The sequence below is a fragment of the Niveispirillum sp. BGYR6 genome, assembly GCF_027568365.1.
Taxonomy (GTDB): Bacteria; Pseudomonadota; Alphaproteobacteria; order Azospirillales; family Azospirillaceae; genus Niveispirillum.
The window spans coordinates 1-230,686 of sequence record NZ_JANLNL010000009.1 but is presented as its reverse complement, the minus strand read 5'-3'; the positions used below and the strand labels follow the sequence as shown (position 1 = coordinate 230,686).

Sequence of the window (230,686 nt, the reverse complement as noted above, 5' to 3'; positions counted from 1 at the left end):
AGGTCCGTTTCGGACCTTTCCATGTCAGAACCATTGCAAAAGCGCGATTCCGGGTGACACGCCCAACCGGGCGCCCATGTCGCAGTCGCCAGGGCGGGGAGCGGCTGCTATACAGGCGCCGCCGATCCCCCTCCGATTGTCCCAAGGGAACCGCCATTTTGATCGCTGAAACCACCCCCTTTTTCGATGCCATCCTGCTGGGTCTGCTGGAAGGGTTGACGGAATTCATCCCCGTCTCCTCCACCGGCCATCTGATCATGCTCAGCGAGGTGCTGGGCTTCAAAGGTCAGGCCGAAGACCTGTTCAAGGTGGTGATCCAGTTGGGCGCCATCCTGGCCATCCTGCTGGTTTATTTCAGCAAGCTGTGGGGCGTGCTGACCGGCCTGTTCCGGGGCGACAAGGCGGCGGTGGGCTTCACCGCCGCCATCCTGCTGGCCTTCCTGCCCGCCGCCGGCATCGGCGTGGTGGCGCATGATTATATCAAGAGTGTGCTGTTCAACCCGACCGTGGTGTCCATCGCCCTGATCGTTGGCGGCATCATCATTCTGGTGGCGGAAAAGCTGGTGAAAAGCCCGCGTTATTTCGCGGTCGAAAATTTCCCGGCCCGGCTGTCGCTGTCCATCGGCTTCATCCAGTGTCTGGCCATGATCCCCGGCGTTTCCCGCTCCGGTGCCACCATCATCGGATCGCTGCTGATGGGGGTGGAGCGCAAGGCGGCAGCCGAGTTCAGCTTCTTCGTCGCCATCCCCACCATGCTGGGCGCGGCCGTCTATGATCTCTACAAGAACCGCGATGTGCTGGCTGTCGACTCGGTCAGCCTGATCGCCGTGGGCTTCGGTGTGGCCTTCCTGTCCGCCCTGGTGGTGGTGCGCTGGCTGGTGGATTTCGTCAGCCGGCACGGCTTCACGCCCTTTGCCTGGTACCGCATCGCCATCGGCACCATCATGCTGTCCTATCTCACCTTCTTCGCCGCCTGATTGCTTTCATGATTGACCAGCCAAAGCCGCGCCCCACCCTGCGCCTGAAACCACCGGCCCCGCCGCCGTCCAAGCCGGCGCGGCGCAAGCCTTTCCGTGTGGCCGGCTGGCCAGCAGTGGCGGCCCTGTTCGCGCGCGATCCGGACCGGGTGGAGCGGCTTTATTTCGATGAGCGGTTCCGTGCCGAGACCGGCCCCTTCTGCGCGCGGCTGGCCGAACAGCGCAGGCCTTACCGGATGGTGCCGGCGGCGGAACTGGAGAAGATTGCCGGGTCGGCCATGCATGGCGGCATCGTGGCCGAAGCGCAGCCGCGCCCCGTGCTGGCCTATGATCCGGCGATGGCCGGCCAGTGGCGGGCGGAAGGCCGCCGTCTGTTGATTCTGGATGGGGTTTCCAACCCGCATAATCTGGGTGCCATCATCCGCACCGCCGCCTTTTTCGGTATCGACCGGGTGCTGATCTCCGACCATAAGGGCCAGGCCCTGCCGTCAGAGGCAGCCTATCGCGTGGCCGAAGGCGGGTTCGAATATGTGGAGCTCTATCAGGCCCACGGCTTTGCGGCGGCCCTGGGGGCCTTGCGCCCGCATTACCGCACCGTGGGCACGGCGCTGGGCGATTTCCCCGGCCTGGATGCCCTGGCCCCCAGCGCCGACGGGCGGCCCACCGCCTTTGTGATGGGGAATGAAGAACATGGAATGCCGCCGGAAAGCCAGGCCGCCTGCGAAGCGCTGGTGACGATTCGGGGCAGTGGCTGGGTGCAGTCGCTGAACGTATCCGCCACCACGGCCATCCTGGCCTTCCTGCTGGCCCGCTAAGCGGCTCCACATACCCCTTCCATTCGCGGAAGGGAGCGCCTATATAGGGCGTGTCGGGTTCGCCCGACTATGGGGATAAACGCGGTGTGGAATAGACGTTGCGGACCCGGGGGCGGTACCCGGCGCCTCCACCATTCCCCCATCGGTCTGGCCGGTATCGCGGCAGCCAATGGGTTCATGGGGGCGAACTAGGATCGACGCGCGTAATAAAGGCATAGTCTTCTCCCGGCATGATACCGCCGTTATCGGGTCAAACCTTATAGATGCCAACGATAACTCGGCGTCTGACCTTCGCATGGCTGCCTAATTCCCCCTAAAGGGCGTTAGTCAGTTAGCTTAGTTCGCAGCCCGGGGGGAGCTGGGCAACAGAATCCCCCCACCTTATTTTCAGACATTGTCGGGTTTTGGCGCGCGACCTTGGGCGACAGGGTGGCGTGTTTTGTCGCTTGTGCTTTATCGGCCAAGGTCAGCTTTGCCGCTTTTGTGCCTCCCCCGCGAAAGCGGGGGTCCAGGGGCCACAAGGACCAGCATTTCGGTTCCATCGGCCCCTGGACCCCCGCTTACGCGGGGGAGGCATGAGAGGTGAAACCGGATACCTTGCAAAAATGTTCAGAGAGAGGGCGACGCCGCGCCCCTTCAGTGATGCCCCACCGTCGGCACGGCGGCGGCGTCGGGGATGCCCCAATGGTGGCAGGCCACGCGGTGGCCCGGCATCTTTTCTTCCAGCACCGGCACTTGCCCGGCGCAAATGTCGCTGGCCTTGGGACAGCGGGTGCGGAAGACACAGCCCGAGGGCGGCTTCATCGGGCTGGGCAGGTCGCCGCCCAGCACAATGCGCTGCTTGTTCTTCTCAATATCCGGGTCCGGCACCGGCACCGCGGAAATCAGCGCCTGGGTATAGGGGTGCAACGGCGCCTCATAGATGGCGTCGCGCTCGGCGATCTCCATCACCTTGCCCAGATACAGCACCATCACCCGATGGCTGACATGGCGCACCACCGACAGATCGTGGCTGATGAACAGCAGCGACAGGCCGAATTCCTTTTGCAGATCCATCAGCAGATTGACGATCTGCGCCTGGATCGACACGTCCAACGCCGATACCGGCTCGTCACAAATCACCAGCTTCGGGTTCAGGATCATGGCGCGGGCAATGCCGATGCGCTGACACTGGCCGCCGGAAAATTCGTGCGGATAGCGGTTAATCATCTGCGGCAGCAGGCCGACCTTGGCCATCAGGGCGCGGACCTTGGCCTTGCGCTCCTCTGCCTTCATCTTGGGGAAGAAGACGGTCAGCGGTTCGCCGATAATGTCGCCCACGGTCATACGCGGGTTCAGGCTGGCCAGCGGGTCCTGGAAGACGATCTGCATGTCGGCGCGCTTCTGGCGGATCACCTCCGCGCCGACGCCGGTCAGTTCCGACCCCATGAACACGACCTTGCCATCGGTCGGCTTGATCAGTTGCAGCACGGCACGGCCCAGCGTGGATTTGCCACAGCCGCTCTCGCCCACGATGCCCAGCGTCTCCCCCTCATTCAGGGTGAAGGAGACGCCATCCACCGCCTTCAGCGGGGTATATTGGCCGATCAGGATGCCCCCGGTGCGGATGGGGAAATGCACCTTCAGCCCTTCGACGCGGAGAAGTTCTTTCGACATATCAGGCGCTCCGGGCTTCAGCGGCAACCTTCAGCGAAGGGGCCTTGGGGTCGCTGACGGGGTTGGCGAGGCTCAGCAGATGGCAGGCCTTGGCATGGCCCGGCGTCACATCGCGCAGCAGCGGCAATTCATCCACGCAGCGTTCATGCACATAGTCACAGCGTTCCTGGAACGGGCAGGCCTTGGGCAGACGTTGCAGGTTGGGCGGCTGGCCGGGAATGGCATAGAGCTTTTCCCGCCGCCCCTCCGTCAGGCGCGGCATGGAGGCCAGCAGGCCCGCCGTGTAAGGATGGGCGGGTTGATAGAAAATTTCCTGCACGCTGCCGGTTTCCATGAACCGGCCGCCATACATCACCTGCACCTTGTCGCACAGGCCGGCCACGGTGCCCAGATCATGGGTGATCAGCACGATGGCGGCCTTGGTGACGCGCTTCAGATCGGCCATCAGGTCCAGAATCTGGGCCTGCACCGTCACGTCAAGCGCCGTTGTCGGCTCATCCGCGATCAGCAGTTCCGGTTCGCACAGCAGCGCCATGGCGATCATGATGCGCTGGCGCATCCCGCCGGACAGTTCATGCGGGTACTGCGCCAGCCGGCGCGCCGCCTCCGGGATGCGGACCAAGTTCAGCATCTCCAGCGCCCGCTTCACGGCGGCCGCCTCGCCCATGCCCTTGTGCTGCACCAACACTTCGGTCATCTGCTTGCCGATGCGCAGATGCGGGGTCAGGCCGGTCATGCTGTCCTGGAAGATCATGGCGATCTTGTCGCCGCGGATCTTGTTGAGATCCTTCACCGGCATCCCGACCAGCTCAGTCCCGCGATATTTGGCGGAACCCAGCGTGCGGCCATTCTTGGCCAGCAGCCCCATGACGGACATGAAAAGCTGGCTTTTGCCCGAGCCGCTTTCACCGACAATGCCGACGCACTCCCCCTCATTCACATCGAAGGAGACGCCATTGACGGCGGAGACCTCGCCATCAGGCGTGGCAAAGCGAACCTTCAGGTCGCGGACTTCCAATACTGCGGTCATATCCGGCGCCCCTTAGCGGTCCTTCGGGTCCAGCGCATCGCGCAGACCGTCACCGATGAAATTGAAGCAGAACAGCGTCACCGCCAGGAAGACGGCCGGGAAGATCAGCATATGCGGGGCATTTTCCATCTGTGCCGCCCCTTCGGAGATCAGCACACCCCAACTGGTCATCGGCTCCTGCACGCCCAGGCCCAGGAAAGACAGGAAGCTTTCCACCAGGATCACCACCGGCACCATCAGGGTGACAAACACGATCACCGGCCCGATGACATTGGGGATGATGTGGCGGCGGATGATATTGGGGGTGGAAACGCCCGATGCCCGTGCCGCCTCGATGAACTCCTTGCGCTTCACCGACATGGTCTGGCCGCGCACGATACGCGCCATGGTCAGCCATTCCACGCAGCCAATGGCAATGAACACCAGCACGATGTGACGCCCGAACACCACCACCAGGATGATGATGAAGAACATCAGCGGCATGGAATAAAGCACGTCGACGATGCGCATCATGACCGTATCGATACGCCCACCGAAATAGCCGGCGATGGAGCCATAGGCCACCCCGATCACCAGCGCCACCATGGTGGTGACGATGCCCACCATCAGGGAGACGCGGGCACCATAGAGCGTGCGGATGAACAGGTCGCGTCCATTGGCATCGGTACCGAACCAATGGCTGTTTTCCAGCATCGGTCCGACCCCGATATAATCCCAATAGACCTCGTCATAGGCGTGCGGGCTCAGCACGTCGGCGAAGATCGCCATCAGCGCGATGATGCCCAGCACGATCATGCTGGCCACCGCCATCTTGTTGGCGAACAGGCGGCGCCTTGCATCCTGCCAAAGCGAGCGGCCCTGCACCTCCTCGGCGGCTTTCTCGATCAGCGCCGCCCGTTTGGTACCGCCGGTGATGTCTTGAACCATCGTCGTCTGCTCTTTCCCTACGCGCTCTATTCCGCGGCCTGGACCTGCGAACGCTGCCAAAGCTGCGTGCAGGGGATTTCCATCAGATCGGACCAATGCAGGTCATACCCATATTCCCCGATCGTCACCTGATCGAACCGCGCCGGGTTTTCCCGGATCGGGGCAAAAATCTCGTACCGGTCGATGATGTCGGCGATATCGACCACCGATATCTGGCCGACATCCCACTCCAGCCGAAGCTTGAAACCCGGCAGGGTGGTAACGGATTTGATCCGTGGTGTACGCATCCCATCACCTCCTTGTCGGGTTCAGGGCCTGGAACATGGCCAGGATAACATCCTGGTTGGTTTTGGCCCACGCTCCTTCTCAAACCCTTACTGCCAGCCGCAGCTCTTGCCTTCGTTCTGCTTGTCCAGCCATTCCTTCAGCGGGGCGAAATAGGCCAGCATGGCGCCGGCATCCATCTGCTCGCTGCCGGTAAAGGCCTTCAGCGCTTCCGGCCAGGGCTTGGAAGCGCCCATTTCCATCATCGCATTGAAGCGCTTGCCCACTTCCGCGTTGCCGGCGATGGAGCAGCGATGCAGCGGCCCCGTATAGCCCGCCTGCTGACAGGCCGCCTGATGGAACTGGAACTGCAGGATGCGGGCCAGGAAATAGCGCACATAGGGCACGCTGGTGGCGACATGGTTCTTGGCGCCGGGGTCGAAATCGGCTTCGGTCCGTTCCACCGGGGCGGCCACACCTTGATACTTGGTGCGCAGATCCCACCAAGCCTTGTTGTAATCCTCCGGCTTGATCTTGCCGTTGAACACATCCCAACGCCATTTGTCGATCAACAGGCCAAAGGGCAGGAAGGCCACCTTGTCGAGTGCCTGTTGCAGCAGCAGGCCGGTATCCCCCTCGGTGGAGGGTTCCTTGTCCAGCAGGCCCAGCTTCACCAGATAGCCCGGCGTCACCGACAGCGCGATGAAATCGCCGATGGCTTCGTGGAAGCCGTCATTGGCGCCATTGCGGAACAGGGTCGACTGGGCCTTGTAGGCGCGCTGATAGATATTGTGGCCCATCTCATGATGGATGGTCTGGAAATCGTCACCATTGACCCGCATGCACATCTTGATGCGGATATCATCCTTGTCGTCGATATCCCAGGCGCTGGCATGGCAGACGACTTCCCGGTCCTTCGGACGCGTCAGCATCGACCGTTCCCAGAAGGTCTGCGGCATCGGCTCAAAGCCCAGGCCAGTGAAGAAGCCCTCGGCGGACTTCGTCATCTTGATCGGGTCGTAATTGGCCTTGGTCAGCAGGGCCGTGACATCGACATTGCGGGCCGTCTGCTTGGGTGCCACCAAATCATAGACATTGCCCCATTCCTGCGCCCACATATTGCCCAGCAGATGGGCCGGAATCGGCTTGTCCTGCGGCACCACGTCGGTGCCGTATTTCTCACCCAGCTTGGTGCGGGTATAGCAGTGCAGGCTGGTATAAAGCGGCTTCACCTGCTCCCACAGCCGGTCGGCCTCCGCCTCAAACTGGTCGGCGGTCATGTCATAGCCGGAACGCCACAGCGTGCCGGCGTCCGCCACTCCCAATTCCTTGGCGCCGATATTGGCGATCTCCGCCTCGCGCTGATAGATCGGGCGCATCGGCTGGGCCACCTTGTGCCAGCCGGTCCAGAGCCGCTTCAGCTCCTTTTCATCGCGCGAGGTGCGGAAGATATCGTCGATCTCGTCCAGCGTCAGGCAGTCGCTGCCATCCTCACGGCAGACCTTGCCGGTGGCGTAAAGCTCACCCAGCTTGGCGTCCAGCTCCGACAATTCCTTGTTCAAGGCCGGGTCGGCAGGGGACGGTAGCGCCGTTTCATTGCGCAGCAGGGCCAGCTTGCGCGCCACATCCGGGGCGAGATCCAACCCGACAAACTGCTTGCTCTCCGCCGTCAGGCGGGCGACCAGCGCGCTATATTCCGCCCCCGTGGCCGATGACAGGGCCAGCGTGTCCGGGGTGATATAGGTGTTCATCACCCAGGACTGGCGGTTCAGCTTCTCCCGCGCCGCACCCAGTTCGGCCTCGGCCCGCTCCACAAACGCTGCCGCATCCGCTGCCGTCGCCTTGGCCGGGGCTGCCGGCGCCTCGGCCTTCTTGTCGCCCGGCTGGCAGGCCGTCAGCAGGAACAGGGTGCCGATGGCAGCACCGGTACGGAGCAGGTGGGAAAGCCGCATGGGGATATCCTTCGGGCGGAACGTACTATTAAGTAAGGATAAAAGCGCCGGATCAGTCGTAGCGGACACGCGGGTCCATCAGGCCATAAACCAGATCAACCAGTAGATTCATCAGCACGATCAGGCTGCCATAGGTAATGACGGTGCCCATCACCAGCGTATAGTCGCGGTTGATCGCCCCCTGCACGAAATAGCGGCCAATGCCGGGCAGGCCAAAAATCTGCTCGATCACCACCGATCCCGTCACCAGACCGGCAATGGCCGGCCCCAGATAGGAGACGACGGGCAGCATGGCCGCGCGCAGCGTGTGGCGGGTGATGATCAGATGTTCGGGCAGCCCCTTGGCATGGGCCGTGCGCACGAAGTTGGAACGCAACACCTCAATCATGCCGCCACGGGTCAGGCGGCTGACAATGGCGATCTGCGGCAGGGCCAGCGCGATCACCGGCAGCACCAGATTGCGGAAGGAGCCATCGCCCAGCCCCGCCACCGGCAGCCAGCCTAGATAGATGCCGAAAATCAGCGTCAGCAGCGGCGCCATGACGAAATTGGGAATGGTGATGCCCACCATGGCAATGCCCATGATGGAATAGTCGGTCTTGGTGTTCTGGCGCATGGCGGCCAGAATACCCAGCGTACAGCCGATCAGCACCGCCAGCGTCACCGCCGACAGGCCCAGCCGGGCCGATACCGGCAGACCGGTCAGGATCAGCTCGGAGACGGTGAAATCCTTATAGGTGAAGGACGGGCCGAAATCGCCCTGCAGCGCCTTGCCCAGATATATGGTGAATTGCTGCCAGACCGGCTTGTCCAGATTATAGGCGGCCTTCAGGTTCGCCTCGATCTCCGGCGGCAGCACACGCTCGCTGTCGAACGGGCCGCCGGGGGCGGAATGCATCAGAAAGAAGGACAGGGCGACGATCACCAGCAATGTGGGGATCGCTTCCAGCAGGCGCCGGACAGCGTAAGACAACATCGATAGAAACCCTCCATCGCGCCTTCGACCAGCATGGTAGCTGCCATGCATCGGATGCATTTCGCGCGGACGGGAGTGACGTTTCTGTGAAAACAGTCCCCCTGTCAACCGCGTCCCGGCAAAAGAGACATAATTTCAAAAAACCCACCCAAAGCACACCACTTCCCCCATGAAATGGGCGCTTTAGGACATTTTCAGAGGAAGACACACGATCGCACGTAAAGGGGCGATAGAATGCGCAGAACAGCCAATTCCAACCAGGGGGCCGCTGGAGTCTTTGCCTGGCCCCCCTGCCCGCCCCGCCCATGTCCGGTAACAGGCCCCGTCAATACCCCTCTCCCGACCCACCTAGTTAAGATCGTTTCGCAACAAGCCCCTACCTTGATCGAATATGAGTGAAAAGGGGGTCTGATCCCCCCTAGAGGGGTTTGCCCCGCACCGCGAAAAGCGCTAAACCACGCTCCGAAAAGCCACCCTGGCAGGCCTTGGCCCCGGACGCTGGAGCCGGGGCAAGAAGTCATGTCGCCTGCCGCTTTCGACCCCGATGGAGGAGTCACCCCCGATGTCCACGATCACCGGCCAGGACAGCCTGAAAGTCCGCCGCACCCTGACTGCCGGCGGCAAGTCTGTTGATTATTTCAGCATTCCCGAAGCCGAGAAGGCCGGCCTGGGCGACGTGTCGCGCCTGCCCTTCTCCATGAAGGTGCTGCTGGAGAACCTGCTGCGCTTCGAAGACGGGCGCACGGTGAGCGTGGACGACGTCAAGGCCGTCGCCCAGTGGCTGGTCGATAAGCGGTCCGACCGCGAGATCGCCTATCGCCCGGCCCGCGTGCTGATGCAGGATTTCACCGGCGTGCCCGCCGTCTGCGATCTGGCCGCGATGCGCGAAGCCATGGTGGCGCTGGGTGGCGACCCGACCAAGATCAACCCGCTGACCCCCGTCGATCTGGTTATCGACCACTCGGTCATGGTTGACGCCTTCGGCACGCCCAAGGCGTTTGATGAGAATGTGGACCTGGAATTCCAGCGCAATGGTGAGCGTTACGAGTTCCTGCGTTGGGGCCAGAAGGCCTTCAATAATTTCCGCGTTGTGCCGCCGGGCACCGGCATCTGCCATCAGGTGAACCTGGAATATCTGGCCCAGACCGTCTGGACCGATACGGACCAGACCGGCGCCACCGTCGCTTACCCCGACACGCTGGTCGGCACCGACAGCCACACCACCATGGTCAACGGCATGGCCGTGCTGGGCTGGGGTGTGGGCGGTATCGAGGCTGAGGCCGCCATGCTGGGCCAGCCCATCTCCATGCTGATCCCGGAAGTTGTTGGCTTCAAGCTGACCGGCAAGCTGCGTGAGGGCGCCACGGCCACCGATCTGGTGCTGACCGTCACCCAGATGCTGCGCAAGAAGAAGGTGGTGGGCAAGTTCGTCGAGTTCTATGGCCCCGGCCTGGACGCGCTGACCCTGGCCGACCGTGCGACGATTGCCAACATGGCCCCGGAATATGGCGCCACCTGCGGCATTTTCCCGATCGACGCCGAGACCATCCGCTTCCTGCACTTCACCGGCCGCGACGCCGACCGCGTGGCGCTGGTCGAGGCCTATGCCAAGGCCCAGGGCATGTGGCGCGATGCCTCCACGCCCGATCCGGTCTTCACCGACACGCTGGAACTGGACCTGGGTTCGGTGGAGCCGTCGCTGGCCGGCCCGAAGCGTCCGCAGGACCGCGTGCTGCTGTCCAACGTGACCAAGGAATTCGGTGACTTCCTGGCCACCGACGTTGCCGGCCGCCCGATCAGCCAGCCGACCGATGTGGCCGGTGCTGATTACAAGCTGGATCATGGCCATGTCGTGATCGCCGCCATCACGTCCTGCACCAACACCTCCAACCCGTCGGTGCTGTTCGCCGCCGGTCTGGTGGCGAAGAAGGCCGTGGAACTGGGCCTGACCGCCAAGCCGTGGGTGAAGACCTCCCTGGCGCCCGGCTCCCAGGTCGTGACCGACTATCTGAACGCCGCTGGCCTGTCCCCGTACCTGGACAAGCTGGGCTTCAATCTGGTCGGCTATGGCTGCACCACCTGCATCGGCAATTCCGGCCCGCTGCCGGACCCGATTGCCGCCGCCGTGGACGCTGGCAAGCTGACCGTTGCGTCGGTGCTGTCCGGCAACCGCAATTTCGAAGGCCGCGTTTCCCCGCAGGTCCGCGCCAACTATCTGGCCTCCCCGCCGCTGGTGGTGGCCTATGCGCTGGCCGGCACGCTGCACCTGGATATCTCCAAGGATCCGATCGGCACCGGCAAGGACGGCCAGCCCGTCTTCCTGAAGGACATCTGGCCGTCGAACAAGGAGATCGAGGACACGATCGCCCAGTTCCTGACGCGCGAAATGTTCGTCAGCCGCTATGCCAACGTGTTCCTGGGGCCGGAGCAGTGGCAGAAGATCAAGACCGTCGAAGGCATGACCTATAAGTGGGACGAGAAGTCGACCTACGCCAAGCGTCCGCCGCTGTTCGACGGCATCACCATGACGCCGGGCTCCGTGTCCGACGTGAAGGGTGCCCGCGCGCTGGCCATCCTGGGTGACAGCATCACCACCGACCATATATCCCCGGCTGGTAACATCAAGAAGACCAGCCCGGCCGGTGAATATCTGCTGGAACACAATGTCACCGTCGCCGACTTCAACAGCTACGGCGCCCGCCGTGGCAACCATGAAGTCATGATGCGTGGCACCTTCGCCAATATCCGCATCAAGAACGAGATGCTGGACGGCGTCGAAGGCGGCCTGACCAAGTATGTGCCGACCGGCGAAGTGATGCCGATCTATAATGCGTCGATGAAGTACCAGGCCGAGGGCACGCCGCTGGTGGTGTTCGCCGGTCAGGAATACGGCACCGGCTCCTCGCGTGACTGGGCCGCCAAGGGCACCCGTCTGCTGGGCGTCTCCGCCGTCATCGCCGAAAGCTTTGAGCGTATCCACCGCTCCAATCTGGTCGGCATGGGTATCCTGCCGCTCCAGTACCCCGCCGGTGTCAGCCGCAAGACGCTGAAGCTGGACGGGTCGGAGACCTTCGACATCGAAGGCGTGGAAGCCGGCTTGAAGCCCCGCATGGACCTGAAGCTGACCATCACCCGCGCCGACGGGTCGAAGGAAGTGGTCAACCTGCTCTGCCGTATCGATACGCTGGACGAGGTGGACTACTTCAAGAATGGCGGCATTCTGCAGTACGTGCTGCGCAACCTGGCCACCCCGGCGGCGGCTGAGTAAGTTTGATCCGATACCACCGGGGCAACCCGGCGGTGTTTGGGATGGAAGAGCCCGGCGGAGCGATCCGCCGGGTTTTTTTGTGTATCACGCCTTGATATTGCGGGTTTGAGTTGAGAGATTTTCTCACAATTTATCTCAATTTATAAGGTGATTATGATCAAGTAAAAGCAATTAATGGGGGTACAACAACCCAAGATGGAGCTTTCAAATGACCAAAAGCGTTTATGATTTAACGATTACGACTGGCTTTGACGGCGCCCCGACCATTCGGGGAACCTTCACCTTGGATGGGAACAGCGCCAGTGGCATCGCGCGTTTGACCCAGGCCGTTAATCCGCCGATCAACACGCCAGCAATGTTCCCTGAGGGCCACGGTGTTTTGGTTGCGAACACGCTGACTTTGTTTCTGAGCGGCGTATCTTTGTCAGCCAGCTTTCCCATTCCATTCGTATCAGCACTGGGAATATTGGCAACAATCGACGGGACGGCCGTTTCCGGCAAGGCAAGCTTTACTTACTACGCCAACGGCGCCAGTCATCGCTTAACTGATGTACCGGTCACCGGTAACGTATTGACCCTCGGCTAAGGCGGCGCTCGCCTAGCCCTTTAAAGCCCGGCGGAGCGATCCGCCGGGCTTTTGGTGCATCAAAATAATCCATTGCAACCGATAAATCCTGCCTGCAAGATGCTTCACCATATGGGGGAAGTAGGGATCATTCATGCGGCTTCTGTTGTTCTTCGGGCTTGGGCTTCTGGCTGCTGCCGGCCTGTCACCCCGCGCCACCGCCACGGAATCGCCGGTGCCCGGCTGCGGGCTGGCCAACAGCTATTTCTGTGGTGTCTGGCGGCCATCTGGAAAAGGTTCGGAAGCCGGAGGGCGCGTGACCATCGAAAATGGTGTCTGGACCTGGGAAAATAAGGACAGGGCAGAATGCCTGCTGCTGGACGAAGGGGAACGCGCCGGCCGGCCCTACGCGGCTTTCCGCTGCAATTACCGCTATGATGGTGACGGCATGGTGGAACAGGAATTCGTCCTGCTTTATCCGCTGCCGGCAAGCCCTGCCGGCTCCGCGATTGCCACCCCGATGACCGGACTGAACATATCAATCGCTGATAAATTAGATTGCCTGTTTTCTGGGTGGGCTGAATTAATCAAGAATAATAGCGTTAGAATTTCAACACAACCAGAATCTAAATTCTGCGGCATTACGACAATGATATACTTCAGATAGGGTATTAAACGTGAAAATATTAATTTCAATCATATTTATCCATCTGATTATTTTTGCCCTCGCAAGCACACCCGCGCCTGCTGAGGCGCCTCCTCCGACGTGCGGGTTGGCCACCAGCTTTTTCTGTGGTGTCTGGGCCCCTGCTGGCAAGCGGGAGGAAGCCGGGGGGCGGGTGACCATCAATGCCTCCGCCTGGACCTGGGAGAATGGGGACAGAGCCGATTGCCAGTTGCTCGACCAGGGTGATCAGGGCGCGCGGCATTATGCGACTTTTCACTGCACCATTCTCTGGGCAGCCGATGGGCAAAAAGAACAGCAGTTCGCCATCCTCTATTCAGAATCCCCCTTCCGACCCGGGGAAATGCCCGCCCGCTACGCGGAACGCGGTGGCATGTATATGTCAGCGACGGAGAAGCTGGACTGCCTCATGAACGGATGGGAGGAGCTTGCTCAAAGCAAGAATTTAGAAGAAATAAAATTCACGCCATCCTCAAGGTGTGGAGAAATTTTTTCTTATTTTTATCTGAGATAACAAAAGTTCACCAATAAAAGATGAAATACGGAGACAACATGAAGACCTTCTCTTTCCTATTATTATATTTTTTAGCACTAACCATCCCGTCAGGCCTCGCCAGTGCCGCCAACCATTCCCCCAAAGACTGCGGACTAGCCGAGCGTTCCTTCTGCGGCGTCTGGCTCCCCGTCGGTAAGTCGGGGGAAGCTGGCGGACGTGTTACCATCAGTGCGACGGGTTGGACCTGGGAGAATGGTGACAAAGCCGATTGCCAATTGCTCGATCAAGGGGACCAAGGGGACCGGCGCTATGCGACTTTCCATTGCACGATCCGTTGGCATCCCCATGGAGAAGAGGAGCAGCAGTTTTTTCAGCTATACTCGGAACGCCTACACAAAAAAGATGCTCTTGGATTTATAAAAACTCATATCGGTCGCATTTACATGTCAAGTACCGAGAAATTAGAATGCCTTCAGGATGGGTGGAATGAATTGATAAAAGACGAAAAAATATTACATTATAGAAAATCCGAAATCAAAATGTGGATATATAGATACAGAGTTCCACGACAGGTGATTTTTGGGAGAATTTTTCCATAAGGGCCATTGATGATAATTTCACAGTGGCCCTTCACTTTATTAAGATTTTGTCTTTTTTTCTTCTTCCAATAATTTTGCCTTTTCGAAATAGGTGCGCACAGCTTTATTGCGTTCGTCGGGAATCGCGTTTCTGTTGCTTTGCTGCGCGGCAGCTCCCCAGTCTCTGATCGCAATTGCCGCAAATAGATTTTTCCATTTTCAGCATTGAACTTGGTAGTACCAATATTATAGATCATATCCATCAATACGATTTTTGCCGGGGTAGGGAAACAGGAGAATCCAGAGAGTTTTTTCCTGAGATCTTTTTCAAATTACTGAACACTATCTTTGAACATTTTCTTATAATCTGCACTCGACAATCCTAATTTGGTAATTTTGCTATATTTTTGCGCAAGATAATTGATCTTGTCCTTACCATTTTTTTCAGCTTCCGCCCATGCGTCATCGATAAATTTTCTTAACTTCTCATACCCATCCGTTACCTCTGTGAGAGTGGCAAAACGCCCATCTTCAGTGTCCATCCGCCATGGCAGGGATTTGAACCGGTCCCATTGATTAACGTTCGCGCCAACGCCCACAGTGATAAACCCGAGAGAGTCTCCATATGGAAAGCTGGTTGTCTTTTCATGTCGCACCAACATTTCCACCGCCTCATCCAGCCATGGCTCCTGGAAACAATGCGGCTCACCGTCCTTGGCGGTTTTCCCGACGGCACCCACAGCCGCCACCCCATCCCGTGATGTCACCGCATCCACCAACTCCGCCCAGCAGCGGCAATGTTCCTCCTCCCCCGGTTCGGGCCAGGCTTTCCAGCGGAACAGCTTGCCTTCCCGCGCCGCGTGGCTGGGGCGGACGCGGTCATCCCGTACCGTCCGCCAGATATAGCGATCATTGCCGGATGTCCGGGCCAGATATTCCTGCAGGGTCTGGACCGTCTCATCATCGGGTTTGACCTGCCCGGTCGGGGTCAGCCCGGTCAGGCGCTGGAACGCCTCAATTGCCTCAAACAGGCGGGTTTCGGCAAAGCGGGTCATGCCGATCAGATCGTCGGGCAGATAATGGCCCAGACGGTTCAGCACCCGCTTCAGGTTCAGAATATCATTGGGATCGGCATCAGCATTGCGGGCGACGGCCCGCTTCAGCTCCAGTTCCATCGGCTTTCTCCAGAAACAAAAAAACCCGCCCCACAGATGTGGGGCGGGCAGCTTCAAAGGAAAACTATCCTATGGCCGGAAAATGGTCAAGCCTAGCCGTTTACAGCCCCAGCACATCATCCATGCTGTAAAGCCCCGCCGGCTTGCCTGCCACCCAGAGGGCGGCGCGCACGGCCCCACGGGCGAAGATGGCGCGGCTGCCGGCCTTGTGGGACAGTTCCAGCCGTTCGGCCTCTGTGGCGAACATCACCGTATGGTCGCCCACCACATCGCCGCCGCGCAGGGTGGCAAAACCGATATCGCCCGGCTTGCGGGCCCCGGTATGGCCGTCGCGTACGGCATCCTTCACGGTGGCCAGATCAACGCCGCGCCCATCCGCCGCTGCCCGGCCCAGGGCCAGGGCGGTACCGCTGGGGGCATCCACCTTGTGCTTGTGGTGCATCTCCACAATCTCGATATCCCAATCCGGCCCCAGTGTGGCCGCCACCTTGCGCACCAATCCCGCCAGCAGGGTAACGCCTAAGCTGAAATTGGCCGAGACCACCAGAGGGGTCTTGGTCGCGGCCTGTGCTAGCCTGGCATGGTCATCGGCGGAAAGGCCGGTGGTGCCGACAATCAGCGCCGTGCTATGGGCCACCGCCAGATCGGCATGGGCCAGCGTGGCGGCGGGGGCAGTGAAATCAATCACCGCATCGGCGGCGGCGAACAGGGCGGCGGCATCATCGGTCAGCACCACGCCCGCCGGCTCCAGCCCCACCAGCGTGCCCAGATCGCGGCCCAGCGCCGGATTGCCCGGCCGTTCCGTGGCACCGGCCAGGATGGCGCCTTTGCTGCCCAGCACCTCGCGGATCAGCATCTGGCCCATGCGGCCCGCGCCGCCAACGATCCCGATACGCATCTGCCCATTCCCATATCTGATGGCAAAACCGCATCAGGGCATAGCACAGGGGGCGGGCCGGATCAGCCCCCGGAAAGGCAATCCACCAGTGCCTTGGCGTTGAAGCGCATCAAGGTCGGGTACAGGCCCGCCCCTTCGGGGATATTCGCCCCTTCCGGGTCCAGCGTGCCGGTGCGCACGGCGGAGCCTTCCACCAGCACCTTCACCAGTGCCGGTTCAAACTGCGGTTCGGCGAAGACGCAGACGGCCTTGGCATCGGCAATGGCATGGCGCAGCTGCGACAGGCGGGCGGCCCCCGGCCGCTGATCCGGTGTCACCGTGATGGCCCCGGCGGCGGCCAGGGCGTAGCGATCTTCCAGATAATGATAGGCATCGTGGAAAACGATGAAGGGCCGGTCCTTCACCGGGGCCAGCTGGGCCGCCAACTCGCGGTCCAGTGCTTCGATGGCAGCCACCTGCTTTTGCGCATTGGCGCGGTATGTCGTTGCCCGCTCCGGGTCCAGCTTCGCCAGATTGTCGGCCACCGCCTGGGTGATGGCGATCGCGTTGCGTGGGTCCAGCCAGATATGGCCATCGGTGCCGCTGGCACCATGATCATGGTCGTGATCATGGTGATCATCATGCGCGTGGGAATGATCATGCGCCTCCCACACCCCGCCGGCCCGGCTGGGCAGCACGCGCACACCATCTGCCGATGCCAGCGACAGTTTCACCGCGCCACCGCCCAAGGCCGCCAGCGGCTTTTCCAGGAAGGTTTCCAGCGCCGGCCCGACCCAGACCACCAGTTCCGCCCCGTTCAGCGCCTTGGCGTCAGAGGGGCGCAGGGTGAAATCATGCGGGCTGGCCGCCCCGCGCACCAGCAGGTAAGGATTCCCTACCCCCTCCATCACCCCGGCCACCAGCGCGTGCAGCGGCTTCACACTGACCACCACATCCGGCGGCGGGGCCGCCAGGGCAGGCATGGCCCAGAACAGGGCAGCAACGGGCAGCAGGCGAAGAAAGCGGCGGGTGAGCATGGGAATAACCGGACATCAACAAGGAGAGCACATAAGTTGTTATATTATAACATTTGTCAAGCCATGGGGATTGGCGTAAACCCTGCGTCCGGTGCAAGGCGGCCACCCGCCTGCCCCCTTTCCCCTGCGGCACGCGTCGGCCCATCTGGTCGGTTCCTGCCGCCTGTTCAACCGGAGTAGCGCCCTTGTCTCCCCCGCCCATCCTGCTGCAATGCGATGCGCTGACCGTGCGCCGGGGGGAACGCGCCGTGCTGGACAATGTGTCCCTGACGGTGCGGGCGGGCGAGATCGTCACCCTGATCGGCCCCAACGGGGCCGGCAAGACCACGCTGGTGAAAACCGCGCTGGGGCTGGTGAAGCCCGACCAGGGGACAGTGCGCCAAAGCCCCAATCTGCGCATCGGCTATATGCCGCAACGGCTGGCGGTGGACCCGACCCTGCCCTTGACGGTGCGGCGGTTTCTGGCGCTCTGGTCCAAGGCGGATGCCGACACCATGCGCGCCACCTTGGCAGAGGTCGGGGCCACCCACACGTTCGACCGCGCCATCCAGACCCTGTCCGGCGGGGAGGCACAGCGCGTGCTGCTGGCCCGCGCCCTGCTGCGCCAACCCGACTTGTTGGTGCTGGATGAACCGGTGCAGGCGGTGGATGTGCATGGCCAGATTGAACTGTTTGAGCTGATCGGCGCAATCCGCAACCGGCGCGGCTGTGGCGTGCTGCTGGTCAGCCATGATCTGCATCTGGTGATGGCGCGCACCGATACGGTGATTTGCCTGAACCGGCATGTCTGCTGCCATGGCAAGCCGGAGGATGTGTCGCGCCATCCCGAATATGTCGCCCTGTTCGGCCGCCATGCCGAGGCGCTGGCCGTCTATCAGCACAGCCACGATCATGCCCATGCCGATGATGGCTGTGTGGTGCCGGCGGGGCTGGAACATACGGCCCATGCCGACCATGCCGCATCCTGCGATCATGACCATGGGCATGACCACCATCACCAGGGGGACCACCGGCATGGATGATTTCCTGATCCGCGCCGGGGCCGCCGGTGTCGGGCTGGCGCTGCTGGCCGGCCCTCTGGGCTGTCTGGTGGTCTGGCGCCGCATGGCCTATTTCGGCGATACGCTGGCCCATTCCGCCCTGCTGGGCGTGGCGCTGGGCTTTCTGGCCGGAATCGATCTCAATATCGGCGTCGTTGCTGTCTGCCTTTGCATTGCCGTGGCGCTGACCTTGTTGCAGGAACAAAGGCGGCTGGCGTCCGACACGCTGCTGGGCATCGTCTCCCATTCCACCTTGTCGCTGGGGCTGATCGCGCTGGCGGCGATGCAGACGGTGCGGGTGGATCTGCTGGCCTATCTGTTCGGCGATATATTGGCCGTGACGCCCACCGACCTGATCGCCATCTGGGCCGGCGGGGCCGTGGTGCTGGGCGTGCTGGCGCTGATCTGGCGTCGCCTGCTGGCCCTGACGGTGGATGAGGATCTGGCAAGGGTGGAAGGGGTGCCGGTGCGCTGGATCAGGCTGGCCTTCACCTTGTTGATTGCAACCACCATCGCGCTGGCGATGAAGATTGTCGGCATCCTGCTGGTGACCTCGCTGCTGATCATCCCCGCCGCCACGGCGAGGCGCTTCGCCCGCTCCCCAGAAATGATGGCCGTGCTGGCGGCCCTGGCCGGGGCGGCATCGGTGCTGGGCGGGCTGGCCGCCTCGCTTTATGCCGATCTGCCCAGCGGCCCCGCCATCGTCGTCACCGCCGCCGGCCTGTTCCTGGTGGGGCATCTGCTGCCCGGCGCGCGGCGGGGCTGACCTCCCCCACCTATACCTGCACCTGCCAGACCTCCCGGGCCAGCAGGCGCACACCGGGGGCGATCAGCCGCAGACGTTGCGGCGGAGTACCATCCAGTAATTTGAAATAATGCAAGGTGATGAACAGGCCGGCCGTCCCATCCGCACCCTGGAAGGGCAAAGAAAGCCGCTCCACCCGCACCGTTCCGGCGGATTGTGCCGGCAGGGCAAATTGATCATGCACCAGCACCGGCCCGCGCGCCCTTGCCGGCAGGGTGAAAAAGCCGGTGACCATGGACATCTGGTCCAGCGGATAAAATTCATCCATATAGCGGCCGCCCTGGGTGGCTCCGCTGAACAGGGCCGCCATATTCCCGATGAAATCCAGCTGCAACCGGTCCAACCCGGGCCGGCCGCGCACCAGGCTGAGATGCGGCAGCGCATCCCCCGGCCAATCCAGCAAATCCACCAGCCCCGCATCGGGCATATCCCGTCCCGCCGGGCGCAGGGAAAGCCAGTGACGCAGTGCCAGCCTTTGCGTGGGCACAGCCAGATGGGCAGGGGCAAGCCATTGCGGATCAGCGGGCAAGGGGAAAACATTCCTTGGCAACGGGGCCTTGCTGTTACAACGTCACGGCAGCAGGATGCCGGCCATCGAACAGCCACAGATATCGTCTAAATTATCTTAAATTTGCCCCAACCCCCGCAAGGGAAGTCACCATAGGAACGGAAAAAATGCTGCGACGTCTTTTCATCGCCACCTGTTTGTCTTTTGCTGCCCTGCCCGCCCTGGCCCAGGGCGGCGCGCTGGATCTCTCCATGAAGGACCCGATCACGCTGGATGTCGCCAGCATCGAGGTGGAAAGCGAGTATGTCGCACCGATGAAGGAACCCAATGTTGATCATTTGATCACCATCACGCCATCCGATGCGGTGCGCCTCTGGGCCTCGCAGCGGCTGAAGGCGGGCGGCAGCCAGGGCCGCGCCCGGGTGGTGATCCGCGACGCCTCTGTCCGGGAAAAGGAACTGCCCCGCACCACCGGCATCAAGGGCTGGTTCACCAAGGACCAGTCGGAGGAATATGACGGCCGGCTTCAGGTTGACATCATCGTGGAAGGCTCGGCCCGCGGCTTCTCCGGCAGTGTTTCCGCCACCGTCACCCGCTCCACCAGCGTGCGCGAGGATGTCAGCCTGGCGGAGCGTGACAAGACCATGCTGGCCATGGTGAAGGAAATGGCGGCCGACCTGGACCGCCAGATGGAACCGGCGATCAAGAGCAACCTGTTCCCCGTCGTGATCATCCAATAAGGGAAGAGCGGTTACAGAAAAGGCGGCCCGGTCACCCGGCGCCGCCTTTTAATTTATATGGAGAAAGCTGCCACCCTCACCCTTCCATGGAAGAGCTGGGATTGCCGATCATGGCCAGGAACTCCCGCCGGGTCTTCTCATCCTCGCGGAAGGCGCCCAGCATCCGGCTGGTCACCATGGTCACACCCGGCTTGTGAATGCCCCGGGTCGTCATGCACTGGTGGGTGGCTTCAATCACCACGGCCACGCCCAGCGGTTCCAGTACCTCCTCAATCGTATTGGCGATCTGGGAGGTCATTTTTTCCTGGATCTGCAGGCGCTTAGCATAGACCTCTGCCACGCGGGCCAGCTTGGAGATGCCGACGACGCGGTTGCGCGGCAGATAGGCGATATGGGCCTTGCCGATGATCGGCACCATATGATGTTCGCAATAGCTTTCGATGCGGATGCCCTTCAGCACCACCATCTCATCATAGCCGTCCGTCTCCTCAAAGGTGCGGGCCAACAGGTCGACCGGGTCCACCTGATAGCCGGCAAAGAACTCATCATAGGAGCGGACCACGCGGTCGGGCGTGCCCAGCAGCCCCTCCCGCTCCGGATCGTCACCGGCCCAGCGGATCAGGGTGCGCACCGCCTCTTCCGCCTCGGCCCGCGTCGGCTTGGGCAGGTTGCTGCCGGCACGGCGGCCATGCAGGGGACCGGGAACGACATTGCCGGCGGTTTTGTTCTTCGGTACGGCCACGGGACAGCGCTCCCTTTCAGGTTTTTGACGATCGGCAGGGGGGGGTAAGCCTGCCAGGCTGATATCCAATTGGATGGAAACCGCGGGGTTTCAAGCGGCCAATTGCACGGAACCGTGGAATTGCCACCCACCGCGATAAATTAGTTCAAGCGCCGCTCCTGATGCGTGCTGTCCAGGGAGAAGGCGGGAACCGTCACATCGAACAATTCGCCTGCCGCCGTCTCCATCTGGTAAAAGCCGCGCATGATGCCCGACGGTGTGGGCAGCGGCGTGCCGGAGGAATAGCGGAAACGCCCACCCGGCGGCAGGTGGGGAAATTCCCCCACCACACCCGGCCCCCGTACCTCCTGCGTGCGGCCCAGCGCGTCGGTGATGATCCAATGACGGGTACGCAGCTGCACCGTCTCCGGCCCGGTATTCTCGATCTGGATATGATAGGCCCAGACATAGCGGCCGGCCGCTGGCTGCGACTGGTCGGCCAGGAATTCCGGCTCCACCGTCACGCGGATATGGCGCGTTGTTTCAACGTACAAATCACTCTCCCAACCCAGCGGCGGGGGCTTCCCGCGGGCCGGAACCGGAACGGAACACCGGCCAGCCCTTGAATTTTATCATGGCTTGGCCGGGCCCAGCCCGACCGATGCCGGCCATTTCCGCCAACTATAGGACGGTGCGGCGGCCGAACCAAGCCCGCAGGTCATGGCCCCCATCACACCCTGCCCCTTTTGGTCATGAAATAGCCACTTGCGTGCCGGCGGCAATGGCCTCATATAGCGACCAGTATGCAACTGCTGAAGAGCTGCGCAATGTTGCGCCCCATCACCCTGCGACGACGAAAGAACACGTGCCAGCCTCACGGCCGGCCGGTCTTCCTGCACGGGACCTGATGGCGCTTTTCGCGTCAGGGGGGTCCCGGCCCGATGCTTCATTGTATCGCCCCCTTTATTGCTTATGCCGGGACACCCCAATCGCATGAATATTACGCTTGAGCTGCCGTCCCACGCCGGCGCCATCGAACAGCTTCTCGACAGCAGCTTCGGCCCGAAGCGGCACACCAAGACAGTTTACCGGTTGCGCAAGGGCGTGGCCCCAGTGCCCGATCTCTGCTTCGTCGCCACCGACACGGACAGCGACGGCAACGAAAAACTGATCGGCACGATCCGCTATTGGCCGATCATGCTGGGCGGCAACACGCCGGCCCTGCTGCTGGGTCCCATCGCCATCGATGAAGCCCATCGCAGCGAGGGGCTGGGCGGCAAGATGATCCGGCACAGCCTGGCCAAGGCGGCCGAACAGGGGCACAAGATCGTCATCCTGGTGGGCGATGCGCCCTATTACGTGCGGTTCGGTTTTGCGCGTGATGGCGTGCTGGGCCTGTCCCTGCCCGGCCCGGTTGATCCGGCCCGGTTCCTGGGCCTGGAACTGGTGGAAGGCGCGCTGTCCGGGGTGACCGGAACGGTTGGCCGTGCGGTGCCGGCCAAGGCCCGCTCGGCCAAGCCCGCCCGTCAGGCCGCGGCCGTCACCATGCTGCTGCCGGCTGCCCCGGCAATGGCCGGCGACAGCGATGTTGCTGCCACCAGCATGGTGTCCCGACGTCGCACGCGGCGCGCGGCGCGCTGAAAAAACATCGGGCGGCGATAGCGATTAGGGCCTTGATTATGCATTTGGAAGCCCCTATAAGGGGGCTCCCGGCGCGGGTGTAGCTCAATGGTAGAGCAGAAGCTTCCCAAGCTTACGACGAGGGTTCGATTCCCTTCACCCGCTCCAACGATTTTCAACAAGGCCCGCCCTCTGGCGGGCTTTGTCGTTTTCAGGCTTTGCCCACTCATACTCAGTTGCCTTGATCAGAACCTATAGGTTCTGATCAAGGCCCTCAATCGCCGGCGCCAACATGCCAACGGCTTGGCTTCACGCGGCACGTGCCGCGCGGCGGCGGTCGCCGCCGTACCAAGTTGCGATGCGTTCTGCTCATCGCAACTTGGTATCAGACGCGCAAAGGCCGGGCATAAAAAAAGCCGCCCGGATTGGGGCGGCATTTTTTTAAATGCGACGTGCCTCAGCCTTCCAGCATACGGCGCAGCAGTTCCACATCCTCCGCAAAGGCGGGGTCGGTGCCGCAAAGCTCATCCACCTTGCGCACGGCGTGCATCACGGTGGTGTGGTCGCGGTCGCCGAACTTGCGGCCGATTTCCGGCAGGGAGCGCTGGGTCAGTTGCTTGGCCAGATACATGGCCACCTGACGCGGGCGGGCCACGGCGCGCGCACGGCGCGCGCTGCTCATATCAGCGAGGCGGATGTTGAAATGTTCCGCCACCTTCTTCTGAATCTCTTCGATCGTCACCCGGCGATTGCTGGCGCGCAGCAGATCGTGCAGCACATCCTGCGCCGATTCCAGGGTGATCGCGCGGCCCACCAGTTCGGCATGGGCGACGATGCGGTTCAGGCTGCCTTCCAGCTCGCGCACATTGCTGGTGATCTTGTGGGCGAGGAATTCCAGCACCTTGATCGGGATCTTCGCACCGATCCGATCAGCCTTCTGCTGCAGAATGCCCAGGCGCAGTTCATAGGTGGTGGGGTGGATATCGGCCACCAGCCCCCAGCCCAGGCGGGAACGCAGACGCTCTTCCATCCCCTCCAGGTCCGACGGGCTCTTGTCGGCGCTGATGATGACCTGGCGGTTCTGGTCCACCAGGGCATTGAATGTATGGAAAAACTCTTCCTGCGTACTGTCCTTGCCGCTGATGAACTGCACATCGTCGATCATCAGCACATCCACGGAGCGGAACTGCTCCTTGAATGCCATCGTATCCTTGAAGCGCAGGGCGCGGATGAACTGGTACATGAATTTTTCGGCCGAGAGATAGATCACGCGGCGCGACGGGTCTTTTTTACGAATCGCCCAGGCAATGGCGTGCATCAGGTGGGTCTTACCCAGACCGACGCCGCCATAGAGGAACAGCGGATTGAAGGGCACCGCGTTCGATTCGGCCACCCGGCGGGCGGCAGCGAAGGCCAGCTCGTTCGGCTTGCCAACGACGAAATTCTCGAACGTGAAGCGGGGGTCCAGCGGGGCCGACATCTCGTCGGCCCGTTCATCACCACCGGCCACACTGGCCGGCACCGGTTCAATCACCAGTTCGGCCACCGGCTCCTCGGCGCTGTCGGCCAGCGGGGCGGCGGCGGCAGCGTCATTGACAGCCGGCTCTATCCGGGTCGGGGCCGCGACGACGATTTCAACCGATTGCACACCGGGATTCTCACCCGACCAGAGGGCGCGGATGCGGTCGGCATAATGGGTGCGGATCCAGTCGCGCATGAAGCGCGTCGGGACCAGAATACGGATCTGGCCGCCATCAAGGGTTCCCACCGTCAGCGGCTTCAGCCAGCTGCGATAGGCGGTCTCACCGACCTCATCCTTCAGGCGGCCCCGCACCCGTGCCCACTGTTGATCCAGCGAACTCTGCACCGACATCCGACCAATGCTCCCACCCAAGCCCATATGCCCATGCGGCACCGCCCCATCAGGCCCGATACCGTCATGTCCCCCAACGCGATCCCAACCATTGCCCCGGCCGGAACCGGGCCGCCATTCCCCTGAGCGCCGCCTTCCCTTCACCCTGCACCCGATATGAAGCGGGAGCAACGTGACAAAAGCAGTCTCTCGCACCAAGGGAACACAGCCCCAATGCGCAAAAGAATAGCGACAACGTGCCAGAAGGTGATTGACGTCGGCGGGAAGTTTCAGACCAACAGTCTGAAGATATTCCGCGCCAATGTTCAATGCCGCCCTGGCATAAAAACACGACCTTCCAACCAAGGAACCCATCAGGGTTACCTCTTTCGGACAGGTGGCATGTCAAGTATTTGGCAATGGTCCGGTTAGCCGGACTCTGAACGAATAGGTATCGTTCATTATCGCGTTGCCCCCGACATTTTGCGGCCGGAAGTTCTCCACCCCCATCCGCACCGCATCCATTGTCGCGTTGATTAACGCGTTCACGATGCTAGAGGTGCGGCGGACAAGCCGCAACGGGACTGAAAAGAGAACGGGCAAAAAAGCAAAATTCGTGCGCGAAAGCCCAAGGCGATCAACCACGAATTCAGCTAAAGCCAAGCGCAACCCTGTCCGATAACGCGATATGCAGACAGCACAAGCCGCGCGGTGAAACCACCGCGCGGGTTACGCTACGGCAACAGCCGATCAGCCCAGCGCCTTGATGCGGCTGGACAGACGGGACAGCTTCCGGGAAACGGTGTTCTTGTGCAGAACGCCCTTCGTCGCGCCGCGCATCAGCTCCGGCTGAGCGGACTTGAAAGCCTCAGCGGCGGCGGACTTGTCGCCGGTCGCGATAGCGGTCTCAACCTTCTTCAGGAAGGTACGGATGCGGCTGACGCGGGCGCGGTTGATTTCAGTCCGGCGGGCGGTCTGACGGATGCGCTTCTCAGCGGACTTATGATTGGCCATGGAAAACCTTCACGCGGAACTTGGATGTGCCGTAGGAAGCGGCGCTTATACAGGGGGTCAGGCAACCCGTCAAGCGGGTGAAGACAGGCCGCCCATGCCAAACTTGCTTGACTGGCGGTTGCCGTTACCGAATCCCCGGTAATGTTCGGGAGGCACCCTACTGCAACCGGCAAAGCAGATGCAAGTCATGCCTGTGCATAAGACAGATGTTGTGTCGCGCATGATTGAACGCCGCTGAGTCCCGGTGAAGCGACGATTCAATCATGATTCCAGCCCCCTGCCCGTCCTATCGCTGGCAGCGGGGGCAGAAGAAGGTGGAACGGCCGGATTGCACGATGCGGCGGATGCGGCCTTCCGGCGCGCCATCCTGGCCGCAGGTCACGCACGCCTCATCCTCCCGGCCATAGACACGGAAATTATGCTGGAAATAGCCCAGCTCCCCATCAGACTGCACGAAATCGCGCAAGGTGGAGCCGCCGGCGGCAATCGCCTCCCCCAGCACATCGCGGATGATCGGCACCAGCCGTTCGGAATCGGCCCCGGCCACGCTGTCGGCCAGCCGGGTGGGGGCGATGCCGGCGCGGAACAGGGCCTCGCAGACATAGATATTGCCCAGGCCCGCCACCACGCTCTGATCCAGCAGGGCCGCCTTGATCGGCGTGCGGCGGCCGGCCAGTCGTTCCGACAGGGCGGCCCCATGGAAGCCATTGCCCAGCGGTTCCGGCCCCAGTGCGGCCAGCATCGGGTGGCTGTCCAGCCCGGATTCGTCGAACAGGTCCATGAAGCCGAATCGGCGCACGTCATTATAGGTGACGACCCAGCCATCATCGGTATGGAACACCAGATGGTCATGCGCGGCGGGGGCCCCGGCGGGGCCGGGCTTCACCACCATGCTGCCGGACATGCCCAGATGGATCATCCAGACCAGCCCGCCATCCACGCGGATCAGGATATATTTTGCCCGCCGGTCCAGTGACAGCACCCGCCGCCCCGTCAGCCGGGCGGCGAAATCCGCCGGCAGGGGGAAGCGCAGGTCGGGCCGGTGCTGGTCCACCCGCACCAGCACCCTGCCCTCCAGCTTCAGCGCCAGGCCCCGGCGGACGGTTTCAACCTCGGGTAATTCAGGCATTGCGGTCCACCAACGTCACCCCCAGCGACGCCAGGGCACGCCAATAGCCCGGATAGGTCTTGCCGACGCAGGCCGGGTCCAGAATGGTGATGCCATGCAGCTTCAGCCCGGCCAGCGCAAAGCACATGGCAATGCGATGGTCGGCATAGGTGTGGATTTCCGTGGCCAGCGTCTGGCCGGCCAGGGACGGGTCGGCGGCGACGATCAGGTCATCCCCCTCCTCCCAGGCCAGACCCGGACGGATTCGCGTCAGCTCAGTGGATAGTGCGCGCACCCGGTCGCATTCCTTGACGCGCAGATTGGCGATGCCGACGAACCGCACGGGATTGTTGTTGAAGGCGGCCAGCACGGCCAGCGTCGGGATGGCATCCTGCATCTGCGAGCCATCGATGACAGACGGCATATCGGGGAACTGGGCGATGATCGCCTGGGCCTTGGCATCGGGCTGGGTGAAGGCATCGGCCGGCACACCGAGATCGATTCGCCCGCCGGTCAGCGCTTCCGCCGCCCAGAGATATGTTGCCGCCGAGGCATCGGGCTCGATCACATAATCGGCGGCGCGATATCCGGTGGGCTGTACCCGCCAGGTGGCGGCATCGGGCTGTTCCACGCTGGCGCCAAAGGCCCGCATGGCCGCCACCGTCAGGTCGATATAGCCGCGCGCGCCGATCTCGCTGCCCTTCAGCACAATCTCCACCGGGCCGCTGCTGCAGGCGGCCGCCATCAGGATGGCGCTGACATATTGGCTGGACAGGCCGGCATCAATCTCCACCCGGCCCGGCGGCAAAGCGCCCTTGCCGCGCACGGTGACGGGCGGGCAGCCGCTGGGCGCCTCCAGATCAACCGACAGGGCCCGCAGCGCCGTGACCAGCGGGCCGATGGGGCGCTTGCGCATATGCTCATCCCCATCCACCACCACGGTGCCATCCACACTGGCGACAGCGGCGGTCAGGAAGCGGGTGGCCGTGCCGGCATTACCCAGAAACAGCGGCCCCTGCGGGGCCGTCAGATGGCCGGGGCTGGTGACGATGAAGGTCGTCTCGTCCGGTTCTTCCACCCCGATACCCATCTGGCGCAGGGCATTGGCCATATGCTTGGTGTCGTCGCTTTTCAGCGCGCCGGTCAGGCGGCTGGTGCCACGGGCCAAGGCCGCCAGCAGCAAGGCCCGGTTGGTGATGGATTTCGACCCCGGCGGCGCCACACGCCCCACCAGCGGCCCATTGGGCGGCACAATCGTTACTGCGGCCGTCTCTATATCCTTCGCCATCACCCAAACCCGTTCCTTGAAGCGGCAAAACAGGCCGCGACCCTATCGCGCGAATCGAGACGGGAAAAGGGCTTTGGCCAAAGGGGCGAAATGTGCGGCAAGCAGGGCAGGAAGAGGTCACACATAGATCAGGTGGTGATCGGCAGGCACCGATCCCAGCAGGGTGACCACCCCCGCTGTTTCCACCGACAGGTCTGGGCGGATGGTGACATCCCTTAGGCCCAGTGCCCGCCAACCCATCTCACAGGCCAGGAAACGCACGCCCAGTTCGGCGCAGGCGGTGAGCAACTCCTCTATCGTGGCCACGCCGCGATGGGCCAGCGTGGCGTCGCGTGCCTCCGGGCTGGTGCCATCGTCGGAGAAATCCAGTCGCCGCCAGCCCTTCCCATCCAACAGCGCCGGCAAGGCACGGCCGGTGAAGAACAGCGTCACTGGTCGCCCGGTGGCCGCCGCCGCACTGGCCAGCACCAGGGCATAATGCACACGGTCATAACCGCCGGCCTGAACGATCAGCGCCAGACCTTGCGAACCTTGGGGCATGGGGAAAGCCTCATTTCGGGGAGGGATGGTGCGAAAGATCGCAATAGACCGGATGGTCACCACAGGTGGGGCATTCCGGGTCGCGCCGCACCTTGATGGTACGGAAACTGGTTTCCAGCGCTGAATAAAGCAAGAGCCGACCGGACAGGCTGTCGCCGATACCCAGCAATTCCTTCAGCACCTCCACCGCCTGCAGGCTGCCCAGGCTGCCGGCCAGCGCCCCCAGCACGCCACCTTCTGAGCAGGTGGGCACCGTGCCCGGCGGCGGCGGATCGCGGAAAATGCAGCGATAGCAGGGATGGGCATGGCCCTGGTGGGACTTGAAGGTCGAGAGCTGCCCTTCGAATCGCAGCATGGCAGCACTGACCAGCGTGCGCCCGGCCAGATGGCAGGCATCGTTCAGCAGGAACCGGGTGGCGAAATTATCCGTCCCATCGGCCACCAGATCATAGCGCCCGATCAAATCCAGCACATTGCCAGCATTCAGCCGCAGCCGGTGCGGTTCCACCACCACATCGGGGTTGATGGCGCGGATGCGGGCGGCAGCACTCTCCACCTTTGGCACACCTATGCCGGCCGTATCGTGGATCACCTGCCGCTGCAGGTTGGAGAGATCGACCGCATCATCATCAACAATGCCGATTCGCCCGACCCCGGCGGCCGCCAGATAGAGCAGCAAGGGCGCGCCTAAGCCCCCCGCCCCCACCACCAGCACGGAGGAGGAGAGCAGGCGGGCCTGCCCCACCCCGCCCACCTGGGGCAGCATGATGTGGCGGGCATAGCGTTCGATCTGGCTGTCGGTCAAATCCAGCATGGGGCCTCACGAATTATACCAGCGGTAAAACCGGGTCAGAACAACTGCCGCAACCAAGCATGAAGCGGGTGGTCCGGGTTGGCCACCAGCCGCACCGTCATGCCCAGGCAGACGATGACCAGCAGGGGCCGCACCAGCCGGGCGCCGAATCGCAGGGCGGCGTGGGAGCCCAGGAAAGCCCCCGCCGCCTGCCCCACCGCCATGGACAACCCGACCAGCCAGAGTATCTGGCCCCCCAGCGCGAAGACGGCAAGGCTGACGATATTGCTGGTGAAGTTCAGCAATTTGGTATTGGCCGTGGCCCGGCGCATATTCATGCCCAGCAGGGCGACACAGCCCAGGGCGAAGAAGCTGCCGGTGCCCGGCCCGAAGAAACCATCATAGAAACCAACCGCCAGCCCCACGGTCAGGCTGAAAGCCCGCAGGCTGATGCGGGCTTGCGCCTCCATATCCCCCACACGCGGGCTGAGCAGGAAATAGAGCGCGATAGCCACCAGCAGCAGCGGGATCAGCGCCATCAGGAAGCCGCCGCCGACATGCTGCACCAGCCCGGTGCCCGCCGCCGCCCCCACCAGCACACAGGCCACCGGGAAAGCCATGGCCTTCAGCTCGATCTGGCCGGCCCGCCAGAAGGTAAAGGTGGCCATGGCCGTGCCGAAACTGCCCTGTAACTTATTGGTAGCGAGCGCTGCCGCCGGGGAGATGCCGGCCGACAGCAAGGCGGGGATGGTGATCAACCCGCCGCCGCCGGCAATGGCATCAATGAATCCGGCGGTAAAGGCGGCTGCGACCAGGAAGGCCAGAATGTCGAGGGTGATGAAATCAGGCACGGGACAAGCCATCCGGTCGGGGGAGGTGTATTTTCTATACCGGAGACAAGCATTTTTACGCCAACGATTGTGGGAGCCTTCCCTGCCCTGGCCGCATCGCCCCGGGGCGGCCAGGTTTCCAATTACGCTCGCCCCGGGGCGGCGGCTTTGATAAGAATATCATTCCATTGTACGGGGCGAACGCAACGATGGCGCATCAGCCGGTATGGCGATTGGATGATCGGGGCCGGGACAGCTTATTGTCTCAGGCATCCTTTATACCCATCTATCGCTGACCATGATCCAGATTCACGCAAGCTGTGTAGCGATCGACGGTGCCGGTCTGCTGCTGCGCGGACCGTCGGGCTGCGGCAAATCCGATCTGGCCCTGCGGCTGCTGGATGCCGGTGCGGTGCTGGTGGCCGATGACCGCGTTGATCTGACGCATGGGGCGGATGCGGCCTTGCTGGCCGCCGCCCCGCCAGCACTGGCGGGCCTGCTGGAGGTGCGGGGGCTGGGGGTTCTGGCCGTGCCGCATATGTCCCTTGCACCAATAAGGTTGCTGGTTGATCTGGTCCCGGCGGATCAGGTTCAGCGGCTGCCGCTGCCCCGCCATGCCATGCTGCATGGCGTCCGCCTGCCCTGCCTGTCGCTGGCCCCCTTCCATGCCTCTGCCCCCGCCGCCCTGCGGCTGGCCATGCGCACGCTGGCGGCCGCTGGCCCGCTGGTGCCGGGGGAACCGGCCTGGGCCATGGCCTGCCATGCCACGGGGGTGCGACAATGACGGAGCAGGCGCAAGGGCACAGCTTCAACGCCGATGCCCCGCTGCCGGTGGTGGTGGCCACCGGCATGTCGGGCAGCGGCCTGTCCACCGCCATGAAATGCCTGGAGGATCTGGGATATGAGGCGGTGGATAATCTCCGCCTCTCCCTGCTGGAACCGCTGGTGAGCCAGAGCCATGACCGCCCGCTGGTCATCGGCATTGACAGCCGCACCCGTGATTTCAACGCCCATACCCTGTTGGACCAGATCGCCGCCCTGCGTCAGCGGCCAGACCTGCGGGTGCGGCTGCTGTTCATGGATGCCCATGCCGATGCGCTGCAGCGCCGCTATACGGAGACGCGGCGCCCGCACCCGATGGCACTGGATCGGCCGGTGCTGGATGGCATCGCCCATGAACGGGTGGTGATGCAGCCTTTGCGCGACGCGGCGGATGAGGTGGTGGATACCACCTATTTCTCCATCCACGACACGCGCCGTCATCTGGCTGGCCTGTTCCATCTGGATGAGGGGCCGGCGCTGAAGATTTTCGTCACCAGCTTCTCCTATCGCCAGGGCGTGCCACGCGAATCGGATCTGGTCTTCGATGTGCGCTTTCTGGACAATCCGCATTGGGACCCGCGCCTGCGCCCGCTTTCCGGGCTGGACAGGCCAGTAGCCGATTATGTGGCGCATGATCCGGATTATGTGGATTTCTTCCAGAACCTGACCCGGCTGCTGGAACCGCTGTTGCCGCGCTATGTGCGCGAAGGCAAACATTACCTGACCATTGCCATCGGCTGTACCGGTGGCAAGCACCGGTCGGTCTTCATTGCCCATACGCTCGCCGAATGGCTGAAAGAGCGGGGCTACAAGGTTGGCGAGGCGCACCGCGATCTCGTCCGCAAGGAGGCGGCGCCAGCCGCCCCCCTCACCCAGACGGCGGCCACCGATATCGGTCTGGCTGCCGGCGAATCCCCAAGGGAAAGCAGATGATCGGCTTGGTCCTTGTCACCCACGGCCGTCTGGCCGAGGAATTTATCGCCGCCCTGGAACATGTCGTGGGGCAGCAGGCGCAGGTACGCGCCGTCTGCATTGGCCCGGAAGATGATATGGAACAGCGGCGCAACGACATCCTGGCCAGCGTCGCCGCCTGTGACACCGGTGACGGGGTGGTGGTGCTGACCGACATGTTCGGCGGCACCCCGTCGAACCTGGCCATCTCCATCATGGACCGCGCCAAGGTGGAAGTAATCGCCGGCATGAACCTGCCCATGCTGATCAAGCTGGCGTCGGTCCGCAAAGCCGGTGCAGACTTGAACAAGGCGGTCGCCGATGCCCAGGCAGCCGGCCGCAAATATATCAATGTGGCTTCGGCATTGCTGACCGAAAGCTGAGATGGGAAGAAAAGCTTGAGCCTGCTGCCCCCCGATGCGCTGAAACAGACCGTCACCATCCGCAATCGCCGTGGCCTGCACGCCCGGGCCGCCGCCAAATTCGTACGGCTGGCCGGAGAGTATGACGCACAGGTGGAGGTGGTGCGCGGCGATACGGAGGTCTCCGGCGTCTCCATCATGGGGCTGATGATGCTGGCCGCCAGTATCGACACCCAGATTGAGATTCTGGCCGCCGGGCGGCAGGCGCAGGAAGTGATGGATGCCCTGGTCCAGCTGGTGGCGGACAAGTTCGGCGAGGATTAAGCCGGCCGGCACCGCGCCAGCAGAATCAGGCCCCCAACCCGGTCGCAGAACCGGGAAATATCCCCCAAAACGGAAGGTTATGGTCCGCCGCCTGGGCGTAAGGCCGGCGTTGGACTATAAGCGGGCGATAGGCCCGCAGGAAACAGCCCATGACCCCGCGCAACGACCCTTCCCGCACCGGCGGGACGGCGACCGACATTTCATCCGGACTTCCCGGCCGCCAGCGCATCCTGCGCGGGCTGGGCGTGTCACCCGGCATCGCCATCGGCCCCGCCCATGTGGTGGAAGCCGGCACCCCCCAGGTGCCGGAATATGAGATCGCCGCCGAGGCCGTGCCGGACGAGCTGAAGCGCTTCCACCAGGCGGTGGAAAAGGCCCGGCGCCAGTTGGCCAAGCTGAAGCTGAAGGCCCGCACCCTGCCGGAGGAGGCGGCGGCCGACGTCGCCACCCTGCTGGAAGCGCATCAGGCCATGCTGTCCGGTTCCCGCCTGATCCGTGGGGTGGAACGGCGCATCCGCGACGATCTGGCCAATGCCGAATCGGCCGTGCAGCAGGAGATTGCGGCCCTGGCGCAGAGCTTCGCCGCCATGGATGATGCCTATCTGGCCGCCCGCGTGGATGATATCCGGGAGGCGGGCCGGCGGCTGATCCGCAACCTGCAGGACACGCCCTATCTCGCCTTTTCCCGCCTGCCCAACGATTCGGTGATTCTGGCAGAGGAACTGACGCCCGCCGATACGGCCCTGCTGGACCCGGCACGCATCGCCGGTTTTGCCACCGTGCTGGGCGGGGCGGAGGGGCACACCGCCATCATGGCCAGGTCGCTGGGCCTGCCGGCCGTGCTGGGCGCAGCGGGGCTGCTGCAGGGTGTGCAGCCGGGCGACATGGTGATCCTGGACGGGCAGCAGGGCCGGGTGCTGCTGAACCCCTCCCCGGAAATGCTGGCCGAATATCGCCAGCGTCAGGCCGCCTGGCGGGCGGAGCGGGAGCAGTTGCGCGGCCTGGGTGGCCTGCCCGCCATCACCCTGGATGGCACCACCATCGGCCTGCAGGCCAATCTGGAACTGCCGCGTGAGCAGGACAATGCCCGCGATGCCGGTGCCGCCGGCATCGGCCTGCTGCGCACCGAGTTCCTGTACATGAACCGCGACGATCTGCCGGGAGAGGAGGAGCAGTACGAGGTGCTGCGCACCCTGGTGGAGAAGATGGAAGGGCGCCCGGTCACCGCCCGCACCCTCGATGTGGGGGGCGAAAAGCTGGCCGGGCCATTGCGCCAACATTTCGCCAGCCCGGCCAACCCCGCCCTGGGCCTGCGCGCCATCCGGCTGGGGCTGAAGGAACCCAAACTGCTGGAAACCCAGCTGGCCGCCATGTTGCGCGCCGCCGCCCATGGGCCGTTGCGCGTGCTGGTGCCGATGATCTGTTCCCCCGGCGAGGTGCGGCATGTGCGCGACATGATGAATATCGTCGCCCGCCGCCTGCAACGGCGCGGCGTGCCGATCCCGGCGGAAATGCCCAAGCTGGGCGCCATGATCGAGATACCGGCGGCGGCCCTGGCGGCCGACGCCCTGGCCAATGTCTGCGATTTCTTCGCCATCGGCACCAATGACCTGATCCAGTATACGCTTGCCATCGACCGGGGTGATGAGCAGGTGGCCCATCTTTACGACCCGCTGCACCCGGCGGTGCTGCGGCTGGTGCAATTCACCGTGCAGGCGGCCAACCATGCCCGCATCCCGGTTTCCATCTGCGGGGAAATGGCCGGCGATCCGCGCTTCACCGCCCTGCTGCTGGGGCTGGGTGTGCGCGAACTCTCCATGGCGCCGGCCAACCTGCCCCTGGTGAAGCGCCGGGTGCGCGCGCTGGACCTGAACCGCGCCACCGCCTTGGCGGAACAGGTGATGGTCAAGCTAGACAGTGGCCAGATCGCCAAGCTGCTGGACGGGTTCAACGAGACGTTGGCGTAATGGCCCCACCCGGAAAACGCAGCATGATCCGGGTGCCGCCACCCTGCGTATCGACCGACAGGTCACCCCCATGGCGGCGGACCAGCAGGGCCGCCAGATAGAGCCCCAACCCCAGGCCGCCGACCCCCGCCGTCATCGGGTCGCCGGCCCGCAGAAACGGCTTGCCGATGGCGTCGCGCAGGGCATCCGGCATTCCCGGCCCGTCATCGGCAATCACCAGCCGCACCCCGCCATCGACCAGCAGTTCAGCCGCGATCTGTACCCGTGTCTGCGGTGGGGTATGGGCGATGGCATTATCCAGCAGGGCGAACAGGATTTGCTGCAGGGCGATGGCGTCGGCCCGGATCAACAGATCATCGGGCACCACCACCGCCACATCGGTGCGGCATTGCTGCGCCCGCACCCGCGCATTGCCGGCGGCCCGCAGCACCTCCGCCCGCAGGTCCAGCCGTTCCAGCCGCAGGGGGCGGCCCACCTCGGCCTCGGCACAGGCGACGATGGCTTCCACCAGTTCCAGCAGATTATGGCCAGCGCTGGCAATCTCCCCGGCATAGTCGCGCACGCGCTCCACCGAGCGGGCGATATCCGGCTGGCCCAGCATCTCCGAAAAGCCGATGACGGCGTTCAAGGGCGTGCGCAGCTCATGGCTGACGCTGGACAGGAACTGAGTCTTGGCCCGTTCCAGCGCCTGGGTTTCCATCTGCGCCTGCCGCAATGCCTCCGCCCCCGCCTCCCGCGCAGCCAGGGCCGCGCGGGTGCGTTCGGCAAAGGCAGTCATAAGACCCCGCACCACCAGATAGAGAATGATGGTGATGCTGCCGACATAGAGCAGCCCCTTGGCCGTCTGGAACAGGGACAGTGCATCGGCATCGCTGAACAAAGCCTCCGCCACCCGGTCGGAAAAGACGATCCAGGCGATGGAAGGCAGCAGGAACACCAGCGCCACCCGCCGGGCCGTGCGCGCCGGTGCCGCATCCAACCATTTTTCCCGATCCACCGACGCCCCCGGTCTTTTGTGGATGATCATGGGTTTCCCACAACCAAGGGTGACAATAACCCGAACCGGTGGCAAGCGTCACCCGTTGCGTGCGGGGGCTCCACCCCGCTACTCTGCCGCCATCATGCCGACAGATATCCAGACCATCGACCGCCCCACCGACCCCAATGTGCTGCAGCGCCGGGCGTCTGACCCGGAAAGCTCCGTCTGGGTGGGGGCCTCCGCGGGCACGGGCAAGACCAAGGTGCTGACCGACCGGGTGCTGCGGCTGATGCTGGCCGGCACGGAACCGTCGCGCATCCTCTGCCTGACCTTCACCAAGGCGGCGGCGGCGGAAATGGCCAACCGCATCGCCGACCGCCTGTCAGTCTGGGCGGTGGCAGAGGATGCCAAACTCCAGGACTATCTGACGGCCCTGACCGGTCATGCGCCTTCGCGGGCAGAGGTGACGGCTGCCCGCCGCCTGTTCGCCCGCGTTCTGGATGCACCGGGCGGCATGAAAATCCAGACCATTCACGCCTTCTGCCAATCGCTGCTGCGCCGCTTCCCCCTGGAAGCGGGCTTGGCCCCGAATTTTGAGGTGATGGACGACCGCACGGCGGATGAGCTGCTGGAGGAGGCCAAGCAATCCGTGCTGCTGGCCGGACGGTATGACCCCGACAGCCCCCTGTCCCAGGCCGTGGCCCTGCTGGCCGGCACCGTGTCGGAGGATGATTTCAACCAGTTGCTGGCCGACCTGACGGCCGAGCGCGGGCGGCTGCGGCGCATTCTGGATGCAAATGGCGGGCTGGAAGGTGCTATCACCGCCCTGCGTCAGCATCTGCGGCTGGCCGAAGGCGACAGCGAAGCGGCCTTGCTGGCACGGGCCTGCGCGGATGGCGGCTTTGACATGATCGGCCTGCGCCGCTGCTGCACCCATCTGGCCGGCGGCACAAAGACGGATGTCGAGCGTGGCATCGGTTTGCAGATGTGGCTGGACAGCGACGCCGCCAGCCGCCTGCGCAACTGGCGCGGCTACCTTCCCCTGCTGCTGACGGCGGATGGGGAGGTGCGCAAGACGCTGATGACCAAGAAACTGGTCGACAGCGACCCGATGGCGCTGGACATATTGCAGCGGGAAGCCGCCCGCCTGATCGCCGTGCTGGAGGAACAAAAACGCCTGCTGGTGGGCACCTATACCGCAGCCCTGCTGCGGCTGGGCGAGGCGATGCTGGGCACCTATCAGCGGCTGAAGGATGCCCGTGCCCTGCTGGATTTCGACGATCTGATCCTGGCCGCCTCCAACCTTTTGACCGGCCAGGGGGTGCTGGCCGGGCGGCCGGATGCCTGCGCCTGGGTGCTGTACAAGCTGGATGGCGGGCTGGACCATGTGCTGATCGATGAGGCGCAGGACACCAACCCCGAACAATGGGCCGTGGTGAAAAGCATCGCCGAGGAGTTTTTCAGCGGGCTGAACGCAGCGGACGGCAAAATCCGCACCCTGTTCGTGGTGGGTGACGACAAGCAATCCATCTTCAGCTTCCAGCGCGCCGACCCGGCGGAATTCGCCCGTATGCGGCAGCATTTCGGGCAAAAGGTGGCTGCGGCATCCCAAAACTGGCAGGTGGTGGACCTGCAAACCTCCTTCCGCTCCGTCGCGGCCGTGCTGCGCGCGGTGGATCAGGTCTTTGCCGCCGGGCTGGCCCGTGACGGGGTGGCCAGCGATGGGGTGGATGTGCGCCACATCCCCTTCCGGCGCGGCATGGCCGGCAAGGTGGAAATCTGGCCGCTGGTGCGCCCGGCAGACGCCGCCGAACCCACGCCCTGGGCCCCGCCGACATCCACCGAACAGGCCGACAAGCCGGTGGCCCGGCTGGCCGCCGTGATGGCCGACCAGATATCCGTCTGGCTGCGCCAGGGGGAGATGCTGGAACCCAAGGGCCGCCCGGTGCGGCCCGGCGATATCATGGTGCTGGTCCGCCGCCGCAACCAGTTTGTGCAGCATCTGGTCCGCGCCCTGAAGGATCGCGACGTGCCGGTGGCCGGCATTGACCGGATGGTGCTGACCGAACAGCTTTCGGTGATGGACCTGCTGGCCCTGGGCCGGTTCCTGATTCTGCCGGAAGATGATCTGACGCTGGCCACCCTGCTGAAATCCCCCCTGATCGGGCTTTCGGAGGATCAGCTTTTCCAGGTGGCCTATGGTCGCCCCGGCAGCCTGTGGATGGCGCTGACCACCAAGGCCAAGAGTGATGCGGCCCTGGCGCCCGCCCATGATTATCTGCGCGCCTTGCTGGCCGATACCGATTATCGCGCACCCTATGAGCTGTTTGCCGGCCTGCTGACACGGCCCTGCCCCGCCGACCCCAAACCCGGCGAAGGGTCCGGCCGCCGCGCCATATTGGCCCGGCTGGGGTCGGAGGCGATGGACCCGCTGGACGAGTTTCTGACTGCCTGCCTGACCTTTGAGCGCGATCACGTCGCCTCCCTGCAAGGCTTCATCCATTGGTTGGAGGCGTCACAGGCGGAGGTGAAGCGCGAGCTGGATACCGGCGGGGGTGAGGGCGAAGGGCTGGTGCGGATCATGACCGTGCATGGCTCCAAGGGCTTGCAGGCCCCCATCGTCTTCCTGCCCGACACGATGGGCGAACCGGATATGAGCCCGCGCATCCTGTGGCCGGAGCCGGAGGCGAAAGGGCCAGATGTACCGCTTTACGCCCCGCGCCGGGGCATGGAACATGATGGGGCCAAAGAGGTGCGCGCCGCCGCCGACCGAAGGCGCGACCAGGAATATCGCCGCCTGCTTTATGTGGCGCTGACGCGGGCGGAAGACCGGCTGATCGTCTGCGGCTGGGAACAGGCGGCCAAATCCGGCGGGCCCGGAAGCTGGTACCGGCTGGTGGAACAGGCGCTGGGCGGCATGGCCAAGGGCGTGCCGTTTGACTTCACCGCCATTTCACCGGCCGGCTGGGCCGGTGAAGGGCTGGCTTTGCATGATGTGCAGACCGAACCGGTGAAGGCCCCGCCCCCGCTGGCCCCCAGCACTGGACCCGCAAACAGTTTGCCCCTCTGGGCCCGCGTGCCGGCCCCGAAAGACCCCACCCCATCCAAACCGCTGATGCCCTCCCAACCGGAAGGGCCGGAACCGGCCGTGCGCTCCCCCTTGGGGGCTGACGATGGCAAGCGCTACAAGCGCGGTACACTGATGCATAAGCTGTTGCAGGTGCTGCCCGATACCGACCCCGCCCATTGGCGGGACAGTGCGGCATCCTGGCTGGCGCGGCCGGCGCATGAATTGACGGCGGCAGAGCAGCGGGAAATCGCCGACGAAGCCATTGCCGTGCTGACCGATCCCCGCTTCGCCCCGCTGTTCGGGCCGGACAGCCGGGGCGAGGTGCCGGTGGTGGGGCTGGTCGGTGACTGGGCCATCTCCGGCCAGATTGACCGGCTGCTGGTCACGGATGCGGAGGTCTGGATCGTCGATTACAAGACCAACCGGCCCCCACCCAAACAGGCCGAGGATGTGCCGGTGGTCTATCTGCAGCAGATGTCGGCCTATCGGGATGCCATGCGCCAGCTTTACCCCGGCCGCAGGGTGCGTTCCCTGCTGCTCTGGACCGATGGGCCCTACACGATGGAACTACCGGACGGGTTGCTGGATACGCACCGGCCGGGGTGACGCTACGGTTCATGTGCCAAGACACTTGGGATCAAGCTGGCCCAGCACCCAGCCCAGCCGGTCAGCCGGGGCCCTAACCGTTTCCGGCAGCAGCACCAAGCGTTCCGGCGCCACATAGCGCCGGCACAGACCTTCCAGAATCGTCTGAAAATGCAGCTGCATCCAGGGGTTGGTGCTGCGGATACCGTCATCGGCCAGTGGCAGTGCTCCCCAGGGCAACAGAATCACCCGCTCATAATCCGCCATGGCGCAGATGGCGCGGGCCAGCAACGCCTCTGTCGCGGCCGGGGCTTCCACACCGTAACCATTGGCCAGCCAGAAGGCGGCCATATCCAGGGGTGTGCGGTCAGTCAGCAGCGGGCCATTCGGGTTGGCCAGCCGCCGCGCCAGGCTGGTCGCATCCTCCAGCAGCAAGGCCCGGTGCCCCTCTCGCGTCAATTGATGCAGATCGAAGCCGGCCATCAGCCGGGCCCGCATCGCCTCTGCCACCAGTTCCCGGTCCAGCCGTGCCGCCAGCCCTTTGCCCAGCGTCGTCTTGCCGGTGCCGGCACTGCCGGTGAGGCCGATATGTCCACGTCCCATCGCCACCCCCATGACGCCATGCCGTCGCCTTGCGCGGTTGCAGCCGGCCCGGCCCCCACCCTATAAGCATGGCGGGGCGGTTTAACGCGCCTGCGATGCCGGGAAAGGGTTATTGATCGTGCGACCGCCGCCAACAGCCGGGGCGAAGCCTGAACCGGGGCGGGGCCACCACCCCTTTTTTGCCGGTCTCTTTGTCCTGTTTATGGCGATTCTCGTACCATTCATGGCAAAAGCGGACGCGGTGCCCCATCGCATCGTCTCGCTTAACCTCTGCACCGATCAGCTGTTGCTGACGCTGGCCCCGCGGGAGCGGATTGCCGGCCTGTCCTTTCTGGCCACCGACCCCGACCTTTCCGCCCTGGCGGCAGAGGCGGCGGGTCTGCCGCTGCTGCGGGGCCAGGCGGAAGAGGTGTTGCCGCTGCGGCCCGATCTGGTGCTGGCGGGGCAATATACCGCCCGTCCCACCGTAGCGCTGTTGCGCGCGCATGGCATCACGGTGGTGGAGGTGGGGCTGACGGCAGATTTCGCCGCCATCCGCCAGCAGATACGCAGCGTCGCCGCCGCCCTGGGCACGGTGGAACGGGGGGAAGCGGTGATCGCCGCCATGGATCAGGCGCTGGATCAGGCGCGGCCTTCCCCCGGACGGATACGGCCGCGCGTGCTGGCCCTGGCGCCGGGGGCCTTCACGGCCGGCAGCGGTACCCTGTCCGATGCGGCGATGCAGGCGGCGGGGATGCAGAATTACGCCGCCACCAAGGGGCTGGTCGGTTATGGCTATCTGGCCCTGGAAAGCATCGCCGCCGACCCGCCGGACCTGTTGCTGATGGATGGGGACGAAGGGCAAGCCCCTTCGTTGAATGGTCAGCTGCTGAACCATCCCGCCTTGACCCATGCCGTACCCGCCACACGTCGCCCCGCCGTTCCCGCCCGGCTCTGGGCCTGCGGCGGCCCCTTCACGGCGGAGGCCGTGCGCCGATTGGCGGCGGCACGCGATCTTCTGGCAACGGAGGCTCGGCCATGATGCGGCGCTGGCTGACCCCTGCCCTGCTGCTGTTGGTGGTGGTGCTGTTCATCCTGTCCCTCTCGGTGGGGCCCAGCGCCATCTCTCTGCCGCTGGCCATGGCTGACTGGTGGCGCGGCGGGGACAGCACCGCCGCCATTATCTTTGCCGATATCCGCCTGCCACGTGCCCTGCTGGCTTTGATGATCGGCGCGGTACTGGGCCTTTCCGGTGCTGCGCTGCAGGGGCTGCTGCGCAATCCGCTGGCCGAACCGGGCTTGATCGGCGTCTCCGCCAGTGCCGGGCTGGGCGCCGTCATCGCCTTTTACAGCGGGGCCAGCCTGCTGTTTCCGCTGGCGCTGCCGGCGGGGGGGATTGCCGGTGCCCTGATCGCGGTGACGCTGCTTTATCTGCTGGCGGGCAAACAGGCCGGGATGCTGACGCTGATTCTGGCCGGGGTGGCCATCAGCTCCCTGGCCGGCGCCCTGACCTCCCTGGCGCTGTCGCTGTCGCCCAACCCGTTTGCCCTGTCAGAGATCGTGTTCTGGATGCTGGGCTCTCTGGCCGATCGATCGATGACACATATATATGTGTCGGCCCCGTTCATGCTGGCCGGATCGCTGGCCCTGCTCTCCGTCGGGCGCGGGCTGGATGCCTTGTCATTGGGGGAAGATACCGCCCGCTCCCTGGGCTTTTCCACCGCGCGGCTGGCCCTGTTCACCATTGGCGGCACCGCGTTGGCGGTGGGGGCAGCCGTCGCCGTGGCCGGCGCCATTGGCTTTATCGGCCTGATCGTGCCACATCTGCTGCGCCCGCTGGCGGGCTATCAGCCCTCCCGCCTGTTGCCTTTGTCGGCCCTGGGCGGGGCGGCCCTGCTGCTGGCGGCCGACATTGCCGTGCGGCTGGGCGGGCCAGGGCCGGAACTGAAGCTGGGCGTCGTCACCGCCCTGCTGGGTGCCCCCTTCTTCCTGGCCCTGGTGCTGCGCCACCGGCGCAATCTGGCGTGATGTTATCTGTCACAAAACGAACATGCCAAAGCCCCCTGGGCAGCAGGGGGGCGGCTTGGCTATGGTGGGGGCAACCATCCTCAGCCGGGAAGCCCATCCATGCGCCAAGTGACCGTCGCCGCCACCCAGTTCGCCTGCAGCTGGGACCGTGCGGCCAATATCGCCAAGGCCGAGGCGATGATCCGCGCCGCCCATGCTCAGGGCGCGCAGATCATCCTGATCCAGGAACTGTTCGAAACTCCCTATTTCTGCCAGGACCAGAAGCCGGAATATTTTGAGCTGGCCGCCCCGGCAGAGGGCAACCCGTTGCTGGCCCGCATGTGCGATCTGGCCCGCGAACTCTCGGTGGTGTTGCCGCTCAGCTTTTTTGAAAAGGCGAACAACGCCCATTATAACTCCCTGGCCACCATTGATGCCGATGGCAGCATCCTGGGCATCTATCGCAAGAGCCATATCCCTGACGGGCCGGGCTATCAGGAGAAATTCTATTTCACGCCGGGCGACAGCGGCTTCCAGGTCTACCAGACCCGTTATGCCCGCATCGGCACCGGCATCTGCTGGGACCAATGGTTCCCCGAGGCCGCCCGCGTGATGGCTTTGCAGGGGGCGGAAATCCTGTTCTACCCCACCGCCATCGGCTCTGAACCGCAGGATGCCAGCCTGGACAGCCGCGACCATTGGCAACGCGTCATGCAGGGCCATGCCGGTGCCAATCTGGTGCCGCTGGTGGCCAGCAACCGGATCGGTACCGAAACGTTTGAGACGGGCAGCATCACCTTCTATGGCTCCAGCTTCATTGCGGGACCGAAAGGAGAGAAGATTGCCGAGGCGGAGCGCACGGGCGAAGCCCTGCTGACCGCCACCTTCGATCTGGATGCGGTGGCCCGCACCCGCAATGGCTGGGGTGTCTTCCGCGACCGGCGGCCGGCGCTCTATGCCCCCATCATGGGCTCTGACGGTCGCACCCCACGCGGGTGAAGCGGCATTGCTGCATGGCGGCAAGCGATGAATTGTGTATGATGAGCCATATACTATTCATCGCCTGTATTTTGCCGTGGGCCTGCCGCTGAAAATACTGATCACCATTCTCACTCTCGCGTTTTGCGCGCTGATTGGCAGCTCCGCAGGGGGGGCAGAGGCACCCAGCGCGGTGGAGCTGCTGTTCAGCCGCCGGGCCGGGCAGGATTTGCGGCTTTATGGCCGCGATCTGTTCCGGCAGGGGGCGGATTCGCCCACCCTGCCCCCCATGGGTGCCATCGCCGATGATTACCGGCTGGGACCGGGCGATGAACTGGTTCTGCATCTGCGCGGACAGGTCAGCCGCAGCAGCCGTCATGTGATCGGCCAGGATGGGCTGCTGACGGTGGAGGATCTCCGCCCCCTGCAGGCCGCTGGCCGCAGCCTGGGTGAACTGCGGCGGGAGGTGGAAGAGGCAGTTTCCGCCGCGCATCTGCAAACCCAGGCCTATCTTTCCATCGGCCGTACCCGCCAGATCGGCGTGCTGGTGCTGGGGGAGGTGGCGCGGCCGGGGCGCCAGCAGTTGAACGGTTTCGCTACCCCGCTGGATGCGCTGCTGGCGGCGGGCGGTATCGGCCCCCAGGGCAGCCTGCGCGCCATCCGGCTGTTGCGACCGGGGGAAGCCCCCTTGGTGCTGGACCTGTACACCCTCCTGGAACAGGGGGATGGACCAGCAACCCAGGTGCTGGGCGATGGGGCGCGGCTGGTGGTGCCGCCGCTGGGGCCCACCATCGCCGTGGCCGGGGCGGTGAAACGGCCCGGCATCTATGAACTGCCCGCCGATGGCCCCCTGGATGGGGAAATGGCCCTGGCCTTGGCCGGCGGCCCGGTAAGACCGGGCGGGGACCGGACCGTGCTGCTGCGCTATGGCCGGGATGGGGTGGAGGAGGCACAGCCCCTGCCCGCCCCCGACATGGCGGCGATGCAGGATGGCGATCTGCTGCTGCACACGCCCGATGGCGGCACACGGGCGGGCAGCCTGTCCCTTTCCGGCCATGTGGAAACGCCGGGGGCCCGGCCCTTTGCCGCCCGTCTGGTTGATCTGATCGACCGGCATGACCTGCCGCCCGATCTCTATCAACCGCTGGCCGTGCTGCTGCGGCGCAACCGGGCCGGCGGTGCGGCAGAGATGCGGGCGGTCGATCTGGGGGAAATGCTAGCCGGGCGCAGCGACATTCCCAGCCAGGATGGGGATGAGCTGGTGCTGCTGGGGGCGGCCGATATCGCCTTTTTACGCTCCCGCGCGGTGCTGTCGCAATTCACCGCGGGTGCCGCAGCGCAGGGGGATGATTGCCCAGGCCTGCGCAGCCTCTCTGCTGCACTGACCGCCGACCCGGCAGGCACGCTGGCCGCCGGCCCCCTGGCGCTGGCCGCGCGGGAGATGGCGGGGCCTGATCTGCCCTGCCCGCCCCTGTTCCAGGATCAGCCGGACCTGTTGCCCTTTCTGTTGAGCCAATCGGCCTTTCTGCGCCAGGGCGCCCTGCGTCCCGGCCCCTATCCGATCCTGCCTGGCACAAAACTGAACCTGATTGCCCCCCTTGCCGGCGCCGCCATGGCGGATGATCTCCGCCTGCAGCCGGGGGAGGTGGTGGATATCGGGGGCGATGGGGTGTCGCTCTCCGGGGCCGTACGCCAGCCGGGGTTGCGCCCCCTGGCCAATGCCGCCACGCTGGCCAGCCTGTTGGGCGATGGCGCGCCATTGCGCGGGGATGCCTATGGGCTGGTGGCGATATTGGATCGTTTCGATAGCGTGACTATCGCCCGACAAATTCAGCTTTTCGCCCCGGCGGACGTGGTGGCGGGGCGGTTCGACCTGCGGCTGCGCGATGGCGACCGCATCACCATCCTGGCCCGCGATCAGGTGCGGCTGGCCTTCCCCACCCCAGAGCTTGAGACTGTTCCGGCTACGGAACAAAAACCCGTGCCGCCAAAGGGAACACCGGCAGTCGCCCCCCTGCCCACCGATATCCGCAGCCTGCTTGCCGAGCGGATCATTGGCGTCCGCGGCGGCGTGGTGATGCCGGGTGACTATCCGGTGGCCGGTCCTGTCCCGCTGGCCAGCCTGCTGCGTGCGGCCGGGGGCCTGCGCAACGAAGCGGACCCGCACCGGGTGGAACTGGTGCCAATGCCGGGGTCAGAGGCGCCGACCTCCCTGCTGACCGGAGGTGTCAGCGCTGACCGGCCCATCCGCCCCGGCGAAGCGGTGCGGGTTGCCCTGCAACGCCGCCCGGCGGAGACCCGGGCGGTGATGGTGGCAGGCGAAGTGATGGAACCGGGCGGCTTTGATCTGGCACCGGGTGAGAAACTGTCCAGCCTGCTGGCGCGGGCCGGTGGCCTGACGCCCCATGCCTATCCGGCCGGCGCCATCTTCACCCGCGAAAGCGCGAGGCTGGCAGAAGAGGAAGGGTTGCGCCGGGCGGCGCGGGAAATGGACCGGGAACTGGCGCAGATGCTGGGTGGCAAGAACCCGCCCGATCCGCAGCGCGTGGCGCTGGCCCGCCAGTTGGCAGATGAATTGCGCAGCACCAATGGCCTGGGCCGCATCACCGTGCAGCTGGATCCGGAAATCCTGGCCAGCCGGCCGGAACTGGATATCACCTTGCAGGCGGGCGACCGCATCTACATCCCCAAACGCCCGGCCACCGTGACCGTCGCCGGGGAGGTGCTGGCCCCGGCCAGCCTGCTGTTCGACCCCCAAAAACAGGCGGAGGATTACCTGCGGGAAGCGGGCGGCCTGACCCGCTTTGCCGATGATGACCGGATTTTCCTGATCCATCCCGATGGCAGCGCGGAACCGCTGAGCCAGCCGCGCGGCCGGCATGGCCGGGTGGCCGTGACGCCGGGGGCCATGCTGGTGGTGCCGCGCGACGCCGAACCGCTGGAGATCCTGCCCCTGGCGCAGAGCATCACCACCATCCTGAGCCAGATTGCCTTCAGTGCGGCCGCCATCGCCAATATCAGCGATTGAGATGGGTACCCCCGCGCTCAGCATCATCACCGTGGTGCGCCAGGATCGCGCCGGGCTGGCGGCCACACGCGCCAGCCTGGGGACCATGCCCACCGGGGTGGAATGGCTGGTGGCCGATGGTGGCTCCACCGACGACACGCTGGCCGCCCTGAACGGCCCTGGCCCCCAACCTGACTGGCTGGACAGCCGGGCCGATGGCGGGCCGTTTGGCGGCATGGATCGCGCGCTGGCACAGGCCAGGGGTGAGTTCGTTCTGTTCCTCAATGCCGGTGACCGGCTGGCCGATCCGACCATGCTGTCAACCCTGCTGGCACTGACCCAGGCCAGGGATGCGGCGGACCTGATCTATGGCGATGCGGCGGAGGATCCGGGCGATGGCCTCATCCGGCGTAAACCGGCCCGTCACTGGCGCTGGGCCTTCTACGGAATGCCAGCGCACCATTGCGCCATCCTCTATCGTCGGCAGCTGTTGGCCGGTTTGCGTTTCCATTGTGGCTATCGCATCGCGGGGGATTATGCGGTGACCGTGCAGGCCCTTGCCCGCACCACGGCCATCTGCCGGATTCCCCTGCTGATTGCCTGCTTCGCCCCTGGCGGCCTGTCACGCCGGCAGGCTGCCAGGGGAAGAGATGAACAGCATCATATCAGAATGTACTATTTAAAGCTGTCGCCCAGCCTCTCCCTTGCCCTCAAACTGCTACAAAGTGTCGCAGCCATCCTGCGAAAATACATACCAAAGACATACGCCTTGATGCGATTTCGTCGCCATTGATTCGATACATCTCCTCCGCCAAAAGACCGTTAATCCGCCATTTACATGGACTTAGGAGGTATCCGCATAGGAAAATTCCCTTGAAAGTAAACAATTTTAGTCAAACTTGTGCACACTAATCTAGATGCACTATGCAACCTGTCGTATTTGACGCTGGCGCGCACTTCTATATACCTAAGGATAGGTTTTTGAATGGAGTGCGTGATGCTTGAGAAAAAGCTGGCGACCAGGAACGGGCTGGCTCAGCCCTACTCTCTCTCCAAGCGTGGGGAGGGGCCGAACCCGATTGATATCCATGTGGGTCAGCGTTTGCGCCTTCGCCGCACCCTCCTTGGTCTCAGCCAGGAAACTCTTGGCGAATCTGTCGGCATTACTTTCCAGCAGCTGCAGAAATATGAGCGTGGCGCCAACCGCATCAGCGCCAGCCGCCTGTTCAATCTCAGCCAGGTGCTGGGCGTGCCGGTGACCTTCTTCTTCGACGATCTGCCGGTGCATGATGTCGAAACCACGGTTGAAGAACCCAGCGAGACGCAGGAATTCGAATCCATGGCCCGGCGCGAAACGCTGGAACTGGTGCGTGCCTATTATCGCATTCCGGAAGAGATGGTGCGCCGCCGCACCTTCGAACTGGTCAAGGCACTGGCCGGCGACACCAACGAATCCAGCAAGGACGCCTGAGCCATCGGCAGGCGCGCGGGTGGCGGCGCTGTGCGCCGCGCCCGCAGCCAATCCCGCTTCAGGCTGATTGACCAGTAGTAAAAGGCCCGGGCCGCTGCATGGTGCAGGCCCGGCGCCCCATCCAGAAATCCCAGATACAGCACGTAAGAGTGCAGGAACGCCCAGAGCGGGCGGCCCGGCAACCGGGCGACCAGCCATTTGGCCAGACGGCGCCAGCCCTTCTCGCCGGCCAGCCGGCAGTTCTGGCCCGCCCCCGCCACTTCCAATGCCGCTTCCCAGTCGGAATAGCGGTTGTGACGGTCGAACCAGGCAAAGGGCGGCTTTTCATCGGCATGGATCATCGCCGTCGCCAACTGGCCCACCGGCCCCTGCAATTCGGGCTGATAATGCCCCTCCACCTCCCACATTGCGGCGATCTGCAAATCATCACAGACCGGAAAGCGGGCACGGTGGCGATGCAGCAAGGCCATTTTGCGGTAAGGGCTGCCATGGCGCAGCACCTGACCCAGCCAGACCGGCCGGCTGTCGATAAAAAACGCGGCCTCCTGGCGGGGTTGCGCCATCAGGGCGGCAATTTCCGCCACCAGCGCTTGGGGCAACCGCTCATCGGCGTCAACAAACAGCACCCAATCATAGGCCAGCCCCGGCCATTCCAGCGACCATTGCTTTTTCTTCGGATAGCGGCCGTTCCAGCGGAAGGGCACAATGTCTGCCCCCATTTCCACCGCGATGCTGGCAGTATCGTCACTGCTGTGGCTGTCGACCACCAGCAATTGGGCAAAATCCCCCAGACAGCGCAGGCACTCGGCGATATTCGCCGCTTCATTGCGGGTCATCACCACCACGGAAACCGGGATCGGGTATAAGGACATCCCCCTACCCCCGCCGCCAGCCATGATAGGCACCAATGCCGAACAGGGCGAGGAACAGCCCGCCCACCGCCCCGGCCGGAACCAGCAGAATGGGGTTGGGCCAGTCGGCGAGGCTGAGGGAGGATGGCGCCTCCAGCGCATCGGCCGCGTAGGGCAGCCCGACATCCAGCATCAGCAGCAGCCGTTCCTGTTCCCCCAGCAGGGCGGACAGCGCCCGATAATTCTCCATATTGGAGAGGCCCTCCAGGCGGCGGCCGACATGGCCCATTTCCGCCTTCACCCGGCGCACCGCCTCTTCCCGCAGATGCGCCTCTGTCGCCGTATGCAGCCGGGTCAGCAGCAGCATGGCGAAATCCCGCTTTTCATGGCGGTAGACCAGCCGGCGCAGCGGCCCACCTGAAACGGATTCAATGGCAAGCTGGCGTTTAAGATGGCGGGCAAGATCGGCTGCATCCGGCGGCGCCCATGTCTGATGGCCGGCCAGCCAGCGCAAACCCCGCCCAAACCGGGCGATCAGCCCGGTCGGCGGGCGCCACTGCCCCGCCTCCTCATCCCAGGCGGTGCGGAAAATCTCCCGCATGATCGCCGGATCGCCCACCAGCTTCTCCGCCACCGGCACCGACGTCAGCAAGGCCAGATAGCGGGCGAAATCCGACACCAGCTCATCCGCCGTGCCCTGCTCCGCAATGTTCCGGCCGGCGGCCGGGGTGAGCGCGGGGGTGCGGGGGCCCATGGCGGCCGGTCCGCTGCGCCCAGTGGGCCCCACCACCATGGTGGCGGTGAATTGCGGCGGCACGACATGCAGCGCCAGGGACATCAGCGCGGCACCGGAAAGGGTGGCCAACAGCAGCCAGTGCCACGCCCGCCCCAACGCCAGCAGCAATGGCGCCAGCCCAGGGGCTGAAACGGAAAAGTCGATTGGGGCGGCGATACTGTCCGGCACGGCGACTGACTACTCTTTTCATCACCTATATCAAGAGAGTGTATTCCATTTTCTCCCTTGTAAAGGGTGATTCTGGCATAGACACGACCAGAGAGAGGATGAGGCTGAAGCAGATATATTTAAAACTTGTATGCAGAAAACAGCCGATCAGCAAAGAGGGGGCCGCCGCCAGGAACAGCATGGGCAGCACGATCGCCTGCCGCGCCACCTGTCCCGCAAGAGTGCCAACGTAAAGCGCCATCCCCACCAGCCCCAGCAGCCCAACCTTCAACAGGAAATAGCTGAGCGCGCTATGGGTGTAGGAGACACGCCAATAACCGACGGCGGGGTTGGCCACCAGTGCCCCCCAGCCATCACCGATCAGAAAGGCCAGCGGATCGCGCCCCACCTGATCCAGTACCGCCAGCACCTCCCCAACCCGGTTGTTGAGGCCAACCGATTCGGTCTTGGCCGCCACCAGCCCGGCCACACCGGCCAGCGGCACCCCGGCCGCGACCACCAGCACCACCAGCCCGCCGCCCAGCAACAGGGCAAACAGCGGGCGGCGGGCCAGCACCCGCCACAGGCCCAGCAGGATGGCCAGCAGCGACAGGCCCAGTGCGGCACGGTGAATGGTGGCCGCCAGCGCCAGCAGACAGGCCAGCCCGCCCAGCCCATAAAGCAGCGGCAGGCTCAGCCGCCAAAGCCGCGCCGCGTCACCGCCCGGCCGTGACACGGCCCGCAGGCACAGCCAGACACCGGCGAAGGGGACCAGGGCGCTGTTCAGCAGATACTCCTTACCCTCCCCTAACGACGTGCTGCCCAGCGCCGACAGCGCCATCCCCGCCCCCACCCACCAGCGCAGGGCCAGGGCGCAGCCGGCCCAGCCAGCGCAATCCACCATCCGGGTGAACTGCGCCGGAGAGAGGCGGGACAGGCCCGGCGCCAGCAGCACAGGCAGCGACAAAAACAGGAAGGGGAGGACATCCCGCACCATGTCGGTGATGCCCCAGCCATTCCACAGGCCCCGAATCATCCCCAGCCAGAGCAGGGCCATCAGCACCAGCGAGGCCATGCGAAAGGCCAGTCCAGGGCCGGTTCGGCGGCTGAACAGGGAGAGGCCGCTGGCCAGCAGCAGCGGCCCGCGCCAGCCGATGAACAGGATCAGCCCGGCAAAGATCAGCATTTCCTGCAGGCGCAGACCGGGCGGGGCCGGGGCGCTGGCCGCGCCATAGAGCAGGATGGCCGCCGCCAGCGCCCCCGCCCGCCATCCGCCCATCGCCTTCAAGCCGATATCCATATCTGACATGCAACCACACCAGACCATGCCATGAAGCGGCCGGGCTGCAAAGGTGAATGGACAATCGGCCGGGCTTGAGGCCAAATCCGGGGCCATGACACACGCCATCGACACCATCACCCTGCCGCATGGTCGCCCCGGCACCAGCCGCACGGTCCGCATCCACCGTTTCGGCCAACCGGGCGCGCGGCCCAAGGCCTATATCCAGGCGGGGCTCCATGCCGGCGAACTGCCAGGGATGCTGGTGGCGCAGCTGCTGGTGCAGCAGCTGGGTGAACTGGATGCCGTCGGCGCTGTAACGGGGGAAATTGTGCTGGTGCCCATGGCCAACCCGATCGGGCTGGACCAGATGCTGCTGGGCACGCATCTGGGCCGATTCGATCTGGCCGCCGGGGTGAATTTCAACCGCAGCTTCGCCGATCTGTGGGAACCGGTGGCCCAGGCCCTGCGCGATGGCCGCATCGGCCAGCTGGGGCCGGATGCTGAAAGCAACCGCCGGCTGATCCAGCAGGCATTGGCCGATGCCGCCCGGGCCCTGACCCCACGAACGGAGGCCGACGCCCTGCGCCGCCTGCTGCTGCTGAACGCGGTCGATGCCGATCTGATGCTGGATCTGCATTGCGACAGCGAAGCGGCCATGCATCTCTACACCACCCCGGCCTGCTGGCCCGATTTTGCCGATCTGGCCGCCCGCCTGGGCTGTCTGGCCGCCCTGCTGGCGGAAAGTTCGGGGGGGGAGCCGTTTGATGAGGCCTGTTCCACCCCCTGGGACCGGTTGCGCACCCTGTTCGACACGCCGGAAACCCCCATTTCCGTCGGCTGCCACGCCACCACGGTGGAATTGCGCGGTGAAAGCGATGTGGATGATGGGCTGGCCGCACATGATTCCGTCGCCATCATGGGCCATCTGGCCTGGCGCGGGGTGCTGAACCTGCCCGCGTCTGCAATGGAACCGGACCTTGCCCTTGCCACCCCGCTGGCCGCCGTGGACCGGGTGCGCGCACCGGTGGGCGGCGTGGCGCTTTATCATGTGGCGCTGGGGGATCAGGTGACGACCGGCCAGCATGTGGCCACGGTGATGGACCCGGCCACAGGCGAACGCCATCTCTGCCACGCCGGCACCGATGGCCCCGTTTGGTCCCGCCGGCAATGCCGCTATGTCGGGCCGGGCGACATATTGCTGTCCATTGCCGGACGGGAAGTGCTGGTCACCACCGGCAATCTGCTGACGGCATGAAAAAAGGCGGTCCATCGGGCCGCCCTTTTTTTCGTTGTCCGGAACCAACCAGATTTACACAAATATCCCTTGATCGAGACCGATCCAGGACGATTCTGCGTTCCCTCAGGCCCGGCCGGCGGGTGCCGGGGTTCTTTTCGGGGCTTGACTCCCGTTATCATTTCGATGATCGTTGAAATATGGAAATCAAAGCTGCCACCGAGGCGTTCGCCGCCCTGTCCCAGGAAACCCGCCTGGGCATTTTCCGCCTGCTGGTGCAGGTGGGGCCGGATGGGTTGACGGCGGGGGAGGTGGCGCAGCGCCTGGGCGTTGCACCCTCCACCCTGTCGCATCATTTGGCCATGCTGGAACGGGCGGGCTTGCTACGTTCCTGGCGGGTACAGCGCCATATCCATTACGCGCCGGATTTTGACGGCACGCGTCGCCTGCTGGCCTTCCTGGTGCAGGATTGCTGTGGCGGCCGGCCGGAACTGTGCGGGGAAGGGCTGCTGGCGGCGGTTGGCGTCTGCACACCCGCTTGCAGCCCGGACGCCCCCCACCCCATCCCTGTCGGAGCGTGAGATGAGTGATCAGCCCTACAATGTCCTCTTCCTCTGTACCCATAACTCCGCCCGCAGCATGATGGCGGAGTGCATTCTGAACCGGCTTGGCAAGGGCCGCTTTCGGGCATTCAGTGCCGGCAGCCAGCCATCGGGCCGCATCAACCCCTTCGTGCATGATCTGCTGGCCCATCTGGGGCACGATGTCTCGGCATTGCGGTCGAAAAGCTGGGACGTGTTTGCCGGCGCCGATGCGCCGCAGATGGATTTCATCTTCACCGTCTGCGACAGCGCCGCCGGGGAAGTCTGCCCCATTTGGCCCGGTCATCCGATGACCGCCCATTGGGGCTTCACCGATCCGTCGTCGGCCGGCGGCAGCGATGCGGAAAAGGCGGCCTTCACGGCCGAGATTTACCGCCAGATCGAACGGCGCCTGCAGCTTTTCGTCAACCTGCCGCTCGCCTCGCTCGACCGGCTGGCAGTGAAACGGCGTTTGGTGGAAATGGCACAGCAGGAAGCCCTGTCATGACCGACATCACCATCTATCACAACCCCGCCTGCGGCACCTCGCGCAACACGCTGGCCATGATCCGCAACAGCGGCGTGGAACCGGTGGTGATTGAATATTTGAAGACCCCGCCCAGCCGGGCGGTGCTGGCCGACCTGATCGCCCGCATGGGCGTGCCGGTGCGGGCGGTGCTGCGGGAAAAGGGCACCCCCTATGCTGAACTGGGGCTGGATGATCCCAGCCTGTCGGATGATGCCTTGCTGGATGCCATGCAGGCCCATCCGATCCTGATCAACCGGCCCATCGTGGTGACGCCGCTGGGGATGCGCCTCTGCCGCCCGTCGGAACTGGTGCTGGATATCCTGCCCGCAGCACAGAAGGCCGCCTTCACCAAGGAGGATGGGGAGGCCGTGGTGGATGCGGCCGGTCACCGTCTGCGCTGATCCGCTTTCCCCCGTTTCTCATCGAAGGCTGCCCCGATCATGGCTATGCCCACCCGCCGCCTGTCCTTTCTGGACCGTTTTCTGACCGTGTGGATTTTTGCCGCCATGGCCCTAGGGCTGGTGCTGGGCAGCCTGTTCGACGGGGTGCCGGCCGCACTCGACCGGCTGTCGGTGGGCACCACCAACATCCCCATCGCCATCGGGCTGGTGCTGATGATGTATCCGCCGCTGGCCAAGGTGCGGTACGAGGAATTGCCCCAGGTCTTCGCCGACAAGCGTATCCTGGCCCTGTCCTTGATCCAGAACTGGATCATCGGCCCCTGCCTGATGTTCGCGCTGGCGGTGATTTTCCTGCATGACCGGCCGGATTACATGACGGGCCTGATCCTGATCGGTCTGGCCCGCTGTATCGCCATGGTGCTGGTCTGGAACCAGTTGGCCTGTGGCTCCAACCAGTATGTGGCGGGGCTGGTGGCCTTCAATTCCATCTTCCAGATCCTGTTTTTCAGCGCCTATGCCTGGTTCTTCCTGGGCTTCCTGCCGCCCTTGCTGGGGCTGGAGGGCAGCGTCATCGACGTGTCGTTCCAGACCATTGCAGAAGCAGTGCTGATCTATCTGGGCATTCCCTTCCTGGCCGGCTTCCTGACCCGGCGGGTGCTGGTCCGCACCAAGGGGGAAGATTGGTATGAAAACCGCTTCCTGCCCCGCATCTCCCCGCTGACGCTGGCGGCCCTGCTGTTCACCATTGTCGCCATGTTCAGCCTGAAGGGGGCCGATATCGTGCGGCTGCCGCTGGACGCGCTGGCCATTGCCGTGCCGCTGACGCTCTATTTCTTCATCATGTTCCTGGTCAGCTTCTTCACCGGCAAGCTGATCGAGGCGGATTACCCGCGCGCCACCGCCGTGGCCTTCACGGCGGCGGGCAATAATTTTGAACTGGCCATCGCCGTGGCCATTGCCGCCTTCGGTCTGGCTTCGCCTGTGGCCTTCGCCGCCGTCATCGGCCCGCTGGTGGAGGTGCCGGTGTTGATCTTGATGGTGCAACTGGCCCTGTGGCTAGGCCGCCGCTGGTTTCCCCTCTCAGCCCCGGTTAAGGAGCAGGCTTAATGTCCCGTCTGCGTCAATTGAGCAATCCTGATCACCTGCCGGCCCTTGATCCCGCCTATGCCCATCGTCTGCCGGGCCTGGGGTTGGGGCTGCTGGACCCGAAGCCGCGCATCCTGTTGCTGTACGGTTCCTTACGCGACCGCTCCTTCTCCCGTCTGGCGGTGGAGGAGGCGGCGCGGCTGCTGGAATATTTCGGGGCGGAGACGCGCATTTTCGATCCGTCCGATCTGCCCTTGCCTGATCAGGTGAAGGGCGATGACCATCCGGCCGTGCATGAGCTACGCGACCATGCCATCTGGTCGGACGGGCAGGTCTGGTGCAGCCCCGAACGCCATGGCCAGATTACCGGCATCATGAAGGCGCAGATCGACCATCTGCCGCTTGCCATGGGTTCCATCCGGCCGACGCAGGGCCGCACCCTGGCGGTGATGCAGGTTTCCGGCGGCTCGCAGAGCTTCAACGCGGTGAACAGCCTGCGCCTTCTGGGCCGCTGGATGCGGATGTTCACCATCCCCAACCAATCCAGCGTCGCCAAGGCATTCCAGGAATTCGATGCCGATGGCCGGATGAAGCCATCCGCCTATTACGACCGCATCGTCGATGTGATGGAAGAGCTGGTGCGCTTCACCGTGTTGCTGCGCCCCCATGCGGCCACGCTGGTGGATCGCTATTCTGAACGCCGGGAAGCTGATCAGCCCGTCAGTGCGGCGGGCGAACTGGCGAACCAGGCGCTGGGGCGGGTGCTGTGATGCCGGGTGCGGGCGGTACTGCGCCCGCACCCGATGATCAGAACCCTGCCGCCGATGCCGGGGCCGGATCGAAGGCGGCCACCGCCTTGCCCCGCCGTGCCACCGGCACCCCGCCTTTCCAGATGCCCAGATGCCGGGCCGGGTTGGCGGCCGCATTGATATCCGCCACCGGGTCGCCCGGCACCAGCAGCAGGTCGGCCACCGCCCCGCTGATCAGGCGGCCATGGTCGGGCAGGTTCAGCAGGTCGGCGGCGTTGCTGGTACCGGCCACCAGGGCCGCCAGCGGGTCCATGCCCAGGGCCACCATATGGGCCAGTTCCTGCGCATTTTCCCCATGCTGGTTGCCGGGGGTGCCGGCATCTGTCCCCAGCGCCACCTTGCCGCCGGCCGCCACAAAGCGCTTGAAGCTGGCGAAATGCATCCCGCTGAACCGTTCCGCCTTGTCCCGCGCAAAGGCGGGCAGCCGGTCCTTCAACGCCAGCAGGGCCTGCATGGCCGCCAGGGTGGGCACCAGATAGGTGCCGTTTTCCAGCATGGTGGCGATGATGGCATCGGTCAGTTCAAACCCATGTTCGATACTGTCCACCCCGGCTTCCAGCGCGCGGGCAATGCCGCGGGCACCCTGGGCATGGGCCGTCACCTTCAGGCCGAAATCATGGGCGGTGCGGGTGGCGGCGGCCAGTTCTTCGGTGCTGGGATGCGGCGCCAGCGGGTCCACCCCGCCGGTCAGCACCCCGCCCGTGGCCATCAGCTTGATGCAGTCGGCCCCGTGCTTCACATTCAGCCGCACGCCGCGCACATAATCGGTCGGCCCGTCGCATTCCAGCCCGATCCAGGAACCATGGCCGCCGGTAATGGTCAGCACCTTGCCAGCGCAGCGGATGGTTGGCCCCTGGTGGCGACCCTGGCGGATGGCATCGCGTACCGACACTTCCAGCCATTCCACCCCGCCCAGATCGCGGATGGCGGTGATGCCGCCGGCCAGCGTGTCCTGGGCATTTTCCAGCAGGCGCAGGGCCATGTCACCGACGCTGCGCTGGCGCAGGGTGGTGACGACATCGCCCGTCGCCTCCAGCCCCAGATGCACATGGGCATCCACCAGCCCCGGCATCAGGGTGGCACCCGTGGTATCCACCCGTGGGCCGGCAAAGCCGCCAAATTCCGCCAGCGGGGCGATGGCGGCGATGCGCCCATCGCCCACCAGCACGCCCAGCCCGGGCCGTGGCGGGGCCAGCCCGTCAAAGACCAGCCCGCCGGCAAACAGCATCGGTTCCACGGCCATCGCCTCAGCCCTTTTTCACCGGGGCGGCATATTTGGCCAGCCAGTCGGCGATGGATTGCGGCGTCATGGAGCGGGCGCTGGACAGTTCGGCACTGTTGGTGGCGTTCAGCACCTTGTCATCGGCGGTGATGATCATCACCGTGGGCACGCCGCGCAGCTTTTCCACCCCGTACTTCGCCGGGATCTGCAGGTTCTTGTTCATGCGGCCCACATCCACCTTCACCAGCTCATAATGGGCGGAAAGGAAGCTCTTCACCTCCGGCAACTCCATGATGCCGGCCAGCACGCGGCAATCCGGGCACCAGTCGCCGCCGAAATTCAGCATCACCCGCTTGCCATTGGCCTTGGCGCGGGCAAAGGCGGCGGCCACCTCCGCATCAGCATTGGCTTCCTCGTCATAGGGGAGCGGCAGCGGCTGCGGCAGGTCTTTGGTATCGGTGACGGAAACCGTGGGTGCCGCCACCTGGGCGGCGGCCATGCCGGCCCCCAGCAGGGGCAGGGCCAGCAGGCCGGCCAGGGCGAAGGCGTGAAGGGCGGGTTTGCGCATGGATCGGTCCTTGGAAATGGAATTGGAACGGGCTTCCGGCCGGTGGCCAGTGTAGCTTGCCCGCGCCCGCCGTGAAGGGGGCAAACCGGCTTTGATGTTGGAAATCTTGGTTGATCCTGCCCTGATCGGCCTGTTCGGCCTCTGCTTTACCGCCGCCACCCTGCTGCCCGGCGGGTCAGAGGCGGCCTTGGTCGCCCTGGCAGTGCAGGGGGCACACCCGCCCTGGCTGCTGCTGGCGGTGGCGACGCTGGGCAATGTGCTGGGCTCGGTGGTGAATTTCTGGCTGGGCCGGGGGATGCGCCATCTGGTCGGCCGGCGCTGGTTCCCCGTCACGGCCGCCCAGCTGGCGCGGGGGGAAGCGCTGTTCCAACACTATGGTGCCTGGACGTTGCTGTTTTCCTGGGCACCCATCATCGGCGATCCGCTGACGGTCGCCGCCGGCAGCCTGGGCGTGCGGTTTTCCCTGTTCGTGATGCTGGTCACTTTGGGGAAACTGGCGCGTTATAGTGTGGTGATGGCGCTGACGCTGGGTGTGCTGGGGGCGGTTTAGGGATGTATGGCCAGCCACTCCTTTTACCGTCCCCCCGGTGAAAGGCCCCTTTCTTCCAGCTTGGTGATGGAATCGCGCAAGGGGGCATAGGGCATGATGGGCGGCCTGCGGGCAGAAACGATGGGCGCGTAACATCGGTGCCGGCGGTGGCAAAGTTAAGGGGCGGTACAGCGGCCCCCTTCCGGCCCTGGAACAAAAGCCACCTATCCTGCCGGTTCTGTAACCGGTCGGATAGGTCGTTGGATATAGCGCTGATGGGGCGTTCAACTACTTTGACGAAAGAAATTGGGGGCAAGTCATAGCCTCGGGAGCGGGGACCATTCATGCGCGACAACGGGCCAGTTACCAATCGTGAAGTCGAGGTCGTTGATGGTGATCTGATCGTGTCGCGGACCGACGCGGCGGGGCGCATCACCTTTGTCAATAACGCCTTCATGGCCATCAGCGGCTTTACGGAATCTGAACTGATCGGACAGCCGCATAATATTATTCGCCATCCCGACATGCCCAAACAGGCCTTTGCCGACCTGTGGGCCACGGTGAAGAGCGGTCATCCCTGGGAAGGGATGGTGAAGAACCGCTGCAAGAATGGCGACCATTACTGGGTGCGCGCCAATGTCACCCCCTTTGTCGAAAAAGGGGAGGTGGTTGGCTATATCTCCATCCGCTCCAAAGTATCGCGCGCGGAAATCGCAGAGGCGGAAGCACTCTATGCCACGCTGCGCCAAGCAGATGCCGGTGCAAACCTGAAGGAAGGACGGGTGGAGGGAACCGGGGTTGTGGCAACGGCCCGCCGCTGGTTCGATTCCATTGCCGGGCGCTTGCTGCTGGTCTTTGGCATCATGCTGATGCTGCAATTGGCGATCGGTGTGATTGGTGATCGTGCATCGGACGATGCACATGATCGGCTGGTGGAACTGAATACCGAAGCGGTGGAGCATCTGCGGCGCTTGAAGATCGTCTCCGACGCATACGCCGTGTTCATCGTTGATGCCTCGCACAAGGTGCGCAACGGTAATTTCACCTGGGATCAGGGGATCCAGTCCATCACCAAGGCACGGGCGGATATCGAGAGAGAGTGGAGCGCTTTCTCATCCGCCGCCTTTGACGATGACGAAAAGGAAAACGTCGCCAAGGTCACGCAACTGGTTGGCCCGGCCAACCAGACGGTGGACGGTCTGCTGGCGGCCATGAAGGCCCAGGACCGAGCCAAGCTTGATGATCTGGTGAAGAACCACCTCTATCAGACCATCGATCCCGTGACGGATGTGATCAGCATCCTGACTGATATTCAGATGGCCCATGGTCCGACCTTCATTGCAGAAAGCGAAGCGGAAAATCGGGCGTTGCTGTGGGTGGAGGTCGTTGTCGGGCTGCTGGTCCTGGCGATCACCCTGCTGTCCGGCTGGTGGCTGGCACGGACGCTGAACAGCCCGCTGAGCGCGATGCGCAAGGCATTCGAGGCGATCGCCGGGCAGCAATTCGATACCCGCATCGAGATGACGCGGATACGGGAATTCCAGGGACTGTTCAGCCAGTTGCGGGCAACCAGTGCCAAATTGGCGTTCAGCGGTGAAGAACGGCTGGTCAATGATGCCAAGGCCAAGGCGGAGACCCGCTATCGCCTGCTGGAAACGATCCAGACGGTGGAGGCGGACCTGCTGGCAACCTGGCAGGGCGTTGAACAAAGCTCTCAGCGCGTGGTTGCCGGTATTGGTCGTCTCGGTTCCGCCATGGTGGCAGTGCGCGGCAATGCCACCACCTTGAGCGCCATTGCGGAACAAAGCTCCGCCAATGCCCAGAATGTGGCGGCAGCGACGGAGCAATTGGGGGCATCGGGGGATGAAATCACCCGGCAGGCGGCCTTGTCCAGTCAGGTGGTGGTGCGCGCCGTCAGCTCTGCCCGCGATGCAGAGCAGGCCGTTGAGCGCATGGCCGAGGCGGCGACGGAAATTCAACAGGTGGTCGGCCTGATCGCGGAGATCGCGGCGCAAACCAACCTGCTGGCCCTGAATGCCACGATTGAGGCCGCGCGTGCCGGCGATGCCGGCAAGGGATTTGCCGTGGTGGCAGGCGAGGTGAAAAGCCTTTCCACCCAGACCCGCAACGCCACCGACGATATCGCCAGGCGCATTGCCGCCGTTCATCAGGCCGTTGATGGCAGTGTCGAAGGCATCCGGGCTGTTATCCGTGTCGTGGAGGAAATCAACGCGGCGGCGGCGGCGACGGCAGACGCGGTGACGCAGCAATCGGCGGCCAGCGCGGAAATCGGGCGTAACGCGGAGCAATCCGCGGCCGGCTCCGCGCAGGTGTCCAGCAGCGTGATCCAGATCAGCCGAGAGATCGACGATGCCAGCACTGTGGCGCAGGAAGTTGAGATGGGCGTCAAGGACAGTCATCAGGCTTTTGGCTCCCTGCGCAACCGCTTGTTGACGACCCTGCGGCAGTCTGTTGCGGGTGACCGCCGTTCCCTGGATCGCATACCCACCGATATGCCGGTGCGGGTGATGGCGGGTGGGCACACCCATTCCATGCGGTTGCAGGACCTGTCGGAGGAAGGCGGCCTGCTTGCCCCCCTGCCGGATGTGGACTTCGCTGCGGCCATGCTGATGCAGGTGGATATCCCTGAGGTCGGGGCCGTCGGCGCACGGGTCGTCGGGGCAACCAACATGGGGATCCATTTGAATTTCGAAACCACCCCTGCCATGTCGGCGAAGCTGCGAAACCATGTGCAGAAGCTGATTGATCAGGAAGGCCGGTTCGTGAAGGCGGCGCAGGAAGGTGGGGAGCGGATTGGCCAATTACTGGCCGACGCCGTGGCGAGCGGCCAGATCAGTGAAGAAGCCCTGTTTTCCACGGATCTGAAACTGGTGCAGGGCACGGAGCCCCAGCAATATGAGGCTGCCTTTACCGGGTTGACCGACGCGCTGTTCCCGCAGGTGCAGGAAGCCCTGCTGTCGATGGACCCGAATGTCCAGTTCTGCGCGGCGGTGAATGCGGCCGGCTATCTGCCGACGCACAACAAGAAATATTCCCAGCCCTATCGCAAGGGGGACAGGGATTGGAACCTGCAGCACAGCCGGCACCGCCGACTGTTTGACGATAATGCCGGCGTCGCCGCCGCACGCAACAGCCGGCCCTTCCTGATCCAAACCTATATGCGGGAGATGGGCGGCGGTCAGACCGTTCGCCTGATGGAGGTTGATGCCCCCATCACCGTGAATGGCCGGCGCTGGGGTAATCTGCGTCTGGCCTATCGGAAGTAATACCAACCCGCCGCACATGCGGCGCAAGCCAAGGGTGCGGATGCACCCGCCCGGCGCATGAGGGAACGCAAAACCTCCCTTGATCGGTTGCGATCAAGATGGCTGATGGGGACCGGTTTGCCGGTCCCCGCTTTCAGCCCAATGCGCGGGCGCGCAGGAAATGATCGGCCAGCACAATGGCCATCATGGCCTCGCCCACCGGCACACCCCGGATGCCGACGCAGGGATCATGCCGGCCTTTGGTCAGAATCTCCGTCTCATTCCCATGGATATCCACGGTCAGACGCGGGGTGAGGATGGAACTGGTGGGCTTCACGGCGAAGCGCACGACAATATCCTGCCCGGTGGAAATGCCGCCCAGAATGCCGCCGGCATGGTTGGACAGGAAAACCGGCTTGCCATCCGGCCCCATGCGCATTTCATCGGCATTGGTTTCGCCGGTCAGGGCGGCGGCGTCGAAGCCGTCACCGATTTCAACACCCTTTACAGCGTTGATGGTCATCATGGCGCAGGCCAGATCGCTGTCCAGCTTGTCATAGATCGGTTCGCCCCAGCCGGCGGGCACGCCAGAGGCCACCACCTCAATCACCGCACCGGTGGATGATCCGGCCTTACGCACGCCTTCCAGATATTCCGCCCATTGGGCGGCCGCCACCGGATCGGGGCAGAAGAAGGGGTTCTGGTCCACCTGGGCCCAGTCCCAACGACTACGGTCGATCTTGTGTGGGCCCATCTGCACCATGGCGGCGCGGATACTGATGGGGCCGGCCTGTTCCAGCACGCGGCGGGCCACCGCACCGGCGGCCACGCGGCTGGCGGTTTCCCGCGCGCTGGACCGGCCACCGCCCCGGTAATCGCGGATGCCGTACTTCGCCATATAGGTAAAGTCGGCATGGCCGGGGCGGTACTTGTCCTTGATGTCACCGTAATCCCTGGACCGCTGGTCCTCGTTCTCGATGAACAGCATGATCGGCGTGCCGGTGGTGACACCTTCAAACACGCCGGACTTGATCTGCACCCGGTCCGGCTCCTGCCGCTGGGTGACGTACTTGTTCTGGCCGGGCTTGCGCTTGTCCAGGAAGGACTGGATGAACGCTTCATCCAGCGCCAGGCGCGACGGCACCCCATCCACGATGCAGCCGATGGCGGGGCCATGGCTTTCGCCGAAAGTGGTGAACCGGAACAAGGTGCCGAAGCTGTTGCCCGCCATGATGTGATCAGCCCTCGCCCATGCCGGCCAGCAGCTTGCCGGTTTCCACGGCAGCATCCACCTGCACCATGCCAACGGTGTGATAGCCGGCATCGACATGCAGGTTTTCACCCGTCACGCCGGCGCCCAGGTCGGACAGCAGGTACAGGCCGCTATTGCCGACCTCGTTGATGGTCACGTTGCGGCGCAGCGGGGCGTTCAGCTCGTTCCATTTCAGGATATAGCGGAAATCGCCGATGCCGCTGGCGGCCAGCGTCTTGATCGGGCCGGCGGAGATGGCATTGACCCGGATGCCCTTCGGACCCAGATCATTGGCCAGATACATCACGCTGGCTTCCAAGGCGGCCTTGGCCACGCCCATCACATTATAGTGCGGCATCACCTTTTCCGCCCCATAGTAGGAGAGCGTCAGCAGGCTGCCGCCTTCCTTCATCAGGGGCACGGCGCGCTGGGCGACGGCGGTGAAGGAATAGCAGCTGATGTCCATGGTGCGCAGGAAATTGGCCCGGCTGGTGTTCAGATACAGCCCGTCCAGCTCGCTCTTGTCGGAAAAGGCGATGGCGTGAACGACGAAATCAATCTCGCCCCACTTCGCCTCGATCTCCTTGAAGGTGGCGTCGATGCTGGCCTCGTCCGTCACGTCGCAGGGCAGCAGGATGTCCGATCCCACTTGGTCGGCCAGCGGCTTTACCCGCTTCAGCAGGGCCTCGCCCTGATAGGTGAAGGCCAATTGCGCGCCCTGGGCGGCCACGGCCTGGGCGATGCCCCAGGCGATGGAACGGTCGTTGGCGACCCCCATGATCAGGCCGCGCTTGCCCTGCATCAGGGTGCCGACGGCCGGGGTCGTGACGGTTGCTGTATTGCTCATTCTCTTGCTCTCCAGCATGGCCTTTGCCGTGTCTGCGGGGGAGGCACGGCGTGGCCATAATTGGCGCGCATCCTACACGAACGTTCATAAGGGTCAAACGGATGCGGCTGGAAGCCGGGTGGCGGAAATGGGGGCACTGATGCGGGGCATCATGGCACGGTTGGCAGGAAAGCAGGATGGGCGACCCTGGCGGTTGCTGACCGATGCCGGGGCGATCATTGCCCATACGGTACGCCGGTTCAGCCGCGATGGCGGTTTCATCATGTCGGGTTCGCTGACTTATACGACGCTGCTGGCCCTGGTGCCGCTGCTGACCGTCACCTTCGCCATCTTCACGGCGTTTCCTGCTTATCGCCGGATGCGGCAACAGGCGGAAAGCCTGCTGTTCCAGACGCTGGTGCCGCAGGTGGGCGATCAGGTGCACACCTATGCATCGACATTCATGGCCAATGCCGGGGCCTTGACCGGATTCGGCGCCATCGGCCTTTTCGTCACCTCGATTCTGCTGTTTTTCTCCATTGAGACAGCGTTCAACCGCATCTGGCGCCAGGTGGAGCCGCGCCCCTTCGTGACACGGCTGCTCTCTTTTTGGGCAGTGCTGACGATGACACCCCTGTTGATGGGGGCCAGCCTGTCGGTGGGCGCCGGCATCGTGGCACAGGCCCAGGCGGCTGGCGCGCCGGGCCTGACCCTGCTCTGGACGCTTGCCACCTTCGCGGCAGAAGTGCTGGCCTATAGCGTGATGTATCTGGCCATTCCCAACCGGGACGTGCTGGTGCGGGATGCGCTGGCCGGCGGGACTGTGGCAGCTTTACTGACAGAAATATCCAAGGCCGGCTTTGTCTTCTACGTCACTTTGTTCCCCACCTACGCCTCCATCTATGGCGCCTTGTCGGTGGTGCCGATCTTCCTGTTCTGGCTTTACACCGTCTGGTCGGTGGTTCTGTTCGGGGCAGAACTAACAGCAACACTGCCGGAATGGCGGGCCGGGCGGATGACAGAGGGCGGGGCCGACGGGCTGCTGTCCGGGCACCGGCTGGTGGTGGCTCTGGCCGTGTTGGCCGAACTGCACCGCGCCGCCAGACTGGGGGTGGGGGTGCGGCGGGAAACCCTGGCGGCGCGCATTCCCGTGGGCAGCATCATCATTTCCGACATGCTGGAAACCCTGCGCGCCGCCCATTGGGTGGACCGCACCAGCCGCAATGCCTGGGTTGCTAGCCGCGACCTTCACCAGGCCACGCTGGATGATCTGCGCCGCTCCCTCAACCTGACGATTCGTGGGGATTTGCTGTCCGTGGGGCGCCTCAGCACACAGTGGCAACCCGAAGTGGCGCGCCTGCTGGCCGATGCCGATGCACGCGACCGGCAGGCGCTATCTGTTTCATTGGCAACGATTTTTGCAGTGCAAGAGAAGGATTTTTGACAGGCCGGGGGTGCATGTTGCTGGTTTGTAACGGCGTGGTTACGGCCACTGCTGTCAATTTGCGCTCTCTGCGCAAATTTTGTTCAAAAACATGCGTCCCTCGGTTCGAGGAGTGCAAAACTGCAACGGTCTTGAGCAATGTTGAGTCACCGATGTGAAACACCTATTGCAAGCGCGAGCGATTAGATTGTTATTTGCGGGCAGCAGCCATGCGGCCCGCCTTTCCCATCATAAGGGCGGGGCCCGTTGGTCTATCCGGACGCAACCGGGGTGGATCGCGGGATTAAGGGCAACCCAATGCGGCGTTCGACAAGGGCGTCTGAACAAGGGAAAGAGATAGATGAAGCAGTCCGTATATCCGTCGCGGTCCGTGCGCAGCCTTTTGCTGGCCGGCGCCGCCGTTGGCATGATGACCCTGCCGGCGCTGCCCGCCATGGCGCAGGATCAGGTAGACGAAATCGTTGTCACGGGTTCGCGTATCGCCTCCCCCAACCTGGTTTCCACCAGCCCGATCACCACGGTCGGCCAGGAAGAAATCAAGCTGAGCGGCACCACCCGCGTTGAAGACCTGATCAATCAGCTGCCGCAGTCTTTCGCCACCCAGACCGGCGGTGTCTCGAACGGCGCGACCGGTACCGCGACGGTCAACCTGCGCAATCTCGGCGACGTGCGTACGCTGGTTCTGGTTGATGGCCGCCGCCTGCCGGCCGGCTCCCCGGGCACTGGCGCTGTGGCACCCGATATCAATCAGATTCCGTCCGCCCTGGTCGAACGTGTTGAAGTGGCGACCGGCGGTGGCTCCGCCGTTTACGGCTCCGACGCTATCTCCGGCGTTGTGAACTTCATCATGAAGCAGGATTTCGAAGGCGTTGCTTTCGACTATCAATTCTCCTTCTATCAGCACAATAACGACAGCAAGATCGGCGATGTCGTCCGCGGCCGTAATTTTGCGATGCCCGATGACAGCGTGACCGATGGCTTCACCCGTGATGCCACGGTGGTGATGGGTGCTTCCACGGAAGATGGCCGTGGCAACGTCACCCTGTATGCCGGTTATCGCAAGATCGACCCGATCACCCAGGCCAAGCGTGATTATTCCGCCTGTACGCTGGGTGCCAATGCCGCAGGCTTCACCTGCGCCGGTTCCGGTACCACCGCCCCGACGCATATTTTTGTTGATACCGACGCCTTTCCGTCGGCTGCAGGCCTGACGGCCAACGCCATTGTCAACAATTCCACCGGTGCTTTCCGCAGCTACACCGCTGCTGATGCGTTCAACTATGGCCCGCTGAATTACTTCCAGCGTCCGGATGAGCGTTATACGCTGGGTGGCTTCGGCAAGTACGAAATCAACGAGAATGTCACTGCCTATACGCAGCTGATGTTCATGAACGACCAGACGGTCGCCCAGATCGCGCCGTCGGGCATTTTCGGCGAAGTGGCGACCATCAGCTGCGCCAACCCGATGCTGACCGCCGCTCAGCGCACCCAGCTTTGCGGCAGCAGCCCCACGGCTGGCCAGAGCGTCGATATGACGATCCTGCGCCGCAATGTGGAAGGCGGTAATCGTCAGGACGATCTGGAACACACCTCCTACCGCATGGTTGGCGGTTTCCGGGGTGATTTCGCCGGCTGGTCCTATGATGTTTATGGCCAGTATGCCCGCGTGAATTTTGCCGAGACCTATTATAACGACTTCTCGGTCTCCCGTACGCTTCAGGCGCTGGATGCGGTCCGCGACAGCAGCGGCAACATCGTCTGCCGCAATGCCGCTAATGGCTGCGTCCCCTACAATATCTTCACGCCCGGCGGCGTCACCAAGGAAGCGCTGGCCTTCGTCCAGACCCCCGGCTTCCAGCGTGGCTATACTGAACAGAAGATCGCCAGCGCCAACGTGTCCAAGGATCTGGGTGACTATGGTCTGACCCTGCCGACGGCCACCACCGGTATCGCCATCGCGCTGGGTGCTGAATATCGTGAAGAATATCTGAAGCGCACCGTCGATACGATGTTCGCATCCGGCGATCTGGCTGGCCAGGGTGGCCCGACCCGGGGCGTCGATGGTGGCTTCGATGTGACGGAAGTCTACGGCGAATTGCGTGTTCCGCTGGTGGAAGATGCGCCGTTCGTGAAGCAGTTGACCCTTGATCTGGGCTATCGCTACTCCGATTACTCCAACTTCGGCGGTACCGACACGTACAAGATCGGCGGTGACTGGGCCCCGGTGGAAGATCTGCGTTTCCGTGGCGGTTACAACCGCGCCGTTCGTGCGCCGAACGTGCAGGAGCTGTATTCGGTGCGCGGTATCGGCCTCTTCTCGATGGATGAAGATCCCTGCGCCGGCGCCAACCCCACCTACACGCTGGCCCAGTGCGCCCGCACCGGTGTGAAGGCGTCGCAGTATGGTCGCATCATCGATAACAGCGCGGCTCAGTACAACGCGTTGAACAGCGGTACGCCGACCCTGGATCCGGAAACCTCCGATACCTATTCGGTCGGCTTTGTCGCCACGCCGGCGGTTCTGGAAGGCTTCTCGCTGTCGGTTGACTATTTCAAGATCAAGATCAAGGACGTGATCGACCGTATCCCGTCCGGCATCGCGGTCAATACCTGCGCCACCACCGGCAACCAGCGTTACTGCTCCCTGATCCACCGCGACCCGACCTCGGGCAGCCTGTGGCTGGGTGACAACGCCTATGTCGATGCCTTCTATGACAATCTCGGTTCGCTGGAATCGTCCGGTATCGACCTGGAAGCCAGCTATCGCCTTGATCTGGAAGATGTTGGCGTAAACAACATGGGCTCGCTGGGCTTCAATCTGGCGGGTACCTGGGTTGACACCTTCGTCAAGGAACCGGTTGCTGGTGACGGTAAGTATAACTGCGCCGGCCTGCATGGTTCGAACTGCGAAATCCCGACGCCGAAATGGCGCCACAAGCTTCGCACCACCTGGGCCACACCGCTGGACCTGAACGTCTCCCTCACCTGGCGCTATATCGGTTCGGTGAAGAACGAAGCTACTTCGTCCGACACCTTGCTGAAGGGCACCGTGCTGCCGATCAACCGCAAGTTCGATGCCTATAACTACTTCGACCTGGCTGTCAGCTACAATGCGTCGGAGAACCTGACCCTCAACGCCGGTGTCAACAACCTGTTCGACAAGGATCCGCCGGTGTCGTCGACGATTGCCGGCACCTATGGCAATGGCAATACCTATCCGGGTACCTACGACGCCATGGGCCGTTACATTTTCATGGGCGCCCAGATCAAGTTCTGATCTTAGAGCCAAGTACAGTGTTAAGTGGGATGGCGGGGCTTCGGCCCCGCCATTTCTTTTTGGGGCTATGGCTCAAGGACCGAAGATAATGCCGCGACGGCCGCCGCGCGGCCCATGCCGTTTGCATAATACCAATCCGCCGAGGGTTTGACCCTTGGCGGATTGGAGGCTGGCGACCGCCAGCCCGCGCCACGTGGCGCGCAAGCCAAGCCCGCGGATGCGGGCGCCCGGCGCATGAGGGAACGCAAAATCCCCCTGGATCGGTCACGATCAAGGGGGATTGGTATAAGCCCAAAGAACCAAAAGAAAAGGGGCGCGACCCTTGGCAGGTCGCGCCCCCGTTCAGATGTTCATCACACCGTCAGATCAGCGGGTTGGCTGGTCTTACGGGAAGATGATGACAGCGCGGCGGTTGGACGGCTCACGCACGCCATCGGCGGTCGGCACCAGCAGGTCGGTTTCACCCTTGGCTTCAACGCTGATCTGGGCGGAACCCATGCCCTGGCTCAGCAGATATTCGCGGACCGCTTCGGCGCGGCGCTGCGAGAGCTGCTGATTGTACTGGGCCGAGCCGGCAGTGTCGGCATGGCCGCTGACGGTGATGTTGACGATCTTGCCGGCCTTGGCATCGCGCGCCACGTTCTGCAGCACGCCCTGGGCATCAGCCGACAGGGTGGCCTTGTCAAAGTCGAAGAAGACCGTGAAGTTGCGGGTGATCGCCGGGGCGGCTACCGGCGGCGGGGGCGGCGGCGGGGGGGGCGGCGGCGGCGGCGGGGGCGGCGGTGCGACCTGGGTGGGGGCCGGCGCCTGTTCCGGCGCACCAAAGACATAGCGCACGCCGATCAGGGCAGAGTGGCTGCGGTAATCGGCCTTGGCACGCTGGGTACCAGCCTTGAAGGTGCCCTTGTCGGTATCCAGGTAACGATAGCCGACGGTCAGATCCATATTGTCGGCCACGGCATAGGAGAAGCCGGCACCCACCTGCCAGGCGAAGGTGCTGTCCCAATCATCATACAGCACGCCGGGGGCCGACAGGGACCCAACGCGGTCCATATGCAGGCGGGCCAGACCGACACCGGCATTCACATAGGGGCGCAGGGCCGTGCCGGTATGGAAGTCATAATTCACCACGCCCATGATGGTGATGGCGCTCATATTGCCGCCGCTGCCGTAACGGCCAACCGGGCCGCCCGTGATCTTGTCGACCACATCGGTGGAATAGCCAACCTCCAGGGCCGGACGCAGGCCGTTATCGAAGCGATAGCCGCCTTCCAGAATGCCCGTATAGCCTTCGCTGAAATCCATGCTGTTGAGGGCAGTACCAGCATTTACATTGGTGTCGCGGGTCCAGTTGTAACCGGCCGACAGGCCCAGATACGGACCGGAAGCGGTCTTGATCTCGCCATCCTGTGCCATTGCCAGCGAAGGCAACGCCACCATCAAGGCGGCGGCCGACACCATCGGCGCGAACAAGTTATGCCACTTCTTCATTCTCATATTCCTCCTGAATAAGGACCGGCAAATGTGCCGGGGTAACTCCCGTTTCGGATCAAACAACGCCGCCTCTGACGGACGGTTCCTTCGGAAATAGAGGTTGATTTGTTTGCATCGGCGGGTGTGGCTAAATTGCAACGAAGATGTCTTGCTTCGATACATTAATCCGCTTGAATACCCAGGGGCCGAATGCGAACTCAACTTTCAACAAACGTTGTCTGACGTCGCTTTTTCTGCTGCCTGATTAAGGCAAAACTGTGAAGCGGGCTTGTCATTCTCAGGATTGTCCCTCTGATAACTTATCTATGTCTTACGGCATATGAGTGGGTACCGAATGTACAGTGGCGCTTGCGCCGACACCGCTGCCGCTCTAGCCTCTGGCCCAATCCATACCGCCCAGAACGGGAGCCCAACCCTTGTCCGCCTCCATCTCCACGGCCGCCTATGGCGGTGATGAAAATCTCGCCCGTTTGCTGCAGGAATCCGGGGTGGCGCACAGCGTCGCCGACATCCGCGACCTGATTGCCGGTGTCAATGCCGCCCCGGATGGGGAACTGCCGGATGCCTGGCTGGATCTGGTATCGCTGAAACGGTCGGATGGGTTGAGCGAACAGCTGCTGGCGCTGCGGGCCGGCATCGCCCGCCCCGCCGATCCGGCCCATGGCGATCATGGGGCCCGGCTGGCGGCGCTGCGGGCGGAATTGCAGCGCCGGGGCCTGGATGGGTTCGTGGTGCCGCGCGCCGATGAATATCAGGGTGAATATGTGCCGTTGCGCGGCAGCCGGCTGGCCTGGATCAGCGGTTTCACCGCCTCTGCCGGGGCGGTGGTGGTGTTGCGGGACAAGGCGGCCGTCTTCGCCGATGGCCGTTACACCATCCAGGTCCGCCAGGAAGTCTCGCCCGCCCATTTCAGCTATCACCACCTGATGGAGGAGTTCCACGGCGACTGGGCGGCGGCCAACCTGCCGGCCGGGGCCAAGTTGGGTTTCGATCCCTGGATGCATACGGCCGGCTGGGCCGACAAGATGCGGGCATCCCTCTCCCCCGCCGGAATTGAGCTGGTGGCGACCGAGGGCAACCCCATCGATGCCGTCTGGACCGATCAGCCGCCGGCCCCGCTGGGCATTGTCAATATCCAGCCGCTGTCCGCGACCGGCCGCGATTCCGCCGATAAGCGCGCGGATATTGCCGCCTCGCTGGAACGGTTGCGGCTGGATGCCGCCGTGCTGACCCAGCCGGACAGCATCGCCTGGCTGCTGAATGTGCGTGGCTCCGACGTGCCCTGCACACCGCTGCCGCTGTCCTTTGCCATCATCCACCGGGATGGGCAGGTCGACTGGTTCGTGGATGCACGCAAGCTGGCGCCGGGCTTGGAGCAACATCTGGGCAATGGTGTCGCCATCCGCGCACCGGGTGAATTGCCGGCGGCGCTGGATGCGCTGGGGGGCAAGGAGGCGCGGGTGCGGCTGGATGGCGCCACCGCCGCGCTTTGGGTGATCGACCGGCTGGAAAAGGCGGGTGCCGCCGTCGATCAGGGCGGCGACCCCTGCGTGCTGCCCAAGGCGGCCAAGAATGCGGTGGAAATCGAAGGTTCCAAGGCGGCCCATCGCCGCGATGGTGCCGCCCTGGTCCGCTTCCTGCGCTGGTTTGACGAGGTGGCGCCGAAGGGGGGGCTGGACGAGCTGACCGTGGTGGATACGCTGCTGGCCTATCGTCGTGGTGCGGCCGATTTCCGCGGCCCCAGCTTCGATACGATCAGCGGCGCCGGCCCCAATGGCGCCATCGTGCATTACCGCGCCAATGAGAAGACCAACCGTCCGGTGGAGAATAACAGCGTCTTCCTGCTGGATAGCGGCGGTCAATATCTGGACGGCACCACCGATATCACCCGCACCCTGGCCGTGGGCGATCCGGGTGCGCAGGCACGGCGCCATTTCACCCTGGTGCTGAAGGGCCATATCGCGCTGAACCGCGTCCGCTTCCCCATGGGCACGGCCGGCATCCAGTTGGACGTGCTGGCCCGCCAGTTCCTCTGGCAGGCGGGGCTGGATTATGATCATGGCACCGGTCACGGTGTCGGCTCCTTCCTGTCGGTGCATGAAGGACCGCAGCGCATCGGCAAGACGGTGAACGGCGTCGTGCTGCTGCCGGGCATGATCCTGTCCAACGAGCCGGGTTATTATCTGGCCGGTTCCTACGGTATCCGGGTGGAGAATCTGGAACTGGTGGTGCCGGTGGAAATCGCCGGGGCCGAACGGCCGATGCTGGGCTTTGAGACGCTGACCCTGTGCCCCATCGACCTGCGGATGGTGGACGCCTCGCTGTTGACGGCAGAAGAGCGGGACTGGCTGAACGCCTATCACGCCCGCGTTCTGCGTGAACTGTCCCCGCTGGTGGAAGGCGCTGACCGCGCCTGGCTGGAACAGGCGACGCGGGCGATCTGACCCGCTTGGTTCCAAGGCCCGCCCTGCGTCACACAGGGTGGGCCATCTTGCGTGCAGGCACACCAGCAGGGAGCGCAGATAGGATCAAATTGCCAAACTTATGCAAGTTGCATAGGATGCATGGGCTATGGAGGGCATGTGCCATGGATATGCTGAAAGTGTCGGCGGCAGAATTCCAGCGTAATATCGGGCGCTATCAGGATATGGCCCTGCGGCAGCCGGTGGCTGTGACGCGAAATGGCCGGGAAAGCACCGTGCTGCTGTCTTCTGAAGAATATATGCGCCTCAAGCGCAGGGATCGTCAGGTGATGGTGCCGGCCGATTTCACTGACGCTGATCTGGCCGCACTGGAAGCGTCACGGCCCGCGCCGGAGTCGGACGCGTTCAACGCCGAAATGCCGCTTTAGGCCGTGCCGTTTCCCACACCTGTTCAAGGGCTTGTCATCCGCTACAGCTATCTGTGGCGGCGTGAATATCTCCGTGGACAGGAGGAAGGCAGCAAGGATCGCCCCTGTGCGGTTATCCTCGTTACCACAGCAGAGGATGGCGAACAGGTTGTTACCGTTCTGCCCATTACCCACAGGCCACCAACCGATGCGCGGCTGGCCGTCGAAATACCCACCATGACCAAACAGCGCCTTGGTCTGGACGGGGAGCGCTCCTGGGTGGTGCTCACAGAGGCAAACCGCTTCTTCTGGCCCGGCCCTGATCTTCGCCCGTTACGGGCGGGGGACGGGGGAAGCGTCGCCTATGGCCTGCTTCCCCAGGCGCTGATGGCTGATATTCGACAGCGGTTCATTGCGCTGATCAAAGCACAGAAGGCGGGAGCAGTGCCGCGTACTGAATAGATATAACTCCCTGTGCAGGTAATCACCTTTTCACGCCGCTTCCCCCGCCATCAGGCAGGCATAGCATTCATCCCGTTCGGTGCGGTAACCGCCGGGGGTGGTGCCGACATGGCGGCGGAACATGCCGGTGAAATGGCCCTGGCTGGAAAAGCCGGTGGCCACGGCGATTTCCGCCAGCGGCGTCTCGCTTTCCAGCAGCATTTTCTTGGCGGCATTGATCCTCCGCGCCAGCACATAGCCATGCGGGGCCATGCCGGTGGAGGCCTTGAAGCGCCTTGCGAAATGGCTGGGGCTGAGGCCGGTCTGGGCGGCCAGCAGCGGCAGGGCCAGCGGCCCGTCCAGATTATCCTCAATGAACAGCACCACCCGGCGCAACTGCGCGACCGTCAGGGCCGGGCAGGTCGAATCGCCCATGGGCGGGCGGGCCAGGATGCTATCGACGCTGGTGGTTTCTTCGGCAAGGCAAGCCGCGATGATGGGGGTCGGTGCAAGCATCGGCTGTCCCTTCGGATCGGGGCCGCCGCCGTAAGGGTAAGGGCGGAAGGCCGGGCATGGAGGATGATGCGATGGTCCGCCCCGGTGAAAGCCGGATTTGGACCCGCATCTATCTGGTGGAGATGGCGCCCGCGTAAAGGGGCACACACCCCATCAATGCCACACCCGCTGACCGGGGGCTGTGCGCCCGGTCACGCTGTTTAGTTTACTCCGCCGCCAGCACGCGCGGCAGCTTGAAGACGACGTTTTCCGTCGCCGTCACCACCTCTTCCACCGTCACGGTGAAACGCTCCCGCAGGGCCGTCAGCACCTCATCCACCAGCACTTCCGGGGCAGAGGCACCGGCGGTGATGCCCAGGGTACGAATCTTCTCCAGCCGGGGCCAGTCGATCTGGGCGGCCCGCTGCACCAGCATGGCGCGGGTACAGCCATGGCCGCGCGCCACCTCCACCAGCCGGACGGAGTTGGAGGAATTGGGGGCCCCCAGCACCAGCAACGCATCAGCCTTGGGTGCGATCTGCTTCACCGCCGCCTGCCGGTTGGTGGTGGCATAGCAGATATCTTCCCGCTTCGGCCCGGCAATGTTGGGGAAGCGGTCGCGCAGCGCATCGACAATGGCCCCCGTATCATCCACCGACAGGGTGGTCTGGGTGGCAAAGGCCAGGTTCTCCGGGTCGGCCACATTCAGGGTCGCCACATCTTCCACCGTTTCCACCAGATGCACGGCCCCATCCGGCAACTGGCCGATGGTGCCCACCACTTCGGGATGCCCGGCATGGCCGATCAGCACGATGGTGCGACCGCTTTCATGATGGCGCTCCGCCTCCCGATGCACCTTGGAGACCAGGGGGCAGGTGGCATCGACATAGATCATGTTGCGGCGCTGCGCCTCAGCGGGAATCGCCTTGGGCACGCCATGGGCGGAAAAGACGACGGGCCGGTCATCCGGCACCTCGTCCAGCTCCTTCACGAAGACGGCCCCTTTTGCTTCCAGGCTTTCCACCACAAAGCGGTTATGCACAATTTCGTGGCGCACATAGACGGGCGCGCCGAATTTCTGCAGCGCCACCTCCACGATCTGGATGGCCCGGTCCACCCCGGCGCAGAAACCGCGCGGGGCCGCCAGCAGCACATGCAGCGGCGGCAGAGAGGGCGGGGCGGCGGCGGTTTCTGGCGCGGTGATCTCGGTCATGATGCTGGGAAATTCCTGACGCTGCGTGTAAGGCGGAATGGTGATCGTCGGTGATGCCATGAAATGGCCCTTCTTGGCGGGCTTGTGCCGTTGAAGGGGCCTCTATATTGTCGCGGTGCCGCGCCGCGGCGGGCTGTCGAAGGCTCGTATCCGGGATGCGCGGCATTTGTCCCGGATGGTGGAAGTGAACGGACGCTTGATGACCAGCCCCTGCACGATGACGACCCAGCCCGACCATAATATAGGTTCGCCGGCCAGGAAAGCCGCCCGCCCCTGGCGCATGGCCGCGTGTGCGGGACTGGCGATGCTGGCCTTGTCCGGCTGTGCCGAAAATGAAGGCTTCAAAGCCGGCTGCCCCAATGTGGGCATCCTGCGCGATGCCGGCACGCTGCGCACCGACCAGGGTGTCGCGGTGCTGTCCGGCATTTTCGCCAACTGCGCCTATGACGATACCCACGTCAAGATCGCGGCGAACCTGGATATTTCCGGCCGGGTGAATGAGGGCGGCAGCGCCACGTCGCTGCCCGTCACCTATTTCGTGGCGGTGGTGGACCCCAACCGCAACATCATCACCAAGAAGGATTTCAGCACCAGTATCCCGCTGAATGGCGGCACCGGCATGGTGCAGGAGACGCTGGAACAGTCGATTGCCGTGCCCAAGACGGTGGATGCCCGCTGGTACGAGGTGCTGGTCGGCTTCCAGATCACCCCCGATCAGGCCGACGCCAACCGCGCCGCCAACGAAGGCCGGTAATTACCGCATTGGGCCTCTTCCCACGCCGCCATTGACAGGCGGCGTGGGTTGTTTAGTTTGTGTGTTGCAAAGCTGATTACCCTTTGCGGGAGAGACTGTTGCCCTTGACCGGGCGGCAGCGCCGAAGGAGCAACCGCCCCCGGAAACTCTCAGGCAAAAGGACCGCAAGGGGTAGGCGCATCTGGAAAGCAGGCGGGCCGGGATTCCATCCCAGCCGACAGCCCACCGACGGAGTAAGCTGACAGCCACAAGGTTGCGGCGAATCTCTCAGGGGCCAGGACAGAGGGGGGCAACCGCCACGGGGACGATCCCCGCGACGGCCGTAACCTGTCCTGAAGGGAGTGTCCCACCTTGGGTGACACCAGCCTGTTGCGCACGCCGCTTTACGATCTCCATGTCGAACTGGGCGCCAAGATGGTGCCGTTCGCCGGCTATGACATGCCGGTGCAGTACCCGCTGGGCGTGCTGAAGGAACATCTGCATACCCGCGAGAAGGCGGGCCTGTTTGATGTGTCCCATATGGGCCAGGTACGCCTGCGCGGGGCTGATATTGATTCGGTGATCAAGGCGCTGGAAGCGCTGGTGCCGGGCGATATCGCAGCCCTGGCACCGGGCCGCATCCGCTACACCATGTTCACCAATGATCAGGCCGGCATCCTGGACGATCTGATGGTGACGCGGTTCGAGGATCATCTCTATGTCGTCATCAATGCCGGCTGCAAGGCCGAGGATCTGGCGCATCTGAAGGCCGGCCTGCCGGCGGGTATTGAGATCGAGTATCTGGGCGATGATGCCGGCCTGCTGGCGCTGCAGGGCCCGGCGGCGGCCACGGTGATGGCCCGCCTGCTGCCCGAAGCCGCCACCATGGGCTTCATGAGCGCGCGGACGGCCACCATCCAGGGTATCCCGGTACAGATCAGCCGGTCCGGCTATACCGGTGAAGATGGCTATGAGATCAGCGTCGGTGCCGCCGATGCCGAAAAGCTGGCCCGCCTGCTGCTGGCCGAACCTGAAGTGGAAGCCATCGGGTTGGGCGCGCGCGACTCGCTGCGCCTGGAAGCCGGGCTGTGCCTGTACGGCCATGATATCGACACCGGCACCAACCCCGTGGAAGCGGCCCTGACCTGGACCATCTCCAAGCGCCGCCGCACGGAAGGCGGCTTCCCCGGTGCTGCCATCGTGCAGGCCCAGTTGGCGGAAGGCCCGGCCCGCAAGCGTGTGGGCATTCAGCCGGAAGGCAAGGCCCCGGCCCGCGAACATACCGAAATCCAGGATATGGACGGCAACCGCATCGGGGAGATCACCAGCGGCGGCTTCGGCCCCACCGCCGGCGGCCCCGTCGCCATGGGCTATGTCACGGCTGCTTCCGCTGCCGTGGGCACGCGCGTGCAGTTGATCGTGCGCGGCAAGGCCATGCCCGCCACCGTCGCCGCCATGCCGTTTGCACCGCATCGTTATTTCAAGGGGTGAGACGGGCAGCACCTCGCCCTACCGTCACCCCGGCGAAGGCCGGGGTCCAGGGGCCAGAGGCGCCTTTCTCTACGAAACTGGACCCCGGCCTTCGCCGGGGTGACGGTTGAGAGAGCAAAGCCGACAATCCCTTTTCACCAACGACACGTCATTTCCCCCCCAAGACCCGGAAGACCCGACCATGACCATCCGTTTCACCAACGACCATGAGTGGATCAAGCTTGACGGCGATATCGCCACCGTCGGCATTACCGATTATGCCCAGCAGGCTTTGGGCGATGTGGTGTTCGTCGAGGTGCCGGAAGCCGGCCGCGACCTGACCAAGGGCAAGGATGCCGCCGTGGTCGAATCGGTAAAGGCCGCCTCTGAGGTCTATGCCCCGGTCGATGGCACCGTGGTGGAAGGCAATGCCGCCGTGACCGACGAGCCGTCGCTGGTGAACACCGATCCGGAAGGCGCCGGCTGGTTCTTCAAGATGAAGATCAAGGACATGGCCCAGTTTGAGGCCCTGCTGGACGAAGAAGCCTACAAGTCCTTCATCGCGGGGCTGTGATGCGTTACCTGCCGCTGACCGAAACCGACCGCAGCGCCATGCTGGCCACCATCGGGGTGGACAGCGTGGATGCCCTGTTCCGCGACGTGCCCGAACAGGCCCGTCTGAAGGGCCCCATTGCCGGCCTGTCCAACCATATGGGCGAGTTGGCGGTGGAACGCCATTTGTCCCGGCTGGCCGCCAAGAACGTCACGGCGTCTGCCGTGCCGTTCTTCATCGGCGGCGGTGCCTATAAGCATCATGTCCCGGCCTCGGTTGACCAGACGCTGCTGCGCGGGGAATTCCTGACCAGCTATACGCCGTACCAGCCGGAAGTCACCCAGGGCACGTTGCAGTACCTGTTTGAATTCCAGACCCAGGTGGCGTTGCTGACCGGCATGGATGTGGCCAACGCCTCCATGTATGACGGGGCGACCGGTACGGCGGAAGCCGTGCTGATGGCCGCCCGCATCAACAAGCGCAACAAGGTCATCCTGTCCGGCGGGCTGCACCCGCATTACCGCGAAGTGGTGGAAACCACCTGCGGCGTCATGGGCATGGATATCCGCGCCCAGGCCCCGGACTGGAAGAATGCCGAGGATCTGACGGCCCTGATCGATGGCGAGACCGCCTGCATCGTGGTACAGACCCCCTCGCTGTTCGGCCATCTGCGCGACTTCACCGCCTTGTGCGATGCCGCCCACGCCAAGGGCACCTTGGTCATCGTGGTGGTGACGGAGGTGGTGTCGCTGGGTCTGCTGACCCCGCCCGGTGAGATGGGTGCCGATATCGTCGTCTGCGAAGGGCAAAGCATCGGCAATGGGCTGAATTTCGGCGGCCCCTATGTCGGCCTGTTCGCCACCCGCGACAAATATGTGCGCCAGATGCCGGGCCGCCTCTGCGGCCAGACGGTGGATGCCGATGGCAAGCGCGGCTTCGTGCTGACGCTGTCCACCCGCGAGCAGCATATCCGCCGCGAGAAGGCCACGTCGAACATCTGCACCAATTCCGGTCTGTGCGCGCTGGCCTTCACCATCCACCTGTCGCTGCTGGGCGAACAGGGGCTGACCACGCTGGCCCGGGTCAACCACGCCAATGCCGTGACCCTGGCCGACAAGCTGGAAGCGGTGAAGGGCGTGAAGATCGTCAATGACGGGTTCTTCAACGAATTCACCGTGAAGCTGCCCAAGAAGGCGGCCAAGGTGGTGTCCAAGTTGGCCGAACGCGGCATCCTGGCCGGCGTGCCGGTCAGCCGCTTCTACCCGGAGATGGACGGTCTGGAAGACCTGCTGCTGGTCGCCAGCACCGAGGTCAACAGCCTGGAAGACATGGACGCGCTGGTGCGCGGCCTGGAGGAGGTTCTCTGATGGCCATGAATAATCAGGGTCGCGACAGCACCCCCCATGCCGTGACGGTCGCCGGTGAGTTCACCACCTTCACCGGCAACAAGGCGTTGCAGCAGGAAGAAGCGCTGATTTTTGAGCTGGATAATCCAGGTGCTGTCGGCGTGGATCTGGAGGCACCGGTCACCACCAAGACCCGCCTGGGTGGGGTGAAGACCCGCGCCAGCGTCGGCCTGCCCTCCCTGGCTGAGCCGGACGTGGTGCGTCATTACACGCGCCTGTCCCAGAAGAACTTTGCCATCGACACGACCATGTATCCGCTGGGTTCGTGCACGATGAAGCATAACCCGCGCCTGAATGAAAAGATGGCGCGGCTGCCGGGCTTCAGCGACATTCACCCGCTCCAGCCGGTGGAAACCGTGCAGGGGGCGCTGGAACTGATCGACCAGTTGGCCCATTGGCTGAAGACGCTGACGGGGATGCCCGCCATCGCCATGTCGCCGGGTGCCGGCGCCCATGGCGAACTGTGCGGCCTGATGTCGATTCATGCGGCCCTGGATGCGCGGGGCGAAAGCCATCGCCGCCGCGTGCTGGTGCCGGAATCGGCCCATGGCACCAACCCGGCCACGGCAGCTTTCTGCGGTTTCACCGTGGATACGATCCCGGCGGAAGAAAATGGCCGCGTCAGTGTGGAGGCCGTGAAGGCCAAGCTGGGCGATGATGTCGCCTGCATCATGCTGACCAATCCCAATACCTGCGGCCTGTTCGAACCGCAGATCAAGGAAATCGCCGATGCCGTTCACGCGGCGGGCGGCTATTTCTATTGCGACGGCGCCAATTACAACGCCATCGTCGGCCGGGTCCGCCCCGCCGATCTGGGCGTGGACGCCATGCATATCAACCTGCACAAGACCTTCTCCACCCCGCATGGCGGCGGCGGTCCGGGTTCCGGCCCGGTGGTCCTGTCCGACGCCCTGGCGCCTTATGCCCCGCTGCCCTTCGTGGTGCATGGCAAGAACGGCTTCGATCTGGTGGAACAGGCGGCCGATGCCAAGGGCGCCAAGCCCTTCGGCCGGCTGAAGGGCTTCCATGGCCAGATGGGCATGTTCGTACGCGCGCTGGCCTATATCCTGTCCCACGGGGCGGATGGGCTGCGGCAGGTGGCATCCGATGCGGTGCTGAATGCCAATTACGTGCTGGCCAGCCTGAAGGATGTCATGTCGGCATCGTTCGATGGCCCCTGTATGCATGAGGCCCTGTTCGATGATCGCTTCCTGAAGGGCACCGGCGTGACGCCGCTGGACTTCGCCAAGGCGATGATCGATGAGGGCTATCACCCCATGACCATGTATTTCCCGCTGGTCGTGCATGGGGCTTTGCTGATCGAGCCGACGGAAACGGAAAGCAAGCAGACGCTGGACCGTTTCATCGCCACCATGCGCCATCTGGCGGAAAAGGCGAAGGCGGGCGATCTGGCCCATTTCCAGGCCAGCCCGCGACTGACCCCACGCAAGCGCCTGGACGAAACCCAGGCCGCCCGCAAGCCGGTGCTGCGCTGGGTGAAGCCGGCCGCCCCCGCTTCCGTCCCGGCGGGCGTGGCGCAGGCGGCAGAGTAAGGCTGATCCCGCCTGGTGCGGGGCGCTGAGGCAGGGGGGGCGGTGTCCAGACCGGATACCGCCCCCCTTCTTTTTACGGCCATGCCAATTCGATAAAATTTCCATAAAATTCAATAATTAATTTATTCTTACAGTTCGCTGCCGCGCTTTCTCCCCTGCCCAAAAAGGCCTATTGCAGCGCCACAATCTTCTTTTTGGAACTGGTGGCGGGGGCGGCGAATGCACCTATCGCGGCTTGGCACTTTTGCTTTTGCCGGCAGCCGGGTTTCCTTTGGGATCGGCGCGCGGCTTGGTCTGGCCTTTGCGGCTATTCTGCTGGCGGTACTGGCCATCATTGCCCAGACCTGGCTGGCCTATGGCCGGGTGGAGGTGACCTTGAGCGGGGTGGTGGAGGAAACACTCCCCCGCTTCAAGGCGCTCGACCGGCTGTCGCACGCGGCCGACGGGCTGGCGGCGGCGGCGATGCAGGCGGCGGTGGCCGGTAACCCGACCGAGGCACAATCGGCGCGCCAACGCCTGACCGAGGCGGAAACGGGCCTGAGCGGGGCGCTGCGCGCCGCGCCGGGTGACCTGGGCGATCTGCCGCAGCTGGATGATCTGCGCACCATTGCCGGCCGCTTCTCCTCCCAGCTGCAAATCCTCAACGGCACGGTGGATGGGCGCTGGCAGTTGCGGGAAAAGGCGGATCAGGTTCTGTCCACCCTGGGTGAGAGGCTGGCGGCCTATGAGACCGGGCCAGCCCTGTCCAGCCTGCGCGCGGCGGTGGACGCCGCCACCGGGGCCCGTACCGCGGAAATCCTCACACTGCTGAGCAATCGCGCGGCGGATGCACTGGCGCAGCTGCCGGCCGATCAGGCCGGGGCGCTGCGCCCACTGCTGCTGGGCCGGGATGGGTTGTTCGGGCTCCATGGTCGCCTGCTGGCGGCCGATGAACAGTTGCGCCGCTCCGTGCGGCTGGCCGGGGAAAATGCCGCCAATGTGCGTTCCATCGTGGCCGATATTGCTGGCGGGGTACAGACGCAGGTGCGCGCCCAGGCCGACGATCTGGCCGGACAGATTGGCTTTGCCCGGCAATTGCTGATCGGCTTCGGCCTGCTGGCGCTGGTGATCGCCGTGGCGGCGGGTGTCTATTATGCCGGATTCCGGGTGGCCGGGCGCATCGCCCGGCTGTCGCGCCGGATGCTGGATCTGGCCGGCGGCAATCTGGATGTCGTCATCGATGCTTCCGGCCGGGATGAGATTGCGGAAATGGCCCGCGCCATGGGCACCTTCCGCGCCAATGCCCTGAAGGTGCGCGAACATGACGCCGCGCTGGAGGCGGAACGGCAGGCGACGGCAGAGGCGCGGCAAGCCGAAATCGAACGGCTGGCCGCCCGCTTCGAACAATCGGTGGGGGCCATTGTCTCCCGCTTCGCGGCGGCGGCGGGCGACATGAATGACCTGTCGCTGGGCATGGGACAGGCGGCCGATGCCACGGCACAGCAGGCCGACGCGGTGGCCCGTTCCTCCGAAGCGGCGACCAGCAATGCCCAGACGGTGGCGGCCGCCACCGAACAGCTCTCCCTCTCCATCCAGGAGATCAGCAGCCAGCTGCAGCGCGCCATCGGCATTTCCCGACAGGCCAATGGCGAGGCAGTGGGTGCCGCCACCATTGTGGAGCGGCTGACCAGTGCGGCGGAAAAGATTGGCGACGTGGTTCGCTTCATCGATGATATCGCCGCCCAAACCAGCCTGCTGGCCCTGAATGCCACCATCGAGGCGGCGCGGGCTGGCGATGCCGGCAAGGGCTTTGCCGTGGTGGCGGGCGAGGTGAAAAGCCTGGCCGGCCAGACGGCGCGGGCGACCGGCGATATAGCGGCGGAAATCGGCGCCATCCGCACGGTGGTGGCCGATGTGGCCGGCGCCATCCGGCAGGTCGGTGGCACGATTGAGGAACTGGCCGTCGTTTCCGGCTCCGTCGCTGCCGCCGTGGAACAGCAGAATGCCGCGACGGCGGAAATCAGCCGCTCCATCGGGGAAGCGGCGGTTGGTGTGGGTCAGGTCACCTCCACCATCGGGGAGGTGCGCAGCGCTGCCGTCAGCACCGGCCAGTCGGCCGGACGGGTGCGCCATGCCGCCGACCAGCTTTCCGGCATGGTGGGGGCCCTGGATCAGGCCGTGGCGGATTTCCTGATGCATGTTCGCGCCAGCCAGCAGGTGGCGTGATGGGATATCCGACAATGCGAAAAGGTACCGGGATCATGCGGCGTTGGACGCTGGGACTGCTGACAGCCCTGGTGTTGGCCGGACCGGCAGCGGCGGCCCCCTTTCAGCCCTGCGTCGTCTATACCGAGGCGGGGAAGTTCGATAAAAGCTTCAATGAAATGGCCTATGCTGGCGTCACCGCCTTTCAGGCTGGCGGCGGGGCGACGGTGAAGGAATTCGAACCGTCCAGCCCCGCCGATTATGTGCCGCGCATGGAAGCGGCGGTGCAGGCGGGCTGCAGCGATATTGTGGTGATCGGCTTCCGCTTTGCCGAGGATCTCGCCACCGTGGCCCCGCGGCACCCGTCAGTGCATTTCTCCATTATCGACGGGGTGGTGGAGGGCACCAATGTCGCCTCCATCCTGTTTGCCGAGAATGAAGGGGCCTATCTGGCCGGGGTGGCAGCGGCACTGGCCAGCAAGACCGCCCATGTCGGTTTCATCGGCGGGATGCCGGTGCCGGTGATCCGCCGCTTTCAGGCCGGATTCACCCAAGGCGTGCGGGACACGCGGCCCGATGCGCAGGTCAGCGTGGCCATGCTGTCCGACAGCCCCAAGGGCTTTGCCGATCCCTTTGCCGGCAGCGAGGCGGCGCGCGACCTGCTGGCCAGCGGGGTGGATGTGGTGTTTCCGGCGGCCGGTGCCTCCGGCCTGGGTGCGCTGGACGCGATGAGTGCGGCCGGAAGGCTGGGCATCGGCGTGGACAGCAACCAGGATTATCTCTATCCCGGCCATGTCCTGACCTCCATGGTCAAGCGGCTGGACCGGGCGGTGAAGACCATTTTTGAGACGGGATCGGCCGGCGGCTTCCGCCCCGGCCTGACCCGGCTGGGGCTGCGCGAAGGCGGGGTTGATGTCACCATCACCCCCTATAACCGCACGCTCTGGACGGCGGATGTCGAGGCGGCGGTGAAGAAGGCGCGGGAGGATATTCTGGCCGGGCGGATCAAGGTGGGGGACGAGGCGGCCAGTCCGTCCTGAGCCGGCCACCGGATGGCTTTGACCCTGGGCCATACTTGGGCATATGCTCAGCCGCTTCAGGATCAAAGCCCGGACGGTATTCCCGCCTTGATGATACGCCTTCCCTTGCGCATCCACCTGTTCGCGCTGGTTGGGTTGCTGACGGGCCTGTCCCTGGGCCCGGCGCGCGTGGCAGCGCAGGATATGGCGCCTGCCGATGCCGCGCGTCCGATCATCATCGCGTCCGATCCCTGGTGCCCCTATGCCTGCGACCCGGCCACGGATGGGCGCGAAGGTTATATGGTGGAACTGGCGCGGGAGATTTTTCAGGCGGCCGGCTATCGCGTGGAATATCGCGTGGTGAATTTCGCCATGCTGAAGCGGATGCTGCATGATGGCAGCGCCACGGCGGTGCCGGGGGCGGCCACGGATATGGGGGGTGCCCTGCTGCTGCCTGCCCTGGCACAGGGCAATTCCGCCAATGCCGTGGCCTTGCAGCGGGAAAAGGATTTCACCTACAGCAAGCCGGATGATTTCAGCCCATACCGCGTTGGCATCATCAAGGATTATGCCTATGGCGGCGATGTGCAGCGCTATATCGATCAGCATCAGGCCAATCCGGACAGGGTGTGGGTGCTCAGCGGTTTTGGCTATTCGCAGCTGGTGCAGGGGTTGCGGCAAATCCAGGGCGGCGGGCTGGATTTGCTGTTGGATGATTATAATGTGCTGCGCTGGCAGCTCCGCCGCCTTGCCCTGGATGATCAAATGCGGGTCGTTTCGCTGAAAGATGATGCCGATCTTTTTGTCGGCCTGTCCCGCAGCGATGCCCGCGCCCCGCTGCTTGCCCGTTTGCTGGAGGATGGAACACGCCGCCTGCGGGCGGAGGGGCGGTTTCTTGCCATCCTTGCCCGCTATGGGTTGCATGAACAACCGATGCCTGAACGGTGATTATTGAATGAATGCTGTAAAGACGATGTTGCATGTGGGATGTGGACCGAAGATCGGCGCACTCTCTTCCATTTTCCGTTCCCTTGGCGGCGATTGGCGGGAAGTCCGACTTGATATTGATCCAGCGGTACAGCCCGATATCATCGGCTCCATCACCGATATGGGAATGGTGGCGGGGGGGACCATGGATGCGGTCTATTCCTCCCATAATCTTGAACATCTTTACCCGCATGAGGTGCCGCTGGCGCTGGCGGAGTTCTTCCGGGTGCTGAAGCCCGGTGGATTTGTGAATATCGCCACCCCGGACCTGGAACAGGTGGCGCTGCAGCTGTTGAATGGCGGGTTGGAAAGCCCGGCCTATGTTTCGCCAACCGGACCGATTGCGCCACTGGATATGCTGTATGGCCTGCGTTCCTCTGTGGCTGCCGGAAATCACTATATGGCGCATCGTACCGGCTTTACCCCCGACAGCCTGCATCAGGCACTGATCAAGGCTGGCTTTGCCACGGTCACGGTGGTCAAGGATCAATGTTTCGCGCTTCATGCCACGGCATGGAAGACGGGAAACCAGGGCGGGTAAGGGATAGGGCGGGCATGAAAAGCGGCAATGCGGTGCTGTCGGGCTATGGCACCACGATTTTTGAGGTGATGTCGCGGCTGGCCGACCAGCACAAGGCGGTGAATCTGGGCCAGGGCTTCCCCGATGGCAATGGCCCAGCCGATCTGGTGTCCGCCGCTGCGACATATCTGGCGGAAGGCTGGAACCAATATCCGCCCATGCCGGGCTTGGCCGTGCTGCGCCAGGCGGTGGCGGCGCATAATCAGCGTTTCTATGGGCTGGATGTGGATTGGGCCCGCCAGACCCTGGTGACCAGCGGGGCGACGGAGGCTCTGGCCGCCTGTCTGTTCGGCCTGCTGGAGCCGGGGGATGAGGTGGTGCTGTTCCAGCCGCTTTATGACAGCTATGTCCCCATCATCCGCCGGGCCGGGGCCGTGCCGCGCTTTGTCAGCCTGCGCGCCCCCGGCTGGGATGTCGATCCGGCGGAACTGCGCGCCGCCTTCGGGCCGCGTACCAAGCTGGTGCTGCTGAACAATCCACAAAACCCCATCGGCAAGGTCTGGCAGGCGGAAGAACTGGCCCTGCTGGCCGACCTGGTGCAGGCGCATGATGCCATCGCGCTGTGTGATGAGGTTTATGAACATCTGGTGTTTGATGGTGCCCGGCATCTGCCGCTGATGGCGCTGCCCGGCATGGCCGACCGCACCCTGCGCATCGGCTCTGCCGGGAAAAGCTTTTCGCTGACCGGCTGGAAGGTGGGCTATGTCACCGGGCCGGCCGATTTGCTGCCGCCGGTGGTGAAGGCGCACCAGTTCCTGACCTTCACCACCCCGCCCAACCTGCAGCACGCGGTGGCACTGGGCTTAAGTAAGGATGATGCCTATTTCCAAGGGCTGGCCAGCGGGATGCAGGCGGGGCGCGACCGGCTGGCGGCGGGCCTGCGGGAGGCGGGGTTTACCGTGCTGCCGGCCGCTGGCACCTATTTCCTCACCGTCGATCTGCGGGCCAGCGGCTTTAAGGCGCTGGATACGGAATTCTGCCAGCGGCTGACCGTGGAAGCCGGTGTCGCCGCCATCCCGATCAGTGCCTTTTATGAGGTCGACGCCCCCCGCCACCTGATTCGCTTCTGCTTCTGCAAGAAGCCGGCAACGCTGGATGAGGCGGTGCGGCGACTGACGGCATGGCGTAATCTTGGCGAATAACGATTTAAATCAACTTCTTATCGAAGATTTTTCATTCACCCTTACCTGACCGTTGCCCCTCCCGCCAAGCCACGACCGCCATGATCACCACCAGGGTGGCCAGCCAGATCATCCGGCTTTGATAGCGGTCATGCGGGTTGGACAGCGCACCATTGATGAAGGCATTGCCCAGCAGGGACAGGGCGACGAACAGGGCCAGGGCTGCCAGATCATGCCGCCCCTGCCGCAGGCCCCATCCCACCACCAGCAGCAAGCCGATCATCGACAGATAGCCGGCCGGCACATGGACCCGGTTCAGGGCGGTGAACAGGGTCGGGCTGATCTCCTCCCGCTGCTGGCGGGCAGCATTGAATTCCAGATCCTGCTGGGTGGGCAACATGCGGTCGAACACCCGCCGCGTCATATAATGCCATTCCGTCAGCCCATCACCGCTGCCGATGGTCAGCAATTGCTCGCCCGTGGCCTCCAGGGCGGTGGTCAGAAAAGTGCCGGGATAGGCCAGGATGGTGGCCTTGACCAGGGCCGCCAGCTCCGGCTCCGCCCCCTTCCAGCCGCCAATATCGTTCAACGGGCTGTCCTCGTGCCAGAGGAAGGCATTGGCATCCGTGGGCATCCGGCTTTGCAGGGCGCAGAGCTTATAGGGGGCGGGCGTGCCATCCGTGGGGCAATGGTCGGCCAGATAGCGCTGGGCCAGCCCATCCTGCACCAGCCGGCCATAAAGAAAGAAGGCGCCGCCCGGCGTATAGCCGGCATGGCCCACCAGGGCCAGATGCACCAGCGGCATCATGATCAGGCTGGCGGCAACGATGGCAAAGGGTGGCAACACACGCGGCTGGATCTTCCAGCCCAGCCGGGGCGCCAGCAGCCGGGCGGCACCGGTGGCCGTCACCAGCCCGATGGCCAGCGCCATCCCGCTCATGTGCGACAGCAGGGAGAACAGGGCGATCAGCGCCACGCCGGCCCGTTCGCGCATCGACAGTGTGTAGCCCTTGAAGCCCAGCAGCCAGAGGCAGAGCACCAGCAGCGGCATCCAGATATCTGGCATCAACTGGCTGCTGTACCAGGCGATCCCGGTCAGGGCTGACAGCAGCAGCGCCATGGCCCCGGCCCGTGCCTGCGGCGGCCAGCCGGCGGGGCCGATGGCATGGGCCCGCAGGCAGAGATGGATCAGCCATAAGGTGGCGGCGCATTGCACCAGCACCGGTCCCCAGAAACTGAGCCAGCCGGCGGAGCTGGCATAAAGGAAAAGCCCGTAAAAGACCGATCGCCCCGCCTCCAGACTGCCATCCAGCACGCGGCGGATATAGCCGCCGGTATCAAAGAAGACGATGGCGAAACCATTCCACACTGCCGGCCCCGCCAGCGCGATGAGGCCCAGCCAGAGCGTCAGGCGTGGCCAGTCAATACCAACCCGTCGCACCGGGCGGCTGTCATCATCATCATCCAGCGTGGAAGCGGGGGGCGGTGTCATGGTCATCCGATATTTTTGGTTAATTATGGCCCATGCGGGTGATTAGGAACGTCAAAGGCGGCAAGTTCAAGGCCGCATCGCAACGGTGTTGTTGCAAAGCGATGGAAAACAGCGTCCTGTTGGCCCCGGCCGTGCCATATTGCGGGCCTATGTGTTGCAACCCATCTGATTGCCTTCCCATTTCCACCCGCCGCCATAACAGCCCCCGCCCGATGATGCCGCGACTTCCCGCCGCCCTGCTGCTTGTCTCTGGTCTGGCCCTGGCCACCGCCGTCTCCGCACAGGAGGCGCGCCCCCCGGCGGATGCACCGCCGCCGCCGGCCGCCCCCCCGCCCAAACCGTCGGCCGTGCCAGCGGCGGAACGCCCGTTTGAGCTGTCGGGCGTGGATGTGGCCTCTGAACGGGACAAGCCGCAGGTTTGTTTCAACTTCACCCGCTCCCTGCCCCGGCCGCGCAAGGGGCTGGATCTGGCGCGCTTCGTCACCGTGGCCCCGGCCGACCCGGTGACGGTGACGGCGCGCGACCGTGATCTCTGCCTGGAAGGGCTGAACCATGGCCAGCGCTATACCATCACCATCAAGGCCGACCTGCCCAGCGCCAATGGCAAGGAAAAGCTGGCCGGGGCGATCACGCGCGAAGTGCAGGTGGCCGACCGCAAGGCGGTGCTGGCCTTCCGGGGCCAGGGCTATCTGCTGCCCCGCGTGGGGGCGGAGGGGCTGCCGCTGCGCGGGGTGAATATCGACCGCGCGCGGGTGTCCGTGCTGCGCGTCAATGACCGCGCCCTGGTGGAACAGATTTATTACGGCCGCATCAACCAGACCATGACCGATTTTGAGGTCGGCGACATTCTGGACCAGAAGGGTCAGGTGGTGTGGAAGGGCGAAATGGCCATGGGCGGCCAGCGCAACCGCGCCGTCCAGACGCCGTTCCCCATTGATGCCGTGCTGGGCAAGCTGGCGCCGGGCGTCTATGTGGCGGTGGCCGAAAATGCTGCCCTGCCCATGGTGGCCTGGGACCAGCGGGCCACCCAATGGTTCGTCGTCTCCGATGTCGGGCTGACCAGTTTCAAGGCAGCCAACGGGCTGTATGTCTTCGCCCGCTCCCTGGCCGGTGCCAAGCCGCTGGCGGGGGTGGAGTTGCGGCTGGTGGCCCGCAACAAACAGGAACTGGGGCGCGTCACCACCGGCCCCGACGGGCTGGCCCAGTTCAGCCCGCAACAGGTGGGCGGCAAGGATGACGCGGCCCCGCAGGCCCTGTTCGCCGCCAGCCCGGATGGCGGCTTCTCCCTGCTGGATTTCGGGACACCCGCCGTGGAACTGGCCGGGCGCGGTGATGGTGGCCGGCTCAATCCCGGTGCCCTGGATGCCTATCTGGTCAGCGACCGGGGCGCCTATCGCCCTGGCGACGCGCTCTATCTGATTGGGCTGGTGCGCGACGCCGATGGCCGCGCTGCGGCCGGGCAGAAGCTGACCGTGAAGCTGTTCCGCCCCGATGGGCTGGAGGTGGAGCGCCGGGTTGCCGATGATCAAGGCGCCGGCGGGCATCTGCTGCGAATCGAACTGCCGGCCAATGCCCCGGCGGGCCGCTGGACCGCCACCGCCCATGCGGACGCCAATGGCCCCGCCATCGGCCGCATCCAGTTCAATGTCGGGGAGGTGGCGCCGGTCCGGCTGGAATTCGATCTGGCGGCTGACCGGCCCCGCATCGGTGCCGATGGCAAGCTGACCCTGTCGGTGGATGGCCGTTATCTGGCGGGTGGCCCCGCTGCCCGCCTGCAGGGCGAACTGACGGTGCTGCTGCGCCCGGCCGACCGGCCTTATCCCGGGCTGGAGGGGTATCGGTTCGGCCTGGCACAGAAGCCGCTGGCCCCGGAAAAGCGGACCCTGCCGGGCTTCACCACCGGTCCGGACGGGCAGGCCCGCGTGGCGGTGGATCTGGGCAAGCTGCCGGAGACCACCCGCCCGCTGGAAGCCGTGCTGCGCGCCACGTTGCATGATGTCGGCGGCCGCCCGGTCGACCGCGACATGGTGCTGCCGGTTGATCATCAGGCCTTCGCCCTGGGGCTGAAGCCCAATTTCAGCGGCGATGCCGTGCCGGAGGGGGCGACGGTCGCCGTCAATGTCGTCGCCATCGCCCCGGACGGGCAGGCACAGACCCGCAAGGGTCTGTCCTGGGAACTGTTCGAGGAAGAGTATGATTATGACTGGTACGCTGCCGATGGGCGCTGGGAATATCGCACCACGGTGCGCGACAAGCGCCTGACCGGCGGCAATGTCGATGTCGCCAGCGACAAGCCCGGCCTGATTGAAGAACAGGTGCGCGCCGGCCGCTACCGGCTGGAAGTGTTCGATCCGGCCACCGGCATTGCCAGCTCCCTGCGCTTCTCCGCCGGCTGGTGGGTCAGCGCCAAGGTGGGTGAGACGCCGGACGCGGTGGAGGTGGCGGTGATGCAGCCACTGCACAAGCCGGGGGAGACGGCGCGCGTCTTCGTGAAGCCGCCCTATGCCGGCACCGTCACCGTGGCCCTGGCGGATCGCGCCGTGCGGCAGGTGATGGTGAAGGAAATCGGCACCGAGGGGGCCTTCCTGGATATTCCGCTGCCGGCCGATGTGACGGCGGGGGCCTATGTGCTGGCCACCGCCTTCGCCCCCGCCGACCCGGCCAGCCGCACCCCGCCGCGCCGGGCGCTGGGCATGGGCTGGGTGGCGGCCGATCCGGCCGACCGCACGCTGAAGGTGGAGATGGCGCCGCCCGCCGGTGTGCATCCGCGCGGGCCTGTCACCATTCCCGTCACCATCACCGGGGCGGAACCCGGCGCCACGGTACGGCTGGCGGTGACAGCGGTGGATGAGGGGATTGCCCGGCTGGGCGACCGGCCGGCGCTGGACCCGGTGGGCTGGTTCTTTGGCAAGCGCCGCCTGTCAGTGGAACTGCGCGATGTTTATGGCCGGCTGGTCGGCCCGGCGGAAACACCGGTAACAGCCGCACCGCCGGCGGCCCCAGTGGCCCAGGCCGATGCCGGCCGGACTCCCGCCCGCCCGCCGGCAGCGCCCCCGGTGCCGCGCAACGGTCCGGTGACGGCGCTGCATTCCGGCATCGTACAGGTGGGGGCCGACGGTAAGGCCAATGTCACCCTGACCCTGCCCGACACGCAGACGCGGCTGGCCCTGACGGCGCTGGCCTGGAGCGATGGCAAGGTCGGCACCGGCCATGCCGCGATGGATGTGCGCGACCCGGTGGTGGCCGATGCCGTGCTGCCGGCCTTTGTCGCACCGGGTGACAAGGCACAGGTCACCTTCAGCCTGGATAATCTCGCCGGCCCCAACGGCACCTACACGCTGACGCTGGGCACGGAAGGGCCGGTGAAGCTGGAAGGCAAGACCGAACAGGTCTTCAAGGGGCTGCGCAAGGGGGCCAAGGTGACGGCGACCCGCACCCTGCTGGCCGGCGATCCCGGCTATGGCGTGCTGGTGCTGACGGTGAAGGGGCCGGACGGCTATAGCCTGACCCGCCGCCTGCCGGTGAATATCCGCCCCGCCCATCCGCTGACGGTGGTGGAGGCGCGGGGCCGCATCGCCCCCGGTGCCCAGGTGGCGCTGACCGCGCCCAAGACCGATGGCGCGGTGGCCGGCAATGCCACCCGTGTGGCGATGCTGGGCAGCCGGCCGCTGCTGGATGCGGCAGCCAGCCTGCTGGCGCTGGACAGCCAGCCCTTTGGCTCGGCCGACCAGTTGGCGGCCCGGCTGCTGCCCCTGGCCGGTTCCAATGAATGGGCCAAGGCCGCCGGCCTGCCGGCGGATGACAAGCTGAAGGCCAAGGCCGACGATCTGGTGGAACGGCTGGTCAGCCACCAGCGGGCCGATGGTGCCTTCTCGCTCTGGTCGCATGACGGGGTGGGCGATGTCTGGCTGACCGCCTTTGCCCTGGATGTGCTGACCCGCTCGCGTGAAGCCGGCTATGCCGTGCCCGACGATGCCTATCGTCGGGGTATGGATTATCTGGTCCGCTCCATCGGCAATAGCTGGATCGAGGATGCGGAACTGCCGGCACGGGCCTATGCGCTCTATACGGCGGCGCGGGCCAAGGCGATCGATGCCAAGCCGCTGCGCTTCTTCCAGGAAACCTTCTATGCCCGCACGCCCACCCGGCTGGCACGGGCCCAGGTGGCCGCCGCCTATGCCGCCCTGGGGGATGGGGAGCGCGCGGCCGGCATTTTCGCCCGGCTGGATGAACCGTTGCCGGTGGCTGTCGGCATCCATGATTTCGGCAGCACCCTGCGCGACCGCGCCGCCGTGCTGTCCCTGTTGATCGGCGCCAATGCCGATGGCGGGTTGATTGATGCCGAACTGGCGGCCCTGGAACCGCTGCTGCGCGATGCCGCCCATACCTCCACCCAGGAACATGCCTGGCTGCTGCTGGCGGCCGAGGCGGTGGCCGGGCGCGGCGGGCCACTGAACCTGGTGATCAACGGGCAGGCGGTGACGGGTGACCGGCCGGTGATCCGCCCGCTGGCTGGCGGGGAAACCAAGCTGACCGTGCGCAATAATGGTGACCGCCCGGTCAACAGCCTGACCGCCACCGCCGCCATCCTGGCCAAGGCCGACAAGGAAGTGGCCGAGGGTCTGTCGCTGACCCGGCAGATCATGGATACCAAGGGCAAGCCGGCCAATCTCTCCCGCATCCGCAATGGCGATCTGCTGGTGGTGGTGCTGGAAGGCAAGGCCGACCGGCCCATCACCACGCCACTGCTGCTGACCGACCCGCTGCCCGGCGGGCTGGTGGTGGAGAATGTGCGGCTGGCCGGCAGCGCGCAGTTGGGCGACCTGTCCTGGCTGGGTGAACTGTCGGATGCGGCGCGGGTGGAGTTCCGCGATGACCGTTTCATCGCCGCCCTGGACGGGATGCCGGAAAGCGGTAGCTTCCGGCTGGTCTATCTGGCGCGCGCCTTGACGCCCGGCAGCTTCACACTGCCGGCGGCCCGCCTGGATGATCTGGTGGATGGCAGCCGCTTCGCCCGTACCGCGTCGGGCAGTCTGACGGTGCTGGCCAAGTGACGATACCCGCCCCGATCTGATGTGATCGGGGCGGACCCGTCTATGCCCTGGGCAGCCGGTGGGAAGACACGATTGTGAAAAAGGTCTTGATTGTCGGATGTCCCGGCGCCGGCAAATCCACGCTGGCCAAAGAGTTGGCGCAAATCACCGGGTTACCCCTTATCCATCTTGATCAACATTACTGGCTGCCGGGCTGGCAGCGGCCCGATGACGCTGCGTGGCGGGGAACGGTCGAAGCCTTGCTCTCACAGCCCCGATGGATCATCGATGGCAACTATGGTGGCACTCTTCCACAAAGGCTGGCGCTGGCGGACACACTGATTCATCTCGATTATCCGACATGGCTTTGCCTGTGGCGCGTGATCTGCCGAACGCTTGGCGGTTTTGGTAAGAACCGCCACGGCGAGTTGGCGCCCGGATGCCTGGAACGCGTGGATTGGTCGTTCCTGTCGTTCGTTCTCACGTACCGGCGAAAACAGCGGCAGCGCGATTTGGCCCGGATGCAAGGTTTCGCTGGTCGCCTCTACCTTTTCACCACGCCGACAGAAACAACGGCCTTCATCGCCAAATTGAGGCAAGGGTCTGACGAAAGCAGACCTTGATCGTACAGCCCCCAGGTTTGCATCACGCCATCAGCAGATTGCCGCCCGGCCCCAAAGTCGCCATGCCCAACATGGAGCCAACGCGATCAGGGATAATATACCCAAGTGCCGAATAAATTCGGCAAAGTGCTCAAACGCCGCACGGGGGCTTAGGTATACCCAGTTCCGGGATTCTCCCGTCACTTGGGTATACCAAGAGCCATGGATAATGACTCTTGGTATTATACGACCGCCCGGCGCCCGAGGGAAAAGCAACAATCAACCGGCCAGCGCGTCCTCGGCATCCAGCACGGAGGCAACGGCGTGGATGACGGAGGCAATGCGCACCACATCCTGCACGTTTTCCTTGGAAGCGCCCTTCTGGATCACTTCATGTTCGTGGGCGTCGATGCACATGCCGCAGCCATTGACGGCGCTGGCGGCCAGCGACCACAGCTCAAAATCCACCTTGGGCGCGCCGGGATTGGCGATGATGTTCATGCGCAGGCGGGCGGGCATCTTGGAATATTCCTTGTTGGCCGCCAGATGCACGAATCGATAGTAGATATTGTTCATGCCCATGATGGCGCCGGCGGCCTTGGCGGCGGTCAGCGTGGCATCATCCAGGTGCTGCTTGGCATCGGCAACGATGGCCTTGGTCACTTCCGCGTTGCGGCTGGCAAAGGCGGCGGCCACGGCCGTGCCCCAGGCCTGCGAGGGCGACAGGGAAGAGGTGTTCAGCACCGAACCCAGGTTCAGCTTCAGATCCTTGGCGTATTCGGGCAGGCGCGACTTCAGCGCATCGATGGACATGATTGTCATCTCCTTGGGAAATGGTCACAACAATCCTGGTGCGGGCGCAATCGGGCGGCCGGGACACGGGGATCAGGCGATGTGATGATAACCGATAACAGGGGTGCCGCCACCAGACCCGGAAGGAAATCGACAGGTCGGGGCACAACAGGATACCGGTCAAAGGGGGTGGATGGGCGCCATGGGCATGAGGGATGCCGGCGCCCATCCGTCGTCAGAAAATGGCCCTTAAATGGGGGATCAGGCCACCTTCAGAACGTCCTCGCCCTTCTGCCAGTTGCAGGGGCACAGTTCGTCGGTCTGCAGGGCGTCCAGGGTGCGCAGCACTTCCTGAACATTGCGGCCGACGGACAGGTCATGCACGGAGGCGAAGCGGATGATGCCTTCCGGATCGACGATGAAGGTGGCGCGCAGGGCAACGCCTTCGTTCTTGTCCAGCACGCCCAGGTTGGCAGACAGCTCGCGCTTCACGTCGGCCAGCATCGGGAACGGCAGATCCTTCAGATCGGCATGGTTCTGGCGCCAGGCCAGGTGCACGAACTCAGTGTCGATGGAAGCGCCCAGCACCTGGGCGTCGCGGTCAGCGAACTCACCGTTCAGCTTGCCGAAAGCGGCGATTTCGGTCGGGCACACGAAGGTGAAGTCCTTCGGCCAGAAGAACACGACCAGCCACTTGCCCTTGTAGGTGTCGTTGTTGATGGTGGTGAAGGCGGACTTGATGTCGGTGGAAACAGTGGCCTTCAGGTCGAAAGCGGGAAACTTATCGCCAACGGTCAACATAATGAACAACTCCACTTTTGTGATTGAGCGGCCGGTGCGCCTGGGCGTCACCGGCAGCCCTTATATGGCCATCGGTGACGGAACGTATATGGGGGCAGCGCAGCAAAAAAAGCTAATCGCAAGTTCCGACTGCGGCCATAGGATGGGCCAATGAACCCGGTGAACATTACCCTGCGCCAATTGCGCTATCTGGTGGCCCTGGCCGACACGCTGCATTTTGGCCGTGCCGCCACCGCCTGCCATATCAGCCAGCCCTCGCTCTCCGCCCAGATTCAGCAGCTGGAGGATATGCTGGGCACGCCCCTGGTGGAACGCACCAAGCACCGCGTGCTGCTGACCCCGGCGGGGGAAGATGCGGTGGAACGGGCGCGGGTGATTCTGGGGCAGGTGGATGATCTGTCGCAGGCCATGCGCGCATCGGGCCGGCCACTGTCGGGCGCGCTGCGGCTGGGGGTCATCCCCACCAGCGGGCCCTATCTGCTGCCGCGCGTGCTGCCGCCGCTGCGCGAGGCCTATCCCGACCTGAAGCTGTATCTGCGCGAAGACCTGACGGAACGGCTGCTGGACCGGCTGCGCGCCGGCGAACTGGACATGGCCCTGCTGGCCCTGCCGGTGCTGGAACCGGGGGTGGAGGTGCTGCCGCTCTATGAGGAACCGTTCCTGGTGGCCCTGCCCCGTGGCCATCGGCTGGACAATGCCGATGCGGTGACGGAAGGCGAATTGCAGGATGAAAGCCTGCTGCTGCTGGAAGACGGCCATTGTTTCCGCGATCAGGCGCTGGATGTCTGCGCCCTGTCCGGCGCCCAGGCGGGGGCCGGGTTCGCCGCCACCTCCCTGCCCACCCTGGTGGAAATGGTGGCGGGCGGGCTGGGCCTGACCCTGCTGCCGGCCCTGGCCGCCCCACTGCTGGCCGGCAATGGCCAAGTGTCCCTGCGCCCCTTCGCCAGCCCGGCCCCGCATCGCACCATGGCCCTGGTCTGGCGCAAGGGCAGCCCGCGCGCCACCGATATCCGCCGCCTGGCCGATGTCATCGCCCGCCACCTGCCGGAAGGGGCGGAGGCATTGCGATAATCACGCTTGGGGACGGGTCCGGCGCTTTGTTTCCACACCGAATATTATACCAACGGTCAAGAATTCTTGGCCGTTGGTACGGCGGCGACTGCCGCCGCGCCGCTTGGTAGCGGCGTAGCCAAGCCAGCGGATGCTGGCGCCGGCGATTGAGGGGCATGAAATCTTGACCATCGGTCAGGATTTCATGCCACTGGTATTATTGAAAATCTGGCAAGTAGCAGCGATCCACCCCTGCATCGCTGCCGAAATGGAAACAAGCACGCGACCTTTTCCTACACGCTTCCACACTGGATTTATCCCGACCTTGCTGCGTATAGTTGCCTCGCATTACAATAAAATTGAATCATTTCTCGCTGACAGCACGGGGTGGGGGAATGGCAACGGTAACAGGCACGGCCAGTGCCGACACGTTGACGGGTACCGATGGCTATGACGATATCAGGGGCGGTGATGGTGATGACATCATCAACCTGACCACCGGCAATGATAACATTGACGGTGGCAACGGGTACGATATCTACCGCACCAATATCAGCAGCAGCGCTGTTCAGGAAAATTACCGCAATCTGGCGGAAGGAACCATTCTGGGCTTCCTGTTGTCCTGGCTGGAAAATGGCAACCTCAACAGCTCCAATATTCAAAGCATCATCAATGTTGAGCGTATAGATTTCACCGACCAGTCTTTATTATTTACCACCGGCACGGCTGGCAACGATCGGCTGATCGGCAATAATGACACCTTGAACGCGATCAATGCGGGCGCTGGGGCCGATACGGTCACCGGCGGGCGGTTCCGGGATTTCATCGGCGGCGGGGCCGGAGCCGACAGCCTGTCGGGCGGGGACGGCGACGATGTGTTCTTCCCCGGCCGGATGGAAGGCGACACGGTTGATGGCGGGGCCGGTACCGACCGGGTGGCGCTGGCCTATTACCTGAATTCCGATCTGCGGTTCAGCGTGACCGACGGTGTCTGGTCCGACTGGATGGGCGGATCGCTGACCCTGATCAATGTCGAACAGTTTGAACTGACCAGCGGCGATGGCAATGACACCATCACCGGCGGCGTCCTTGCCGAACGGTTTTCCGGCGGGGCCGGCAATGACAGCCTGACCGGCAATGGCGGCAATGACACGCTGATCGGCGGTACCGGGCGCGACACGCTGGCGGGCGGCGATGGTGACGATCAGCTTTATGTCTCTCTCCCCAGCAACAGCAGTGCGGCGGTCATTCTCGGCACCCTGATGCAGGGTGGCGCCGGCAATGACAGCCTAACCAGCGGCACCGGGCGTGACACGCTGCTGGGCGGGGATGGCAATGACCTGCTCTCCCTGCGCTCGGCCACCCTGCCCGCTGATCTGCCGCTGGCCGGCAATCTGCTGGATGGCGGGGATGGCGATGACAGCCTGATCGGGGATATCGGGTCCGGCGATACGCTGCTGGGCGGGGCCGGGAATGACACGATCTCAGTCTCCGCCCCCAACGGCTTGACGGGCGGCCTGCTGGATGGCGGCGAGGGCAATGACCTGATCAGCAGCGCCGGCGGCACCGGCACCCTGAAGGGGGGTGCCGGTAATGACACGCTGTACAGCAGCCTGCCGCGCGACGGGGTGGCGATCGGTGGCAATCTGCTGGATGGCGGTGCCGGCAATGACAGCCTGCGCGGTGGCGGCGGGCAGGACACGCTGCAAGGCGGCGAGGGGGACGATGATCTGGATATCATCACCTTCCCCAGCAGCGGTACGCGCGGCAGCCGCAGCCTGCTGATGGAAGGCGGGGCCGGTAATGACAAGATCTGGGGCGGGCTGGGCACGGACACGCTGAATGGCGGCGATGGAAATGACCAGCTGGGCATCTCCCGCATCAGCGGCCTCAGTGATATCGCCACCAAGGGCCTGCGGCTGGATGGCGGGGCCGGCAATGACACGCTGACCGGCGGGCGCGGCAATGACACGCTGATCGGCGGTGAAGGCCAGGATCAGGCCGTCTATGCACTGGCCAAATCCGCCGTCACCATCACCCGGAACGAGGAAGATGGCAGCTTCACCCTGGTCAGCAGTGCCGGCGGTACGGACAGGCTGTCCGGCGTGGAAACGCTGGTCTTCAATGATGGCCGCGTCGACCTGACCAATTGGGGCCGGTTCCGCGACGCCTATTGGATCGACGCCTTCCGCAACCCCACGGATGCCAGCTGGGCGACGGCCACCCAGGCGCCCGTCAGCGTCAGCTATGCCTTCTACAGCGCCTTGCCGACGGGCTACACCGCCGCGAACTATCCTGATTTCAGCCCCCTGACAGAGGCGGAGAAGACCCAGGCCCGCACGGCCCTGGCCAATTATGCCAGCGTCACCGGCCTCAGCTTTGTTGAGGTGAATGATCCGGCGGCGGCCAATATCCGCTTCGGCACCATCTCCATGACCACGGCCTATGGTTTTGCCAACTATCCGGCCGGTGGCCAGGCCGATGTCTGGCTGGCCAACAATGTTTATACGACGCGGGCGGGGCTGGCCGACAATTGGTACATTTTCCACCACGAGCTGCTGCACGCGCTGGGGCTGAAACACGCCACCACGCTCTATGGCAACGAACCGCCGCAGCTTTCCCCGACGGAGGTGGGGGCGGGCAGCCTGTTCTCCCTCTGGAACAGCTCAACGGAGCGGTTGCGGGATTTCGATGTCGCGGCGCTGCAATATTACTATGGCCCCGATCCCGCCGTGCGCAGCGGCGATGATGTCTACAGCATCACCGGGGCCAGCACGGCCACGCATTTCTTCTGGGATGGCGGCGGCAGCGACCGGATGGACCTGTCCGGCGCCAGTGCTGGCGTCCAGGTCAGCCTGGTGCCCGGCAGCCTGAACTGGATCGGGACGGCCGCCACATCGGTGGTGGCCGCCAATGCCTTCACCATCAATCATGGCAGCTGGATCGAACGGCTGACCGGCAGCGCCTTTGCCGACCAGCTGGAAGGGAACTATCTGGCCAACCAGATCGATGGCGGGGCCGGAAATGATACGATCCTGGCCACCGACGGGGATGACACCATCATTGGCGGCACGGGGGAGGATGTGCTGGTCTTCAACAGTGCCGCCAGCACCTATGCCATCACCACGCGCAGCAGCGATCAGGCAATGATCCTGACCGGGGCCGGGCGCACCATCACCAGTTTCGGGGTGGAGAGCTTCCGCTTCACCGATGCGGAGATCGATACAACCGGCCGCATGATCGACAAACAGATGCTGTTGAACGGCAAGCTGGTGTCGCCCACCCGTGCCGCTACCGCGTTCGGCCAGGAATGGGCCCTGGCCGGCACCAGCAGCGGCGATATCGTCATTGGCACGAACAAGGGCGATCTGATCAACGCGCTGGAAGGCGATGATGCCGTCAACAGCGGTGCTGGCGATGACATCATTGATGGTGGCCTCGGCTCCAACTTCCTTACCGGCAGTGCGGGCAGCGACCGTTTCTTCATCGATGGCCGCAATGCCAGCGGGGCCGCCAACCGCACAAGCTGGAGCACGGTGACGGATTTCCAGCGGGATGCGAAGGAGACCATCACCATCTGGGGCTGGGATCCAACCCGCAGCAAGATTGTGCTGGACGAACGGTCGGGTGGCGCAGACGGCTATAAGGGCGCCACCTGGCATCTGGACATGGATGGCGACGGCAAGATCGATGTCAGCCTGACGCTTACCGGCCTGGGGCTGGATGCGGTGACCCGCTCCACCGGGGTGGTTGACAATGTCGGATATCTGCTGCTGGGCTGACTCTGTCCGCACCACCACCCCGCATACGCGCAGTATGCGTGGGGCGTGTTTTGCTTTCCTGCAACAGATGAGCAGCATGACCGACCCACAGCCCCGGCCCATCCCGCCCAGCGATCCCACCCTCCCCGTCGCCCGCCAGCTGGACGCCTATAACGCCAAGGATATTGAGCGGTTCATGGAGCCCTGGGCGGCGGATTGCCTGTACTACGCCTTTCCCGACACGCTGCTGGCCCGCGGTGCGGCGGAAATCCGCGCCCGGCATGTGGAACGGTTCAAGGAACCAGACCTGTTCGGCCGGCTGATCAGCCGCACTGTGGTCGGCAATCTGGTGGCCGACCATGAAACCGTCACCCGCAACTTCCCCGAAGGCAAGGGGGAGGTCGATGTGCTGTGCCTTTACGAGGTGGCAGACGGCAAGATCGTGAAAGCCTGGTTCAAGATGGGGGAAAAACGGCTGACCTCAGCCTGATCCCCCCCGAAAACGAAAAAGCGGAAAGCCAGTGAACCAGCTTTCCGCTTTGGGGGGCAGAGACGGCCGCCATGATGCCCCATGGCGGCCGGTTAAGGGTTACTCTGCCGCGATCGCCTTCTCGTCCTTGCGGGTACGATAGAGCGAGTAGAGCACGCCGCCGCTCAACAGCACCAGGGTGACCGAGAGCGAGATGGCCGGGTCCAGCTTGCCATAGATCTGGTTCCAGAAAATCTTGCCACCGATGAACACCAGCACCAGGGCCAGCGCATATTTCAGGTAATGGAAGCGATGGACCATGGCGGCCAGGGCGAAATACAGCGCGCGCAGGCCCAGGATGGCGAAGATGTTGCTGGTATAGACGATGAACGGGTCGGTGGTGATGGCGAAGATGGCGGGCACGCTATCCACCGCAAACACCACGTCGGCAAATTCCACCGTGATCAGCGCCAGGAACAAGGGCGTGGCCCAGCGCACCAGCTTGCCAGTCTGCGGGTCCGGCTTCTTCACGAAGAAGGAATGGCCGTGCAGCTCATCCGTCACCCGCATGTGACGACGCAGGAAAGCAATCATGCGATTGCCCTCCATCGACTGTTCCTCATCCTTCGCCAGCAGCATCTTCACGCCGGTAAACAGCAGGAAGGCACCGAAGATATAGAGCATCCACGACCATTCATTCACAATGGCCGCGCCCAGCGCGATCATGATGCCGCGCAGAATGATGACGCCCAGGATACCCCAGAACAGCACCCGGTGCTGATAGAGGCGCGGGATGGCGAAATAGCTGAAAATCAGCGAGATAACGAAGACGTTATCCAGCGCCAGCGCCTTTTCCAGGGCAAAGCCGGTGAAATACTGGATGCCGGGTGTCGCCCCCAGATACCACCAGACCCAACCGCCATAGAGCACGGCGATACCGATATAGAAGGCGGAAAGCACCAGGCTTTCCTTCACGCCGATCTCGTGATCCTTCTTGTTCAAAACGCCCAGGTCAAAGACCAGCAGGGCGACGACGATGCCGATGAAGAGCAACCAGATCCACAGCGGTTTGCCCAGGAAGGGATCTGACACGAGAGAGAGCAGGAACTCCATAGGAGCGCTTCCGTCCAACGATGCTTGCGTTAAGCGGGAGGAATGTGCGTTCCGACATCGCAGCCGACGCCTCGGCTGCCAGAGGGGCCCGGATCAGATCACGATTTAGGGTGCGGCATTGGCCGTTCAAGGGGGAATAAGCAAAAAGTTTTGCGTCCTATCCTTTGCGCAATTGCTCCCGGACCTTGGCGATGCGGGCAAAGCGGAAAAAGGCGATGATGGCGGCGATTTCCAGACCCTGCAGCCCGAACACCCAATAGCCCTTCAGGAAAAAATAACGGAACAGGTTGAGCGGAAATTCCGCCATCAGCCGCAGGGCGGAAAAGCGCTTGCTCCTCCCCTTGGCCATGATCTCCGCCGCCTGGGCGCTGCTGTAACGGTTCAGCTTGGCGATCAGATCGGCATGGGAGCGAATCGAACGGTGGATGATGATCGAGCGGAGCTGCCCCACCGCACCGCTTTGCATGATGACGGCATCATGGGTTTCGCTGTCGGCAAAGCGGCCGTGGCGGCGGTCATAAAGCCGGATGTAGTTATGCCGGGGGGCGAAGCGGTGCGGCCGGGGCTGGCCGTCCAGCGTCATCACCGTCTGGATGCGATAGCCCTGCAGCGGCGGCGTGCCGGCGGCGAACAGGGCGCGCACCTCCGCTTCCAGCTCCGGCACCGCCTCTTCATCGGCATCAATGTTCAGCAGCCAGTCATGCCGGCATTCCATCTCACCAAAGCGCTTCTGCGGGCCGTAACCGGGCCAGTCATGATGGATGACGCGGGCGCCCAGCGACGCTGCCAGCGCCTGGGTACCGTCGGTGCTGCCGCTGTCGATCACCAGCACCTCCTCCACCCAATCCCGCACGGCCCGGATCACCGGGCCGATGCGGTCAGCCTCGTTCAGCGCGATGATGAAGGCGGAAAGGGGCAGCTTGTCGGCCATGATCTGTCCTTGGCGGCAAAGGCAGGGGGGCGGGCAGAGCAATAGAGCGGATCGCCAAAAGGTGAAATCAGCTTTTGGTGTGAATCCACTCGCAGGTAGCTCTAGCATGGGCGCAGTAAAAAGGGGGAGGCCCATCGCCTCCCCCCCCAAAAGCCCCTCCCCCATCACCGCGATTTCAGGCCGCCCGCAGCCGGGCCAGGAAATCATCAATGGCCTGACGCAGCGTTTTGGCATCGCTGTCCAGGGCGCCGGCGGTGGCTTCCACCTGGGTGGCGGCCCCACCCGCCTCCCCGGCGGCCTGGGTCACCTCCAGGATGGTGTCTGCCACTTCCTGCGTGCCCTGGGCGGCCTCGGCAGCGCTGCGGGCAATCTCATGCGTTGCCTGGCTCTGCTGGGAGACGGCACCCCGGATCATTTCCGACACATCGCCGATTTCCCGGATGGTGGTGCCGATCCGGGTCATGGCCTGCACGCCCTTCTCTGTCCGGGTCTGGATGGCGCTGATCTGTTCGCGGATATCGTCGGTGGCGCGGGCCGTCTGGGTGGCGAGCGTTTTCACCTCTGACGCCACCACGGCAAAGCCCTTGCCGGCCTCCCCGGCGCGCGCCGCCTCAATGGTGGCGTTCAAGGCCAGCAGGTTGGTCTGGGCGGCGATGGCATTGATCAGTTCCACCACCTGGCCGATGCGGCTGGCCGCCTCTGCCAGTTCCGCCATGGAGCGGCCGGTTTCATCCGCCTCCGCCCGGGCGCGGCCCGCCACCGCGGCCGACTGACCCACCTGGCGATCCACTTCGGCAACGCTGGCCGCCAGCTCTTCCGCAGCGGCCGCCACGGTCTGCACATTACCGGTCGCCCGCTCGGCCGCCTTGGCGACATGCTGGGATTTCTCCCCCGTGCCTTCGGCGCTGCGGCGCAGGGAATCGGCCGCCCCCAGCATTTCATGCGAGGCCTGGGCCACGCGGCCGGCCATGGCGCGAACATTGGCTTCGAAATTATCGGCCAGCCGCACCTGCGCCGTCACCAGCATCCAGGTCAGCATCGGGCCAAGATAGCGGCCATGGCTGTCACGCAAAGCGGCGATCCGCACCTCCACCCGTTCATCGCCCATCTGCACCTGTCCGCGCCAGGGCAGGTTTTCCGGCTGGGTGATGATGCGGCCGATCTCCCCCCGCTCTGCCTGGAAAATGTTGAGATGGCGGCCCAGCGGGTCCGTCACCCCGCCCGGAATGGCATGGGACAGCGCCGGCAAGGCAGCCAGCGTGGCGCGATTGGCATAGATGACGGCGAAGTCCTGGGAAGCATCGGCCAGCAGCACGTTCAGCGGCATATCCTCCACAATCTGCTTCAGGCGGAAAGCCTCCACCACCGCTTCGCGCAGGGCGGATGCGGCGCGCTGCATCCGGCCAATCTCATCCTGGCGGTTGCTGCTGTCGGCAGGGGCGGCATCGGTATCCCCCTGGGCCAGCCGTTCCAGCAGGTCGGACATAGCCAGCAAGGGGCGGGCCGCCCAGCGGCGCATCAGCCACCAGCACAGCCCGCCCAGAACCAGCGTGACCCCGACTGAAATCAGCAGCAGGCTGGTCTGCAGCGCCCGCACCGGCGCCATGAACCGGTCTTTCTGCACGCCGGTATACAGCACGCCCACCACGGTCCCCTGGGCATCTTTGATCGGATCATAGGCGGTCAGATAGGCAACACCCAGAATGTCGGCTTCCCCGCGATAGGGTTTTCCCTGGCCGACCACGGCCTCGAAGGCGGCATTGCGGGCCAGATTGGTGCCGACGGCGCGGGTCCCGTCGGGCTTCTTGACATTGGTGGTGATGCGGGTTGCTTCGCCCTTGTCCACCACGAAGATGGTGGCCGTGCTGCCGGCGATCCGGCTGATCAGGTCCACCGGCTCAAAGAAATTGTTCAGCGGCTTGTCGCCGGCATAAAGCGTCGCCCCGTCGCGGCGAAAGCTGCTGCCGACACTGTTCAACACCTGCCAGGCCACCCGCATAGCCTGATCCTGCTGCTCTGCACCGGCAGATTGCGCATAGGCATCAACCAGCCGGTTGCTGCTGATGGCCAGGGATGCCGCCAGAAATGCCATGGACAGGATCGTGACCGCAACGATCCTGCCAGACAAACCAAGACGAAACCGATTGGATACGAAAATATCCATGAGGAAACCCCCACCCACGTGCGCCGACCGACCAGATTCAGTCGATATAATGATTGATAGATGTCAATTATCGTCAATGATTAACTAACAAACTCTTTATCTCCACAGACCAATCAAACACCAATTTGCATACCAACCCAACCAATCCATCGGGGCTGGTCGCGTTTTACCGGCCATGTGATGAAATGATGGGCAGGTGCCCTTCCCGACGGGTCGAACGGCCACCCCGTCTTGGCACAGACACCGCCCGAAGGGAGAGGGGGGCGCCGCTGCTGCCCGGCGGAGCGCGTGGCGCAAAAACGACGAATTACGCCTTTGCCGTACAGTCATACGCGTGCAATGCTTGATTATCGGCTGATAATAGGCTTGTCTTGCAGGATGTAGGTGCCGGGTCTTTGCGCCCGCTTCGTTCTTGCCAGGGGTTTGCCGTACCGATGTCTGAGGATTTGCTCCGCTATGACCGCATGGTCGAGGCCGCCAAGCGCAGCGTGGTGCGACAGGCCCTGCGTGAGGTGCTGGGCCTGGGTGGCCAGTTGCCGGGCGAACATCATTTCTATGTCACCTTCCGCACTGACGCGCCTGATGTGGATATCCCGGATTATCTGCGGGCCAAATACCCGTCGGAAATGACCATTGTTCTGCAGTACCAGTTCTATGATCTGACGGTGGATGCCGATACGTTCGGCGTGACGTTGAGCTTTGGCGGCGTGCTGCGCCGTCTGGTCGTCCCCTATGTCGCCATCATCACCTTCGCCGACCCCTCGGTGAATTTCGTTTTGCAGTTCCAGCCCGACGATATGGCCACCATGCTGCCCGATGAGGATGAGGAAGGCGGCCTTGACATCATGGTGGTGGAAGAGGAAGAGGCCGAACCCGCCAAGGCCGATGATGATACGCCCCGCCCCACCGGCACCGTGGTGGCGCTGGACGCTTTCCGGAAAAAGTAACCATGGCAGGCGGCCGGAAAGCCCCGCCGCCCAGGGCCCTGCCGCCCTTTGTCAGCCATGTGCTTGATCTGCTCGCCCCGCTGGGGCCGGTGGTGGCGCGGGCCATGTTCGGCGGCTGGGGCCTGTCGCTGGATGGCAAAACCTTCGCCCTGATCGCCGGGGATGAGCTTTATTTCAAGGTGGATGACGGCAACCGCCCCGCCTATCTGGCGCGGGGCCGGTTGCCCTTTGCCCCCTATCCCGATCAGCCCCATCGCACCATGGGATATTATCCCCCACCGCCCGAGGCACTGGAGGAGACGGACAGCCTGCTGCCCTGGGCCCGCGATGCTTTGGCCGTGGCCGGGCGGGCTGCCCTGGCCAAAATCAAACCACGGCGTGGATAAGCCGCAAATTTCCGCACGACCGTGCGCATTTACCTTGACGCCCCGCCCGGCTTGCGGCGTCCTTGGCGGCAATCAAACCTGAACAGGGGGAATTGTCCGATGAGCGATCATATTCTGCTGCGCGACGAAGAGGGCGTGCGTCACATCACCCTGAACCGGCCGGACAAACGCAATGCGCTGACCGCCGCCATGTATGCCACCATGGCCGATGCCCTGACTGAGGCCGCGAATGGCGGACAGGTGCGGGCGGTGCTGTTCAGCGGGGCCGGTGGCTTTTTCACCGGTGGCAATGATATTGGCGATTTCCTGGCCAACCCGCCGCAGGGCCCGGATGCCCCCGTCTTCCGCTTTCTGATGGCGCTGGCCACCAGCCCGCTGGCCCTGGTGGCCGCCGTGGAAGGCCAGGCAGTGGGCATCGGCACCACCATGCTGTTCCATTGCGACCTGACCTATGCCGCCCCCAATGCCCGGCTGCATGTGCCCTTCGTCGATCTGGGCCTGGTGCCGGAGGCAGCCAGCAGCCTGCTGATGCCGCGGACCATGGGCCATGCCACCGCCGCCCGCATGTTGATGCTGGGCGAGCCGCTGGAGGCGGAAGAGGCGAAGCAGGCCGGCATCCTGTCCGGCATCGTTCCGGTGGAAGCACTGGCGGCCACCGCCACCGCCAAGGCCCGCGCCCTGGCCGCCAAGCCGGCGGAAGCGCTGCGCCAGACCAAGGCGCTGATGAAGCCCAACCCGCAGGAGGTGCTGGCCGTGATGGCCAAGGAGGCGGAGATTTTCAGCCGCAGCCTGCGCTCCCCCGAAGCCATTGCCGCCTTCCAGGCTTTCATGGGCCGGTCCAAGAAGTAAGGAATGCCGAAAGGGGGGCGCGGACCTGCCCCCCTTTCGCACCGCTGGCGGCAAGGCGCTGTTTCGGTTAGGACTAGCCGCGACCGCGATGCCGCCACGAGGCCCCGTCCATTATGCGCCTTTCCTTTGTCAGCGCCCTTTCTGCCGCCGCCCTGCTGCTGGGGGCGTCCGCCGCCTTTGCCCAACCGGCCCTGATCGGCACGGAAACCACCGAAGGCACTGCCCCCCTCTGGGAGGCCGGCGTGTTCGCCGCCGGTGGCTATGTCAGCCACTACCCGGCGGCGTCGGAAGGGCAGTTCCGCGCCCTGCCCCTGCCCTATATCATCTATCGTGGTGATACGCTGCGCATCGGCGATGATGGCTTTGTGCGGGCCCGTAAGGAATTGGCCGACCAGCGGCTGGAGATTGATATCGGGCTGGGCGGCGCCTTTGATGTGGACAGCAAGGATAACAAGGCCCGCGCCGGGATGCCGGACCTGGATCTGCTGGTGGAAGCCGGCCCGAAGGCGACCTGGCATTTCAATCCCAAGAAAGACCCGCTGCAGGTTGACCTGTCCCTGGAAGTCCGTGCCGTCATCGCCACCCGTTTCGTCGCCTTCGATTATGAAGGTTTCACGGTCAATCCGCAGCTCAGCGTGTTTGACCGTGAATTCATGGGCACGCATCTGCGCGCCTACGGCTCGGTGGGGCCGATCTTCGGCTATGACGGGGTGAATGAATATTTCTATCAGGTGGACCGGGCCTATGCCACGCCCGACCGCCCGGCCTATCGCGCCAAGAACGGCTATATCGGCACCAAGTCGACGCTGGGTTTGGCCTATCCGGTCACCGAAAACCTGTTGCTCTTCACCGCCACGCAGGTGGGCTATTATGGCGGGGCCGCCAACGCGGACAGCCCGCTGCACCGGGACAATCTGAACGTCAATGTCGGTGCCGGTATCCGCTGGTCCTTCTGGCATTCCGACGCGCGGGTGCCGATCGTCCGTTAAGAACAGGAATATCTCCAGGGGCGGGCACTGCGCCCGTCCCCGGCTGTGCGTATGCCGCCTCAAGCCGGCACGGCCAGATGGCCAAATTCCTGCACAACTGCGTCATAGATCGCCCGCTTGAACGGTACGATCAGGTTGGGCAAATCCACCACCGACACCCATTGCCAGGCATCGAATTCCGGGTGATCCGTGTCCAGATTGATATCGGCATCCGTGCCGGTGAACCGGCAGGCCACCCATTTCTGCGTCTGGCCGCGATATTTGCCGCCCCAGACCTTGCCCAGCAGGTTGGGCGGCAGATCATAGCTGAGCCATTGGCCGCTTTCCGCCAGAACGGTGGCCTTGCCCGTGCCGATCTCTTCTTCCAATTCCCGCAAGGCGGCAACCCGGGGGCTCTCCCCCGCATCAATGCCGCCCTGCGGCATCTGCCAGGCGTCGGGCGTATCCACCCGGCGGGCGACAAAAATGTGCCCATCCTTGTTGATGAGCATAATACCCACGCATGGTCGATAGGGCAGCGTGGAAGGGTCGGTTTTAGCCATGATCGCCGTGTCCATTCTGGAAATTTAAAAAATATTAACGGAATGGGCAGCCGCCGTCACCTACCCTTGACAAATTCCTGAGACAACAAAGCATAGAGTTTTGAATCATCACATGTTTCGCTAAACCACCTTACGTACAAACGTCTTCACCCTATGGTTCATTAACAAGAACGATTTTATCATATAATACGGTTAAGTTGACCATCTCTTCATCACGCGCGCTTTATTTTGACGAAAAACCCGGCAGGTCACCCGCTTCATCCAAAAGCTACGGCATCACGGCCCTGCAGGGTGGGAAAACCCTACGGCGACTCGGAGATGCCCTGCTTCCCCCTGCTGCGCCGCACTGCCGCAACGCAGCAGTAACGAACGATCCCGGCCCACCCCTTTCCTGCACGATCCCACGCTGAACAGCCCCCAGTTTGGACCGAAAATAAGTCAGTAGAATTGACCTATTTTTTAGCGTTACGGTTGGAACGAACAGGTTCAGGCTATCGATGCGTCATAGGGCATCGATACAATAAGGGGACGCTTCATGAGCAACGCCGCCCGTAAACTCGCCACCGTTTCGCTGGATGACAAATATGCCCTGGAACAGGGCACAGCCTTCATGAATGGCACCCAGGCGCTGGTGCGGCTGCCGATGTTGCAGCGGCAGCGCGATCTGGCAGCGGGGTTGAATACGGGCGGCTTCATCTCCGGTTATCGCGGCTCGCCGCTGGGGGCCTATGATCAGGCGCTGTGGCAGGCCCGCAAGTTTCTGGCCAAGGGCAATATCCATTTCCAGCCCGGCGTGAATGAAGAGCTGGGCGCCACCGCCGTGTGGGGCAGCCAGCAAGTCAATCTGTGGAAAGGCTCCACCGTCGATGGTGTCTTTGGCATCTGGTACGGCAAGGGGCCGGGCGTCGATCGTTCCATCGATGCCATCAAGCACGCCAATTTTGCCGGCACCAGCCGTTATGGCGGCGTGCTGGCCTTTGCCGGCGATGATCATAGCTGCAAATCCTCCACCCTGCCGCACCAGTCCGACCAAGCCTTCATCCATGCCTTCATGCCGGTGATCAACCCGGCGGGCGTGCAGGAATTCCTGGATATGGGGCTGGTCGGCTTCGCCATGTCCCGCTATGCCGGCACCTGGGTCGGCTTCACCACCATTGCCGACACCATCGACACCACCGCCATTGTCAGCCTGGACCCGCAGCGGGTGAACATTGTGGAGCCGACGGATTTCGCTCTGCCGCCCGGCGGGCTGAATATCCGGCTGCACGACACCCCGCTGATCCAGGAAGCGCGGATGATCGACTGGAAGCTGAATGCCGCCAAGGCCTTCGCCCGCGCCAACAATCTCGACAAGGTCGTGTTCGGCCACCCGTCGCCCCGGCTGGGGCTGGTCACCATCGGCAAATCCTATCTGGATGTGCGCCAAGCCCTGGATGAGCTGGAGATCGGGGAGGAACTGGCGCGCGAACTGGGCCTGGGCATCTATAAAGTCGCCATGGCTTGGCCGCTGGAGCCGGAGGGGATGCGCGCCTTCGCCCAGACCACCGAGGAATTGCTGGTGGTGGAGGAAAAGCGGTCCCTGCTGGAAAGCCAGATCAAGGAACAGCTTTTCCACTGGGACCGTCGCCCCCGCGTGCTGGGCAAGACCGACCATGAGGGCAAGCCGCTTTTCACCGAAAAGGCCGAACTGAACCCGATTGATATTGCCCGCGTGCTGGGGGCCCGGCTGCTGTCCTTCGGCCCCCATGATTATGTCAGCGAGCGGCTGGCAAGAATTGAGGCGCGGATGGCGCGTGCGGCATCCTCTTCCACCGTGGTGCGCACGCCGTTCTTCTGCTCCGGCTGCCCGCACAATACCTCCACCAAGCTGCCCGAGGGCAGCCGGGGATTGGCCGGCATCGGCTGCCATTACATGGTCACCTGGATGGGCCGGAACACTGATGTGTTCAGCCAGATGGGCGGCGAGGGCGTGCACTGGATCGGCCAGAACCATTTCACTGAGGAGAACCATGTCTTCGCCAATCTGGGCGACGGCACCTATTTCCATTCCGGTATCCTGGCCGTGCGCGCCGCCGTCTCGGCCAAGGTGAACATCACCTATAAGATCCTCTATAATGACGCCGTGGCCATGACCGGCGGGCAGCCGGTGGATGGCAACCTCTCCGTCTTCGACATCGCCCAGCAGCTGGATGCGGAGGGGGTGCAGCGCATCGTCGTCGTCTCCGATGATCCGGAGAAATATGGTTTGGGGCGTGGCCTGCCGCACGGCACCAAAATCTTCCACCGCGACGAGTTGGATGGGGTGCAACGCGACCTGCGGCAGGAAAAGGGCGTCACCATCCTGATCTATGAACAGACCTGCGCCGCCGAAAAGCGCCGCCGCCGCAAGCGCGGCAAGTTCCCCGATCCGGCCAAGCGGGTGGTGGTGAATGAACTGGTCTGTGAAGGCTGCGGCGATTGTTCGACCAAATCCTCCTGCCTCTCCGTGGTGCCGGTGGAAACCGAATTTGGCCGCAAGCGCCAGATCGACCAATCGAGCTGCAACAAGGATTTCTCCTGTCTGAAGGGTTTCTGCCCCAGCTTTGTGACGGTGGAAGGCGGGTCGTTGAAGAAGCCCAAGCCGGCGGCCAAGAAGGAAGGCGATGATTGGGGTCCCCTCCCCCAGCCGGAAATCCCCACCCTGGACCGGCCCTGGAACATCCTGGTCACCGGCATTGGCGGTACCGGCGTTGTCACCATCGGGGCCATCCTGGGCATGGCCACGCATCTGGAAGGGCGCGGCTTCACCGCCATGGATATGGCCGGGCTGGCGCAGAAGGGCGGTTCCGTCACCTCCCATCTGCGCATTGCCGAACGGCCGGACCTGATCCATGCCAACCGCATCGTTGCCAGCGGCGCCGATCTGGTGCTGGCCTGCGATATCGTGGTGGCGGCCAATGCCGATGCCATCTCCAAAATGGCGCCGGGCCGCACCAAGGCGGTGGTGAATACGGCGGAAAATGTCACCGCCGCCTTCATCACCAACCCCGATGCCACCGTGCCATCTGGCAGCCTGACCCGCACCATCGCCAATGCCGTGGGCGGGGCGGATGCGGTTCACGCCCTGGATGCCGCCAAGATCGCCACCGCCCTGTGCGGTGACAGCATCGCCACCAATCTTTTCATGCTGGGTTACGCCTGGCAGAAGGGCCTGATCCCCACCAGCGCCGAGGCCATTGAGAAGGCCATTGAGATGAATGGCGCGGCGGTGAAGATGAATATGGAGGCCTTCCGCTGGGGCCGCCGCGCGGCGGTGGACCCCGCCCGCGTCATCGATGCCGCCACGCCCAAGGCCGATACGACGGGGGCCTTTGCCCATCGCAAGCTGTCGGAAACGCTGGAAGAGATGGTGGAACGCCGCGTCACCTTCCTGACCGACTATCAAGATGCGGCCTATGCCGGGCGTTATAAGGCGCTGGTGGACCGGGTGCGGTCGGTGGAGGCCCAGCGCACCCCTGGCCGTGACCAGCTTTCCCGCAGCGTGGCCCGCTATCTGTTCAAGCTGATGGCCTATAAGGACGAATATGAGGTGGCGCGGCTTTACACCGATGGGCGCTTCCTGGCGCAGGTGAAAAGCCAGTTTGAAGGCGATTATAAGCTGAAATTCCATCTGGCCCCGCCGGCCACCGCCCCGGTGGACCCGACGACGGGCCAGTTGAAAAAACAGGAATTCGGCCCCGCCATGCTGTTGGGCTTCCGCCTGCTGGCCAAGCTGAAGGGGCTGCGCGGCACCCGCTGGGACATTTTCGGCCGCCACCCGGAACGCAAGCTGGAACGCCAGTTGATCAGCGATTACATCGCGGTGGTGGAAGAATTGCTGGCCGGCCTGTCACCGGCCAACCACGGGCTGGCGGTGGAGATCGCCGCCGTGCCGGAACACATCCGCGGCTATGGCCATGTGAAGATGGACCATCTGAAAAAGGCCAAGGAAAGCGAGGCTGAGCTGCTCTCCCGCTGGCGTCACCCGCCGCCGACCATCAGTGCGGCGGCGGAATGAACCCTCTACCCCGGTCACCGGCTTTATCAACAGCCGGTGACCGGGGCCGACACTCTCAAACCGGCTTCTTGTTCCAGAAATCCCGCCGTTTCCAGGCGTCGAACGGATAGGCCAGCTGTCCCAGGAAGCTGGCCGGCACGGGGTCTTTGCAGCCGACATTGCTGGGCGGCTTGCGGTCGGCCGGCAACAGCCTTGTACCGAACACAATGTCCCAAATGATCAGATTTTCCCCGTAATTGCAGTTCCCCTCGATCGGGTCGCGGTTATGGTGCCAGCGATGCAGTTCGGGCGTGGAGAAAATCCAGTTCAGCGGGCCGCACACCATCTGCACATTGCAATGGGTCAGAAAGCCGATATAGGCGGTGATCGCCAGCACCCAGAGCATGACATCACGCGGCGCCCCCGCCAGATAGGCCACCACCAGGGCAAAGCCGGTCTTCCACAGCGAATCCAGAAAATGGAAACGCCCGGTATTGACGATCCAGAGCTTGGTGACGCTGTGATGGATGGCGTGCCAATGCCAGATGGCGCGGAATTCATGCGCCGTGCGGTGCGCCCAATAAAGACCGAATTCACCCGCCACCAGGGCCAAAGCCACCTGTGCCGCCAGCGGCCAGCTTTCAGGCCACCAGCTACCCACCGTGGGCGGGGCATGGGCAACGCCGGCCATGGCCAAGCTGGCGGCAATCACCTGCCCCAGCCCCTTGTTCAGCACCGTATGGGCAATATCGTTGAGCAGCTGCCCATCATTGGGCACCCAGGCCGGTTCGTAGGGCATCAGCCGTTCCAGCAACAGCAGTGCCGCCGCCAGTCCGAAATATGTCAGATTAAAGGCAAGTACCGCCTGCCCAGACTGCCATCCCCACCAGTAACCGGCAATGCATAGTGCCAGCAACCCAGGCCAGAGCAAACGGGAAAGCAACGCACGCATTGATCATCCTTCAATCTGAACACCGTAACTCCCTACTAAAAACACATTTTCACACATTTTTTACAACCATGTTTAACGTGCTATTATAGCATGATGATTTCGCACCAGGGTGTGCGTGGTTTCACAGGGGATGCCATGAAGATCGGGCTGGCGTTGGGCAGCGGGGCGGCGCGCGGTTGGGCCCATGTGGGCGTACTGCGCGCCTTGGACGAGATCGGCATCAAGCCCGCCATGATCTGCGGTACCTCCGTTGGGGCGCTGGTCGGGGCCGCCCATCTGACCAACCAGCTGGACGCGTTGCAGCGCTATGCCCAGGGATTCGGGATGCTGGGCGTGTTCAAACTGCTGGATATCACCCTGTCTCGCGGCGGGCTGGTCAGTGTGGAAAAGGCCTATGAGGCATTCCGCAACCCCCATACCGACATCCCCATCGAACAATTGCCCATCCCCTTTGCCGCCGTCGCCACCGATCTGGCGACGGGCAAGGAAGTCTGGTTGCGGGAAGGCCATCTGCTGGATGTGGTGCGGGCATCGGCCGCCATTCCAGGCTTGTTCCCGGCCGTGCCCTTCCAGGGCATGTGGCTGGCCGACGGGGCGCTGGTGAACCCGGTGCCGGTGTCCCTGACCCGGGCGCTGGGGGCGGAGATTGTCATCGCCGTCAACCTGAATGGCGACCTGTCGCAATTGCCCCGCCTGTCCAAGGCGCAGCTGGGGCCGGTCAATGTCTCCCTGCCCGACCACCTGCTGCAAAGCGAGGAGGGGCCAGCCGAACACCCCCCGGCACCGCGCGGCAGCGGCGGAGCATCGGGCGGCAGCGGCGCGCCGAAACCGCTGGCGCAGCTGGCGGCCAAGCTGAACGCCATGGGCGAACGGACCCGCAGCATGGCCGCCCAGTTTATGGCCCCCAAACAGCCCACCCCCAATGTGCTGGAGGTAATGGCCAGTTCCATCGACATCATGCAGGACCGCATCACCCGGTCCCGCCTGGCCGGCGAACCACCCGACGTGCTGCTGACCCCGCGCATCGGCCATATCGGCATTCTGGAGTTTGAGAAGGCCGATGAGCTGATCGAGCTGGGGTACACGGCCACCATGGCCATGCGCCCGGCCATCGAACTGGCGCTGGAGCGGTAAAGCGCCTTTACCCGCCCCGCTCAGGGTCCAGCCTGATCCAGGTCAGCTCGTGCTTGTTCTGGCACAGATGCACCAGCTGGCTGCCCGGGATGGCGGCGAAGGCACGGGCGGTTTCGTGGTCTGTCTCTCCCTGGAACTTCAGGGTACAGATGAAATTCTTCACCAGCCCGGACTCCAGCCAGCCCTGCACCATGCGCAGCAGCTTGGACGGATAGCAGATCACGTCACAGCACAGCCAATCCACCGGCCCGATATCGCTGGGCTTCAGGCCGAAGGCGCTTTCCCGCCGTTCGGTCACGCCGGGCAGGCGGGCAATGCGTGGGTCCAGCGGCGCCTTGTCGATGGCGATCACGCTGGCCCCGCAGGTCTGCATTACCCAGGTCCAGCCGCCGGGGCAGGCGCCCAGATCCAGGCAGATTTCCCCCGGCTTGGGCGTATGGCCGATGCGGGTGAAGGCCTCCCACAGTTTCAGATAGGCGCGGTTGGGCGGTGTCGCCTTATCCTCAATGAACTCAATCTCGCCATTGCGGAAGGGGCTGGAACAATGGGCGGCGGCCAGGATCGTGTTCTCGTTCAGCAGCGTCCAGGACCCCAGCGGGGCCGTGGGCGGGGCCGTGAAGAAATTCAGCGGCTTGGCCGAGACATGGGGGAGATTGTCCTGGATCAGCTGGGCCCGGCGGTGATGCTGAAAACCATAGAGCGCCCAGTTGCGCTGGATGGCGCGCAGAGCCTTGGCCCCCTGCTTGATGGAGCTGATGGGGATCAGCACCGGATCGTACCAGATATTCTGCGCCCAGGCGGCGGGGCGGGGCGGCCCATCGGCCAGCACCAGCCGCCCATGCACCGACTGTACCTCCCCCAGTTCCGCCAGCAGCGGTTCCAGGAATTCTTCGACCGCCAGATAGGCGGTGGCCCCGAGCGGCGTTGCCGTCGGGGCCGTCACATCATCAATGCTCATAATCAAGATATCGCGCGGAAAGGCGCCCTTATGCCTCAGGGCAGGATATCGGCAGAGGCGATCACCGCCTGGGTGCGGTTACGCACCCCCAGCGACCGCATCACCGCCGTGACATGGATCTTCACCGTGCCTTCGGACAGGCCCAGCTCATAAGCGATCTGCTTGTTGGACTTGCCTTCGCGCAGGCAGCGCAACACATCGCGCTGACGCTGGGTAAGCGCCGGCGACCCGGACGCGTTGCCGACAGCACCACCACCGGACGCGGAAGCCACCTGAACCGAGCCCCCCACCCCGGCCCCATCGCCCAGCAGGGCCGCCGGCGGCACATAGATGCCCCCGGAGAAGACGAGGTTCAGCGCACTCAGCATGATTTTCACACTGGAGCTTTTGGGGATATAGCCGGAAGCACCGGCATCCAGCGCCGCGCGCACATCGGCTTGCGATTCGGAGGCAGAGACAATCACCACCGGCGTGCCGGCTTGATTCTCGCACACTTCCTGTACGCCGGAAAAACCGGGAAAACCCGGCATCTGCAGATCCATCAGGATCAGGTCGAATTCCTGATCGCCCTTCGCCAGTTCCAGCACAGCGTCAAAGGTGCCGGCCTCCACGAAGGTGGCCTTCTCATCCAGCTGCTGCAGCAGGCGGCAGAGGCCTTCACGAAACAGAAGATGATCGTCGCCAATCAGGATATTCATCGTCAATCCCAATACCGGGGTCATGGGCTTTCTCCTGTTGTCACCCGATGGTACCGCCACGGTATGCAGAGCCGGCGGCACGCCAAATCAACAGGATCATTCCCTTAATAAATCAAAATACCACGGCTGTCTGTCACAACTGTGGGCGTTTGACACGAAGTCAGCAGAAATCCCATTCATTTCATGATTAGCATGTTCAACCCCGATGGCAAATGGCCTTGGCCGCCCCATCCGTCCAGCTGCAACCAAATTCCACACCGATCTGACAAAGATCAATGGGCGGAACAGACGGACGGCTGTAACGTTGAACAAGGCGGCCGGTTCCGTCCCCCCTGTTTCGACACGCCACTTCTGCGGGCATGTTGCGGGCGTCGGCGGCGCGTGGCACAACAGGGCGAGGCGGATTGATCCGCCCGCCCGTAATCTTCATTGGCTTTTTCAGCAGGGACCGAGATGCCCCAAAAAGTGCGCAAGGCTGTATTTCCTGTTGCGGGTCTGGGTACCCGCTTCCTTCCGGCCACCAAGGCCATCCCGAAGGAAATGCTGCCACTCGCCGACCGCCCGCTGATCCAGCACGCGGTTGATGAGGCGAAGGCTGCGGGAATTGAACAGTTCTGCTTCGTCACCAGCCGGGGGAAAAGCCCGCTGGAAGATCATTTCGACCTGAATTACGAACTGAACGAAACCCTGCGCCGCCGGGGCAAGGATGATCTGCTGAAGATCGTGGAAGCCATCCAGATCCAGTCCGGCTTCCTCTCCTATGTCCGTCAGGCCGAACCGCTGGGCCTGGGCCATGCCGTCTGGTGTGCGCGTGAATTTGTCGGCAATGAGCCGTTCGCCGTGCTGCTGCCCGACGAGCAGGTGCTGGGCGACCGCCCCTGTCTGGCTCAGATGATGGATGCCTATGATAAGGTGGGCGGCAACATGCTGTCCGTCTTCGAGGTGCCGCGGGAGCAGACCAACAAATACGGCATCCTGGATATCGCCGGGGAAGATGGCCAGCTGGTCGCCGTCAAGGGGCTGGTGGAAAAGCCGGAACCGGCCGCAGCCCCGTCCAACCTGTCCATCCAGGGCCGCTATATTCTGCAGCCGGAGGTGTTCCAGCATCTCTCCGTGTTCGAAAAAGGGGCCGGCGGCGAAATCCAGTTGACCGACGCCATGGCCAAGCTGATCGGCAAGCAGCCTTTCCATGGCTTCAAGTTCGAAGGCCGTCGCTTCGATTGCGGTGACAAGCTGGGCTTCGTGCTGGCCAATGTGGCCTATGCGCTGGAACGGCCGGACATGTCCGCCAAGGTGCGCGCGGCATTGAAGGACATGCTCTGATCGGCATGAAGGGCGGCTGGTCCGGCAGGGGATGCCGGCCGCCGCCTCTGCTTTTCAGTGCATGGTATGGATTTAGCCCGGCTGGACGGGGGATTGAATGCGCATTGCGGTGATTGGGACCGGCTATGTCGGGCTGGTTTCGGGGGCTTGCTTCTCTGAATTCGGCGTGGAGACCATCTGCGTCGACAAGGATGAGGGCAAGATCGAGCGGCTGCGCCGGGGGGAAATCCCCATCTACGAACCGGGGCTGGAAGCCCTGGTGGAGAAGAATGCCAAGGCGGGCCGGCTTTCCTTCACCACCGATCTGCCCAGTGCCGTGGCCGGGGCCGACGCCGTGTTCATTGCCGTCGGCACCCCGTCACGCCGCGGCGATGGCCATGCCGATCTCTCCTATGTCTATGCGGCGGCGGCGGAAATCGCCCAGTCGCTGGACCCTGACGATTATACGGTGATCGTCACCAAGAGCACGGTGCCCGTCGGCACCGGCCGGGAAGTGGCGCGCATCATCCGCAAGACCCGGCCGGAAGCCGATTTCGATGTGGCATCGAACCCGGAATTCCTGCGCGAAGGCTCGGCGATTGAGGATTTCATGCGGCCCGACCGCGTGGTCATCGGCACCGACAGCGACCGGGCCCGGCAGGTGATGCGGGCGCTGTACCGCCCGCTGTTCCTGATCGAAACCCCGATGGTCTTCACCAGTCTGGAGACATCGGAACTGATCAAATACGCCGCCAACACCTTCCTGGCCGCCAAGATCACCTTCATCAATGAAATCGCCGACCTGTGCGAGAAGGTGGGGGCGGACGTGCATGATGTGGCCAAGGGCATCGGCCTGGATAACCGCATCGGCAAGAAGTTCCTGCATCCCGGCCCCGGCTATGGCGGGTCGTGCTTCCCCAAGGACACGCTGGCGCTGGTGACCACCGCGCAGGATTATGGCAGCCCGCTGCGCATCATCGAAACCGTGGTGGATATCAACGATAAGCGCAAGAAGGCGATGGCAGAGCGCATCATCACCGCCTGCGGCGGGTCGGTTGAGGGCAAGCGCGTCGGTATCCTGGGCGTGACCTTCAAGCCCAACACGGACGATATGCGCGATGCCCCGGCGCTGGATATCATCCCCGCCCTGCAGGCGGCCGGTGCCACGGTATCCGCCTTTGATCCCGCCGGCCGGCACGAGGCGGAAAAGCTGCTGCCCGGCGTGATCTGGGCAGATGATGCCTATGGCGCGCTGGAACAGGCGGATTGCGCCGTTGTTCTGACAGAGTGGAATGAATTCCGCATGATCAATCTGGGCCGGGTCGCCAAGCAGATGGCCCAGCCTGTGCTGGTGGACCTGCGCAACATCTTCAACCCGGAAGATGCGGAAATGCTCGGTTTCGCTTATTCTTGCGTTGGGCGTCCGGGGCGGCTGAAACGGCCGAACCGCGACCATTGACATCAAGGCTCCGGTTAAACCTGCCATAAAGCAGTCAACCTGTGCCTCTATAAATATCAACCGAACAACCACCAGATCCTAGGTGACGTAACCATGACCCTGGCGCATCAGTTCCACCCCACGGTGCTGCGCGAATATGATATCCGCGGCATCATCGGCAAGACGGTGAATGCCGACGACGCCCGCGCCATCGGGCGCGGGTTCGGCACCCAGGTTGTCCGCCAGGGCGGCACCAAGGTGGCCATCGGTTATGATGGCCGCCATTCCTCCCCGGAACTGGAACAGGCTGTGGTGGAAGGGCTGAAATCCACCGGCCTGCATGTCGTGCGCATCGGCCTGGGCCCGACGCCCATGCTGTATTTCACCGTGCGCCATCTGAAGCTGGATGCCGGGCTGATGATCACCGGCTCGCATAATCCGCCGGATTATAACGGCTTCAAGATGATGATGGGCAAGGCCCCCGTCTATGGCGCCCAGATCCAGGAGATCGGCACCATCGCGGCGGCCGGTGACTTCGCCACCGGCGAGGGCTCGGAGGAGACCATCGACATCCAGGACGCCTATGTTGAGCGTCTGCTGCAGGATTATGATGGTGTGCGTGACCTGAACGTCGTCTGGGACAATGGCAATGGCGCGGCGGGCGAGATTCTGCGCCGTCTGGTCGCCAAGCTGCCGGGCAAGCACACGCTGCTGTTCGATGATATCGATGGTGATTTCCCCAACCACCACCCGGACCCGACCATCCCGGAAAACCTTGAGGATATTATCCACAAGGTGAAGGAGCTGGGTGCTGATCTGGGCATTGCCTTTGACGGTGACGCTGACCGTATCGGGGCGGTGGATGAAAAGGGCCGTATCGTCTGGGGCGACCAGCTGGTCGCCATCTATGCCAAGGATGTGCTGCGCAGCCATCCCGGTGCCACCATCATCGCTGATGTGAAGGCCAGCCAGACCCTGTTCGACCAGATCGCCAAGTGCGGCGGCACGCCGCTGATGTGGAAGACGGGTCATTCGCTGCTGAAGGCCAAGATGGCCGAAACCAACAGCCCGCTGGCCGGCGAAATGTCGGGCCACATCTTCTTTGCCGATAAATATTACGGCTATGATGATGCGCCCTACTGCGGCGTGCGCCTGATCGGCCAGGTCAGCCGGGAGGGCACCCTGTCCGCCCTGCGCGACGAGCTGCCGGAAGTGCTGAATACCCCGGAAGTCCGCTTCCAGGTGTCGGAAGAGCGCAAGTTCGCCTCCGTCGAAGAGATCAAGAACCGCGTCAAGGCGGCCGCTGCCGCCAGCGGCGACGAGGTCAATGATATCGACGGCGTGCGCGTGAAGACCAAGGATGGCTGGTGGCTGCTGCGCGCCTCCAACACCCAGGACGTGCTGGTTGCCCGTGCCGAGGCCTTCAGCGCTGAAGGGCTGGAGCGGTTGAAGAACTTCATCAAGGCCGAGTTGGCCGCCAGCGGCATCGCCGCCCCGGCCGGGTTCTGATGATGTGCTTCCCCGCACGGCTGCCTTGGCAGTCGTGCGGGGATCATTTTTAAGGACGATCAGGCCCCGCCTTCCAACCGGCGGCGCCATGCCTGCAAGGCCTGCACCTGCCGGCGTGCCCGGATCAGCAGCAGTACGCCCCCGGCGAGCATCACCACCCCAAGCCCGGCCGCCGGCCCCGCCCCCGGCATATCGGCCCCCAGCCAGAGGGTGACGGCACCAGCGGTATAAAGTCCGGCAAAGCCGCTTCCCATGGCACTGGCCACCACCCGGTGCCGGCCGAAAAGCGGACGGCGCTGCGCCAGCACCCACACGGCATAGGCAACCCAGGCCAGCGCCATGGCCAGCATCACCGAAAGGGCGGTGATGGTACGCGGGGGCAGGCCCGATTCCGTGGCCAGCAGGCTGCCCAGTGTGGCCGCCATGGCCAATGCTGCGGCCAACAGGGCCACATGCCCCCAGCGCCCCGGCCCGCTGAGCATGGCACGGCCCTGGGAAATCAGGCGGTCTTCAATCGTTGCGCTGTCTGCCCTTGTCATGCTTCCGGCTCCTTCATGATGGCGCGCAATTGCGCGCGGCCCCGCGACAGGCGTGACTTCACCGTGCCGGCAGGCACGCCGGTGATGCGGGCAACCTCGTTAAGGGGAATATCTTCCAGATAGAAAAGCGTCAGCGTCTGGCGTTCCACCGGCCCCAGCCGGTTCAGCGCGCGATCCAGTGCCGCCAACAACAGTTCGCGGTCGGCGGTATCCGCCCCCGTATCATCGCCGGCGATCTGATCCGCTGCCTCTTCCGGTATCGATACCGGTTCACGATAGAGCAGCCGGAACCGGTCCATCGCCGTGCGGTGGGCGATGCCGAACAGCCAGGACCGGAACCTGTCCGGCTGCCGCAGACCGGGCAGACCGCGCAAGACCCGCAGCCAGACATCCTGGGCCAGATCCCCCAGCGCATCGCCATCACTTGTCCAGCTTGTCAGATAGCGTTGGAGTGGCTGGGCCCAGCGGCGGGCCAGCCCGTCAAAGGCCGCCGCCTCCCCCAACTGGCACCGCAGCACCAGCAACAGATCGGCCCTGTCATCCTGTTCATCCTGTGCCATCACCCCTCCCCTTCTCTGACTTGGTAGTCGCGGCGCTGGGCAAAAGGTTCACGGGGTGCGGATCAGGGTGCGGATAGGCCCCGCAGCCGGGTGGGTGCCGGGTCCAGCCGCATCAGCCGCTCGGGTTCCGACGCGAACCAGACCTGACTGCCCCAGCCCAGCGATGGCAGCGCCTTCTTCACCTCGGCGCGGGAGCGGTCGAGAAAGGCGGTGACGCAGGCGACATGGGCGGGCCCGAACCCGCCCTCACGCGCGATCTCCAGAAAGGCCTGGGCGCGCTGTTCCGTCACCGGCCCATCGGTGGCCACCACCTCGACAAAGACCAGCATCAGATCATCGGCGCTGTGGCCGCGATCCAGCAGGATGATGTCGGGCAAGGTGCGGTCAGGTGTGATGTGCAGGCCCAGCCGCTTGATCCAGCCCTCATCCCGCGCGGCCACCTTGGCGGCACTCTCGCTCAACCACAGCACCACCGGGTCAGCCAGGAAGCGGGGGGCGAATTCCTCCACCACCGCCTTGGCGATCAGCGAACTGGGGCCGGGGGCCAGCAACCGCGTCTCCCGGTTGGGAAAGCGCACCAGCACATCCTCGGCATCGCTTTCGGTGCTGACGCGCAGGGAATTGATGCGGGCCCGCGCGGCGGCGTTCAGCGTGGCCGTGGCCCAGGCCGCCGCCGCCGCCTCCAGCGACTCCCCCGTCAGGCCGGGATTGAACAAGGCGGCAAAGCGCGCCGCCAGGGCATAGCGCGGCTTGGAAGAGGTGGTGGGGACACCGGGCCGTTCAATGATGGCGCCATTGGGGATCAAGCCCTGGCGTATCACCTCGTCCCGCACCTGTTCGCGGCTGTTATCCTGATACCAGCGATTGCCCATGGCGGTGGCCGCCTTGGCATAGGCGGCGCGGGCCTCCTCATCGGCGGCGAACAGCAGCCTTGTTTCGCCCATGCGCACCACATGCACCGGGTTGCCCCAGATATCCGCCCCCTCCACCGCACCAATATACAGGAAGGCCCCCACCGTGGCGGCGGCGGCGTCGCGCACGCATTTATCGCGCTCCGGCGTGCCTTCCGGAAAGATCCGTTTCAGGCGGCGGGCGATTTCCGCCCGGTCCAGCAGCGGCGGCAGACCCATGGTCACAGGCCATACAGCGCATCACAGGCGGCATCCAATGCGTCCCGCGTCGCCCCCTGCGCCACCAGCCGGGCCAGCGGGGCCAGGGCCTTGGGATCGGGCAGCGGCATGGCCTGCAACTCAAACGCCGACACCGCGACAGAGCCGGACAGGCAGCGGAAGGCCCGATCAGCCGCCCTGCTGTTCAGAAAGGCCGCCAGCACGGCGGGCGATACGGGCGGGCGGGCCACGCGCGGCACCAGCATATTGACGTGGTTTTCCACCGTCACCCCGCCATGCGGGGTGATGAAGCTGGCCGGCATTTCGGCGGCGATCAGCCGGCGGGCCTGTTCCTTGGCCGTGGTCCGCTGTAACAGCACGCAAGGGCGGCGGATCACCAACCAATCATCACCGGCACCTGGGATGAACCAGGGCTTGTGATTGGCCTTCTGGCAGCGATAGGCAAAGCGCCCATCGGGCGTGATGCTTTCCGCCCAGACCAGGGGAATGGCACCCTTGGCCTTGGCGTCGCCAATCTGCGGCTTGTGCCGGTTCCAGACCAGTGGGCCGGTGGAAACGCCATAGCCCCAATCGGCCAGCCGGTGCGACAGGGCGCGCAGGCTGGCCGCCAAGTCCGCCTCCCCCGCGTGCCGGGGTAAAATCCAGGGGGCCGTCACATCCGCCGGCAGGGTAAAATGGCCGGCGGGGCAGAGGCCGATGCCGCCGCCCTGGGCGATCTGGATCATCCGCACCTCCGCACGGCGCGGTCGCCGCACACCGCCACCGGCCCGGCGATAGGTTGCCAGCACGGTTTCCTGCAGCACATTGTCGAACACGCCCTTGCGCTGTTCGACGAAATCCAACCGCAGGGGGGGCGCTTCCTCGGCCAGGGTGCGGCGCAGATGCTTGAAATAATCACCGCCCAAAAACGAACTGGGGGTCAGGAAACAGACCAGCCCGCCGGGCCGGGCCAGCCGTACCGCCAGATCCATGAACACGCCATAAAGATTGGCATGGCCGAACAGGCTGCGGGCGAATCGGGCGCGCACCGGCTTGGGCAGCACCTGCCGGCCATAGGGCGGGTTGCCGATCACCAGATCGAAGCAGGGCTCCTCCCCCCGCTCCAGGCTGTCGCCGGCCTGCACGCAATCGCCCAGTCGCTGGCCGGTGCCCTGCAGCAGCGGCAGCAAGGCCGCCTCCAGCATCACCACGGAAATCCAGGCTGCCACCGGGTCCAGTTCCCAGCCGCGCAGCCGGGTGGCAATCGCGCGGGCGGCCAGAGCCGGTTCGACATTGCGCAAGGCACCCGCCATGCGCAGGCCACAGGCCACCAGAAAGGCACCGCAGCCCGATGCCGGGTCCAGCACCCGCGCCGACACCCAATCCAGCCCCGCCCCTTCCGCCTGATCGGCCAGACAGGAGGCGAGCGAGGCGGGGGTGTAGAACACGCCATGGCGGGCGCGATGTTCCGCCGACAGCAGACCGGCATAAAGATTGCCCAGCTTCTCACAGACCAGCGGCACCGGCAGCGGTGCCAGATCGGCCCCCCAGCGGGTTGCCTGTTCCCGCATCGCCTCGTCTAACCCAACCGGCAGCCGGGCCGGCAGTTCCGGCGGCGGCGATGCAATGGGCAGGCCGGTTTCCAGGGCGGCCCAATAGGATTGCACCACCAGCCCGGCAATGGCCGCCACATGCCGGCGCTGCTGTGCGGCCAGGGCAGCGGCGGCGGCCAGCAGCAGCGCCGACCCGTCAGCCGGCAGCGCCCCCGCGCGCTTGCGCGGGGCCTTGGCAGGGCTGGGAACGGGGCGGGTGCGGCGAACCAAAGGGCAACCTGACTAGGGTGATATCGGCGCTCACCATCGTTCAGCGCCGGGGGACTGGCAAGGGGGGATTATTTGGGGGGGCGAGGGACTCGGTTTGTTGAGCCGTAACCGATTCAGGCGCAAAGCTACTCAACCGCCCATTACCGTCACCCCGGCGAAGGCCGGGGTCCAGTTTCGTAGAGCGAAGCGCCTGTGACCCCTGGACCCCGGCCTACGCCGGGGTGACGGGAGAGAGTGACGAGTAACGGGTGAACACAGGGGAACCACATGGAAAAATCCCCCCCTCATTCCCCCGGCAGATCATAGGTGAAGTCGTAATAATGGTTTCCGTCGGCCACCTTAATGGCCATCTCCCCGGAAATGCCAGCCAGCCCGCCGGAACCGCTGTCCGGCACGACGGAGATGGACAGATGCGGGTGGCCGCGATCCATGGTGCCCAGATGACGCAGCACAAAGCTGCCGGTACGCCCGTTCAGCGTGCCACTCACCCGTTCCAGTGCCACATAGACCGCCGATCCTTCCACCCCCGTATGCGCGGTCAGCATCCGGCCCTGGCCGGTGGCATCCAGGGGGCCATGAAAGCGCTTGTTCAGCAGCATCTGGCCCAGGCTGGTGCCGTCGGCCGCATCGGGTTCGCTCTCGGGCGTCATCTTGACGTCGAAAGTACCGGTGGCATGGAGGCTCATGGCGGCGTCGATCCCATGGTTGGTGACGCCGCCATTCTATCAGAACATTACACGAACAGGAAAGCCCGTTCAGCCCGCCCGCACCAGATCGGCCGCCGGGCGGAACAGCAGGTCGCGCGGGGATGTCCGGGCGATGAAAGCGGCGAAATCACACGCCTCCCCATGCACCAGCTCGTGATAGGCGTCGAACAGATCTTCATAAAGATGCAGTTCCTTCAGCAGGGCCGTCTTCTGCTGCAGGCTGGCCTGGGCAACCAGATCGGTATGCAGCAGGGCCAGCCCGGCCAGCCGCCAGTCGGCCCCAGTGAAGAAGGGCACCAGCAACAGATTCTCCGCCTCCCCCGTGCCGGCGGAAAACACGGTGCGGCCCAGGCGCAGGGCCTTGCGCTTGCTGCCTGCCGCCACCCGGCCGCCATCATAGCCGGATGTCTGCCCGGCCGAACGGCCGACGCGGGTATCGGCCAGCAGCTTCGGCCCCTCCTTACCATCCCCCGCCAAGCGGTAAAGCAGCCCGCCCGTCACCCCCGTCAGCACGGCGGAATAGGCGGTCAGGGTCTGGCGGTCGGCCTCGGCCAGCGATTCCGGCGCCACACCCAGCTCCGCCAGCGTGGCCAGGATGGCGGGTGACACTTCCCGTGTCGGGCGGGAAATGCCCACGGTCACGGTCTTGGCCTGATGGCGGATGGTGTCGATGGGGCGGCTGGTTTCCTCAAACAAGGTCCGCAGCACCGCTTCGCCGGCCGTCAGCACGGCGGCGCGGCGGGCGGGGTCCGTACCGATGCCGGCCAGATCGGCCCCAAAGGCCGCCAGTTGCGCCACGGCGCGCGGCGGCAAGGCGGCATCCTGTTCGCCATCGGCAATGCGGCGCATTTCCAGCGCCACCGCATCCAGCAGCGGGCCGATGGGCCTGTCCTTTTCCACCAAAGCCTGCTCCAGCGCCGCACCCAGCTCCCGGAAGCCCTGGGACCGGCGGTCAATGGCGCGGGCGGCATGGAAACCCCAGAGATGCCCGGCCACTGTGGCCAGCACGAAATCCAGCCCGGCCCCGGCGGACGGCACGCGGATCACCGCCTCCGCGTAAGGATCGAAACAGGTTTCGCCCTTGGCGGCCACCACCAGGGGCTTGCCGGCATGGGCCTTGAAAATCGCCACTTCCTTGGCCGTGTCCTGCGCCAGCAGCGGCGGCAGGTCATTGGCGATCACCAGGGTCAGCGGCTCGGTCGACAGATCGATATGTTTCTTGTCCTCGGTATAATCGACCGGGATGGATTTGTAGCAAAGCTCCGACAGCTTGATGCGGATTTCCTCCGCCGCCACCTTGTTGGCGCCATTGCCCACCACCGCCCAATAGCGATTATAGGGGGCGTATTGTTCCGCCACGGCGGCAATCGCCGCCTCCTCATCCAGCACTTCCTGGATGCGGGCGGGCAGCCCTTCCAGCGCCACCAGCTCATCATGGATCTGCACCGGGCCCAGGGTGCCCAGCGCATCGGCGATGCAGAGTGCCGTCAGCTTGCCCGCCGTCACCTGCGAATAGAAGGCCTTGGTGCTGGCCACGGCCATTTCAATGTCGCGCCCGTCGCTGGTGAACAGGTGGCTGTCGGCCTTGCGTACCAGGGTGCTGTTGCGGCGGTTGACGATGGCGTGAATCCACGCCCCCGCCGCGCGCGCCAGATCGACCGTGCGGTTGGTGTCGGTGGTGGTGCCCGACTGGCTGATGGCGATCACCAGCGTATCATCCAGCACCACCCCATCCAGATCGGATGACAGTTCCGACGCCTTGGCCGCCTCCACATGGATGGCGCTGCCGACCAGCGCCTGGCGCAGCAGATGCGCCACGCCCATGCCGGCAATGGCCGCCGTGCCCTGGCCGGTGACGAAGATGCGGCGGATGGCGGGCTTGGCCGGATCGGTCAGGCGGCGGCGCAGGCTGGCCCAGATGCCATCTTCCCCCAGATCGAAGCTGGCCTGCCGCCCGGCACGGCTGTAACGCCCCACCAGGGTCTTGCGCACGCTGCCGGCGGCTTCGTGGACCTCTTTTTCAAAGAAATGGTCGAAATCGCCGCGGAAAATATCGCGGCTGAAAATCTCGATCGGGTCGGCTTTCAGGGCGGTGGGCTGGCCATCATCGATGGTGCGGGCGGCCAGCGCCGGTTCCCCCGCCGCGGTGGACAGCGTGACGGCCAGCCCGCCCTTTTCCACCTTGGCCAGCGCGATGGAGGCGCGGGCGCGCGGAGCCAGCCCATAATTTTCCGACGACAGGATCAGGCCATCCGCCACCTCTGCTACGAACAGGGCCTGTCCGCTGCCCTTCTGGCCCAGATAGAGCCGGTCCGGGTCCGTCGGGTGCAGCAGGCCGATGGCAACGGACCCTTCAAAGCGGCGCAGGGCCGCCAGGAAACGGTCGCCATTGCCATTGCCCGCCGTCAGCCGGAAGGTGACGGGGATGATCTTGGCATCGGTGGTGACGGCGGGCGGAATGGCCAGACCGGCGGCGTGTACCAACCCTTCACGCAGACCCTGGTAATTGTCGATATCGCCGTTCAGCACGGAAACGACATCCGCATCCACCGGCAATACCGGCCCTTCATCCCCCGCCAGGGCACCGCCCTGTGGGTGGCAATTGGGCAGGTTGATCGCCCCGTGGGAGGCCCAGCGCGTATGGGCGATGATGCCCACCTGTTCCGCCCTGGCCGCCATCTGCCAGAACAGCGCATCGGCGCGCAGCTTGGCCCGCAGCGTGGCGCCATTATCGCCCAGCTTGCCGATCAGCTGCGCCACCTTATAGGAGAAGCGCACCGTCGCCCCGCCATCGGCGAGCGCGTGGGTGACGAAGGCCCCATCGGTATCATAGCCGTCCCGCCCCAATGCTGCGGCCTGTCGGCGCCATGCGGCCAGTTCGGCATCAGCCAGGGGGCCAGGAATGGAAAGCTGCACGGAAATGCCGGCACTGTCGCGGCCCCGCACCTCCAGCCGGTCCAGATTCTCGATCACCTGTTCCACGGTCCAGGCGGTGAAATGCTGGGCGCGCAGCGGCTGGGCCACGCCGGCCAGCAGCGACAGGGTGCGGTCGATATTGGCCAGCACCTCATGCGTCAGCTGCCAGCCATAATCGCGCAAGCGTTCGGCCGTGCGCTCCACCCGCGGGTCACGCGCGTTGGCCCCCGTCTTCAAGGTCGCTTCCAGGGAAGCGACATAGGCGGCCGCCCGTTCCACATGGGCGCGCAATGCTGGCTGTTCCACCAGGGCCATATGGGTGGCGAAGGCCATCAGGTCGTTGAAACGGTCATGCAGCGCATCCAGCGCTGCATCAATGGCGTCCAGGTCCGTTGCCCTGGCTGCCAGCAGGTTGGCCGCGATGCCATCCACCCAGGAGGCATCTCCTGCCTGATGCCAGGAACGACCGGAGAGAAGGCCAGCGATGCCGCACATGGTGATCACCCGAAAGCTGAAGAACAGTACCCTAAATACGCTACCCCGGCGCCAGGGTGCAAATGGCTTGGCGGCATGGCCCGATCAAGGTGGCGCGGGTTCCGGTATCAAACCGGTCGCATCAATCCGCAATGCCACCTTATTGGCGATGAACAACCCGGCCACCCCATCCACCATGCCGTAATCCCGCCGGTCCAGAGCCCCCTTGGCGGTGATGAACAGCCGGCCGGGCGCACCATCCTGATCTGGAGTGATGGCCACATCCAGCACCAGCGGCCGCGTCACCCCGCGCAGGGTCAGTTCCCCCCGGATGATGCCGCTGACGGGGCCGGTGCGCTCCACACTCAAGCCCTTGAAATGCATGGTCGGGTAGCGTTCGGTCCAGAAGAACCCTTCCCCGCGCAGCCTTGCGTCACGCGCCGGCTGGCCGGTATCCACGCTGTCGGTGCCGATGGTGACATCGATATCGGCCACCTGCCCGCTGTCAGGATCAAAGGTCACATCGCCCTGTACGGCCGGAAAGCGCCCTTCTGCCTTGGCCACCGCCAGATAGCGCACGCTGAAGCCGACGCGCGTATTCTCCGCCCCCAGCCGATAGGCACGCAGGGCCGCCGGTGCCGTTTGCCAGGGCAACAGCGACAGCAGGGCCAACCCCAAGGCAGCGCCGGGATGGCGGACGGTGGAACGGGCGATCAGCCCCATGGCGGCATCCTGGTGGAAGGGCGGTCCATTTTACAGCCTCTGACCAAATCATGTTCCCAGTAAAAAGACCATTATGGCGCTGTCACGGCAAAGACACTTGGCCCGGCCCCGGCAACCATGACAGGCTGCTCATCCAGCCCATGAAGACGCCAAGGGGATGCCATTTGGAACAGACGCTGAAGGGACGCAAGGCGGCGGTGGCCGGCTGGTGCCTTTATGACTGGGCCATGTCGGCCTTTAACACGGTGATCGGCACCTTTGTCTTCAGCGTCTATTTCACCAAGGGTGTGGCGGCCGACCCCGATTCGGCTTCGGCCGACTGGGCCTTCATGCTGGGCCTCTCCGGGCTGGCCATTGCCGTGCTGTCGCCACTGCTGGGCGCCATCGCCGACAAGGGTGGGCGGATCAAGCCCTGGCTGGGCGGCTTCACCGCCATTGCGGTGGCGGGGGCCGCGCTGCTGTGGTTCGTGCGGCCCGACCCATCTTATGTGCTGCTGGCCCTGGTGATTGTCGGTGTCGCCAGCACGGCATTCGAGCTGGCCAATGTCTTTTATAATGCGCTGCTGCCCGGCATCGCGCCGCCCAGCCATCTGGGCCGGGTTTCCGGCTGGGGCTGGGGAACCGGCTATATTGGCGGGCTTTTATCGCTGATGGGCTGTCTGCTGCTGCTGTTGCAGACGGATACGCCCCTGTTCGGCCTGCTGGACAAGGCGGATGCCGCCCCGGTGCGCGCCACCTCCGTGCTGGTCGCCCTCTGGTATGGGCTGTTTGCCCTGCCCCTGTTCCTGCTGGTGCCGGACCGGCCGGGCAATGCCGCCCCGCTGGGGCAGATCGTGCGCGACGGGCTGGCCACGCTGGGCCGCACCCTGCGCGCCCTGCCCGGCCACGGCAATCTGCTGCGTTTTCTGGTGGCATCGGCCCTGTGGCGCGACGGGATCAACACCATCACCGCTTTCGGCGGCATCTATGCCGGGATCATTTTCGGCATGACGGAAGCGCAGCTGATTCTGTTCGCCATCCTGCTGAATGTCTCCGCCGGGCTGGGCGCCATCGGATTCGCCTGGCTGGATGACCGGATCGGCGCCAAGCCGACGCTGATCATTTCCATCATCGGGCTGATTCTCTCTGGTGCCGGGCTGATCGCCATCGGCACGCCGGCCTGGGGCTGGGCGCCGGCGCTGAACCTGCCGCTGGATTTCACGCCTGATCAGCAATGGCTGCTGCTCCTGGGGCTGGTGCTGGGCTGTTTCTTCGGCCCCGCCCAGGCCGCCGCCCGATCCATGATGGCGCGGCTGGCCCCTGCCGGGCTGGAGACGGAGTTTTTCGGCCTTTACGCCCTGACCGGGCGGGCCGTGGGCGTGCTGGGGCCGCTTTTCTATGGGCTCGCCGTCAGCCTGTTCGCCACCCGGCGGGCCGGCATGGGCACGGTGGTGGTGCTGTTCTTACTGGGGCTGGGCCTGCTGCTGCTGGTGCGGGAGCCGGGCCGCCAGGGCTGAAAGCGGCTATGCAGCAATGAAGGCGGCCCGCAGGCTTGACTCAGGGGCGGGTGTCGTCTATCAACGCGGCTTCATCGGCCAGGGGAAGCCCTGGCTGGATTGGTTTTATCGTGTCCGGTGCGCCCGGTAGTTCTCTCTCGCGGGCCGCCAGCAGCTTAAAGATAGGTGTTTCGATGTCCCGCAAGTGCGCCGTGACCGGCAAGGGTGTGCAGACCGGTAACAACGTCTCCCACGCCAACAACAAGTCCCGTCGGCGCTTCCTGCCGAACCTGCAGGAAACCTCCCTGCTGTCCGACGCGCTGGGCCGCATGGTCCGTCTGCGTCTGTCCACCAACGGCATCCGCACGATCGAGCACAAGGGTGGCCTGGACGCCGCCCTGCTGGATATCGCTGACGCCAAGCTGGACGTTGATGCCCGCAAGGTGAAGAAGCAGATCCAGAAGGCGCTGGCCGCCAAGACCGCCGCCTGATTCGGCGTCTGACGGTACCAGTTCGCTGCTGACGGTATTGTCGGCCCCGCGAAACCCCATCCGGGCGTTTCGCGGGGCCGCTGCCGTTTGGGGTATTGGTATTTACCTGCCCCCTCAAGCGCCGGGCGCTGCCTCCGGCAGCTTGGCTTACGCCGCACGAGCGGCGGGCCGGCGGTCGCCGGCCACAAGGGTCATGTCCCATGCCCCTTGGTATCAGTCACCCTTGCCGGTTCGCCTGCCATGTCGCTCTCGCCCACCGATCTCATCGCTTTCCTTAATCAGGTGCCACCGGAAGCACTGCTGCTGTTTCAGGCGCTGTTCTGTTTCGGTGCCATCCTGCTGATGGCGCGGCTGTTCGGGGCGGCGGGGCTCTATCTCTACATCGCCGTTGCCGTGATCGGCGCCAATGTAGAGGTGCTGAAGGCCGTGCAGTTCGGCTTCTATGACCATCCCGTGGCCATGGGCACGGTGCTGTTCGGCTCCACCTATCTGGCAACCGATATCCTGACCGAACATTTCGGCCGCGCTGCTGCGCGCCGCGCCGTTTTCCTGTCCTTTGCCGCCTATCTGCTGTTCACCCTGCTGATGATGCTGACGCTGGGCTTCCGACCCATGACGCCAGAACAGGCCGGTACGGATATGGCCTGGGCTTTGGGGATGCAGGACCATATCGCCGCCCTGTTCACACCGGCCCCGGCCCTGTTCGCCGCCGGCATGACCGCCTATCTCACCAGCCAGCTGTTCGATGTCTGGGTCTATCAGCGCATCCGGGGGGCCACCGGCGACCGGCACCTGTGGTTGCGCAATAATGGCAGCACCATGCTGTCATCGCTGGTGGATAATGTAATGTTCAGCGTGCTGGCCTGGGTCGTGTTCGCGCCAGAGCCGGTGGGCTGGGAGGCGCTTTTCTTCACCTATATCCTGGGCACCTATGGTTTACGTGTCGCCTTGTCTTTACTGGACACGCCGTTTATGTATTTGTCGCGCTGGGCACTGGGAAAACATCTGCCCTCCCAGTGAGATTGCCTTGGGCTTCCCTTTTCATGTCGCTGCGCAACAAATGGGGGGCCGACCAGCATTCCGAGCAATAGTATAGTTCGATTACATAAATTTAATTGCTCTAGATAGCGCTACCTTACAGTGGCGTCGAAATGGGGCAAGAAATTGATGCAAAAAGATAAAATGCTACGGATCGGGGTGGCGGTCGCGGGTTTGGCCATCGCCCTTCTGGTGGGCGGGGGCAGCCTGACCAGCGGTCTCTTCTGGCTGGGTCTCTTCATCGGGTTGGCAGCCATTCTGGCGGGGCTCTGGATCAGCCCTGCAACCCAGACCAGCGCTGTGATCACCGATGATGAAGCGCTGATGGAGACTTTCCGGCGCATTGCCTTTGACAAGTCACCGGACCCGATGCTGGTAGCCAACACCACCAGCTTCGTCGTTTCCAACGACGCCGCGCTGAAATTCATCAAGGCCAAGGATGCCAAACAGTTGCGCGGCGTGCTGCCCGGCGCCTTGTCCCCGGAACGGCAGCCCGATGGGCGGGTCTCCGCCGAGGTGGCGGGCGCCTACCTGCATGAGGCGATCCGCGATGGATTCCGTCGATTCGAATGGATGCACCGGGCGCTGGATGGCAGCCCGCTGCCGGTGGAAGTGACCCTGATCCCCTTCCCGTTCAAGGGGGAAACCCATGTCCTGGTATACTGGAAAGACATTGCCGACCTCTGGCAATCGCGTGAACGCAGCGGCAAGCTGGCAGATGAGGTGAACATTGTGGTGGATGGCTTCGCCACCGCCTCGGCCGCCCTGCAGGATGCCGCCACCCAGAATGCCGATCTGGCTGAACAGAGCAAAGCCCAGATGGGCGCGGCCAATGCTGCCGCCCGGCGCGTCTCCGCCGACACCCAGGAAGTGGCCGCCGCCGCCGGCCAATTGTCCGCTTCCATTGATGAGATCAACCGCCGCGTGGCAGAGGCAACCGGCATCTCCCGCACGGCGGAGGGGGAATCGCATCACGCCAATGAACTGATCCAAGGTTTGGCCGACATGGCCGGGCAGATCGGCACCGTGGTCAACCTGATCAATGAGATTGCCAGCCAGACCAACCTGTTGGCCCTGAATGCCACCATCGAAGCCGCCCGCGCCGGGGAGGCCGGCAAGGGCTTCGCCGTGGTGGCCGGTGAGGTGAAGAGCCTGGCAACCCAGACCGCCCGGGCCACCGGGGAAATTGCCGAGCAGATTGCCGCCATCCAGAACCAGTCGCAGATGAGTGTGGACGCCATCCGGACCGTCACCAAGGTGCTGGGCCAGATGAACGAAATCTCCAGTGCGATTGCCGCCAGCACCGAAGAACAGGGTGCCACCACGCGCGACATTGCCAGCCGCGCCGACAGCGTGGCCGCCGGTGTCAGCCAGTTGGCCAAAAATGTGGAACAGCTAGGCGAGATGGCGCAGCAGAGCGGGGCGGGCTCTGAAACCATGCTGATGGCGACCGCCGATCTGGACCGCAATTTTCGTCAGTTGCGGGAAAAAGTGTCGGCCTTCGTCGCCGGCCGCCGGTAACCTTATTCCAACCCGCCTGAAGCTTGACCTTCAGGCGGGTTGGAATAACGGGAAAATCAGCGCTGCAACTGGCCTTGCTGCGGGATCAGCGCCAGGCAGTTTTCCACAATGCGATAGCATTGACCCAGCCGGGCGCTCGGCCCCTGGCTGGCGCCGCCATAGACGATGCGCTGCACCACACCATCCTTCACCGTGAAGGTGGCCTGACAGTCGCGCGTCTCCGTCTCCGGATAATCGAACGGGCCCGGCCCCCAGCCATAGCCATACCAGGGCGACCAGGGCCGGTAATAGCCATAGGCAGCGGAGAAGCGCGGGCTGCCCGGAATGGTCACCAGCCGCTCGCTGGTATAGGTGTAATATTCCACATTATCGACCGTGGCTGTCCGCGTCGGCACCCCGGCGCAGGACAGCAGGGTCTGTTTGGGCATACCGACGAAGGCCTGCTGGGCGTAAAGCGCCTGATCGGCCTGCGGGTTGGCGCAGGCGGCAAGGCCCAGCAGCGCGGCCGCGCCCGCGGCCAAACGCACGCCCGTCTTCAGACGAGAAACCATGGTGCATACTCCTCAACATGCGTCCCGGGCCCGATCAGCGGGCCCTGCTTCTGCCGCCCCGTCCGGTCGGCGGACCGGAAAGGGTTGATCCCTCTCCTGATACGCTGACCGACCTGTTTTCCTGTCATGGCAAAATGGCATCGCCAAGGCGGCGTTGCAATGTGACGAAAAGGAATTGTCGTCAGCTCTCCACCATTTCCGCCGCGCGGGCCAGATCGACCGATACCAGTTTGGAAACGCCCCGCTCCATCATGGTCACGCCAAACAGCCGGTCCATGCGGGCCATGGTCAGCCGGTGATGGGTGACGATCAGGAAGCGCGTGGCGCCGCTGCGGGCCATTTCTTCCACCATGTCGCAGAACCGGCCGACATTGGCCTCGTCCAAGGGGGCGTCCACCTCATCCAGCACGCAGATGGGGGCGGGGTTGCACAGGAACACGGCGAACAGCAGGGCCAGGGCCGTCAGCGCCTGTTCCCCGCCCGACAGCAGCGACAGCACCTGCAATTTCTTGCCCGGCGGGCTGGCATAGATTTCCAGCCCCGCATCCAGCGGGTCTTCAGCTTCCGTCAGTTTCAGATGTGCCGAGCCGCCGCCGAACAGGCGGGTGAACAGATCCTGGAAATGCGCATCCACCTTGGAAAAGCTGGCCAGCAGCCGTTCCCGCGCCTCCCGGTTCAGGCCATTGATGCCCTGGCGCAGGCGGGCGATGGCGGCGGTCAGGTCTTCCTTTTCCGCTGTCATGGTGCCGATCTGCGCTTCCATCTCCTCCACCTCCTGCTCGGCGCGCAGGTTGACGGGGCCGATGCGCTCCCGCTCCTCCAGCAATTTCGACAGGCGTTGTTCCAGGGCCGCCGGGTCAGGCCGCTCGTCATCAGCGTCGAAATCAATGCCGGTGGCAGCGGCGATCCGATGCGGCTCGCAATCCAGCTTTTCCGCAATGCGTTCGGCCAGGGCTTGCATATGCTGCAGGGCCTGTGAAACGGCGGCTTCGGCATGGGCGCGGGCTTCACGCGCGTCGGCCAGGGCGGTTTCCGCCTTGGTGCGGGCCTGTTCAGCCTCGGCCAGCTCCGCCTCAGCCGCCTGCAAGGCGGCCAGTGCCTCGGCCCGATGGCGCTCGGCGGTCTGGATTTGTGCGGCCAGCAAGCGGCGCTCCTCCTGGATCGCCAGGGGGCGCTCGGCCAGGGTTTCCAGTTCCTCCCGCCCTTCGGCGGCGCGTTGTTCCAACTCAGCCAACCGGCTGGCCGCCCCCTCCACGCGGGCGGCCCAGCCCTGTTCTTCCTGTTGCAGCAGCGACAGGCGGCGGCGGCGCTGTTCGGCCTCCCGCAGCAACTGGTCAGCGCGGGTCTGCCGGTTGGCCAGGGCGGCGCGCAGTTCCGCTTGGCGGGCGCGGGATTGGGCGATGGCATTGCGGGCAATGGCGGCATCGGGCAGCGCATCCAGCGCCGCCTGCGCTTCCGCCTCCGCCGTTGCGGCCTCCGCCCGGTCGGTTTGCAGCGCCGTCAGGCTGCCCAGCAGGGCGTCCAGCTTGGCAGCGGCGGCATCGGCATCGGCCTTGCGGCGGGCCAGCCCGTCGCGTGCCTGTTCCACGGCACGGAAGCCACCGCGCACGGCCTCGCGCGCCTGCCGGTCACGTTGGGCGGCCTGATCCTGGGCTTGCCGTGCCTCCCCTTCCCGGCGGGCGGCCTGTTCGCGGGCACTGGCATGGGCCTCGCGCGCCGTGGCTAGCACCTCTTCCGCCGCATCCAGCTCCATTTCCAATTCGGCCAAGCGGTTACGCTGGGTCAGGCGGATGGCGGCGGCGGTGGGGGCACCGGGCTTGCGGGTCAACCCGTCCCAGCGCCAGGCCCCACCATCGCGGGTGACGATCATCTGGCCGGGCAGCAGCCGGGTCGACAAGCCGGCAGCCTGGGCGGCATCCTTCGCCACCCCGATCTGCGGCAGGCAGCGGCCCAGCGCCGCCGGGGCCTTCACATAGGCGGTCAGCGCGGTCAGCCCGTCCGGCAGGGCCGTGCCTTCCGGCAAGGGCGGCAGATCGCGCCAATAGATATTGGCGGCGGCATCCAGCGGGGCCGTCAGATCATCGCCCAGTGCTGCCGCCAGCGCCTGTTCATAACCAGCGGTCACTGTCACCGCATCGATCAGCGGCGGGAACAGGTCAGCCTCGTCCAGCCCCAGCAGGGCGCGCAGACCGTCGCATTCGGCCTTGATGCGGGTGAAGCGGGATTCCGCCTGGGTCAGCGCGTCGCGGCTGCGCGCCTGGGCACCGGCAGCCTCGGCCCGTGCGCGTTCCAGGGCGCGGTCGGCCTCCCCCTTGGCGGCTTCGGCATTTTCCGCCTCTTCCCGCGCCAGTTCCAGCCGTTCCTCGGCCAGGGCCAGCGCCTCCTCGGCGGCGGCCAGTTCCAGCCCGCCATCCAGCCCCTGGCGCAAAAGGTCGGCCTGGGCCTGCTGTTCGGCCAGCCGGCGGTCCAGCGTGGCCAGCCGTGCCTGCTGGTCCCGCAGGCGGCTCAACTGGGTATTGCGCGCCGTTTCTTCGGCACCGGCCTGTTCCAGCAAGGCGGCCAGGGCCAGATCGGCCTGTTCCACCGCATCGCGGGCGGTCAACAGGGCCTCCTGCGCCTCCTCCTGGTCCAGCGCCTCCTCGGCCTGGGCATCCAGCAATTGCTGGCGTTCTTCGCGCAGGCGCAGCAGGGCATTGTCGGCATCGGTGGCGAGTGCGCGTTCGCGCGACAGGTCGGACGCGATCTGGGCCAGCCGGCGCTGGGTGGCAGATTGGGCCTCCGCAACGCGCGCTTCCTCTGCCGCCAGTTGTTCGCGCGCCAGCACCAGCCGTTGCAGGGCTGACGCGGCGTCGGCCTCCGCCTGGCGTTTGGGCGGCAGGGTGGCAGCGATGGCGGCCCGGCTTTCAGCCAGGGTCGTGCCGGCCAGCATGGCCTGTCGCACCGCCTCATCCGCGCGGGCATGGCCGGAACGGGCGCGGGTCAGCGCCCCTTCGGCATCCTGCCAGCGGATATGCAGCAGGCGCGCCTCCGTCTGGCGGATATTTTCCTGCACATTGCGATAACGGGCGGCCTGTTTGGCCTGTTTGCGCAGGGTTTGCAGTTGGGCATCCAGCGTGCCCAGCACATCATCCAGCCGGGTCAGGTTGGTTTCCGCGGCGCGCAGGCGCAATTCCGCCTCGTGCCGCCTTGCGTGCAGGCCGCTGATGCCAGCCGCCTCTTCCAGCAATTGCCGGCGGTCCGCCGGCTTGGCATTGATCAGCGCCCCCACCCGGCCCTGGCTGACCAGCGCCGGGCTGTTGGCGCCTGAGGCATTGTCGGCAAACAGGATCTGCACATCGCGGGCGCGCACCAGCTTGCCATTGATGCGGTAATCCGACCCCGACCCGCGTTCCAGCCGGCGGGTGATTTCCAGCTCGTCAAACTCGTTGAAGGGCGGTGGCGCGGTGCGGCCATCATTGCCCAGCACCATGGTCACTTCGGCGATATTGCGCGCCGGCCGCGTGGTCGTGCCGCCGAAAATGACGTCATCCATATCCTCCCCGCGCATCCGCTTGGCCGAGGTCTCCCCCATGGCCCAGCGCAGGGCTTCCAGCAGGTTGGATTTGCCGCAGCCATTGGGGCCGACCACGCCGGTCATGCCCGGCTCGATCAGCAGTTCGGTCTGGTCAACGAAGGATTTGAAGCCGGAAAGGCGAAGCTTGGTGAACTGCACGGGCTGTCGGATTCACAAAAACGGGAAGGGATGGAACGCAAACGGGGGTGGTGCCAGCGGGCACCACCCCCGTCAATCTATCTCATACCAAGAGCCATGAATCATGGCTCTTGGTATTTGCCAATTCCCTCAAGTGCCGGGCGGAGGAATTGTTAAGAAGCCTTGCGCTTGGCCCCGGCCTTCTGCACCGCTTCCGTCAGCTCATCCAGCTTGGCGCCCATGACGACATAATTGTCATCGACGATGAAGGTGGGGGTGGAGTTGATCTGCTTTTCCTGGCTGGCCGTGTACTGGCTCTTGATCAGGAAATCTTCCAGCTGCTTGTTGCTGGTGCAGGCATCGAACTGTTCCTGGCTCATCCCCGACAGCCGGGCGATCTGGGACAGGTGCTTCAGATAATCCTGGTTCAGCCAGCTATGCTGCGACTTCATGATCGCCGTCTTCAGCGCCAGCCCCTTGGCCCCGCCGGCGCAGCGCATCAGCATATGGGCGCGCAGGCCCGGCGCATTCATCGGGAAGTCCCGGAAGATCAGCTTCACCTCACCGGGATCGATGAATTCCTTCTTGAAGGTGGGCAGCATGTTGATTTCAAAATCGGCGCAGTGGGAACAGGCCAGCGAGGCATATTCCACCACCGTCACCTTGGCCTTGGGGTCGCCATAGACGATTTCCGAGGTGGCCGCCTTGATATCAAGGGCGGGGGCGGCAGGTGCCGTCTGCGCCCAGGCCGGCAGGGCCGACAGCACGGCGGCACCGGCACCAAGGCCCAGCATGGAACGGCGGGAGAGCGGGGAAAGGTCAAGGCCGCGCACGTCGGGGTGTCTCCTGATCCAAAAAGTCGGCACGACTATAGAACCAGCTTTGCGGCGGCGGCAAGGCGATGTGTGCCGCAACCACTCCCCGGAATCGTGGCTGCGGCGAAACGGATCAGCGCAGTTGCCGCAGATATTCGATCATCATTTCCTTGGTATCCGCATCGCTCTGCGCAGCAACCGCCGCAACCAGGGCCTTGCGTTTGGCCTTTCCGACATCGCTGCTATAAAAATCCTCCAAAGCCTTCAGCGACGGTTCCGGGAGCCGGAGCAGCACGATCATCAACATTTCCTGGGCGACACCCCGCAGGAGATCATCACGGAAGGGGGAATAGGCTCTGTCCCCCTCCGCCCTTGTCCGTTGCACGAATTTCGTCGCGTCGTTTTCCAGGCCCTGATCATCCAATCGCTGCCAAGCGGCGGGTTCTTCAACGTGGCGGAAAGCGGCAGCTTCCTGCAGCCGCCGCCCCAGCAGCGCACCTTCGACCTGAATGTCGGTAATGGCCATGTTTCGGGCCAGATTCTCGATCCGGTTCTTATCCGCCCGCTGCGCATAGGCTTCGGCGGCCGCTTGCCGCACCTTGTCGGGGGATGTCTTGTTTTCCGCCTCTATGGCAGCTTGGGCCTGCATGAAGGCATCGGTGGCAAGCAGGAAAGCGGACAGGTCGGCATTGCCTATCTCCACCGCCTTCAGATCCTGACGCGCCCGTGCCAGCATAGGCTCGACCTTGAAAGCCGCCTCCATCACCGGGCGCAGCAAGGCCAGGTCAGCATCGACACCGGCCCCGAAATCCTTGCGGGCCACCCCGCCGGCCGCATCCAGTATCTGCGGGATGGAGCGGTAAAACGGCTCCACATGCTCCATCCGCAGCATGGCTTCATCGGCCTTGCCGGCCTCCCCCGACCGGGAGCAGCCGGTCAACAGCAGGGCCGTCAGCACCAGCAGCAGGCCGGACCATTTCAATAGTGACAGCTCCTGCCCCCGCATATTCATACCCGTGCCGCATCAAGTTGCAGCGGACGCGACGCCTCCGCCAGCCGGTTGAGCGTCGTTTCCGCCCGCAGCAGCACCGGCATCGGGCCGTTCTGCCCGCCCTGCCAGCTATTGGCGGAGAAGAATTTCTCATTGAAGATGCGGCCGTTCAGCTCATCAATCTTGGACTGCACCACATCGCCCGGCCGGGCAACCCGGATCATCTGCTGCGCATGGACACCCCCCAGGAAGCTGCGGGTGGGGGCTCCGCGCGGATAATCCGGGGCGGAAGGCAATTGCTGGATCGGTCGTTCGCGGGTCCCCAGGGCAGCGGCAATGCCCCCACCCAGGCTGGCTTCCCGCATCGGGATATCAACCAGAAAATCGGAATCCAGCATGGCCGACATATGCAGCGACAGTTCGATATGGTCGGTCAGCCGTTCCCGTTTGATCTCGTTCACCGGCGGCTTGAACAAGGGCGCCTTCTTCAGGCTGCCCACCAGGATGGCGCGATCCGCTTCCGACAGGGATTTGTCGTCGCGGATGGCAAAGGCCACCTCCATGGCATAGAGCTGGTTGCTCTCCACATAATTGATCAGGTCATTCTGCAGGACGGCCGGATTGGTGACCGCAGGCGTGGGGGCTGAACGGGTCAGCGTGCCGGCCTTTTCCTCGATATATTTCTTCGCCCTGGCATCGGCCGCATCCATCACGGCCCCCAGGGCGAACATTGCCGCCTTGTTGTTGCTGACCAGATGCAGCGCGTTGAAGGTGCGGTTCAGGTTATTGTTGCAAATGACATTCAGGGCGGCGCGGCTGGCCAGCACGCGCAGGGAGTTGGTGGCAAAGGCCGCCATCAGCACCGTGCTGGACGCGACCGACAAGGCGAGCACGATCATCTCCGCCTTTTCCTTGTCGCTCTTCTCCTGCGCTGCCCAGGTTGCCTTATACTGGTCATGGGCCAGATGATAGGCGCTGGCATAATCGCGGCAGAAAATCCGCCAGCGTATGGCCTTGGACTCCAGCTCATCCAGATAATTGCGGATAATGTCGCTCATGGCGGTTCCCCGTCCTGAGAAAGCGCCGGGCAGGCGCAAGTGAAGGGCTCGCCCTTTATTCCTGCAGGTGCGACGGGGGAGCAAGAAAGCGGGGGCGGTACAGCCGTTTGGGGCGCTCCTACCCCTTCCGGCTCAGCACCGGTTCAGTAATCCCATTCAAACTGCACGCCCACCTTGCTTTCGGTGCCCAGTTCGCCACGCGCCTTGATATGCTGGGTGATGCCATATTCAACCGTGGCCTTGCTTTCGCCCGTGCCCAACTGCTGCTCCACCCCGACATAGAGATTCTCGCCGATATAGCGGCCGGCAGCGACGGTGCCGGCCCCGGTGCCATTCTCGGACCCCCGGAATTCCAGCCGGTCGACGCCGAGCGAGCGTTTGACATTATCCACCAGCCCCGGCCCGCCGCCGAACAGGCCGGTCAGTTGCGCGGCACTCTGGGCCAGTTGCAGCGCCTCCAGGGCCGACAACTGACCGGCACCCCGGTTGAACAGCAGCCGGGCCAGCACCTCATCCTCCGGATAGGGCGGCTGGGAGCTGAGCTTGACGCTGGGCTTGGACGGGCGGCCGCCGATGGCGACAATGGCCGTCAACTCACCGCGCTGGGTGCGGGCTTCCACATCCAGGGTCGGGTCCAGGCTGCCATCAAAGGTGATGTTGGACCGGGCAATGGTGAAGGTCTGGCCCAGCAAGGCCAGATCGCCCTTCACCAGGGAGATGGGGCCGGAAACGCTGGGATCATCCAGCGTGCCCCGCACCTTCAGGGAGGCTTTCAGTTCCGCATCCAGCCCCCGGCCGGTGACATAAAGGCGGTTGGGCGCCTCCACATCCACTTCCAGCCGCACCACCAACGCCTTGGGCGGGGCGCCCACCGGCTGTGCCACCGCAGAACTGGCGCCCGCTGGCGGGGCAATGCGGCGGGGATGGTTGATCTCCACCACCGGCAGATCGGCCACAGAGGTCGGCAGCTTGTCGGGGATGCGGACATGCGCCTCCTCCACATCCACCCGTCCGGCCACCAATATGTCGGTCAGCGTGCCGGTGACGGCGATGGCCGCCCCGGCCGTCGCCTCCACCATGTCGATCTGGGCCAGCCTGGCCTTGCGCGCCGTCAGTTTCAGGTCGATCTGCCGGTCACCCCGCTCCGGCCGGAAGCCGATGGAGCCGGCCAGGCTGACCTGCCCGCCGCCGGGCGTCTTGCCATCAAAGCTGCGGATCACCAGCCCTTCCGGATCGCCCTGCATCAGCGCAGTGATATCGGTGATCCGCGTGCCCCATTCCTGGTTCTCATAAGAGGCCCCCTGCAGCTCCACCGTGCCGGAAAGCTGGCGGTGGGCCAGCGTGCCGGCCAGCGAGAGATCCACCTTCATCTGGCCGCCCAGCCGGTCCCCGCTGCCGGCCAGGAAATCGTTGAAACGGTTCAACGCCATATCCCCTTCCAGCCGGCCGCTGATCGGCTGATCATCGGGCAGGGAAATGGCTGTGGCATTGCCATCCATCACCAGGGGCAGTTCCCCGCGCGCCGTCAGCCCCACACCACCGCCCTGGCTATCCAGCTTGGCGGTCAGGGCCACGCGGCCATGCCGCCAGGTGGCGGCCAGTTCGGCCCCCAGCGGCGCCGGCCCCTTTTCCACCGGCGGGGTGATGGAGAAGCGGTCCAGCTTCAGTGACAAAGTACCTTCCGGGGCCGCCACCGTGCCGCCGATGCTGGCCGTGCCGTTCAGCTCCCCATAGAGTGTCAGGGTGGGATCGATGATGCGGGCCCAGGTCAGCGGCACCTTTACCATCTCCGCCCGCGCCGAGAGGGCTCGGCGGTTCAGGTCGGCATTCATCACCACCCGGCTGTCACCGGAGATGAGGGCCAGATCCTTCACAAGCACCACACCCGTGCCATAGGCCAGTTCCGCCGGCTGCGCCGTCTGGAACCCGGTATCCCCATAAGAACCGGTGAAGCGTGACAGCAGCAGGCGCAGCATCACCCCGCCGCCTTCCTTGTTCTCCGGCGTGGAGAAGGTACCGGCCAGGGAGACCTTCACCGGCGCGGACGCCTTGCCGGACAGGTCCAGGGTCACCGCCGTGCCGGTCAGCGGCCCCTTGGCGGTGGCGGTCAGCGTATCGACATGGGCGTTGCCGGGATCAATGCCCTTGGCCTGCAGGCTGACATCCAGCACCGGCTTGGCCAGCGCATCCTCCACCTTGCTGTCCACCGCCACGGCGGCAATGCGCTGGCCATGCCAGCGGCGCCAGATTTCCTTGAAATCAGCGGTGAACGAAACCTGCTGCTGCCCGCGCACCACCGCCAGATCCAGGCTGAACCGGCCATTGCCCCAGACCTCATCCCCGGCAATGAAGCCGATGATACCCAGGTCCGGCACCGTCCCCGTCAGCTTGCCTTCCGCCGTGCCGGTGGACAGGTTGGTGCGGATGCCGCCATCGATGCGGTTGATACCGATCACCGCGGACAGATTGTCCAGCGCCAGCCGGTCACCCTCCAGCGCGATATCGCCATTGGCGGCAACGCGCTGGCCGATGACGCTGGTTTCCGCCGACAGTTTGCCGCGTGCTGATTTCGGCCCGCCCTGGCCGGTGAAGGTGACCTGCGCCGCCCCCACCTGCAACCCGTCCAGCACCAGATTGCTGCCATCCAGCCGCAGGGCCAGCCGGGTCGCCCCCTCCGGTCCTTCCGCCTTGATGCTGGCGGTCACACCGCCCGCCATGGCCATGCCCAGGGCAGGCCCCAGCGGCGAGAGATCATCAATCTTCGCCGTCAGATCGCTGGTCAGGCGCTGGCCCGCCAGCGCCACCGCGCCGCGCAGGTCCAGGTGCGGGCTGGTCAGCACCAGATCGCGCAACTGGATTTCCTTGCCGGCAGACAGGGTGACCGACAGATCGGTGGTCGCCCCCAGCAGCGCGTCGGCCGCCGGTGTGGCGGTTTTCAGGTCGCGGCCACGCGCCTTGATGCTGGCCGTCAACTCCCCGCCTGCCCGTTTCAGGGTGACATCCGCCGCCAGTGCCCCCGACAGGTCACGCCCGGCCAAGGGCGACAGGGTGGCAAGATTGGGGCTTTCCAACACCAGATCGGCCTGGCCCGCCGCCCCCCATTGGGTGAAGGCACCCTTGCCGCTGGCCTTCAGCAGCGGGCCATCCAGGGACAGGCTGGTAATATTGATACTTTGCTGCGGTACCCGGATATCGCCCGTCAGGGCCAGCGTGCCACGCTGATTGGTGATGCCGCCGCCGCGCATCCCTTCCAGCGCACTGGTCAGATCCAGCACGATACGGTCGAGCGAGCCTTCGGCCGCCGCCGTGCCTTTCAAGGTCACGCTGTCGGCGCCGAATTCAGCAAAACGCGGGGCCATCACGGTAAAATCCGTCACCAGCTTGGGCACCTGCGGCGTGCCAGTCATGGTGACGGTGCCCCGCGCCGTCTCGAAATAGCGGGTCTCGCCCAGGAAGGCGTGCAGGGCCGATTCCGCCGGCACCTGGATCAAGGTGCCCAGATTGACCGCCTTGGTCGTCAGATTGTAAGCGCCGCCGCCGGCCAGCGTACCGGCGGCAATCTGGATGGAGACACCATCCAGCACAATCTCCTTGCCGGGATGGATCAGCCCGCCAGCCCCCAGCTTCAGTTCCGGCCCGACCAGGGCGCGCCAGTTGGCCGGCAACAGGGCCTGGATATTGCCATCCGCCTCCAGCCCGAAGGTCAGCTTGTCGGCTGCCGGGCGGATGCGGGCCTGGGCCCGGCCATTCACCACATCGCCCGCCTTGGCGGACAGGTTGCCCGTCCAGTCGGTCAGCGGGCCATCGCCCTCCAGCGTCACGGTGAAGGCGGGGCGGCCGGGAATATCCAGCAATTCCGCCACCAGACCATTTTCCGGTTCCGCCGCTACGGCGGCCAGCTTCAGCCGGCTTCCCGGTTGGTAGAAGGCATCCAGCGTCAAGGTGCCCGGCCGGTCATCGATCCGGGCCACGTCCAGATGCACATTCCCACCCGGTGCCCCCGCCGGGATATCGGCGCGGCCAGCCAGCTTCAGCAAAGCCGCCGTTCCGCCCAGCAGATCGGGGCCCAATTCCGCCCTCCCCACGGCCAACTGCCGCAGATCGATCGCCACCGGCAGGCGGAAGGGGGCGGCGTTGGGGTCCGCGGGTTCTTCCGGTCCGGGCAAGGGCTGGCGGGCCACCGCCACCCTGTCGGCCGTCAGCGCCTCCACCGACACAAGGCGGGACAGCAGTGCCCAGGGCGACCAGGACAGCCGCGCACCTTCCACCGTCAGCCAGACACCCTGGGCATCGGCCATGGTCAGCCGGGTCAGGCGCAGGTCAAACAGGTTGCCACTGGCCCCTTCCAGCCCCAGCCCGGGCACGGACTGGCGGGCCTGCGCCAGCACGAAATCCCGGCCCGATCCGGTGCCCAGCCAGATGATGGCAACGGTGAAAATCAGCACGGCCAGCCCGATCAGGCTGGCGAAACCGGCGGCGATCCAGGCCAGCGGTGAGCGCATGTTCATTCCCTCCCCGCCTTTGCTTAAAATGCCTGACCGATGCTGACATAAAGCTGGAAGGCATTATCACCCTTCCGGCGGTTCAGCGGCACGGCGGCATCCACCCGGATCGGGCCGATGGGGGTGTAATAGCGCCCGCCAATGCCGGCGGCATAGCGCAGCCCCTCCCCGAAATCGGGATATTCGGTGGTGTAGACATTGCCGGCCTCGACAAAGGGCACGATGCCGATATTTTCCGTCACCTTGACGCGCATCTCCGCCCCCAGTTCCAGCAGCGAGACGCCGCCGGTGGGATTACGCTCCGCGTCCAGCGGGCCGACCTTCTGATAACCATAGCCGCGGATGGACCCGCCACCGCCGGCATAAAAACGCTTGTCGGCGGGCACATCCAGCAGCCCGCCGCCCAGCACCGCGCCATAGACGCCGCGCAGCGCGCCGACATAGCGGCCATTGCCGGAAAAATCATGATAGGCGGACCCGTTCAACCGCCCGATGACAAAGCTGTTGCTGTCCCCCAGTGCTGCCCAATAGGGGGTGACCGTACCGGACAAGCGGAAGCCTGCTGTCGGGTCCAGCAGGTTGTTGCTGCGATCCCAGGTCAGCACCAGGGGAAAACCGATCAGGGTATTGGTGGTGGTCTGCACATTCTCTTTGATCTTGGATTGCTCGGCGGTGACACCCAGGCTGCCGGTCAATTGCTTGGAAAAGCGCCGATTGACGGCGGCGGTGAAGACCAGCGCGTCGCGGCGATAGGCATCGGGCCGTTCCGACACCGCCTCTGCCGTCAGGTTGAGTGACTGGCGGCGGGAGAGGAAATCCGGCTCTTTGTAGGTGGTGATCAGGCGGTAATCCAATTCCTTGACGTCGGTGGTGGTGCCGCGCCGGCCGACGCCGGCGATCTCCGCCCCCACCCGGAACTGTTCCGCCCCGCCCAGCAAATTACGATGGCCCCAATAGGCATTGGCGCCAAAACCATCCTCGGTGGAATAGGCTGAGCCGAAGCCGACATAGCGCATTTCCCGTTCCTGCACATCCACCAGCACGGGGGCCTGGTTCTGCGCATCGGGCTGATCCTCCAGCCGCATCCGGACGGAGGAGAAGACGCCCAGTTCCGCCAGGGCCTGGCGCCCCTCCTCCATGGTGGCGGGGTTGTACTGATCCCCCTGGCGCCAGGGCAGACGGCGCATCACGGCGCGGTTTTCCACATCCTGCAACCCGGTGATGCTGACCGGGCCGAAGGCGACGCGGGGGCCGGGATCGACCTTGAAATTCACCGCCATCGTCTGGCTGGCATGGTCGACCACCAGCTTGCGATCCAGGGTGCGGGCATAGGCATAGCCCTTTTCGGCGAAACGGGGGACGATACGGCCCTCCGCCTCCAGGATTTGCGGCCCGTCCGCCGGGGCGCCCTCGGCCAGCCCCAGTTCTGCCGCCGTCACCGTCTGTTCCGGCAGCGGCACATCGCTGGGACCGGACAGGGTGACCTGGGCGATCTTGTAGCGCTCCCCCCGTTCCACGTGGATCACCACCTCGGCGGGACTGTTCTCCACATCAATTTCCAGATCCAGGGTGGCATCGTAATAGCCGGTGGAGCGCAGGGCGGCCACCATGCGGTCCAGATCGGCATCGGCCCGGCGGCGCAGCCCGATGGGCGATGGCGGCGGCTGATCCTTCAGGGAGACCAGGCGGGAGACGTCGTTCAGCAGGTCGCGCAGCGCCGGACGGTCATCAACCCCCTTGATCTCCACCTCATAGGGCGTCTGCTGGGCCATAACAGGCGCGACCGCCAACAGCGATACACCGGCCAGGGCCGACAGCAGGAACCGTTTACGCATCTTCCACATTTCCCAGTTACATCGGGCTCGGGCCCATGGTGGCAGGTGATAGCCGCCGGCACCAGACGGAACCCATAACGCCTTGGGGCTACATCTTGTTGCATAAGAGATTGGCGGGATGCGACTTAAGGTTAGTTTTGGGCGGCACGCGCCGCGGGCTGGCCCCGGGACGCAGGACGGTGCCCCACCGCCCCTGCCAAAGTGCTGCGTAAAAATGTCAAAAAGTTATCAGCACCCTTGCGCAAGAGCTGACGCTGGCTTCCCGCACCTCAACCAAGTTCCAATATCCTCGATTCTTCTGCACCCGATGACGCCCCGTGCTTGCTTGGGACAGTTGGTTTGCAGTACGATCAATAAAATTATCCGGGATTGTGTGAAGCGATGCTGACGGTCGAAGCCTTTCTTTCTGCCGCCAACGGCGAGGGACCGCCTGTTGAACTGGAGACAAGCGGATTCAAGCTCTCCTATGGGCTGAACCGCCGGGCCGGGCGGCCGGAACTGACCTTGATATCCACGGTCGGGGCGGGACATCGGGCCATCCATAGCAACTATATTGAGCTGGATGATGATGGCTCTGTGATCGATCATCCCTTGATCGGCCCGGACGTCGCCGCCTTCATTTACCGAAATTTCGACCGCCGTGGTCACACGGAATCCTTTACCATTCCGGCCCGCGCCCTGGCCCATGGGGAAGCAGAGGCGGCGCTGGTCGCGCCAAAGCCGGAAGATGTGCGCCATCAACTGGGCACAACCGAAAAAAGCTTCACCGCCACTGGGGCCAAACTTGCCGCCCACTGGCCGATATTCCACAAGCTGCGCGATACCGGCTTTTCTTCCATCATCCGCGCCACCATGACCAACAGTCAGGTCTGCGCGTCGCGCTGCCATTTCTGTTCCACGATCGCCCGGAACAAGAAAGACAGCATCACGCTGGAAGAAGCCAAGCGTTTCGTCACCACGCTTTATGATGAGCAAGCCGCCTTCAACCGGGAACAATTTCCCGAGTATAATGAGGAATATCGCCGCCTTCACGGCTGCGATATCCGGTTGCGCGGCCTGATTCTCTCCGGCGGCGGTCAGCCTAATCTCTGGCCGCATTTCGTTGAATTCGTGCGCTGGCTCTCGGAACGGGATATTGATCTCGGGTTGATCACCAACGGTTTTCCCCAGTCAATCCCGGAAGATATCTATACCCATTTCAAATGGGTGCGCATTTCCGTGACCCCGCCGGAGGCATCGGCCTTCTATCCGGGCGGGATGTTTGAAAAGCAATATATCCCCGCCACCCTGAAACATAACCCGGCCGTCACTGTCGGCCTGTCCTATGTCGATGGCCCCTGGTCGGATGACGCGATTCTGCTGCGGCTGGATCGGGCTGCCGTTGAAAACGGCTTTGAATATGTCCGTGTGCTGACCGATTGCAATCTCGGCCGTTCAGCGCAGTTGCTGGCCCATCATCATCTGGCAGAGAAGCTGTTCCGCACCGGTCTGGTCGATGCCAAGGGGCAGGCCATTTCCCGCACCTTCCAGCAGTTGAAATACCATGGGACCGAAGGTGAAGCCCTGGACCTGTGGAGCGAAGGGCAATGCTATCTTCAATCCTATAACGTGTTCTGGGATACGACTGGCCATGATGATAATGGCCATTCCTACTGCTATCCCTGCGATTCCGTAACGGTTCTGACCGAGGAAGGGCCAGCGAACGAAGCCAGCAATTCAGAACGCCGCTTCAATGCCTCGAAATGGGGGACCGTTCGCAACGATCAGGTTGAAAAACTCTACCGCGAACCTCTGCGCGCCTATTTCGATCCGCGTGAAATCTGTCACGCTTGCCTTTTCATGCGCAATAATGCAACAGTGAAGTCATTGGCGAATGCTGAGGATTATTCATCCATCTCAGTTCCCAAGGATCTTCAGCATCAAAATTTCCCTTAAAGACGGAAAAACAAATGTCCAACGCTGACACCATTAAGCACGATAATCTCATAGAAGCCTATGACGAGGATTATTACGAACGAGGTGTCATTGTTGGAAAATCCGGCTATATGAATTATCGCTGGATGCCGGAAATGACGCTGCGTATGGCGCATTTCATGATCCAGAATCTTGGCCTTAAGCAAGGACAGCGGGTACTTGATTTTGGCTGCGCCAAAGGCTTTCTGGTCAAAGCTTTCCGCATTCTCGATATTGATGCCGAAGGGATTGACGTATCGGAATATGCCATCCGCATGGTGGATACAGAGCTGCGCGATCATTGCCGCCTGATCACGGGTGTTGAGGACGAGAATTGTTTTGTTGGCAACTATGACATCCTGATCGCAAAGGATGTCTTTGAACATTTGACCGAGGAACAAGTTCGTACCCTGCTGGTGCGGGCCAAGAATTCCTGCAAGCGTGTGTTTGCAGCCATTCCCTTGGCTGCAGACGATGATATCGGCAGTTTTATTGTACCAGAATACAATAAAGATATTACCCATATAACGGCAAAATCCTTCAATTGGTGGCAGAATCTATTTATAGATTGCGGCTGGAAGATTGAAGATGCATCATTTAACTGTATTGGAATTAAGGAAAACTGGACACGGTATTGGCCGGAAGGCAATGGATTCTACACACTAATATCAGATTGATATTAGATATCGCTAAGTAGATAATTTCTATAGACAACCATTTTTCTAAATTTCTCAAACGAGGGAATGATCATGGAAAAGGCGAGAGGTCAGTTCCTTGATGATGGTGCACGGTTTCTCGCCGAAGCAATCAGCCAGTTCGTACCAACTTGCGCAAGTGTTGTGGACATTGGCGGTAACGCCGCTGCGGTGGCAGACCATGTACGCACGTCTGACAATGGTCCGCGTCTTGCCCTGGCCTTGGGCGTTGCGGAGTTTATTGCGGCGGAGCAGGCGGATGCCTTGATTGATGATCTCTGCAATCGCGCTGACAATATCATCTTTGCTGCGACAGCCCCCGGTCAGGCGGGCGAAGGGCTGTTGAACTGCCAATGGCCCTCTTTCTGGGTGAAAGCCTTCGCCGCACGTGGCTTTTCCGCAACGGATAATTTACGTCGCCTCATCTGGGATGATGAACGTTTTCCGATCTGGTGCCGTCAGAACCTGTTGCTCTTCACAAGAGGGGCGGTGCAGGAAGAGATTTCCCCATCTCAATTCGATATCGTTCATCCACATACGTTGCGTCAGGCCGAAACCCGGTCAGAGGTTTTGACACGGGATAATGAACGGCTTCTGGCCATGTGGACCAACCGTTATGAGAACGGCTTTTCACCCCAGGAGGTACATTGGTGCCGCATCGTCATGAACGAAGAAACCAAGCGTCTGATGAAGACGCTGGATTATTCGAATATGAGTTGTTTGGAAATTTCTGGTTGTGCGTGGCAGGGCTTTGGTTTCAAGGATTACACGGTCGCTGTCTTTCCGCAGTTTGACATCACGAAGCACGTAGCACGACGCGCGGACGGTCAAGGCTTTGACGTCATCATCGCGGAGCAGGTGTTGGAACATGTTCCTGTCCCCTGGGTTGGGGTCAGCACCATGTATCAGGGCTTGGCCCCTGGCGGCCATTTATTGGTGACAACGCCGTTTTTCATCCGAATTCATGCTCACCCGCATGATTACACGCGCTGGACGGAGGCAGGCTTACGGAATCTGTTTGAATATGCCGGCTTCGCGCCGGACAAGATCATCACTGGTTCCTGGGGTAATCGCGCATGCGTCAATGCCAACTTTGTTGGCTCGGTCTATCGCGCTGAAGCCTATGACCAAGCTGTACATTCGTTGGAAAACGAACCGGATGTTCCGATCATGGTGTGGGCGTTTGCGCAAAAATAACGTCGCGCTCACACTTTACTACCCGTCACCCCGGCAGTTACGCAAACATGCTGGTGGATTCGGTTTTCTGCCCGGGGTAACGCCATGACCAGTTTCGACCTTTTTTACATCAATCTGGACAGCGCAACAGATCGGCGTGCCGCCGTTGAGGCAAGCCACGCCAAAGCTGGCTTTTCCAGCAACTGGACCTTCAACCGCTTTCCAGCCTATGGCAAAACCAGCATCGAGGTCTTGTCGACCCCGGGACAGCAAACCCCCGCCTATAAAGGAAATTTTCTGAGTCACATCAACTGCATTGAGCGGATGGGAAATCCGGACTCCCATTTGATGATCTGCGAGGACGATTGTGACTTCGCACCCGGCTGCGGCGATTACATTGAAAAACTTGTTGCGCAGCTCCCCGACGATAAGTGGGATGTCCTTTTTACCGAAATCTCCTTCATGAGTTGGTACCAGCTTCCAATCATGATGAAGTTGAAGCAAAAACTTTCTGGCGAAGCATTAAAGTTGATCCCCTTGGAGGGATTTAAATTTCCATTCACTGGATCATCAAGCTATGTGGTCAATAAAAAATCCAGAGGAAAAATCCTGGAATTGCTTAGTAACTTACGCAGCTCAATTGATCACCCTTACGATGTATGTCTCAGGGCATGTATTGATAAAGGAAATCTTCAAGGTTTTCTTATATTCCCCTTCATTGTCGCCCCGTCCATTCACGCCAATGAAACCCAGGCCCCCTGTTTCGAATTAGATGGAATCCAAGCTTTCGCCCAGAAGCTGCAAATGGAAACCCTTAACAGTGCCCGCCGAATGCTCGCCATCCATTACAACGGAACCGTTCCATTAAGCCCCGTCTATCAAAATTTTTTCAACACCTATGAATATAATCAAGAAGAAAAAAACATGCGGGACATCATGTACTGGGGGCAAGCAGTTCAGGCACTTGCAGATTATAATGAACTTTCAGGCATAAAGGTGCTTTCAGTCGATCTTCCCTTGAAACCCGTCTCTTAAAGACGCAAGACCCGCTTCCCGTCCTTTGTTCATTGAAGGGGGCGGGGAGCAAGGAGACGGGATATCGGCACCGTCACAGAAAATTCACCCACGCGGCGCGCAAGGCAGCCCGGCAGGATGCGCCCTATGCGGCGGCCGGGCGCTTGATTATATTGCGCCGCGACAGACACGCCCGACCCCTGACCTGTGGCCTTTGATGCCGCCGGCCCGGTGGCGGGCATTTTTCATGCGCGAACCTCTTTCCGGCGGATCAGGAATGGGCGGCGCGCTCAGGACAGATTCAGGGCCCCACATGGAATTGCGCAATATCGCCATCATCGCCCACGTTGACCATGGCAAGACCACCCTGGTGGACATGCTGTTGAAGCAGTCGGGCACGTTCCGCGAAAACCAGCAGGTCGCCGAACGCGCCATGGACAGCAACGATCTGGAGCGTGAGCGCGGCATCACCATCCTGGCCAAGTGCACCTCAGTCGTCTGGAACGACGTGCGCATCAACATCGTCGACACCCCCGGCCACGCAGATTTCGGCGGCGAGGTGGAGCGTATCCTGAACATGGTGGACGGCGTCTGCCTGCTGGTGGACAGCGCCGAAGGCCCGCTGCCGCAGACCAAGTTCGTGCTGGGCAAGGCCCTGAAGCTCGGGATGCGCCCGATGGTGATCGTCAACAAGATCGACCGTCAGGACGCCCGCCCCGACGAAGTGCATAATGAGATTTTCGACCTGTTCGCTTCGCTGGACGCCACCGACGAACAGCTCGACTTCCCCACCTTGTTCGCCTCGGGCCGCAATGGCTGGGCCGTGAACAATCTGGATGATGAGCGCAAGGATCTGACCCCGCTGTTCGAGCTGGTGGTTAACCATGTGCCGGCCCCGAAGGTGGACAGCGCTGACGCCCCGTTCAAGATGCTGGCGACCACCCTGGAAGCCAACCCCTATCTGGGTCGCATCCTGACCGGCCGTATCCAGTCCGGCCGCATCAAGACCAACATGGCCATCAAGGCACTGAGCCGTGACGGCAAGCTGATCGAGCAGGGCCGTGCGTCGAAGGTGCTGGCCTTCCGCGGTCTGGAACGCGTGCCGGTGGATGAGGCGCAGGCGGGTGACATTGTCGCCATCGCCGGTCTGACCAAGACCACCGTGGCCGACAGCATCGTGGAAATGAGCGTCGATGAGCCCTTGTCGGCTCAGCCGATCGATCCGCCGACGCTGGCCATGACCTTCTCGGTCAATGACAGCCCGCTGGCCGGCCGCGAAGGCGACAAGGTCACCAGCCGCATGATCCGCGACCGCCTGATGCGCGAAGCGGAAGGCAATGTGGCCCTGCAGATCCGCGAAACCGCCAATGCCGACGCTTACGAAGTGGCCGGCCGTGGCGAATTGCAGCTGGGCATCCTGATCGAAACCATGCGCCGCGAAGGTTTCGAGCTGTCGATCAGCCGTCCGCGCGTGGTGATGCAGACCGACGAAAACGGCCAGAAGCTGGAGCCGATTGAGGAAGTCGTCGTTGACGTGGACGAGGAATTCTCCGGCGTCGTCGTTCAGAAGCTGAACGAGCGCAAGGGCGAAATGCTGGAAATGAAGCCCTCGGGCGCCGGCAAGCTGCGTCTGGTGTTCCATGTGCCGTCGCGTGGCCTGATCGGCTATCAGGGTGAATTCCTGACCGACACCCGTGGCACCGGCGTCATCAACCGCCTGTTCGCCGATTACATGCCCTATAAGGGCGCCATCCCGGGCCGCCGCAACGGCGTGCTGATCTCCAATTCCGATGGCGAGGCCGTGGCCTATGCTCTGTGGAACCTGGAAGATCGCGGCCCGATGATGATCGAACCCGGCTGGAAGGTTTACGAAGGCATGATCGTGGGTGAACATACCCGCGAGAATGACCTGGAAGTGAACGTCCTGAAGGGCAAGAAGCTGACCAACATCCGCACCACCAGCAAGGATGAAGCCGTCGTTCTGACGCCGCCCATCCGCATGTCGCTGGAAAAGGCCCTGTCCTACATCCAGGATGACGAACTGGTGGAAGTGACGCCGAAGTCCATCCGTCTGCGCAAGAAGATGCTGAACCCGAACGACCGCAAGCGCGCCGAGCGTGCGGCCGAAGCCGAGTAAGGCTTACCGGTTCTGCTGAAATGACAAAGCCCCCGCCGGAGCAATTCGGCGGGGGCTTTTTCTTTGGCGTAAAAGGAAATGACTGGGGTGCTCACGCCTCCAGCAGCAATTCCCCATGGTCGCGCACGCGCTTCATCATGCTGGCTTTCAGCTTGTTGAGCGCGCGGGTTTCCAACTGGCGCACGCGTTCCTTGCTCACACCCAGCACGCGGCCCAGTTCCTCCAGCGTCGCACCTTCGTCGCGCAGACGGCGTTCAGCGATGATCTGGCGTTCGCGCGGGCTGAGTTCGCCCAGCGCTTCGGCCAACCAGTGGGAGCGCATCCGGCCGTCGCGCATCCCGATCACCACATCTTCCGGGGAGGGGCGCTGATCGGCCAGCAGATCCTGCCACTCCCCCTCACCGGCCTCGCTCAGCGGATTGTTCAGCGACTGGTCAGCGGCGGCCAGCCGCTGTTCCATCGTCTCCACCTCGCGGGCATCGACATTCAGGGTCTGGGCGATCTGGGCCCGGTCCTCATCGCTCAACCCCGCCGCAGAGGGGTTGCCAGCAATGCGGGCGCGCAGGCGGCGCAGGTTGAAGAACAGGGATTTCTGCGCCGCCGTGGTGCCGGTGCGCACGATGGACCAGTTGCGCAGCACATAATCCTGAATGGCGGAGCGAATCCACCAGGCGGCATAGGTGGAGAAACGCACATCGCGTTCCGGTTCAAACCGGCTGGCCGCCTGCATCAGCCCGACATTGCCTTCCTGCACCAGATCGCCCATCGGCAGCCCGTAATTGCGGAAGCGCGTAGCGGTGGCGATCACCAGACGGGTATAGGAGCGCACCAGCTCATGCAGGGCCCGCTGGTCCCCCTTTTCCCGCCAGCGCCGGGCCAGATCCAGCTCATGATCGCGTTCCAGCAGCGGTTGTTTCATCGCCTGGCGGATGAAGGCGACATTGGCACGCTGGGTTTCGGGATCGTCGATATGGGCCACAGGGAACCTCCGCTCGTATCCGTGTCGCGGCGGGTTGGCCGCCGTCAGATGCGATTGATACGGGGGGAGATTCCGGCTGGATCACCAGGATGACAGAAAAATTTACTCCGGGTCCGGTGCCTTGGTGCGCATGGTGACGAATTCCTCCGCCGCCGTCGGGTGCAGGCCGATGGTGCGGTCGAAATCCTGCTTGGTGGCGCCCATATTCATTGCCACGGCGATGGCCTGGATCATCTCCGGCGTGTCCGATCCCACCATGTGGCAGCCGATCACCTTCTGCGTGGCCCGGTCCACCACCAGCTTCATCAAGGTGCGCTGGTCGCGGCCGGAAAGCTGGTGGCGCATCGGCTTGAAGGTGCTGCGGTAAATATCCACCTCCCGCCCCAGCCGGGCGCGGGCCTGTTCTTCCGTCACGCCGATGGTGGCCACGGGCGGGATGGAGAAAACGGCGGTGGGGATATTGTCGTAATTCACATCACGCGGGCGATTGCCATAGAGCCGGTCGGCCAGCACATGGCCTTCGGCCAGGGCCACCGGCGTCAGATTGATGCGGTTGGTGACATCCCCCAGGGCATAGATGCTGGGCACGCTGGTCTGGTACTGGTCATTCACCTTGATGGCGCCACTGCCATCCAACTCTACCCCAACATTTTCCAAGCCCAGCTTGGCCGTCATCGGCTTGCGCCCGATGGCATAGATCACCGCGTCGCAGGGCAGCGGGGTGCCATCGGTCAGGGTGGCGACCAGACATTCGTCCGTCTTCTCGATCCGCTCCACCACCGTGTTCAGGCGCAGGTCGATGCCGGTCTTCACCAACTCATCCGTCACGAAGGTACGCACATCGCCATCAAAGCCGCGCAGAATCTGGTGCCCGCGGTAGAGCAGCGTCACTTCTGCCCCCAGCCCCTTGAACAGGCTGGCAAATTCCAGGGCGATATAGCCGCCGCCGGCCACCACCACCCGGCGGGGGAAGCGGGGCAGGTGGAACACCTCGTTCGACGTGATGCCATATTCCCTGGCCCCCGGCTGGTCCGGCAGTTCCGGCCAGCCGCCAGTGGCGATCAGGATACGTTCGGCGGTGATATGCTGACCATTCACCGCCACCGTATGCTCATCCACAATGGTGGCGCGCCCGTCGAACAGGGTGACGCCGGCCCCTTCCAGCAGGCGGCGATAGATGCCGTTCAGCCGGCCGATCTCCTTATCCTTGGCGGCGATCAGGGCCGGCCAGTCATGCACCGGCTTTTCCACCGTCCAGCCGAAACCTGCGGCATCTTCGAACGCATGGGCATATTCGGCGGCATAGACCAGCAGCTTCTTCGGCACGCAGCCGACATTCACGCAGGTGCCGCCATAATAGCGCTCCTCCGCCACCGCCACGCGGGCGCCATGCTGGGCGGCGATACGCGCAGCGCGCACCCCGCCGGAACCGGCACCGATGGTGAAAAGGTCGAAATCATACGTGGCCATGGCGGGGCGCTCATCGTTGGTCGCGGCAGGAGGCTTGGTTCCTCAATGCGCACAATTGGGTGAGCGGGCAAGCGCTTTCCAGCCCCGCCGGGGCGAAGCGCAGCCATGCAGGCGACCAACCATGATGGATAAATTGTCAGCGACGGGTAAAAAGGTGCGGTGGTAGCCACCGCACCGACGCCTTACCACTTGCGTTCGGTTTTCAGCCCGCCGGAATTCAACGCATCCAGAAAGGCGTTGCCCGTGCTTTTCGGGGCGTTACGCACCATGCGCGGGTTGGGCCGGCGCTGGGCCTGTTCCATCACCTTCACCGCCGTGGCGGTGGCATCATTTTCCACCCGGCGGCGTACATCGCCATCCAGCGATTCGAAAGCCTGACGGGCGAACAGCAGGGCGTTTTCTGAGCGGCTTTCCACCACCTGGCGCAGCGCATTGGCCGCCATCAGGCATTCCAGCCGGTCAGGGCCTGTCACATCATCCAGCACGCCAGCCAGAATCCCAATCGCCTCCAGGGTTTTGGGATCGTTCAACTCCACAGACATCGCTTCATCACAATGGTTGGGCCCAAGGGCACAGCATATAGTCCCATTCTGTGGCGAAATACGCAACGGACTCTGTGCCGCGCAGCAGGGGCATGGCAGGTGTGGCGTAAATCCCTGCTTTACAGGAGAGGGGCTTCGCGGCATCGTCCCGCCCCATGATCACCAAGCGCCCCACCACCACTACCACCAAAACCACCACCCTTCGGGGCGGTGCTGTTGGTGTGCGCGTGGCTGGATAAGGCCAGTGACATAACGCCAAACGGTCCCGCCGGGTAAGGTCGGGGCCGCTTTCCAGGCGAAACGGAACCCCGACCAGACGGCGCCCCTAGCCACACTGAAGGGTTCCTGATCATGAATATTCCCGCCCATTCCGCCCGCCCCCTGAATGTCGCCGTTGTCGGTGCTACCGGTGCCGTGGGCGTTGAAATCCGCCAGTGCCTGGAAGAAAGCGGCCTGAACCTGGGCGAAGTCCGCCTGTTGGCCTCCCCCCGTTCTGCCGGGCAGAAGGTGCCGTTCGCCGGTGGGGAACTGGTGGTGCAGGCGCTGGATGAAAACAGCTTCCACGGCATTGATTATGCCCTGTTCTCCGCCGGCAGCGGCATTTCCAAGCAATATGCGCCGGCAGCCGTGGCAGCGGGTGCGGTGGTGATCGACAATTCATCCGCGTTTCGTATGGAAGAGGCCATCCCCCTGGTGGTGCCGGAGGTGAACCCGCAGGCCATCCCGGCCAAGCCCGGCGTCATCGCCAACCCCAATTGCGTGGCCATCATCGCCACTGTGCCGCTGGCGGCCCTGGAACGCCGCCATCGCATCCGCCGGCTGAACATCGCCACCTATCAGGCCTCCAGCGGGGCCGGGGCGGCGGCGATGGAGGAATTGCGCGCCGCCACCGCAGCCTATCTGGCCGGGGAAGCCTATCCGCCGCGGGTGATGAAGCACCCCTATGCCTTCAACCTGTTCAGCCATGATGCCGGCATCAACCCTGATACCGGCTATAATGGCGAAGAGGAAAAGGTGGTGGAGGAGACGCGTAAGATCCTGGCCCGCCCCGATCTGGCGATTTCCATCACCTGTATGCGCGTGCCGGTGCTGCGCGCCCACACCATGGCCATCAGCGTGGAGTTTGAAGAGGTGGTGTCGCCGGAGGCGGTGAAGGCCCTGCTGGCCGATGCTCCCGGCGTGCGGCTGGTGGATGACTGGGCCGCCAACCATTTCCCCATGCCCAACGAGGCATCGGGCCAGGGCGATGTGCTGGTGGGCCGCATCCGCCGCGACATTGGCGACCCGTCCGGCCGTTCCGTGGCGTTGCTGCTGGCCGGCGACCAGTTGCTGAAGGGGGCCGCACTGAATGCGGTGCAGATCCTGCAGCGGCTGGTGGGCTGATCCGCCCGATCCGTAGGGGTGGCAAGGGGGCGGCCTGGCACCGCCCCCTTGTGGGAATTATGATGAAAACTACTTATTGGTGTAAATTGGTTGCACTTAAAAGTTTTACAGGCTACGCTCTCCGCATAATAAAACATTCCAGGAGAGAGGTTCCTCATGTCTATCTCTCGTCTCAAGCTGGGCAGCGTGCTGCTGCCGGTAATGATGGCGTTTGCCTTGCCGGTCGGTGCCGCCGATACCCCGTTTGGGGTTACGCTGCCCAACCCGAATATTCCCGGCTATAATTTCCCGGAGCCGGAGCCGGTGATTCTGGGCTGGGTGAACAACCAGCCCGCGAAATCGTCGAATATCTATCTGCATGGCTGGGGGCTGTGGACATCGCTGAACATGCCCAGCGGCCAATCCGCCTTCGGCCTGAAAAACGCCCCGGTCTATCTGACCTGGAAGTCCAAGCAGGAGTTGGAGGCCTTGACCGTGGAGTCGGTGGCGGCCAATGGTGAAAAGGCGGCCAAGCAGAAGCCCGCCCCCCGGCAATTGTCGCTGGGGCCGGTGTCCCAGCACCTGAAGTTCGGCATCAGGACCACGCTGGACAAGGCCGTCAAGGCAGCGACATCCACCGCAGCCGAGGCGGCGCCCGTCCCCGCCCCGGCCAACGGGACGACGCCCACCACGCCGGATGCCAAGGTGTTTGAAACCGTCTCCTACAGCCCAGATGCCTCTCAGTGGATTCTGCAAGGCGGGCTGTTCAAGCTGTCGACCTTCAAGGCGCTGTACGCCCAGAACCAGAAGGAAATCCCGGTTTTTCCCAACACCGCGGTTTCCCTGAAGCCGGTCTACAAGGTGATCTCCAAAAATGGCGGGCACCTGATCAATGGGCGTTACTACGCCATGCCGGCCTGGCCCGGCACGCCGGAAGTGACGCAAACTATCATTGACGACGGCTTCCCCGAGGAGAGTTGGAATGCCGGTTGTGTCTATGTCGATATTCAGAACAAAGGCCCGTCGGCCGCCAAGGGCACCGATGCCAGCTGTAAGGTGCCAACCCCGGACAGCACCTATGGGCTGGGTGATTTCGTCAATATTCCCGTCACCGCCGACAATCTGCCCCAGTTGAAGGTGGACGGGCTGGATGTGGCGGTCGGCGACACGCTGATCCTGGTGGCCATGCATGTCACCTCCCGCGAGATCGCGGAATGGACCTGGCAGACCTTCTTCTGGACGCCCGATCCGGCCAATCCGCCCACCCCCAGCGACAAGGCCGTCGCGGCCGCCCGTCCGCTGGGTCAGCTGAAGGGTGCGCCGGCCCATTATGCGGCCAGCTTCGCCTATCAGATGATCGCCCCCAACCAGCCGGTGGATGGCGGCAATAATGTCGGCAAGCCGGTGATCGGCTATAATCCTTACCTGGAGTCGGGCTTTAATGGGGCCGTGTTCGGGGTGAAGGTGCCGGTGATCGACCCCACCACCAAGGTGGCCTGGGTCGGGCAGGTGGGTGTGCAAACCAACTGCATGACCTGCCATGCTATGGCAACCGTGGCCATGGCGCCGGGCGCACAGAATTACTACACCACCAACTTCTGGATCGGCCGTAACGACCCGCTCTATAACGGCACGGTGCAGGCTGACTTCCTCTGGTCCATCGCCGATGTGGTGGGCTCACAGCAGGCGAAGCAGAATAATTAAGGATAAGAGACGGGCGGCAGGTTACCCTGCCGCCCGTTCTTGCCCCCAACGTCAGTGATGATCGTCGGGCACCGGTCGGTCGGACAGATAGACCTGCCCGCCCTTCTCCTTGAACGCCACCGACATTTCCGCCATGCCGGCTTCGGCCTCTTGCGCCGCTGCATAATCACGCACTTCCTGCGTGATCTTCATGGAGCAGAATTTCGGCCCGCACATGGAACAGAAATGCGCCAGCTTGGCCCCTTCTGCTGGCAGGGTCTGGTCGTGGTACTTCTCCGCCGTTTCCGGGTCCAGCGACAGGTTGAACTGGTCGCGCCAGCGGAATTCAAACCGGGCGCGTGACAGGGCGTCGTCACGTTCCTGTGCACCCGGATGGCCCTTGGCCAGATCAGCGGCATGGGCGGCCAGCTTATAGGTGATCACGCCCACCTTCACATCATCGCGGTCGGGCAGACCCAGATGTTCCTTGGGCGTGACATAGCAAAGCATGGCCGTGCCGAACCAGCCGATCATCGCCGCGCCGATGCCGCTGGTGATATGATCGTAACCCGGCGCGATATCCGTGGTCAGCGGCCCCAGCGTGTAGAAGGGGGCCTCACCGCAATGGGCCAATTGCTTGTCCATATTGGCCTTGATCTTGTGCATGGGCACATGGCCCGGCCCCTCGATCATCACCTGCACATCATGCTTCCAGGCGATCTGGGTCAGCTCGCCCAGCGTTTCCAGCTCCGCGAACTGGGCGCGGTCATTGGCATCGGCGATGGAGCCGGGGCGCAAGCCGTCACCCAGGGAGAAGGCGATATCATACGCCTTCATGATCTCGCAGATTTCCTCAAAATGCGTGTAGAGGAAGTTTTCCTTGTGATGGGCCAGGCACCATTTCGCCATGATGGAGCCGCCCCGGCTGACAATGCCGGTCACGCGCTTGGCCGTCAGCGGGATATAGGGCAGGCGCACCCCGGCATGGATGGTGAAATAATCCACGCCCTGTTCGGCCTGCTCGATCAGCGTGTCGCGGAAGATTTCCCAGGTCAGGTCTTCGGCCTTGCCATTGACCTTTTCCAGCGCCTGATAGATCGGCACGGTGCCGATGGGCACGGGGGAATTACGGATGATCCATTCGCGGATCGTGTGGATATTGCGGCCGGTGGACAGGTCCATCACCGTATCGGCCCCCCAGCGGGTGGCCCAGACCAGCTTATCCACCTCGTCCGCGACGGAGGAGGTGACGGCGGAATTGCCGATATTGGCGTTGATCTTCACCAGGAAATTCCGCCCGATGATCATCGGTTCGGTTTCCGGGTGGTTGATATTGTTGGGGATGATGGCGCGGCCACGGGCGATCTCATCGCGCACAAATTCCGGCGTCACATAATCGGGGATCGACGCGCCGAAATCCTCCCCATCGCGGGCGGCCTGCTGGGCCAGCTTGGCGCGGCCCAGATTTTCCCGGATGGCGACATATTCCATTTCGGGCGTGATGATGCCGGCCTTGGCATAATGCATCTGGCTGACATTGCGGCCCGGCTTGGCACGCAGCGGCTGGCGGCTGGCACGGTCGAACAGGGGCACGGGGCTTTCCTGGCCCACGCGAAGACCATTATCCTCCGGCTTCACCTCCCGTCCCGCATAGGCCTCCACATCGCCGCGGCCTTCGATCCAGGCGCGGCGCAGTTCGGCCAAACCCTTGCGGATATCGGTCTTCACGGCCGGATCGGTATAGGGGCCGGACGGATCATAGACGCGCACCGGCGCCTCGTTGGCGCTGGGCGACAGGTCGATTTCCCGCATGGCAACGCGAATATCGGGAAACAGCGTGCCCGGCACATGCACCTTGCGGCTGGCCGGCAAGGGCCCGGTGGTGACGCTGAAATCCTGGGGAATGGAAAGACTATCTGGCATCTGGACCTCCCTCGAATGATGGAGATCCGGGCAGCGCGCGTGGCGGCTCTCATAGGCGGGGCAGATATAAGGCCCCTATATGAATCCCATCCCTACGCCGGTACGACCCGGATCAGGTTCTAAGGGTTCCCGCGCCAATGCCGGTTGAACGGCACCATAGCGGTATCTCAGCCCCTTGCCGGGGCTCCCCTTGGACGGTTCGGAAAGTGAAGAATTGCCTGGGCCCTGTCAAGCAGATGGGTGGGGCCGGTCAGGGGCCGGATGGCACAAACTGATGGGCGCGGGCCGCCACTTCCGTCACCATGCCTTCCATGGGGCGGTGACGGGCCAGCAGGTCGGCATAGAACGGGCTGGCCAACAGGGCTGTATAGGCCGCCTCGAACGCCGTGCGGACCGGGGTGGAGGCAAAGGCGATGCCATAGCCCATATAGGAACGCTGCTCTGAAAGCGTGGGGCCATAGGGCTCAAAACGCAGGGAGGGACGGGACTGCTGAAACCGCGCCACAGCGCGCGCATGGGCAACCACCCCGTCCAGCCGGCCATTTGTCAGCAGGTTAAAGGCGATATCGACATTGCGCACCGGTTCCACCTGCGCCCCGGTGAGGCTGGACAAGCCATCCAGCACCGCCCACCCCAAGGGAACGCCGATTCTGCCGGACGGTGGGGGGGCTCCCCCATCTGCCCTTTGCAGCCGGAACAGGCTGATCTGGTCGACATAGAAATAATCGCTGGAAAACACCATCCAGCGTGCGCGATCCGGCGTGAAATAGGGGCCGATCAGAATATCGGCCTGCCCGGTTTCAATTTCCTTTTGCGCGCGGGGCCAGGGGAATTGTTCGAATTGGCAGGAAAGGCCGGCATCCTGGCAGGCGCGGCGGGCCAGCTCCGCGCCGATGCCGCTGTCACACCGCTCCCCATCGGACACATAGGGCAGCGGACCGCAGACCAGCCGGACGGTATTCCCCAGCCCGCCCCCCTGGGGCGGGGTGGACGAGGCCATGGAAGGGCGACCGTGCGGGCCAAGCAGCACGGCCGCACAGATCAGCACCACCGCCATGCAAACCCGGCCCCGCCGGACAGGAAGGCGCATCTTCCCCCCGTCATCCAAACGCCCACCCCCCGATACGCGCCTTAAAGTTGCAGCGTAAGCATGTGTAAGTAGCTGGTCAATAAGGGTGACCGGAATTTAGCCCCGGCGCGGGCCTGCTCCCCCCGCCGCCGTTCCGTCACTGCAAACCCGTCCTTCCGTGGCGGCGCTTGAGCCGGCGATCCATCCGCCCTAAACATCGCCAGCCCGCCCACCCAAGGATGCAAGCGCCGCCATGACCGATCAGCCCCAGCGTATCACCCTGCGCCGCCCCGATGACTGGCACCTGCATCTGCGCACCGGGGCCATGCTGAAGGCGGTGCTGCCGCACAGTGCCGCCCAATTGGGCCGCGCCATCGTGATGCCGAACCTGGCCCCGCCGGTGGTGGATACGGCACGCGCAGAGATTTACCGGGATGAAATCCTGGCAGCGCTGCCCGCCGGCAGCCATTTCCGCCCGCTGATGACGGCTTACCTGACCGATGGCACCGATGCGGATGATATCGAAGCCGGCCATGCCAAGGGCGTGTTCACGGCAGTGAAGCTCTACCCCGCCCACGCCACCACCAATTCCGCCCATGGCGTCACCGATTTCGACAAGGTGGCCCCGGTGCTGGACCGGATGGCCAAGATCGGTATGCCGCTGCTGGTGCATGGCGAGGTGACGGACCAGAGCGTCGATATTTTCGACCGCGAGGCGGTGTTCATCGACACGGTGCTGCCCAAGCTGATGGGCCGGCACCCGGACCTGAAAATCGTGCTGGAACATATCACCACGGAAGAGGGCGTGGCCGTGGTGCGCCAACATGGGCCGGGCGGCAAGCTGGCCGCCACCATCACCGCACATCATCTGATGATCAACCGGTCCAGCATTTTTGTCGGCGGCATCCGCCCGCATCTCTATTGCCTGCCCATCGCCAAGCGGGAAAAGCATCGCCTCGCCCTGCGCGCCGCCGCCACGTCGGGGGAACCCTGGTTCTTCTTCGGCACCGACAGCGCGCCGCACCCGATCGGGGCCAAGGAAAGTGCCTGTGGCTGTGCCGGCATCTATACCGCTGCCACGGCGGTGGAACTGTACGCCCAGGTGTTTGACGAGGAAGGGGCGCTGGACAAGCTGGAAGCCTTTGCCAGCCTGAACGGCCCCGCCTTCTACGGCCTGCCGGTGAATGAGAGCTTCATCACCCTGGAAAAATCCGGCCTGATCGTGCCGGATGTGCTGGATGTCGGCGGCAATATCGCGGTGCTGCCCTTCCGGTCGGGGGAGCGGCTGGATTGGCGGCTGGTGTAAAACCGCCGCCACAGCACCCCCGCTTTTCTGCTATTTTCACCCCCAACCCGCCCATCCTTGGAGCCATTTGACATGATCGACGCGCAGACCGCCGCCACCCAGGCGGCCCGTATCCTGATTGAGACCAAGTCGGTCCTGTTCAATGCCGAAAAGCCCTTCATCTTCACCTCCGGCCGCGCCAGCCCGGTCTATATCGATTGCCGCCGCCTGATCAGCTTCCCGCGCGCCCGCCGCTTCCTGATGCAGGCGGCCAAGGATCAGCTCTGCCGCGAGGCGGGGTTTGAGGCGTTTGACGTGGTGGCCGGCGGGGAGACGGCGGGCATTCCCTATGCCGCCTTTGTTTCCGACGTGCTGGACCTGCCCATGGTCTATGTGCGCAAGAAGCCCAAGGGTTTCGGCCGTAACGCCCAGATTGAAGGCAACCTGCCGGAAGGCCAGCGCGTGCTGCTGGTGGAGGATCTGGCCAGCGAAGGCACCTCCAAGGTCAATTTCGTCAATGCGCTGCGCCAGGCCGGCAGCATTGTCGAACATATCTGGGTGGTCTTCCATTACGGCATCTTCCCGCAATCGGAAGCGACCATGGCCGATATGGGCGTGAAGCTGCATTCGCTGGCCAATTGGTGGGACGTGCTGCGCGTGGCCCGCGAAGGGAACTATTTCGACAACTTCACCCTGAATGAGGTGGAGAAGTTCCTGCACAATCCCGAATCCTGGGTGGCCCCCAAGGTTTAAGGGTCATCGGGGCCGGTGCGAAAAGCCGGCCCCCGCATTCTGGAATTAGACCGCCATGCTGGTGATCGACCATATCGATCATTTCGTGCTGACCGTGCGCGATATCGACCGCACCTGCGATTTCTACAGCCGGGTGCTGGGAATGCAGGTTGTCACCTTTGGCCAGGGGCGCAAGGCGCTATCCTTTGGCCGGCAGAAGATCAACCTGCATCAGGCAGGGCGGGAGTTTGAGCCTAAGGCCAAGGCCCCTACCCCCGGTTCAGCCGATTTCTGCCTGATCACCGAACAGAGCCTGGACAGCGTGCGGGCGCATCTTGATGCCTGTGGCGTGGCGATTGAGGAAGGCCCGGTGCCGCGCACCGGCGCCACCGGCCCCATCACATCCTTCTATCTGCGCGACCCAGACGATAATCTGGTGGAAATCGCGGTTTATTGAGCCGCCGCCTCCCGCTTCTCCGCCTCTGTCGCCTTGGGCAGATAGCGATGGGCCAGCGCGTGATAGACGGCGGGCGCCCCCGTCATCCGCGAAACGGAAAAGCCGATCAGGCTGGCCATCATCACCGGGGCCGCCATGGCATGATTGCCCGTCATTTCCAGCACAATGACAAAGGCGGTGATCGGCGCCTGCACCACCCCGGCGAAATAGCCCGCCATACCCAGCAAGGCAGCCGCGCCCAGGGCGTGGCTGTCCAGCAGGCCGGCAATGCTGGTGCCCATGCCGGCCCCGATGGCCAGCGAGGGGCTGAAGAATCCCCCCGGCACCCCGGTGATGCAGGACAGCAGCGTGGCCCCGAACTTGGTCAGCATGAAAAGCGGGGAGACATCGCCCCGCCCATCCAGCATCGCCTTGGCCTGTTCATAGCCGGTGCCATAGCTGGCCCCACCCGACGCCAGCCCCAGCAGCGCCACCAACAGCCCGCAACCGGCGGCGAACAGCACCGGATAGCGCTTGAACCAGCGCCCCACCTGCCCCGGCAGCCCATAGGCAAAGGCCACCACCAGCCGGCTGAACAGCCCGCCCAGCACCCCGCCCAGCAGCCCGCAGGCCAGCACCAGCGACCAATCCTGCCAGCCATGCAGCACGTCCCGCGTGGTGCCGAAATAGGTGTAATCGCCCTGCATGGCCAGGGAGGCGATACCGGCCAGCAGCACGGCAGACAGGATCAGATGGGCGGAGCGGACCTGGAAGGCGCGGCCCATCTCCTCAATGGCGAAGACCAGCCCGGCCAGCGGCGTGTTGAAGGCGGCGGCCACACCGGCCGCCGCCCCCGCCACCAGCAGGCCGGGCATCCGGTCGCCCAGGCGGCGGCCGATGCTGTTCATGATGGCAGCCCCCACCTGCACCGTCGGCCCTTCCCGCCCGATGGAGGCACCGACGCCCAGCGCCAGCAGCGTCAGACCCATCTTGCCGGCGGCAATGGGCAGCGCCACCAGCCGGTCACGCAGTTCCTGCACCTTGGTGGCGCGGGCGGCCACCGCCTGGGGAATGCCGCTGCCACCGGCCATGGGGAAGAAACGGCTGGTCAGCCAGGCCGACAAAGCCAGCCCGGCGGGGGTGAGCAGCAGCGGGGCCAGCGGCCAGCGCTGTACAATCTGCTGAAACAGGTGGGAGGCCGCATCCGCCCCCCAGGCGAACAGCACTGCCACCACACCGATGCACAGCCCCCCGCCCCAGAAGACCAGCCGGCGCCGCCAGATATGCGGCGCCACCCATAATTGCCGTCCCCGGCGTGCCACGGCATTCGGCATCGCCCCGATCCTTACATTGTGCGAACCATTCCCCAGGCTTAACGCCGTGGGCAGGCGGCGGGCATCGTTGATCGGGCATGGCAAGCCTGTGCCGGGCGGGAAGCGGCGGATTGGCGCAGCCGCAGCCCCCCTTTCCCAATGGGCCTATTCTGTATATGTTCTCCCTACCATGAGCGATCTCTTCTCCCCTCCCCCGCCGCCGCCCACCCCGGCCCCGCAGCGCCGCCCCTATCTGGACGGGTTGAACCCCGTGCAGCGGGAAGCGGTGGAGGCGCTGGACGGCCCGGTGCTGGTGCTGGCCGGTGCCGGCACGGGCAAAACCCGCGTGCTGACGACGCGGCTGGCGCATCTCTTGCTGTCGCGCCGCGTCAGCCCGTGGAATGTGCTGACGGTGACCTTCACCAACAAGGCCGCGCGGGAGATGCGGGAGCGGGTGGACAATCTGCTGGGCAGCCAGTCGGAAGGCTGGTGGATGGGCACCTTCCATTCGCTGGCCGCCCGCATCCTGCGCCGCCATGCCGAACTGATCGGCCTGAAGCCCAGCTTCACCATTCTGGACACTGACGACCAGATCCGCCTGCTGAAACAGTTGATGGAGGCGGAAAATGTCGATGCCAAGAAATGGCCGGCGCGGATGCTGCTGTCGATCATCGAGCGCTGGAAGGACCGGGCACTGACGCCCGACAAGCTGAAACCGGAGGAGGCGGGCGATGCCGCCAATGGCCGCATCCTGACGCTCTACCGGCAATATCAGGACCGGCTGAAGGCGCTGAACGCCTGCGATTTCGGCGACCTGCTGCTGCACAATATCACGCTGTTCCAGCAGCATAATGATGTATTGATTGAATATCAAAATCGATTCCGCTATATTCTCGTAGATGAATATCAAGATACGAATGTCGCTCAGTACCTTTGGCTAAGACTTCTCGCCCAGTCTCACAGAAATATCTGCTGTGTTGGCGATGACGACCAGTCGATATACGGTTGGCGTGGCGCTGAAGTTGGAAATATACTTAGATTTGAGCATGATTTCCCCGGCGCCACCATCATCCGTCTGGAGCAGAACTACCGTTCCACTGCCCATATCTTGGGTGCTGCCCACGGCATCATTGCCCATAACCAGGGCCGCCTGGGCAAGCAGCTCTGGACCGAGACGGATGGCGGCGAAAAGGTGAAGGTCCGCGGCCTGTGGGACGCGGAGGAGGAAGCCCGCTGGGTGGGCGAAGAGGTGGAGGCCTTGCAGCGCAAGGGCGCCAGCCTGGGCCAGATGGCCGTGCTGGTGCGCGCCGGCTTCCAGACCCGCGAGTTCGAGGAGCGCTTCATCACGCTGGGCCTGCCCTATCGCGTGGTCGGCGGCCCGCGCTTCTATGAACGCCAGGAAATCCGCGATGCGCTGGCCTATCTGCGCGTGCTGGTCAGCCCGGAGGATGATCTGGCGTTCGAGCGCATCGTTAATGTGCCAAAGCGCGGCGTTGGGGCCGCCACCATCCAGCAGCTTTATGTGGCAGCCCGCACCTTGAATGTGCCGGTGACGGAGGCCGCCTGGAAACTGTCGCAGACGGATGAGCTGAAGCCCAAGATGCGCAGCACCCTGTCCGGGCTGATGCAGGATTTCTTCCGCTGGCGCGGGTTGATCGACCGGATTCCCCATACCGAACTGGCCCAGATGGTGCTGGACGAATCGGGCTATACCCGCATGTGGCAGGAGGATAAGACGCCCGAAGCACCGGGCCGGCTGGAAAACCTGAAGGAACTCATCAACGCGATGGGGGAATTTGAGAATCTGACCGGCTTCCTGGAACATGTCTCCCTGGTGATGGAAAATGCCGCCGGGGCCGATGTGGAACAGATTTCCCTGATGACCCTGCATGGGGCCAAGGGGCTGGAATTCGATGTCGTCTTCCTGCCCGGCTGGGAGGAAGGCGTCTTCCCCAGCCAGCGCACCCTGGATGAAAACGGCATTGCCGGGCTGGAGGAGGAGCGGCGGCTGGCCTATGTCGGCATCACCCGTGGCCGCCAGCGCGTCTATATCAGCCACGCCGCCAACCGCCGCATCCATGGCACCTGGGCCACCGCGATCCCCTCGCGCTTTGTCGAGGAACTGCCGGAAGAGCATATCGAGACGGAGAATAACCCCGGCATTGGCGGGGCCGGCTTCGGTGGTGGGCGTGGCGAAGGCGGCTATGGCGGCGGATTCGGCGGTGGCTGGGGCGGGGGTGGCGGCGGCTTTGGTGACCGCTTCAACCGCATGGGCCAGAAGGCGGCCCAGGCCCCGGCGCGCGGGGGCCGGCTGATCGAGGGCACGGCCCTGGATGTCACGCCGCGATCACGGCCCAACCGGGCCTATAATCCGGGCGACCGGGTTTTCCACAGCAAGTTCGGCTATGGCACCGTGAAGATGGTGGAGAATGACAAGCTGGAGATCAGCTTCGACGTCGCCGGCATCAAGAAGGTGATGGACAGCTTCGTCGTACCCGCCGACAAGGCGGGCTGACCGCAAGCGGACAAAAGAAAACCCCGCGCCAAGGGGGGTGCGGGGTTTTCCATTCTGCCGGGCCGATGCTCCTGAAAGCACCGGCCCGGTATCAGCAGCAGATCAGGCAGCGGCCTTGATCTTGGACAGCTTTTCCACCGTGGCGTTCACGCGGGCGGTGATCGGCTCGGCCGCCTGATTGGCGACCTTCAGGCTGGCCTCCGACACCTTGGTGGCTTCGGCCAGGGCGGCGTCAAAGCTGGACTTGGCGAATTCGGTCTGCAGATCGACCAGTTCCTTCACCGACTTCACGGCCAGCAGGGCCTTGGCGGTGCTGACCGACTGTTCATACTGGCCCTGGGTGAAGGCCAGCAGCTCCTTGGACAGGGCCTCAAAGCCCTTGGCCAGGATGGTGGAGGAAGCCACGAAGGCATCCACATTTTCCTTGTGGAAGCCGGCGACGTCGTCGAATGCGGTGAAGACTTGCTTGCTCATTTTTTCCACCTGCTCCTTGGTATAGGCAACAGCCTGTTCAACAGATTTGGGTTCGAAAGCAGCGGCCAGAGGCTTGGCCGCCTTGGTGATGGCGGGTGCGGACACGGCCTCAACCGCGGCCTGCTTCGTCTCTTCCACAGCGTCGGCGACGATCTCGGCCGTGGCTTCCACCACGGGCGCGGAGTCGGTCACGGGTGCTGCTTCAGCAGACGTGATTTCGGGTACCGGATCGGCCGGCGGGGCAACGGCGACCGCCGTCTCCTCAACCACCTTCTGTTCCGGCGTCTTGGACGCGGGGGCTGCCGGTGTCCGGCTGGTCCGTCCCGCTGCACCTCTGGGCGTGCGCGTCACCATCATCTTCTCCTTATGCGCGCTGGTGGAGCCGGCCCGCATCAAGCAGCCCCGGCCCCGGTAGCCGCCATTGATCCAGGTCGCACCAGCGGGAAACCTTCCCGCAGACGGCATGGGTCTGCTGCACCGCAGCATTAGCAATGTATATCGGAGCGATTGTTGGTGCGTCAAGCCCCTTTTGTGCAGTGCAACAAGATTATCACGTGTGTCAGCGCCCCAACTCATACAAGTTCAGGAGGTAGCCGCCTTGAAGCGGTCGCACTTTGACCGGCGCGAAAGATCATGACAGGATGCGCCGCCCAGAAGCAAAAAATGGAACGGTAGCGGCTTCATCATGACTTATTGTCTCGGCATCAAGATCAAGGAAGGGCTGATCGCCCTGTCCGACGGACGCATCACCGCCGGCACCCAGGTGACGGCGGCGCGCAAGGTCACGTTGTTGCCCAATGGCAGCGACAGGTTCTTCGTCATGACCTCGGGCCTGCGCAGCGTGCGCGACAAGACGCTGGCCTATCTGCGCCGCGACATGCAGGCGGCCGGACCGAAGCCATTCGACAGCATGTTGGAAGCGGTGAACAGCTTCACCCGCTGCCTGCGCGTGGTGGCCAAGGAAGATAAGGAAGCGCTGGAGGCCTCCAAGCTGACCTTCAACCTGCACGCCATCATTGGCGGCCAGTTGGGCAGCGACCGGGAACCGACCATGTATCTGGTCTATCCGGAGGGCAACTGGATTGAGGTGGATGAGCGCACGCCCTACCTCTCCATCGGTGCCACCGCCTATGGCAAACCGATCCTGGACCGGGCGCTGAAATTCGACACCAGTATGCCGGCCGCCCTGAAGCTGGCCTATCTGTCGTTTGACAGCAGCCGTTACAGCTCCGCCGATGTTGGCTATCCCATTGATCTGGTGACCTACCATCAGGCCGACCGGCAATGGCGGGAAGACCAGTTCGATTATGATGATCTGGTGGAACAGCGCCATTGGTGGAACCGGCACATCACCGGCTTGGCCGCCCAGCTGCCCGACGGGCCCTGGGTGGAGACGCTGCTGCCGAAGTGACCAGCACGCCGTTCAGCGCTGGCGGTGCAATAGTGCCGCCAGCCCGAACGGCCGGCCCAGCAGCCGCGCCCAGATGCTCCACCCCGTCAGCACGGTGCCCAGCACCAGCAGCAGCGACAGTCCCGCCACCTCTTCTGCCTTATGCGCACTGGCCGCGGCGGCCAGCGCGAAGGCCACGGCCAGAATGCCAGACAGTTTGGACGTGAAATAAAGGGCGCTGGGCCAAGGCATCCGCGTCAGCAGGACCGGCTGTTTGGCCGCCTTCAGCAACAGGGGCAGCGGCAGCAATTTCAGGGCGGCGAAAAGCAGCGTCAGCCCGGTAAGCAAATCCGTCAGATCCATCGGGCCTTGCCCTCCCCTGCGAACAGCCGGACCGACGCGGCAGCCCACCGCCGGCCCGGCTTGCCTCACCTCAGCCCAGCGGGCCGATGAAATCGCGCTTGCCGATCGCCAAGCCCTGCTGACGCAGCAGATCATAGGCGGTGGTGAGGTGGAAATAGAAATTGGGCAGGGCGAAACCCAGCAGATAGGACTGGGCCGTAAAGGTGATGTCGCCCCGGGCCAGCTTCACCACAATGGTCCGCCCGGCATCATCGGAAATATCCGCCGGCTTCACCGTATCCAGAAAGGCGATGGTGCGGGCGATGCGCTGGCGCAGTTCGCCCAGGCTCTGTTCCTCATCGGCCATGGCGGGGGCGTCAATGCCGGCCAGCCGGGCCGCCGCCCCCTTGGCATTGTCGCTGACCATCTGCACCTGCCGGGTGAGCGGGTGCATATCGGGCGCGATGCGGGCATTCAGCAGGGTGGCCGGGTCGATGCCGGTTTCGGCCACATGCGCTTCCGCCTTGGCCAGCAGATTATCCAGCACCGCCAAGCCCCGGCGCAGGGCAGGTACAGAGGCATCGTAGAAGGACAGGCTCATTGGGGACGTTTCCTCAACAGGATGAAGATATGAAGCCCGGATGATGCCCATTGCCGGTGGGTTGTAAAGTGGCCGCCATCACTCCCCCGACGGTGGCGCGGAGACAATGCCCCGCCTGGCCAGTTCGTCCATCAGCCGCAGATAATCGCGGACGCGATCATCGCGCTGACGCCACAGATCATCGCGGGGCATGGCGCGCAGAAACTGACAGGCCAGGATCGCGGCCTCCCGATCATCCTGGCCCGGCAAGGGGCGTAAATGAGCGGCGGCTGCATCCCGAAACGCATCGACGACCGAGGCTGGTGCGGGCGGGCCATTGCGCAGCCAATGTTCCGCCATCTGAAAGCGATCCAGCAGCATCAAGGCGATCATGTAATCCGAGGCTGATTGCAGACAGGGCTCACCCGTTTTGTAAATGCCGATCATCGGCATGAAAGGGGCCAGCCCCGGCAGCGCATGGTTGGCGTAAATTTTCATCTGCCAGTAATTGTCCGCCGTGCGAATGAAATGGTCGATGTCGCGGATCGCCACCAACCCGGATTGGGCCATCGGCAATATCTCAACCTTCGGCTTGGTCGGGGTCACGGTGTCGTTGGAGACGTCGACATAGAGATCGCCGAACTGCATGGCGTTCTGGAAATAAGACTCGCGCAGCACCCCCCAGATGCTGCGCACCTTGCCCCCCGCCGCCACAAAGGCGCGGATGGCGGCGAGACCGGCATGGGTCGGGTTATGGATTCGCTTGTTCAGCTCCCCCACCACCCTATTGCTGATTTCCAGGCAGCAGCCCAGCGGATAGGGCTTGCCGAAACGCGTGGGAAAGCGTTGGGACAAAACCGGATCAAGCTCTGCCCGCAGCCCCAGCAGATAGTCATAGATTACATCCTGCGCCGGCAGCAGATGCTGCCGTGTCAGGGCCACCTGCTCCGGAGAGGCCGAAATCGGCTGCTGCGGCAATATGATCTTGTCACGATCCATCATCACCCACCCTGTCCCGCCATTTTTATTCAACGGTGACGCCAGGGAGTTCCCATGTTTCAGCGCAACAGGCAAGGCGGGATCAGGGGAAAGGCCCATCACTCCCCCGGCAGGCGCACGCGGATGGCGGCACTGGCCCGCTGCCCGGTGGCATCCATCACGGTCAGGCGGGAGAAGCCGGCGCCGGTCGGCTGCCAGAACCGGGTGTCATCGGGCAGCGGCACATTATCCGCCACCCAACGGTAAGGCGGGCGGCCACCGGATACCGACAGCGACACCCCTTCCGCCAGTGCCTCCACCTCCGCGCCATCGGGCGGGAACAGGATGCGCAGCGGTTCGGTACGGGTCGCCGCCGCCATCCCGCCGCTATCCAGCCGGGTCAGGGCTGGCGGTGGCGGGTTGCGGAACAGGGCGTGATCCGGGTTGGGCAGCGGCTTGCCCGGCCCATCCGGGGGCAGCAGGTCGAAGACGCGGAACATGATGGGGGCGGCGGCCTGCCGCCCCGCCGCACCGGGCCGGGGTGCGCCATCGGCCCGGCCCACCCAGACGGCCACCGTGTAATCATTGGACACACCCACCGTCCAGGCATCACGGAAGCCAAAGGACGTGCCGGTCTTGAACGCCACCCGCCGCCGAGCGATGCCGGCACCGCCGGCCAGCCCATCGGGCATCGGGCTGTCGCGCAGCACCGCCAGCACCGCACGCGCCGCATCCGCCCCCACCAGCCGGCCCACAGGTGCGGGGGCCGGTTGATCGGCGCGCAGGCGCAACGGCCGGGCCAAGCCATCATCGGCCAAGGCGGCATAGAGCATGGCCAGATCGCCCAGCCTGATCCCCACCCCGCCCAGCGCCAGCGGCAGGCCGGGTTCAGCGGCGGGCGGCAGGGCCAGATCGGCCCCGGACAGGCGCAGCAGCGCCGCCAGTCGCCCCGGCCCCACCCGTTCCAGCACCCGCACGGCGGGGATGTTCAGCGACCGTTGCAACGCCTCCCGCGCCGTCACCACGCCATGGAAGCCATCATCGAAATTATGTGGCAGCCAGTCACCAAACCGCTGCGGCGTATCATCGATCAAGGTGCCGGGATGCAGCGACAGATCATCAAAGGCAACGGCATAGATAAACGGTTTCAGCGCCGATCCGGGGGAGCGCACGGCGCGTGACAGGTCCAACTGGCGCTGTTTCCAGTCGCCACTGCCCATCTGGGCCAGCACGCTGGCATCCTTGTTATCCAACACCAGCACGGCCATATCGCCGCCGGCTTCCAGCCGCGCCAGTTCCGCCCGCCCCACCCCTTCCAGGGCGCGCTGCAGGTCGCTGTGCAGGGTGCTGCGGATGCGCGCACCGCCCGGCTGATCCGCCGCCAGCTTTTCCGCCAGATGCGGGGCCAGCATGGGCAAAGGCAGCATGGTGGTGGGCAGCGGTTCGGCCTTGGCGGCGGTGGCCACATCGGCGGCGATCAGGCCGGCAGCCACAGCGCGGTCCAGCACCTTAGCCCGCGCCGCCTTGGCCGCCGCCGGAAACCGGTCGGGCCGCAGCCGTTCGGGCGATTGCGGCAAGGCCACCAGCAGGGCCGCCTGGGCCGGGGTCAATTGCCCCGGCTCCCGCCCGAACCAGGCAAGGCTGGCCGCCCGCACCCCTTCCAGCGGCCCACCAAAGGGGGCGAGCGTCAAATAGATCGACAGCACGCCATCGGCACCCAGCCGCCGGCGCAACTGTAACGCCCGCCCCGCTTCCGCCAGCTTGGCACCGATGGTGCGCGGGCTGGGGGACAGCAGGCGGGCGGCCTGCATGGACAGGGTGGACGCACCGGAGATCACCCGCCCATGCCGTACCCCCTGCGCCCCCGCCCGCAGAATGGCCAGCGGGTCGATACCGGGATGCCAGCCATAGCGGCGATCCTCCACCGCCACCAGCATGGCGCGGTAAAGCGGGTCCACCTGATCGGGATTGGTGGTCAGCCGCCACGCCCCCTCCGCCGTGGGGAAGGGGCGCAGCAAGCGGCCTTCATGATCCAGTATCTCCACCGACCGACCGTCCCAGCGGGACAGGTCGGGCGGCAAGGCCAGATCGGTGGCGAGCAGCCCCAGCGCGAGCACACCCGCTGACGCTATCGCCACCCGCCTTTTCTTCACTCCGCAATCTCCAGCCGGCCCATCGCCGTGCGGGCCTTGATCTTGGGCAGGTACATATGTTCGGCCACTACTGCCGGCATGGCGAAGGAACCGGGCGTCACCGCCCGCACCGCATAGGCAATGCGGAAGCCCCATTTGCCGTTCAGGCGGGCACCGTTGGGGCCGAATGCCAACTCGGTATCCTCATAGGTGGGCAGGGACAGAGCAGCGACGAAACGGTCATCGCGACCTTCGGCGATGTTGGTGGAAGAAATCCGGCCCAGCCAGCCATAGCCGGCCTGTTCCGGCCGGATCACGCCTTCCACCTCCAGCCCGGCGGGCAACAGATCCAGCAGGGCATAATCGCCGCTGGCCTGCGCCTCTTCGGCACTGCCTTCCAGCACCACGATGATGCGGTCATTCTGCTTCACCTGGGACAGGTCCAGCTTTTCGCCCGTCATGCTGAAGAAGGATTTGGTGATGCTGATGCCCGATGCCTGTGCCGGTACCGGCTCCACCGGCACGCCTTCCACCGACAGGGTACGGTAAAGCCCCGTTTCCCCCTGATTGGCAACCACCAGCCCGGTGCGCAGCCGTTCCAGCGACACCGGCAGGGAAACCGGGTCGCCGGCCCCTGCCGGCTTGCCATCCACCGTCACCGCCAGCTTGGCATTCTTGCCGGCCAGGGCGGATGCGGCGCGCAGCATCCAGGCCTTTTCCTGGGTGTTGGTCTCCTCCGCCCGCGTGTCAAACAACCGGGCCGTGTCCAGCAGGGCCGGCACGGCCGCCCCCCGCCCATCCAGCGCCAGCAGGGAGGCAATGGCATAGGTGTCACGCAGCCGGCTGCCATAGGCATCGGTGCGGGCCGGCAGGTTGGCTTTCTTGCCGGTACGGCGGGCCTGTTCCAGCGCCTGCTGGTCGGCCTCCGCCTTTGCCGCCCATTGCGCCAACTGCTTGCGGGCGGTGTCAAACGCCTGCCCGGCGCGTGCCCGTTCGCCCACGGCATCCAGGGCGGCAGCCAGATGGGCCGAGGCCAGGGCCTGATCCGGCATCCGGCTGTCATGGAAATAACGCAGGTCGCCGGCATTGGCCTGCCCCTTGCGGGCCAGTACCCAGGCGGCATAGGCCTGCACTTCCGCCGGATAGGAGCGGGTGGTGGCCCCGGTCAGCCATTGCCGGCCCAGCGCCAAGGCATCCCCCGGCACCACATAGCCCTGATCAGCGGCCAGGTTCAGGAAATCGAGCGCAAAAACCGACAGCCACGGATTGGCCGCATCGCCATACTGGCCCCACATGCGGAAACCGCCTTCAGGGTCTTGCATGGTCAGCACACGGTCGATGGCATCCTGAATACGGTCGCCAATGGCCTTGTCCTGCTTCGCCTCCGTCAGCAGGGCCAGATCGTTGAACCAGAGCAACGGCATGGCGCGGCTGACCGTCTGTTCCAGGCAGCCGAACGGGTACCGGTCCAGCCAGCGCAACATGCCGGGCACATCCATGCCCTGCCAGCGGGAGATGGAGAGCGCCACCTTTTCCGTTCCGGGTATCAACCCTTCCAACAGGTCGGGCGGCAGGTTGGAAACCTCCCCCGGTGCCAGGGTGGCCACCATTTCGCGCGTCACCGGCAATTGCGGCGGGCGCACCTGGATCGGCCAGCTCCGCTGTACCTGGAAGCCGCCCGGCCCGCTGACAGCCAGCGTCACCGTGCCGATGCCGGCTGTGGTCCCCGTCAGCGGCACGGTGAAGACCTGCCGCTGACCGGCGGCCAGAGTGATCTCCCGCGTTTGCTCGCCGCCGGAAACGGCATCCTTGGCGGTGATGGTCAGGCGATAGGGGCCCGGCTGGCCTTCCACATTATGCAGCAGCACCGTCGCCCGCCCCTGGTCGGCCGGCGACAGGAAGCGCGGCAGGATCAGTTCCGCCACCACCGGGTCACGCACGGTCAGGCGTTTTTCGGCCGAGCCCAGCTTGGTCGCATCCCAGGCCACGGCCATCAGGCGCAATTCACCCTGGAAATCCGGGATATCCAGCGAAATGGTCGCCTTGCCATCACCATCCAGCTCAACAATGCCGGAGAACAGGGCCACGGTGCGGGTGGGCACCACATCCAGCCCCTTGCCGCCGAACCCGTCACCACCCTGGTCATCGCCCTGGCCCTGGGCGCGGATCAGGCGGCCATAATCATCGCGCATGGCAACGCCCAGCTCGCGCTTGGCCAGATAATAATCCTGCGGCTTGGGCGTGGGGAAGCGGGTCAGTTGCAAAATGCCCTGATCCACCGCCGCCAGGGTGAGATAGGCCGACTTGCCGGCCCCCTTCACCGTGACCGGCACCTTGATGGACTGGCGCGGCAGGATCTTGTCCGGCGTGCCGATGGCCACATCCAGGGTGCGGCGGGCCGGGTCCAACCCCAGCCAGGCCACCCCCACGGCGCGCACCGGGGCATGGCCCAGATCGGCCGTCAGCGGACGGTAGAGCGTGACCAGGGCATAGGCGCCCGGCCCCCAATCGGCCCCGATGGGGATATCCACATCCGCCCCACCCGCCGGGACGCTGACGCTGCGGGTTTCATGCACGGTTTCATTGGCGATGACGATCAGCGCCTCACCCGCCGCTTCGCTGTCAATGCGCAGGCGAGCCGTGTCGCCGGGCTTATACCCGGCGCGGTCGGCGGCCAGCTTCAGCCGGTCGGGCCGGTCCGGCCCGCTTTCACCATACCAGCCGCTGTAAAAGTCGAGAGAGGTGGCCGCACCACTGGCGGCATCGGTGACGATCAGGCGGTAGCTGCCCCAACTGACATTCTGGGCCAGACTGGCCGGCTTGTCGGTGCCGATATCCAGCGCCCCGCTGGCAATCACCTTTTCCCGTGGCACGCGCTGATATTTCCAGGTGCCGCCGCTGCGGAACCATTGCCAGGTCGACGTATCCTTGACCAGCCGCCAGGACAGGCCCTTGGCGGCCACCGCTGTGCCCGCCTCATCCACCGCGATCACATCGAAACCGGCCTCCGCCCCTTCCGGCACCGCATCCTGAAAGCGGGGGCGGATGCCGATGCTGACCGGGGTGACCGGCACCGGCACATAAACCTGTTCCGATGTGGCGCGGCCCCCCGGCTCCCGGATGGCGACGGAAATCGCCGCGCGCAGCGGCTGGGTGCCCAGCGGGCCGGCGGGCAGCGACCCCGTGACCACAGTATCGCCCTTGGCGTCGGTATTATCGACCGACAGGTCCACCGGCTCCACATCAAACCGGTCGGCTTGGATGCCCCAGGTGAAGCCCTTATGGGCCGGGAAGGGGGCCGGGTCCGGCTCCAGCGTCAGGCGCGCTTCACCGGCCAGATCGGCACCGGGCGCGCCATAAAGGAAGCGGGCATTGACATTCAGGCTCAGCTCCCCGCCCAGGGCCAGCCGTTCCGGCTTGTTATTGATGGCCAGCGCCAGCCGCTGCGGCACGAAATCCTGCACCTGGAAGCGCACGGAACCCACCGCCGGCCCTTCCGGATCGGCATGGGCGGTGGCTTCCCACTGGCCCCGGCTGGCACTGACCGGCAGCACCACGGACAGGCTGCCCGCCGCCCCGCCCTTGTCGGCCAGATCGAAGCGCTGATGTTCCTTGCCGTCGGGGCGGCGGATGCGGATGGTCAGGTGCCGGCCCGGCAAGGCCGTCGCCTCCCGATCACGCAGCAATGCTGTCAGTTGCACCGTCTCGCCCGGGCGATAGATGCCGCGTTCGGTATAAAGGAAGGCATCGACAGCGGCAGAGGGGCGGCGGCCCTCTACGCCGCGATCGGACAGGTCGAAGCCGGGCCGACGCAAATCCAGAAAATTGAAATCGCCATCATTCTGATAGGCCATGACCATGACGGGGGCCATGCCGCCGTCGCCGCGCAGCAGCCCGGCATCAAAGCGCACCAGCCCCTTGGCGTCCGTGCGCGCCTCCCCCAGCACCTCATTATTGCGGGCGATCAGGGACAGGCGCACGCCGGCCAGCGGCTTGGCGCTGCCCAGCGACCGGACGGAGAGCGTCAACCCATCATCACCGCGAAAGCTGGTCAGCCCCAGATCGGACTGCACCACCCATTGCCCCGCCTGCGGGCGATAGCTGTCGGAGTAATAATATTCATCCTCCCCGTCATTGCGGGGCGCATCGGGGTTGCGCGCGGTCAGCAGATAGGCGCCGGGTTCGCGTTTGCCGATGGCATCGGCCAGCGGGAACAAGGTGGTGACGGCGGTATTGCGCGGCCCCTTCACCGCCACTTCGCCCTGCCAGATCAGCTTGCCCGTATCCTCCCCCACCTCCCGCGCGGCATAGGGATAGAAGGTGCGTTCATCGACGAAATCCTGCCGCATCCGGGCCAGCATCCGGTCGCCGACGCGGTAGAGCTTCACCTCCAGCCGGTCGACATTGACGGTGGTGATGGGCAGGCCATCGCCCATTTCGCGCGGCAGGATGAAGCCCTGGCCCAGCGCCACCGCCGGTGCGCGGTCGGACAGGCTGACGGTGACATTCTGATCATCGGCCAGCTTGGCCCCATCAGCCGCCGGCAGGCCGGCGCGCAAGGTCACCTCATGCTCCGCCCCAAAGGCCAGACCGGACAGGCAGAGCTTCGGCCCATCGACCCGGAAACCGGTCGTCACCCCCTGGGGCAGTTGCACATAATCGGCATAATTGACGGCACGGGTGCTGTTCAGGGGGCGGTTGAACACCAGGCAGGCCTCCGCCACCGCATTGGCGGATTCGGTGGACAGGCGGGCAAAACGGAAGGCGGGGGAATCGGGCACCCGCTGGCTGCTGACGGTCAGCGGCCGCGAATCGGGCGCTGTCGTTCTGGCCGGTTCAGCGGGCGATGCGGCAGGGGGTGCGCTGGTCCCGGTGGCCACCACGCCCCCCCGTTCCCCTGCCGATCCCAGCCAATGGGCAACGCCCCAACCGGCAACACCCAACAGAATGACGGTGACGGCCGCCAGGGCCATCTGCATCAAGGACCGCATGTTTTCCCATCCCCCGGATAAGCGTGGCCACAGAGTGCCAAGCCCATTATGGCGACACAACGGTCAGTGGTGCAAACGAAGGAGGTACTTCTTCAGATAGAGGTATGCCCAAGTGACGGGAGAAACCCGGAACTGGGTATACCTAAGCCCGTGCGGCGTTTGAGCATTTTGCCGAATTTATTCGGTACTTGGGTATATAAGGCGGAGCACACTGAAGGTGCGGACGCTCACCCAGGCATCGTTTGTTGTTCCGCCAATTTCTTCACCCCGGCCAGCATACGGCGCCGAATAAAGCCGCTGGCGGGGCGGATGGCGATCCAGTAAGGCCGCAGACGCCGCCGGGTCGCATCATCGGGACAAAAAATCTGCGTGCGGGTGACCAGCCGTGTGGCCCCACCGGGCAGCGGCTGCGCATCAAAACTCATCACCAGTTTGGCGACACCCGGCTGGGCGAAAGCCTGGAAGGCCGGACCATCGGCAATGGCTTCCAGGCCGAAATCCAGGCGCCAGAAGCGCCCGACAAGACCATAAGCCAATTGCCGTTCCGTGCGTTCCAGCCGGGTGAAATCCTTCAATCCGAAAGCGGCGGCCGGCTTGGCCGTCTGTGCAAACAGCCGGTCGGGCAATTGACGCAGCCAGATCAGGCCACGGGTGAAGATATCGTCACCCGTTTCCATCCGTTCAACAGCGTCCAGAATGGTGGCGGGTGCGCTGTTGATCAGAATGTCGTGACATTCCGTGAACTGATAGGCGGTCAGGTATTTCGCCGCTAATGCCATGTCTGATCCCCCCAACCGTTCAATGGCTGAAGGCACCGCGCAGATGGCGCATGAAGCGGGCCGGCGAGGGCAGATGCACCAGCAGGTCGCCGGCCTTGCCGCTGCTGCCCTTCACCTTGGCGATGCCCTGGCCCACCCGCATCACATCGGCAATGCGGCGGTCCAGGAAGGCCCAGCTGTCGGCATGGCCTTCCGAGGCATCATCCAGCCAGTAAAGTGCCGTGGAGCTGACCACGCCGGAGAGCAGTAGCCGCTTGGTGTAGAAATTGAAATCGTTGGACTGGTCGCCCACCGCCTTCCACACCGCATCCACCGTGGCATAGAGCAGGCGCGGGGCCAGGGGCAGGCCATGGGGCATGGCCAGCAGGGCGGCCGCCCGGCGCAGCGCCTCCTTATGGGGTGTCAGAATCTCCAGCCGGGTGCGCACGGCCAGCGCCACACGCTGGCGCACCTTCAGGGCCGACAGGTCGGTGGTGGCCAGCTTTGCCGCCATCTGCCGGTTGGCCCAGTCAGCCAGATGGGCCACCACCTGCAAGGGGCCTTCGGGGAAGGCGGCTTCGGCCTCCCGCGGGTCGAACCCGGCCTGTTCAGCCCCCCGGCGCATGGCGGCCGGTGTCCAGCCGTCAAAGGTCACATCGGGCAGCATGGCCAGCAGGATGGCATCCCGGCGGGCCTGCAATTCGGCCGTAACACCCGCCAGCGGCGATTCCCCGGCCGTCGTCTCAGTATTGGTCATGGCATTCGGCTCCAGCGCGGGATTCAGCCCTTCAAGGCATCTGCCGTGAAATGGACCATTTCCTCGGTAAAGGTCAACTTGCCCAGATCGGGCATCCGATCGAGATAGAGCACACCATCCAGATGATCCAGCTCATGCTGGATGACGCGGGCATGGGTGCCCGTCGCTTCCCGCTCCACCAGATCGCCATCCAGATCGTACCCACGATAACGGATACGGACATGGCGTGGCACAATGCCGCGCAGGCCGGGGATGGAGAGACACCCCTCCCACCCCAGCTTTTTTTCATCTGTCAGGGCGACAAATTCCGGGTTGATCAGCACCTGATTGCCCAGCGCCGTGTCACCCTCGGCCCCGCTGGCCCGTTCCGCCGGAACGCGGAAAACGATGATGCGCTGGCTGACATCCACCTGCGGGGCGGCCAGCCCGATGCCGGGGGCCGCCAGCATCGTTTCAATCATATCGCCTGCAAGCCGTTGGATTTCTTCCGGGAAAGGCAAACCGGGCCGCACCGGCAGCGCCGTGGCAACGGTGCGCAAGGTGGGATGGCCCATGCGGATGATCGGCAGGATGGCCAAGATGCAGGCTCCAGCACTAAGGGGATGGGGGCAGAAATAGTGCCCCGCCACCGCCCGCCGCGCAAGCCACCGCAGGGCCTGGAAACGCCCCGCCCAAATGACAATCACATTAAAGAATGTTTAGGCAAAGGTCACCGAAAGGAAACATTGCGGTCCTACATGAAGCCCTGTTCCCCCTTGTTTCATCCTGGAGAATTTCCATGGGCATCATGTCGCGTTTCCTGGCGGCGCCGGTCCTGGCGGCGCTGGTCGGGTTCGGCATTGCCGGGGTTGCCCCCGCCGCCGATATCAGCGGTGCGGGCGCCACCTTCCCCTATCCCGTCTATGCCAAATGGGCCGACAGCTACAAGAAGGAGACGGGGACCGGTCTCAATTACCAGTCCATCGGTTCCGGTGGCGGGATCAAGCAGATCAAGGCGAAGACCGTGACCTTCGGCGCCTCCGACGCCCCCCTGAAGGAGGAGGAGCTGAAACAGGATGCGCTGGTGCAATGGCCGATGATCATGGGCGGTGCCGTGCCGGCCATCAATGTGCCGGGGCTGAACCCCGGTGAACTGACCCTGGATGGCCCGACGCTGGCCCGCATCTATCTGGGGGAAATCACCAAATGGAATGATCCGGCCATCGCCGCCCTGAACAAGGGCGTGAAGCTGCCCAGCACCGCCATCGCCGTGGTTTACCGTTCCGATGGGTCGGGCACCAATTTCCTGTTCACCAACTACCTGTCCAAGGTGAGCAAGGATTTTGACGGCAAGGTCGGGGCTGCCGCCTCCGTGCAATGGCCGACCGGTATCGGTGCCAAGGGCAATGAAGGCGTTGCCAACATGGTCAAGCAGACCGCCGGTGCCATTGGTTATGTGGAATATGCCTATGTGAAACAGAACCACATGAACTATGCCGGGCTGATCAATGCCGCCGGCAAGAAGGTGCAGCCGGAGGCCAAGAGCTTCCAGGCCGCCGCCGCCAATGCCGACTGGGCCCATACGCCGGGCTATGCCGTCATCCTGACCAACCAGCCCGGTGCCGAAAGCTGGCCGATCACCGGTGCCAGCTTCATCCTGATGCGTGAGAAGGTGGAAGACCCGGCCGCCGCTGCCGAGGCGCTGAAATTCTTCGACTGGGCCTACAAGAAGGGCGGCAAGGAGGCTGAGGCGCTGGATTATGTGCCGATGCCCGCCAGCGTCGCCGACATGGTGCGCAAGACCTGGGCCGAGCATATCAAGGATGCCAATGGCAAGCCGGTCCATGCCGGCTGAACCGCTGTTGCGGACATCTTGATTGCAAAGGGTTTTCGGGGGTGGGCCGCTGCCACGGCTCACCCCCGGCCTTGTACCCACCCCATTGGCAGCGGGGAGCGGCAGCCATGGCCGATCTGATCATTGCCGCGCCGGCGGCGACCCTGTCCCGTGCAGGACGCTATCAGCGCCAGGACCGGTATTTCCAATGGCTGACGGGCGGTTTCGCCCTGTTTGTGCTGTTGCTGCTGGGCGGCATCGTGCTGTCCATTCTGGATGGGGCCTGGCCGGCCCTGCGCCAGTTCGGTTTCGGCTTTCTGGTCACCGAGACCTGGAACCCGGTGACCGAAAAATTCGGCGCGCTGGCGCCGATCTTCGGCACCCTGGTCACCTCCATCATCGCCATGCTGGTGGGGGTGCCGCTAGGGTTCGGCATTGCCGTGTTTCTCACCGAACGCTGCCCGCCGGTGCTGAAACGCCCGCTGGGCATTGCGGTGGAACTGCTGGCCGGCATCCCCTCCATCATCTATGGCATCTGGGGCCTGTTCGTGCTGGCGCCCTTCCTGCAGCACCATGTGCAGCCCTTCCTGATCGACACGCTGGGGGAATTGCCCTGGATCGGTGCCCTGTTCCAGGGGCCGCCCTATGGCATCGGCGTGCTGACGGCGGGGCTGATCCTGGGCATCATGGTGCTGCCCTTCATCACCGCCATCACCCGTGACGTGTTCGACACGGTGCCGCCCCTGCTGCGCGAAAGCGCCTATGGGCTGGGCTGCACCACCTGGGAAGTGGTGTGGAACGTGGTGCTGCCCTATACGCGGGCCGGCGTGGTCGGCGGCATCATGCTGGGGCTGGGCCGGGCGCTGGGGGAGACGATGGCCGTCACCTTCGTCATCGGCAATGCCCACCGGATTTCCGGGTCGTTGCTGGCCCCCGGCACCACCATTTCCGCCGCCATTGCCAATGAATTTACCGAGGCGACAGGGGATCTCTACACCTCTTCCCTGATCGCGCTGGGCTTGCTGCTGTTCGTCATCACCTTTGGCGTGCTGACGGCGGCCCGGCTGATGCTGCGGCATCTGGAACGCCGGCGGGGGGCCTGAGCCATGCAACATAATTCGCTCTATCTGCGTCGCCGCATCATCAATGCCATCATGATGGGACTGGCCATAACGGCCACCCTGATCGGGCTGGTCTGGCTGCTGCTGATCCTGGGGATGCTGGTGGTCAAGGGGGCCGGCGCCCTCAACCTGGCCCTGTTCACCCAGATGACACCGCCGCCGGGATCGGCCGACGGTGGCCTGCTGAATGCCATTTTCGGCAGCCTGGCCATGAGCCTGATGGCCATGCTGATCGGCCTGCCGGTGGGGCTGCTGGCCGGCACCTGGCTGGCCGAATATGGCCGGAAGCAACCCCTGGCGGAACTGGTCCGCTTCGTCAATGACGTGCTGCTGAGCGCGCCCAGCATCATCATCGGCCTGTTCATCTATGAAGTGCTGGTGCTGCGCATGGGCCATTTCTCCGCCTGGGCCGGTGCCTGCGCCCTGGCGGTGATCGTGGTGCCGGTAGTGGTGCGTACCACGGAGGATATGCTGCGGCTGGTGCCCGACACGATCCGGGAGGCCGCCGCCGCCCTGGGCGCGCCGCGCTGGAAGGTGATCACCCTGATCTCCTATCGCGCAGCGCGGTCGGGGCTGGTGACGGGCGGGCTGCTGGCCTTTGCCCGCATCAGCGGGGAAACCGCCCCGCTGCTGTTCACCGCGCTGAACAACCAGTTCTGGTCCACCGACCTGAACGCCCCCCTGGCCAACCTGCCCGTCACCATCTTCCAGTTCGCGCTCAGCCCCTATGAGGGGTGGCAGCAACTGGCCTGGGCCGGATCGCTGCTGATCACCATCGTCATACTGGCCCTGAACATCCTCGCCCGCGCGCTGTCCGCCGGCGGAAAGGGAAAATGATGCAACAGACAAGCCTGCAGATGGCGGCCCCCGCCCTGGCCACCGGTGCCCCCAACGCCAAGGTCAGCATCCGCCGCCTGAACTTCCATTACGGTAGCTTTCATGCGCTGCGGGACATTAATCTGGACCTGCGGGAACGGGAGGTGACGGCCTTCATCGGCGCCTCCGGTTCCGGCAAATCCACCCTGCTGCGGGTGCTGAACCGCATCCATGATCTTTATCCCGGCCAGCGGGCGGAAGGGGAGGTGCTGCTGGATGGGCAGAATATCCTGTCCCCCCGGCAAGATCCCAACCTGCTGCGCGCGCGGGTGGGCATGGTGTTCCAGAAGCCCACGCCCTTCCCCATGAGCATCCATGACAATATCGCCTTTGGCATCAAGCTTTATGAACGGCTGGGCCGGACGGAGCTGGAGGCGCGGGTGGAACAGGCGCTGCGCGATGCCGCCCTGTGGGACGAGGTGAAGGATAAGCTGCAGCAATCCGGCCTGTCCCTTTCCGGCGGGCAGCAGCAGCGGCTGTGCATTGCGCGGGCCATCGCCACCCGCCCCGCCGTGCTGCTGCTGGATGAACCGACCAGCGCCCTGGACCCGATCTCCACCGCCAAATGCGAGGAGTTGATCGACCAGTTGAAGGACCGCTATACTATCGCCATCGTCACCCATAACATGCAGCAGGCCACGCGAATCAGCGACTGGACCGCCTTCATGCATCTGGGTGAATTGGTGGAATTCGGCGATACGGAGCAGGTTTTCACCCGCCCCCGCGAGCGCCGGACAGAGGATTACGTCACCGGCCGCTTCGGCTGAACCGCAGAAAACCGGCTTTCACCCCCCGCATGTCGGCCATTCCGCATGAATCTGACGGGGAACCGCCGCAAGCCCTTCACAAGCGCGGCGGGCATGTGTATAACCCCGCCGACTGGATCGGGCGATGGCACGACCTGAAAGGGTTCCCATTGCCGTTTCTTTCTATGATCAACCCTATCGCGTGACGCCGGCTTGCCGGATGAGCGCATCCATTGGAGTGGAAAGTCCCGTGCAAGTTCTGGTTCGTGATAACAACGTCGATCAGGCCCTGCGCGCGCTGAAGAAGAAGATGCAGCGTGAGGGCATCTTCCGCGAAATGAAGCTGCGCCGCAATTACGAGAAGCCGTCAGAGAAGCGCGCCCGCGAGAAGGCTGAAGCCATCCGCCGTTCGCGCAAGCTGCTGCGCAAGCGTCTGGAGCGCGAGGGCTACTAATAGCCCTTGCGGGTTCCGCCCGCTTGAATTCGTAGCGAAGTTATTCGCATACGGGATTGATCGCCGCCCAGGAATTTTCCGGGGCGGCTTTTGGTCTTTCTGGGGTGGGTGTATCGATTGGGGCGGAAGAGCGGTTGGCTGATCCTCATCCCCCCACCGTCACCCATGACGCGGCCGCCCATAGGGGCGCTAAGTTAATCTCTTGCACCGACCTGCTTTCCCCGCGAAAGCGGGGATCCAGGGGCCGCAAGAACCACGTTTCAGTGCCCTTGGCCCCTGGACCCCCGCTTTCGCGGGGGAGGCAAGGAAGGTACTAACCGCTAACTTAGCGCCTATGGGCCGCAGTATGGGTGACGGTTGAAGAGATCGGGGCGGCAACGTCACCGTCACCGCCCCCTCCCCTTTAGAACTTCACCGCGAAACTCACCCCCCATTCGCGGGGGCGGCCGTAACTGACCTCTGCCAGGCCGAACGCGGCACTGGCATTGCCGGAGACGAAATAGCGCCGGTCGGTCAGGTTGGTGACAAAGGCCGCCGCCGTCCAGCCATCATCGGCCGAGGTGTAGGTCAGCCGGGCATTGGCGATGCCATAGCCGTCCTGGGCGATCAGGGCGGTATTGGCGACGTCGTTATAGAATTTGCTGTAGGCGGACAGGTCACCACGCAGGGCCAGTGAACTGTCATCGGGCAGGATATAGGTATATTGCACCCCGGTGGAGACGGTCCATTTTGGCGTCTTCACGAATTTGGCCGCCTTGGTGATGGGCAGAATCTGTGTCGGCCCCAGGCCGGACCCCACCTCATCATAAGAGGCATCGGTGTAACCGACGGCCAGATCGAAATCCAAACCCTTGGCCGGGCGCGCCCGAACCTCCAGCTCCCCGCCCTTGATGGTGCCCTTGGCGGCATTGGCCACGAAGTTGCGCGGGGTCTGGTTCACCGTCAGCTGGATATTGTCATATTTCGACAGATAGGCAGCGGCGTTCAGGATCAGCCGGTTATCGAACCAGCCGGTCTTGGCCCCCGCCTCATAGGTCCAGATGGTTTCCGGCTCATACTGCGTCACTTCCGAGGCATCGACCAGCGGCCGGGCATTGAACCCGCCGCTCTTGAAGCCCTTGCCGGCGGAGGCATAGAGCAGCACATCGCGGGTCGCCTTATATTCCAGCCCGGCCTTGGGCGTGAAGGCGTTCCACTTACTGGAACGCTGCACGTCGGTGAAGATCACATTGTCGCGCTGACGCTGGTTGAAGACGGAAATCCACTTCTTGTCCTGGTTCCAGCGGGCACCCAGCGTGACGCTCAGCTCATCGGTCAGCTTCACATTGCCCTGGCCAAAGGCGGCATAAGAGCTGTTGTCGATATCATTGCGAATCCGGGTGGCCGGCGACAAGGGCGGCCCCAGCGGCGGCCAGAGGCCCATGGCCAGATCGGCCCGCGCCTTGTCGCTGCCTTCCTCCTTGAAGTAATAGAGCCCGCCCACCCAGGTGACGCGGCCATCGAAACTGTCACCGCTGACCTGCAGTTCCTGGCTGAACTGCCATTGATCATCATCATTGTAGGTTTCGCGGTACACAAAGGGCGTGTTGTCGCCATCACGGCCAAACACGGCCGCCAGCTTGCGATAGGCGGTGATGCTCTTGATCTCCGCCCCGCCGACATCCCAGCTCAACGTGCCAGCCACGCCCCACAGGTCCAGATCATTGACATTGGGGCCGGTGCCCCAGCTGGTGAAGGGGCTGTCGGTGACAAAGGAACTGTTCAGCGTGCGCTGGCCATTGGGCGCCACCACCCCGCGCGACGGGGCCACCAGCTGGTTATAATTGGTCAGGAACGGCACACCGGTCAGGCCCGGTGCGGGGGCCACGGCCAGCAGCTTGTTTGGCGCGGAATGTTCGCGCGCGCGAGTCACATCGCCAACGATATGAAAGGTAACATTTTCCGCCAGTTCGGCCTGCATCTGCAGCCGGGCGCTGTCGGCATTGCGATTGCCCATATCCTGCCCATCGGACAGCCGCTTGGCATAGCCGTCGCGGTTGAGGGAGGAGGCGGAAATCCGGGTCAGCAGCTTGCCATCGGCCAGCGGCACATTCAGCGTGCCCTTGGCATCGAACCGGTTGAAGCGGCCGCCTGTCAGTTCCACCCGGCCGCTGAAATCTTCCGTCGGGCGCTGGGTAGTGATCAGCACGGCACCGCCGATGGTGTTCTTGCCGAACAGCGTGCCCTGCGGCCCGCGCAGCACCTCCACGCTTTGCAGATCGACCGCATCCATGATGCCGCCGATGGATCGGGCATAATAAACCCCGTCCACATAGAAGCCGACGCCCGGATCGCTGAAAATGGCAAAGTCATTCTGGCCGATACCGCGAATGAAGACGGTGGCATTGTAATTACCACCGGACAAGGCGGCCGCCCCATCGAAGCGGATATTGGGGGTGAATTTGGCAATGTTATCCAGCGTATCGACATTGCGCGTTTCCAGCGCTTCCGCCGTGAAGGCAGTCACGGCCACCGGGGTGGCCTGAATCGATTCCGACCGGCGGCGCGCGGTGACGACAATTTCCTCCAGCGCGCCCTGGTCGGCCTGCTGCGCGCCCACCGGGGCAGCACTGGCCAGGGCCAGACCCAGAATAATCGCCTTGCGGGACGCCGTGGCAGACGTACGCGCACCACCCCCCACCGGCGGGCGCCGATGTTGCCAACTGAGCATGATGATCCTCCCTGGACCCTGTTTCTTAATTCAGGCCTCGGCGAGCCAACCCCTACGACTGGCCCGTTATTTTTGCATAACCATCATGCTTCATTACTATTTTGCCTGCAATGGGGTTTGTCGCGACCCGATAGATCGCTCCCATAAGTGTGGCTTATTTGTCCCGGTAGCGCTTGCCGGCCTTCACATGATCCTTGGCGCGGAAGGTGATGGCGGTGAATTCCGGCGGCTTGCGCGCCACCCAGCGGATGAAGTCGGCAATGTCGGGATGGGCCCGCAGGGCATCCAGCGTGTTATATTGCCGCGCCAGTTCCTTTTCCGACAGTTCGGCGTGGATCTTACGATGGCAGACCCGGTGCAGCATCACCGTGTCGCGCCCGCCCTGGCTGCGTGGCAGCAGGTGATGGGCATCCACGCTGGGGCCATCCAGCATGGGCCGCCCGCACAGGCCACAAGGCCCAAGCTCTCGTGCCGCCGGGGCGGCACGGGGGCGGGGCAGCAGATCGGGCGGCGGCAGGGGCTTCAGGCGGTCCATAGGGCTGATACTGGATCGCCCGGACCGCCCGTCAAGGGGAAGCTTATATATGCTTGCAATGATCGGACCCTCTGGTTTCGATCATTGCCCTCAAACGCCGGCGCCAACTGCGCTGTGATGAGAACCCGTCTGAAAGGTTTTCATTTATTATCAACACATTGATAGATTCTCACCGTCACCCCGGCGAAGGCCGGGGTCCAGGATCACAAGCAATGTGCTCTACGAAACTGGACCCCGGCCGCAGCATGGGTGACGGTGATATTGAAAATCAAAGCATGTAATGCACTGAAATCAAAAAACTTTCTGACGGACACTGAGTGGAACTCATCACAGCGCAGTATTATTTCCCCGCCACTTGCTTCAGGAACGTATCCACCCGCAGCTTCACATTGGCGCGGATATCGGCATAGAACAGGCCGTAATCATGATAATGCATGGACCCGCCGGGCAAAGGCTGCAGGTCCAGCGCCGCCGCCGGCTCCACAATCAATTCCCCCCGGTCACACCGCGCGGCCACGGATTTGACCTTCAAGGGCTGCAAGCCCCCCTCCCCCGGTGCGCCGGGCACGGCACCCAGCGCCTTGTCGGCCGTTGCGGCGGGCTGGTCGGCATCGAAGGTGATGGGATTGATGCAGAGAAGCTGCTTGCCGGCATCATCACCATGGCGCTGCACATAGCGGCGTTCGGCCATGGGCAGGATTACGTCCAGATTGGCGGTCGGCAACAGCGCGTTCCAGGCCACCACGCAATGGGTCTGTGCCGGCTTGGCGCAGATTTGCAGGTTCTTGTAAGTCTTGGGGAAATCACCCACCGACAGGTTCACGCCGATAATATAGGCGGCCACCATGCGGCCCTTCAGCGGCGTGCCATCAATCCGGCTTTCCAGCAGCCGCATCAGGTGAAAGCTGCCCTGGCTGTGGCTGGCCAGGATGAAGGGGCGGCCATTATTATAATGGGTCAGGTAATAATCGAAGGCGCGTTCGACATCGCTGGTGGCCAGATCGAACGCCTTGCCACCATCGCCATCCATGCTGGTGAAGGACAGGGTGGAACCCTGGCGGTAACGCGGGGCGAAAATCCGGCAGCAGCCATTGAACACACCGGCCTGCCGGGCAATTACGCTGGCATCGGTCCAGTCATTGGCCGCCTTGTCGGCAATATCCTGGTTCCAGCGATCCTTGGAGCGATAGGTGGTGGGGTGGACATAGAACACATCCACCACCGCATCCTTGGCCAGGGGCGTGGCCCCCGCCGGCAGGGCCGCCGCAGCGCCCAACCCATTGGGACCGGCGGCCCAGGATTCCGCCTTGGCATAATCCGGCACCGGCGGCGGGGTCTGCTGGGCAAAGGGGGGCACCCCATCCGCCGCCTGAACAACATGGGTGGCAACAGTGGCGGCAAACAGGCTGATCCCGGCGGCCAGCAGGCGGGCGAAGGCTTGGTTCATGACAATCCCCGGCATGATATTGCCCAGCCTTAACACGGGCGCGGCGCGGGTGCGCTTGTGCGGTGGGGCGGGCGACCATCAGGCGGTTGCCCCCGCCCCGACAAAAGTTGACACAAAATACACAATTCGACACATATCAATAAAAACTGATAATATTTACCCATCCACCAAATGGACAAGAAATATATCAAGCCTTCATTTCCAATGAAATTGGGATGAACCTTCTGGTCAATAAAGAAACAATCCCGGATCAGAGGCTGACATCATGTTCACAAGACGCGGATTCTTTGCCGCCACGGCAGCGCTTTCCCTGGCGCCCCGGGTCGCCTTTGCGGAGGAACAGGCCGATATCATCATCATCGGCGCCGGCCTTTCCGGCCTGAATGCCGCGCTGATTCTGCGCGAACAGGGCCTGCGCCCCATCGTGCTGGAAGCGGGCGCCCAGGTGGGCGGCCGGGTGCGCACCCACCAGACGGCCGATGGACCCATCGATGTCGGGGCCAGCCAGATCGGCCGTTCCTACGCCCGTGTGCTGGACGCCTGCTGGCGCTACAAGCTGAAACTGATCCCGGAAGACCGCGACCTGCTGACCTTCGGCACGCATTACAAGGGCAGCTGGATCGATGCGGCGAGCTGGGAGAGCAACCCGCTGAACCAATGCATCGGCGAGGAACGCAAGATCGCGCCCATGATGATGGGCTCCCGTCTGGTGGGGAAATATAACCCGCTGAAAGAGCTGGATGATTGGCTGAACCCCGCCTTCGCCGATCAGGATATCAGCCTGCGCACCCTGTTGCAGCGCCATGGTCACAGCGCGCAGGCCATTGAACTGGCCGCCCTGTCGGCCCCCGGCATCAGCATCGACGATACCTCCGTGCTGCGCATGTGGCAGGAGGAAACGCGCGGCGCGCTGGACCGGAAGTTCGGCGGCCCGGCCAGCGGGCAGGAAGCCACCAAGCTGCACCCGTTTGGCGAACAGCATCGCCGCGATCTGGTCAATGGCCTGACCTCCACCTCCAATATCGACGGCGGCTGTCACCTGCTGCCGGCCGCCATGGCCGCCGATCTGGGCGATGCGGTGCGGCTGAACAAGCAGGTGACCGCCATTGAGCTGACGGACACATCCGGCAGCGTGCGCTGTGCCGATGGCAGCCGCTACAAGGCCCGCTTCATCATCTCCGCCGTCCCCTTCACCCTGCTGCGCAACGTGGCCATTTCCGGTGCCCCCGGCGGGGCGGCGGCCAAGGCCATTGCCCAGATGCCCTATGCCAATACGGCCCGGCTTTATATGCAGGTGGAGCCGTTCTGGCTGGAGGATGGGTTGCCCCCCTCCTTCAACAGTGACGGGCCGCTGGGCATGTTCTGGGCCATCGATAACCACAAGGGCACCGGCACCCACCGCGCCATGATCGTGATGGTGGGCCAGCGCGCCGCCGCGATCAGCCAGCGCGACCCCGATCAGGTGGTGCCCTTCCTGGTGGAAGAGCTGGCCCGCCTGCGCCCGGCCTCGGCCGGCAAGGTGAAGGTGGCGACCTATAAGGACTGGGCCCGCGACCCGCTGCAACGGGGCTGCGGCTTCAGCCTCGCCCCCGGCCAGATCAACAGTTTCGCGCGCGAGATGAACCAGCCCTGGCAGGTGATGCATTTCGCCGGCGAACACACGCGCCGCAGCGATTTCGGCATGGAATCAGCCATGGAAAGCGGCGAACGCGCCGCCCTGGAAGTGCTGACCCGCGCCGGGTGAGGGGGCGGCGAACAGGAACAGGCACCGGTGCCAAGGGGACGGGTAACCCCGGCAGCGGTCCTTTGAAAACAAAACCAAGCATCAATCAGGAACAGGTAGGGGATAACATGGGACACGCAAAGAAACTCGCCATCGGCACCGCCGCCATGATGCTGTGCGGCAGCCCGGCTTTGGCCCAGCAGGGCCAGGGGGACGATCTGCTGCTGGAAGAGATCGTGGTGACGGCCCGGCTGCGCAGCGAAACGCTGCAAGCCGTACCGCTCTCCATCTCTGCCGTGACGGCAAAGGAGATTGAGCGGGCCGGCATCACCGATATGAGCAGCCTGGCCGGCGCCACCGCCGGCCTGCAAATCGACACCACCGGCGGCAAGACCACCACCACCCCGGTGGTGCGCGGCCTGTCCCAGGTCTCCCGCTCCGATGACGAAAACAACACCCCCGTCTTCATCGATGGCGTTTATGTCTCCGGCCGCGACGGCATCGATGGCAGCCTGCTGGATGTCGAGCGGATCGAGGTGGTGAAGGGCCCGCAAAGCGCGCTCTATGGCCGTAACTCCTATGCCGGCTCCATCAATTACATCACCAAGAAGCCGACCGACACGCCATCCGGCAGTGCCGCTGTCACGGTGGGCGATGAAGGCCGTTTCACCGCCAAGGGTTCCGTTTCCGGCCCGCTGGTGGCGGAAAAGCTGTTTGCCCGGCTGGCCGCCGCCTATGACCAATGGGATGGTTCCTATGGCGACAGCGACCTGAAGATCGGCGGCTATAAATCGCGCTTTGCCTCCGGCGGGCTGCGGCTGGTGCTGGACAGCGGGTTTGAGGCCAATGCCAATATCTATTACTCCAATGATGATATCGGCCCCGCCCCGCAGATCATTTTCGCTGGCAATTGCCAGCGCATTGCCGGGGCGCTGGGGGCCTGGTGCGGTGCCTATCCCGGCGTGAAAGACCCCGATCTCAGCGGTTATGACCGCCGCGCCAAGGGGACGGAGCGGGAAACCATGCGCTCCAGCCTGACCCTGACCCAGGATCTGGACGCCGTGCGCCTTTCCTCCATCACCGGTTACAACCGGCTGGACACGCGCAGCTATACCGACCTCGACCGGCAATATAAGGGCGTGCCTTTCAGCTATACGCTGGCAGGCCAGACCGGCACGGTGAACCTGACGGCGCTGCAGGGCTCCGGCGGCAACAGCTATGATGTCTCCCAGGAATTCCGGGTGGAATCCAGCGATGACGGGCCGTTCCAGTGGATCGTCGGTGGCTCCTATTACGGTTACCGGTTCAACACCGATTCCCCCTATGCCATTGATACCACACCGGTGCCGGCCGGCGCGCGGCTGACCTCTACCGGGGCCATCGCCCTGGCGGCAGGCTTGAAGAACATTCCTGATGCCAGCCTGCAGGACAGTTTCTTCAGCGCCTATTTCAGCCGTAACCGCAAGGAAACGGCGGCCTATGCCGCCTTTGGTGCTGTGCAGTACACCTTTGCCGAGGCGCTGACGGCCCGCGCCGAGCTGCGTCATACGGATGAAACCAAGACGCTGTTCCAATATGGGGCGACCACCACCAAGGTGGACAAGACCTTCAAATATCTGACCCCGCGCTTCACGCTGGATTACAAGGCGGATGACAATCTGCTGTTCTATGCCTCGGCGGCGCGCGGGGCCAAGGCCGGCGGCTTCAACGCCACCGCCCCCACGGCCGACGAACTGCCGTTCGATCCGGAATTCAACTGGACCTATGAGGTGGGGGTGAAAAGCGACCTGCTGGACCGCAAGCTGCGCCTGAACCTCTCCGTCTTTGATGTGGAGATGGAGGGCATCCAGATCACCAACCCGTCCGCCACCTCCCCCACCATTTTCCTGACCAAGAATGCCGGCACCGGCCGCAGCCGGGGCTTTGAGCTGGAAGTAACGGCCAAACCGGTGGAGGGGCTGACGCTGCAGGGCTCCTACGCCTATGCCGACTCTTACTTCGTCAATGCCAAGGATGGCTCGCTGCGCTCCTACCCCAGCTTTGTCAGCAATTACGATGTCTCCGGCAACCCGCTGCCGCGTCAGGCCAAGCATCTGGCCAATGCCAGCATCCAGTATGAAACGGCGCTGACAGCAGCGCTGGATGGCTATATCCGCACCGATATCCAGTATAATTCAAAGAAGAACGGCTTCACCACGCCCGACCTGGGCTATGTCAAGGGCCGCACGCTGGTGAATGCCAAGGTGGGCCTGATCTATGATCAGGTGGAGGCATCCTTCTGGGTGCGCAACCTGTTCAACAATGACACGCCGGTGCTGGCGCAATCCGCCCTGATCCTGAACACACTGGGCCGCCAGCCGGTGGCCCTGCTGCCCGAGCTGCGCAGCTTTGGGGCGACGGTCAGTTACAAGTTCTGATGATCGGGCGGGCGGCTGTCCCTATGGGCAGCCGCCCGCCGCTTCATATTAAATCAACTCACCCCGGCGGATGGCGGCATAGCGGTCATTCACCGCCTGCCAGTTTACCACATTCCACCAGGCCGCCAGGTAATCCGCCCGACGGTTCTGGTATTTCAGGTAATAGGCGTGTTCCCACACGTCATTGCCCATCAGCACCGCCTTGCCGTCCATCAAGGGCGTATCCTGGTTGGGGCGGGCGACGATCTCCAGCTTGCCGGCTTTGTCGGCGGTGACGAACACCCAGCCGGAGCCGAACTGCTTGGTACCGGCCGCATTGAACGTCTTCTTGAAATCCTCAAACCCGCCCAGATCGCGGGTGATGGCCTCGGCCACCGCCCCGCTGGGCGCGCCGCCGGCCTTGGGCCCCATGATGGACCAGAACATGGCATGGTTGGCATGACCGCCGCCATTATTGCGGATGGCGCTGCGCACCCCTTCGGGTACCTCCGGCAGGCGGCGCAGCAGTTCCGGCAAGGTCAGCGATGCCAGTTGGCTATGCTCCGACAGGGCCTTGTTCAGGTTGGTGACATAGGCCTGATGGTGCTTGTCATGGTGCAGCGACATGGTTTGCGCATCAATATGCGGCTCCAGCGCTTCCGGCGCATAGGGCAAGGGCGGCAGGGAGACGGGGCCGCCCGCAGCCTGGGCAAAGGCCACATGCGGCATCGCCCCGCCAGCGGCGGCCAGCGCCAAACCGGCAGCACCAGCCAGCAACATTTCCCGGCGGCCCGGCTCCAAGCCCATCCGCTTCACATCGGCATTCATCATCAACCTCTTCGTCCGGTGAACAAGATTAAGGTGGCGTCGGGGGCCGCCAGCTCCCACTATCACACGCGCCGGGGTTTTCCCCGGCAACTTTGTGGCTATTCGGGAAACTGGCAGATGGGACGCGTTGTCCTGCTCAACAAGCCCTATGATGTGATGTGCCAGTTCACCGATGAGGGAACCGGGCACAAGACGCTGGCAGAATTCATCAAGGAGCCCGGCATCTATCCCGCCGGGCGGCTGGACCGCGACAGCGAAGGGCTGGTGGCGCTGACCGATGATGGGGCGCTGATCGCCCGCGTCAGCCAGCCGCGCCATAAATGGCCGAAAACCTATCTGGTGCAGGTGGATGGCGCGGTGACGGAAGAGGCTTTGGCGCAATTGCGCGACGGGCTGGACCTGAAGGACGGCCCCACCCTGCCGGCCGAGGCCCGCGCTGTGCCGGAGCCCGACTGGCTGTGGCCGCGCGACCCGCCGGTGCGGTTCCGCAAATCCATCCCCACCAGTTGGGTTGAAATCGTGCTGCGCGAGGGGCGCAACCGGCAGGTCCGCCGCATGACCGCCGCCGTGGGCTTCCCCACCCTGCGCCTGATCCGCATCGGTATCGGCGACTGGCGGCTGGACGGGCTGGCACCGGGGGAATGGCGGGTTGCACCGCCACAATCCCGATAAAAATCAGCCGAAGATGGCCTTGTGGAATTGCGGCAGCAGCGGCCCGATATTTTCGGGCCGCCCCCGTTCCAGCAGATCGATTTTCCTCCAGACATCCCAGACTGCCGGGAATAGCCTCAGAAACTGGGCGCTCCCAGACATGGCTAGATTTCGAAAATTCGTCAACAATGATGATTTTTAATTTTGTGATGAAATATGTTTTTGTTTGATAAATTCTCAACTCATACAACATAAACTTGATTTAATAGAGTCAGCATACGTATATATCCCTTGCAAGGCACCCATGCGGCCGAACACTTAAGTTGAAAAGTGACTTATGTTTGGCTTACGCCGAGCAGTTCTTGCCTTACATCGCGCATTATCCAATAAAGGTGCGCGAATGAGCCTTACGGGAAAACAGAAAAAACCTGTTAAGACCCGCAGCCAAATAAAATGCAAGAACTATAAAACCATGACGTTCACCAACCCAATAAATGGAGACGAGAACTATGGCAAACACCTATCATGCAATTATTATATTGCCCGGAACCACCGGAACAAGCCTTGTCATCAACCAAAGCGATGAAGCATCCACCTCCCCCCTGTGGACAACCCAGGCTCTGAAAGAGGCTGCGCTTCCCGCCTCGGCCGCAATTGTTGCCGGAGAGATGAGCGAAAGCCTCTATGCCGGGATGCCCGCTGGGTTTGATACGACGAATTCCGGCTACGGTGCCCTGATCAACTCGATTGTGACGGCCGCCAATGCCAGCAACCCCAATTCTTATAGTTTTCAATATGCATATTGGCCGACGAACACACCCCCAAATATGCCCGAGAATGCGCTGCCCTGGCTAAACTCTGATCTGACGGGTAACACGGTGATCGGATGGGGTTATGACTGGCGGCAGGACAATCTTCTAGTATCTGCCCAGATGCTGCAAAATTTCCTGAACTATCTTGTGAACAGTCAAAATGTTGGCAAGATCACCCTGATCGGCCATAGCATGGGCGGCCTTGTTGCGCGCTCTTATCTGGAAAGTGTCGGGAAATCCGACAACACAATCATCGGCATGATTGATCAATTGATCACTCTGGGGACCCCTCATCTTGGGGCACCGATGGCTCTTGCCCCCATCTCCAACACGATGTCGACATCGGTTGCTGGAGATGACAGCTTGAATCCATTCATTCAAATTTTCGATGACTGGCTGGCCGGTCTGGAACAAATCGCGGCGGACAATGTGCTGGCCATGTTCCACGCTTTTGTTAACGGTTCAATGGGCGTCAGCACCTATCAGTTGCTCCCACCCAACTTGTCATCCGATACCCTTTCTAATTTCATCACATATTCCGGACCGAAGGTTACAACGGAAAGCTATCCAATCTATCCATTTGCAAATCTGCCTACCCCAGTTCAGAAACGCCTGAACAACACAAATTTCAATAGTACGAATTTAGCGGCGGCAGAAAAATTGTTCAGCAACCTCAATTATACATCTGCTCCCCCCGTTCCCTATCACTGTATTTATGGTGTAGTCAGCACAACCGAACCCAGTGCGACAACCGCCGCAACGGGGACTATAACCGGATTCACCGCTGCACCGGGGGAGCTGTTTGATACGGTGCTCACGCCCGTTTGGACCGATGGCGGCGGCGACACTATTGTTCCGATTTACAGCGCGATGTTCAGCACCAATTCCAATGTGACGACATACGGCGTGAACGGGGCTGATCACATCCATATGCCCAGCAATGCCGGAGTACAGTCACAGGTCAACGCGCTGCTGGGCTTCAGCGCCAGCTAAGTTCCTGGCGTTCCAATCAACCAGCCGCATGTCATACAAATGGCCGGCAGAGTTGTTTGGCTGACAAAGAGAAACTAAAAATTATACCGGTGGCATGAAATCTTGACCGTTGGTCAATCTTTCTTGCCCCTCAGTCGCCAGCGCCAGCATCCGCTGGCTTGGCTACACCGCACGAGCGGCGCGGCGGCAGTCGCAGCATTACCAACGGTCATGAATGATGACCCTTGGTAATGCCTTGCATAAAGGGCCGGCTTTTTCAGCCGGCCCTTCCTTCATACCTCGATCAGTGCCCGCCGCCTGACAGCGCCTTGACGATTTCTTCCGTCATCTTCTTGGCGTCGCCCAGCAGCATCATGGTGTTGGGGCGGAAGAACAGCTCGTTCTCCACACCGGCATAACCGGCACCCATCGACCGCTTGATGAACAACACCGTCTTGGCCTTTTCCACATCCAGGATGGGCATCCCATAGATGGGGCTGGACGTGTCGGTCTTTGCCGCCGGGTTGGTCACGTCATTGGCGCCAATGACATAGGCCACGTCCGCCTGACCGAAATCACGGTTGATCTCGTCCAGTTCGAACACCTCGTCATAGGGCACATTGGCTTCGGCCAGCAGCACATTCATATGGCCGGGCATACGGCCGGCCACGGGATGGATGGCGTATTTCACCTCCACCCCTTCCTTCTTCAGCAGGTCGGCCATTTCGCGCAGCGCGTGCTGGGCCTGGGCCACCGCCATGCCATAACCCGGCACGATGATGACCTTGGCAGCGTTCTTCATGATGAAGGCCGCATCATCGGCCGAACCGGCCTTGAAGGAACGATCCACCGCCGCACCGCCCGCCGGGCCGGCCGCAGCAGCATCGCCGCCAAAGCCACCCAGGATGACGTTGAAGATGGACCGGTTCATGCCCTTGCACATGATGTAGGACAGGATGGCGCCCGAGGCACCGACCAGCGAACCGGTGATGATCAGCAGCGGGTTTTGCAGTGTGAAGCCGATACCCGCCGCCGCCCAGCCGGAATAGCTGTTCAGCATGGAAACGACCACCGGCATGTCAGCGCCGCCGATCGGCAGGATCAGCAGCAGGCCCAGCGCCAGCGCCACGGCCACGATCAGCCAGAAGATCACCGGGCTCTGCGTGATGCAGAGCAGCACGATCAGCAGCAGGGTGGCAATGCCAAGCCCGGCATTCAGCATATGCTGACCGCTGAACTGCAACGGCTTGCCGGAAACCAGACCCTGCAGCTTGGCGAACGCCACCAGGGAGCCGGTGAAGGTGATGGCACCGATGGCCACCCCCAGGCTCATTTCAATCAGGGAGCCGACATGAATATCCCCCGGCTGCCCGATATTGAAGCTCTCCGGCGAGAAGAAGGCGGCGGCGGCCACGAACACGGCGGCCAGACCGACCAGGGAGTGGAAGGCCGCCACAAGCTGCGGCAGCTCTGTCATCTGGATGCGCTTGGCGATGACATAGCCAATGCCGCCGCCGATGGCCAGACCGGCCACGATCAACAGCCAGGCCAGCCCACCAATATCGGGGGTGACCACCAGGGTGGTGACGATGGCCACGGCCATGCCGACCATGCCGAACCGGTTGCCGGATTGCGCCGTTGCCGGGCTGGACAGCCCGCGCAGCGCCATGATGAAACAGACCGCCGCCGCCAGATAGGCGAGCGAAGCAACGATAACCATGAATCGCCCCCCTTACTTGGCGTTGCCGCCGGCAGCCGGCGTCTTTTTCTTGTACATGGCCAGCATCCGCTGGGTGACCATGAAGCCGCCGAAGATGTTCACGGCGGCCAGGATGGTGGCCAGGAACCCGAAGAGCATCGACCAGCCGGAAATCGCAGACCCGGTGGCGATGAGCGCGCCGACAATGATGACGGAGGAAACAGCGTTGGTAACGGCCATCAGCGGCGAATGCAGGGCCGGCGTCACCCGCCACACCACGTAATAGCCCACAAAACAGGCCAGCACGAAGATGGTGAGCCCGGTGACGATGAAGGGCGGACCGGCGGCCATGGCGGCATGGGTAGCCACGGAGGCGGCCTGATTGGCAATATCGGCGGCATTGTCGGCCAGGGCCTTGGCCTGGTTGGCCAGTTCCGCCGCGTCCTGGGCGTGCTTTTGCGGATCCATATTATCCCTCCCGATCAGGCGGCGGCCGGCTTGAAGGCGGAATGGACGATGGTGCCGTCACGGGTCAGGCCCGTGCCCTTCACCACCTCATCCTCCCAGTTCAGCTTCAGGGTCTTCGTCTCCTTGTCGACGAAGGGGGTGATGAAATTCAGCAGGTTCTTGGCGTAAAGCGCCGAGGCATCGACAGCGATGCGGCTGGGCATATTGATGCGGCCGACAATCTTCACGCCATATTTCTCCACCACCTCACCGGCGACGGAGCCTTCGACATTGCCACCCTGCTCGCAGGCCAGATCCACCAGGATCGCCCCCTGCTTCATGGTCTTCAGCATCTCGTCGGTCACCAGCACCGGGGCCTTGCGGCCGGGGATCAGTGCGGTGGTGATGACGATATCCTGCTTCTTGATCGTCTCCGCGATCAGGGCCGCCTGCTTGGCCTTGTATTCCGGGGACATTTCCTTGGCATAGCCGCCGGCGGTCTGGGCCTGCTGGAATTCCTCATCCATCACGGCGACGAAGGTGCCGCCCAGGCTTTCCACCTGTTCCTTGGTGGCCGGGCGCACGTCGGTGGCCGAGACCACGGCCCCCAGACGCTTGGCCGTGGCGATGGCCTGCAAGCCGGCCACGCCGGCCCCCATCACCAGGGCGCGGGCCGGCGGCACGGTGCCGGCGGCCGTCATCATCATCGGGAAAGCGCGGCCAAATTCGTTGGCCGCCTCAATCACCGCGCGGTAACCGGCCAGATTGGACTGCGACGACAGGATATCCATGCTCTGCGCACGGGTGATGCGCGGCATGAATTCCATGGCGAAGGCATCAACCTTGGCATTGGCATAGGCGGTCACCGATTCCGGCGCGCCATAGGGGGACAGGCCGGCGATCAGGATGGCGCCGGGCTTCAGCAGCGCCAGTTCATCCACATCACCCTCGCCGGCGGTCAGCGGACGCTGCACCTTCAGCACGATATCGGCACCGGTCAGGGTGGTGGCGACATCCGGGGTGATCTTGGCGCCAGCCAGGGCAAAGGCATCATCAGTGATGGCGGAGCCAAGGCCGGCGCCGGTTTCCACCACCACCTCAAACCCCAGCCCGATATATTTGCGCACCGTTTCCGGCGTGGCCGCAACGCGCAATTCATGCGCACGGCGTTCCTTCGGTATGGCGATCTTCATTGCGATCCGATTCCCCCTCTGGCTTCAGTGACGCCCGGCTTGGCCGGAACCCCGGAGACGGTTGGCCCGCCTGCGACATGATCGGTCCCGGCCGGATTTGTTTTGCATCGGCACGATGCCTGATCCGGTAATCTTTGTGAAGCTTCGCGGGACGTCCGCGCAGTTTCACATCGGCAGAATGGCGGGGCAAAAATACCCATGTCCGGCGTGCGAACACCAGCCGGCCAAGTGTCGCGGTGGACAGGCGGGCGGATCAGAAAGCAAGGATTTACGCCAAATTTCATTGTTCCACCGGTGTCATCGGTAATTTTGCTGCCGAAAATGGGCATCGGCGACGGCCGCCCGCTATGCGCCCATGTGGAACCGGCCCCGCGTCCTGCTGGTTGCTGCAACGGCGAAGACTGGACCAGAGGGGGCGTTCCGGCGCAGATTGGGCCGCAGGAACCGACAAAGGTGATCAGAGCATGAGTGACGCGACCAACACGGAAAAGCACCCGGTGGCCGAAGCCGCCCGCAGCCTGTTCAAGGAACTGACCGACGCCGGCAAACCCGTTGTCGGCACTGGCATGGGCGAAGGCCGCATCTATCTGCGCGTGGCCGGCCCCGACCATGGCGCACCGGCGGAATATCGCGGTTACCCGGTGGTGGTACTGACGGATGAAGGCATCAAGCGCTGAAAACAACCTTCCCTTGACGGGTCGATATATCCGCCGCACCCTCAAACATGCGTTTAAAAATAAGCATGGAGAGGAAACGGATGCGCGCGCTGTTGTGCAAGGAATATGGGCCGCCGTCGCGGCTGGCCATTGAACCGGTTGCCCCGCTGCCCCTGGGGCCGGGGCAGGTGCGGATCGCGGTTCATGCGGCGGCGATGAATTTCGCCGACACGCTGATGATTGAGGGGAAGTACCAGGAAAAGCCGCCCTTCCCCTTCACCCCCGGCCTGGAATGCGCCGGTGAGGTGGTGGAGGTGGCGGCCGATGTGACCCATCTGCTGCCCGGCCAGCGGGTCATGGCACTGGCCGCCCATGGCGCCTTTCGCAGCGACACGGTGGCCGATGCCAGCCTGACCCTGCCCTTGCCCGATGGCATGGATTTCCCCAGTGCTGCCGCCTTCCCCGTCGCCTATGGCACCTCCCATCTGGCGCTGACGGTGCGGGCGGGGCTGAAGCCGGGGGAAACCCTGCTGGTGCTGGGGGCTGCCGGCGGCGTGGGGCTGACGGCGGTGGAGATCGGCAAGGCACTGGGCGCACGGGTGATCGCCGCTGCTTCCTCAGAAGAAAAACTGGCCCTGGCCAAGGCGCATGGCGCCGATGAGCTGGTGAATTACGCCAGCGATGACCTGCGCACGCGGATCAAGGAACTGGCGCCCAAGGGCGTGGATGTCGTTTATGACCCGGTGGGCGGCGATCTGTTCGATGCTGCCCTGCGCTGCCTGGGCTGGGGCGGGCGCATTGTCACCATCGGCTTTGCGTCCGGCCGTATCCCGCAAGTGCCCGCGAATATCCTGCTGGTGAAAAACTGCGCCGTGCTGGGCCTGTTCTGGGGCGCCTATCGCCAGTATGACCGCACCACCCTGACCGACAGCCTGCGCGACCTGCTGGCAATGTGGGCGGCAGGCAAGCTGCGCCCGCATGTCAGCCACCTGCTGCCGCTGGAACAGTATGAGGCTGCCTTTGCCCTGCTGTCGGGCCGGCAATCTACCGGCAAAGTAGTGATGACAGTCGGCTAAAAATAGAACCGCCGCACCGGTTGCCCGGTGCGGCGGTCAAATCAAACCCCGAAGAGGGATCGTTATTTACTGAATGGATTCGCCATGCAGGGCGATGTCCAGACCGTCACGCTCGGCATCTTCGTCCACCCGCAGACCGATGGTGAACTTGATGGCGTAGAGGATGATGGCGGAGACGACACCAGACCAGACCAGGGTGATCAGCACGCTGTAAATCTGGGTCCAGACCTGACCGATATTGCCTTCCAGGGCACCGGCGGCAGCGGCACCACCGATGGCGGACTTGGCGAACACGCCGGTCAGCACGGCCCCGACGATACCACCCACGCCATGCACACCCCAGACATCCAGGCTGTCATCATATTTCAGCGCGTGCTTGATGGTGGTGGAAGCAAAGTAGCAGATCACGCCCGAGGCCAGACCGATGGCCAGGGCCCCATCCACACCGACGAAGCCAGCGGCGGGCGTGATGGCGACCAGACCAGCCACGGCACCGGAAATGATACCCAGGATGGAGGGCTTGCCCTTCACACCCCATTCCACAAACAGCCAGGCCAGCGCGGCGGTGGCGGCGGCAACCTGGGTCACCAGCATGGCCATGCCCGCACGGCCATCAGCGGCCACGGCGGAACCAGCATTGAAGCCGAACCAGCCAACCCACAGCATGGAAGCACCGATCAGCGACAGCACCAGATTGTGCGGCTTCATGTCAGCGGTGCCATAGCCCTTGCGCTTGCCCAGAATGATACAGGCAACCAGACCAGCAACACCGGCATTGATATGCACCACGGTGCCGCCGGCATAATCCAGCACGCCATCACCGAACAGGAAGCCATTGGCCTGCCACACCCAGTGGCAAACCGGGCTGTAGACCAGCAGCGACCACAGCACCGCAAACACCAGCAGGGCCGAGAACTTCATCCGGTCAGCAAAGGCGCCGGTGAACAGGGCCGGGGTGATGATGGCAAAGGTCATCTGGAAGGTGATGAACACCGATTCCGGGATGGTGCCATTCAGGCTGCCCACTTCCAGGCCAGCCAGGAAGGCGCGGCTGAGATCGCCGATATACGGGCCGCCGGCACCAAAGGCCAGGCTGAAGCCAACCACAACCCACAGCACAGAAATCACGCAGCAGATGGCGAACGACTGCATCATCATCGTCAGCACATTGGGCTTGCGCACCATGCCGCCATAGAACAGCGCCAGACCCGGAATGGTCATGAACAGCACCAGGGCCGTGGAAACCAGCAGCCAGGCCGTATTGCCGCTGTCCAGGGTCGGGGTCGGTGCCGGTGCCGCGTCCTGAGCGAGGGCCACGCCTGGCATCATCGCCACGCACGCCGCGAAAAGAAGTTTGTTCAAACGATTCATGTGGCTCCCCATTCTTGTGGGCACGGGGCCGACCGGCCGCCGCACACGCCGTGCTCCCTCTATTCAAAGTCCGTGCCGTCCGTGGAAGCGGCGGAATCCCTTGCGTGCTACCCCCGATGAATCGGCGTCAGCACAGCAGAGAACCGCCCGAAAAGCTCCCATTTGCACAAAAAATAGGCCGTTTTTCTTGTCACAAAAAACGCGGAAACCCCTTGTTTTCCGCGAATAGCTTCCCAAGCGACCAGGGACGAGGCGAATGATTCACCCTCCGCAATTGTCACTGATTATAATTTAGGCAAAAAATCGGGTGATTTGGATCATTGCCAGCCATGCCCGCTGGGGATGACATATTGCCGGAGCCATGCAACCGACCATGGAAGGCGGAACCGATCTGTGCCAGCATCCGTTCCGGTTCGTGTTCCCATCTCATCCAAGCCCACCAACGGGCAGATGCGGCGGGCCGGAACCATGCGCTTGTAACGAGAGGCGTGAAGCAGGGGGGAAGATTAAGAATGATCGATAATCAGACAGAACAGCGCCTCGACCAGGAACTGCGTCAGGCCCCGCGCAATGCGCTGGCCCTGGTGCTGGCCGGCGGCCGTGGCAGCCGATTGAAGCAACTGACCGACCGCCGGGCCAAGCCGGCGGTGCATTTCGGCGGCAAGTTCCGCATCATCGATTTCGCACTGTCCAATTGCATCAATTCCGGTTTCCGCCGCATTTCGGTGCTGACGCAGTACAAGTCCCATTCGCTGCTGCGGCATCTGCAGCGCGGCTGGAACTTCCTGCGCGGGGAAATCGGCGAATTCATCGATCTGCTGCCGGCACAGCAGCGCATCGATGAAACAAGCTGGTATCAGGGCACGGCCGACGCCGTGTATCAGAATCTGGACATCCTGCGCAGCCATGAGGCCGAATGGGTGCTGATCCTGGCCGGCGACCATATCTATAAAATGGATTACGCCAACATGCTGGCCCATCACATCCGCACCGGTGCGGATGTGACCGTGGGCTGCATTGAGGTGCCGCGCGCCCAGGCCAGCGGGTTCGGCGTGATGGCGATTGATGAGAGCAACCGCATCACCAGTTTCCTGGAGAAGCCGGCCGACCCGCCGCCCATGCCCGGCAAGCCCGATATCTCGCTGGCCAGCATGGGTATCTATATTTTCAATGCCGAGTTCCTTTATGAACATCTGGAACGCGACGCGGGTGAGCAGACTTCGTCGCGCGATTTCGGCAAGGACATCATCCCCTACCTGATCGACAAGGCCAAGGTGATGGCCCACCATTTCAGCGAAAGCTGTGTGCGCAACCGCGCCCAGCCGGGGGAGGCCTATTGGCGCGATGTCGGCACGGTGGACGCCTATTGGGAGGCCAATCTGGACCTCTGCCACGTCTCCCCGTCGCTGGATATCTATGATCCAAGCTGGCCGATCTTCACCTATCAGGAACAATTGCCGCCGGCCAAATTCGTCTTTGATGATGATGACCGGCGCGGCATGGCGGTGGACAGCATGGTGTCCGCCGGCTGCATCCTGTCCGGTTCCGTCGTCCGCCGCTCCCTGCTGTTCAACAAGGTGCGCATCCATTCTTATTGCGAGCTGAACGACGCGGTGATCCTGCCGGAGGTGGAGATCAACCGGAATGTGCGGCTGACCAGGGTGGTGGTGGATCGTGGCTGCGTCATCCCCGCCGGTCTGGTGGTGGGGGAGAATGCGGAAGAAGATGCACGCCGCTTCTATCGCAGCGAACAGGGTGTGGTATTGATTACCCAAGCCATGCTGAAAAAGCTGGAAAGCTGATCAGGATGGGCGGCGACGGCCCGGGCCTTCGCCGCCCCCTGGCGTGGGAGGGGCGTGATGAAGACCTATCCGGGTGATTTCGTGCTGGACCCGATGGGTCGGCGGGTTCCCCTGCATGGGGAAGAGGGCTTTGCCGCCATGCGCGCGGCGGGCCGGGTTGCCGCCGCCTGCCTGGACCATCTCACCCCCTATGTGCAGCCGGGCATCAGCACCGGGGCGCTGGACCGTATCGCTGATGCCTTCATGCGCGACCATGGGGCCACTCCCGCCACGCTGGGCTATCACGGCTATCCTAAATCCTGCTGCATCTCCCCCAACCATGTCGTCAACCATGGCGTGCCGGATGATCAGGTGCTGTTGAAGGAGGGCGATATCGTCAATATCGACGTCACCGCCATTCTGGACGGCTGGTATGGCGATACCAGCCGCATGTATCTGGTGGGGACGGTGAACCCGCGCGCCGCCCATCTGGTGCGCACCACCTATGATGCCACCATGGCCGGCATCAATGAGGTGGCGCCGGGCAAACATCTGGGCGATGTCGGCCATGTCATCGACCGCATGGCCCGTGCCGTCGGCTATTCCAGCGTGCGCGACTATGTGGGCCATGGCATCGGCCGGGTGTTCCATGATGCGCCGGATGTGATGCATTGGGGCAAGCCGGGACGCGGCATGAAGCTGGTGCCCGGCATGATCTTCACCGTGGAACCGATGCTGAACCAGGGCGGTCCCGGCCTGCGCCAGTTGGACGATGGCTGGACCAACATCACCCGCGACCTGTCGCTTTCCGCCCAGTTCGAACATACGGTGGGGGTGACGGCGGACGGGGTGGAGATTTTCACCCTGTCGCCGGCCGGGCTGGATTGCCCGGTGGGGGCGATCAAGCCGTTATCCCGATAACGCAACCCGTTTCACAGGCTCTCGGAATCATCATGCGCGTTCTTTTCGTCACGTCGGAATGTCTGCCCTATGTGAAGACCGGGGGGCTGGGGGATGTGGCCGGGGCCCTGCCCGCCGCCCTGCGGGCCGAAGGGGCAGATGTGCGGCTGCTGTTGCCGGGATATCCCGGCGTGCTGGAAAAGCTGGAAAATCTGAAGCCGCTGCGCGACCTGCGCGGGATGCCGGGCTTGACCTCCCAGGCGCCGGCCCGGCTGTTGTCGGGGCGCGGGGTGGATGGCAGCACGGTTTATGCGCTGGATGTGCCTTCCTTCTTCGGACGCAAGGGCAACCCCTATCTGGGGCCGGACGGCAAGGATTGGAGCGATAATCACCTGCGCTTCGCCGCCTTGGGCCGCACGGCGGCCCTGATCGGGCTGGATGGCGATGGCGGGCGGGGCCGGGCCGGGTGGAAGCCGGAGGTGGTGCATGGGCATGACTGGCAGGCGGGTTTGGCCGCCGCCTATCTGCGCCATCCGCTCTGGCCCTTTGGTGATGCCAAGCGCCCCGGCAGCGTCTTCACCATTCACAACATGGCCTTCCAGGGCCTGTACCCGCCCGACCTGCTGCCCACCCTAGGCATCCCCTGGGACAGCTACACGCCCAATGGCTTGGAATTCCATTCCCAGCTCAGTTTCCTGAAGGCAGGGTTGGTCTATTCCGACCGGCTCACCACCGTCAGCCCAACCTATGCTACCGAAATCCAGGGGGAAACCATGGGGTTCGGGCTGGACGGGCTGTTGCGCGCCCGCGCCGCCGCCCTGGAAGGCATTCTGAACGGCATCGATACCGATGCCTGGGACAGCCGGCATGACCCGCTGCTGGTCAGCCCCTATGATGCCGACCAGTTGGGGGCGAAAATCCCCAACAAGGCGGAATTGCAGCGGATTTTCGGCCTGGCGCCCGATCTGCACGCCCCCCTGTTCGGCATTGTCAGCCGCCTGACCGACCAGAAGGGCATCGATCTGGTGGTCGAGGCCCTGCCCTATCTGGTGGAAAGGGGCGCACAACTGGTGGTGCTGGGCACCGGCAGTGCGGCGCTGGAACAGGCGCTGGCCGGGGCCGCCCGCCGCTTCCCCGGCCGGGTGGGGCTGGTGCTGGGCTATGACGAGGCGCTGTCGCACCGGCTGCAGGCCGGCGTGGATGTGCTGATGGTGCCGTCACGGTTTGAGCCCTGCGGCCTGACCCAGATGTATGCACTGCGCTATGGCAGCCTGCCGCTGGTAGCCCATGTCGGCGGGCTGGCCGATACGGTGACGGATGTGACGGAGGACAGCCTGGCCGCCGGCACCGCCACCGGCTTCACCTTCGCCCCCGTCACCGTGGCGGCCATGCTGCCGGCCATCGACCGGGCGCTGACCCTGTACCACCGCAGCGACCTGTGGCGGCAGGTGCAGCGCAACGCCATGGGGCGCGACGTCTCCTGGCAGGCCTCGGCCCGCAATTATGTCGCGACATATAAGGCCGCAATGGAAGCGGCGGGGCAGTAGCCCGGATAACAAAACGCCCCGCCGAAAATATCGGCGGGGCGTCACAGCGCGCGTCATCAACACCCTGACGGGTGCCCATAACGCCTGTCGTTCAGCCTTGCGGCCGTTGTCCGTCGAGGATTACTCCTCGTCACCTTCCTCGGCGTCGGCTTCGATCTGGTCGGCCAGATCGCGCAGCATGTCGGCCACATCTTCGTGGCTGGTCTCTTCAACGGCCTGGTTCACCGCTGCTTCGATCATGGCAATCGCCACATAGCCGGAAAGTGCGCCACCTTCCTTCATGGCCGCTTCAAGATGCTTCTCGGCCAGGTCGAGCGCCTTGTCGAAAAGCTGCTCGGCGGCGCTGGTGTTGGTCGGTTCGGACATGGATGGACCCCTTCCGGGATTAGAGATTACCGGTAAGCCCCCTTCTAACATCCTTTGCCGCGTCCTGCTTGCCGAAATGTGGGTCACCACCTATGCCCAGGCGGGGCACGCCCCCCGACGTAAGCGGGCTTGACCCGGACGGTGGCTGCCTCTATGCGCGGTGGGATGACGACGACCGATCTGAACCTGTTGCGCGACCCGGCCCGCTTTCGGCACTGGGTACAGGACCATGTGCGCTTTGGCGACCTGGACCCGCTGGGCCATGCCAACAATAATGCCATCAATATCATCATGGAAAATGGCCGGGTGGCGCTGTTGGACCGGATGGAAATCCGCCCGCTGGTGCCGGGCGGCCTGATGGTGATCAAAACCACCCGGACCGAATTCAATGCGGAGGTGCATCGCCCCGCCCGGCTGGATATCGGTGTCGGCATCGGAACGGTCGGCACCAGCTCCTACAGCATCCTGGCCAGTCTTTTCGTAAACGGAACAAATGCGGCCACGCATGAGGCGTGGATGGTGCTGATCGACCGGCAGAGCCGCCGCCCCATGCCGTTGCCACCAGAAGCCCGCGCCATTCTGGCCGACAACATCATTCTATAATTTCGACCCCGAAACGAAAGTCACCCCCATGGCCGCCCCCCGCCGGCACAGCAGCAAGCCCCGCCCCAGCCACCGCCCGCCCGCCAAGGTGCGGCAGGAACCGCCCACCCATGGCCCGGTGGAGGTGACCATCACCCGTGTCGGCGGGCGGGGTGACGGCCTGGCGGAATGGCAGGGCCACCGGCTTTATGTGCCGCAGACGCTGGCGGGCGACCGGCTGATGGTGAAGTTCGGGGAGGCGCGGGCCGATGGCTGGGAGGGCGTGCCGGTCAGCCTGCTGGAAGAGGCACCGGGCCGCACCGACCCCGCCTGTCAACATTTCGGCAGCTGCGGCGGCTGTGCCGCCCAGCATATGGATGAGGCCACCTATACCGCCTGGAAGCTGGAGATGCTGACCAGCATCCTGGGCCGGGCCGGCCTGCTGGGCGAGGGGGTGACCCTGCACCCGATGGCGCGCACAGGCCCCGGCGGGCGGCGGCGGGCCAGCCTGGTGGCGGCCCAGCGCGGCCGGCGCACCTGGCTGGGCTTCAACGAGGCGCATTCGCACAAGCTGGTCGATCTGGCCGAATGCGCCGTGCTGGCCCCGCCGCTGGTGGCCCTGCTGAACCCGCTGCGCGCGGTGCTGAGCCAGATTCTGGCCGATGGGCAGCAGATCGATGTCTCCCTGACCCTGCTGGATGACGGGGTGGATATGGTGCTGGAGGGGCTGCCGGAACCCGATCTGCGGGTGCTGGAAACCCTGGCGGCCTTTGCCGAATCCGCCGATCTGGCCCGGCTGTGCTGGCGGGCGAAGGAAGGGCGGCCGGCGGAACCGATTGCCATGCGCCGCCGGGGCAGCATCACCTTCGGCCCCGTCTCCCAATCCCCCGCCCCCGGCAGCTTTCTGCAGGCCAGCCCCGCCGGGGAGGCAGCCATCGTCGCCGCCGCCCTGACCGGGATCGGGGAGGCGAAAGAGGTGGCCGACCTGTTCGCCGGCAGCGGCACGCTGACCTTTCCGCTGTCGCAACAAGCCCGTGTTCATGCGGTGGAAGGCGATGGCGATGCCGTGGCATCGCTGCAGGCCGGTGCCCGCATCCGCCCGCCGGGGCAGGTGACGGTCGAACGGCGCGACCTGTTCCGCGACCCGCTGCCGCCCTATGACCTCAATCGTTTCGAAGCCGTATTGTTTGACCCGCCGCGGGCCGGGGCCCAGGCCCAGGCGGCGGAACTGGCCAAATCAACGGTGCCGATGCTGGTCGCCGTCTCCTGCAACCCCGCCACCTTCACCCGCGACGCCGCCCTGTTGGTGGAGGGTGGCTATCGGTTGACGGATGTCTGGCCAGTGGACCAGTTCCTCTGGTCCTCGCATCTGGAACTGGTGGGGCGGTTTGTGCGGTAAGGGGGGCTGACGCCCCCTACCCCGCCAGCAGCGGCAGGGTGATTCGCATGGAAAGCCCGCCGCCGGCGCGGTTCATGGCTTCCACCTTGCCGCCCACGGCTTCCACATTGCGGCGCACGATCCACAGGCCGATGCCATAATGCGGCATCGGGTCGGCAGCGCCGGATTCGGCGGGGCGCTGGGAGAAATAGCGTTCAAAAATCCGGTCCAGGCTGGATGATTCCACGCCCGGCCCTTCATCCTCCACACAGAATTCCGCCTGTTTGGCGCGGCGGCGCAGGGTGACGCGCAGCACCCCGCCGCTGGGGGAGAAGGACAGCGCATTGTCGATGATATTCTCGATCACCGTTTCCAGCAGGTCTTCCCCGGCCCGCACGGCAATATCCGGGTCCACACGGGTCAGCAGCTCAACCCCGCGTTCCTCCACCAGCCCGCGATAGCCCTTCAGCACCCGTTCCAGCAGGGCGGACAGGTCCACCCGCTGGCGCGGGGGTTCCAGCAGGTCGGCTGCGGTTTCATCCATGCGCCGGGCGAAGGAGACAAGCCCGTCCAGCTTTTCCACCGAGCCTTCGATCATGTCCAGCGCCCGGCGGCCGCGCGGTTCCGTCGCCGGAACCAACTTTTTCAGCGGTTCCAGTGACTGGCGGATGACGGCAATGGGGGTCTTGAAGGCATGGGCATTATCCTCCGCCGCGCGGCGCAGGTTGCTGGCGCTGCTGTGCAGGGTGGCGACCAGCCGGTCGAAATCCTCCGCCACCGGGGCCAGCTCGGGCACAGTGTTCTGGTCGGCAAAGCTGCCGGCGGGGCCGCTTTTCTGCACGATGTCGCGGGCCAGATCGCCGAACCGGCGCAGGTTGCGCCAGACCTCCACCAGCAGCAGCATCACCAGCGCTGCCATGGCGAGGTAGATCAGGGCCGCCACCTGCACTTCCGGGTTCTGCCAATAGGGCCGGCCGGCCCCGGCCCCCAGATAGGCCTCCGCCCGGTGGGAGGTGATGACGGCCCAGCAGCCCATCGGCGTGCGCACCGGCGTGATGGAGGTCAGCAGTTCCGAACCCCCGCCGCCCTGTGACACCGGAATGGCCAGCGGATAATTCCCGGCACAACTGCCGGCCAGCTTGTCCAGCACCCCTTGTTCAATCAGCCGGTCCCGTTCCAGGTCCAGCAGGTCGGTGGGGATGGCAGGCGCAGCGGCAACATAGAAGAACCCTTCTGCCCCCGCCGGCGGCAGCGGTGCTGCGGTACCCGCCGAGGCCACCGCCGGCCCCATGGAAGGGCTGAGCAGCAGGCGGACGGAGGTGTTGCTGTCGGCATAAGGTGCCAACCGCTCCCCCAACCCGGTCAGGCCGCGCTTGTCCAGCCCGGCCAGCAGCGGTTCCAGCGCACGGGCGACCAGCTGGCCCTGCTGCTGGGCACTGCGCAGCAACAGGGACTGTTTTTCGGCATCGGCGCTGCGGAACTGTTCATAGATCAGCAGCGGCACGGCCAGAAAAACCAGCAGCACCAGCACCAGCCGCGTCGCCAGTGACCGCCAGAGCCAGCGGCCCCGCCCGCCGGGCCTTTTACGGGGAAAGGGGGTTGCCGCGGCCATCGGACGTTACCGGGCCGCCGGGACCGCCACCGCCTCACCGGTCAGTTCCGCCGGATGGCGGTCCGACCAGCGATAGCCGAAGCCGGGATAATTGCCGATCTCATCAAAATGCGCGTCGGCGGCGCGGAATTTATGCCGGATGCGCTTGATGAAGGCGCGGACGTTGGCGCGATAGCCCGCCGGCCCATAGCCGGCGACGAAATCCTTGCCATGCACCAGATCATAAAGATCACGGTAGGAGACATCCTCCCCCGCCCGGGTGGCCATCAGCTTGACGATGTTGAATTCGGTCAGGGTCAGATCGATCCGCTGGCCGGCCCAGAAGGCGCGGGCCACATCCAGGCGCAGTTCCAGCGGCCCGCGCCGGAACATCTGGCCAGCCGCCCCGGCCGGATCGGCCCCGTTTGCGGCACCGGATTCCTCCGGCAGCGGCTTGCGCCCCTGCACGATCAACTGCATCCGTTTCAGCAGAATGGGCAGGGAGCGGGATTTTTCGACAAAATCCACCGCCCCGCCGCCCAGCGCCGTCTCCTCATAAATCTGGTCGGACAGCACGGTCAGGAAAATGACCGGGATATCAATATTGCGGGCGCGCAGCTGGCGCAGGGTTTCGATCCCGTCCATGCGCGGCATCCGCCAATCCAGCAGGATCAGGTCGGCGGTGCCGCCATTGCTGAAATAATCCAGCGCGGTATGGCCGCGGTCGAAGGGCATCACCTCATAGCCTTCATCGGCCAGGTTCAGGCCCAGGCTTTCACGAAACAGATCATCATCATCCACCAGGGCCACACGGGCGATAGGGTTTTCCGTCTGCATGAGAGTGCCGTCACGGCTGGCTGGCCGCGCGCCCGTCGGGGCTGCCGGCTGCGGATTTGAAGCGAGCTTGGAGCCAGTCACGGCATTGCTGATCGACATCGGGGCCTACTCCCGTGCTGTTGAGATCGTAAGAGAGGGTGCGGAAGCTGCGGCTGGTCATTTCCATGAACAGGTGCAGCCGCAGAACGCAGCGCCCCTCCGCGTAATGAAGCGTGCGCGAGGGCGGGCTTTCCTCCACCCGGCCCGGCTGGCCCAGGGCCGCCTCCGCCTGTTCCTCCGACAGGCCGATCAGCCGGTCGGGGTTGAAGGCGGGGCGGGCGGGCTCCGGTTGCAGAACAACCGGCGGGGCGGGCGGCAGGGCCGCCACCTGCGGCGCACTGTCGGGGACCACCGGCGCGGGCTTGGCCGCCGGCTTGCTGGCGGGTGGTTTTGGTTTCACCTTGGGTAGCGGGGTGGCGGGAACCAATGGCTGCGGTGCGGTGGCAGCGGCAGGGGCCGGCGGGCTGGGTTTCGCGGCGGGGGCCGGGTCCGGCTTCGGCGTGGCGCAGGCAGACAGCAGCAGGGCCAGCAGCGCCACCGGCAGGGCCTGCCCCGTTCCCCTGCCTCTGCCCCTCCAGGCCAAGCCCGACATGATCTGCCCTTTCCATTCGTCCCGTCTAACAAGCCGGCCATCCGGCCGGCGTGCGACAAAGCTGTAACAACCGGAACCGCAAAACGGTTCATCGCGCCGCGAAACGGCATCACCATGGTTCAGCTAAGACGAAAAAATGGCAGGGGTGGGGGAACGGGCCGGGGCGATGGGGGTAACGCTTATCCACCGGCACCACCCTGGGGGTAGGGCGATGCCAGCGGTCATGCATGATGACCGTTGGCACGGCGGCGACCGCCGCCGCGCGGCACGTGCCGCGGGAAGCCAAGCTGCCGGATGGCAGCGCCCGGCGCCTGAGGGAACGCAAAATCTCCCTGGATCGGTCACGATCAGGGGAGATTGGTATGAAGCGCGTTCCAGACATGAAAACGGCGGGGCGCCCACAAGGGACGCACCCGCCGCTTTCTTCTTGTACGGCCTGTCGGCCTCAGCCGGATGGGCGCAAACCTTCGTAACCCGCCTCAGCGCGGTGGCTTCGCCACAGAACGATCCGACCGAATGTCCGGCCAGCCACGGGAAGCCCCGGTCTGGTCGGTCTGGTGGCGGGACCGGCCATCGAAACCGTCCCCGTCATGAAGAAATGGTGCGCCCCTGCCGGCTCCCGGTCAACCCGGTCCGGCACATGGCGCAGTGCGAAAGCATCCCGCCTGCCACATGGCTTGGCCTGCAATTGCCAGGGAACAAGAGGGGCGGGTCCGGCTGTTCTCTATCCAAGGCTTCTTGTTTTGCACAACAACCATGGTGAGGAGGGCCAGATGCCGGACCAGACGAACCCATCCAGCGAGAAAACCGCCGCCGAACTGGGCGAACAGGTGAAGGAGGTTGGTGCCAAGATGGTGGATGCCGCGCGGGAAAAGGTGCGCAGCGGCTTTGAAAAGCAGCAGCGCCGCGCGGCGGATGAAATCTCCGGCGTGGCTGGCGCCCTGAAGGATGCCGCCGACCGGCTGAAATCGGAAGATCGCGGCGGCACCGCCCATTATGTGAAGGCCGCCGCCGATCAGGCCGCCAAGCTGGCCGATCAGGTCCGCGACCATGGGCTGGATGATCTGGTAAGCCGGGCGGAAGGGCTGGCACGGCGCCAGCCGGAACTGTTTGTCGGCGGTGCGCTGCTGGCCGGTGTGGCCATCGGCCGTTTCCTGAAGGCCAGCAGCAACCGCCGCCGCATGGCCGGTGATATTGATCTGGCCACCCGTCCCCGCACGGGGGCGCCCCCGGCCCGCCCCGAGCCGCCGGTGGGCGACGTGCCCACCACCGGCAATTTTGATTACACCGTCACCGGCACCACGCCCGGCCCGCAGGCCATGCCATGAGCATGGATGCGCCGGATGAAACGGCCCCGGCGGACAAGCCGCTGACCAGCCTGCTGACCGATCTGGTGGCCAGCATGACCGCTCTTGTCAGCAAGGAGGTGGAGCTGGCCAAGGCCGAACTGATGGAGAAGGCCAGCGAAGCCGGGCGCGGGGTGGGGCAGATCCTCTGCGGCGGGGCCTTTGCCTTTTGCGGCCTGCTGCTGCTGCTGGCGGCGGCCACCCTGGGGCTGTCCCATGTCATGGCCCCTTGGGCGGCGGCCCTGGTGGTGGGCGGGGCGGTGATCTTGCTGGGTCTGGTCCTGATGATGGCGGGGCGGGCCAAGCTGCAGGCGCTGACCCTCTCCCCCCGCCGGACCCTGAATAATCTGCGCACCGACGCGCGTGAGGTGGCTGACGCGGTGTCCCGCTGAGCCCCTGGATTTCTGCAAGGAGACAATGATGACCTATGGCAGCACCAATAGCGGCAATGGCAGCGCCTATGCCGGGACCGTCCGTTCCTCCAATCAGGCGCAGGCGGATACCGATTCGCTGAACTATACCGATCCCATGGCCAGCTACGGCGCCGTGCCGGATCATCCGGCCGATGCGGCGGACGAAGACCACCGGCCGCATGGGCGCGGCATCGGCACCATGCTGTCGGAACACAAGATCGCCCTGGGGGTGATCGGCGTCGGCATCGGCTGGCTGCTGTTCTCCGCCGCCCGCAAGACCGACGCCTATGACCGCGCCGCCCATTGGGCGGAGAAGCGCACGGCCCAGGCGCGGGACCGGCTGCGCCACCAGTATCAAGACCTGTCGCACCGGGTGGAGGAAGGGCTGCACGAAGCCGGTCACAAGATTGAAGAGACGGCGCATGAGCTTTCCGACAAGGCCGCCGACCTGCGGGCCCGCGCCACGCGCAAGCTGAACCGGATGCGCCATTCCCGCCAGTTGCACGAGCTGGGGCAGCGCTATGCCAGCTATGGCGACAGCGCCTATGGCTTTGATTACGAGGATGATTCGGAGGGCCACCGCCGCTATCACCGCATCATCGCCGAAAGCGAGGCCATGGCGCAGCGCGCCCGCCGCCGGGCCGCCCGTATCAACCGCAGCTTCTGGGACATGGTGGATGACCATCCGCTGTCCGCCGGGCTGGCAGGGCTGGCGGTGGGGGCGGCCATCGGCGCCTGCCTGCCCGCCACCCGCACCGAGGATGAGTTGATGGGCAAGCAGCGCGACGACCTGCTGGAAGAAGCCCTGGCCAAGGGCCGCCGCACAGCCGAAAAGGCCGTCAATGTCGCCAAAGAAGCCACCAGCGCCGGGGCCGAGGCCGCTGCGCATAAGGCGGATAAGGTGGCGGAAGAACAGGGGCTGAAGGCAGAAGCGGTGTGATGGGGGCTGTCGTTCTGCCAGCATAGGGTGAAGGGATAATAATGACGCGGTATGGCTTCATATCGAGTAACGCTTCACCATCGTGATTCCCGCGCAAGCCCCCTCCCCCCAAAGGGGCAGCCCCACCCGGCTGCCCCTTTTTGTATGCGCGCCGCCCGCTTTTCGGCCCATGCATGTCACCTGTGACAAGGCCATGCAGCGTGGTGCTTGACTATCGCCCCTCAGCGGCTCACTTAATCAGTACCAGATTGGTACTGAATTGAGAAGGACTCGCAACAACCCATGCTGAGGCTCAGCAAAATGACGGATTATGCCGTGGTCGTCCTGGCCACGCTGGCGCATGCCGATGGTGCGCTGCATACCGCCACGTCGCTGGCCGACCGCACGGGCCTGCCGATGCCGACGGTCCAGAAGCTGCTGAAGCTGTTGGCACGGGGCGACCTTCTGCAATCCCATCGCGGGGCCACGGGCGGCTATACGCTGGCCAAGGCCCCCACCGCCATCAATGTGGTGCATATCATCGAGGCGATCGAGGGTCCGATCGCCTTGACCGATTGCGTGGATGGCGGCAGCGGGTCGTGCGGGGTGCTCAGCCTCTGCGCCCGCAAGAGCGCGTGGGACAAGGTGAACAGCGCGGTACGCCGCGCGCTTCAGGATGTGACGCTGGCCGATATGGCCGCACCGTCCACGATTGACTTCATCCACGCCCCGGCCCCGCCGGCGGCGCTGGCCGGTTGATCGGGAACGGAATCGTTTAGGGGAGCTTGCAGGTTATGGCCGCCACCGAACAGACCATCGAACAGGTCCGCAATCTGGCGGAAGCGAAGTACAAGTACGGCTTCTTCACGGATATTGAGGCGGAAACCGCGCCCAAGGGCCTGTCTGAGGAAATCGTCCGCTTCATTTCCGCCAAGAAGGGGGAGCCGGAATGGCTGCTGGAATGGCGGCTGAAAGCTTATCGCCATTGGCTGACGATGGAAGAACCGGATTGGGCCAAGCTGCATTATCCGCCCATCGACTATCAGGACAGCTATTATTACTCGGCCCCGAAGACGACGCCCGGCCCGAAATCGCTGGATGAGGTCGACCCCGAGCTGCTGAAGACCTATGAGAAGCTGGGTATCCCGCTGAAGGAACAGGCCATCCTGGCCGGTGTCGAAGGCGCTGGCGACAGCCCCTCCATCGCCGTGGATGCCGTGTTCGATTCGGTGTCAGTGGCCACGACGTTCAAGAAGAAGCTGGAAGAGAAGGGCATCATCTTCTGTTCCATCAGCGAGGCGGTGCAGAACCACCCGGAACTGGTGCGCCAGTATCTGGGCTCCGTCGTGCCCTATTCGGATAATTACTTCGCCACGCTGAACTGCGCCGTCTTCACCGATGGCAGCTTCGTCTACATCCCCAAGGGCGTGCGCAGCCCGATGGAACTGTCCACCTATTTCCGCATCAATGCGAAGAATACGGGGCAGTTCGAACGCACGCTGATCATTGCGGACGAAGGTTCCTACGTCTCCTATCTGGAGGGCTGCACCGCCCCGCAGCGGGACGAGAACCAGTTGCACGCCGCCGTGGTAGAACTGGTGGCGCTGGATGACGCCACCATCAAATATTCCACCGTCCAGAACTGGTATCCGGGCGACGAGAACGGCAAGGGCGGCATCTATAATTTCGTCACCAAGCGCGCCGCCTGCCGGGGCCGTAATTCCAAGGTAAGCTGGACCCAGGTGGAAACCGGGTCGGCGATCACCTGGAAATACCCGAGCTGTATTCTGCAGGGTGATAATTCGGTGGGCGAATTCTATTCGGTCGCCATCACCAACAATATGCAGCAGGCCGATACCGGCACGAAGATGATCCATATCGGGAAGAACACCCGGTCCACGATCATCTCCAAGGGTATTTCGGCCGGCAAGGCGCAGAACACCTATCGCGGTCTGGTCCGCATCCTGCCCAAGGCCCAGAACGCCCGCAACTTCACCCAGTGCGACAGCTTGCTGATCGGCGACAAATGCGGGGCGCACACCGTGCCCTACATTGAAAGCAAGAACCGCACGGCGCGGGTGGAGCATGAGGCGACGACGGCCAAGATTTCCGAAGACCAGCTTTTCTATTGCCGCCAGCGCGGCCTGAAGGAAGAAGACGCGGTCGGGCTGATCGTGAATGGCTTCTGCAAGGAAGTGCTGAAGGAACTGCCGATGGAATTCGCCGTGGAGGCGCAGAAGCTGGTGGCGATCAGTTTGGAGGGGAGTGTGGGGTGAGCCGGACGTACCACGTTTACATTATGGCGAGTGACCGTAATGGGACGTTGTATGTCGGTATCACGTCCGATCTGGCCCGGCGGGTTTACGAACATCGCCAGGGTGCCATGGCTGGTTTCACCAAGCGGTATGGCGTTAAGCGGCTGGTTTATATGGAACCCTTCGATGATGTCGAACACGCGCTTCGGCGCGAACGGCAGATCAAGAAGTGGAACCGAAATTGGAAGCTGGAACTGATCGAAAAGACCAACCCGCAATGGTTGGACCTTTATGACCAGTTGGCTTGAATGGGTTGAACGGTGCCTTTGGCGCAAACCTGCCTCCCCCGCGAAAGCGGGGGTCCAGGGGCCAAGGGCACCCAGCGTCGTGATAATCCCCCCTGGACCCCCGCTTTCGCGGGGGAGGCAGGGAGAGAGGGTGGAAAGGTTCTTCTCCTCTCTGAAGCGTATCGGTGTTGGAGCAGCGTTATGTCCCTGATCGAAATCAAGAATCTTCATGCCTCGGTCGATGGCAAGGCGATCCTCAAGGGGGTTGATCTGACCATCAATGCCGGTGAGGTCCATGCCATCATGGGCCCCAACGGGGCGGGCAAAAGCACGCTGTCCTATGTGCTGGCCGGCCGCGAGGGCTATGAGATCACCGAAGGCAGCGTCACTTTTGACGGCCAGGACCTGCTGGCCCTGGAAGTGGAAGAACGCGCCGCTGCCGGCCTGTTCCTGGCCTTCCAGTATCCGGTGGAAATCCCCGGCGTCACCAATGCCACCTTCCTGAAGGAAGCGTTGAACGCCATCCGCAAGACGCGCGGCGAATCCCCGCTGGATGCCATGCAGTTCCTGAAGCTGATCCGGGCCAAGGCCAAGGATCTCTCCATGACTGATGAGATGATCAAGCGCGCCGTCAATGTCGGCTTCTCCGGTGGGGAGAAGAAGCGCAACGAGGCGCTGCAAATGGCCGTGCTTCAGCCGAAGTTGGCCATTCTGGATGAGACCGACAGCGGCCTGGATATTGACGCGCTGAAGATCGTGGCCGAGGGCGTGAACAAGCTGCGTTCCCCGGAACGCGGGATGCTGGTGATCACCCATTATCAGCGCCTGCTGGATTACATTGTGCCCGACGTGGTGCATGTGCTGGCCAATGGCCGCATCCAGAAGACCGGCGGCAAGGAACTGGCACTGGAACTGGAAGCCAAGGGCTATGCCGAGTTCGGCATCAGCGACGCGGCGGCCTGAGGAAAAGCGACACGCCATGGCCGCCCCCGACACCTATATCAGCCTGGAACGGGATATCACGGCCTCCAGCCCGGAGGCCGAACCGGTGATTGCCGGCTTGATGGCCTATAACACGGCCCATCTGCCGCCCAGTCACAACCGTTTTATGCTGGTGATCGGTGACCCGGAGACGGGTGCCCCCGCCGCCGGGCTGACGCTGATCGGCTGGGGCGATACCGCCTATTGCTTCTGGGGTGTCTGGTCCTTGCCCGATGCGGTGGACCATCCGGGGGCTGTGGCCGTGCTGCTGGGGCTGGCGGAGCAGGAACTGGCGCGGCGTAACATGACGCGGATGGAATTCTACATCCGCGCCCATGATGATACCGCCCCCTACCGTGCCTATGGCTTCACGGTGCGCCAGCAGGTGGATGGGCATGTCAATGGCCGGCCCTTCACCGTGATGGAAAAGCCGGTCGTTTACCCGGACAGCCCGCCGAATGCGGAGGGCCTGTCCATTGCCCTGCACGCGCCGCCGTCCCGCCAGTTGGGCCGGGATGCCTGGGCCGTGACGGACCGGCGGCGTCGCCTGATGCTGGCCCAGCCGCTGACCCTGGTGGCAGCCATGGTGCGTGACCGGGCCAGCCATGCCGTGCTGGGCGGTGCCCTCTGCTACGCCACCCAGGGCGACTATATGGTCGATATGGTGTGGCTGGATGATCGGCTGCGCGGCAGCGGTGTCGGGTTCGACATGCTGGCCCGGGCGCTGGATGAAGGCCGGGCCATGGGCTGCACGCGGGCGGGGGTGGAAACCATGGATTGCCAGGCCCCCAAATTCTATCCGAAGCACGGTTTCCAGCGCTTCGCCTATGTGGCGAGCCCGGTGCCGGGCATGGGCATGAACTTCTATGAAATGCGGCTTTGAGAGATGAGTGGCGAACTGACCCCGACCCACAGCCCCCAGGGCACCGGTGCTTCCTTCATCGAACAGGTGAAGCAGGCCCAGCCTGCCCTGGCCCCGGTGGCACATCCCTGGCTGGCCTGCTTCCGGGCCGAGGGGATGGAGCGTTTCGCCAAGGCGGGCCTGCCCACCACCCGGAATGAAGCGTGGAAATTCACCAGCCTGCGCGGGCTGGACAAGCTGACCTTGTCGCCCGCCCCGGACGCCAAGTCCGTGCCGGTGGATGCCATCCCCACCGCGCTGGAAGCGCCGGGGCCGCGTCTGGTCTTCATCGGTGGGCAGTTCCGCGCCGACCTGTCGCGCACCCAGGGTCTGCCCGATGGCGTGCTGCTGGATGCGCTGTCGGCGCAGATGACCACGGACCCGCAGGGGCTGGCCGACCGGATGGAGGGGCTGCTGGCCCGCTTCCCCGGTGCCGATCACCCGATGCGGTCGCTGAATGCCGCCTTCCTGGCCGACGGCGCGCTGCTGCATGTGCCGGCGGGCGTGAAGCTGGCCCAGCCGGTGGAACTGGTGTTCCTGGCCCCGCCCGGAGCGGCGGCTGCCTGGCATCCGCGCCTGCTGGTAGTGGTGGAGGATGGGGCGGAAGCCACCATCGTGGAACATCATGCCGGCCAGCCGGGGGCAGCTTACCTGTCCAACATCGCCACCGATGTGGCGGTGGGCACGGGTGCGCGGCTGCACCATTACAAGATCCAGCGCGAAGGGACGGATGCCTTCCACATCGCCACGCTGAACACCCATCTGGCCGATGCCAGCACCTATGACACCTTCGTGCTGAACCTGGGCGCGCGTCTGGCCCGGCACGAGGCGCGGCAGGTGCTGGGGGGTGAGAAGATTGAGGCGCGGGTGTCCGGTGCCTATGCCATTGGCGGCGATCAGGTGAGCGACATCACCACCCTGATCGACCATGCCATGCCCAATTGCACCAGCCGCGAGGTGGTGAAGGGCGTGATCGACGGCAAGGCGCGCGGCGTCTTCCAGGGCAAGATCATCGTTCGCCCCGATGCGCAGAAGACCGACGGCTATCAGTTGAACCGCGCCCTGCTGCTCTCTGAAACGTCGGAGATCAACAGCAAGCCGGAGCTGGAAATCTATGCCGACGATGTGAAGTGCAGCCACGGGGCCACGGCGGGGGAGCTGGACGAGGACCAGATGTTCTATCTGCGCGCCCGTGGCGTGCCGCGCGATGTGGCGCGTGTCATGCTGATCGGTGCCTTCCTGGATGAAGCGATGGATGAAATCATCGACGAACAGGTCCGCGCCTATTTCCGCGCCGCTGCCGCAGCCTGGATGGGGACGGAACGCGCCTGATGAACGCCACCGCCCACCCCACCCCCTTGGCCGATCTGGCGCTGGAAATCCGCCACCCGGCGGATATGTCGGCGCTGCGCTGGCTGCACGACCGGGTGTCGGCAGCCGAGCGCGCGGCCCTGGGCGTGGGGCGGGAGGATGCGGGCCTGTTCATCAAGGACGAAGCCGGGCACATCGTGGCCGGGCTGGTCTGCTGGCTGCGTGGGCAGGATGCCTATCTGCATATGCTGTGGGTGGATGCGCCCTGGCGTCGCCACGGGCTGGCCGCCACCTTGATGCGTACCGGGGAGGCGCTGGCCGCCAAGCGCGGCTGCACCCGCGCCCTGGTGAACACCATGCGGTTCCAGGCCCCGGATTTCTATCCCCGCCTGGGCTATGTGCCCATGGGCGTGATGGTGGATTTCACCGGCGGGCATGACCGGCTGTATTTCCGCAAAACCCCGCTGGCCGAGAAGACCCCGGCACCGGACCTGCCGCCGGGCCTGCGGCTGGAGGTTTCCGCCCCGCCCGCGCATGAGGATGTGCGGCTGGTGGAGGAAGGGCTGGATGCCCATTGGCTGCTGCATATCGACCGGCTTTATACCGAACTGACGGTGATGGCCCGCGATGGCGCGGGCGACCCGCTGGGCGGTGTGATGGGCGTCGTCGACAATGGGTACTTTACCGTGGTGGATTGCTGGGTGGAACCGGCCCAGCGCCGCCAAGGTTTGGGCCGCCGGCTGCTGGCCGCGGCGGAGGCGACGGCGGCTGAGGCCGGCTGTCGCTGGGCCACCGCCTGCCCGATGGCATTCCAGCATCCGGGCTTCTTCCAGGCCCAGGGCTATGCGCCTGTGCTGCATATTGAGGATTATCTGTTGGGCCATGGCCGTTACTGGCTGCGCCGGCCCCTGGGGACGACACCATGAGCGATACCGCCACCCTTTCCCCCGCCAGCCTTGGCAATGCGCCCTATGATGTGGAGCGTGTGCGCCAGGATTTCCCGATCCTGACCCGGCTGGTGCATGAACGCAAAGGCCGGCCCGGCAAGCCGCTGGTCTATCTGGATAATGGTGCCTCGGCCCAGAAGCCGCGCCAGGTGATCGACGCCATGTCGCACCTGTTGGAGAACGATTACGCCAATGTGCATCGCGGCGTGCATTTCCTCTCCCAGCGCGCCACCGACCTGTATGAGGGCACGCGCGACAAGGTGGCGGCCTTCCTGAACGCGCCCAGCCGGGAGAATATCGTTTTCACCCGCAACGCCACGGAAGGCTTCAACCTGCTGGCCCAGAGCTGGGGCCGGCGGTTCCTGAAGGCGGGCGATGCGGTGCTGATTTCCTGGATGGAACATCACGCCAATATCGTGCCCTGGCAGTTGCTGCGCGACCAGATCGGCATTGAAATCAAGGTGGTGCCGGTCCTGGATGATGGCTCGCTGGACATGACGGCCTATGCCCAGTTGCTGACCGATAATGTAAAGCTGGTTTCCATCACCCATGCCAGCAACGTGCTGGGCACGGTGAACCCGGCCAAGCGTATCGCCCAACTGGCCCATGCCAAGGGCATTCCGGTGGCGTTTGACGGCAGTCAGGCCGCCGTGCATCAGCCGGTGGATGTGCAGGCCCTTGATGCTGATTTCTATGTCTTTACGGGGCACAAGCTGTACGGCCCCACTGGCATCGGTGTGCTGTATGGCAAGATGGAGCATCTGAACGCCATGCCGCCCTGGCAGGGTGGTGGCGACATGATCTCCACCGTCAGTTTCGCCCACACGACCTATCGCGAAGCCCCCTATCGGTTTGAGGCGGGGACGCCGGCCATTGTGGAAGGGATCGGCTTAGGCGCGGCGATTGATTATGTGACGGCCCTGGGCATGGATGCCATCCACGCCCATGAACAAAGGCTGCTGGCCTATGCCACCGGCCGGCTGTCGGAGATTGAGGGCGTGCGCATCATCGGCACCGCGCCGGACAAGGCCGCCATCATCAGCTTCACCATGGACGGCATCCATCCGCATGATATCGGCACGCTGCTGGACAGCCGGGGCGTGGCGGTGCGGGTGGGCCGGCATTGCGCCGAACCGCTGATGGACCGGTTCGGCGTGGGCGCCACCGCCCGCGCCAGCTTCGCCGCCTATAATACCGAGGCGGAGGTGGATGCGCTGGTGGATGCCGTGTTGGCGACCAAGAGTTTCTTTGGGTAAGGGCTTCCCCCATGTTTGATGATTTGCGCGATCTCTACCAGGAAGTGATCCTGGACCACGGCAAGAACCCGCGGAACTTCGGCAAGCCGGAGGCCTATAACCGCACCGCGCGCGGCGACAACCCGATGTGCGGCGACAAGATCAATGTCTATCTGACCGTGGATGGGAACGGCATCATCCAGGATCTGCGCTTTGACGGGCGCGGCTGCGCCATCAGCCAGGCCAGCGCCAGCCTGATGACGGAAATCCTGCGCGGCAAGCCGGCGGCGGAAGCCGAAGCCCTGTTCGAATATTTCCACGATGTCTGCACCAAGGACGAGGACGAACAGGGCGTCCATGAAAATCTGGACGAGGATGCGACCGACAAGCTGGCCGTGCTGTCGGGCGTGCGTGAATTCCCCATGCGGGTGAAATGCGCCACGCTGGCCTGGCACACGATGAAGGCCGCCCTGCATGGCGACCCTGTCACTTCCACCGAAAATTCCGCCTTCTGAGGGGGACGAAAAAATGAGCAGCAATCCACGCCCCATCGCCCCTGGCGTTTTCATGGGTGCCCCGGCAGAAGTGCCGGAAGATGAGAAGCTTCCCCCCGACGCGCCGCTGGCCGACCGTGTGGTGGAAGCCCTGCGCACGGTCTATGATCCAGAGATCCCGGTGAATATCTATGAACTGGGCCTGATCTATCGCTGTGACGTGGATGGCGAAGGCGATGTTGAGATCGAAATGACGCTCACCGCCCCTGCCTGCCCGGTGGCCGGCGAAATGCCGGGCCAGGTGCAGCAGGTGGTGCAGGCCGTTGACGGTGTGCGCAGCGCCCGGGTCGATCTGATCTGGGAACCCGCCTGGGACCCCAGCCGGATGAGCGACGAAGCGCGCATCGCGTTGAACATGTTTTGAGTTGTGGTGAGTGCTTTTTGTCGTGCTTTTGAGAGAGCGCCTCTCTCCCTTCAACCGTCACCCATGCTGCGGCCGGGGTCCAGGCTCGTAGAGCAAAGCGCCTGTGAATCTGGACCCCGGCCGCAGCATGGGTGACGGTGGAGGAAAAAGTGAGAGCGCCTCAAAGGGTGAGGCAAAGTCCAAGCGCATAAAGGAGAAACCCATGGCCCGTCCCCTGCCCAAGGCAATGACCATCACCGACGCCGCCGCCGAGCGGGTGAAGGAACTGATCAGCCGGTCCGACAAGCCGATCATCGGCCTGCGCGTGGGCGTGAAGGCGCGCGGCTGTTCCGGCATGAGCTATTTCGTCGAATATGCTGAGGAAAAGAAGCTGTTCGAGGAAGTGGTGGAGGATAAGGGGGTGACCATCCTGATCGACCCCGCCGCCACCATGTTCCTGATCGGGTCTGAAATGGATTATAGTGAGGACAAGTTCCAGTCCGGCTTCACCTTCAAGAACCCGAACGAGAAGGCCCGCTGCGGCTGTGGTGAGAGCTTCATGGTGTGAAGCTCCATCCAAAAATTATTTTGTGTCAGCTATTTATACCGTCATAAACAATAAGCCATTGATATAAATATACTTGTTCCAATCACAAACCAGTGCCGAAGACAAATTTACAGGTTGCTATATGCACTTCAGAGCGGCGACGGGCACAGTGTCGAAACAGGAACCTTGTGTTGGGTTGGTTTATCTGGAAGAGAGGGAAGCACTATGGCACTCGCACAAAAATTCGCAGGTTATGCATTATGTGCAATATTATTGGCCGGGTGCGCTAGCACTGAAATGAAGCCATTTATCGGAAAGGATGTATCAGAGGTTCGTATGGTTTGGGGCGAACCAATATCGGCCTTTGACTTACCAGATGGTCGCCGCGCATTTCAATATCGTTGGGGTGGTGGCGCTGCCGTTCTACCAGCACAATCTCAATCCAATACATTTATTTCAGGAAATACGGCCAACACACACACTACCAGCACACCCGCTATTATTGCAAATAGCGAGGGATGTATCGTTTCATTCATCGGCAGACGAAATAAAACTAACTCGTTTACAATAGAAGAATATCGCATTCCTGAGCGTTTAGTTTGCTAGAGAGTGCATTCTAAATCAACCAATTCACCGCAAATTATTTGTAATATTGCGACATTGTTCACCAGTCCTATACCAAGCCGTTCTAGCATCGGCACCCCTTGCCATAGTAAGGCTTCGAAAAAACAATCTCTTTCCGGAACACAACGCCGTGACCTCGCCCCGCTCATCAAGGGGAAACGGACAGGAGCGAGACGGGCATGTTACAGACACCCGGATGACACCGGAAAATGGCCTCTGTAAGACCTTCATGACCCCCACCCTTGCCGACGCCGCCATCGCGGTGCTGACCACGCCGGATGCCGCCGATAAGGTGCGCCTGTCCCGCGCCTTTGCCGCCGACTGGCGCGCGGGCCGCATCAGCGAGATCGGCCAGGGCAACCCGCCCTCCCGGCCCGCGCGCCCGGCCCATCCTGAACTGCGCCACCCCAAGGATATGCCCAAGCGCGGCAAGGGGCAGAGCATTGCCAACCGCATCGCCCTGCTGCACGCCATCGCCCATATTGAGCTGAACGCCATCGATCTGGCCTGGGACATTGTCGCCCGGTTCCACACCCTGCCCGATGGCACGGCCCTGCCGCGCGCCTTTTACGATGATTGGGTGCGCGTGGCGGATGAGGAGGCCAAGCATCATGCTCTGGTCGCCGACCGGCTGGCCCATTTCGGGGCTACCTATGGCGACCTGCCGGCCCATGATGGGCTGTGGCAGGCCAGCGAAGCGACGGCGCATGATCTGCCGGCCCGGCTGGCCGTGGTGCCGATGGTGCTGGAGGCGCGCGGCCTGGACGTGACGCCGGCCATTATCGACAGCCTGACCAAGGCCGGCGACTGGGACAGTGTGGCCGTGCTGGAAATTATCCTGGCGGAAGAGGTGGGGCATGTGGCCGCGGGCCGCCGCTGGTTTGAACAGGCCGCCCGCTGCCTGGGCCAGGAGGCTGGCCCCTGGTGGCAACATCTGGTGCGCACCCATTTCAAGGGGGAGTTGAAGCGCCCCTTCAACGGCCTGTCGCGCGAACTGGCGGGCCTGCCATCAGACTGGTACGAACCGCTGGCCTGTGACCCGGCCCACAGCGCATGAACCCTGTTCGGCCCCATGATCTTGTGGCAGGGTGAAAGAAAGGCCCAATCATAGGGCCTGTGCGAGACGGCGGTGACAAGAATGACGAAACGGGTGCTGTTCCCCCTGGTGCTGGCCGCCCTGGCCTGGTGCCCGCCCGTGCTGGCAGAGCCGCCGGCAAAGGGCGACAAGAAAGCCGAACAGCCCGCCGAGGAAGAGGAAATCATCGTACGCGGCCGCCGCAATGGGGAGCCCGACTATCAGGAACAATATGAATTCCATCAGAAGGAATTCGAACGGCTGCACAAGATTTACGGCAAGGAAGCCCCGCCCAACCGGCGGCTGGACCGGATGACCGACAGCCCCAACCCGGATGCCGGCAAAACCGTTGTCCCCAGTGTCAACGGCAGCACGGTCCAGGGCCAGCCCAATGCCCGGCCCTGGTGATGGGCGGGGCGGAGCTTCATACTCAACTGCCTTGACGACAACATGCCAACGGCTTGGCTTCACGCCGCATGGGCCGCGCGGCGGCCGTCGCCGCCGTGGGATCAGTCCTCCTTGATAGCCGTTGGTTTCATTCCTCATATCCATCCACGATCACCGGCTCTCCTCCCAGGCCGCGCAACATCGCGGCTACCTGTTCAGTCGTACGCCCAAGCAGATCAATATCTGTGGCGCGCAGCACCAGGGCGGTGGAAATCTTGCCCCCGCCGAAGCTGGGGTAAGAGCCGATATCCACCCCTGCCCCGACCTGTTCCTGCAGGGCGCGCAGTGCATCGGCAAAACTGCCTTCGGGGATGGCGCTGATCACCGATTTGGTGCGAACCACCGGCCCACCGACCAGCCGGTCGCGCAGGCCGGTCAGCATGGCCTGCATGATCTTGGGCACGCCGGCCATCACGAAGACATTGCCGATCTGGAAGCCCGGTGCCGTGCTGACCGGGTTGTCGATCAGACACCCCCCCTCCGGCACATTGGCCATGCGCAACCGTGCCTCATTCAGCAGGCCGGTGCCGGCATAATGCGCCTCCAGCCGGCGCACCGCCTCCGGATGGCGCAGCAGCGGCACGCCGAAGGCCTTGGCGATGCATTCGGCGGTAATGTCATCATGCGTCGGCCCGATGCCGCCGGTGGTGAAAACATAGGTGTAGCGGGCGCGGAGCGCATTGATCGCCGCCACGATCTCCGCCTCCACATCCGGCACCACCCGTGCTTCCCGAAACCGGATGCCCAGATCGCCCAGATATTTGGCGATGAAAGACAGGTTCGCATCCTGGGTGCGACCGGACAGGATTTCATTGCCGATAATCAGCAGGGCGGCTGTGGGGGCATTATCCGTCATGATCTGTCCGGGTCGGGGGATGGTGGCGGTGATTATAGGGGGTTTGCCCGCTTATCCCAGCACCAGATCGTCACGGTGGATGATCTCATCCCGGCCGCGATAGCCCAGCACCGCTTCAATTTCTGCACTGCGGCGCCCGGCAATGGCGCGGGCATCGTCGGCGCCATAGGCGCAGAGCCCGCGCCCCACGGTGCGACCATCGGGCCCCTGCACCAGCACCAGATCGCCGCGCTCGAAATCCCCCGTCACCCCGCGCACCCCGGCGGGCAGCAGCGAACCGCCCTTCAGCAGCGCGCCGACAGCCCCGTCATCAACGGTCAAGGTGCCCAGCGGCTTCAGCGATCCAGCGATCCAGCGCTTGCGGGCGGTGCGCGGTTCGGCCCCTGGCACGAACCAGGTAGCCAGCGCCCCACCCTGCTCCACCGGCTTCAACAGGGCGGCCAGCGGGTTTGTCCGCTTGCCCATGGCTATGGCCATGCGGCAACCGGCGGACAGGGCGATTCGCCCGGCAACAATCTTGGTAACCATGCCGCCGCTGCTGTAGCCCGGCGGCGGTTCGCCAGCCATGCCGATGATTTCCGGCGTGATCTCCCGCACCAGGGGGATATGTTTGGCCTCCGGGTCTTTGCGCGGATCGGCCGTGTAGAGCCCGTCAATATCCGACAAAAGCACCAGCGTATCGGCGCTGATCATCTGCGCCACGCGGGCGGCCAGCCGGTCATTGTCACCGAAGCGGATTTCCGCCGTCGCCACCGTATCATTCTCGTTGATCACCGGCACGGCCCCCAGCTTCAGCAGGGTTTCGATGGTGGCCCGGCCATTCAGGTGGCGGCGGCGATCCTCTGTATCATCCAGGGTCAGCAGCACCTGGGCCACGGTGATGCCGTGGCGGGCCAGCGTTTCCTGATAGGCATGGGCCAGCCTGATCTGCCCGGTGGCAGCGGCCGCCTGCTTTTCCTCCAGCCGCAGCGCGCGGCCCATCAGCCCCAGATGTTCGCGCCCGCAGGCAACAGCGCCGGAGGTGACGATCACCACCTCCACCCCCTGGGCGCGCAGGGCGGCCACATCGTCGGCCACGGAATCCAGCCATTCATGACGGATACGATGGGTGGCGGCATCAACCATCAGCGCCGACCCGATCTTGACGATCAGCCGCCGGGCCGAACCCAAATCCTGCGCAACTGCACCGACGTCACCCATGATACCCATCCTGGCAAAACATCTTTGCCTTATGCTTTTCGGAAAGCCTGATGGTCAATGCACGAAGCAATATTGCCGCCATGCCACGATGGCGTGACGGTTTCTGCTGTTGCGGGGCTTAGATGGCATTCGACAGCAAAAACCCCAGCAAGACATTGATCTTGCTGGGGTTTTCTTTTGGATGCGGGGACAGGATTTGAACCTGTGACCTTCAGGTTATGAGCCTGACGAGCTACCGGGCTGCTCCACCCCGCGTCAGAGGGGGTTGTTTTCCCCCAAACGGTAACGCCGCCTTTGAGAGGCGGCGTTGGTGTTTTTGGATTTCGTGAAGTGTTGTTACCTGTTACGAGCGGACCTGGCGGTGACCTACTCTCCCGTGCCTTAAGACAAAGTACCATTGGCGCAGAGGGGTTTCACGGCCGAGTTCGGGATGGGATCGGGTGGGGGGCCCTC

The 230,686-nt window shown here is 63.9% G+C and carries 193 protein-coding genes, 2 tRNA genes, 1 rRNA gene, 1 other RNA gene and 2 riboswitches; of the genes, 111 read left to right on the top strand and 86 right to left on the bottom strand.

Annotation, left to right across the window (positions count from 1 at the left end; genetic code table 11):
• Positions 1–161 precede the first annotated feature (161 nt).
• The 3 genes from PCJ49_RS18495 to ssrA all read left to right on the top strand — a co-directional run bounded on the left by PCJ49_RS18495 (position 162) and on the right by ssrA (position 2,173).
• Positions 162–977 (top strand): undecaprenyl-diphosphate phosphatase, encoded by an 816-nt coding sequence (locus tag PCJ49_RS18495; RefSeq protein WP_269912251.1) that lies wholly within the window; start codon positions 162–164, stop codon positions 975–977.
• Positions 978–985: 8 nt separating this feature from the next.
• Entirely contained in the window at positions 986–1,792 is an 807-nt protein-coding gene (locus PCJ49_RS18490) for an RNA methyltransferase (protein WP_269912237.1), read from the top strand.
• A gap of 13 nt (positions 1,793–1,805) precedes the next feature.
• Positions 1,806–2,173: a transfer-messenger RNA gene (gene ssrA, locus PCJ49_RS18485) on the top strand.
• Between the two features lie 255 nt (positions 2,174–2,428).
• Here ssrA and PCJ49_RS18480 read toward each other — a convergent pair.
• The 6 genes from PCJ49_RS18480 to oppB all read right to left on the bottom strand — a co-directional run bounded on the left by PCJ49_RS18480 (position 2,429) and on the right by oppB (position 8,597).
• Positions 2,429–3,448 (bottom strand): dipeptide ABC transporter ATP-binding protein, encoded by a 1,020-nt coding sequence (locus PCJ49_RS18480; RefSeq protein ID WP_269912236.1) that lies wholly within the window; start codon positions 3,446–3,448, stop codon positions 2,429–2,431.
• A 1-nt stretch (position 3,449) separates the two neighbouring features.
• Complete coding sequence (locus PCJ49_RS18475) at positions 3,450–4,478, bottom strand: oligopeptide/dipeptide ABC transporter ATP-binding protein (RefSeq protein ID WP_269912235.1); 1,029 nt, start codon at positions 4,476–4,478, stop codon at positions 3,450–3,452.
• Between the two features lie 12 nt (positions 4,479–4,490).
• Positions 4,491–5,405 (bottom strand): ABC transporter permease subunit, encoded by a 915-nt coding sequence (locus PCJ49_RS18470; protein ID WP_089286232.1) that lies wholly within the window; start codon positions 5,403–5,405, stop codon positions 4,491–4,493.
• A gap of 26 nt (positions 5,406–5,431) precedes the next feature.
• A complete protein-coding gene (locus PCJ49_RS18465) occupies positions 5,432–5,692 on the bottom strand; it encodes a DUF2442 domain-containing protein (protein WP_089286231.1) in 261 nt (86 codons plus the stop codon).
• An 87-nt stretch (positions 5,693–5,779) separates the two neighbouring features.
• A complete protein-coding gene (locus PCJ49_RS18460) occupies positions 5,780–7,621 on the bottom strand; it encodes a M2 family metallopeptidase (RefSeq protein WP_269912234.1) in 1,842 nt (613 codons plus the stop codon).
• Positions 7,622–7,673: 52 nt separating this feature from the next.
• Positions 7,674–8,597 (bottom strand): oligopeptide ABC transporter permease OppB, encoded by a 924-nt coding sequence (gene oppB / locus PCJ49_RS18455; RefSeq protein WP_089286229.1) that lies wholly within the window; start codon positions 8,595–8,597, stop codon positions 7,674–7,676.
• A 562-nt stretch (positions 8,598–9,159) separates the two neighbouring features.
• Here oppB and acnA point away from each other — a divergent pair.
• The 5 genes from acnA to PCJ49_RS18430 all read left to right on the top strand — a co-directional run bounded on the left by acnA (position 9,160) and on the right by PCJ49_RS18430 (position 14,210).
• Positions 9,160–11,865, top strand: a complete 2,706-nt coding sequence (gene acnA, locus PCJ49_RS18450; protein ID WP_269912233.1) for an aconitate hydratase AcnA — start codon at positions 9,160–9,162, stop codon at positions 11,863–11,865.
• 208 nt (positions 11,866–12,073) lie between these two features.
• A complete protein-coding gene (locus PCJ49_RS18445; protein ID WP_089286227.1) occupies positions 12,074–12,451 on the top strand; it encodes a DUF1842 domain-containing protein in 378 nt (125 codons plus the stop codon).
• A gap of 133 nt (positions 12,452–12,584) precedes the next feature.
• Positions 12,585–13,097, top strand: coding sequence for a hypothetical protein (locus PCJ49_RS18440; protein ID WP_269912232.1), 513 nt, complete (start codon positions 12,585–12,587; stop codon positions 13,095–13,097).
• A gap of 10 nt (positions 13,098–13,107) precedes the next feature.
• Positions 13,108–13,629, top strand: a complete 522-nt coding sequence (locus PCJ49_RS18435) for a hypothetical protein (RefSeq protein WP_269912231.1) — start codon at positions 13,108–13,110, stop codon at positions 13,627–13,629.
• A 38-nt stretch (positions 13,630–13,667) separates the two neighbouring features.
• A complete protein-coding gene (locus tag PCJ49_RS18430; protein WP_269912230.1) occupies positions 13,668–14,210 on the top strand; it encodes a hypothetical protein in 543 nt (180 codons plus the stop codon).
• A 311-nt stretch (positions 14,211–14,521) separates the two neighbouring features.
• Here the strand turns inward: PCJ49_RS18430 and PCJ49_RS18425 are convergent, their stop codons facing one another.
• The 3 genes from PCJ49_RS18425 to PCJ49_RS18415 all read right to left on the bottom strand — a co-directional run bounded on the left by PCJ49_RS18425 (position 14,522) and on the right by PCJ49_RS18415 (position 17,278).
• Positions 14,522–15,364 carry a phage minor head protein gene (locus PCJ49_RS18425; RefSeq protein WP_269912229.1) on the bottom strand — a complete coding sequence of 281 codons (843 nt, stop codon included), beginning with the start codon at positions 15,362–15,364 and terminating at the stop codon, positions 14,522–14,524.
• A gap of 100 nt (positions 15,365–15,464) precedes the next feature.
• Positions 15,465–16,262, bottom strand: a complete 798-nt coding sequence (gene dapB / locus PCJ49_RS18420; protein ID WP_269912228.1) for a 4-hydroxy-tetrahydrodipicolinate reductase — start codon at positions 16,260–16,262, stop codon at positions 15,465–15,467.
• Positions 16,263–16,324: 62 nt separating this feature from the next.
• Positions 16,325–17,278 (bottom strand): zinc ABC transporter substrate-binding protein, encoded by a 954-nt coding sequence (locus PCJ49_RS18415; protein WP_269912227.1) that lies wholly within the window; start codon positions 17,276–17,278, stop codon positions 16,325–16,327.
• A 200-nt stretch (positions 17,279–17,478) separates the two neighbouring features.
• Between PCJ49_RS18415 and znuC the strand changes: the two genes are divergently transcribed.
• The gene (gene znuC / locus PCJ49_RS18410) at positions 17,479–18,300 is read left to right on the top strand and encodes a zinc ABC transporter ATP-binding protein ZnuC (protein WP_211098326.1); all 822 of its coding nucleotides are present in this window, start codon (positions 17,479–17,481) and stop codon (positions 18,298–18,300) included.
• The gene (locus PCJ49_RS18405) at positions 18,293–19,084 is read left to right on the top strand and encodes an iron chelate uptake ABC transporter family permease subunit (RefSeq protein WP_269912250.1); all 792 of its coding nucleotides are present in this window, start codon (positions 18,293–18,295) and stop codon (positions 19,082–19,084) included. The genes znuC and PCJ49_RS18405 overlap by 8 nt, the downstream gene beginning before the upstream one ends.
• Before the next feature lie 10 nt (positions 19,085–19,094).
• Here the strand turns inward: PCJ49_RS18405 and PCJ49_RS18400 are convergent, their stop codons facing one another.
• Positions 19,095–19,652, bottom strand: a complete 558-nt coding sequence (locus PCJ49_RS18400) for a hypothetical protein (protein WP_269912226.1) — start codon at positions 19,650–19,652, stop codon at positions 19,095–19,097.
• 146 nt (positions 19,653–19,798) lie between these two features.
• On the opposite strand from PCJ49_RS18400, the gene PCJ49_RS18395 reads away from it, so the two are divergent.
• Positions 19,799–20,371, top strand: coding sequence for a hypothetical protein (locus tag PCJ49_RS18395; protein ID WP_269912225.1), 573 nt, complete (start codon positions 19,799–19,801; stop codon positions 20,369–20,371).
• Positions 20,372–20,447: 76 nt separating this feature from the next.
• Here PCJ49_RS18395 and folE read toward each other — a convergent pair whose 3' ends face one another.
• Positions 20,448–21,065 (bottom strand): GTP cyclohydrolase I FolE, encoded by a 618-nt coding sequence (folE, locus tag PCJ49_RS18390; RefSeq protein WP_200819808.1) that lies wholly within the window; start codon positions 21,063–21,065, stop codon positions 20,448–20,450.
• A 188-nt stretch (positions 21,066–21,253) separates the two neighbouring features.
• Positions 21,254–21,646: a Co2+/Mg2+ efflux protein ApaG gene (apaG, locus tag PCJ49_RS18385; RefSeq protein WP_269912224.1), complete on the bottom strand. Its 393-nt coding sequence runs from the start codon at positions 21,644–21,646 to the stop codon at positions 21,254–21,256.
• Positions 21,647–22,085: 439 nt separating this feature from the next.
• Between apaG and PCJ49_RS18380 the strand changes: the two genes are divergently transcribed.
• Together PCJ49_RS18380 and PCJ49_RS18375 are read left to right on the top strand one after the other, a co-directional pair.
• Positions 22,086–22,733 carry an N-acetyltransferase gene (locus PCJ49_RS18380; protein ID WP_269912223.1) on the top strand — a complete coding sequence of 216 codons (648 nt, stop codon included), beginning with the start codon at positions 22,086–22,088 and terminating at the stop codon, positions 22,731–22,733.
• A gap of 73 nt (positions 22,734–22,806) precedes the next feature.
• Positions 22,807–22,880, top strand: a tRNA-Gly gene (locus tag PCJ49_RS18375).
• A gap of 289 nt (positions 22,881–23,169) precedes the next feature.
• Here the strand turns inward: PCJ49_RS18375 and dnaA are convergent.
• From dnaA to PCJ49_RS18340, 7 genes are all read right to left on the bottom strand, one after another.
• Positions 23,170–24,585, bottom strand: coding sequence for a chromosomal replication initiator protein DnaA (dnaA, locus tag PCJ49_RS18370; protein WP_269912222.1), 1,416 nt, complete (start codon positions 24,583–24,585; stop codon positions 23,170–23,172).
• A gap of 729 nt (positions 24,586–25,314) precedes the next feature.
• Complete coding sequence (gene rpsT / locus PCJ49_RS18365) at positions 25,315–25,578, bottom strand: 30S ribosomal protein S20 (protein ID WP_269912221.1); 264 nt, start codon at positions 25,576–25,578, stop codon at positions 25,315–25,317.
• 286 nt (positions 25,579–25,864) lie between these two features.
• A complete protein-coding gene (gene mutM, locus PCJ49_RS18360) occupies positions 25,865–26,707 on the bottom strand; it encodes a bifunctional DNA-formamidopyrimidine glycosylase/DNA-(apurinic or apyrimidinic site) lyase (protein ID WP_269912220.1) in 843 nt (280 codons plus the stop codon).
• Positions 26,700–27,974: a 3-phosphoshikimate 1-carboxyvinyltransferase gene (gene aroA / locus PCJ49_RS18355; RefSeq protein WP_269912219.1), complete on the bottom strand. Its 1,275-nt coding sequence runs from the start codon at positions 27,972–27,974 to the stop codon at positions 26,700–26,702. Before aroA ends, mutM begins: the two co-directional genes overlap by 8 nt.
• A gap of 117 nt (positions 27,975–28,091) precedes the next feature.
• Positions 28,092–28,514 carry a DsrE/DsrF/DrsH-like family protein gene (locus tag PCJ49_RS18350; RefSeq protein ID WP_269912218.1) on the bottom strand — a complete coding sequence of 141 codons (423 nt, stop codon included), beginning with the start codon at positions 28,512–28,514 and terminating at the stop codon, positions 28,092–28,094.
• A gap of 10 nt (positions 28,515–28,524) precedes the next feature.
• Positions 28,525–29,328, bottom strand: coding sequence for a molybdopterin-synthase adenylyltransferase MoeB (gene moeB / locus PCJ49_RS18345; protein ID WP_269912217.1), 804 nt, complete (start codon positions 29,326–29,328; stop codon positions 28,525–28,527).
• Positions 29,329–29,363: 35 nt separating this feature from the next.
• Positions 29,364–30,158 carry a TSUP family transporter gene (locus PCJ49_RS18340; protein WP_269912216.1) on the bottom strand — a complete coding sequence of 265 codons (795 nt, stop codon included), beginning with the start codon at positions 30,156–30,158 and terminating at the stop codon, positions 29,364–29,366.
• A 277-nt stretch (positions 30,159–30,435) separates the two neighbouring features.
• On the opposite strand from PCJ49_RS18340, the gene PCJ49_RS18335 reads away from it, so the two are divergent.
• From PCJ49_RS18335 to ptsP, 5 genes are all read left to right on the top strand, one after another.
• Complete coding sequence (locus PCJ49_RS18335; RefSeq protein ID WP_269912215.1) at positions 30,436–30,921, top strand: hypothetical protein; 486 nt, start codon at positions 30,436–30,438, stop codon at positions 30,919–30,921.
• Positions 30,918–31,892 carry an RNase adapter RapZ gene (gene rapZ / locus PCJ49_RS18330; protein ID WP_269912214.1) on the top strand — a complete coding sequence of 325 codons (975 nt, stop codon included), beginning with the start codon at positions 30,918–30,920 and terminating at the stop codon, positions 31,890–31,892. Before PCJ49_RS18335 ends, rapZ begins: the two co-directional genes overlap by 4 nt.
• Entirely contained in the window at positions 31,889–32,293 is a 405-nt protein-coding gene (locus PCJ49_RS18325) for a PTS sugar transporter subunit IIA (RefSeq protein ID WP_269912213.1), read from the top strand. Before rapZ ends, PCJ49_RS18325 begins: the two co-directional genes overlap by 4 nt.
• A gap of 21 nt (positions 32,294–32,314) precedes the next feature.
• Entirely contained in the window at positions 32,315–32,596 is a 282-nt protein-coding gene (locus tag PCJ49_RS18320) for an HPr family phosphocarrier protein (RefSeq protein WP_269912249.1), read from the top strand.
• A 149-nt stretch (positions 32,597–32,745) separates the two neighbouring features.
• Positions 32,746–34,563, top strand: coding sequence for a phosphoenolpyruvate--protein phosphotransferase (gene ptsP, locus PCJ49_RS18315; protein ID WP_269912212.1), 1,818 nt, complete (start codon positions 32,746–32,748; stop codon positions 34,561–34,563).
• Here ptsP and PCJ49_RS18310 read toward each other — a convergent pair.
• Entirely contained in the window at positions 34,544–35,590 is a 1,047-nt protein-coding gene (locus PCJ49_RS18310) for a HAMP domain-containing sensor histidine kinase (RefSeq protein WP_269912211.1), read from the bottom strand. The two genes, ptsP and PCJ49_RS18310, sit on opposite strands and share 20 nt — an antisense overlap.
• A 94-nt stretch (positions 35,591–35,684) precedes the next feature.
• On the opposite strand from PCJ49_RS18310, the gene addA reads away from it, so the two are divergent.
• Positions 35,685–39,218, top strand: a complete 3,534-nt coding sequence (gene addA, locus PCJ49_RS18305) for a double-strand break repair helicase AddA (protein ID WP_269912210.1) — start codon at positions 35,685–35,687, stop codon at positions 39,216–39,218.
• Between the two features lie 9 nt (positions 39,219–39,227).
• Here the strand turns inward: addA and PCJ49_RS18300 are convergent, their stop codons facing one another.
• A complete protein-coding gene (locus PCJ49_RS18300; RefSeq protein WP_269912209.1) occupies positions 39,228–39,800 on the bottom strand; it encodes an AAA family ATPase in 573 nt (190 codons plus the stop codon).
• A 223-nt stretch (positions 39,801–40,023) separates the two neighbouring features.
• Between PCJ49_RS18300 and PCJ49_RS18295 the strand changes: the two genes are divergently transcribed.
• The 6 genes from PCJ49_RS18295 (at position 40,024) to PCJ49_RS18270 (ending at position 47,242) form a co-directional block, all read left to right on the top strand.
• Entirely contained in the window at positions 40,024–40,821 is a 798-nt protein-coding gene (locus PCJ49_RS18295; protein ID WP_269912208.1) for an ABC transporter substrate-binding protein, read from the top strand.
• Positions 40,818–41,807 carry an iron ABC transporter permease gene (locus PCJ49_RS18290; protein ID WP_269912207.1) on the top strand — a complete coding sequence of 330 codons (990 nt, stop codon included), beginning with the start codon at positions 40,818–40,820 and terminating at the stop codon, positions 41,805–41,807. The genes PCJ49_RS18295 and PCJ49_RS18290 overlap by 4 nt, the downstream gene beginning before the upstream one ends.
• A 99-nt stretch (positions 41,808–41,906) precedes the next feature.
• Positions 41,907–42,785, top strand: coding sequence for an N-carbamoylputrescine amidase (aguB, locus tag PCJ49_RS18285; protein WP_269912206.1), 879 nt, complete (start codon positions 41,907–41,909; stop codon positions 42,783–42,785).
• A 34-nt stretch (positions 42,786–42,819) separates the two neighbouring features.
• Positions 42,820–45,792, top strand: coding sequence for an SLBB domain-containing protein (locus tag PCJ49_RS18280; RefSeq protein WP_269912205.1), 2,973 nt, complete (start codon positions 42,820–42,822; stop codon positions 45,790–45,792).
• A gap of 1 nt (position 45,793) precedes the next feature.
• Positions 45,794–46,564 (top strand): glycosyltransferase, encoded by a 771-nt coding sequence (locus tag PCJ49_RS18275; RefSeq protein WP_269912204.1) that lies wholly within the window; start codon positions 45,794–45,796, stop codon positions 46,562–46,564.
• A 204-nt stretch (positions 46,565–46,768) separates the two neighbouring features.
• Positions 46,769–47,242, top strand: a complete 474-nt coding sequence (locus tag PCJ49_RS18270) for a helix-turn-helix transcriptional regulator (RefSeq protein WP_269912203.1) — start codon at positions 46,769–46,771, stop codon at positions 47,240–47,242.
• Here PCJ49_RS18270 and PCJ49_RS18265 read toward each other — a convergent pair.
• The 3 genes from PCJ49_RS18265 to PCJ49_RS18255 are packed head-to-tail and all read right to left on the bottom strand — an operon-like array spanning position 47,149 to position 50,345.
• Complete coding sequence (locus PCJ49_RS18265; RefSeq protein WP_269912202.1) at positions 47,149–48,114, bottom strand: glycosyltransferase family 2 protein; 966 nt, start codon at positions 48,112–48,114, stop codon at positions 47,149–47,151. The two genes, PCJ49_RS18270 and PCJ49_RS18265, sit on opposite strands and share 94 nt — an antisense overlap.
• A 4-nt stretch (positions 48,115–48,118) precedes the next feature.
• The gene (locus PCJ49_RS18260; RefSeq protein WP_269912201.1) at positions 48,119–49,057 is read right to left on the bottom strand and encodes a hypothetical protein; all 939 of its coding nucleotides are present in this window, start codon (positions 49,055–49,057) and stop codon (positions 48,119–48,121) included.
• 25 nt (positions 49,058–49,082) lie between these two features.
• Positions 49,083–50,345 carry a hypothetical protein gene (locus tag PCJ49_RS18255; protein ID WP_269912200.1) on the bottom strand — a complete coding sequence of 421 codons (1,263 nt, stop codon included), beginning with the start codon at positions 50,343–50,345 and terminating at the stop codon, positions 49,083–49,085.
• An 85-nt stretch (positions 50,346–50,430) separates the two neighbouring features.
• Here PCJ49_RS18255 and PCJ49_RS18250 point away from each other — a divergent pair, with 85 nt between their 5' ends.
• The 6 genes from PCJ49_RS18250 to arsH all read left to right on the top strand — a co-directional run bounded on the left by PCJ49_RS18250 (position 50,431) and on the right by arsH (position 54,919).
• Complete coding sequence (locus PCJ49_RS18250) at positions 50,431–51,573, top strand: succinylglutamate desuccinylase/aspartoacylase family protein (RefSeq protein WP_269912199.1); 1,143 nt, start codon at positions 50,431–50,433, stop codon at positions 51,571–51,573.
• Between the two features lie 179 nt (positions 51,574–51,752).
• Positions 51,753–52,133, top strand: coding sequence for a winged helix-turn-helix domain-containing protein (locus tag PCJ49_RS18245; RefSeq protein ID WP_269912198.1), 381 nt, complete (start codon positions 51,753–51,755; stop codon positions 52,131–52,133).
• A 1-nt stretch (position 52,134) separates the two neighbouring features.
• A complete protein-coding gene (locus PCJ49_RS18240; protein WP_269912197.1) occupies positions 52,135–52,641 on the top strand; it encodes an arsenate reductase ArsC in 507 nt (168 codons plus the stop codon).
• The gene (gene arsC, locus PCJ49_RS18235; RefSeq protein WP_269912196.1) at positions 52,638–53,063 is read left to right on the top strand and encodes an arsenate reductase (glutaredoxin); all 426 of its coding nucleotides are present in this window, start codon (positions 52,638–52,640) and stop codon (positions 53,061–53,063) included. Before PCJ49_RS18240 ends, arsC begins: the two co-directional genes overlap by 4 nt.
• Before the next feature lie 45 nt (positions 53,064–53,108).
• Positions 53,109–54,170, top strand: coding sequence for an ACR3 family arsenite efflux transporter (arsB, locus tag PCJ49_RS18230; RefSeq protein ID WP_347710441.1), 1,062 nt, complete (start codon positions 53,109–53,111; stop codon positions 54,168–54,170).
• Positions 54,170–54,919: an arsenical resistance protein ArsH gene (gene arsH, locus PCJ49_RS18225; RefSeq protein ID WP_269912194.1), complete on the top strand. Its 750-nt coding sequence runs from the start codon at positions 54,170–54,172 to the stop codon at positions 54,917–54,919. The genes arsB and arsH overlap by 1 nt, the downstream gene beginning before the upstream one ends.
• A gap of 37 nt (positions 54,920–54,956) precedes the next feature.
• On the opposite strand, the gene PCJ49_RS18220 is transcribed toward arsH, so the two are convergent.
• Positions 54,957–56,201, bottom strand: a complete 1,245-nt coding sequence (locus PCJ49_RS18220) for an amidohydrolase family protein (RefSeq protein ID WP_269912193.1) — start codon at positions 56,199–56,201, stop codon at positions 54,957–54,959.
• Between the two features lie 4 nt (positions 56,202–56,205).
• Positions 56,206–56,748: a thioredoxin family protein gene (locus PCJ49_RS18215; protein ID WP_269912192.1), complete on the bottom strand. Its 543-nt coding sequence runs from the start codon at positions 56,746–56,748 to the stop codon at positions 56,206–56,208.
• Positions 56,749–56,842: 94 nt separating this feature from the next.
• Between PCJ49_RS18215 and PCJ49_RS18210 the strand changes: the two genes are divergently transcribed.
• A complete protein-coding gene (locus PCJ49_RS18210; RefSeq protein WP_269912191.1) occupies positions 56,843–57,298 on the top strand; it encodes a YqaA family protein in 456 nt (151 codons plus the stop codon).
• A 383-nt stretch (positions 57,299–57,681) separates the two neighbouring features.
• Positions 57,682–60,564: a methyl-accepting chemotaxis protein gene (locus PCJ49_RS18205; RefSeq protein WP_269912190.1), complete on the top strand. Its 2,883-nt coding sequence runs from the start codon at positions 57,682–57,684 to the stop codon at positions 60,562–60,564.
• Between the two features lie 133 nt (positions 60,565–60,697).
• Here the strand turns inward: PCJ49_RS18205 and aroC are convergent, their stop codons facing one another.
• Both aroC and fabI read right to left on the bottom strand, forming a co-directional pair.
• Positions 60,698–61,774 carry a chorismate synthase gene (gene aroC / locus PCJ49_RS18200; protein WP_269912189.1) on the bottom strand — a complete coding sequence of 359 codons (1,077 nt, stop codon included), beginning with the start codon at positions 61,772–61,774 and terminating at the stop codon, positions 60,698–60,700.
• A 7-nt stretch (positions 61,775–61,781) separates the two neighbouring features.
• On the bottom strand, positions 61,782–62,642 hold the full coding sequence (gene fabI, locus PCJ49_RS18195; RefSeq protein WP_269912188.1) for an enoyl-ACP reductase FabI: 861 nt from the start codon (positions 62,640–62,642) through the stop codon (positions 61,782–61,784).
• Here fabI and PCJ49_RS18190 point away from each other — a divergent pair.
• Positions 62,635–64,065 carry a YihY family inner membrane protein gene (locus tag PCJ49_RS18190; protein WP_269912187.1) on the top strand — a complete coding sequence of 477 codons (1,431 nt, stop codon included), beginning with the start codon at positions 62,635–62,637 and terminating at the stop codon, positions 64,063–64,065. The two genes, fabI and PCJ49_RS18190, sit on opposite strands and share 8 nt — an antisense overlap.
• A gap of 340 nt (positions 64,066–64,405) precedes the next feature.
• On the top strand, positions 64,406–67,342 hold the full coding sequence (locus PCJ49_RS18185) for a TonB-dependent receptor (RefSeq protein WP_269912186.1): 2,937 nt from the start codon (positions 64,406–64,408) through the stop codon (positions 67,340–67,342).
• Positions 67,343–67,726: 384 nt separating this feature from the next.
• On the opposite strand, the gene PCJ49_RS18180 is transcribed toward PCJ49_RS18185, so the two are convergent.
• Positions 67,727–68,833 (bottom strand): OmpA family protein, encoded by a 1,107-nt coding sequence (locus tag PCJ49_RS18180; RefSeq protein ID WP_269912185.1) that lies wholly within the window; start codon positions 68,831–68,833, stop codon positions 67,727–67,729.
• Positions 68,834–69,252: 419 nt separating this feature from the next.
• Between PCJ49_RS18180 and PCJ49_RS18175 the strand changes: the two genes are divergently transcribed.
• The 3 genes from PCJ49_RS18175 (at position 69,253) to PCJ49_RS18165 (ending at position 72,128) form a co-directional block, all read left to right on the top strand.
• Positions 69,253–71,280: an aminopeptidase P family protein gene (locus tag PCJ49_RS18175; protein WP_269912184.1), complete on the top strand. Its 2,028-nt coding sequence runs from the start codon at positions 69,253–69,255 to the stop codon at positions 71,278–71,280.
• Between the two features lie 143 nt (positions 71,281–71,423).
• Complete coding sequence (locus tag PCJ49_RS18170) at positions 71,424–71,687, top strand: type II toxin-antitoxin system Phd/YefM family antitoxin (RefSeq protein ID WP_269912183.1); 264 nt, start codon at positions 71,424–71,426, stop codon at positions 71,685–71,687.
• A 3-nt stretch (positions 71,688–71,690) separates the two neighbouring features.
• Entirely contained in the window at positions 71,691–72,128 is a 438-nt protein-coding gene (locus PCJ49_RS18165) for a type II toxin-antitoxin system PemK/MazF family toxin (protein WP_269912182.1), read from the top strand.
• 30 nt (positions 72,129–72,158) lie between these two features.
• Here PCJ49_RS18165 and PCJ49_RS18160 read toward each other — a convergent pair whose 3' ends face one another.
• A complete protein-coding gene (locus PCJ49_RS18160) occupies positions 72,159–72,623 on the bottom strand; it encodes an AraC family transcriptional regulator (RefSeq protein ID WP_269912181.1) in 465 nt (154 codons plus the stop codon).
• A 205-nt stretch (positions 72,624–72,828) separates the two neighbouring features.
• On the bottom strand, positions 72,829–73,815 hold the full coding sequence (ispH, locus tag PCJ49_RS18155) for a 4-hydroxy-3-methylbut-2-enyl diphosphate reductase (RefSeq protein WP_269912248.1): 987 nt from the start codon (positions 73,813–73,815) through the stop codon (positions 72,829–72,831).
• 199 nt (positions 73,816–74,014) lie between these two features.
• Here ispH and PCJ49_RS18150 point away from each other — a divergent pair, with 199 nt between their 5' ends.
• The 10 genes from PCJ49_RS18150 to PCJ49_RS18105 all read left to right on the top strand — a co-directional run bounded on the left by PCJ49_RS18150 (position 74,015) and on the right by PCJ49_RS18105 (position 85,442).
• Complete coding sequence (locus PCJ49_RS18150; RefSeq protein WP_269912180.1) at positions 74,015–74,569, top strand: hypothetical protein; 555 nt, start codon at positions 74,015–74,017, stop codon at positions 74,567–74,569.
• Positions 74,570–74,645: 76 nt separating this feature from the next.
• Positions 74,646–74,744: riboswitch (glycine riboswitch) on the top strand.
• 176 nt (positions 74,745–74,920) lie between these two features.
• Positions 74,921–76,039, top strand: coding sequence for a glycine cleavage system aminomethyltransferase GcvT (gcvT, locus tag PCJ49_RS18145; RefSeq protein ID WP_269912179.1), 1,119 nt, complete (start codon positions 74,921–74,923; stop codon positions 76,037–76,039).
• Positions 76,040–76,220: 181 nt separating this feature from the next.
• Positions 76,221–76,592: a glycine cleavage system protein GcvH gene (gene gcvH / locus PCJ49_RS18140; protein ID WP_269912178.1), complete on the top strand. Its 372-nt coding sequence runs from the start codon at positions 76,221–76,223 to the stop codon at positions 76,590–76,592.
• Positions 76,592–77,938: an aminomethyl-transferring glycine dehydrogenase subunit GcvPA gene (gene gcvPA / locus PCJ49_RS18135; protein ID WP_269912177.1), complete on the top strand. Its 1,347-nt coding sequence runs from the start codon at positions 76,592–76,594 to the stop codon at positions 77,936–77,938. Before gcvH ends, gcvPA begins: the two co-directional genes overlap by 1 nt.
• 5 nt (positions 77,939–77,943) lie before the next feature.
• Positions 77,944–79,530: an aminomethyl-transferring glycine dehydrogenase subunit GcvPB gene (gcvPB, locus tag PCJ49_RS18130; RefSeq protein ID WP_269912247.1), complete on the top strand. Its 1,587-nt coding sequence runs from the start codon at positions 77,944–77,946 to the stop codon at positions 79,528–79,530.
• Positions 79,531–79,749: 219 nt separating this feature from the next.
• Positions 79,750–81,735 carry a methyl-accepting chemotaxis protein gene (locus PCJ49_RS18125; RefSeq protein ID WP_269912176.1) on the top strand — a complete coding sequence of 662 codons (1,986 nt, stop codon included), beginning with the start codon at positions 79,750–79,752 and terminating at the stop codon, positions 81,733–81,735.
• 35 nt (positions 81,736–81,770) lie between these two features.
• Positions 81,771–82,754, top strand: a complete 984-nt coding sequence (locus PCJ49_RS18120; RefSeq protein WP_269912175.1) for a BMP family ABC transporter substrate-binding protein — start codon at positions 81,771–81,773, stop codon at positions 82,752–82,754.
• A gap of 90 nt (positions 82,755–82,844) precedes the next feature.
• On the top strand, positions 82,845–83,681 hold the full coding sequence (locus tag PCJ49_RS18115; protein WP_269912246.1) for a transporter substrate-binding domain-containing protein: 837 nt from the start codon (positions 82,845–82,847) through the stop codon (positions 83,679–83,681).
• A gap of 7 nt (positions 83,682–83,688) precedes the next feature.
• On the top strand, positions 83,689–84,261 hold the full coding sequence (locus PCJ49_RS18110) for a methyltransferase domain-containing protein (protein WP_269912174.1): 573 nt from the start codon (positions 83,689–83,691) through the stop codon (positions 84,259–84,261).
• A 14-nt stretch (positions 84,262–84,275) separates the two neighbouring features.
• Complete coding sequence (locus PCJ49_RS18105) at positions 84,276–85,442, top strand: aminotransferase (RefSeq protein WP_269912173.1); 1,167 nt, start codon at positions 84,276–84,278, stop codon at positions 85,440–85,442.
• A gap of 31 nt (positions 85,443–85,473) precedes the next feature.
• Here PCJ49_RS18105 and PCJ49_RS18100 read toward each other — a convergent pair whose 3' ends face one another.
• Positions 85,474–86,913 (bottom strand): hypothetical protein, encoded by a 1,440-nt coding sequence (locus PCJ49_RS18100; RefSeq protein ID WP_269912172.1) that lies wholly within the window; start codon positions 86,911–86,913, stop codon positions 85,474–85,476.
• Positions 86,914–87,125: 212 nt separating this feature from the next.
• Here PCJ49_RS18100 and PCJ49_RS18095 point away from each other — a divergent pair, with 212 nt between their 5' ends.
• Positions 87,126–91,967: an alpha-2-macroglobulin gene (locus PCJ49_RS18095; protein ID WP_269912171.1), complete on the top strand. Its 4,842-nt coding sequence runs from the start codon at positions 87,126–87,128 to the stop codon at positions 91,965–91,967.
• 74 nt (positions 91,968–92,041) lie between these two features.
• Positions 92,042–92,569 (top strand): AAA family ATPase, encoded by a 528-nt coding sequence (locus tag PCJ49_RS18090; RefSeq protein WP_269912170.1) that lies wholly within the window; start codon positions 92,042–92,044, stop codon positions 92,567–92,569.
• A gap of 258 nt (positions 92,570–92,827) precedes the next feature.
• Here PCJ49_RS18090 and PCJ49_RS18085 read toward each other — a convergent pair whose 3' ends face one another.
• Together PCJ49_RS18085 and PCJ49_RS18080 are read right to left on the bottom strand one after the other, a co-directional pair.
• Complete coding sequence (locus tag PCJ49_RS18085; RefSeq protein WP_269912169.1) at positions 92,828–93,361, bottom strand: carboxymuconolactone decarboxylase family protein; 534 nt, start codon at positions 93,359–93,361, stop codon at positions 92,828–92,830.
• A 240-nt stretch (positions 93,362–93,601) separates the two neighbouring features.
• Positions 93,602–94,141: a peroxiredoxin gene (locus PCJ49_RS18080; RefSeq protein ID WP_269912168.1), complete on the bottom strand. Its 540-nt coding sequence runs from the start codon at positions 94,139–94,141 to the stop codon at positions 93,602–93,604.
• Positions 94,142–94,291: 150 nt separating this feature from the next.
• On the opposite strand from PCJ49_RS18080, the gene PCJ49_RS18075 reads away from it, so the two are divergent.
• The 3 genes from PCJ49_RS18075 to PCJ49_RS18065 all read left to right on the top strand — a co-directional run bounded on the left by PCJ49_RS18075 (position 94,292) and on the right by PCJ49_RS18065 (position 99,442).
• A complete protein-coding gene (locus PCJ49_RS18075) occupies positions 94,292–95,212 on the top strand; it encodes a LysR substrate-binding domain-containing protein (protein ID WP_269912167.1) in 921 nt (306 codons plus the stop codon).
• Positions 95,213–95,586: 374 nt separating this feature from the next.
• The gene (locus PCJ49_RS18070) at positions 95,587–98,973 is read left to right on the top strand and encodes a hypothetical protein (RefSeq protein ID WP_269912166.1); all 3,387 of its coding nucleotides are present in this window, start codon (positions 95,587–95,589) and stop codon (positions 98,971–98,973) included.
• Between the two features lie 76 nt (positions 98,974–99,049).
• The gene (locus tag PCJ49_RS18065) at positions 99,050–99,442 is read left to right on the top strand and encodes a nuclear transport factor 2 family protein (protein ID WP_269912165.1); all 393 of its coding nucleotides are present in this window, start codon (positions 99,050–99,052) and stop codon (positions 99,440–99,442) included.
• A 99-nt stretch (positions 99,443–99,541) separates the two neighbouring features.
• On the opposite strand, the gene PCJ49_RS18060 is transcribed toward PCJ49_RS18065, so the two are convergent.
• From PCJ49_RS18060 to PCJ49_RS18050, 3 genes are all read right to left on the bottom strand, one after another.
• On the bottom strand, positions 99,542–100,534 hold the full coding sequence (locus tag PCJ49_RS18060) for a TerC family protein (RefSeq protein WP_269912164.1): 993 nt from the start codon (positions 100,532–100,534) through the stop codon (positions 99,542–99,544).
• 157 nt (positions 100,535–100,691) lie between these two features.
• Complete coding sequence (locus tag PCJ49_RS18055; protein ID WP_269912163.1) at positions 100,692–101,465, bottom strand: glycosyltransferase family 2 protein; 774 nt, start codon at positions 101,463–101,465, stop codon at positions 100,692–100,694.
• Positions 101,466–101,640: 175 nt separating this feature from the next.
• Entirely contained in the window at positions 101,641–103,557 is a 1,917-nt protein-coding gene (locus PCJ49_RS18050) for a Cache 3/Cache 2 fusion domain-containing protein (protein ID WP_269912162.1), read from the bottom strand.
• A 506-nt stretch (positions 103,558–104,063) separates the two neighbouring features.
• Between PCJ49_RS18050 and PCJ49_RS18045 the strand changes: the two genes are divergently transcribed.
• The 4 genes from PCJ49_RS18045 to PCJ49_RS18030 all read left to right on the top strand — a co-directional run bounded on the left by PCJ49_RS18045 (position 104,064) and on the right by PCJ49_RS18030 (position 106,800).
• The gene (locus PCJ49_RS18045; RefSeq protein ID WP_089286130.1) at positions 104,064–104,576 is read left to right on the top strand and encodes a ClpXP protease specificity-enhancing factor SspB; all 513 of its coding nucleotides are present in this window, start codon (positions 104,064–104,066) and stop codon (positions 104,574–104,576) included.
• A gap of 2 nt (positions 104,577–104,578) precedes the next feature.
• On the top strand, positions 104,579–104,962 hold the full coding sequence (locus PCJ49_RS18040; protein WP_089286129.1) for a TfoX/Sxy family protein: 384 nt from the start codon (positions 104,579–104,581) through the stop codon (positions 104,960–104,962).
• A gap of 99 nt (positions 104,963–105,061) precedes the next feature.
• On the top strand, positions 105,062–105,811 hold the full coding sequence (locus tag PCJ49_RS18035) for an enoyl-CoA hydratase-related protein (RefSeq protein WP_089286128.1): 750 nt from the start codon (positions 105,062–105,064) through the stop codon (positions 105,809–105,811).
• Positions 105,812–105,924: 113 nt separating this feature from the next.
• Positions 105,925–106,800, top strand: coding sequence for a MipA/OmpV family protein (locus PCJ49_RS18030; protein WP_269912161.1), 876 nt, complete (start codon positions 105,925–105,927; stop codon positions 106,798–106,800).
• A gap of 59 nt (positions 106,801–106,859) precedes the next feature.
• Here PCJ49_RS18030 and PCJ49_RS18025 read toward each other — a convergent pair whose 3' ends face one another.
• Positions 106,860–107,342, bottom strand: a complete 483-nt coding sequence (locus PCJ49_RS18025) for an RNA pyrophosphohydrolase (RefSeq protein WP_269912160.1) — start codon at positions 107,340–107,342, stop codon at positions 106,860–106,862.
• Between the two features lie 535 nt (positions 107,343–107,877).
• Here PCJ49_RS18025 and PCJ49_RS18020 point away from each other — a divergent pair.
• Positions 107,878–111,378 carry an indolepyruvate ferredoxin oxidoreductase family protein gene (locus PCJ49_RS18020; protein WP_269912159.1) on the top strand — a complete coding sequence of 1,167 codons (3,501 nt, stop codon included), beginning with the start codon at positions 107,878–107,880 and terminating at the stop codon, positions 111,376–111,378.
• 55 nt (positions 111,379–111,433) lie between these two features.
• Here PCJ49_RS18020 and PCJ49_RS18015 read toward each other — a convergent pair whose 3' ends face one another.
• Positions 111,434–112,309 (bottom strand): sterol desaturase family protein, encoded by an 876-nt coding sequence (locus tag PCJ49_RS18015; RefSeq protein WP_269912158.1) that lies wholly within the window; start codon positions 112,307–112,309, stop codon positions 111,434–111,436.
• 135 nt (positions 112,310–112,444) lie between these two features.
• On the opposite strand from PCJ49_RS18015, the gene PCJ49_RS18010 reads away from it, so the two are divergent.
• Positions 112,445–113,443, top strand: a complete 999-nt coding sequence (locus PCJ49_RS18010; protein ID WP_269912157.1) for a patatin-like phospholipase family protein — start codon at positions 112,445–112,447, stop codon at positions 113,441–113,443.
• A gap of 7 nt (positions 113,444–113,450) precedes the next feature.
• On the opposite strand, the gene PCJ49_RS18005 is transcribed toward PCJ49_RS18010, so the two are convergent.
• Positions 113,451–114,401, bottom strand: coding sequence for an SAM-dependent methyltransferase (locus PCJ49_RS18005; protein WP_269912156.1), 951 nt, complete (start codon positions 114,399–114,401; stop codon positions 113,451–113,453).
• Positions 114,402–114,436: 35 nt separating this feature from the next.
• A complete protein-coding gene (locus tag PCJ49_RS18000; RefSeq protein WP_269912245.1) occupies positions 114,437–115,099 on the bottom strand; it encodes a response regulator transcription factor in 663 nt (220 codons plus the stop codon).
• A gap of 453 nt (positions 115,100–115,552) precedes the next feature.
• Between PCJ49_RS18000 and galU the strand changes: the two genes are divergently transcribed.
• From galU to PCJ49_RS17985, 3 genes are all read left to right on the top strand, one after another.
• The gene (galU, locus tag PCJ49_RS17995; protein WP_269912155.1) at positions 115,553–116,422 is read left to right on the top strand and encodes a UTP--glucose-1-phosphate uridylyltransferase GalU; all 870 of its coding nucleotides are present in this window, start codon (positions 115,553–115,555) and stop codon (positions 116,420–116,422) included.
• A 97-nt stretch (positions 116,423–116,519) separates the two neighbouring features.
• Positions 116,520–117,860: a UDP-glucose/GDP-mannose dehydrogenase family protein gene (locus PCJ49_RS17990; protein WP_269912154.1), complete on the top strand. Its 1,341-nt coding sequence runs from the start codon at positions 116,520–116,522 to the stop codon at positions 117,858–117,860.
• Between the two features lie 93 nt (positions 117,861–117,953).
• Positions 117,954–119,348, top strand: a complete 1,395-nt coding sequence (locus PCJ49_RS17985; protein ID WP_269912153.1) for a phosphomannomutase/phosphoglucomutase — start codon at positions 117,954–117,956, stop codon at positions 119,346–119,348.
• 59 nt (positions 119,349–119,407) lie between these two features.
• On the opposite strand, the gene PCJ49_RS17980 is transcribed toward PCJ49_RS17985, so the two are convergent.
• The 7 genes from PCJ49_RS17980 to PCJ49_RS17950 form a co-directional block, all read right to left on the bottom strand.
• Positions 119,408–119,887, bottom strand: coding sequence for a hypothetical protein (locus PCJ49_RS17980; RefSeq protein WP_269912152.1), 480 nt, complete (start codon positions 119,885–119,887; stop codon positions 119,408–119,410).
• Positions 119,884–120,447, bottom strand: a complete 564-nt coding sequence (locus PCJ49_RS17975; RefSeq protein ID WP_269912151.1) for a sigma-70 family RNA polymerase sigma factor — start codon at positions 120,445–120,447, stop codon at positions 119,884–119,886. Before PCJ49_RS17975 ends, PCJ49_RS17980 begins: the two co-directional genes overlap by 4 nt.
• A gap of 62 nt (positions 120,448–120,509) precedes the next feature.
• On the bottom strand, positions 120,510–121,577 hold the full coding sequence (locus PCJ49_RS17970; protein ID WP_269912150.1) for a BsuBI/PstI family type II restriction endonuclease: 1,068 nt from the start codon (positions 121,575–121,577) through the stop codon (positions 120,510–120,512).
• 2 nt (positions 121,578–121,579) lie between these two features.
• A complete protein-coding gene (locus PCJ49_RS17965) occupies positions 121,580–123,379 on the bottom strand; it encodes an Eco57I restriction-modification methylase domain-containing protein (protein WP_269912149.1) in 1,800 nt (599 codons plus the stop codon).
• 284 nt (positions 123,380–123,663) lie between these two features.
• Positions 123,664–124,065: a DUF3224 domain-containing protein gene (locus PCJ49_RS17960; RefSeq protein ID WP_269912148.1), complete on the bottom strand. Its 402-nt coding sequence runs from the start codon at positions 124,063–124,065 to the stop codon at positions 123,664–123,666.
• A 69-nt stretch (positions 124,066–124,134) separates the two neighbouring features.
• Entirely contained in the window at positions 124,135–127,497 is a 3,363-nt protein-coding gene (locus tag PCJ49_RS17955) for an SIS domain-containing protein (RefSeq protein WP_269912147.1), read from the bottom strand.
• An 84-nt stretch (positions 127,498–127,581) separates the two neighbouring features.
• Positions 127,582–128,199, bottom strand: a complete 618-nt coding sequence (locus PCJ49_RS17950) for a YceI family protein (RefSeq protein ID WP_269912146.1) — start codon at positions 128,197–128,199, stop codon at positions 127,582–127,584.
• A gap of 164 nt (positions 128,200–128,363) precedes the next feature.
• Here PCJ49_RS17950 and PCJ49_RS17945 point away from each other — a divergent pair, with 164 nt between their 5' ends.
• The 4 genes from PCJ49_RS17945 (at position 128,364) to PCJ49_RS17930 (ending at position 132,724) form a co-directional block, all read left to right on the top strand.
• Positions 128,364–129,695: an MFS transporter gene (locus tag PCJ49_RS17945; protein ID WP_269912145.1), complete on the top strand. Its 1,332-nt coding sequence runs from the start codon at positions 128,364–128,366 to the stop codon at positions 129,693–129,695.
• Between the two features lie 173 nt (positions 129,696–129,868).
• Entirely contained in the window at positions 129,869–130,165 is a 297-nt protein-coding gene (rpmB, locus tag PCJ49_RS17940; RefSeq protein WP_089286109.1) for a 50S ribosomal protein L28, read from the top strand.
• Between the two features lie 240 nt (positions 130,166–130,405).
• Positions 130,406–131,185, top strand: coding sequence for a queuosine precursor transporter (locus PCJ49_RS17935; RefSeq protein WP_269912144.1), 780 nt, complete (start codon positions 130,406–130,408; stop codon positions 131,183–131,185).
• Between the two features lie 147 nt (positions 131,186–131,332).
• Complete coding sequence (locus PCJ49_RS17930; RefSeq protein WP_269912143.1) at positions 131,333–132,724, top strand: methyl-accepting chemotaxis protein; 1,392 nt, start codon at positions 131,333–131,335, stop codon at positions 132,722–132,724.
• 56 nt (positions 132,725–132,780) lie between these two features.
• On the opposite strand, the gene PCJ49_RS17925 is transcribed toward PCJ49_RS17930, so the two are convergent.
• From PCJ49_RS17925 to PCJ49_RS17895, 7 genes are all read right to left on the bottom strand, one after another.
• On the bottom strand, positions 132,781–133,275 hold the full coding sequence (locus PCJ49_RS17925; RefSeq protein ID WP_089286105.1) for a hypothetical protein: 495 nt from the start codon (positions 133,273–133,275) through the stop codon (positions 132,781–132,783).
• Positions 133,276–133,456: 181 nt separating this feature from the next.
• On the bottom strand, positions 133,457–136,987 hold the full coding sequence (gene smc, locus PCJ49_RS17920) for a chromosome segregation protein SMC (protein ID WP_269912142.1): 3,531 nt from the start codon (positions 136,985–136,987) through the stop codon (positions 133,457–133,459).
• Positions 136,988–137,139: 152 nt separating this feature from the next.
• The gene (locus PCJ49_RS17915) at positions 137,140–137,799 is read right to left on the bottom strand and encodes a thioredoxin domain-containing protein (protein ID WP_269912141.1); all 660 of its coding nucleotides are present in this window, start codon (positions 137,797–137,799) and stop codon (positions 137,140–137,142) included.
• A gap of 115 nt (positions 137,800–137,914) precedes the next feature.
• The gene (locus PCJ49_RS17910) at positions 137,915–138,787 is read right to left on the bottom strand and encodes a hypothetical protein (protein WP_269912140.1); all 873 of its coding nucleotides are present in this window, start codon (positions 138,785–138,787) and stop codon (positions 137,915–137,917) included.
• A 2-nt stretch (positions 138,788–138,789) separates the two neighbouring features.
• On the bottom strand, positions 138,790–139,830 hold the full coding sequence (locus tag PCJ49_RS17905; RefSeq protein ID WP_269912139.1) for a hypothetical protein: 1,041 nt from the start codon (positions 139,828–139,830) through the stop codon (positions 138,790–138,792).
• Positions 139,831–139,973: 143 nt separating this feature from the next.
• On the bottom strand, positions 139,974–144,338 hold the full coding sequence (locus tag PCJ49_RS17900; protein ID WP_269912138.1) for a translocation/assembly module TamB domain-containing protein: 4,365 nt from the start codon (positions 144,336–144,338) through the stop codon (positions 139,974–139,976).
• A 17-nt stretch (positions 144,339–144,355) separates the two neighbouring features.
• Positions 144,356–146,167, bottom strand: coding sequence for an autotransporter assembly complex family protein (locus PCJ49_RS17895; RefSeq protein WP_269912137.1), 1,812 nt, complete (start codon positions 146,165–146,167; stop codon positions 144,356–144,358).
• Positions 146,168–146,548: 381 nt separating this feature from the next.
• Here PCJ49_RS17895 and PCJ49_RS17890 point away from each other — a divergent pair, with 381 nt between their 5' ends.
• The 5 genes from PCJ49_RS17890 (at position 146,549) to typA (ending at position 153,142) form a co-directional block, all read left to right on the top strand.
• Entirely contained in the window at positions 146,549–148,102 is a 1,554-nt protein-coding gene (locus tag PCJ49_RS17890) for a hypothetical protein (protein WP_269912136.1), read from the top strand.
• 14 nt (positions 148,103–148,116) lie between these two features.
• Positions 148,117–148,797 carry a methyltransferase domain-containing protein gene (locus PCJ49_RS17885; RefSeq protein WP_269912135.1) on the top strand — a complete coding sequence of 227 codons (681 nt, stop codon included), beginning with the start codon at positions 148,117–148,119 and terminating at the stop codon, positions 148,795–148,797.
• Between the two features lie 72 nt (positions 148,798–148,869).
• Positions 148,870–150,012 carry a methyltransferase domain-containing protein gene (locus PCJ49_RS17880; protein ID WP_269912134.1) on the top strand — a complete coding sequence of 381 codons (1,143 nt, stop codon included), beginning with the start codon at positions 148,870–148,872 and terminating at the stop codon, positions 150,010–150,012.
• 84 nt (positions 150,013–150,096) lie between these two features.
• Positions 150,097–151,026, top strand: coding sequence for a hypothetical protein (locus tag PCJ49_RS17875; RefSeq protein WP_269912133.1), 930 nt, complete (start codon positions 150,097–150,099; stop codon positions 151,024–151,026).
• 292 nt (positions 151,027–151,318) lie between these two features.
• Complete coding sequence (gene typA, locus PCJ49_RS17870; protein WP_089286098.1) at positions 151,319–153,142, top strand: translational GTPase TypA; 1,824 nt, start codon at positions 151,319–151,321, stop codon at positions 153,140–153,142.
• Positions 153,143–153,233: 91 nt separating this feature from the next.
• On the opposite strand, the gene PCJ49_RS17865 is transcribed toward typA, so the two are convergent.
• From PCJ49_RS17865 to PCJ49_RS17855, 3 genes are all read right to left on the bottom strand, one after another.
• A complete protein-coding gene (locus tag PCJ49_RS17865) occupies positions 153,234–154,121 on the bottom strand; it encodes an RNA polymerase factor sigma-32 (RefSeq protein ID WP_269912132.1) in 888 nt (295 codons plus the stop codon).
• A 102-nt stretch (positions 154,122–154,223) separates the two neighbouring features.
• Positions 154,224–155,591 carry a glutathione-disulfide reductase gene (gene gor, locus PCJ49_RS17860; RefSeq protein ID WP_269912131.1) on the bottom strand — a complete coding sequence of 456 codons (1,368 nt, stop codon included), beginning with the start codon at positions 155,589–155,591 and terminating at the stop codon, positions 154,224–154,226.
• Positions 155,592–155,773: 182 nt separating this feature from the next.
• The gene (locus tag PCJ49_RS17855) at positions 155,774–156,133 is read right to left on the bottom strand and encodes a hypothetical protein (RefSeq protein ID WP_269912130.1); all 360 of its coding nucleotides are present in this window, start codon (positions 156,131–156,133) and stop codon (positions 155,774–155,776) included.
• Positions 156,134–156,484: 351 nt separating this feature from the next.
• Here PCJ49_RS17855 and PCJ49_RS17850 point away from each other — a divergent pair, with 351 nt between their 5' ends.
• Complete coding sequence (locus PCJ49_RS17850) at positions 156,485–157,516, top strand: aspartate-semialdehyde dehydrogenase (protein WP_269912129.1); 1,032 nt, start codon at positions 156,485–156,487, stop codon at positions 157,514–157,516.
• A gap of 156 nt (positions 157,517–157,672) precedes the next feature.
• Positions 157,673–159,199 carry a hypothetical protein gene (locus PCJ49_RS17845; RefSeq protein WP_269912128.1) on the top strand — a complete coding sequence of 509 codons (1,527 nt, stop codon included), beginning with the start codon at positions 157,673–157,675 and terminating at the stop codon, positions 159,197–159,199.
• Positions 159,200–159,250: 51 nt separating this feature from the next.
• Here the strand turns inward: PCJ49_RS17845 and thiC are convergent, their stop codons facing one another.
• Both thiC and PCJ49_RS17835 read right to left on the bottom strand, forming a co-directional pair.
• A complete protein-coding gene (gene thiC / locus PCJ49_RS17840) occupies positions 159,251–161,101 on the bottom strand; it encodes a phosphomethylpyrimidine synthase ThiC (RefSeq protein WP_269912127.1) in 1,851 nt (616 codons plus the stop codon).
• A gap of 72 nt (positions 161,102–161,173) precedes the next feature.
• A riboswitch (TPP riboswitch) is annotated at positions 161,174–161,302 on the bottom strand.
• 49 nt (positions 161,303–161,351) lie between these two features.
• On the bottom strand, positions 161,352–162,191 hold the full coding sequence (locus PCJ49_RS17835; RefSeq protein WP_269912126.1) for a transporter substrate-binding domain-containing protein: 840 nt from the start codon (positions 162,189–162,191) through the stop codon (positions 161,352–161,354).
• 232 nt (positions 162,192–162,423) lie between these two features.
• On the opposite strand from PCJ49_RS17835, the gene pyrC reads away from it, so the two are divergent.
• From pyrC to PCJ49_RS17820, 3 genes are all read left to right on the top strand, one after another.
• Entirely contained in the window at positions 162,424–163,476 is a 1,053-nt protein-coding gene (pyrC, locus tag PCJ49_RS17830) for a dihydroorotase (protein ID WP_269912125.1), read from the top strand.
• Between the two features lie 72 nt (positions 163,477–163,548).
• The gene (locus PCJ49_RS17825) at positions 163,549–164,208 is read left to right on the top strand and encodes an orotate phosphoribosyltransferase (protein WP_269912124.1); all 660 of its coding nucleotides are present in this window, start codon (positions 163,549–163,551) and stop codon (positions 164,206–164,208) included.
• Between the two features lie 55 nt (positions 164,209–164,263).
• Entirely contained in the window at positions 164,264–164,644 is a 381-nt protein-coding gene (locus PCJ49_RS17820) for a VOC family protein (protein ID WP_269912123.1), read from the top strand.
• On the opposite strand, the gene PCJ49_RS17815 is transcribed toward PCJ49_RS17820, so the two are convergent.
• Entirely contained in the window at positions 164,638–165,957 is a 1,320-nt protein-coding gene (locus PCJ49_RS17815) for a chloride channel protein (RefSeq protein ID WP_089286087.1), read from the bottom strand. The genes PCJ49_RS17820 and PCJ49_RS17815 overlap by 7 nt on opposite strands.
• Positions 165,958–166,126: 169 nt before the next feature.
• Between PCJ49_RS17815 and PCJ49_RS17810 the strand changes: the two genes are divergently transcribed.
• The gene (locus PCJ49_RS17810) at positions 166,127–168,451 is read left to right on the top strand and encodes a UvrD-helicase domain-containing protein (protein WP_269912122.1); all 2,325 of its coding nucleotides are present in this window, start codon (positions 166,127–166,129) and stop codon (positions 168,449–168,451) included.
• A gap of 102 nt (positions 168,452–168,553) precedes the next feature.
• Here the strand turns inward: PCJ49_RS17810 and phaP are convergent, their stop codons facing one another.
• On the bottom strand, positions 168,554–169,318 hold the full coding sequence (phaP, locus tag PCJ49_RS17805; RefSeq protein WP_269912121.1) for a TIGR01841 family phasin: 765 nt from the start codon (positions 169,316–169,318) through the stop codon (positions 168,554–168,556).
• A 292-nt stretch (positions 169,319–169,610) separates the two neighbouring features.
• On the opposite strand from phaP, the gene PCJ49_RS17800 reads away from it, so the two are divergent.
• On the top strand, positions 169,611–170,336 hold the full coding sequence (locus PCJ49_RS17800; protein WP_269912120.1) for a peptidase: 726 nt from the start codon (positions 169,611–169,613) through the stop codon (positions 170,334–170,336).
• A 12-nt stretch (positions 170,337–170,348) separates the two neighbouring features.
• Here PCJ49_RS17800 and PCJ49_RS17795 read toward each other — a convergent pair whose 3' ends face one another.
• From PCJ49_RS17795 to def, 8 genes are all read right to left on the bottom strand, one after another.
• Complete coding sequence (locus PCJ49_RS17795) at positions 170,349–170,678, bottom strand: hypothetical protein (protein WP_269912119.1); 330 nt, start codon at positions 170,676–170,678, stop codon at positions 170,349–170,351.
• A 70-nt stretch (positions 170,679–170,748) separates the two neighbouring features.
• The gene (locus PCJ49_RS17790; protein ID WP_269912118.1) at positions 170,749–171,258 is read right to left on the bottom strand and encodes a DUF1993 domain-containing protein; all 510 of its coding nucleotides are present in this window, start codon (positions 171,256–171,258) and stop codon (positions 170,749–170,751) included.
• A gap of 78 nt (positions 171,259–171,336) precedes the next feature.
• Positions 171,337–172,242: a hypothetical protein gene (locus PCJ49_RS17785; protein WP_269912117.1), complete on the bottom strand. Its 906-nt coding sequence runs from the start codon at positions 172,240–172,242 to the stop codon at positions 171,337–171,339.
• Between the two features lie 92 nt (positions 172,243–172,334).
• Positions 172,335–174,353: a penicillin-binding protein 1C gene (gene pbpC, locus PCJ49_RS17780; RefSeq protein ID WP_269912116.1), complete on the bottom strand. Its 2,019-nt coding sequence runs from the start codon at positions 174,351–174,353 to the stop codon at positions 172,335–172,337.
• An 11-nt stretch (positions 174,354–174,364) separates the two neighbouring features.
• The gene (locus PCJ49_RS17775) at positions 174,365–179,338 is read right to left on the bottom strand and encodes an alpha-2-macroglobulin (RefSeq protein ID WP_269912115.1); all 4,974 of its coding nucleotides are present in this window, start codon (positions 179,336–179,338) and stop codon (positions 174,365–174,367) included.
• Between the two features lie 227 nt (positions 179,339–179,565).
• Positions 179,566–180,117: a hypothetical protein gene (locus PCJ49_RS17770; RefSeq protein WP_269912114.1), complete on the bottom strand. Its 552-nt coding sequence runs from the start codon at positions 180,115–180,117 to the stop codon at positions 179,566–179,568.
• 19 nt (positions 180,118–180,136) lie between these two features.
• A complete protein-coding gene (locus tag PCJ49_RS17765) occupies positions 180,137–180,853 on the bottom strand; it encodes a COQ9 family protein (RefSeq protein ID WP_269912113.1) in 717 nt (238 codons plus the stop codon).
• A 23-nt stretch (positions 180,854–180,876) separates the two neighbouring features.
• Entirely contained in the window at positions 180,877–181,431 is a 555-nt protein-coding gene (gene def, locus PCJ49_RS17760; protein ID WP_269912112.1) for a peptide deformylase, read from the bottom strand.
• A gap of 200 nt (positions 181,432–181,631) precedes the next feature.
• Between def and pstS the strand changes: the two genes are divergently transcribed.
• The 5 genes from pstS (at position 181,632) to rpsU (ending at position 185,863) form a co-directional block, all read left to right on the top strand.
• On the top strand, positions 181,632–182,687 hold the full coding sequence (pstS, locus tag PCJ49_RS17755) for a phosphate ABC transporter substrate-binding protein PstS (protein WP_269912111.1): 1,056 nt from the start codon (positions 181,632–181,634) through the stop codon (positions 182,685–182,687).
• A gap of 107 nt (positions 182,688–182,794) precedes the next feature.
• On the top strand, positions 182,795–183,769 hold the full coding sequence (gene pstC / locus PCJ49_RS17750) for a phosphate ABC transporter permease subunit PstC (RefSeq protein ID WP_269912110.1): 975 nt from the start codon (positions 182,795–182,797) through the stop codon (positions 183,767–183,769).
• A gap of 3 nt (positions 183,770–183,772) precedes the next feature.
• Positions 183,773–184,624, top strand: a complete 852-nt coding sequence (pstA, locus tag PCJ49_RS17745) for a phosphate ABC transporter permease PstA (protein WP_269912109.1) — start codon at positions 183,773–183,775, stop codon at positions 184,622–184,624.
• A gap of 20 nt (positions 184,625–184,644) precedes the next feature.
• The gene (gene pstB, locus PCJ49_RS17740; protein WP_347710440.1) at positions 184,645–185,430 is read left to right on the top strand and encodes a phosphate ABC transporter ATP-binding protein PstB; all 786 of its coding nucleotides are present in this window, start codon (positions 184,645–184,647) and stop codon (positions 185,428–185,430) included.
• A 229-nt stretch (positions 185,431–185,659) separates the two neighbouring features.
• Entirely contained in the window at positions 185,660–185,863 is a 204-nt protein-coding gene (gene rpsU, locus PCJ49_RS17735; protein WP_089286057.1) for a 30S ribosomal protein S21, read from the top strand.
• Between the two features lie 403 nt (positions 185,864–186,266).
• Here the strand turns inward: rpsU and PCJ49_RS17730 are convergent, their stop codons facing one another.
• The 3 genes from PCJ49_RS17730 to PCJ49_RS17720 all read right to left on the bottom strand — a co-directional run bounded on the left by PCJ49_RS17730 (position 186,267) and on the right by PCJ49_RS17720 (position 190,555).
• Positions 186,267–188,573, bottom strand: a complete 2,307-nt coding sequence (locus PCJ49_RS17730) for a TonB-dependent receptor (RefSeq protein WP_269912108.1) — start codon at positions 188,571–188,573, stop codon at positions 186,267–186,269.
• 154 nt (positions 188,574–188,727) lie between these two features.
• Positions 188,728–189,108 carry an HNH endonuclease signature motif containing protein gene (locus PCJ49_RS17725; protein WP_269912107.1) on the bottom strand — a complete coding sequence of 127 codons (381 nt, stop codon included), beginning with the start codon at positions 189,106–189,108 and terminating at the stop codon, positions 188,728–188,730.
• A gap of 340 nt (positions 189,109–189,448) precedes the next feature.
• Positions 189,449–190,555, bottom strand: a complete 1,107-nt coding sequence (locus PCJ49_RS17720; RefSeq protein WP_269912106.1) for a DUF3089 domain-containing protein — start codon at positions 190,553–190,555, stop codon at positions 189,449–189,451.
• A 265-nt stretch (positions 190,556–190,820) separates the two neighbouring features.
• Between PCJ49_RS17720 and PCJ49_RS17715 the strand changes: the two genes are divergently transcribed.
• Both PCJ49_RS17715 and PCJ49_RS17710 read left to right on the top strand, forming a co-directional pair.
• On the top strand, positions 190,821–192,299 hold the full coding sequence (locus PCJ49_RS17715; RefSeq protein WP_269912105.1) for an NAD(P)/FAD-dependent oxidoreductase: 1,479 nt from the start codon (positions 190,821–190,823) through the stop codon (positions 192,297–192,299).
• A gap of 107 nt (positions 192,300–192,406) precedes the next feature.
• Positions 192,407–194,695, top strand: a complete 2,289-nt coding sequence (locus tag PCJ49_RS17710) for a TonB-dependent receptor (RefSeq protein WP_269912104.1) — start codon at positions 192,407–192,409, stop codon at positions 194,693–194,695.
• Positions 194,696–194,743: 48 nt separating this feature from the next.
• On the opposite strand, the gene PCJ49_RS17705 is transcribed toward PCJ49_RS17710, so the two are convergent.
• Positions 194,744–195,403 carry a superoxide dismutase gene (locus tag PCJ49_RS17705; protein ID WP_269912243.1) on the bottom strand — a complete coding sequence of 220 codons (660 nt, stop codon included), beginning with the start codon at positions 195,401–195,403 and terminating at the stop codon, positions 194,744–194,746.
• A 216-nt stretch (positions 195,404–195,619) separates the two neighbouring features.
• Here PCJ49_RS17705 and PCJ49_RS17700 point away from each other — a divergent pair, with 216 nt between their 5' ends.
• On the top strand, positions 195,620–196,174 hold the full coding sequence (locus tag PCJ49_RS17700) for a pseudouridine synthase (protein ID WP_269912103.1): 555 nt from the start codon (positions 195,620–195,622) through the stop codon (positions 196,172–196,174).
• Between the two features lie 488 nt (positions 196,175–196,662).
• Entirely contained in the window at positions 196,663–197,958 is a 1,296-nt protein-coding gene (locus PCJ49_RS17695; protein ID WP_269912102.1) for an alpha/beta hydrolase, read from the top strand.
• Between the two features lie 283 nt (positions 197,959–198,241).
• Here PCJ49_RS17695 and PCJ49_RS17690 read toward each other — a convergent pair whose 3' ends face one another.
• The 3 genes from PCJ49_RS17690 to PCJ49_RS17680 are packed head-to-tail and all read right to left on the bottom strand — an operon-like array spanning position 198,242 to position 201,276.
• A complete protein-coding gene (locus PCJ49_RS17690) occupies positions 198,242–199,657 on the bottom strand; it encodes an NAD(P)(+) transhydrogenase (Re/Si-specific) subunit beta (RefSeq protein ID WP_269912101.1) in 1,416 nt (471 codons plus the stop codon).
• Positions 199,658–199,669: 12 nt separating this feature from the next.
• The gene (locus PCJ49_RS17685) at positions 199,670–200,104 is read right to left on the bottom strand and encodes an NAD(P) transhydrogenase subunit alpha (RefSeq protein ID WP_089286048.1); all 435 of its coding nucleotides are present in this window, start codon (positions 200,102–200,104) and stop codon (positions 199,670–199,672) included.
• 14 nt (positions 200,105–200,118) lie between these two features.
• A complete protein-coding gene (locus PCJ49_RS17680; RefSeq protein ID WP_269912100.1) occupies positions 200,119–201,276 on the bottom strand; it encodes a Re/Si-specific NAD(P)(+) transhydrogenase subunit alpha in 1,158 nt (385 codons plus the stop codon).
• Between the two features lie 464 nt (positions 201,277–201,740).
• Here PCJ49_RS17680 and PCJ49_RS17675 point away from each other — a divergent pair, with 464 nt between their 5' ends.
• Positions 201,741–201,953 carry a hypothetical protein gene (locus tag PCJ49_RS17675; RefSeq protein WP_089286046.1) on the top strand — a complete coding sequence of 71 codons (213 nt, stop codon included), beginning with the start codon at positions 201,741–201,743 and terminating at the stop codon, positions 201,951–201,953.
• Positions 201,954–202,033: 80 nt separating this feature from the next.
• Complete coding sequence (locus PCJ49_RS17670; RefSeq protein WP_269912099.1) at positions 202,034–203,008, top strand: NADPH:quinone oxidoreductase family protein; 975 nt, start codon at positions 202,034–202,036, stop codon at positions 203,006–203,008.
• Positions 203,009–203,074: 66 nt separating this feature from the next.
• Here the strand turns inward: PCJ49_RS17670 and PCJ49_RS17665 are convergent, their stop codons facing one another.
• Complete coding sequence (locus PCJ49_RS17665; protein WP_269912242.1) at positions 203,075–204,334, bottom strand: ammonium transporter; 1,260 nt, start codon at positions 204,332–204,334, stop codon at positions 203,075–203,077.
• Between the two features lie 557 nt (positions 204,335–204,891).
• Here PCJ49_RS17665 and glgC point away from each other — a divergent pair.
• Genes glgC through glgA form a run of 3 tightly spaced genes read left to right on the top strand, consistent with a single transcriptional unit; the run spans position 204,892 to position 208,607 of the window.
• Complete coding sequence (glgC, locus tag PCJ49_RS17660; protein ID WP_269912098.1) at positions 204,892–206,181, top strand: glucose-1-phosphate adenylyltransferase; 1,290 nt, start codon at positions 204,892–204,894, stop codon at positions 206,179–206,181.
• 57 nt (positions 206,182–206,238) lie between these two features.
• The gene (map, locus tag PCJ49_RS17655) at positions 206,239–207,081 is read left to right on the top strand and encodes a type I methionyl aminopeptidase (protein WP_269912097.1); all 843 of its coding nucleotides are present in this window, start codon (positions 206,239–206,241) and stop codon (positions 207,079–207,081) included.
• 32 nt (positions 207,082–207,113) lie between these two features.
• Positions 207,114–208,607 carry a glycogen synthase GlgA gene (gene glgA, locus PCJ49_RS17650; RefSeq protein WP_269912096.1) on the top strand — a complete coding sequence of 498 codons (1,494 nt, stop codon included), beginning with the start codon at positions 207,114–207,116 and terminating at the stop codon, positions 208,605–208,607.
• Positions 208,608–208,727: 120 nt separating this feature from the next.
• On the opposite strand, the gene PCJ49_RS17645 is transcribed toward glgA, so the two are convergent.
• On the bottom strand, positions 208,728–208,973 hold the full coding sequence (locus PCJ49_RS17645) for a hypothetical protein (RefSeq protein WP_089286041.1): 246 nt from the start codon (positions 208,971–208,973) through the stop codon (positions 208,728–208,730).
• A 165-nt stretch (positions 208,974–209,138) separates the two neighbouring features.
• Between PCJ49_RS17645 and PCJ49_RS17640 the strand changes: the two genes are divergently transcribed.
• Both PCJ49_RS17640 and PCJ49_RS17635 read left to right on the top strand, forming a co-directional pair.
• Positions 209,139–209,576 carry a thioesterase family protein gene (locus PCJ49_RS17640; RefSeq protein ID WP_269912095.1) on the top strand — a complete coding sequence of 146 codons (438 nt, stop codon included), beginning with the start codon at positions 209,139–209,141 and terminating at the stop codon, positions 209,574–209,576.
• Positions 209,577–209,604: 28 nt separating this feature from the next.
• The gene (locus PCJ49_RS17635; RefSeq protein WP_269912094.1) at positions 209,605–210,954 is read left to right on the top strand and encodes a class I SAM-dependent RNA methyltransferase; all 1,350 of its coding nucleotides are present in this window, start codon (positions 209,605–209,607) and stop codon (positions 210,952–210,954) included.
• 16 nt (positions 210,955–210,970) lie between these two features.
• On the opposite strand, the gene PCJ49_RS17630 is transcribed toward PCJ49_RS17635, so the two are convergent.
• Genes PCJ49_RS17630 through PCJ49_RS17620 form a run of 3 tightly spaced genes read right to left on the bottom strand, consistent with a single transcriptional unit; the run spans position 210,971 to position 213,992 of the window.
• Positions 210,971–212,545 carry a HAMP domain-containing sensor histidine kinase gene (locus PCJ49_RS17630; RefSeq protein WP_269912093.1) on the bottom strand — a complete coding sequence of 525 codons (1,575 nt, stop codon included), beginning with the start codon at positions 212,543–212,545 and terminating at the stop codon, positions 210,971–210,973.
• Positions 212,546–212,551: 6 nt separating this feature from the next.
• The gene (locus PCJ49_RS17625; RefSeq protein ID WP_269912092.1) at positions 212,552–213,361 is read right to left on the bottom strand and encodes a response regulator transcription factor; all 810 of its coding nucleotides are present in this window, start codon (positions 213,359–213,361) and stop codon (positions 212,552–212,554) included.
• A 10-nt stretch (positions 213,362–213,371) separates the two neighbouring features.
• Entirely contained in the window at positions 213,372–213,992 is a 621-nt protein-coding gene (locus PCJ49_RS17620) for a hypothetical protein (protein WP_269912091.1), read from the bottom strand.
• Positions 213,993–214,765: 773 nt separating this feature from the next.
• Between PCJ49_RS17620 and PCJ49_RS17615 the strand changes: the two genes are divergently transcribed.
• The 17 genes from PCJ49_RS17615 (at position 214,766) to PCJ49_RS17535 (ending at position 228,138) form a co-directional block, all read left to right on the top strand.
• A complete protein-coding gene (locus PCJ49_RS17615) occupies positions 214,766–215,320 on the top strand; it encodes a hypothetical protein (RefSeq protein WP_269912090.1) in 555 nt (184 codons plus the stop codon).
• Positions 215,317–215,730, top strand: a complete 414-nt coding sequence (locus PCJ49_RS17610) for a phage holin family protein (RefSeq protein WP_269912089.1) — start codon at positions 215,317–215,319, stop codon at positions 215,728–215,730. Before PCJ49_RS17615 ends, PCJ49_RS17610 begins: the two co-directional genes overlap by 4 nt.
• A gap of 25 nt (positions 215,731–215,755) precedes the next feature.
• The gene (locus PCJ49_RS17605) at positions 215,756–216,691 is read left to right on the top strand and encodes a hypothetical protein (RefSeq protein WP_269912088.1); all 936 of its coding nucleotides are present in this window, start codon (positions 215,756–215,758) and stop codon (positions 216,689–216,691) included.
• A gap of 282 nt (positions 216,692–216,973) precedes the next feature.
• Positions 216,974–217,429 carry an SUF system Fe-S cluster assembly regulator gene (locus PCJ49_RS17600; protein ID WP_029013648.1) on the top strand — a complete coding sequence of 152 codons (456 nt, stop codon included), beginning with the start codon at positions 216,974–216,976 and terminating at the stop codon, positions 217,427–217,429.
• Between the two features lie 35 nt (positions 217,430–217,464).
• The gene (sufB, locus tag PCJ49_RS17595) at positions 217,465–218,946 is read left to right on the top strand and encodes a Fe-S cluster assembly protein SufB (RefSeq protein ID WP_269912087.1); all 1,482 of its coding nucleotides are present in this window, start codon (positions 217,465–217,467) and stop codon (positions 218,944–218,946) included.
• A complete protein-coding gene (locus tag PCJ49_RS17590; protein ID WP_269912086.1) occupies positions 218,943–219,233 on the top strand; it encodes a GIY-YIG nuclease family protein in 291 nt (96 codons plus the stop codon). Before sufB ends, PCJ49_RS17590 begins: the two co-directional genes overlap by 4 nt.
• 186 nt (positions 219,234–219,419) lie before the next feature.
• Complete coding sequence (gene sufC, locus PCJ49_RS17585) at positions 219,420–220,175, top strand: Fe-S cluster assembly ATPase SufC (protein WP_089286835.1); 756 nt, start codon at positions 219,420–219,422, stop codon at positions 220,173–220,175.
• 16 nt (positions 220,176–220,191) lie between these two features.
• Positions 220,192–221,076, top strand: coding sequence for a GNAT family N-acetyltransferase (locus tag PCJ49_RS17580; protein ID WP_269912085.1), 885 nt, complete (start codon positions 220,192–220,194; stop codon positions 221,074–221,076).
• A 3-nt stretch (positions 221,077–221,079) separates the two neighbouring features.
• Entirely contained in the window at positions 221,080–222,426 is a 1,347-nt protein-coding gene (gene sufD / locus PCJ49_RS17575; RefSeq protein ID WP_269912084.1) for a Fe-S cluster assembly protein SufD, read from the top strand.
• Positions 222,426–223,331 (top strand): GNAT family N-acetyltransferase, encoded by a 906-nt coding sequence (locus PCJ49_RS17570; RefSeq protein WP_269912083.1) that lies wholly within the window; start codon positions 222,426–222,428, stop codon positions 223,329–223,331. Before sufD ends, PCJ49_RS17570 begins: the two co-directional genes overlap by 1 nt.
• On the top strand, positions 223,328–224,608 hold the full coding sequence (locus PCJ49_RS17565; protein ID WP_269912082.1) for a cysteine desulfurase: 1,281 nt from the start codon (positions 223,328–223,330) through the stop codon (positions 224,606–224,608). Before PCJ49_RS17570 ends, PCJ49_RS17565 begins: the two co-directional genes overlap by 4 nt.
• Positions 224,609–224,619: 11 nt before the next feature.
• Positions 224,620–225,102 (top strand): Fe-S cluster assembly sulfur transfer protein SufU, encoded by a 483-nt coding sequence (sufU, locus tag PCJ49_RS17560; RefSeq protein ID WP_269912081.1) that lies wholly within the window; start codon positions 224,620–224,622, stop codon positions 225,100–225,102.
• Between the two features lie 52 nt (positions 225,103–225,154).
• A complete protein-coding gene (locus PCJ49_RS17555; RefSeq protein ID WP_269912241.1) occupies positions 225,155–225,505 on the top strand; it encodes an SUF system Fe-S cluster assembly protein in 351 nt (116 codons plus the stop codon).
• Between the two features lie 202 nt (positions 225,506–225,707).
• Positions 225,708–226,052: an iron-sulfur cluster assembly accessory protein gene (locus tag PCJ49_RS17550; protein ID WP_153205137.1), complete on the top strand. Its 345-nt coding sequence runs from the start codon at positions 225,708–225,710 to the stop codon at positions 226,050–226,052.
• 204 nt (positions 226,053–226,256) lie between these two features.
• Positions 226,257–226,637, top strand: coding sequence for a hypothetical protein (locus PCJ49_RS17545; RefSeq protein ID WP_269912080.1), 381 nt, complete (start codon positions 226,257–226,259; stop codon positions 226,635–226,637).
• A gap of 247 nt (positions 226,638–226,884) precedes the next feature.
• Complete coding sequence (locus PCJ49_RS17540; protein WP_269912079.1) at positions 226,885–227,712, top strand: ferritin-like domain-containing protein; 828 nt, start codon at positions 226,885–226,887, stop codon at positions 227,710–227,712.
• 81 nt (positions 227,713–227,793) lie between these two features.
• Positions 227,794–228,138: a hypothetical protein gene (locus PCJ49_RS17535; protein ID WP_269912078.1), complete on the top strand. Its 345-nt coding sequence runs from the start codon at positions 227,794–227,796 to the stop codon at positions 228,136–228,138.
• 127 nt (positions 228,139–228,265) lie between these two features.
• On the opposite strand, the gene PCJ49_RS17530 is transcribed toward PCJ49_RS17535, so the two are convergent.
• From PCJ49_RS17530 to rrf, 4 genes are all read right to left on the bottom strand, one after another.
• On the bottom strand, positions 228,266–229,033 hold the full coding sequence (locus PCJ49_RS17530; RefSeq protein WP_269912077.1) for a molybdopterin-binding protein: 768 nt from the start codon (positions 229,031–229,033) through the stop codon (positions 228,266–228,268).
• Positions 229,034–229,084: 51 nt separating this feature from the next.
• On the bottom strand, positions 229,085–230,233 hold the full coding sequence (gene proB / locus PCJ49_RS17525) for a glutamate 5-kinase (protein WP_269912076.1): 1,149 nt from the start codon (positions 230,231–230,233) through the stop codon (positions 229,085–229,087).
• Between the two features lie 178 nt (positions 230,234–230,411).
• Positions 230,412–230,488, bottom strand: a tRNA-Met gene (locus PCJ49_RS17520).
• A 98-nt stretch (positions 230,489–230,586) separates the two neighbouring features.
• Positions 230,587–230,686: ribosomal RNA gene (gene rrf / locus PCJ49_RS17515) — 5S ribosomal RNA — on the bottom strand; the annotation flags it as partial.

What these genes read in the sequence shown, in the direction of transcription:
- PCJ49_RS18395 (WP_269912225.1), top strand. Translation starts at nt 19,799, where the DNA reads ATGCTGCGACGTCTTTTCATCGCCACCTGTTTGTCTTTTGCTGCCCTG.
- aroA (WP_269912219.1), bottom strand. Translation starts at nt 27,974, where the DNA reads ATGGCGAAGGATATAGAGACGGCCGCAGTAACGATTGTGCCGCCCAAT.
- arsB (WP_347710441.1), top strand. Translation starts at nt 53,109, where the DNA reads ATGCCCACCCGCCGCCTGTCCTTTCTGGACCGTTTTCTGACCGTGTGG.
- proB (WP_269912076.1), bottom strand. Translation starts at nt 230,233, where the DNA reads ATGGGTGACGTCGGTGCAGTTGCGCAGGATTTGGGTTCGGCCCGGCGG.
- PCJ49_RS18185 (WP_269912186.1), top strand. Translation starts at nt 64,406, where the DNA reads ATGAAGCAGTCCGTATATCCGTCGCGGTCCGTGCGCAGCCTTTTGCTG.
- sufB (WP_269912087.1), top strand. Translation starts at nt 217,465, where the DNA reads ATGGCCGCCACCGAACAGACCATCGAACAGGTCCGCAATCTGGCGGAA.
- PCJ49_RS18055 (WP_269912163.1), bottom strand. Translation starts at nt 101,465, where the DNA reads ATGGCCGACAAGCTGCCCCTTTCCGCCTTCATCATCGCGCTGAACGAG.
- PCJ49_RS18405 (WP_269912250.1), top strand. Translation starts at nt 18,293, where the DNA reads ATGGATGATTTCCTGATCCGCGCCGGGGCCGCCGGTGTCGGGCTGGCG.
- PCJ49_RS18025 (WP_269912160.1), bottom strand. Translation starts at nt 107,342, where the DNA reads ATGGCTAAAACCGACCCTTCCACGCTGCCCTATCGACCATGCGTGGGT.
- PCJ49_RS18440 (WP_269912232.1), top strand. Translation starts at nt 12,585, where the DNA reads ATGCGGCTTCTGTTGTTCTTCGGGCTTGGGCTTCTGGCTGCTGCCGGC.
- mutM (WP_269912220.1), bottom strand. Translation starts at nt 26,707, where the DNA reads ATGCCTGAATTACCCGAGGTTGAAACCGTCCGCCGGGGCCTGGCGCTG.
- PCJ49_RS18045 (WP_089286130.1), top strand. Translation starts at nt 104,064, where the DNA reads ATGTCTGAGGATTTGCTCCGCTATGACCGCATGGTCGAGGCCGCCAAG.
- PCJ49_RS18475 (WP_269912235.1), bottom strand. Translation starts at nt 4,478, where the DNA reads ATGACCGCAGTATTGGAAGTCCGCGACCTGAAGGTTCGCTTTGCCACG.
- PCJ49_RS17875 (WP_269912133.1), top strand. Translation starts at nt 150,097, where the DNA reads ATGACCAGTTTCGACCTTTTTTACATCAATCTGGACAGCGCAACAGAT.
- PCJ49_RS17710 (WP_269912104.1), top strand. Translation starts at nt 192,407, where the DNA reads ATGGGACACGCAAAGAAACTCGCCATCGGCACCGCCGCCATGATGCTG.
- PCJ49_RS18180 (WP_269912185.1), bottom strand. Translation starts at nt 68,833, where the DNA reads ATGAAGAAGTGGCATAACTTGTTCGCGCCGATGGTGTCGGCCGCCGCC.
- PCJ49_RS17935 (WP_269912144.1), top strand. Translation starts at nt 130,406, where the DNA reads ATGTCGCTCTCGCCCACCGATCTCATCGCTTTCCTTAATCAGGTGCCA.
- PCJ49_RS17675 (WP_089286046.1), top strand. Translation starts at nt 201,741, where the DNA reads ATGAGTGACGCGACCAACACGGAAAAGCACCCGGTGGCCGAAGCCGCC.
- PCJ49_RS18240 (WP_269912197.1), top strand. Translation starts at nt 52,135, where the DNA reads ATGAGTGATCAGCCCTACAATGTCCTCTTCCTCTGTACCCATAACTCC.
- PCJ49_RS17615 (WP_269912090.1), top strand. Translation starts at nt 214,766, where the DNA reads ATGCCGGACCAGACGAACCCATCCAGCGAGAAAACCGCCGCCGAACTG.
- PCJ49_RS18290 (WP_269912207.1), top strand. Translation starts at nt 40,818, where the DNA reads ATGATGCGGCGCTGGCTGACCCCTGCCCTGCTGCTGTTGGTGGTGGTG.
- PCJ49_RS17905 (WP_269912139.1), bottom strand. Translation starts at nt 139,830, where the DNA reads ATGAGCGACATTATCCGCAATTATCTGGATGAGCTGGAGTCCAAGGCC.
- oppB (WP_089286229.1), bottom strand. Translation starts at nt 8,597, where the DNA reads ATGTTGTCTTACGCTGTCCGGCGCCTGCTGGAAGCGATCCCCACATTG.
- PCJ49_RS18415 (WP_269912227.1), bottom strand. Translation starts at nt 17,278, where the DNA reads ATGCTCACCCGCCGCTTTCTTCGCCTGCTGCCCGTTGCTGCCCTGTTC.
- PCJ49_RS17825 (WP_269912124.1), top strand. Translation starts at nt 163,549, where the DNA reads ATGATCGACGCGCAGACCGCCGCCACCCAGGCGGCCCGTATCCTGATT.
- acnA (WP_269912233.1), top strand. Translation starts at nt 9,160, where the DNA reads ATGTCCACGATCACCGGCCAGGACAGCCTGAAAGTCCGCCGCACCCTG.
- addA (WP_269912210.1), top strand. Translation starts at nt 35,685, where the DNA reads ATGCCGACAGATATCCAGACCATCGACCGCCCCACCGACCCCAATGTG.
- PCJ49_RS17790 (WP_269912118.1), bottom strand. Translation starts at nt 171,258, where the DNA reads ATGAGCCTGTCCTTCTACGATGCCTCTGTACCTGCCCTGCGCCGGGGC.
- PCJ49_RS18105 (WP_269912173.1), top strand. Translation starts at nt 84,276, where the DNA reads ATGAAAAGCGGCAATGCGGTGCTGTCGGGCTATGGCACCACGATTTTT.
- PCJ49_RS18095 (WP_269912171.1), top strand. Translation starts at nt 87,126, where the DNA reads ATGATGCCGCGACTTCCCGCCGCCCTGCTGCTTGTCTCTGGTCTGGCC.
- PCJ49_RS18490 (WP_269912237.1), top strand. Translation starts at nt 986, where the DNA reads ATGATTGACCAGCCAAAGCCGCGCCCCACCCTGCGCCTGAAACCACCG.
- PCJ49_RS17885 (WP_269912135.1), top strand. Translation starts at nt 148,117, where the DNA reads ATGTCCAACGCTGACACCATTAAGCACGATAATCTCATAGAAGCCTAT.
- PCJ49_RS18005 (WP_269912156.1), bottom strand. Translation starts at nt 114,401, where the DNA reads ATGAGCATTGATGATGTGACGGCCCCGACGGCAACGCCGCTCGGGGCC.
- PCJ49_RS18050 (WP_269912162.1), bottom strand. Translation starts at nt 103,557, where the DNA reads ATGGCATTTCTGGCGGCATCCCTGGCCATCAGCAGCAACCGGCTGGTT.
- PCJ49_RS18325 (WP_269912213.1), top strand. Translation starts at nt 31,889, where the DNA reads ATGATCGGCTTGGTCCTTGTCACCCACGGCCGTCTGGCCGAGGAATTT.
- PCJ49_RS17925 (WP_089286105.1), bottom strand. Translation starts at nt 133,275, where the DNA reads ATGGTTTCTCGTCTGAAGACGGGCGTGCGTTTGGCCGCGGGCGCGGCC.
- PCJ49_RS17645 (WP_089286041.1), bottom strand. Translation starts at nt 208,973, where the DNA reads ATGTCCGAACCGACCAACACCAGCGCCGCCGAGCAGCTTTTCGACAAG.
- dapB (WP_269912228.1), bottom strand. Translation starts at nt 16,262, where the DNA reads ATGCGTATCGGGATCGTTGGCGGCGCGGGCCGCATGGGCCAGATGCTG.
- PCJ49_RS17990 (WP_269912154.1), top strand. Translation starts at nt 116,520, where the DNA reads ATGCGCATTGCGGTGATTGGGACCGGCTATGTCGGGCTGGTTTCGGGG.
- PCJ49_RS18470 (WP_089286232.1), bottom strand. Translation starts at nt 5,405, where the DNA reads ATGGTTCAAGACATCACCGGCGGTACCAAACGGGCGGCGCTGATCGAG.
- PCJ49_RS18215 (WP_269912192.1), bottom strand. Translation starts at nt 56,748, where the DNA reads ATGCGCAAACCCGCCCTTCACGCCTTCGCCCTGGCCGGCCTGCTGGCC.
- PCJ49_RS18170 (WP_269912183.1), top strand. Translation starts at nt 71,424, where the DNA reads ATGGATATGCTGAAAGTGTCGGCGGCAGAATTCCAGCGTAATATCGGG.
- dnaA (WP_269912222.1), bottom strand. Translation starts at nt 24,585, where the DNA reads ATGTCGGTGCAGAGTTCGCTGGATCAACAGTGGGCACGGGTGCGGGGC.
- PCJ49_RS17625 (WP_269912092.1), bottom strand. Translation starts at nt 213,361, where the DNA reads ATGCAGACGGAAAACCCTATCGCCCGTGTGGCCCTGGTGGATGATGAT.
- PCJ49_RS18060 (WP_269912164.1), bottom strand. Translation starts at nt 100,534, where the DNA reads ATGGAGTTCCTGCTCTCTCTCGTGTCAGATCCCTTCCTGGGCAAACCG.
- PCJ49_RS18295 (WP_269912208.1), top strand. Translation starts at nt 40,024, where the DNA reads ATGGCAAAAGCGGACGCGGTGCCCCATCGCATCGTCTCGCTTAACCTC.
- PCJ49_RS18000 (WP_269912245.1), bottom strand. Translation starts at nt 115,099, where the DNA reads ATGAATATCCTGATTGGCGACGATCATCTTCTGTTTCGTGAAGGCCTC.
- PCJ49_RS17815 (WP_089286087.1), bottom strand. Translation starts at nt 165,957, where the DNA reads ATGCCGAATGCCGTGGCACGCCGGGGACGGCAATTATGGGTGGCGCCG.
- PCJ49_RS18275 (WP_269912204.1), top strand. Translation starts at nt 45,794, where the DNA reads ATGGGTACCCCCGCGCTCAGCATCATCACCGTGGTGCGCCAGGATCGC.
- pstC (WP_269912110.1), top strand. Translation starts at nt 182,795, where the DNA reads ATGGCCGATCTGATCATTGCCGCGCCGGCGGCGACCCTGTCCCGTGCA.
- PCJ49_RS17910 (WP_269912140.1), bottom strand. Translation starts at nt 138,787, where the DNA reads ATGCGGGGGCAGGAGCTGTCACTATTGAAATGGTCCGGCCTGCTGCTG.
- PCJ49_RS17630 (WP_269912093.1), bottom strand. Translation starts at nt 212,545, where the DNA reads ATGGCCGCGGCAACCCCCTTTCCCCGTAAAAGGCCCGGCGGGCGGGGC.
- PCJ49_RS17600 (WP_029013648.1), top strand. Translation starts at nt 216,974, where the DNA reads ATGCTGAGGCTCAGCAAAATGACGGATTATGCCGTGGTCGTCCTGGCC.
- PCJ49_RS17980 (WP_269912152.1), bottom strand. Translation starts at nt 119,887, where the DNA reads ATGACAAGGGCAGACAGCGCAACGATTGAAGACCGCCTGATTTCCCAG.
- pyrC (WP_269912125.1), top strand. Translation starts at nt 162,424, where the DNA reads ATGACCGATCAGCCCCAGCGTATCACCCTGCGCCGCCCCGATGACTGG.
- arsC (WP_269912196.1), top strand. Translation starts at nt 52,638, where the DNA reads ATGACCGACATCACCATCTATCACAACCCCGCCTGCGGCACCTCGCGC.
- PCJ49_RS17970 (WP_269912150.1), bottom strand. Translation starts at nt 121,577, where the DNA reads ATGGGTCTGCCGCCGCTGCTGGACCGGGCGGAAATCGCCCGCCGCCTG.
- PCJ49_RS17545 (WP_269912080.1), top strand. Translation starts at nt 226,257, where the DNA reads ATGGCACTCGCACAAAAATTCGCAGGTTATGCATTATGTGCAATATTA.
- PCJ49_RS18010 (WP_269912157.1), top strand. Translation starts at nt 112,445, where the DNA reads ATGAAGATCGGGCTGGCGTTGGGCAGCGGGGCGGCGCGCGGTTGGGCC.
- PCJ49_RS18035 (WP_089286128.1), top strand. Translation starts at nt 105,062, where the DNA reads ATGAGCGATCATATTCTGCTGCGCGACGAAGAGGGCGTGCGTCACATC.
- PCJ49_RS17950 (WP_269912146.1), bottom strand. Translation starts at nt 128,199, where the DNA reads ATGGGGCTGATCGCCCGTTCCACCGTCCGCCATCCCGGCGCTGCCTTG.
- PCJ49_RS18445 (WP_089286227.1), top strand. Translation starts at nt 12,074, where the DNA reads ATGACCAAAAGCGTTTATGATTTAACGATTACGACTGGCTTTGACGGC.
- sufD (WP_269912084.1), top strand. Translation starts at nt 221,080, where the DNA reads ATGAGTGGCGAACTGACCCCGACCCACAGCCCCCAGGGCACCGGTGCT.
- PCJ49_RS17880 (WP_269912134.1), top strand. Translation starts at nt 148,870, where the DNA reads ATGGAAAAGGCGAGAGGTCAGTTCCTTGATGATGGTGCACGGTTTCTC.
- map (WP_269912097.1), top strand. Translation starts at nt 206,239, where the DNA reads ATGAAGACCTATCCGGGTGATTTCGTGCTGGACCCGATGGGTCGGCGG.
- PCJ49_RS17770 (WP_269912114.1), bottom strand. Translation starts at nt 180,117, where the DNA reads ATGGCATTAGCGGCGAAATACCTGACCGCCTATCAGTTCACGGAATGT.
- PCJ49_RS18430 (WP_269912230.1), top strand. Translation starts at nt 13,668, where the DNA reads ATGAAGACCTTCTCTTTCCTATTATTATATTTTTTAGCACTAACCATC.
- PCJ49_RS17765 (WP_269912113.1), bottom strand. Translation starts at nt 180,853, where the DNA reads ATGACCAATACTGAGACGACGGCCGGGGAATCGCCGCTGGCGGGTGTT.
- gcvH (WP_269912178.1), top strand. Translation starts at nt 76,221, where the DNA reads ATGACCATCCGTTTCACCAACGACCATGAGTGGATCAAGCTTGACGGC.
- PCJ49_RS18020 (WP_269912159.1), top strand. Translation starts at nt 107,878, where the DNA reads ATGAGCAACGCCGCCCGTAAACTCGCCACCGTTTCGCTGGATGACAAA.
- PCJ49_RS18030 (WP_269912161.1), top strand. Translation starts at nt 105,925, where the DNA reads ATGCGCCTTTCCTTTGTCAGCGCCCTTTCTGCCGCCGCCCTGCTGCTG.
- thiC (WP_269912127.1), bottom strand. Translation starts at nt 161,101, where the DNA reads ATGCCAGATAGTCTTTCCATTCCCCAGGATTTCAGCGTCACCACCGGG.
- PCJ49_RS17685 (WP_089286048.1), bottom strand. Translation starts at nt 200,104, where the DNA reads ATGGATCCGCAAAAGCACGCCCAGGACGCGGCGGAACTGGCCAACCAG.
- PCJ49_RS18465 (WP_089286231.1), bottom strand. Translation starts at nt 5,692, where the DNA reads ATGCGTACACCACGGATCAAATCCGTTACCACCCTGCCGGGTTTCAAG.
- PCJ49_RS17690 (WP_269912101.1), bottom strand. Translation starts at nt 199,657, where the DNA reads ATGGTTATCGTTGCTTCGCTCGCCTATCTGGCGGCGGCGGTCTGTTTC.
- PCJ49_RS17985 (WP_269912153.1), top strand. Translation starts at nt 117,954, where the DNA reads ATGACCCTGGCGCATCAGTTCCACCCCACGGTGCTGCGCGAATATGAT.
- galU (WP_269912155.1), top strand. Translation starts at nt 115,553, where the DNA reads ATGCCCCAAAAAGTGCGCAAGGCTGTATTTCCTGTTGCGGGTCTGGGT.
- PCJ49_RS17895 (WP_269912137.1), bottom strand. Translation starts at nt 146,167, where the DNA reads ATGCGTAAACGGTTCCTGCTGTCGGCCCTGGCCGGTGTATCGCTGTTG.
- rpsT (WP_269912221.1), bottom strand. Translation starts at nt 25,578, where the DNA reads ATGGCCAATCATAAGTCCGCTGAGAAGCGCATCCGTCAGACCGCCCGC.
- rpmB (WP_089286109.1), top strand. Translation starts at nt 129,869, where the DNA reads ATGTCCCGCAAGTGCGCCGTGACCGGCAAGGGTGTGCAGACCGGTAAC.
- PCJ49_RS18335 (WP_269912215.1), top strand. Translation starts at nt 30,436, where the DNA reads ATGATCCAGATTCACGCAAGCTGTGTAGCGATCGACGGTGCCGGTCTG.
- phaP (WP_269912121.1), bottom strand. Translation starts at nt 169,318, where the DNA reads ATGCGGGCCGGCTCCACCAGCGCGCATAAGGAGAAGATGATGGTGACG.
- gor (WP_269912131.1), bottom strand. Translation starts at nt 155,591, where the DNA reads ATGGCCACGTATGATTTCGACCTTTTCACCATCGGTGCCGGTTCCGGC.
- PCJ49_RS18070 (WP_269912166.1), top strand. Translation starts at nt 95,587, where the DNA reads ATGGCAACGGTAACAGGCACGGCCAGTGCCGACACGTTGACGGGTACC.
- PCJ49_RS18460 (WP_269912234.1), bottom strand. Translation starts at nt 7,621, where the DNA reads ATGCGGCTTTCCCACCTGCTCCGTACCGGTGCTGCCATCGGCACCCTG.
- PCJ49_RS17635 (WP_269912094.1), top strand. Translation starts at nt 209,605, where the DNA reads ATGGCCGCCCCCCGCCGGCACAGCAGCAAGCCCCGCCCCAGCCACCGC.
- PCJ49_RS18150 (WP_269912180.1), top strand. Translation starts at nt 74,015, where the DNA reads ATGACCAGCCCCTGCACGATGACGACCCAGCCCGACCATAATATAGGT.
- pstA (WP_269912109.1), top strand. Translation starts at nt 183,773, where the DNA reads ATGCAACATAATTCGCTCTATCTGCGTCGCCGCATCATCAATGCCATC.
- aroC (WP_269912189.1), bottom strand. Translation starts at nt 61,774, where the DNA reads ATGGCGGGCAACAGCTTCGGCACCTTGTTCCGGTTCACCACTTTCGGC.
- PCJ49_RS17705 (WP_269912243.1), bottom strand. Translation starts at nt 195,403, where the DNA reads ATGCCGCATGTGGCCTTTGCCCAGGCTGCGGGCGGCCCCGTCTCCCTG.
- gcvPB (WP_269912247.1), top strand. Translation starts at nt 77,944, where the DNA reads ATGAATAATCAGGGTCGCGACAGCACCCCCCATGCCGTGACGGTCGCC.
- PCJ49_RS17610 (WP_269912089.1), top strand. Translation starts at nt 215,317, where the DNA reads ATGAGCATGGATGCGCCGGATGAAACGGCCCCGGCGGACAAGCCGCTG.
- PCJ49_RS17700 (WP_269912103.1), top strand. Translation starts at nt 195,620, where the DNA reads ATGGGACGCGTTGTCCTGCTCAACAAGCCCTATGATGTGATGTGCCAG.
- PCJ49_RS17930 (WP_269912143.1), top strand. Translation starts at nt 131,333, where the DNA reads ATGCAAAAAGATAAAATGCTACGGATCGGGGTGGCGGTCGCGGGTTTG.
- rapZ (WP_269912214.1), top strand. Translation starts at nt 30,918, where the DNA reads ATGACGGAGCAGGCGCAAGGGCACAGCTTCAACGCCGATGCCCCGCTG.
- PCJ49_RS17820 (WP_269912123.1), top strand. Translation starts at nt 164,264, where the DNA reads ATGCTGGTGATCGACCATATCGATCATTTCGTGCTGACCGTGCGCGAT.
- glgA (WP_269912096.1), top strand. Translation starts at nt 207,114, where the DNA reads ATGCGCGTTCTTTTCGTCACGTCGGAATGTCTGCCCTATGTGAAGACC.
- PCJ49_RS18310 (WP_269912211.1), bottom strand. Translation starts at nt 35,590, where the DNA reads ATGATCATCCACAAAAGACCGGGGGCGTCGGTGGATCGGGAAAAATGG.
- PCJ49_RS17550 (WP_153205137.1), top strand. Translation starts at nt 225,708, where the DNA reads ATGGCCCGTCCCCTGCCCAAGGCAATGACCATCACCGACGCCGCCGCC.
- arsH (WP_269912194.1), top strand. Translation starts at nt 54,170, where the DNA reads ATGTCCCGTCTGCGTCAATTGAGCAATCCTGATCACCTGCCGGCCCTT.
- PCJ49_RS18080 (WP_269912168.1), bottom strand. Translation starts at nt 94,141, where the DNA reads ATGTTGACCGTTGGCGATAAGTTTCCCGCTTTCGACCTGAAGGCCACT.
- PCJ49_RS17810 (WP_269912122.1), top strand. Translation starts at nt 166,127, where the DNA reads ATGAGCGATCTCTTCTCCCCTCCCCCGCCGCCGCCCACCCCGGCCCCG.
- PCJ49_RS17665 (WP_269912242.1), bottom strand. Translation starts at nt 204,334, where the DNA reads ATGCCAGGCGTGGCCCTCGCTCAGGACGCGGCACCGGCACCGACCCCG.
- PCJ49_RS17720 (WP_269912106.1), bottom strand. Translation starts at nt 190,555, where the DNA reads ATGAACCAAGCCTTCGCCCGCCTGCTGGCCGCCGGGATCAGCCTGTTT.
- PCJ49_RS18110 (WP_269912174.1), top strand. Translation starts at nt 83,689, where the DNA reads ATGAATGCTGTAAAGACGATGTTGCATGTGGGATGTGGACCGAAGATC.
- PCJ49_RS18065 (WP_269912165.1), top strand. Translation starts at nt 99,050, where the DNA reads ATGACCGACCCACAGCCCCGGCCCATCCCGCCCAGCGATCCCACCCTC.
- PCJ49_RS17890 (WP_269912136.1), top strand. Translation starts at nt 146,549, where the DNA reads ATGCTGACGGTCGAAGCCTTTCTTTCTGCCGCCAACGGCGAGGGACCG.
- PCJ49_RS18270 (WP_269912203.1), top strand. Translation starts at nt 46,769, where the DNA reads ATGCTTGAGAAAAAGCTGGCGACCAGGAACGGGCTGGCTCAGCCCTAC.
- fabI (WP_269912188.1), bottom strand. Translation starts at nt 62,642, where the DNA reads ATGAGCAATACAGCAACCGTCACGACCCCGGCCGTCGGCACCCTGATG.
- PCJ49_RS17960 (WP_269912148.1), bottom strand. Translation starts at nt 124,065, where the DNA reads ATGAGCCTCCATGCCACCGGTACTTTCGACGTCAAGATGACGCCCGAG.
- PCJ49_RS17730 (WP_269912108.1), bottom strand. Translation starts at nt 188,573, where the DNA reads ATGCTCAGTTGGCAACATCGGCGCCCGCCGGTGGGGGGTGGTGCGCGT.
- PCJ49_RS17975 (WP_269912151.1), bottom strand. Translation starts at nt 120,447, where the DNA reads ATGGCACAGGATGAACAGGATGACAGGGCCGATCTGTTGCTGGTGCTG.
- PCJ49_RS18350 (WP_269912218.1), bottom strand. Translation starts at nt 28,514, where the DNA reads ATGCCCCAAGGTTCGCAAGGTCTGGCGCTGATCGTTCAGGCCGGCGGT.
- glgC (WP_269912098.1), top strand. Translation starts at nt 204,892, where the DNA reads ATGATCGATAATCAGACAGAACAGCGCCTCGACCAGGAACTGCGTCAG.
- PCJ49_RS18085 (WP_269912169.1), bottom strand. Translation starts at nt 93,361, where the DNA reads ATGTCCATCGATGCGCTGAAGTCGCGCCTGCCCGAATACGCCAAGGAT.
- ispH (WP_269912248.1), bottom strand. Translation starts at nt 73,815, where the DNA reads ATGACCGAGATCACCGCGCCAGAAACCGCCGCCGCCCCGCCCTCTCTG.
- sufU (WP_269912081.1), top strand. Translation starts at nt 224,620, where the DNA reads ATGTTTGATGATTTGCGCGATCTCTACCAGGAAGTGATCCTGGACCAC.
- PCJ49_RS18480 (WP_269912236.1), bottom strand. Translation starts at nt 3,448, where the DNA reads ATGTCGAAAGAACTTCTCCGCGTCGAAGGGCTGAAGGTGCATTTCCCC.
- PCJ49_RS18075 (WP_269912167.1), top strand. Translation starts at nt 94,292, where the DNA reads ATGAACCCGGTGAACATTACCCTGCGCCAATTGCGCTATCTGGTGGCC.
- PCJ49_RS17855 (WP_269912130.1), bottom strand. Translation starts at nt 156,133, where the DNA reads ATGTCTGTGGAGTTGAACGATCCCAAAACCCTGGAGGCGATTGGGATT.
- PCJ49_RS17640 (WP_269912095.1), top strand. Translation starts at nt 209,139, where the DNA reads ATGACGACGACCGATCTGAACCTGTTGCGCGACCCGGCCCGCTTTCGG.
- PCJ49_RS17800 (WP_269912120.1), top strand. Translation starts at nt 169,611, where the DNA reads ATGACTTATTGTCTCGGCATCAAGATCAAGGAAGGGCTGATCGCCCTG.
- pstB (WP_347710440.1), top strand. Translation starts at nt 184,645, where the DNA reads ATGGCGGCCCCCGCCCTGGCCACCGGTGCCCCCAACGCCAAGGTCAGC.
- PCJ49_RS17555 (WP_269912241.1), top strand. Translation starts at nt 225,155, where the DNA reads ATGGGTGCCCCGGCAGAAGTGCCGGAAGATGAGAAGCTTCCCCCCGAC.
- PCJ49_RS18380 (WP_269912223.1), top strand. Translation starts at nt 22,086, where the DNA reads ATGAATATTACGCTTGAGCTGCCGTCCCACGCCGGCGCCATCGAACAG.
- PCJ49_RS17850 (WP_269912129.1), top strand. Translation starts at nt 156,485, where the DNA reads ATGAATATTCCCGCCCATTCCGCCCGCCCCCTGAATGTCGCCGTTGTC.
- gcvPA (WP_269912177.1), top strand. Translation starts at nt 76,592, where the DNA reads ATGCGTTACCTGCCGCTGACCGAAACCGACCGCAGCGCCATGCTGGCC.
- PCJ49_RS18115 (WP_269912246.1), top strand. Translation starts at nt 82,845, where the DNA reads ATGATACGCCTTCCCTTGCGCATCCACCTGTTCGCGCTGGTTGGGTTG.
- PCJ49_RS17535 (WP_269912078.1), top strand. Translation starts at nt 227,794, where the DNA reads ATGACGAAACGGGTGCTGTTCCCCCTGGTGCTGGCCGCCCTGGCCTGG.
- PCJ49_RS17570 (WP_269912083.1), top strand. Translation starts at nt 222,426, where the DNA reads ATGAACGCCACCGCCCACCCCACCCCCTTGGCCGATCTGGCGCTGGAA.
- PCJ49_RS18100 (WP_269912172.1), bottom strand. Translation starts at nt 86,913, where the DNA reads ATGACACCGCCCCCCGCTTCCACGCTGGATGATGATGATGACAGCCGC.
- PCJ49_RS18160 (WP_269912181.1), bottom strand. Translation starts at nt 72,623, where the DNA reads ATGCTTGCACCGACCCCCATCATCGCGGCTTGCCTTGCCGAAGAAACC.
- typA (WP_089286098.1), top strand. Translation starts at nt 151,319, where the DNA reads ATGGAATTGCGCAATATCGCCATCATCGCCCACGTTGACCATGGCAAG.
- PCJ49_RS18220 (WP_269912193.1), bottom strand. Translation starts at nt 56,201, where the DNA reads ATGGCCGTGGAACCGATGCTGTTTGCCGGCGGGCTGGTCTTTGACGGG.
- PCJ49_RS17900 (WP_269912138.1), bottom strand. Translation starts at nt 144,338, where the DNA reads ATGAACATGCGCTCACCGCTGGCCTGGATCGCCGCCGGTTTCGCCAGC.
- PCJ49_RS17715 (WP_269912105.1), top strand. Translation starts at nt 190,821, where the DNA reads ATGTTCACAAGACGCGGATTCTTTGCCGCCACGGCAGCGCTTTCCCTG.
- PCJ49_RS18250 (WP_269912199.1), top strand. Translation starts at nt 50,431, where the DNA reads ATGACACACGCCATCGACACCATCACCCTGCCGCATGGTCGCCCCGGC.
- PCJ49_RS17955 (WP_269912147.1), bottom strand. Translation starts at nt 127,497, where the DNA reads ATGTGCGGCATCGCTGGCCTTCTCTCCGGTCGTTCCTGGCATCAGGCA.
- PCJ49_RS18425 (WP_269912229.1), bottom strand. Translation starts at nt 15,364, where the DNA reads ATGGAACTGGAGCTGAAGCGGGCCGTCGCCCGCAATGCTGATGCCGAT.
- PCJ49_RS18210 (WP_269912191.1), top strand. Translation starts at nt 56,843, where the DNA reads ATGTTGGAAATCTTGGTTGATCCTGCCCTGATCGGCCTGTTCGGCCTC.
- PCJ49_RS17695 (WP_269912102.1), top strand. Translation starts at nt 196,663, where the DNA reads ATGGCAAACACCTATCATGCAATTATTATATTGCCCGGAACCACCGGA.
- PCJ49_RS17565 (WP_269912082.1), top strand. Translation starts at nt 223,328, where the DNA reads ATGAGCGATACCGCCACCCTTTCCCCCGCCAGCCTTGGCAATGCGCCC.
- PCJ49_RS17725 (WP_269912107.1), bottom strand. Translation starts at nt 189,108, where the DNA reads ATGGACCGCCTGAAGCCCCTGCCGCCGCCCGATCTGCTGCCCCGCCCC.
- PCJ49_RS18265 (WP_269912202.1), bottom strand. Translation starts at nt 48,114, where the DNA reads ATGTCCTTATACCCGATCCCGGTTTCCGTGGTGGTGATGACCCGCAAT.
- aguB (WP_269912206.1), top strand. Translation starts at nt 41,907, where the DNA reads ATGCGCCAAGTGACCGTCGCCGCCACCCAGTTCGCCTGCAGCTGGGAC.
- PCJ49_RS17835 (WP_269912126.1), bottom strand. Translation starts at nt 162,191, where the DNA reads ATGCGCCTTCCTGTCCGGCGGGGCCGGGTTTGCATGGCGGTGGTGCTG.
- PCJ49_RS18015 (WP_269912158.1), bottom strand. Translation starts at nt 112,309, where the DNA reads ATGCGTGCGTTGCTTTCCCGTTTGCTCTGGCCTGGGTTGCTGGCACTA.
- PCJ49_RS18120 (WP_269912175.1), top strand. Translation starts at nt 81,771, where the DNA reads ATGCGGCGTTGGACGCTGGGACTGCTGACAGCCCTGGTGTTGGCCGGA.
- PCJ49_RS18255 (WP_269912200.1), bottom strand. Translation starts at nt 50,345, where the DNA reads ATGTCAGATATGGATATCGGCTTGAAGGCGATGGGCGGATGGCGGGCG.
- PCJ49_RS17530 (WP_269912077.1), bottom strand. Translation starts at nt 229,033, where the DNA reads ATGACGGATAATGCCCCCACAGCCGCCCTGCTGATTATCGGCAATGAA.
- PCJ49_RS18300 (WP_269912209.1), bottom strand. Translation starts at nt 39,800, where the DNA reads ATGGGACGTGGACATATCGGCCTCACCGGCAGTGCCGGCACCGGCAAG.
- PCJ49_RS17845 (WP_269912128.1), top strand. Translation starts at nt 157,673, where the DNA reads ATGTCTATCTCTCGTCTCAAGCTGGGCAGCGTGCTGCTGCCGGTAATG.
- moeB (WP_269912217.1), bottom strand. Translation starts at nt 29,328, where the DNA reads ATGCTGGATTTGACCGACAGCCAGATCGAACGCTATGCCCGCCACATC.
- PCJ49_RS18245 (WP_269912198.1), top strand. Translation starts at nt 51,753, where the DNA reads ATGGAAATCAAAGCTGCCACCGAGGCGTTCGCCGCCCTGTCCCAGGAA.
- PCJ49_RS17580 (WP_269912085.1), top strand. Translation starts at nt 220,192, where the DNA reads ATGGCCGCCCCCGACACCTATATCAGCCTGGAACGGGATATCACGGCC.
- PCJ49_RS17605 (WP_269912088.1), top strand. Translation starts at nt 215,756, where the DNA reads ATGATGACCTATGGCAGCACCAATAGCGGCAATGGCAGCGCCTATGCC.
- PCJ49_RS17620 (WP_269912091.1), bottom strand. Translation starts at nt 213,992, where the DNA reads ATGTCGGGCTTGGCCTGGAGGGGCAGAGGCAGGGGAACGGGGCAGGCC.
- PCJ49_RS18125 (WP_269912176.1), top strand. Translation starts at nt 79,750, where the DNA reads ATGCACCTATCGCGGCTTGGCACTTTTGCTTTTGCCGGCAGCCGGGTT.
- PCJ49_RS17775 (WP_269912115.1), bottom strand. Translation starts at nt 179,338, where the DNA reads ATGCGGTCCTTGATGCAGATGGCCCTGGCGGCCGTCACCGTCATTCTG.
- pstS (WP_269912111.1), top strand. Translation starts at nt 181,632, where the DNA reads ATGGGCATCATGTCGCGTTTCCTGGCGGCGCCGGTCCTGGCGGCGCTG.
- PCJ49_RS17680 (WP_269912100.1), bottom strand. Translation starts at nt 201,276, where the DNA reads ATGAAGATCGCCATACCGAAGGAACGCCGTGCGCATGAATTGCGCGTT.
- PCJ49_RS17540 (WP_269912079.1), top strand. Translation starts at nt 226,885, where the DNA reads ATGACCCCCACCCTTGCCGACGCCGCCATCGCGGTGCTGACCACGCCG.
- PCJ49_RS18040 (WP_089286129.1), top strand. Translation starts at nt 104,579, where the DNA reads ATGGCAGGCGGCCGGAAAGCCCCGCCGCCCAGGGCCCTGCCGCCCTTT.
- PCJ49_RS17670 (WP_269912099.1), top strand. Translation starts at nt 202,034, where the DNA reads ATGCGCGCGCTGTTGTGCAAGGAATATGGGCCGCCGTCGCGGCTGGCC.
- ptsP (WP_269912212.1), top strand. Translation starts at nt 32,746, where the DNA reads ATGACCCCGCGCAACGACCCTTCCCGCACCGGCGGGACGGCGACCGAC.
- PCJ49_RS17795 (WP_269912119.1), bottom strand. Translation starts at nt 170,678, where the DNA reads ATGGATCTGACGGATTTGCTTACCGGGCTGACGCTGCTTTTCGCCGCC.